We start from the raw sequence: 219,820 nt of genomic DNA on the forward strand, positions 1-219,820 counted from the left end.
CGGTGTTGCCGGTGAAGGTCAGCCGCACGTAGCGGCGGTCGCCGGAGGGCAGCGCGATCGACACGCTGTTGCCGCCCGCCGGGTCGAACGTGTACCCGGCCGCCGCCTTGAGGGTGGCGAACGACGAGCCGTCGGTGGAGCCGAGCACGGCCACCGTCTGGGTGCGGGTCTGCCAGGCCGTCGACGGCGGCAGCTTGAGCACCACCCGGGACACCGTGCGGGCGCTGCCCAGGTCGACGGTGACCGACTGGGGGAACGCGTTGTTGGCGCTTTCCCAGTAGGTGGTGGCGTTGCCGTCGACCGTGTTGCCGGCGCCGTAGACGTCGGCGTGGCTGGTCTCGGCGACCGGCCGCCCGGCGGCGAGGTTGCCGGTGGGGGGCGCGGTGGTGGTCGGCGGGGTGGTGGTGGGCGGCGGGGTGGTCGTCGTGCCGTCGCCGTACACCTCCAGCTCGGAGAGCTGGGCCGCCGGCCAGCCGGTGTTGCCGGTCGCGGTGACCCGGACGTACCGGCGGGCGCCGGACGGCAGCGCGATCGACACGCTGTTGCCGGCCGCCGGGTCGAACACGCGGCCCGCCGACGCGGCGAGCGTGCTGTACGAGGAGCCGTCGGTGGAGCCGAGCACGGACAGCGTCTCGGTGCGGCGCTCCCAGCCCGCCGGGAGCTTGAGCACCACCCGGTCGACGGTGCGCGACGCGCCCAGGTCGACCGTCAGCGACTGCGGGAACGCGTTGTTGGCGCTCTCCCAGTAGCTGGCCGCGTTGCCGTCGACCGCGTTGCCGGCCGCGTACGTCTGGTTGACGCTGGTGGCGGTCGCCGGCCGGCCCAGGGCCAGGTTCCCGCCGGTGGGCGGCGGGGTGGTCGGGGGCGTGCTGGTCGGCGGCGTCGTGGTCGGGGGCGCGGTGGTCGGGGGCACGCTCGTGGGCGGCGGGCTGGACGGCCCGTTGCCCCACTGCGGCTGCGGCCACGGCCCGCAGTACGGGGTGGACGTGTACCAGCCGGAGTTGCCGGCGCCCTGGGTGATCTGGAAGCCGCTGCCGACGCAGTTGTGCATCGGGTTGGCCTGGGCGATGTTGGTGGCCCGCACGTTCGTGAAGCTGACCTGGCTGGGCGCCTGGACCTGGAGCGCGTACGTGCCCGCCCCGTCGATCCGGACGTTGCTGAACGAGATCCCGCTGGTCTGCCCCTCGATCCAGTGCAGCGCCGCGTAGGAGCTGTCCAGGATGTCGGTGTCGGTGACGTTGATCGCCGCGCCCTGGATCGGCTCGTTGAGCGCGGAGAACCAGATCGCGCCCACCCCGAACTGCCAGTTGTAGTCGGAGTTGCCGTTGCGGATCAGCGTGTTGCGGGCGACCGTGATGGTGCCCGCGACGGCCGTCGACCCGGTGACGCCGGGATAGCGGTTCGCCACGTGGATGCCGCCGCCGTTGGTCACCGAGTCGGCGGTCACGTTGTCGGCGATGGTGATGTCGCGCCCGCCGTACGTGACCAGGTGGTTCGCCAGGACCGTCACGCCGATGGTGTTGTGGGTGAAGGAGTTGCCGACATTTGGCACGCTCTGCGCCCACATGGCCAGCGCGTCGTCGCCGGTGTTGCGGACGAACGTGTTGGTCACCGTGGAGTTGGTGACGCCCCAGTGGAAGTTCACCCCGTCGGCGGTCTGGTCGAGGATGCGGCTGTTGCGGATGGTGAAGTTGTCCATCGGGCCGTCCATCCAGGCGCCGACCTTGGTGTGCTGCAACCAGAGGTTGTCCACCACCGAGTTCGTCATCGCGCCGCCGAGCGCGTTGACCTGGTCCTCGTCGACGCGCTCGCGGATGTCGCCGATGATGGCGAAGTCCCGCAGCGTGACGTTGCGGCTGGGGCCGCCGGCCTCGTGCGAGCGGATCTCACCGGAGTAGCCGCCGCCCGGCACGTACTTGCCGTAGATGCCGGCGGCGCGCTTGCGGTCGGTGGGGTGCCGGCCGCCGAGCACCGAGTACCACGGCCCGGCGCCGCGCAGCGTCACGCCGTCGACCACCACGTGGTCCCAGAGCGTGAACGTGCCGGAGGGGATCCACACCGCCTTCCCCTGCGCCTTGCCGGCGTCCACCGCGGCCTGGAACCTCGCGGTCGAGTCGGTGGCCCCGGTCGGGTCCGCGCCGAAGTCGGTGACCACGTCCAGCACGCCGGACGGCTTGCTGATCGGCGCGCCGACCAGCTCGAAGTCGGCCAGGTCGATGGTGAACGTGGGCGACTGCGCGGTCGAGGAGACCTGGAGGCGGATCTTCGTGCCGGCCGGGTAGGTGGTGCCGAACATGGCCCGGGTCTCGTCGTAGAAGTGGTGCGGGTTGGTGTCGCCCGGGTTGTTGTTGAACGGGTAGCCGCCGTAGTACCAGCCGTACCGGGAGGTGACCGGCACGGCCTTGACCAGGGTGCCGTTCGCGCGCAGGTCGATGCTGGCGTCCCGGCCGGTGCCGGCGGCGCTGTCCGGCAGGCTGTAGCGGAAGGTGACCGCGTTCGCCGGGGCGGCGAGCGTGAACTCGACGTACTCGCCGACGGCGTCGAGGGTGACCGCCTCCCGGCCGGACGCCTCCGACGGCAGCGTGCCGTAGCGCCGGTCGGGGCCGATCTTCGTGCCGTTGTGGGCGACCTGCTCCGCCTCCTGCTCGCGGAACGGCACGGTGGCGCCGCGGCCGGAGATGTCGAACGGGGACAGGCCGGCGGCGTGCGCCGGGGTGGCGGTGGAGGTGAGCGCCACGACGGTCAGTGTCGAGGCGGCGAGCGTGGCGGCGGCCAGGGCCGCGAGCCCGGTGGTGCGGTGGCGGTGCGGGGTGCGGTGCTCGGCCATGCGGGGTGTGCTCCCTTTCGTCGGTGGCCAGGTCCCCCGTGCGGCGGTGCGGCGTCCTGCTCCTTCCTCCCCAGGTGTCCGGTGACGGCCGGGACGGGCCGTCCGAGGCGGCGGCGCCGACGACGGGCTCGTCGCCGGGCGGTTCGCGGTGGCGCCGGCGACGGGACGGGGGCCGTCGGCGCCACCGCGGTTCAGGCCGATCGGGTGCGCAGCCAGACGGCGGTGTCCGGTGGCAGCCGGTCGTCGTCGAGCGGACCGCTGGCCAGCAGCAGCTCCTCGTGCGCGGGTAGCGGCAGGGCCCGGTCACCGAGGTTGACCAGGCAGGCGAACCCGGGCTCGCGGGCGAAGGCCAGCACCCGGTCGGGGGCGGGCAGCCAGCTCAGCGGGCCGTCACCCAGCGCGGGGTCGGCCCGGCGCAGCGCCAGCGCGGCGCGGTACAGCTCCAGCATCGAGTGCGGGTCGCCGGTCTGGGCGCGGACCGTGCGGTCCTTCCAGTCCGCCGGCTGCGGCAGCCACGGCACGGCGGCCGCGCCGTCGGGGCTGAACCCGAACGGCGGGTCGTCGCCCTGCCAGGGCAGCGGCACCCGGCAGCCGTCGCGGCCGGGGTCGACCCGCCCCGAGCGCTCCCACATCGGGTCCTGCCGCAGCTCGTACGGGATGTCCTCGACCTCCCAGAGCCCCAGCTCCTCGCCCTGGTAGACGTAGGCGGCGCCGGGCAGCGCCAGGGACAGCAGCGCGGCGGCCCGGGCCCGGCGGGTGCCCAGCTCCAGGTCGGTGGGGATGCCCTCGCGCTTGGCGGCGAAGCTGAACCGGGTGTCTGCCCGGCCGTAGCGGGTGACGTGCCGGGTGACGTCGTGGTTGGACAGCACCCAGGTGGCCGGGGCGCCGACCGGGGCGTGCGCGCCCAGCGTGCCGTCGATGCTCTCGCGCAGCGCGGTGGCGTCCCAGGCGCAGCCGAGGAAGTCGAAGTTGAACGCGGTGTGCAGCTCGTCCGGGCGCAGGTAGTTGGCGAAGCGCTGCCGGTCCGGCAGCCACACCTCGCCGACCAGCGCCCGCTGGCCCGGGTAGTCGTCGGCGATGCGCCGCCAGGCCCGGTAGACGTCGTGCACGCCGTCCTGGTCGCGGAACGGGTGCGGCCGGTCCGGGTGGACCTCGGGCAGCGTGCCGTCCTTGACCAGCAGGCCGGCCGAGTCGATCCGGATGCCGTCCACGCCCCGGTCGAACCAGAACCGCAGGATGTCCTCGAACTCGGCGCGTACCCGGGGGTGGTCCCAGTTGAAGTCGGGCTGCTGCGGGGCGAACAGGTGCAGGTACCAGTCGCCGGGGGTGCCGTCCGGGTCGGTGGTGCGGGTCCAGGTCGGGCCGCCGAACTCGCCGGTCCAGTCGGTGGGCGGGAGGTCGCCGCCGGGACCGCGTCCGGCGCGGAACCAGAACAGCTCCCGCTCGGGGGCGTCCGGTCCGCCGGCCAGCGCCGCCCGGAACCACGGGTGCGCGTCCGAGCAGTGGTTGGGCACCACGTCGACGATGGTCCGGATGCCGAGCGCGTGTGCCTCGTCGATCAGCGCCTCGACCTCGCCGAGGGTGCCGAAGACCGGGTCGATGTCGCGGTAGTCGGACACGTCGTAGCCGGCGTCGGCCATCGGGGACGGGTACCAGGGGCTGAACCAGATCGCGTCGACACCGAGCGCGGCGAGGTGGTCCAGGCGGGAGCGGATGCCGGCGACGTCACCGATCCCGTCGCCGTTGCCGTCGGCGAAGCTGCGTGGGTAGACCTGGTAGATCACCGCTGATCGCCACCACGGGCTGCTGTCGACCATGGACACGGGCACCTGCTTTCTGCGGGTCGGTTCTGATGCGGCGGGCGGTGCGCCCGTCAGCCCTTGAGGCCGCCGGTGGTCAGGCCGGACATGATGTTCCGTTGGAAGATCAGGAACAGCACGACGGTGGGGATCGCGGCGATGACGGAGGCGGCGATCACCACGTTCATCGGGGTGCCGCCGGAGAAGGCGTAGATGCCGACGCTGACGGTCCGCGTCTCCGGCGACGGCATGACCAGCTTCGGCCAGAGGAAGTCCTTCCACACCGCGGTCACCGCGAAGATCGCCACCACGCCGAGGATCGGGCGGGACATCGGCAGGACGATCGACCAGAGCGTGCGCAGCGGCGAGGCGCCGTCCATCACGGCGGCGGCCATCAGGTCCTCGGGGATCGAGTCGAAGAACCGCTTGAGCAGAAAGATGTTGAACGCGTTGGCGACCAGCGGCAGCCAGATCGCGAACGGCGAGTCCAGCAGGTTGAGGTGCACGATCGGCAGGTCGATCACGGTCACGTACTGCGGGACGATGAGCACCATCGCCGGGATCATCAGCGTCGCCAGCATCAGGCCGAGGATCAGCCCGCCCAGCACCGGGCGCAGCTTCGACAGCGCGTACGCGGCGGCGGTGTCGAACACCAACTGGAACAGCACCGCGCCGGTGGCGTAGTAGAACGTGTTGAACAGCAGTTTCGCCAGGTCGAGGTTGGTCCAGGCGTCGACGTAGTTCTGCGGCTGGGGGTCGCGCGGGAACAGCGACGGCGGGGTCTGCGCGATCTCCTGGCCGGACTTCAGCGCGCCGGTGACCATCCAGTAGAGCGGTCCGAGGAAGACCAGGGTGAACGCCACCACGACCACGGTGAGCACGGTCCAGTAGAGGACCCGGCCGCGACCGCGCCGCAGTTGGGCCGGGGAGATGAGGGTACGGGTGGTGCTGTCGGCTGCCATGTCCTAGTCCTGTCTCGCGGTCAGTCGCACGTAGACGGCGGAGAACCCGGCCAGCACCACCAGCATGATGACGCCGAGTGCGGCGGCGCCGTTGAGGTCGTTCTGGAAGAACCCGTGCTGGTAGATCAGGTAGGCCACCGAGGTCGCGGAGTCCTGCGTGCCGGCGCCGTTGGCGAGGATCAACGGCTCGATGAACAGCTGCATGGTGGCGACGATCTGGAGCATCGCCAGCAGCGCGAGGATCAGCCGGGTCTGCGGGATCGTCACGTGGAGGATCCGGCGCCACACCCCGGCGCCGTCGATCTCGGCGGCCTCGTACAGCTCGCCGGGGATGTTCTGCAACGCCGCCAGGTAGATCAGCACCGCGCCGCCCATGTTCATCCAGGTCGACGCCAGCACCATGGCGGGCATCGTCATCGTGGGCGACTGCATCCACTCCGACGTGGGCAGGCCCACCGCGGCGAGGATCGCGTTGAACAGCCCCGCCTCGCTCGGGTCGTACGCGTAGAACTTGAACAGGAACAGCGCGGACGCCGGCGGCAGCATCACCGGCAGGTAGACCAGCACCCGCAGGTAGCCCTTCGCGTGCCGCAACTCGTTGAGCAGGATCGCCACGAGGAACGGCACGGCGTAGCCGAGCACGAGCGCCAGGCCGGTGAAGACGAACGTGTTCTTCCAGGCCGTCCAGAAGCTCGGATCGGCCATGATCCGGGTGTAGTTGTCCCAGCCGACCCAGGTGGTCTCGCCCCGGCGGGTGCGCTGGAAGCTCATCACGACGCCGCGGACCATCGGGTACCAGGAGAAGACGGCGAAGCAGGCGACCGCGCCGATGAGGAACGTGTGCCCGGTGAGGTTGTCCCGCACCCTGCGGCCGAGCCCGGCCCGGCGCGCGGCGACGCGCGGCGGTGTCGGTGCGGGACGGCCGGGACGGCGGGTGGCACCCGGGGCGGTGGTGAGCGCCAAGGCGACTCCTGCGGTAGGGGGTGGGGGCCGGTCGGGGCCGACCCCCACCCGGTCGGGTCAGCTGCCGGCGGCCAGGAGCTGGTTGACCTTGTCCTCGGCGGTCTTGAGCAGGGCGTCGATGTTCGCGTTCGGGTTGGTCAGCACCCCGGACATCGCCGCGTCGAGCACCGCGTAGATGGCCTGCGCGTTGCGCGGCTCACCCTTGATCGGCACCGGGTTGGCCTCGAAGACCGCGAAGTTGGTGGTGTCGACGTTGGCGTTGGCCTTGCGCAGGTCGAGTTCCTGCTTCTGCGCGTCGCTGCCGTTGGTGAACAGCAGCGGCTGGGGCAGGCCGACCGGGTAGTTCTGCGGCTTGGCGCGGACGTAGTCGAACTGCCCCTTGCCCGGGGTGAGCTTCTGGTAGGCGATCCACTTCAGACCGGCCTTGACCTGCTCCGGGGTGAGGCCCTTCTTGAAGAAGTAGCCCTCGCCGCCACCGAGGGTCGCCTTGGCCGGGCCGTCCTGGCCGGGCAGCGGGCCCATCGCCCAGTCCTGGTACTTGCCCTGGAACTGGCTGACGATCGCCTGGGTGGCGTCGGGGGCGCCGATGAACATGCCGACCTTGCCGGCGCCGGCGTTGGTCAGCAGGTCGCCCCACTGCAGGAGCTGGCGGCTGCCCATGCTGTTGTCGCCGTAGCGCATGTCCTTGAGGTTCTGCAGGACCTGCTTGCCCATCGGGTTGTTGAAGTCGGCCTTCTTGCCGTCGGCACTGAGCACCTGGCCGCCCTGCGAGTAGAGCAGCGAGGTGAAGTGCCAGCCGCCGGTGTTGCCGGCGCTGTACTCGGAGTAGCCGGCGACGCCGCCGCCGAGCGCCGAGATCTTCTTGGCCGCGGCCCGCACCTCGGACCACGTCTTCGGCGGGTTGGCCGCGTCGAGGCCGGCCCGCTGGAACAGCGCCTTGTTGTAGATCAGGCCCATCGAGTAGTTCTTCACCGGTACGCCGTAGAGCTTGCCGCTGTCGGTGAAGACCTCCTTGAGCGCCGGGTCCACGCTGTCCCAGGTGGGGATGGTGTCCTTGGTGGCGTACTCGGTGATGTCCATCGCCTGACCGGAGTCCAGCACCTGCTGCAGGTCGGTCATGTAGCCGTAGAACACGTCGGTGACGGTTCCGCCGGCCAGGCGGGCGGTGAAGTCCGGCGGGTTGTTGCACTGCTCGCCGACGCTGACGCTCTTGACCACGATGGTCGGGTTCTGCCGCTGGAACTCGGCGACGTCGTCGTTCCAGTTCTTCAGCAGTTCCTTCTGCGCGCCGACCGGCTGGCAGTCGACGGTGATGGTGACCTTGCCGCCGGCCTCGCCGGAGTCGTCGCTCTTGGTGGAGCACGCCGCGAGGCTGAGCCCGAGGCCGGCCGCGAGGGCGACCGCCGCGACCTTCCGATACTGCGGTACGGACATGTGTCCATCCCTTCGGGAACGGGTGTATCGATGGTTTGCACTGATCTGCGGTGACCGCGCGGCTGCCGCGCCCCGGGTCCGGTGGAAGTGGAGTCAATGTAGCGACGCCGACTCTTTACAGCAAGGTGTCGACTCGAATACGAAAGAACGCGACTTTGCAACGGCTGATCACGACGGAGGCGTTTGGGGGCACAAAAAGGCCGCCGACCGCGGGTAGCGGTCGGCGGCCGGGTGGCCCGCCGGGTCAGGTACGGGGAGCGGGGGCGGTGGAGCCGCGTACCACCAGCTCGGGCTCGAAGAGCAGCTCGTCGTGCAGCACGCCGGCCCCCTCGATCTGGGTGACCAGCAGGTCGACGGCGGCCTGGCCCATCGTCTCGATCGGCTGGCGCACCGTGGTCAGCGGCGGGTCGGTGCAGGTCATGAACGCGGAGTCGTCGAAGCCGACCACCGAGACGTCGGCCGGCACCGCGCAGCCGAGCCGCCGGGCGGCCCGGATGGTGCCCAGCGCCAGCACGTCGCTGGCACAGACGATGCCGGTGGCGCCGCGTTCGATCAGCTTCGTGGCGGCGACCCGCGCGCCCTCCATGGAGAAGCTGGACCGCTCCACGAGGGACCGGTCCTCGCCCCAGCCGGCGGCGCGGACCATGGCGTCGAGCTTGCGGCGCGAGGGCACGTGGTCGGCCGGGCCGAGCACGATGCCGATCCGCTCGTGGCCGAGGGAGCGCAGGTGCCCGTACGCCTGCTCGACGGCGACCGCGTCGTCGGTGGACACCCGGGGGAAGCCCAGTTCCTCGACGCCGGCGTTGACCAGCACCACGGGCAGGCCGCGATCGGTCAGGCGCCGGTAGTGCTCGTGCGAGGCGTCCGCGAGCGCGTACGAGCCGCCGGCGAAGATGACGCCGCTGACCTGGTGGTCCAGCAGCATCTCCACGTAGCCGGACTCGGGCACGCCGCCGATGGTGCGGGCGCAGAGCGCCGGGGTGAACCCGCGTTGGGCCAGGGAGCCGGTGACCACCTCGGCCAGGGCCGGGAAGATCGGGTTCTGCAGCTCGGGCAGCACCAGACCGACCAGCCGGGCGCGCTCCCCGCGCAACTTGGTCGGGCGCTCGTAGCCGAGCACGTCGAGGGCGGTCAGCACGGCCGTCCGGGTCACCTCGGACACGCCGCCGCGGCCGTTGAGCACGCGGCTCACGGTCGCCTCGCTGACACCCGCCTTGCGGGCCACCTCCGTCAAGCGTTTCGTCACGGCGGCAATCCTACGTCGGTTTCTTGCAAGAAAAGAACAGCCAACCCGCCCAATTCTTGACGTTCCGACGCCCAGGTGGAGTGAAAGATTCGAACATAATGATGCTTGAAAGAGGGCAGGGCGCAGGAATAACATGAGGCACCTTGTCGACGGGCGCCCCTCACCCGCGCCGAGGCCACCACCGTCCCCTCCTCGCGAAAGTGGGTGCTCCGATGCAACGGAGCGTGGAAGGCACCACGGGCCGCCGCCCGTGCGTGCCGCGGATCCTCGCGGCGGCGGTCACCGCCGCCGCCCTGGTCGTGCCGCCCGGCTCCGCCGCCGCGGCGACCGCGCCCCCCGGCCCGGCGCCGGCGGTCACCCGGGCCGCCCTCGACCCGGCACTGGTGGCCGGGCGCGGCGCCGCCGTCGACTACGTCGAGCAGGAGGCCGAGAACGCCCGCACCACCGGCACCGTCATCGGCCCCGACCGATCCGCCTACACTCTGGCCGGCGAGGCGTCCGGCCGCCGGGCCGTCCGCCTGCTGCCCGGCCAGTACGTCGAGTTCACGCTCCCCCGGGCCACCAACGCGCTGACCGTGCGCTACAGCATCCCCGACGCGCCGCGCGGCGGCGGCATCACCGCGCCGCTGCGGGTCGCCGTCGGCCGGGCGCCCGCGCGCACCATGACGCTCACCTCGCAGTACGCCTGGCTCTACAACCAGTACCCGTTCACCAACGACCCCGACGCGGACCTGCTGCACCCGGACTGGTGGATCACCGAGTGCTCGTGCGTGCCGGCGGCCACCACACCGACCCCGGTCGTCGCCAAGCCGTTCCGGCCGCACCACTTCTACGACGAGCAGCGGATGCTGCTCGGGCGGACCCACCGGGCCGGCGAGGTGGTCCGGCTGACCGCGCCGACCGGCACGGCCGCCGCCTGGACCGTGATCGACCTGCTGGACGCGCACCTGGTCGCCCCGCCCCGGGTGGTTCCCCGCGCGGTGAACGTGCTCGCCTTCGGCGCCGACCCGACCGGGCGGCGCGAGTCCGCCGGCGCGTTCGACCGGGCCGTGGCGCACGCCCGCCGGGTGGACCGGCCGCTGTACCTGCCGCCGGGTGTCTTCCAGGTCAACCGGCACGTGATCGTCGACGACGTGACCATCGTGGGCGCCGGCAGCTGGTACACCGTCGTGAAGGGACGCGAGGTCGCGCTCGACACCCCGGCGCCGGACGGGTCCCGGCACACCGGCGTCGGCTTCTACGGCCGCGACGCGGCGGACGGCGGCAGTCGCCACGTCCACCTCTCCGGCTTCGCGATCGAGGGCGAAGTCCGCGAGCGCGTCGACACCGACCAGGTCAACGCCATCGGCGGAGCACTCAACCACAGCACCGTCGACGGCCTCTATCTGCACCACACCAAGGTCGGCATGTGGTTCGACGGTCCGATGACGGGGCTGCGGGTCACCGACACCGTGATCGCCGACCAGATCGCCGACGGGCTCAACTTCCACACCGGCGTCACGCACTCCTCGGTCACCAACTCGGTGGTCCGCAACAGCGGCGACGACGCCCTGGCCATGTGGTCGGAGGGGACCGCGAACGCGTCCAACACGTTCGCGTACAACACCGTGCAGTCGCCGGTGCTGGCCAACGGCATCGCGCTCTACGGGGGCGCCGACCTGACCGTCGCGCACAACCTGGTCGCCGACCCGGTCCGCGAGGGCAGCGCCATCCAGATCGGCTCCCGCTTCGGGGCCGAGCCGTTCGCCGGCCGGATCCGGATCACCGGCAACACCACGGTCCGGGCCGGCACCTACGACCTCAACTGGAACATCGGCCTCGGCGCGATCTGGTTCTACGCGCTGGACCGCAGCATCGACGCCGACATCCAGGTCACCGGCGACGCCTACCTGGACAGCACCTACAACGCGATCATGCTGGTCAGCGACTGGCCGGTGAAGGACAGCGTCCGGATCGACAACGTGCGGTTCCACGACATCCGGGTCGACGGCACGGGCACCTCGGTGGTGAGCGCCCGCACCGCCGGCGGGGCCAGCTTCGCCGACGTCGACGCGCGCAACGTGGGCGCGGTCGGGGTGAACAACTGCGGCTCGTTCCACTTCACCCCGGCCGGATCCGAGTTCGGCCTCACCGACCTCGGCGGCAACGACGGCGGCTGGCTGGCCCCGTGGCTGCTGCCGAACACCATCACCTGCGACGACCGGCCGCCGGTCGTGCCGCCGCCCCCACCCACCACCTGGTGAACGACGCGACCGCCACCGGCCGGGGGGCCGGTGGCGGTCGGGGCGCGGTGTGCGGTGGTGGATCAGGCCTCGGTGAGCTGACCCCGCAGCTTGGTCAGGGCGCGGGCGAGCAGCCGCGACACGTGCATCTGGGACACGCCGACCCTGGCGGCGATCTCGCTCTGGGTCAGGTTGCCGTAGAAGCGCAGCGTGAGGATCTTCTGCTCGCGCTCGTCGAGCGTGGCCAGCGCCGGGCCCAGCGAGGCGCGCAGCTCGGCCAGCTCGTACTCGTTGTCCTCGCTGCCGAGCGTGTCGCCCAGCTCGGTGGCGCTGTCGCCGTCGCCGATCGGGGTGGAGAGCGACACCGCGTTGTAGGCGCGGGCACCCTCCAGGCCCTCCAGCACCTCTTCCTCGGTGACGTCGAGGTGGGTGGCGATGTCGGCCACGGTCGGGGCCCGGTTGAGGGTCTGGGTCAGCGTGCTGTTCGCCTCGGAGATGCGCAGCCGCAGCTCCTGGAGGCGACGCGGGACCCGGATGTTCCAGGTGCGGTCGCGGAAGTGCCGCTTGATCTCGCCGAGGATGGTCGGGATGGCGAAGCCGGCGAAGTCGACCCCGCGGGAGGCGTCGAACCGGTCGACCGCCTTGATCAGGCCGAGCGCCGCGGTCTGGGCCAGGTCGCCGGCCGGCTCGCCGCGACCGCTGTAGCGGGCGGCCAGGTGGTTGGCCAGCGGCAGCCACGCCTCGATGACCTGGTTGCGCAGGCTCGCCCGCTGCGGGTGGTCCGCGGGCAGGGCGGCGAGCGCCCCGATCAGCTCGCTGGCGCGGGACTCCTCACCGGTCTGCGGCGCGCGGTGCACCTCGGTGGCGGACGGTGCCATGGTCATCGTGGTCATGCTGCCCTTCCTGTCCTTGGAGAACGGGTGGCCTCCCACACCGGTCGTGCCAGCCACACTAGACCAAAGGTCACCGCCAAATCAACCGAACGGACGATGGAGATTTAGGGGTATACCGGACAACCTGGCGTGGAATCCGGTCAACGGGGTAGCAGCGGCCGGTAGTCGGCGGCGGTGAGCGGGAGCGCGGAGACGCTCCCGTCGGCGCGGGGCACCTCCAGCGGCTGCCCGTCCCGGCGGAACGCCACGCTGTCCACGTCCGGCCGTTGGGTGAGGCTGCACACGATCTGCCCGAAGGCGAGCACCTCGTCGCTGCGCCCGGTCTCCTCGCCGGCCTGGCGCACGTCGACCGTGGCGACGGTGCCGGCGAGCGTGGCCCCCGCGACCGCCACCGTGCCCGGCAACGCGGTGGCCAGCCCGCGGCCGCGCTCCCAGCGGTCCGGCCCGGCCAGCAGGTGCTGGAGGTGGGCGTCCACGCCGGGCAGGCGGTCCGCCGGACGGGTGACCACCGCCAGGCCGTCCTCCCGGACGAAGCAGAACGGCTCGTCCACCCGACCCTCCGGGTCGGCCGTCGTGGTGCCGGCCGGTGTCGGGAACCGGCCGGGCGGCGGCTGCACCAGCCGGGGCTCGTCGTCGACCGGCACACCGCACCCGGCGAGCAGCGCTGCCGCGAGCAGCGTCGGAACCAGCCGGCGCCTCATCGGACCGCTCCGGGCAGCTCGACCCGGAACCGGGCGCCCCGGTCCCGGTCCAGCACGGCCGCCGTCCCGCCGTGCGCCGCCGCGTGCTGCGCCACCAGCGCGAGGCCGAGCCCGGTTCCGTCGGTTCCGGCCCGGGCGTGCGCCGCCCGGCCCCGGACGAAACGGTCGAAGATCGCCTCCCGGTCCGCCGCCGGCACGCCCGGACCGTCGTCGTCGACCTCCAGGACGCCGACGCCGTCCTCCGCGCCGAGCCGGACCGCGACCGGGCCGCCGCCGTACCGTTCGGCGTTCTCCAACAGGTTCAGCAGCACCTGGGCGAAGCGGCGACGGTCGACCCACCACCGGTGCGGCGCGCCGGCCGACACCTCGACCAGGCTCTCCGGCAACGACCGCTCGCGGCAGGCGGACCGCGCCAGGTCGACCACGTCGACGGTCTCCCGGTGCGCCGGCTGCTCGGTGCGGGCCAGCTGGATCAGGTCGTCCACCAGGCGCTGGAACCGGGCCACCTCGTCCGCCACCAGGCCCGCCGCGGTGGCGGTGCGCTCGTCCTGGTGTTCCCGGCGGCGGGTCAGGACGCTCGCGGCGGCGGCCAGCGTCTGCAGCGGCGAGCGCAGCTCGTGGCTGACGTCCGCGGCGAAGCGTCGATCCCGGTCGATCCGCCGGACCAGCTTGTCGACCATCTCGTTGAACGAGCTGGACAGGCGGGTCAGGTCCGGGTCGGTGGTCGGGTCGAGCCGGGTGGCGAAGTCGCCGGCGGCGATCCGCTCGGCCGCGTCGGCCACCGCGGTGAGCGGCCGGAGGCTGTGCCGGGTGGCGTACCAGCCCAGCGCCGCGCCGGCTCCCGCGATCATGATCGCGACCGCGGTCAGCGCCAGCCCGACCACCTGGAACGTGTCCTCCACCTCGCGCAGCGAGGTCAACTCGTAGTAACCCAGCTCACCGGGGAGCGGCACCCCGACGAGCAGCGTCGGCTGCCCGTCCAGGCGGATCCGCTGCACGGCGGGCCGACCGTCGGCGACCACCCGTTGCAGTTCGGCCGGTACCGAGCTGGCGCCCACGTCCGCGGTACGGGCGTACCAGCCGTCGCGCAGGTGCAGCAGCGGGCGTCGAGCGCTGCCGGTGTCCAGCGAGCGCAGCACGGCCACCACGTCCGGGGTGCCGGTGTCGAGGCCGGACCGGACCACCGCGGCGTCGTAGTAGGCGGCGCGGACGGCGGTGCGCTCCCGCTCGTCGAGCAGCGAACGGCGGGTCAGGTCGTAGGAGAACAGGGCCATCAGCGCGGCCAGCAGCAGGGCGCCCACGGCGAACGCGGCGGTCACCCGGGCGCGCAGTCCGGGACGGCTCATCGCTGGAGCTTGTAGCCGAGACCCCGCAGGGTGACCAGGTGACGGGGGTTGGCCGGATCCGGCTCGATCTTCTGCCGGAGCCGGCCGACGTGCACGTCGACCAACCGCTCGTCACCGGTCTCGTAGCCCCAGACGCGGCTGAGCAGCTGCTGGCGGGACAGCACCTTGCCGGCGTGCTCGGCAAGCTCGCAGAGCAGCCGGAACTCGGTCCGGGTCACCGGCACCGGCCGGCCGGACCGTCGCACCTCGCCGGCCTCGGCGCTGATCTCCAGGTCGCCGAAGAACTGCGCGGGCGCGGGGCCGGCCACGGTCCGGACCCGGCGGCGCAGGGCCCGCAACCGGGCGGAGAGTTCCTTGATCGCGACCGGCTTGACCACGTAGTCGTCCGCCCCGGCCTCCAGCGCGGCGACGATGTCGTGGGTGTCGTCGCGGGCGCTGATCACCACGACCGGAACGTCGTCGTCGCGACGTAGCTGCCGGATACCGGTGAAACCGTCCATGCCGGGCAGCATCAGGTCCATCAGCACGTAGTCGGCCGGGTTCTCCCGCTGCCGGCGCAACCCGTCCTCGGCGGTCGCCGCGCCGTAGGCCTCGTAGCCCTCCTCCTCCAGGGCGAGCTGCAGCGCGAGCCGGATGCGGTCGTCGTCCTCGATCACCAGTACGGCCGTCATATGGGCATCATGACCGGCTGGCCACGGGTCGCCCAATCGCGTCGGCCTTTCACGGTTTTTGTCACCGAACCGTCATACAACCGTCCGGTGACCTCCAAGGTCGCTGACCAGAGTGGGAGCCGAACCGGAACCCCGTCACGGAAGCGACCTGATGACCAGCACCCTGCCGTCCGCCCCGCCGGAGTCCACCGTGCCGCACGTCCGGGTGGAGATCACCGACGAGCTGGACCTCGCCGGGCTGTCCGAGGTCGCGCACGTGCTGGACCGCGTCCTGGCGCTACGGCCCCGGCAGGTGACCATCGACCTCGCGCAGTGCCGGCACGTGGACGCCGCCGCGATCGCGCTGCTGCTGGACGTGCACCGCCGCCTGGCCCGACGGGACGCGGTCCTGACCCTGGGCAATCCGCACCCCCGGATCCGGCGGGTCCTGGCCACCGCCGGCCTGGGCGCGTCGGTACCCGTCGTCGACACGCCCCGCCCGGCCGCCCGCGGTCGCGCCCGGGTCCCGTCCGCGCGGCGCTGAGGAGGAGTGGTGACCGGCAGCACGCTCGTCGGAGCGCTCGTCGTGGGCCTCGCCGTCGGTGCGGTGGGACGACTCGTCCTACCGGGGCGCAAGGCCGTCCCGGTCTGGTTGACCCTCGCGCTCGGCGTGGCCGCGGCGCTGCTCGGCGCGATCGTGGTCGGGCTGGTCGACCGGCGTCCGGGAGGCTCCCCACTGCTGCCCCTGGTGGTGCAGACCGGGTTCGCCGCCGTCGCGGTCGTGCTGGCGGTGGTCGCCGCCGGCCGGCAGACGTCGCCCGACCCGGCCGCCCGGCGGAAGGAGGAGGTGTGACGGTCGTACCGGCGGAACACCTGATGATGCTCATCTGCGACGGCTGCGGCGACAGCGTCACCGGCACGGGCGCCACGCTGCCCGACGCCGAGGTCGTGTGGACGCTGGTCTTCGAGCACGACTGGGTCGGCTCGCCCTTCGCCTCCGGGCCGCACCACTGCCCCCGGTGCAGCGCCCGGGCGGCGGTCGCCGACGACGGCCTGGGCCTCGACGACGTGGAGGCGGTGGGCGGGCCGCGGCCCACCCCCGACGCCGACCCCGCCGAGGCGGTACGCCGGGCGCTGGCCGACCGGTCGATCCGGGCCGACCGGGAGTTGGTCGACCTCGCCGGGCTGGAGGTGATCGACTCCGCCGGGCTGGGTCTGCTGGTCCGGGCGCACCAGGAGGCCCGACGGGACGGCCGGCGGTTGTGCCTGGTGGCGCCGTCCCGGTTCGTGCTCACCGTGTTGCACACCATGCGGCTCGACGGCGTCTTCGCCGTCGTCGACGACCGCGCCCCGGCGTCGGGCGTCGCACCCGCCCCCCGGTCCTGACCGAGCAGAAGGAGCCCCTCCCCGTGATGATGCCCTGGCCGTACCCGGACTTCCCGTTCACCGGCGGCGGGCCCGAGCCCGACGGCGCGGACGTGGCGCTCGCGTCGCTGGTCGCGCAGCGCCTGAGCACCGACTGGACCACCCGGCGCCAGCAGATCACGGTCACCGTGCAGAACCGGGTGGTCATCCTCGCCGGAATGGTCGCCGACCCGGAGACCCGTCGCGTCGCCGCCGAGCTGGCCTGGGACGTACCGGGCGTGTTCGACGTCTGCAACGCGCTGCGGCTCTACGGCGGCCGGCGCGCCCGGCGCTGACCCCGCCGCCGCCCCGGCGGTTGCACGCATCGGCATCCGCCTCTACCCTCTGCGTGGGAGCGCTCCCCCGGGCACCGAGTCGACCTTCCGGGCAGGTTCACGTCGGGCACCCTCCGATCACCACCCACCAGATGGGACCTTCCCGCATGTTCTCGATCCCCCGGCCGTCCCGGCGGCACCTGTTCGTCGGCGCCGCCGTCGGCGCGCTCGCCCTGGCGGCGACCGCCGTCCTGCCGTCGACGAACGCGATGGCGGCGACCGGCTGCGCCGTCACCTACACCACCAACTCCTGGCAGGGCGGCTTCACCGCCACCGTGACGGTCAAGAACCTCGGCGACCCGGTGAACGGCTGGACCCTGGGCTTCACCTTCCCGGACGGCGGCCAGCGCGTGGTGCAGGGCTGGTCGGCCACCTGGCAACAGAGCGGATCCGCGGTCACCGGGCGCAGCCTGGACTACAACGGCGCGCTCGGCACCGGGGCCAGCACGACCGTCGGCTTCAACGGGTCCTGGACCGGGTCGAACCCGAGCCCGACCTCGTTCACGCTCAACGGCACGGCCTGCACCGGCGGCACCGGCACGCCGCCGCCGAGCACGCCGCCCCCGACCACTCCCCCGCCCACCACCGCGCCGCCGACGACCCCGCCGCCCACCGGCACCACGCCGGCCGCGATCAACGGTCAGCTGCGGGTCTGCGGGGTCAACCTCTGCAACCAGCACGGCCGGCCGATCCAGTTGCGCGGCATGAGCACGCACGGGTTGCAGTGGTTCGCCAACTGCTACCCCGACGCCTCGCTCGACGCGCTTGCCAACGACTGGCAGGCCGACCTGCTGCGCATCTCGATGTACGTGCAGGAGCAGGGCTACGAGACCAACCCGACCGGGTTCACCAACCAGGTCAACTCGCTGGTGGACAAGGCCGAGGCGCGGGGCATGTACGCGTTGATCGACTTCCACACGCTGACCCCCGGCGACCCGATGTACAACCTGGAGCGGGCGAAGACCTTCTTCGCCGCCGTGTCGGCGCGCAACGCGGCCAAGAAGAACGTGATCTACGAGATCACCAACGAGCCGAACGGCGTGAGCTGGTCGACCATCCGCACCTACGCCGAGCAGGTCATCCCGGTGATCCGGGCCAACGACCCGGACGCCGTGGTCATCGTCGGCACCCGGGGCTGGTCCTCGCTGGGCGTCTCCGAGGGCGGCAACTCCGACGAGATCGTCAACAACCCGGTGCGGGCGCAGAACATCATGTACACGTTCCACTTCTACGCCGCCTCGCACCGGGACAACTACCGCACCGAGGTCGAGCGGGCCGCCGCCCGGCTGCCGCTGTTCGTCACCGAGTTCGGCACGGTCACCTACACCGGTGACGGCGCGGTGGACACGGCCAGCAGCAACGCCTGGCTGGACCTGCTGGATCGGCTGAAGATCAGCTACGCCAACTGGACGTACTCGGACGCGCCCGAGGGCAGCGCGGCGCTGCGGCCGGGCACCTGCGCGGCGGGCACCTTCACCGGCACCTCGGTGCTCACCGAGTCCGGCGCGTTCATGCGCAACCGGATCCGCACCCCCGACAGCTTCCCCACCTCCTGACCGGGCGGCCGGCGGCGGTCCATCCCCTTCGGGCCGCCGCCGGTCAGCCCTCGATCAGCCCGGACCGGCGCCACAGCAGCCGTCCCGGGCCGGCGATCAGCCCCAGCTCGGTGAGGTGCTCGGCGATCCGCTGGGCGGACCACCGCAGGGTGGCCTGCCAGTGCGGGTTCGCGTGGGCCGCGGCCAGGCCGACCGCCGGCGCGATGCCGACCGCCGCGTACGCCCGGGGGTTCACCAGACGTCGGGTGATCGAGTAGGCCGCCCGGCCGATCACCAGGCGCGCGTAGCCGAGCGCCACCGGGCCGGCCGCCTCCACCTGGCGGCCCAGCTCGTCGCGGGCGAAGCGTACGTGCCGGGCCTCCTCCACCACGTGGATCCGGGAGACCATCCGGATCAGCGGCTGCAAGGACTCGTCGGCCATGATCTCCCGCTGGAACGAGTCGAGGATCTCCTCGGCGATGAGGATGGCGGCGTACATCTGCGGGCCGGTCGCGGTGGCCTTGAGCCAGCGGCCGAGCAGGTGGTCGACCGGGGCGGCCCGGTAGACCGGGGTGCCGATCGCCTCGATCAGCCGACCGAACATGATGGAGTGCCGGCACTCGTCGGCGACCTCGGTGAGCGCGTACTGGGCGTGCCGGCTGGTCGGATCGGCGTCGTAGTAGTGCCGGATCAGCATCTGCATGAGGATCGTCTCGAACCACAGTCCGGCGCTGGCGGCGCTGGCCACCTCGTGCTTGGTCAGCTCGACGCGCTGCTCCTCGGTCATGTCGTCCCACAGCGGGGTGCCGTAGAGGCTGCTGCGCCGCGGCGGCAGCCAGTAGGCCCCGGGCACCGGCGGCGCCGACCAGTCGAGGTCGACGAGGGGGTCGTAGCTGGTCCGCACCGAGGCGGTGAGCAGGCGGTCGGCGACCGCCTCCCGCGGGAATCCGGCCGACGTCCGCTCCATGACCCCTCCAGGTTGACGTAACTTCCAGTAACTGTTACGAGTGGTAGCATGCGACGCACCTCCACCGATGTCAATGGCTCCGGCGCTCCGCCGGCGCCGCCCCCGCCCCGGTCCGGCGGCCGGCGCGACCGCTGGGCCGACCACCGCGAGCAGCGACGCCAGGAGCTGGTCGCCGCCGCCGTGCAGGCGTTGCTGCGGCACGGCCCCGGCGTCGACATGGACCAGGTGGCGGCCACCGCCGGAGTCAGCAAACCGGTGCTCTACCGCTACTTCGCCGACAAGGCGCAGCTCTGGCTGGCGGTCGGCGAGGTGGTCGCGGCGCGGGTGGTCGACGCCATCGCGCCCGCGGTGGAGCAGGTACGCGAGGAGCGCGCGCTGGTCGAGGCGACCATCGACGCGTACCTGAGCGTCATCGAGTCCGAGCCGACGCTCTACCGGTTCCTGGTGCACGAGTCCGGCCTGCCCGGCCTCCAGCAGGTGGTCAGCGGCACCAGCCGGCAGGTCGCCACCGGGCTGGCCCGGGTGATCGGCGACCGGCTGCGCGCGCTCGGCCTCGACGCCGGCCCGGCCGAGCCGTGGGCGTACGGGCTGGTCGGGTTCGTCCAGGCGGTCGGCGACTGGTGGACCACGCACGGCCAGCCGATCCGCCGGGCCGCCCTGACCGACTACCTGACCACCCTGCTGTGGAGCGGCATCGAGGGGGTCCGACGCGGGGCGGACCTGCCGCCGGAGCTGACCCGCGCGCACGAGCGGATCGACAGGTGAGCTGGCAGGGCCCCGCCGAGATCGCCGGCACCCCGGTCCGGCTGCACGCCGGCGGCCGGTGGGAACCCGTCGACGGCCGCTACCACTGGGCCGGGCGCACCGACCCGGAGCCGCGCCTGGTGCGGCTGCTGCGCTCCGGCCGGCGGGACGTGGAGGTCCGCGTCGGCGACCGGGTCACCCGGGCCCGGCTGACCGAGGTGGACCCGTGGGGCGGCGTCCGGGTCACCGGGGTCGGCGCTGCCCCCTGGCCGGCCGAGGAGGACTGAGCCGCACGTACCGTGGGGGAATGACGCCGACCGCCACCGTGCTGCTGGTCTTCGGTCGCGGGGTGGTGGCCGACGACGACGGCTACCGGCTCACCGCCGAGAGCGCCGCGCGCACCGACGCCGCCGTGGCGTACGTCCGCGCGCACGCCGCCGCGTTCCGCCGCGACCCCGCCGCGCGGGTGGTGTTCACCGGCGGCTGGCCGCACGGGCCGGCCGGCGCGCCGGGCCCGCCGGACGGCTTCCGGGAGGGTGAGCTGATGTGCGCGCTCGCCCGCGACGCCGGTCTCGACGCCCACGTCCGGTCGGCCGTGGAGACCCGGTCCCGGACCACGTTGCAGAACCTGGCGCACGCCGTGCAGGACGGGCTGCTCGATCCGGCCGAGTTCGGCGTGGACCGTCCACTCGGGCTGGTCACCCATCCCTGGCATCTGCCCCGCGTCCGGCTGCTCGCCGGGCGTGCGCTCGGACTGTCCGGCCCGGCGCTGCGCGACGTGCCGGTGACCGGGCCGGATCCGGTGCCGGCGCGGCGGGAGCGGGCCGCCCGGGTCGCGTGCCGGCTCGGCTATCTCGGCCTGCGTACCCCGGAGGCGCTGCTGCGCCGCGAGCGCGGACTGACCCGGGCGGTCCGGCTGCTCGGCGGCGGGCGGGGATTCACCGGCCGACGGCCGGGGTAGAACGCTCGTCGATCGACCCGGCGGACGTGCCGACGGGCGAGTCCCCAGGAGGTTCCGTGATCGCGCTCGTGCCGGTGTACCGACCGGGTGACCGTCTGCCGCCGCTCGTCACCGACCTGGTCGCGGCGCTGCCCGGGGCCTCCGTGCTGGTCGTCGACGACGGCAGCGGCCCGACCGCCGCCGCGGTGCTCGCCGAGGCCCGCGCCCGGGGCGCGACGGTGCTGCGCCGCCGGGTCAACCGGGGCAAGGGCGTGGTGCTGCGCACCGGCTTCCGGTACGCCGTGACCGACCGTCCCGGGCACGACGTGGTGTGTGTGGACGCCGACGGTCAGCACCGGGTGGACGACGTGGTCCGGGTGGCCGACCGGATGCGCGCCACCGGGGCGGCGACCCTCGGCGTACGCCGGTTCGACGGCGAGGTCCCGGCCCGCAGCCGGTTCGGCAACGCGACCACCCGGGCGGCGTTCCGGCTGGCCACCGGCCGGGACGTGCGGGACACCCAGACCGGGCTGCGCGCCTATCCGGCGGGAATGCTCGGCTGGCTCGGCGCCGTCCCCGGCGACCGCTTCGAGTACGAGATGAACGTGCTGCTGCACGCCGTGCGGGACGGGCTGCCGATCGAGCAGGTCGACATCGCCACCCGGTACCACGCCGGCAACTCGGGCTCGCACTTCTCCGCGCTCGCCGACTCGGTGCGGATCTACCGGCCGCTGGTCGGCTTCGCCGCCGCCCGCCTGCTCTCCCCCACGCCGCCGCAGCCGCACCCGCCGGTGGAGGGCGTCACGCCCGCGCGGCCCACACCGGTGACTCGAACCCCCTGACCACCGGGGCTCAGCCCTGCCGGGCCTTCTGCCGCCGGTCGGCCTTGTTGATCACGAACAGCTTGCCGCGGCGGCGGACCACTATCGAGTTGGCCTTGCGCTTCAACGCGCGCAGCGAGCTCCGGACCTTCATCTGCGCCCCTCCCGTTCCCGCGGTGTCTCCTGCGGCGCGGGTACCCGCAGGGGTGGCGGTCATGCCCCGGGGGCGGCCGGCACGTGCGGCCGGCCGCCCCCGGGCTCGGGTCAGGGGTAGCTGACCACGTTCACCGGCACGGTGTTCGTGCCCTGTGCGGTGCCGCCGGTGTCGTTGATGACGTGGGTGATCGACCCGTTCCCGCCCAGCGAGACGGTGAGCAGGTCGTGGAACCGGACGCCCGACCTGGTGGGGGCCTCGAAGGAGTGGTAGGCCGCGATGGTGGGGTCGACGTTGAAGTAGCAGTAGCTGCCCATGCCCCATCCCTCGAACGTGGTGACCGCGTCGGCGACCTTGAACGCGGCGTAGCCCACCCGGGAGCCGTTCATCCAGGAGGCCGCGTTCGGCGGGTCGTACGGCAACTCGTTCTGGAAGAAGATCGTCCGCCCGTTGTCGCCGTTCCAGATCACCTCGTACTTCTGGTAGTGCTCGACGAAGAGCCCGAGCGCGGTGACGTTGTCGCCGTTGACGATCAGGCCGGTGTCGGCGGTGTTGACGGTCCAGCCGATGCCGGTGCCGTGGTCGCCCCGCCAGGCCCAGATGTGGTCGATCAGCGCGTCGTCCTGGTTGACCACCAGGCTGGTGGTGGCCTTGCCGGCGTGCGCGCCGCCGATGCGGAAGAAGACGTCCTGGATCGAGGTGGGGTTGGTGGCGTGGCTGGCGGTCGACCCGGCGGGGCCGACCTGGAGCAGCACCGGCGAGTTCACCGCGCCGGCGTCGAAGAGCAGCCCGGCGAGGCGGACGCCGTCGACGTCGGCGACCGTCATCGGCACCACGCCGTTCTGCGGCACCAGCGTCGGGTAGCCGATGCCGAGCACCACCGTGCCGGCCCGGTTGACCGCGATGGTCTGGTCGACGGCGTAGACGCCGGGGGTGAAGAGCAGGTTCAGGCCCTGGGCCAGGGCGGCGTTGATGGTGGCCGCCGAGTCGCCGGGCTTGGCCACGTAGAACTGGCTCAGCGGGATCGACGTGCCCGGGGTGGCGCCGCCGAGCCAGGACGCCCCGCTGGCGTTGGTCCGGGTGGAGGGGACGAAGACCTGGTAGGCGCCGCTCCCGTCGAGGTAGAGGTAGGGCACGTCGCGGCTGACCGGGGTCTGGGCCAGCGTGGTGTACGGGGGGTTCGGGAAGCTGGTCGCGGGCGCGCCGACCACCCCGGAGTTGGTTACGTTCCACACCGCGTTGAGGTAGCCGCCCACGTTGCTGTCCCGGGTGTACCACTGCTGCTGCGAGTACGGCTGCACCACGCCGGTCACCCGGCTGTCCGCGATGTAGCCGCCGCTGGCCCAGCCGTAGCCGTTCGGGGCCAGGTTCAGGTCGCCCTGGATGTCCATCCGACGGAACGGCGCGGCCTGCGACACCGCCCAGCGGGTGAACCCGGCCGACGGGAAGACCTGCATGTTCGACGCCGAGCGCCAGAAGTTCTGGGTGGCGTTGCCGGCGAACCAACCGGCGTCCACCGTGATGTCACCGTGGATCCGCACGTCGCCGGGGTTCCGGCCGAGCCCCATGATCGAGGTGTAGAAGCCGATCTGCGCGTTGATCCCGGAGTAGTCGCCCGGCTTGAACATCAGCGCGTACCGCTGGGTGCCGAACTGGTTGGACTCCTGGGTGCGGAAGACGGAGTCGAGTTGGGCCTGGATGCTGGCGGCCGACATCGACGGGTCGAACGTGATGACGTTGGGTCCGAGCGACCCGCCGCCCGGCACGGTGCCGCCGCCGGTGGTGTGCACGGTGAACTCCCACAGTGAGTAGCCCCAGCCGGTGGCCCGGGCGGTCCCGTGGACGCGGACGTAGCGACCGGAGCCGTTGACCGTCAGGGTGTCGGTGCCGCCGTCGCCGCTGGTGGTGCTGTAGACGGAGGTCCAGGTGGCGCCGTCGGTCGAGGTCTGGATCTGGTACGCGCGCCCGTAGGCCGCCTCCCAGCTCAGCACCACCCGGCAGACGGTACGGACGCTGCCCAGGTCGACCTGGAGCCACTGCGGGTCGGCGGCGGCGCTGGCCCAGCGGGTGCCCGGGTTGCCGTCGACCGCCGCACCGGCGGGGGTGCCGGCGTTCTCGGTCGAGGAGGCGGTGGCGGGCCGGCCCTGGGCCGCGTTCGTCGCGGTGTCGCAGCCGCTGCCGCCGCCGGTGCTGCCGTAGACCTGGAACTCCCAGAGCGAGTAGCCATAGGCGGTGGCTCGGGCGGTGCCGTACACCCGCACGTAGCGGCCGGTGCCGCTGACGGTGAGGTCGTCGGTGCCACCGTCACCGTTGGTCGTGCTGAACACGGTGGTCCAGGTGGCGCCGTCGGTCGAGGTCTGCACCTGGTACGCCCGCGCGTAGGCACCCTCCCAGGCCAGGCTGACCCGGGAGACGGTGGCGGTCGCGCCGAGGTCGACCTGGATCCACTGGGGATCGGCGAAGGCGCTGGACCAGCGGGTGCCGGAGTTGCCGTCGGTGGCGTTGGACGCCGGGGTGCCGGCGTTCTCGGTCGAGGAGGCGGTGGTGGGCCGCCCCTGCGACAGCAGCGGGTCGGCGGCGCGGGCCGGGCCGGGCGGGCCGACCAGCGCCACGGCGGCGAGCAGGGCGGTCAGCGCGGCGACCGTGCGCCGGGCCGACCGGCGGGGTGGGGACAGCAGGAGTCGTACGGGTGACATGGGCATCTCCGGGACGGGTGGAGTGCGGGGCGGGGGTGGCGGTTCCGGTGCGGCGGACGGGTTCCGGCCGGATGACCGGTGCCCGTCCGTGCGGTGGACCATCCCCGCGCGCAGTGGCGCATGTCAATTCCCGGACGCCTCGCCCGCTCCTTTTTTCGCGCCTTGTGAAAAGTCCGGAACAAAGCCTCTCGCCATGATCGGATCCGGCGTGCCGGGGTGGCGGCATCGCTGCGGCGCGACGCCGCCACCCCGGCCGGTGGCCCGGGTCAGCGGGTTCAGGCCACGGCGCAGGGGCTGCCGTTGAGCGTGAACGCGGCCGGACTACCGGTGTTGCCGGTGTGGGTGGCCTGGAAGCCGATGGTCACCGAGCCGCCCGGCGCGACGGCGCCGTTGTAGGAGACGTTGCGGGCGGTCACCGCCCCGCTGGTCGGCGCGTACGTGGCGTTCCAGCCGCCGGTGATCGTCTGCCCGCCCGGCAGGGTGAAGGCGAGACTCCAGCCGTTGACCGGCGAGGTGGCCGTGTTCGTGATCGTCACGGACGCGGTCAGCCCGGCGTTCCAGGCGTTCACCACGTACCCGACCCGGCACGCGCCCGACGGCGGCGGCGTCGTCGGCGGGGCCGTGGTCGGCGGCGGCGTGGTCGGCGGCGGCGTCGTGGGCGGGGCCGTGGTCGGCGGCGGCGTCGTGGGCGGGGCACTGGTCGGCGGGGTGCTGCTGTCCAGGCCGAAGAAGCGGACCGCCTGGGCCGCGTCGACCGGCAGGTTGTGCGAGACGCCCTGCATGCTGATCGCCTCGACGGTCGCGGTGCCGCCGGTGCCGCCGTAGCGGGTGCGCGTCCAGCCCGGCTGCGGACTGTCCGTGTACGCGGGCGTCTGGCTCAGCCCGTTGACGTTGGTCCACTGGTCGATCTCCTCGCCGAAGTTCGGGTAGCGGAGCGTCTCGTCGTTGGTGCCGTGCCAGAGCTGCATCCGGGGCCGTGGGCCGGAGTAGCCGGGATACGCGTTGCGCACCAGGTCGCCCCACTGCTGCGGGGTCTTCAGGACCTGCCCGTTGGCGCACTCGCTGTTCCACTCGGAGCCGTTGGTGGTGGCGAAGCACCCGAACGGCACCCCGGCGAAGGCCGCGCCGGCGCGGAACACGTCCGGATAGACGCCGAGCAGCACGTTGGTCATCATCGCCCCGGACGAGGTGCCGGTGGTGAAGATCCGCTCCGGATCGACCGGGTACCGCTGCCGTACGTAGTCCACCATGGACTTGATGCCCACCGGGTCGCTCCCGCCGTCGCGGCGCAGCGCCTGCGGCGACGAGACGTCGAAGCACTTGCTGCTGCGGGTGACCGACGGGTAGACGACGACGTAGCCGTACCGGTCGGCGAGCGCCGCGAACTGGGTGCCGGAGTACATGGCCGGTCCGCTGCCGGTGCAGTAGTGGTTGACCACGAGCAGGCCCGGCCGGGCCGCGACGGCGTTCGGGACGTACAGGTACATCCGCAGGTTGCTCGGGTTGGCGCCGAAGTTCGTCACCTCGGTCAGCGACGCCGCCGCGGCCGGGCTCGGGGCGGCCAGCGCCGCCACAGCGGCGAGCCCGGCCGCGGCCAGGGCCGCGCCGAGCAGTCGGAGTCTGCTCCTTCTGGACAGCATGGGTTCTCCTCGGTGGTGGGGACACCGCGCGGTGGCGCGTCGCGGCGTGGTCGCCGACGAGGCGCCTGCGAAGGGCGGCCCGGACCCTCGGAGACGAGATAGACGGTCGCAGATAGATGCGACCGAGTCGGAGTCTAGGCCCCCGGCCCGGAGTCGACAACCGGTGGCCGGTCCGGCAGCACCGCCGCGGCCACCCGGCGGGCCCGGCCCGGGCGGGTGAGCACGTCCACGTTGTCGAGGTACTGGTCCACCGCGCCGAGCGGCGGCCGGTCGCGCAGGTGCGGGTCGGTGATCGCGGCGCGCAGCGCCTCGGTGAACCGCCCGGCGTCGAGCACCAGGAAGGGCCGGTCGTGGAACGGCCGTGCGGTCGGCTCCACGGGCGCGGTGAGGCCGGTGCCGTTGGTCCAGCCGGCCACCGTCTCCAGCGCGCGGACCAGGCCGGACTGCCGGGCCGGCCAGTCGTCCGGCCCGAGCGCGGTGGTCAGCGCGTCCACCACCGGCGTCGCCGCCGGCAGCGCGGCGAAGACCGTGCCGAGCCACTTCGCGTACGGAGGCCATCGGCGGTGCGTCAACAGCCCCAGGCGCATCAGGTCCCGGGCCAGCCCGGCGGCCACCACCCGGCTGCCCAGGTCGTCACCGACCTCGGCGCAGCGGCCGGCCAGGTGCTCGGCCTGCGCCACCCGCTGCCAGCACGCCGCCAGGACGTGCCGCCAGACGTCGTCCGGATACCAGGCCAGCCGCGCCCGGACGGCGGTGAGCGCGCCGTCCAGCCCGTCGTGGAACACCGCCCCGCCGGTCAGCTCCGCCAGCCGCTGGGTCGGCGTCGCCAGCCAGTCCGCCGCCGTCAGGCCGATACGCGGGTCGACGCCCAGCCGGTCGCGCAGCCACGCGCCCAACTCGTCGACGCTCACGCCGTGCCGGTCGCCGTCGGCCCGGACCGTGCCGAGCCGGACCGTCGGCCCGCCGGCGAACCGGGTCGGCCAGCCGAGGAACCGCGCCGGCAGCTCCGCGTCGAGCACCGCCCGCACCGACGCCGCGTCCGGCGCGGCGGCGACGAAGACCTGGGTACGCGGACCCCAGTCGTGGTCGGTGGAGCGCGCCGTGTCGAGGCCGAGCAGCTCGGAACCGCCGTCGAGCAGCCCGGCGGAGTAGCGCAGGCCGGGCAGCCGCCGGGCCAGCAGCGGGGCCACCACCTCGTCGTGGAACCGGCGGGCCAGGGTCAGACCGGGTACGAAGCTCACCGTGTCAGTCTGCGCACCCCGGACCGCCCGCGCCCCCGGGTTTCCCGGTGCCGTGCCGGCCTCCCCCATCTCGTCGGAGGGCTGTGCCACGCTGGTCGGCGTGGCACACCGACCCCCGATCCTCCTGATCGACTCCCCCAGCCTCTACTTCCGCGCCTACTTCGGCATCCCCGAGTCGGCGGCGAAGACGGACGACGGCCAGCCGGTCAACGCCGTGCGCGGGTTCCTCGACATGCTCGCCCAGCTGGTGCGCACCCGGCGGCCCGACCGGATGGTCTGCGCGCTCGACTACGACTGGCGGCCGGCGTGGCGGGTGGAGCTGCTGCCGTCGTACAAGGCGCACCGGGTCGCGCCCGAGGGCGGCGAGGTCGTGCCGGACACGCTCTCCCCGCAGGTGCCGATGATCCTGGAGGTCCTGGACGCGCTCGGCATCCGCGCCGTGGGCGCCGACGGCTACGAGGCCGACGACGTGCTCGGCACGCTGTCGGTGACCCAGCCCGGCCCGGCCGAGGTGGTCTCCGGCGACCGCGACCTGTTCCAGCTCGTCGACGACGACCGGCAGGTGCGCCTGCTCTACGTCGGCCGGGGTGTGGCCAAGCTCGACGACTGCGACGACGCGGCGGTCCGGGGTCGCTACGGCGTGCCCGCCGACCGCTACGCCGACTTCGCCGCCCTGCGCGGCGACCCGAGCGACGGCCTGCCCGGGGTGCCCGGCGTGGGCGAGAAGACCGCCGCCCGACTGATCGACCGCTACGGCGGCCTCGACGGCATCCTGGCCGCGCTGGACGACCCCGGTTCCGGCTTCGCGCCCGGGCTGCGCGGCAAGCTCGACGCCGCCCGCGACTACCTGGCGGTGGCGCCCACGGTGGTCCGGGTCGCCACCGACGTGCCGCTGCCCGAGCTGGACCCGGCGCTGCCGACGTCCCCGGCGGATCCGGAACGGCTGCTCGACCTGGCGCAGCGGTGGAACCTGGCCGGCTCCTGCCGCCGCCTGGTCGACGCCCTCGCCACCCCTCGCACCTGACCGGCCGAGCCGCGCCGCAGGCTGATCGCCTCCACCTCGGCGGAGTGGCGGCATCCGCGGCCACCAGACCCCGCCACCTCCCCGACCTGGTGTCGATCATGGCCCAGGATGCGGCCCGGGAAGTGTGACCGGTCGTGATCAGTTGATCACGAGCGGCGGTCGGTGCTCCGGCGCGACGGGAACGGGGCGCCGGGCTGGGCCAGGGTGGAGCGGCTGCGCAGGCCCACCGGGTCCGGCGCCGGTTCGGCCGGGGCCGCCGACGGCGCGCCGTCGAGCCGCGCGGCCACGTACGCCGCGCCCGCCCGGTCGTCGTCGGAGGGCGCCGCGAGCAGCGCGTAGACCAGCCCGACCACCCCGAAGACCACGGCGAGCACGATCGGCACCAGCAGGCCGCTCACCTCGGTGCCGGTGGCCGCGCCGCGCCCCTCGTGCAGGTGCACCGACAGCGCGCTCATCCCGGTGAAGTGCATGCCGTTGACCGCGATGCCCATGACCAGCGCGGAGGCGATGATGGCGAGCGCCCGCCGGACGGTCATCGCCAGCCACAGCGCCACCGTGGCGGCCACCAGCGCGATGACGACGGACAGCGCCACCCGCAGCGGGTCGTAGGCGAGCGAGCCGTCCAGCCGCATGGCCGCCATCCCGGTGTAGTGCATGGCGGCCACGCCGGCGCCGGTGAAGAACCCGCCGGCGAGCAGCCGCAGACCGGTGAGCCGGCCGGTGCCCACGATGGCCAGGCCGATGCCGACGGCGGCCACCGCGATGGCCGTGCTGGCGGCGGTCAGCGGCACGTCGTAGCGGATCCGGGTGCCGCCGACGGCGAAGCCGAGCATCGCCATGAAGTGCATCGCCCAGATGGCCGTGCCGCCCAGGGCCCAGGCCGCCAGCAGGCCCCACCACGCCCGCTGGCCGGCGCCGGTGGCGGTCCGGATCCGGCCGGCGCAGACCAGGCCGAGCGCCGAGCCGAGCACGGACAGCGCGTAGCTGAGCGCGGGCGTGATCCACCCGTACTCAAAGTGATTGATCTCGCCCACGGCGACCTTCCCCCCGATCTGCTACCGACGCGTAACCGGCGCGCCCCGGACATGATCGGACAGGCGTTGACCAGGCATGACACCGACCCCCCGAATGTTCGGGGGGTGGTGTCACAGTGACGGAACGATGCGTCGATTTCCCGCCGATGGTGACCGAAAGTGATTGTCAGGCCGAGGCGTGGTAGGCCAGCACACCCCGGTTGACGGCCGCGATGGCCTGCCGCGCGGTGGCCCGCAGCTCCGTCGAGGCGCCACCGGAGTCGGCCAGCTGGCCGAGCAGGTCGACCACCTGCCGCGCCCACCGGACGAAGTCGCCGGCCGGCATCTCGCCGTCGACCTGGTGCCCGCTGGCGAGCACCTTGGCCAGCGGCTCCCCGCGCGCCCAGCGGTAGATCGGCCAGGCGAAGCCCAGATCCGGCTCCCGGGTGACGGTCAGCCCACGCGCCGCCTCGTCCGCCTCGATGTCGCTCCACAGCTTGAGCGTCTCGTCGACCGCGTCGGCGACCGCGTTGCGCGGCAGCGAGGCCCGCTCGTCGACGTCCCGCCGGGCCTCGAAGACCACCACCGACACGGCGGCGGCCAGCTCGGCCGGGGAGAGCCCGTCCCACACCCGGCGTCGCAGGCACTCGGCGACCAGCAGGTCGGCCTCGGTCCAGATCCGCGCCAGCATCCGGCCGGCGTCGGTCACCTCGCCGTCGGCGGCGAGGTAGCCGCGCGCGGTGAGCAGGGCGACGATCCGGTCGAACGTGCGGGCCAGCGAGCCGGTCCGCCCGGACACCCGCTGGCGCAGCTCGTCGGTGTCGCGCTCCAGCCGGCGGCGGCGCTCCGCCCAGCGGGCGTGCTCCTCCCGGTCCGGGCAGGCGTGGCAGGGGTGGGTGCGCAGCTCGACCCGGAGCTGGCCGAGCTGGTGGTCCTCCCCCACCGCCTGGCGGGATCGCCCGCCACGCCGGCCGGCGTGCCGGTCCAGCCCGGTGCCGCTGACCGCCGCGGCCAGGTCGCGCCGGGCGGCCGGGGAGCGGTGGTTGAAGTGCTTCGGCACCCGGATGCGGGTCAGCACCTCGGCCGGGGTGGTGAAGTCGCCGGGGCTGACCCGCCCGGCCCAGCGGTCCTGGGTGAGCACCAGCGGGCGGGGCTCACCGAAGCCGCCGGTGGCCGGGTCGAGCACCACGGCCAGCCCGGCCCGGCGCCCGGACGGCACCCGGATCACGTCACCGACCCGCAGCCGCTCCAGCGAGGCCACGGCCGCCGCCTTGCGCTGGGTCTGCCCCTGCCGGGCGATGGCCCGCTCCCGGTCGGCGATCGCCACCCGCAGCGCGAAGTATTCGTCGAAGTCACCCTGGTGGCAGGCGGCGTCCGCGCCGTACGCCTCGATCGTCTCGGTGTTGCGCTGCACCTGCCGCGCCAGGCCGACCACCGACCGGTCCGCCTGGAACTGCGCGAACGAGGACTCGAGCAGCTCGCGGGCCGGTGCCGCGCCGACGCTGCCGACCAGGTTGACCGCCATGTTGTAGGACGGCCGGAAGCTGGAGCGCAGCGGGTAGGTGCGGGTGGACGCGAGCCCGGCCACGTGCCGGGGGTCGGTCTCCGGCGACCAGACCACCACCGCGTGCCCCTCGACATCGATGCCCCGCCGACCGGCCCGGCCGGTGAGCTGGGTGTATTCACCCGGGGTGAGGTCGACGTGGGCCTCGCCGTTGAACTTCACGAGGCGTTCCAGCACCACGCACCGGGCCGGCATGTTGATGCCCAGCGCGAGGGTCTCGGTGGCGAAGACTGCCTTGACCAGGCCGCGGACGAACAGCTCCTCGACGACCTCCTTGAACGCCGGGAGCATGCCGGCGTGGTGGGCGGCCAGGCCGCGCTCCAGACCGTCGAGCCACTCCCAGTAGCCCAGCACGGACAGGTCCTCGCCGGGGATGGCGGTGACCCGCGACTCCACCACCCGGCGGATCTCCGCGCGTTCCTCGGGCGAGGTCAGCCGCAGCCCGGCGGCGAGGCACTGCTGCACGGCGGCGTCGCAGCCGGCCCGGCTGAAGATGAACAGGATCGCCGGGAGCAGCCCCTCCCGGTCGAGCCGGTCGACGATGTCCGGGCGCATCGGGCCCCGCCAGCGCGGGCCACGCCGGCCGCCGCCCGGGCCGGCGCTGCGGCCCTCGCCCAGTTCCAGCCGGCGCATCGTGTCGCGGGTGTAGCGCAGCAGCTCGGGGTGGACGTCGTGCTTGCGGGCCGCGTCCGCGTCGTGGAACAGGTCGAACATCCGCTTGCCGACGAGCATGTGCTGCCACAGCGGCACCGGGCGGTGCTCGGAGACGACCACGGCGGTCTCGCCGCGCACGGTGACCAGCCAGTCGGCGAACTCCTCGGCGTTGGAGACGGTCGCCGACAGCGAGACCAGCGTGACCGACTCCGGCAGGTGGATGATCACCTCTTCCCAGACCCCGCCGCGGAACCGGTCGGCCAGGTAGTGGACCTCGTCCATCACCACGTAGGCCAGGCCGTCGAGCGTGGCCGAGCCGGCGTAGAGCATGTTGCGCAGCACCTCGGTGGTCATCACCACCACTGGCGCGTCGCCGTTGATCGCGTTGTCGCCGGTGAGCAGGCCGACGTGCTCGGCGCCGTAGCGGTCGACCAGGTCGTGGTACTTCTGGTTGGACAGGGCCTTGATCGGGGTGGTGTAGAAGCACTTGCGCCGGGCCGGCGCGTCGCCGCCCGCCGGCGCGCCGGGCGCGCCGCGCAGCGCCAGGTGCACCGCGAACTCCCCCACCACGGTCTTGCCGGCGCCGGTCGGCGCGCAGACCAGCACCCCGCTGCCCCGTTCCAGGGCCTCGCACGCCTCACGCTGGAAGTCGTCGAGATCGAACCCGAGGTCACGGGCGAATTCGTCCAGGGCCGGGAAGGCGGAGGCCTGCGCGGCCCGGCGGCGCGCCGCGGCGTACCGCTCGGCGGGGCTCGACATGAACCCAAGATTAATCGGTACCGCCGACGACCACCGGTCAAGGCCGTCCGGCAGGACGGTCGGAGCGGGTCGGTAGGGTGCACGACGTGCCGGACCGTACCGAACTGCCCCACGCCTCGAGCGGCGCCGACGACGCCGTCCGCCCGAGCCCGTCCCGCCGGCCCGTGGAGGCGGTGCTCTTCGACTTCCACGGCACCCTCGCCCAGGTGGAGGAGCCGCTGGCCTGGGTACGGGCCGCCGCGGCCGCCTGCGGGGTCGAGCTGGACCGGATCCGGGCCACCTCGCTGGCCGACCGCCTGCTCACCGCCGGCCGCGCGGGCGGGCCGTTGCCGGCCCGGGTGCCGCCCCGGCTGGCCGAGCTGTGGGCCGACCGCGACCTCTACCCGCACGCCCACCGGGGCGCCTACACCGGGCTGGCCGAGACCGTCGACACCGGCATCGACGGGTTCGCCGACGCGCTCTACGAGCGGGTGCTCGTGCCCGAGGGGTGGGTGCCCTACCCGGACACCGGGCCGGTGCTCGGCGCGCTGCGGGCCGCCGGGGTGAAGGTGGCGGTGGTCAGCAACATCGGCTTCGACCTGCGCCCGCTCTTCGCCGCCTGGGACCTCGACGCCCTGGTCGACGCGTACGCGCTGTCCTACGAGGTGGGGCGCTGCAAGCCCGACCCGGGCATCTTCCTGCGCGCCTGCGGGATGCTCGGCGTCGACCCGGAGCACACGCTGATGGTGGGTGACACGCCGGCCGACGCGGGCGCGGTGGCGGCCGGGTGCGGTGTGCTGGTGCTGCCGTGCGCCGACGCCGGCCGGTCGAACGGGTTGGGCGCGGTGCTCGACCTGGCCGGGGTCGGCTGACCGGGCGCCCCGGTTAGGGTCAGGGGCGTGACCGCCGACCGCCCCGTACCGTCGCGCGCGCCGGGCCGGCTCGGCGGGGTCGCGCTGGTGCTCGGCGGGGCGCTGTCCGTGCAGTTCGGCTCCGCGGTGGCCGCGCTGCTGTTCCCCCGTACCGGGGTGGCCGGTGCGGTCACCCTGCGGCTGACCCTCGGCGCGCTGCTGATGCTGGTGGTGTGCCGGCCCCGGCTCCGCGGGCACGGGCGCGGCGACTGGGCGGCGGTGATCGCGTTCGGCCTGGCGTTGGCCGGCATGAACTCGATCTTCTACCAGGCGATCGGGCGGATCCCGCTCGGTCCGGCCGTCACGCTGGAGGTGCTCGGCCCCCTGGCGCTGTCGGTGGTCGGCACGCGCCGACTCGCCGCCTGGTGCTGGGCCGGGCTGGCGCTGGCCGGGGTGGCCCTGCTCGGGCAGGGCGGCTTCGACCGGCTGGACCCGCTCGGCGCCGCGCTGGCGCTGCTGGCGGGCACGATGTGGGCCGCGTACATCGTCTGCTCGGCCCGGGTCGGCGCGCGGTTCCCCCGGGCCGACGGGCTGGCCCTGGCCCTCGCGGTGGCCGCGCTGGTCACCCTGCCGATCGGGCTGGCCGACGCGGGCGGCCGGCTGTTCCACCCGGCGGTGCTGGGGCTCGGCGCCGGGCTGGCGCTGCTCGCCTCGGTGCTGCCGTACAGCCTGGAGCTGGCGGCGTTGCGGCGGCTGCCCACCGCGACGTTCGCGGTCCTGATGAGCCTCGGGCCGGCGATCGCCGCGCTGGCCGGGTGGCTGGTGCTCGGTCAGGCGCTGCACCCGGTCGAGGTGGTCGCCATCGGGCTGGTGGTCGCGGCGAGCGCCGGCGCCGTCCGGGCCGCCACGCCCCCGCCACCGGTCGCCCCGGCGCCGGCGGTCAGCGCAGCAGCCGCAGCGCCGACGGCACGGCGCTGACCGTCACCGGCAGGTCGAACGACCGTTCCCCGTCGACGTAGGTGGTGATGCCCTCGGCGGCCAGCTCCACGGTCCGCGCCCGGTACGCGCGCACCAGCGGGTGCGTCACGTGGGTGCCCTGGTAGATCCGCGGCTTCACCCGCATCAGGGTGCGCCGGTCGAAGCGCCCGCCCACCACCACGTCCAGCAGCCCGTCGGTCGGGTCGGCGTCCGGACAGATCCGCATCCCGCCGCCGTAGCTGGCCGCGTTGCCGACCGCGACCAGCACCGCGTCCACCTCCTGCGGCACCCCGTCGAGGGTGAGCCGGTAGCGGCGCGGGCGCAGCCGGGCCAGCTCCACCAGGATCGCCAGGTCGTACCGGCGGGGCCCGCGCGGCCAGCGCATCCGGTTGGCCCGCTCGTTGACGATCGCGTCGAAGCCGGCCGCGAGCACCGCGCCGTACCAGCGGTCGTCGCCGCCGGGGCGGGACAGCCGGGCCAGGTCGACCGGGCGGGACCGGCCGGCGGCCAGCGCGGCGGCGATCGTCTCGACCGCCGCGAGCGGGTCGGCCGGGAAGCCGGTCTCCACCGCGAAGTCGTTGCCGGTGCCAGCCGGGACCGGCCCGAACGGCACGGCCGTGCCGGCGACCGCCTGCACCGCGCGGTGCACCGTGCCGTCGCCGCCCACCGCCACCAACGCCCCGGCGCCGCCGGCCACCGCGGCGTGGCACGCCGCCTCCGCCTCCACCGGGGTACGGGCGGTCAGCAGCTCCACCGGGCGGCCGGCGCCACCGAGGCGCTCCAGGATCCGGGGCAGCAGGCCCCGGTGCCGTCCCCGGCCGGCGGTCGGGTTGGCGAGCACGGCGACGGGGCCGGGCGGGACATGATCGTGCGCGGTCACGGCGAGCACCGTACGGCACGAGCCGCGCCCCTCACCAGGGGCGACGTCGCCACCGCCCGGCGACGGGGCCCTGGCGCCGGCGGCGGTGCGCAATACTGCCCGCCATGCGACCGCGCAGGTTGATCGCCGTCCTCGCCCCGGTGGCGTTCGCCCCGCTCCTGCTGGCCGGTGGGCTCTGGTGGGCGCAACGACCGGTCGAGCCGGCCTGGCACGACAACGCGGTCGCCGACGCGACCGACACCGTCGACCGGGTCGAGGCGAGGTTCGCCCGCGACCACCTCTACACGGCCGAGGAGTTCGTGCACGCCGCCGGGCAGGAGCCGGCGGTCACCGTGCTCCAGGTGCGCGGCGAGACGCACTGGCAGACCGGCGTGACGCTGGTGCTGCGGGTGACCGGGCACGGCGCGGGGGTCAACGGCCGGGGCGAGACGGTCGAGGGCACCGAGTCGGTCTGCTTCCGGCTGCGCCTCGGACCCGAGCGGGACGACCGCGACGACGACATCGACTGCCCGGCCGGCGATCCGGTGCCCGTCCCGCGGGACCCGTCGCTGGACGGCGTCGACGACCGGCTGCGCCGGGCGCTCGGCACGGCCGGCCCCGACGAGGCGGCGGTGCGCGCCGCCGTGGCCGGGCTGAAGCTCGACCCGGCCGTCCGGCAGGAGATCGCCGTCGAGGGCGGCACAATCGGCGTGGCGTTGCGGGCCAGCCAGTACGACTGCCTGCTGGCACGGGTCGGTGCGACGGGCGCGCAGACCTGGCGGCCGTCGCACACCCAGCTCGCCCCGGGCGAGCTGAGCTGCTCCGCCGGGCTGGCCCTGAGCAGTCAGTTCGGCCGGCGCGAACGCTGACGGCGCCCGGCACGGGAGGTGCCGGGCGCCGTCGACGGCCGGTGCGTCAGGGCAGGTCGATCGGGCGCAGCACCCGGTCGACCGCGTGCGCGATCTGCTTGTTGCCCTTGTTGATGTCGTAGCGCACCACCCGCGCGTCGCGGTCGCTGGTGTCGGCGTCGACCAGGCGGACCTGCCGGCCGTACCAGCAGTGCTTCACGTCGACCTCGACGGAGGCGCCGAGCGCGGTCGCCAGCTCCGCGCCGTCGGCCTTCAGCGCCGCCTTCCGGTCGATCGTCGCGCCCGGCACCACGTGGTAGAGCAGCACGTCCTCCACGGTGTCCACACCCAGGCCGGCGACCGCGTCGAAGGCCGCCTTCTCACCCGGCAGCTTCTTCGCGGCGGTGATGTCGCGGACCAGCTCGCGGAACGCGTAGTCGTTCGGCACGAACGCGGTCAGCGCGACCGTGCCGTCGGTGAGCACCTTCACCGGCGAGTCCGGCTTGGCCTGCAGCACCGTCAGGACCGCCTTGGTGAGCACGTCGAAGTCCCGCGAGTTGTGGTCGAAGCCGCTCTTGTCGGCGGTGAGCACGGCGGCCAGCGACCGCGTGCCCGGCTGCTTCGCGCCGGCCTGGGCGGGAGCGGCGACGGCGGTGGTGGCCACCGCCGCGGCCGTGGCGCCAACGGCCAGGCGGGCGGCGAGACGAGCGATGTTCATCGGGGAGCCTTTCGTCGAGGCGACCAGGTCCGTGACTGTCGTCACGACCCTTGCTTCGCCCCGACCGTCCCCGGTGGATGCACCCGAACCTCAGAACGTGACGCGGACCTTCAGCGCGGTCCGCTCGTCCATCGCCCGGTAGCCCTCCGGCACGCCGGAAAGCGGCACCGAGCGGTCGAACACCGGCGCCGGGTCGATCACGCCGGCCAGCACGTCGGCCAGCAGTTCCGGCAGGTACGCCCGGGCCGGCGCCACCCCGCCGGCGAGCGTCACGTTGCGGTTGAACATCTGCCGGACGTCCACCCCGGCGCTGCCGCCGTGCGGCACCCCGACGTAGCCGACCGCGCCGCCGTCACGGGCGATCGAGATCGCGGTACGCATCGACTCCTCCGTGCCCACCGCCTCCAGCACCGCGTGCGCGCCGTGACCGCCGGTCAGCTCGCGGACCGCCTCGACCGCCGCCTCACCGCGCTGCGCCACCACGTCGGTCGCGCCGAACCGCCGGGCGATGTCGGTGCGGGCCGGGTGCCGGCCCAACGCGACGATCCGCTCCGCGCCGAGCCGCCGCGCGGCCAGCACCCCGCACAGGCCGACCGCGCCGTCCCCGACCACGGCCACCGTCGCGCCCGGACGCACCCGGGCCGCCAGCGCGGCGTGGTGACCGGTGGCCATCACGTCCGACAGGGCCAGCAGCGCGGTCAGCAACCGGTCGTCGCCGGCCGCCTCGGCGGGCAGCCGCACCAGCGTGCCGTCGGCGTACGGGACGCGTACCGCCTCGCCCTGCCCACCGTCGGAGCCCGGCGTCCCCCAGAACCCGCCCCGCGGGCAGGACGTGTGCAGCCCCTCCCGGCAGAACTCGCACGTGCCGTCGGACCAGACGAACGGCGCGACCACCAGGTCACCGACCCGCACCGAGGTGACGTCCGCGCCGACCTCCTCGACCACGCCGAGGAACTCGTGCCCGATCCGCTGCCCCGGCGTTCGCCGCACCACCCCCCGGTAGGCCCACAGGTCACTGCCGCAGATGCACGCGAGCACGGTACGCACCACGGCGTCGCCGGGTCCGCGGACGGCGGCGTCCGGCACCTCCTCGACGCGGACGTCGTTCGGGCCGTGGATGACGGTGGCGCGCATCGGTGGTTCCTCCGGGCGGTGCGGGCGGGTGGCTTCGCGCGAACACTAGACCGCGCGTCGCCCGCCCCCGCCCCACCGCCCGGAACCGGTGGTGGCGCTCACCCGATCAGCGGACGAGCAGCCGCTTGCTCAGCGAGGCGACCCCGTCGCCCTTGACCTTGAGCGTCCAGTTCCCGGCCGCGCCCAGCGTCACCACCGTCTCGGCGGTGCCGTTCGGCTCCGCCTTCAGCTCGGCGACCCGCTTGCCGTCCGGGTTGAGCAGGTAGAGCGTCCGCGCGCCGGCGGTCTTGTTGGCCACCTTCAGCGCGAGCTTCTCGCCCGGCTCGGCGATCAGCCCGTCGTCGACGCCGGTGAGCGTGTCACCGGACAGCTCGATGGTGAGCGCCCGGTCGTACGCGGTCTCGGCCGCGGCGCTGGCCACCGTGCCGTCGTCGGAGACGGTGATCCGGGTCCGCACCCCGTCGCCCTGCCGGCCCGGCTTGCAGGCCACCTCGTACGAGCCGGTCTCCAGCTGGGCCCGCAGGTCACCCGTGCGACCCGCCGGCACGTCGGCCACCTCGGCGACCACCTTGGTGAAGCCCGCACCCTCCCGGCCGTAGAGGTAGACCCCGGTGGCCTGCTGCCCCCGGTTGGTCACCGTGAAGGTGACCGTGCCCGGCGTGAACAGCGTGGTGGTGACCTCGCAGCTGGTGTCGGTGGCGGTCACCGGGACCTGCTCGCCCTTCGGCGCGGGCTCGTCGTCACCGCAGGCGGTGAGCGCGGTGGCGGCGCAGAGGGTGACAAGGACGGCGGCGGTACGGCTCTTCATCGGGCTCTCCGGAGCGGAGGTCAGCGTGCTGACCGGGGGTGGGGCGCCGACGCCACCCCGGGACACCGCCCCGGGGGACTCGGCGGAGTCAGCAGAGTCTAAGCGGGCGCGGCGTCCCGGCAAGGCCCGAGGGCAGCCGAATGTCCGCCTCCACGACGACCGGGCATGATGGGCGGCATGCGGCTGGTCTCCCTGCTTCCCTCCGCCACCGAGATCGTGTACGCCCTGGGCCTCGGCGACGACCTGGTCGGGGTCACGTTCGAGTGCGAGGTGCCCCCGGCGTACCGCGCCGGCGTCGCCGTGGTCGTGGGTGGCCGGGACACCCGGGGCATGAGCCCCGGTGCGATCGACGCGTACGTCAGGGAGCAGCTCGCGGCCGGCGCCGACCTCTACACGCTGCACGCCGGCGCGCTGGCCGAACTGGACCCGGAGCTGATCCTCACCCAGGACCTGTGCCGCGTCTGCGCGCTTCCGTCCGGCACGGTCGCCGACGCCGTCGCGCATCTCGGCTGCCGGGCCGACGTGCTGTCGCTCGATCCGTACACCCTGGACGACGTGCTGGACTCGATCCGCGCGGTGGGTACGGCCGCCCGGGTGCCCGACCGCGCGGAGGCCCTGGTGGACGGGCTGCGCGCCCGGCTGGCGGCGATCCGCGCGGCGGTGGCCGGCCGGCCCCGTCGGCGGGTCGCCGTCGTCGAGTGGGTGGACCCGCCGTTCGGCGCCGGCCACTGGATCCCGGACCTGGTCGACGTCGCCGGTGGCGAGCCGGTGGCCACCCACCCCGGGGCCCGGTCCGCGCCGACCACGTGGGCCGACCTGCGGGCGGCCCGCCCCGAGGTGGTGCTCGTCGCGCCGTGTGGTTTCCACCTCGACGGGGCAGCCGACCAGGCGGCCTCGGTGGCCGGGCACTTCCCGGACGCGGAGGTGTGGGCGTTGGACGCGGACGGGCTGATCGTGCGGGCCGGCCCCCGGCTGGTCGACGGCGCGGAGACGATCGCTGCGATCCTGCACCCCGACGCCGTCCCCGCCGCCCGACCCGACGCGGCCCGCCGCATCGCCTGACCGCCCACCCCGCCTCGCTCCGTCGCCCGAGCCCCGCCCCAGCCTGCCCAGCCCGGTTCGGCTCGGTTCGGTTCGGTTCGGTTCGGTTCGGTTCGGTTCGGAGTGATGATCAACACCAGGTCCCCGAAGTGGTGGCATCACCGCGCCCCTGATACCGCCACTTCGCCGATCTGGCTCCGCCCCCGGCCCAGCCAGTCCCCCGTCACGAACTCGCATCCCTCCCGCCCGCCGTCACCGACCCGGCAACCACACATCGGCCCGCCGACGCGTTGACCTGGGGGTTGCGGCAGGGAGCAACGTGCACCTCCGAGATCCTTCGAGGCGCCACAAGTCCACGATCGGCTGCACGAGGGCTGATTGATGCCGGGAGGGGGCACCGGGATGCGCCTGCTTGCGGACCGGGATGCGCGAACGCCGTCCCCGTTGCCGGGGACGGCGTTCGTGGTGCGGCGCGACGGGACCGGTCAGGTCATGTCGTCGTAGCGGCGTTCGATCGGCGCGGGCGCGGCGACCGGCTCGGGAGCCTCGACCGGGGCGGACGCCTCGATCCGGGCACCGGTCGGTACCGGCTCGCTCGACAGGTCCAGCGGCGAAACCTCGTCGTCGGCGATGCCCGCGTAGACCTCCTGCCCACGCCCGCGCCGCCGGTCGTTGAGGAACGCCACCCCGACCGCGGCGAAGTAGAGCGCGGAGAGGCAGAGGGCCAGCGCGGTCATGCCGAACGGGTCGGGCGTCGGCGTGACCACCGCGGAGAACGCGAAGAACACGAAGATCGCCACCCGCCACCAGCTCAGCAGCCGCTTGGCGCTGGCCAGGCCGACGAAGTTGAGCATCAACACGATCAGCGGGAACTCGAACGCGACGCCGAACAGCAGGACCAGGTTCGTGACGAACGAGATGTAACGGGTGACCTCGAGGGTCGTCGAGATGTCGTCGCCGGAGACGTTGAGCAGGAACTCCAGGCCCTTGGTGGTGACGAAGAACGCCAGCACCGCACCGGCGGCGAACAGCGGCGCCGCCAGCGCGGTGAAGACGTACGCGTAGCGCCGCTCGTGCCGGTGCAGGCCGGGCGCGATGAACGCCCAGAGCTGGTAGAGCCAGATCGGAGCCGCGATGATCAGGCCGACCCAGAGGCCGATCTTGAGGTTCAGCAGGAAGACGTCGGCGACGCCGAGCTGCACGAACAGGCACTTGCCGGTTTTCGGATCGATCGCCTGCGGCAGGTCGCAGTAAGGTTTCGACAGCAACAACCGGACCGGCGTGGCCAGCCAGATGCCGAAACCGAAGCCGACCAGGATCGCCAGCGACGCCCGGAACAGCCGGTTACGCAACTCCCGGATGTGCTCCATCAGGGTCATGGAGCCGTCGGCGGCGCGTTCGAACGTGCTCGGGCCGCGCTTCCTCAACGCGAAGGCCACGGTGGTGGGGGCCCTTCCGGATCAGTTCTCGCGGACGCGCTGCACCGGGTCGACCGGCGGGGCGACCGGCTGCTGCGGCTGCGGGGCGTACCCCGGCTGCGGCTGCGGCGCGTAGCCCGGCTGCGGCGCGTACTGCTGCTGGCCCTGGATCGGCTGCTGCGGCGGGAGCGGCTGGTAGCCGTTCTGCGCGTCGGCCTTCTCGGCCAGGTCGCGGTCGTCGTCGTGCAGGCTCTTCGTCTCGGCCTTGATGATCCGCAGCGAACGGCCCAGCGAGCGGGCCGCGTCGGGGAGCCGCTTCGCGCCGAACAGCAGGATCAGCACGACCACGAGTACGGCGATGTGCCACGGCTTGAGGGCACCCATGGGAAGCTCCAGTCGCTCTGTGTCGGTGAGGGTGGGGTCGCCGCCCATCGTACGTGCGTCGCAGCGGCTTGCCACCCCCGGCGGGCCTGCTGGTGCGGGCCGGCCGGTGAAGTCTCGACCAACCCGAGTTGTCCCGTCAACCACCCACGGGGGCGCATTCGTGCTCGCAACCGCCCCGGATCGCGCAGCTATCGCTCACCGGACCGACCGGCGTCGATCACTCGCCGCGCCTGGCCTTGATCAACGCGATCCGGTCCTGCGCCACGGCCGCCCGCTCCTGCAACGACTCGGCGCGGGCCTGCAACTCCTCGGCGGCGGACCGCAGCGACTCCGCCTCGGCCTGCCGGCTCTGCAACGCCAGCGCCGAACGGCGCAACCGGGGCAGCCGCGCCACCACCGGGCGGATCGCCAGGGCCAGCACGACCAGCGCGAACACCACGACCCCGAGCACGATCCACATCACCACGGCGGTCAGCCTAGCGGGTGACGCCGGTGGCCGCCGGGTCGGCGCTGCCGGCCGGGGTGGCGCTGCCGGCCGGGCTGGCGTACGCGTCGAGCGCGGCGACGGCCTGGGCGCGGACCTGCTCGGCCAGCTCGGCCGGGGCCACCACGGTCACCTCGGGGCCCAGCCCGAGCACGAACCGGCGGGCCCAGCCCAGGTCGGTGACGCGCAGCGACACCAGCCACTGCTCGCCGTCGGCCTCGACCCGCTCGCACGGATAGTATTCGGTGATCCACCGCTCGCCCCGGCCGATGCGCAGCGTGATCAGCGGCAGGTCCGCCGAGGGCCGGAACACACCGTCGCTGAGGTCGTGCGGGCGGGCCTGCGGCGGCACCACGGCCTGCTCCGGCAGCTCGGTGACCGCGTCGATGCGGTCGGCCCGGAACAACCGGACCGCCTCGGCCCGACGGCACCACGCCTCCACGTACGCGCGGCCGCCGACCATCAGCATCCGCAGCGGGTCGATCGTGCGCTCGGTGGTCTCGTCCCGGGCCGGCGTGTAGTAGGTGATCCGCAACGCCCGGCCCCGCTCGACGGCGGCGCGCAGCTCGCGTACCCGGGCATTGTCGCCGGGCAGGCGGACCTCGACCGGCGCTCCGGCCAGGTCGCCCGCGGCGCTCTCGATCTTGGCCAGGGCCCGCTCCACCGCCTCGCGGTTGGCCACCCCCGGCGTCTCGGCGAGCATCCGCAACGCCACCACCAGGGCCAACGCCTCGTCCGGGGTCAGCCGCAGCGGGCGGTCGATGCCGGCGTCGTAGGTGATCGTCACCCGGTCACCGTCGAACGCCATGTCGATCAGGTCACCGGGGCCGTAACCGGGCAGCCCACACACCCAGAGCAGCTCCAGGTCCTCGCGGAGCTGCCGCTCGGTCACGCCGAGGTCGTGCGCCGCCTCGGCGATCTCGATGCCGGGGCGGGCCAACAGGTAGGGCACCAGGTTGAGCAGCCGGGCCAGCCGGTCGGCGGACGCGCGGCCGGCGCGGGCCGCGGGGCGGGTCACCGGGCACCTCCCCCGGCCACCGCCAGCTCGTCGTGCCGGGCGGCAACCTCCTTCAACCGCTGGATGACCGCCTCGCGCACCTCCGGCGGTTCGAGCACCCGCACGTCCGGGCCGTAGCCGACGATCTGGCCGGCCAGGAAGTCGGCGTCGGCGTACGGCAGGACCAGCCGGTCGCCGTCCGGGCCGGCGTGGCTCTCCACCGCCCACCGGCGCAGCCCGGCGGCGCGCCCCGGCGCGGCAAGCACGGTCGCCCGGCCGGTGCGTTCCACCGGCCCGGACCAGCGGGCCACGTGGCTGATCAGGTCCACCCCGGCGGGCGGCTCGTAGGCGCCGGCGTCACCGGTCGCGCGGACCGTGCCGACCACCCGGGACAGCCGGAAGCAGCGGGTCGCCGCACGGTCGAGGTCGTGGCCGACCACATACCACCGGCCGCGCCAGCAGACCACGCCCCACGGCTGCACCCGGCGGCGGGTCGGTGCGTCCCGATCCGGCACCCGGTAGTCGAAGCTGACCTCGCGCCGGTCCCGCGCGGCGGCGGTCAGCGGCGCGAACGCGGGGTCGACCGTCACCATCGGCTCCAGGCCCAGCGTGGCCTGCGGGTCCACGTCGATGCCGGCGGCCCGCAGCTTCGCCAGGCCGGACGACGCGGCGGCGGCCAGGCCGGCGTGCTGCCACAGCCGGGCGGCGATCCCCACCGCGGCGGCCTCGTCCGGTTCGAGTGGGATGTCGGGCAACGCGTATTCCCGGTGGGCGATCCGGTAGCCCGGCTCGGCGTCGAAGACGCTGGCCGTGCCCGTCTCCAGCGGCACCCCCAGCTCCCGCAGCTCGGCCTTGTCCCGCTCGAACTTGCGCTGGAACGCCTCGTGGTCCTTGGCGTCCTCCGGGTCGTGCTCGTAGCCGGGCACGGTCGCGGCGATCTGGGCGGCGGTCAGGAAACGCCGCGTGGACAGCAGGCAGATCACCAGGTTGACCAGGCGTTCGGTACGGGTCCGGGACACGAGCAAACGCTAGCAGCCCGCGCGTCCGACGCGGGCACCCGCGCGGGCGCGGCGCGGGCATCGACCCGTTCGTCTCCGCCCGGCGGCCGGACGGGGCCGGCCCTAGGGTGATCGCATGGCGGATGCGGAAGTCAAGTCCGAGAGCGTCGGCACCGTCGTGGTGGCCGGCGCGGCGAACCTCGCCATCGCGGTCGCCAAACTGGTCGCGGGCCTGATCTCCGGTTCCGCCGCGATGCTCTCCGAAGCCGCCCACTCGGTGGCCGACACCACCACCGAGGTGTTGCTCTACCTGGCGCTGCGGCGGGGCGCGCGGCCCGCCGACACCCGGCACCCCTTCGGGTACGGCAAGGAGAGCTACGTCTGGGCCTTCCTCGCCGCGCTGTTCACCTTCGTCGCCGGCGCCGGCTTCGCCATCACCCACGGCGTCACCACGATCCTCGTGCACGAGCACACCGGCGACTACCTGATCTCGTACGTGGTGCTGGCGGTGTCGTTCGCCATCGAGTCGGTGTCGCTGGCCCGGGCGGTACGGCAGGTGCGCCGGGAGTCCCGCCGCTGGCGCGCCACCCCCCGCCGCTACCTGCGGCTGACCGCCGACACCACGGTCAAGGCGGTCTTCCTGGAGGACACCGCCGCCCTGATCGGCCTGCTCATCGCCGCCGCCGGGCTCACCCTGTCCCACCTCACCGGCGACGAGCTCTACGACGGGATCGCCTCCATCCTCATCGGCGCGCTGCTGCTGGTGGTCGCCGGCATCCTGGCCCGCAGCAACATCTCGCTGCTGGTCGGCCGCGCCGTCTCCGAACGGGTGCACCGGCAGATCGAACGGGAGCTGGAGGGGGTGCCGACGGTGGACCGCGTCGACACCCTGATGACCATGTTCCTCGGCCCGGAGGACATCCTCGTCGCCGCCAAGGTCGACTTTCGCGACGACGCCACCGGCGCCGACATCGAGGCCGCCTCCGACGAGGCCGAACGCCGGCTCACCGACCGGTTCCCGGAGATCGCGTACGTCTTCCTCGACCCCACCCGCTCCCGCGGGCCCGGCGGGCGCGCCCGGACCACGTAGGAGGAGCCCCCGCCCGGCCGGGACGGCTGACCCGGCCTCGGGCCGCCCCGACGCCGGCCGATAGCGTGCCGGCATGGTGCGATGGCGGTCCGGCACGGTCACGACGGTACGGCGGCGGTGGGCCGGCGCCGTCGAACTCGACGTCGACCTGCCCGACGGCGCCCGGATGCGCGCGCTGGCCTACCCGGCCCTGGTCGGCGACCCGCAGCCCGGCGACCGGGTGCTGCTCAACGCCGGCGCGCTGCTGATGGGCCTCGGCACCGGTGGCTACGCCCTGGTCGTCGCGCTGCCCGACCGGCTTCCCGCCGACCCTCCGCAGGCCGGCGACAGCCGCGACGCCGGGCACCTGGTCAAGGCCCGCTACACGCCGCTGCAACCGATCCTGCTCGGCGTCGACGAGGAAGCCTCCCCGCACCACGACCGGCTGGCCGCCGCCGAGTCCGTCGACGGGATGCCGGTGGTCACCGCCGACCTGCACTCCGCGCTGCCGGCGATCCTCGCCGGCGTGCACGCCGACGCCCCCCGCGCCCGGGTCGCCTACCTGCTCACCGACGGCGGCGCGCTGCCGGCCTGGTTCTCCCGCACGCTGGCCGGCCTCGCCGACCGTCTCGTCGGCACGGTCAGCGTGGGGCAGGCGTTCGGCGGTGACCTGGAGGCCAGCACGCTGCACAGCGGCCTGCTCGCCGCCCGGCACGTGCTCGACGCCGACGTGGCGATCGTCGCGCAGGGGCCGGGCAACCTCGGCACCGGCACCCGCTGGGGCTTCTCCGGCGTGGCCGTCGGCGAGGCCGTCAACGCCGTCGCCACGCTGGGCGGCCGCGCGGTCGGCTCACTGCGGATCTCCGCGGCCGACCCCCGCCCCCGACACCGGGGCGTCTCGCACCACAGCCTCACCGCGTACGGCCGGGTGGCGCTGGCCCCCGCGGAGCTGGTCGTGCCCGACGGCCTCGACCCCGACCTGGCCGCCGACGTGACCGCGGCGCTCGCGCCCCTGACCGACCGGCACCGGATCGTCACCGTGCCCGTCGACGGCCTCGACGCCGCACTGCGGGCCAGCCCGGTCGGACTGTCGACGATGGGTCGCGGGCTCGACGCCGACCACGCCTACTTCCTGGCCGCGGCCGCCGCCGGCCGGTACGCCGCCGCCCTGCTGCGCTGAGCGGGAGCGTCCTCAGCCCAGGAAGAAGATCAGGCCCAGCCAGACGCCCACGATCAGCGCCAGCGCCACCGCCAGCACCCACGTCGGCACGGTGTACTCACCGCGGCGGTTGCGTTCGACCTCGGCGCGGATCTTCTCCCGCCGCCGGTCGATCCAGTTGAGCTTCTCGGTGCCGCCGTCCCGCTCGCGGCCGGAGGTCCGGCCGGGCTCGCGGCCGTGAGGTTGCGGTTCGGAAGTGTCCATGGCGACGCCAGCGTACCGGTGCCCCGGCGGCCGGCGCCCGCAGGCACCGGCCGCCGCCGGCCTCACATGCTCGCGATCAGCCGCTCCACCCGCTCGTCGTACGCCCGGAACGGGTCCTTGCACAACACCGTGCGTTGCGCCTGGTCGTTCAGCTTCAGGTGCACCCAGTCCACCGTGAAGTCACGCCGCTTCTCCTGCGCGTGCCGGATGAACTCGCCGCGCAGCCGCGCCCGGGTGGTCTGCGGCGGCGTCTCCTTCGCCTCGAAGATCTCCGGGTCGGTGGCCACCCGGTCCACCTCGCCCCGACGCTCCAGCAACCCGTAGAGGCCCCGCCCGCGCCGCAGGTCGTGGTAGGCCAGGTCCATCTGCGCCACCCGCGGGTGCGACAGCGGCAGGTCGTGCTTGCGCTGGTAACGCTCGATCAGCTTCAGCTTCGTGATCCAGTCGATCTCCCGGGCCACCGGGTCCAGGTCGCCGGTCTCCACCGCGCGCAGCACCCGCGCCCACAGGTCCACCACCCGCTTGGCGGTCTGGTCGCCGCCCCGACGCTCCACGAACTCGGTCGCCTTGGCCAGGTATTCCTGCTGGATCTCCAGCGCCGACACCTCCTTGCCGGAGGACAGGCGCACCTTGCGCCGCCCGGTGATGTCGTGCGACACCTCGCGGATGGCCCGGATCGGGTTCTCCAACGTCAGGTCCCGCATCACCACGCCGGCCTCGATCATCCGCAGCACGATGTCGGCCGTGCCGACCTTCAGCAGCGTGGTGACCTCGTTCATGTTCGAGTCACCGACGATCACGTGCAGCCGGCGGTAGCGCTCCGCGTCCGCGTGCGGCTCGTCCCGGGTGTTGATGATCGGCCGGCTCCGGGTGGTCGCCGAGGAGACACCCTCCCAGATGTGCTCCGCCCGCTGGGACAGGCAGTAGACCGCGCCGCGCGGCGTCTGCAACACCTTGCCCGCGCCGCAGATCAACTGCCGGGTGACCAGGAACGGGATCAGCACGTCGGCCAGCCGGCCGAACTCGCCGTGCCGGGACACCAGGTAGTTCTCGTGGCAGCCGTACGAGTTGCCGGCCGAGTCGGTGTTGTTCTTGAACAGGTAGATCTCGCCCGCGATGCCCTCGTCGTGCAGCCGCTTCTCCGCGTCGACGAGCAGGCCCTCCAGGATCCGCTCACCGGCCCGGTCGTGGGCCACCAGGTCGGTCACCGAGTCGCACTCCGGCGTCGCATATTCCGGGTGCGAGCCCACGTCCAGATAGAGGCGGGCGCCGTTGCGCAGGAACACGTTGCTCGACCGGCCCCACGACACCACCCGCCGGAACAGGTACCGCGCGACCTCGTCGGGGGAAAGCCGGCGTTGCCCGCGATAGGTGCAGGTGACGCCGTACTCGGTTTCGAGGCCGAAGATTCGCCGCTCCATGATGAGACATTAGCCGCCCGGAGCCCCCGATGGGCAGCGCCGACGCTCACCGCTTGCGATCTCCCCCACGCAGATCGGTGAGGTGGCGGCATCCGTACGCGCAAGACCCCGCCACCTCGGCGAGGTGGCGGGGTCCGCAAGCAGACGTCACTCGGCGGGCCGGTCCTCCGCGTTGCCCTCCAGATCGGCCGAACCCGCCGACGTGGTCGGCTTCTTCGCCTCCTCCGTCGGCACCGTCGGGGTCTTCGCCCGGCCCGGCGCCGGCGCGGTGTCCGCAGCCGCGTCACCCTCCAGCAACCCGGTCAGCGCCGCCCCGGTGACCCGGCGGAACGTCCGCCCGACCCGGCCCCGGTCCAGGACCGCCACCTCCAGCTGGTTCGCGGCGATCGTCCGGGCCGCCCCGCCCTCGCCACCGACGCTGCTGAGCGCCTTCATCGCGGCGCGCACCGCCTCGGACAGCGACATCTCCGGCCGGTGCTCGTTCTTCAGCACCCCGGCGATCGCCTCGGACTGGCCACCCATCGCCATCCGGCCCGGCTCGTCGTTCACCGAACCGTCGTAGGTCACCCGGTAGAGGGAGTCGTCGTCCGGCGTGGCGCCCACCTCGGCCACGCAGATCTCCACCTCGAACGGCTTCGACTGCTCGGTGAAGATCGCACCCAGCGTCTGCGCGTACGCGTTGGCCAACGCCAGACCGGTCACGTCCCGCCGGTCGTAGCTCAGTCCGTTGAGGTCGGCCATCCGCACACCCGCGCGCCGCAGGTTCTCGAACTCGTTGTACCGGCCCACGGCGGCGAAGCCGATCCGGTCGTAGATCTCACTGACCTTGTGCAGCGTGCTGGACAGGTTCTCGGCGACGAAGAGCACCCCACCGGCGTAGCTCAGGACCACCGCGCTGCGGCCCCGGGCGATGCCCTTGCGGGCCAGCTCGGAACGGTCGCGCATGATCTGCTCGGGCGAGGCGTAGAACTGCATGGCCACGGCGGCGGTTCTCCTTCTTGCGGGACTGCTGACTCGATGGACGTGGGAGCGGCGTCAGCCGCCGGGGTTCTCCATCCGGCCGGACACCACGCCCTCCGCGATCGTCGCCGTCTCGGCGTCGGTGAGCCGGTGGGTGCCGTCGGCCGTCGCGGTCATCACGACCGGGTAGATCCGCCGGGTCAGGTCGGGGCCGCCGGTGGCGGTGTCGTCGTCCGCCGCGTCGTAGAGCGCCTCGACGGCCAGCCGGGTCGCGTCGTCGATCGACAGGCCCGCCCGGAAGCGCTTCTTCAGCGCGGACTTGGCGAACAGCGAGCCGGAGCCGATCGCGTCGTAGCCGGTCTCCTCGTAGGGGCCGCCGGTCACGTCGAAGCTGAAGATCCGCCCGGCCCGCGCCGGGTCGCTCGCGGCCAGGTCGAAGCCGGCGAAGAGCGGCACCACGGCCAGGCCCTGCATCGCCGCGCCCAGGTTGCCGCGGATCATCGAGGCCAGCCGGTTGGCCTTGCCGTCGAGCGAGAGCATCGCGCCCTCGATCTTCTCGTAGTGCTCCAGCTCCACCTGGAACAGTCGCATCAGCTCGATGCCGATGCCGGCGGTGCCGGCGATGCCGACCAGCGAGTACGCATCGGCCGGGTGCACCTTCTCGATGTCGCGCTGGGCGATCAGGTTGCCCATCGTGGCGCGCCGGTCGCCGGCCATGACCACGCCGCCGGCGGCCGCGATGGCCACGATGGTGGTCGCGTGCGGCGCCATGTCGGCGGCCATGCCGGGCGGCAACGGCCGACGCCCGGGCAGCATCTCCGGGGCGACCTTGCTCAGGAACGTTGTGAAGGAGGACGTCCCCGCGTTGGTGAACACATCTGGAAGACGCCCGGATGGATCAAAACCCGCTGCCACGTGGTTCCTCTCAGGTATGTGATCGCCCCGGCCAGGTTGTCGAGGTCGTCCTTGAACTGGCCGAGACCGCCGTTGCAGTTGAAGCAGAGTATCCCGCGCACCCACCCGGTGCGATGATCGTGGTCCAGATGTTCCGGATCGGGGCGCCGGCAGATCGCGCACACACCGCCCTGCTCGGCCAGGAGCTCCTGGAACTCCTTCTCGCCGACCCCGTAGCGGCGACGCAGGTGGTACTCGCGGTTGCCGCCGTAGAGCCGCTGCTTGCTCTCGTTACCGCGGGCGATGTGGCACGGCTTGCAGTAGCTGTGCCGACCGCTCGCGTTCGTCGTTCGGGGGAAGTCCTCGACCGGTTTGATCTGCTCGCAGTCGGGACACCACTTCAGGCCGTCCGCGACCGGCACAGGCGCTTTGCGCTGCGGCGCGATCCCCCGCTTTCGTCGGCTCGCCTCGGAGCGAACTGAAGCACACGTCTTGCAGTAGAAGGCCAGCCCGTCCGGGCGCCGCCGGTTACGGTGAAACGCCGACGCCGGCAACGAGCGGCCACACTGGGGGCAGAGCTTGTCCGAAGCCTCCGGCAAATCGGACATAGGCCTCATTGACCGCCCTTCTGCACATATCCTCTCACGAACTCCTCGGCGTTCTCCTCCAGGACGGAGTCGATCTCGTCGAGCAGGTCGTCGACGTCCTCGGTGATCTCGGCGTGCCGCTCGGCCACCTCGGGGTTGGCCTGCGCGGTGACCTCCTCGACCTCCTCGTGGGACTTGCCGGATTGGGTCTGACCACCCTCTTGCGTCGCCATGGTGGTGCCTCCTCCACGATCGCCTGCGATCAACTTACCTCGCGGGAGCGACGAAAAGCCCGTCGCGCGCCGGGTTCCGGCACACGACGGGCCTTCCGGCATCCGGGTCACCCGCCGGTGAGCATCTCCAGCAGGTCCTTGGCGCTCTCGCAGCGGTCGAAGAGCTGCCCGACGTGCGCGCGGGTGCCCCGCTCGGGCTCCATCATCGGCACCCGGACCAGCGACTCCCGGCCCACGTCGAAGATGACCGAGTCCCAGCTCGCGGCCACCACCTCGGAGGCGTACTGGGCCAGGCAGCGGCCCCGGAAGTAGGCCCGGGTGTCCTCCGGCGGCTCGGTCATCGCGGTGCGGGTCTGCTCGTCGGTCAGCAGCGTCTTCATCGAGCCGCGCTGGACCAGGCGGTGGTAGAGCCCCTTCTCCGGACGCACGTCGGAATACTGCAGGTCGACCAGCTGCAGCTTGTGCGAGCCCCAGGCGAGCTTCTCCCGCTCCCGGTAGCCCTCCAGCACGCGCAGCTTGGCCACCCAGTCCAGCTCGTCGGCGCACTCGAACGCGTCGCGGCCGAGACGGTCCAGCACGCTCTCCCAGCGGTCGAGCACGTCGGCCGTCTGCGCGTCGACGTCCTGGCCGTACCGGTCGTCCACGAAGGAACGGACCCGCTCCAGGTAGGCCCACTGCACGTCCAGCGCGGTGAGCCGGCGCCCGTCCCGCAGCCGCATCAGGTGCTTCAGCGACGGGTCGTGGCTGACCGCGCGCAGCTCCCCGACCGGGTCGGCGATGCCCAGGTCCGCGCCGAGCGCCTTCTCCTCGATCATGGCGAGGATCAGCGACGTGGTGCCGACCTTCAGGAACGTGGAGATCTCGGAGAGGTTGGCGTCGCCGATGATGACGTGCAGCCGGCGGTACTTGTCGGCGTCGGCGTGCGGCTCGTCGCGGGTGTTGATGATCGGCCGCTTGAGGGTGGTCTCCAGCCCGACCTCGACCTCGAAGAAGTCGGCGCGCTGGGAGATCTGGAAGCCGCTCTGGCCGCCGTCCTGGCCGATGCCGACGCGGCCCGCGCCGCAGACGATCTGCCGGGTGACGAAGAACGGCGTCAGGTACGCCACGATGTCGGCGAACGGCGTCTGCCGGCGCATCAGGTAGTTCTCGTGCGCGCCGTAGCTGGCGCCCTTGTTGTCGGTGTTGTTCTTGTACAGGTGGATGGGGTGGGTGCCCGGGATGGTGGCCGCCCGGCGGGCCGCCTCGGCCATCACCCGCTCCCCCGCCTTGTCCCACCGCACCACGTCGAGGGGGGTGGTCACCTCGGGGGTGGAGTATTCCGGGTGGGCGTGGTCGACGTAGAGCCGCGCGCCGTTGGTGAGTATGACGTTGGCCAGTCCGAGGTCCTCGTCGGCGAGCGCCTCGGCCGGGTCGTAGGCCGCCCCGGAGTAGGTGAAGCCGCGGGCGTCGCGCAGCGGCGACTCCTCCTCGTAGTCCCAGCGCGCCCGCCCGCCCCGGTTGAGTTCCGGTCGGGCCCCGTACGCGTTGACCACCTGCGAGGAGGTGACCATCGGGTTGGCTCCGGCCTGGCCGGGCACGGAGATGCCGTACTCGACCTCGGTGCCCATGATCCGTCTGACGCTCATCGACCTGCCCGCTCCGCTCGCCGTCCCGGTCCCCGTCACGTCGAGCGTAGTCGGCACTTCGACGGTAGGTGGCGCGCCGGGCCCCGGCGGGCGCCGTTCGCCGTCCTCGGCGGCGGCCGGAGCGGTGCGGTCCGTCCGGCCGTCGCCGTGCCGAACTCGACGGTCAGAAGAAGCGGTACGCCTCCGCGGCGGCGTCCTCGGTCTGTGCCGCGGGCGGCGCGGTGATGCTGACCGGCTCGCCGAAGCTGTGCATCTTCATCTCGTTGTCGATCTTCCCGGCCGCGGTGTCGAACGTGTAGGTGAGCAGCGTGAGTCGACCCTCGGCGTCCAGGGTGGCCTCGAACGGCACCGTCTTCGTCTTGAGCACCTTGAACGCGTTGCGCAGGGTGGCCTTCTCGGCGTCGCTGGAGGCCGCTGCGATGGCCTTCTCCGGGTCGGCGACGCCGGTGTAGCGGCCGTCGCCGGCCGGTTCGGCGGAGACGACTCCGCCGAGGATGCCGGCCTGTGCCCGGACGTCGAGGCCCTGGGCCAGCTGCCCGTCGGGGCGCAGCCGGCTGCGGTCGAGCCTCATCCAGGGCTTGCCGTCGGACGCGTCCTGCTTGACGTAGACGGCGTCGGTGGTGACGACCATGCTGACCGGCTCGGGCGTGCGCATGTCGAGCGTCATCGCGCCCGTGGCGGGTTCGACGGCCGACCGCATGGTGACGGTCTGGTTGCCCGCCTTGATGGTGACGTCCATCTTGAGGGTCTTCTCCAGGCTCCGCTGGAAGCCCTGGCGGATCGCGGTGGGCGCGTCGGCGGTGGTGGGCGCGGAGGCGGACGCCGAGGTGGTCGGCGCGGAGGCGGTGTCGGTGGTGGTGCCGCAGGCGGTGAGCAGGGCGGTCAGGCAGCCGAGCAGGGCCGGGGCAAGTGATCTACGCACGGGCAGACCCTAGCGGGCGGGGCCCGGTTTCGTGGCCCCGTCGAGGACCGACCGGGGCGGCGCCTGCGCGGCACCGCCCCGGTGGGCGATCTCAGAGGTATTGACCGGTGTTGCTGGCCGTTTCGATGGACCGGCCGGCCTCGGCGCCCTTGCCGCCGGAGACGAGCGTGCGGATGTAGACGATCCGCTCGCCCTTCTTGCCGGAGATGCGCGCCCAGTCGTCCGGGTTGGTGGTGTTGGGCAGGTCCTCGTTCTCCCGGAACTCGTCGACGCACGCGTCGAGCAGGTGCTGCAGTCGCAGCCCCTTGCGCCCGGAGGTGAGGAACTCCTTGATGGCCATCTTCTTGCCTCGGTCGACGATGTTCTGGATCATCGCGCCGGAGTTGAAGTCCTTGAAGTAGAGGACTTCCTTGTCGCCGTTGGCGTAGGTGACCTCGAGGAAGCGGTTCTCCTCGGTCTCGGAGTACATCCGCAGGACCACCGCGTCGATCATGGCAGCCACCGTGGCCTGCGGGTCGCTGCCGTGTTCGGCCAGGTCGTCGGCGTGCAGCGGCAGGCCGGCGAGGATGTACTTGGAGAAGATGTCCTTGGCCGCCTCGGCGTCCGGACGCTCGATCTTGATCTTCACGTCGAGTCGGCCGGGGCGCAGGATCGCCGGGTCGATCATGTCTTCCCGGTTGGAGGCGCCGATGACGATGACGTTCTCCAGGCCCTCCACGCCGTCGATCTCGCTGAGCAGCTGCGGGACGATGGTGTTCTCCACGTCGGAGGAGACGCCGGAACCGCGGGTGCGGAAGACGGAGTCCATCTCGTCGAAGAACACGATCACCGGCGTGCCCTCACCGGCCTTCTCCCGCGCCCGCTGGAAGATCAGCCGGATGTGCCGCTCGGTCTCGCCGACGTACTTGTTGAGCAGCTCGGGGCCCTTGATGTTGAGGAAGAAGCTGGTGTGCCGCTCCTTGCCCTCCCGCTCGGCGATCTTCTTGGCCAGCGAGTTGGCCACCGCCTTGGCGATCAGCGTCTTGCCGCAGCCGGGCGGGCCGTAGAGCAGGATGCCCTTCGGCGGCCGGAGCTGGTGCTCGCGGAACAGGTCGGCGTGCAGGAAGGGCAGCTCCACCGCGTCGCGGATCTGCTCGATCTGCGCCTGGAGGCCACCGATGTCCTCGTAGTTGACGTCGGGCACCTCCTCCAGGACCAGTTCCTCGACCTCGCTCTTGGGAATCCGCTCGTACGCGTACGCCGAGCGGGGTTCGATCATGAGCGAGTCGCCGGCCCGGATCGCGCTGCCGATCAGGGTCTCCGCGAGGTGGACGATGCGCTCCTCGTCCGAGTGGGAGACCACCAGCGCCCGGTCACCCGGCGCGCCGTCGGGACCCGCCAGGATCTCCTTGAGCATCACCACCTCGCCGACCCGCTCGTAGCCGAACGCGTCGACGATGTTGAGGGCGTCGTTGAGCAGGACCTCCTGGCCCCGGCGCAGCTCGTCGACCTCCAGCGAGGGCGAGACGGCCACCCGGAGCTTGCGCCCGCCGGTGAACACGTCCACCGTGCCGTCGTCGTGCCTGGCCAGGAAGACGCCGTAGCCACTGGGCGGCTGGGCGAGCCGGTCGATCTCCTCCTTGAGCGTCACGATCTGCGCGCGGGCCTCCTTGAGGGTGCCCACGAGCCGTTCGTTGTTCTCGGTCAGCCGCGCCAACTGCGCCTGGGTGGCCGCCAGCCGCTCTTCGAGCTGCCGGACGTGTCGGGGGCTTTCGGTCAACTTGCGCCGCACCAGAGCGAGTTCCTCTTGCAGGAACGCGACCTGCGTGGAGAGATCGTGGGCTTCCTTTTCCCACCGTGCGGCGCGCGAGTCCGCGTCGTCGCTGCGTGCCACGTCCCACCTCCCCGGGGGGCTTGAACGTTCTGACCTAACACTAGCCGCTATGAGCCCGATTCGGTCCTCCGCAACGCGCTCGTCACCGAAGCTTGATCGCCAAGGGCTGGTCGCGGGGTGGGTACGGGCGTTCGGGTACCGTCGGAGTGTGGGACGGGAGAACATGGGGGGTGCTTCGTGACCGACGTCGCGACCGACCAGTTGCAGGTCTGGGTGGATCAGGACCTCTGCACCGGCGACGGGCTCTGCGTGCAGTACGCGCCGGAGGTGTTCGAGTTCGACGTCGACGGCCTGGCGTACGTCAAGGGCCCGGACGGCGAGCTGCGGCAGGCCGCCGGCGCCCGGGTGGACGTGCCGGAGCACCTGCGCCTCGAGGTGATCGACTCGGCGAAGGAGTGCCCGGGCGAGTGCATCCACGTCGTACGCGGCAGCGACGGCGTCGAGGTGGCCGGCCCGGAGGCCGAGGACTGACCAGTGACGGACACGACGGGCCGGGGACGACGTCCCCGGCCCGTCGTGCGTCCGTCAGAGCAGGGGCCGGCCGACCACCGAGGCGACCAGCCGGGCGAACTCCTCCAGCCGGGCGATCTGCCCGGCGCCGCCGTCGTCGAGGGTCTTGCCGAAGCGCAGCGCGTCGTGCCGGGGCGTGCCCGCCACCTCGTCGCTGGGCGGCGCCTCGTCCAGCGAGCTGAGCAGCAGGTAGACGTCGATGCTGTCGATCCGGACGGTGCCGTCGTCGGTCCGGGTGAGCCGACGCCGGCAGCCGACCTCGGTGACGGTGGAGACCGGCACCACGCGCAGCGAGGAGGTCATCGCGCCGGGTGGCCCCTCCCCCGGCGGGACGTCCTCGCCGTGCCAGAGCACCAGCCGGCTGCCGTCGCAGACGACGACCTCCTGCCACACCCCGTTCACCTCGTTGACGAAGCGTTCCAGGGTGAAGCCGAGGACGGAGGCGCCGCGCAGCACCCCGCCGAGCGCCTCCAGGGCGATGTCGGGGTCCCGCAGGTAGGCACGGGCCGCCGACTCCAGGTCGGTGTAGGGCGACCAGTCGGGGAAGACGGCGGGCAGGTCACCGTTGCCGTAGCCGGGGTTGCTCACGCCACCTCCCGTCGGCCCGAACCGCCGTCACCGCCCGTGCGCCGCCGTCGGCTCCGGTGACCGGGACGGGCGCGCCGCCCGCCGCGCGCTCCGATCCGCTCGCTCATGCCCACCGTCTCCACCCACCTCGGTGTCGTCGTCCCCACGGGCACACATGATCCGCCCGCCCGCCGCCGTGCGCGCGGCGGGGGTCAGGACTGCTCCGGTTCCTCCGCCGCGCGGGCCGCCGCCGCCGCGCGCAGGGCGTCCCGGCGCTGCGCGTACGCCTCGGCGCCCTTGCTGGGCTTGCGCCGGCGCGGCGGCGCGGTCACCCCGGGGGCGAGCTTGCGCGCGGACACCAGGAACGCGGTGTGCGCGATCATCCGGTGGTCCGGCCGCACGGCCAGACCCTCGGCGTGCCAGTCGCGCACCAGCGACTCCCAGGCCCGCGGCTCGGTCCAGCCGCCGCGCTCGCGCAGCGCCTCGACCAGCTCCGACAGCTGCGGGGTGGTGGCCACGTAGCCGATCAGCACGCCGCCGGGGACCAGCGACCGCTCGACCATGTCGAGCATCTCCCACGGGGTGAGCATGTCGAGGATGATCCGGTCGAACCCGGTCTCGGTGCTGTCGGCGACGTCGCCGACGTGCAGCCGCCAGGCCGGGTGCGGGCCGTTGAAGAACGCCTCGACGTTGCGCCGGGCGATCTGGGCGAAGTCGTCGCGCAGCTCGAACGAGTGCAGCTCGCCCTCGGTGCCGACGGCCCGCAGCAGCGAGCAGGACAGCGCACCCGAGCCGGCGCCGGCCTCCAGCACCTTGGCGCCGGGGAAGATGTCGCCCATCGCGACGATCTGCGCCGAGTCCTTCGGGTAGATCACCTGGGCGCCGCGCGGCATGGAGAGCACGTAGTCCGACAGCAGGGGCCGCAGCGCGAGGAAGGCGGTGCCGCCGCCGGCGGTGGTGACCACGCTGCCGTCGGGCAGGCCGATCAGCGTGTCGTGCTTGAGGATCCCCCGGTGGGTGTGGAACTCCTTGCCGGGCTCCAGCGTCACGGTGTGCATCCGGCCCTTGGGGTCGGTCAGCTGGACCCGGTCGCCGGGCCGGAACGGCCCCCGGTGGACGGGCGGCAGGGCCGGGACGGTGGAGGTCTCTGCGGTCACGTGTTCGTCTTCCGTTTGGGTTCGAGGAGCTGGGCGAGGTCCGCGATGTGCAGCACGCCGACCACATCTTCGCCTGCCGTCACGAGGTACTGCGCGCCCGGGTGGGTGCGGACGGTCTCCAGCACCCGCTCGCCGTCCGCGTCGACCGGCAGGGTGGGCAGGGCGGTCAGGGCGCGGGCCACCTCGTCCACCGCGAGCCACGGCCGCCGTGCCGGGGGTACGGCGGCGACGCGGGCCGGGTCGACCAGCGACACGGTACGGCCGGCGGAGTCGACCACGCTGAGCGCCGCGTCCGGTGTGCCCGCCTCGTCGCGGCGGCGGTGCGCCTCGGCCAGCGGGGTGCCGGTGGGCACCGGCAGCAGTGGCCGGGCCAGCCGGGCCAGGTCGACCAGGTGCAGCCGGCGGCCGATGCGGGCCAGCCGGATGGACTGCCCGGCGCCCCGCCACAGCGTCACCGCGACCAGCAGCAGCAGCGGCAGGGCCAGTGGGGCGAGCGCCCGGCGCAGGGTGAGCAGCACCACCAGGGCGAGCGTGGCCACCGCCACGGCCCGGCCGACCCAGCCGGCCACCTCGGTGCCGCGGTGCCGGTCCCGGGTGAGCGCCCAGACCGCGGCGCGCAGCGCCCGTCCGCCGTCCAGCGGCAGCCCGGGCAGGCTGTTGAAGATCGCCACCACGACGTTGCTGACCGCGAGCTGGAACGCGAGCTGGTGGCCGAGGGTGCCGGCGGGCAGCGCCAGGGTGGCGGCGACCGCCCCGGCGCCGAGCACGGCCGAGACGGCCGGCCCGGCCAGCGAGATGAGCAGCTCCACCCGGGGGCTGGGGGCGTCGCGGTCCATCTCGGTGTAGCCGCCGAGCAGTTCGAGGGTGATCCCGCGCACACCGATGCCGTGTCGGCGGGCGGTCAGCGCGTGGCCCAGCTCGTGCAGCAGCACCGAGCCGAGCAGCGAGACGACGAACCCGAGGCCGACCAGGTAGCCCGCGAGGTGACCGAGGTCGAGCTGGCGCCGGGCCAGCGCCGCGTAGAGCACCGTCACCACCACGGTGAGCAGCAGCATCGAGGCGTCGACGCGCAGCGGCACCCCGAGGACCCGGCCGAGGCTCAGCCCGGGCCGGCGCGGTCGTCGGGTGCGCTGCTCCACCCCGGCGATGCTACGCGGCGCCGATCATGGCCCGGTGCGGCGACGACCGACCTGTCACACGGGTGGCCTAACCTTCCGGGCATGACGGCGGAACCGGTGATCGACGCGCAGGGCGACCAGACGGCGGCACGGGTGCCGGTCACGGTGCGGGCGTCGCTGTCGCCGTCCCGGGCGGCCGACTTCAAGACCTGCCCGCTGCTCTACCGGTTCCGCAGCATCGACCGGCTGCCCGAGCGGCCGACGGTCGAGCAGGCCCGGGGCACGCTCGTGCACGCCGTGCTGGAGCGGCTGTTCGACCTGCCGGCCCCGGCGCGCACCCCGGAGTCGGCGGGCGACCTGGTCGCCCCGCAGTGGGACCGCCTGGTCACCGAGGAGCCGGAGCTGGCGACGTTGTTCGCCGACGGCGACGCCGCGGCCGCGCAGGAGTTCCTGCGTTCGGCGGCGGCGCTGCTGGAGGGCTACTTCGCGGTGGAGGACCCGCAGCGGCTGGAGCCCGCCGAGCGGGAGGCGCTGATCTCCGCCGTGGTCGACGACGAGCTGCTGATCCGGGGCTATCTCGACCGGCTCGACGTGGCCCCGGACGGTGCGCTGCGGGTGGTCGACTACAAGACCGGCGGCGCGCCGCGCGAGGCGTTCGAGGCGCGGGCGCTGTTCCAGCTGAAGTTCTACGCCCTGGTGCTGTGGCGCACCCGGGGCGTGGTGCCACGGGTGCTGCGCCTGCTCTACCTCAAGGACGCGGAGGTGTGCGACTACGCCCCCGACGCCGAGGAGCTGGTGCGCTTCGAGCGCACCGTGGTGGCGTTGTGGCGGGCGATCGAGCAGGCCACCGCGCGGCAGGATTTCCGGCCCCGGCCGAGCCGGCTCTGCGACTGGTGCAGCCACCAGGCGCTCTGCCCGAGCTTCGGTGGCACGCCGCCGCCGTTCCCGGTGGCCGGTGCCGCGCCCGACCCGCTCGTGGACGCCCGTTCCCGCCCGGCCACCCCGGGGGCCGACGAGTGATCCTCCTCCTCGGGGAGGAGACCGGGTTCGGCGCCGGCGACGACGGGACGCGCCCCGTGCCGGCCTGACGTTCGCGCGCTCGTCGAGCGGGCCCGCCGGGCCGGGCTGCCGGTCACGCTGCGGATGGAGGGCACGTCCACCGCGGTGGCCGAGGGGGTGGCGCTCACCGCCCACCGCATCGTCGCCGAGGCGCTGCGCAACGTCCTCGCCCACGCCGGGCCGGCCACCGCGCTGGTCCGGATCACCGTCGGCGGCGGCGTGCTGACCGTCGAGGTGGTCGACACCGGGCGCGGGCCGGGACGCCCACCCGACCGGATCGGGCACGGACTGGTCGGCATGCGGGAGCGGGTGGCCCTCTACGGTGGGATCCTGCGGACCGGACCGGCGCCGGGCGGCGGCTTCCGGGTGTACGCGCGGATCCCGCTGGACCCGGCCGGTGCGGTTCCCGCCTGACCGCGGCCGGGCACGACGAGGGGGATCTGATGACAGACGGCGCCGCGCCCCGACCGGTCCGGGTCCTGCTCGCCGACGACCAGCCGTTGCTGCGCACCGGGTTCCGGATGGTGCTGGGCGTCGAGGACGACCTGGACATCGTGGGTGAGGCCGGCGACGGCGTGGAGGCGGTGGAGCTGGCCCGGCGGCTGCTGCCCGACGTGGTGCTGATGGACATCCGGATGCCGCGGATGGACGGGGTCGCCGCCACCCGGGCGATCGTGGACGCCCGGCTGCCGGTGCGGGTGCTCGTCCTCACCACGTTCGAGTTGGACGAGTACGTGGTCGGGGCGCTGCGCGCCGGGGCGAGCGGCTTCCTGGCCAAGGACGTGCCGGCCGAGGACCTGGTGACCGCGATCCGCACGGTGGCGGCCGGGGAGGCGGTGGTGGCGCCGCGGATCCTGCGCCGGCTGCTGGACCGGTTCGCCGACGTGCTGCCGGACCCGGTGACCGCCCCGCCGCGGGTGCTGGACCCGCTGACCGAGCGGGAGCGGGAGGTGCTGACCCAGGTGGCGCGCGGGCTGTCGAACGCCGAGATCGCCCGGGAGCTGTCGGTCAGCGAGACCACGGTGAAGACGCACGTCGGGCACGTACTGACCAAGCTGCGGCTGCGGGACCGGGTGCAGGCGGTGGTGCTGGCCTACGAGACGGGGCTGGTACGGCCGGGGAAATAGGTGGCGGCCCTCACGTACCGTGACCAACGGCGGCGGCGCGGGGTTGACCATGACGCGACGTGAGGTCCTACCGTCGGCGCCACCGGCCGGTCAGGGATCACCCTGAACCGGCCTGGGGGGCGACCCCCACCGGAAATTCGGCACGGATTCCGCCCAGGGTCGGACGGTTCCGCCGCCGGTGGCACCGAGGATGGAACCGCCGCACCGACCAGCGGGGGCGGTGCGGATCAGCAGCCAGACGGAAGAGGTAGATGACGTGACCGCGACGGTAGGCCGGCAAGCGCAGGCCGCGGCCCGGGCGAACGACGTGTGGAAGGTGTACGGCAGCGGTGAGGCGCAGGTCATCGCGCTGCGGGGGGTGAGCGCCGAGTTCGAACGCGGCCGGTTCACCGCGATCATGGGGCCGTCCGGCTCCGGCAAGTCGACGCTGATGCACTGCCTCGCCGGTCTGGACTCGGTGACCCGGGGCACCGTGATGATCGGCGACACCACCGTGACCGGGCTCAACGACTCGGGCCTGACGAAGCTGCGCCGGGACAAGGTCGGCTTCATCTTCCAGCAGTTCAACCTGCTGCCCACGCTCACCGCGCAGGAGAACATCCTGCTGCCGCTGTCGATCGCCGGGCGCAAGGCCGACCCGGCCTGGTACGACACGGTGATCGACACGGTCGGGCTGCGGGAGCGGCTCGGGCACCGCCCGGCGCAGCTCTCCGGCGGTCAGCAGCAGCGGGTGGCGTGCGCCCGGGCCCTGGTCGCCCGCCCCGACGTGATCTTCGCGGACGAGCCGACCGGCAACCTGGACTCCCGCTCCGGCGCGGAGGTGCTCAACTTCCTGCGCAACTCGGTGCGCGAGCACGGCCAGACCATCGTCATGGTCACCCACGACCCGACCGCCGCCGCGTACGCCGACCGGGTGGTCTTCCTCGCCGACGGCCAGATCGTCTCGGAGCTGATCGAGCCGACCGCCGACACGGTGCTGGACACCATGAAGAAGCTGGACGCTCCGGTCGAGGTGGGCAACTGATGTTGCGGGCAACGCTGAAGAGCCTGCTGGCGCGCAAGCTGCGCCTGCTGCTGTCCGGCCTGGCGGTGGTGCTCGGCGTCATGTTCGTCTCGGGCGCGTTCGTGCTCACCGACACCCTCGGCCGGTCCTTCGACGCGGTCTTCGCCGACGCGTACGCCGAGGTCGACGTGAACGTCGCGGCGAAGCCGAAGGTGGAGCTGTCCGAGACCGAGGGCGAGCAGGTGGCCGCCCCGGTGCCGGCGTCGCTGGTCGAGCGGGTGAAGGCGGCGCCCGGCGCGGCGGACGTGCAGGGCGTGGTCGCCACCGACGGCGCCCGTCTGATCGGCGCCAACGGCAAGGTGGTCACCTCGTTCGGCCCGCCGCAGCTGGGCGAGAACTGGCTCGGCGAGAGCGACCTGGTGAAGCTGCGCGAGGGCCGGGAGCCGCGCGCGGACGACGAGATCGTGGTCAACGCCGCGCTGGCCAAGGCCGCGAACGTGAAGGTCGGCGACCGGGTCGGCGTGCTGACCCTGGCGCCGAAGAAGGAGTTCACGCTGGTCGGCGTGTTCGGCTACAGCGGCGGCCGGGACTCCGTGGGCGGCGCGAACGAGGTCGCCTTCACCACCCCGGTGGCGCAGCAGCTGATGCTCGGCAAGCCGGACGTGTTCAGCAACATCACCGCGCGGGCCGCCGACGGCACCACCCCGGAGGCGCTGCGCGACGAGGTGTCCCGCGCGGTGGGCGGCGGCTACGACGTGAAGACCGGTGAGCAGCTCGCCGACGACGCGTCGGCCGGGCTGAAGGAGGGGCTGTCCTTCTTCAACAAGATCCTGCTCGGCTTCGCCGCGGTGGCGCTGCTGGTCGGCACGTTCCTGATCCTCAACACCTTCTCGATCATCGTGGCCCAGCGCACCCGCGAGCTGGCCCTGATGCGGGCCATCGGCGCCAGCGGCCGGCAGGTCATCGGCTCGGTGGTGCTGGAGGCGGTCGCGGTCGGCCTGATCGCCTCGGTGCTCGGGCTGGCCGCCGGCATCGGGGTGGGTGCGCTGCTGGCGTACCTGTTCGGCAAGCTCGCCGGCGGTCTGAGCCTGGCCGGGCTGGGCGTGCCGCCGGCGGCGGTGATCGGCGCGTTCGCGGTCGGTCTGGTGATCACGGTGGTCGCGGCGCTGTTGCCGGCGCTGCGCGCCGCGCGCATCCCGCCGATCGCGGCGATGCAGGACGTGGCCACGCCGGACCGTCCGCTGACCAAGGTGACCGTCGGCGGCGCGGTGGTCACCACCATCGGGGCGGTGCTGCTCTTCCTCGGTCTCAGCGGCAACGCCGGCGACAACACCCTCGCGACCATCCTCGGTGGGGTGCTCTTCGCGTTCATCGGGGTGGCGCTGCTGACGCCGGTGATCAGCCGGCCGGTGGTCTCGCTGCTCGGCGCGATCTTCTCCTGGTCGGTCCCGGGCAAGCTGGGCCGGCTCAACTCGGGTCGTAACCCCCGCCGGACGGCGATCACCGCCGCAGCGCTGATGGTGGGCATCGCGCTGGTGACCGGGGTGACCGTGATCCTCGACTCGGCCAAGGGCAGCATCAGCGCGCTGGCCGAGGACACGATCAAGGCCGAGCTGGTGATCTCCGGATCCGCGTCCGGGCCCCGCCCGCCGAGCTTCGACCCGGCGGTGCTGGACAAGACCGCCGCGATCCCCGGGGTGCAGCTGGTCGACGGCGAGTACGGCGACATGGCCACGGTCGGCGGCAAGCGGACCTGGGTGGCGGCGTCGAGCAACGTGGCGGCGCTGGAGCGGATCTTCGGGGCGAAGGCCACCGCCGGTGACATCAGCCGGCTGGCCCCCGACCAGATGCTGCTCAGCTCCGACACCGCGAAGGACCGCAACCTGTCGGTCGGCTCGACCGTGCCGGTGCAGCTGTCCCGCGGCGACGCCCGCACCTACACGGTCAGCGGCATCTACGAGAGCTCGCAGTTGACCAACCCGGTGGTGCTGCCGCCGCAGGCGGCCGCCGACTTCGCCATCCCGCAGCCCATCCAGGGTTTCGTGCAGCTCGCCCCGGGCACGTCGGTCGGCGCGGTGCAGCCGCAGGTCGAGCGGCTGCTGGCGGACAGTCCCGAGGTGTCGGTGGCGGACCGGGCCGCGTTCATCAAGCAGCAGACCAGTCAGCTGGACACGCCGCTGCGGATGATCCAGATCCTGTTGGCGCTGGCCATCGTGATCGCGGTGCTGGGCATCATCAACACGCTCGCCCTGTCGGTGCTGGAGCGGACCCGCGAGTTGGGTCTGCTGCGGGCGATCGGCCTGCGCCGGGCGCAGACCATGCGGATGATCACCGTCGAGGCGGTGGTGATCTCGATCTTCGGGGCGCTGCTCGGCGTCGTGGTCGGCACCGGCCTCGGCGCGGCGGTGGTCCGGGCGCTCAAGGACGAGGGCATCACCGACCTGGTCCTGCCCTGGGGTCAGATGGTGACGTTCCTGGTGCTGGCCGCGATCATCGGCGTGGTGGCGGCGGTGCTGCCGGCGATCCGCGCCGCGCGGATCAACGTGCTCGGTGCCATCGCCCACGACTGAGGTGCAAGGAAGGGGCCCTTCTTATCGCCTGAGCGATAGGAAGGGCCCCTTCCTAACGGTTGAGCAGGGCCGCGAGCAGCTCCAGGTCCGCCGACGTCAGGCTCTCCACCTGGTGCACGCCGTCGGTCGCCGGCAGCGGCACCTCGGCCGGCACGGCGAGTACGGCGGCCCCGGCGGCGAGCGCGCTCGCCACGCCGGTCGGCGAGTCCTCGATCGCCACGCACCGCTCAATCGGCACGTCGAGCAGCCGCGCGGCGGTCAGATAGGGCTCCGGGTGCGGCTTGGGGTCGCCCACCTCGTCGCCGCAGACCACCGCGTCGAAGCTGTCCCGGCCCAGCGTGTCCAGGGCGACCTCGACCAGGGGCCGCCCGCTGGAGGTGACCAGCGCGGTGGGGATCCCGGCGGTCCGGACGGCCCGCAGCAGCGCGAGCGCGCCGGGCCGCCACCGCAACCCGGTGCGGAACAGGTCGAGGATGCGCGCGCTGATCCAGTCGGCGCTGGCCTGCGGGTCCCGCTCCGGTTGGCCCAGGTCGTCGTGCACGATCCGCATGGCGTCGGCCATCCCGGTGCCGACGATCGCGCGGCGGGCCGCGGCGGACAACGTGCCGCCGTAGACGGCGGCCAGTTCCTGCAACGCGACGTCCCACAGCTTCTCGCTGTCGACCAGGGTGCCGTCCATGTCGAAGAGCACGGCGGCGGGGCGTGGGCTGTTCAGCGGGGCCTCCTTCGGTACGCGTACCCGCCGATCCTGCCAGCCCACCCGGGCCCGGCCGGCACCGTCCCCGATCGAGGTGACCTGCGGCATCAACCGAGATCGCACGCCTTCAACGAATTCTCGTAGCCGCTGAAGAACTTCTCGCTGCGCTGCTCGGCGGTGCCGTGCGCGCCCTCGGCGAACCAGGGCTGGTCGGGGTCGTCGCCGACGGCGAGCAGCCCCTCCCGGAACTCGTCCAGGTCACCGTCGGCCAGGGTCAGCGCCCCGGAGCGCACGCTGTCGCCGAGGTACGCCCCGGCCATGCAGTCGGCCTGCAGCTCCTGCTGGATGGTGAAGTCGTAGCGGATGCCGAGGCGGACCTGCACCCCGTGGGCGTACTCGTGGCCGAGCAGGTAGAACAGGAACGCGTCGCCGATCTCCCGGAACGCCGAGACGGACCAGTTCACGTCGTAGGCGATGAAGTCGCCGGCCGAGCAGTAGACCGCGTTGTTGCGGGGCAGTCCCTGCCCGCCGCAGGACACCTCGCCGGCCCGGCTGTACGGCACCACCCGCCGGATCGGCCGGAACCGCTCCCCGGAGGCGCGGAACTGCGCCGTCCAGTACTTCTCGGCCAGCGCGACGGCGTCCTCGAAGTCCTGCTTGAACTCGGCGACGCTGGTGGTGCCGTCGGCCCGGGTGGTCCGCGCTTCCGGCTCCGACCGGCCGCTCTCGCGCGGGGCGGGCTGCTGCGGCTCACCCTGGTCGAGCCCGCCGCCCATGCAGCCGGCGGCCACCACCACGGCCACCACCAGCCCGGCGAGCGGCCCGAGCCGCCGCCGTCGTGCCCTGTCCCCCACGGCTACCTCCCGGCTGTCGAACCCGTGTCCCGCAGCAGTACCCCCGGCCGGCGCCGGTGATGCCCACCGGCTCTCACGTACCGGAGCCGGGAAACGTTCACGTGTCGACGGCGGTGAACAGCAGCAGCGACCGCTCGGGGGCGAACCACGCCTCGGCGGCGCCGGCGGCGTCGTGGTCGGCGCTGCGCCGCCAGCGCACGCCGTCCGGCACGTGTCCGGTCAGGCCGGGCCAGACCTCGGGCGCCGCGCCGGTCACCGGCGTCCAGGCGTACGTGGTGGCCAGGGCGCGCGCGTCGGCCGGCGCGAGCCGCACCACGCCCTGGTAGCGCAGGTCGGTGGGGCCGGGGGCCCGGGAGCAGGCGAAGCTCGGGTAGTCGACCTGCCAGTGGATCTCCGGGTACGCCCCGACGCCGGGCACGTCCCGGTCGGTCCAGCGCCGGTCGGTGCGGACCGTCGACTCCTCGGCGGCGACCCGGGCCACGCAGTCCCGCTCCTCGGCGTGGTCGGTCCGGGTCAGCCAGAGCGCTCCCGCGCCGCCGGTCAGCAGGACGACGCCGAGCACGGTGGACGCGGCCAACAGCCAGGAACGTCGGGTCACCCGGGCAGGGTAGCCACCGCCGGCCACCGTGGACCGCCCCCGGTACAGTCGCCGCCGTGCATCCGCGGGTGGCCCACGCCGGCGTGCGGCTGCGCTGGCCGGGTCCGGCAGGGCACCGCGCCACGGCCGCGGGTCGTAGGCTCCGGCACATGATCGAGTTCGACTACGACGCCCACGAGCGCTCCCGCTGGGCCGGGCGGGCGCGGGCCTACCGGCGCAGCTTCGGCGGGCTCTGCGCGTACCCGACGGCGGCGCTGCTGGACGCGGCGCGGGTGCGGGCCGGGCAGCGCGTGCTCGACGTCGGCACCGGCCCCGGCACCGTCGCGGCGGTCGCGCTCGGCCGTGGCGCCGCCGTGGTGGCGGTCGACGCGGAGGCCAGCATGCTGGCGGAGGCCCGGGCGACCGCGGCCGGCGCTGGCCTGGTCGGCGCCGCGCTGCCGCGGTTGCCCCTCCCCGACGACCGGTTCGACGCGGCGGTGGCCAACTTCGTGCTCAACCACGTCGGCGACCCGGCCGCCGCGCTGGTGGAGCTGCGCCGGGTGGTACGCCCCGGCGGGCGGGTGGCGGTGACGCTCTGGCCGTCGCCGCATCCGCCGCTGCAACGCCTGTGGGGCGAGGCGATCAGCGCCGCCGGGGTGATTCCGCCGGCGGACCTGCCTCGACTGGCGCCCGGGCGGGACTTCCCGCGCACCGAGGCCGGCGTGACCGGCCTGCTGAGCGCCGCCGGGCTGACCGACGTCGCGTGCACGACCCTGACCTGGACCCATCGCACGGATCCGGAGGACTGGTGGGCCGGGCCGGCGGCCGGCATCAGCGCGGTCGGCCTCGTCGTGCAACGGCAGGAGCCGGCGGCGCGGGAGCGCATCCGCCGGGAGTACGACCGGCTCACCGCCGGGTTCCGGGACGCGGACGGGCGGTTGGCGCTGCCGACGGCCGCGCTGCTCGGTTCGGCCTCGGTCGCCTGATCGCCGGCGCGGTCAGTCCAGGCCGCGCATGATGTGCGGCTCGCCGTCGTCGTCGCCGAAGCAGCGGTGCAGCACCTGGGCGCGGGCCCACAGGTCGAGGCTGCTGGGCGGCCCGACCGGCGGTGGCCCGGCCGGCGCGCTCAGCACGGGGGCCGGGTCCGGCGGAACCTTCGACGTCACCTCGTCGGTCATCTCCGCCCCTTTCGTCGTACCCATGCTCGCCCTCGGGCGTCTCCGCCGCATCAACCGGACGGCGCGGGCGTGGACGCGGCGCTCCTGACCGGGCGCCGGCCCGTACTCCGGTGACGGTAGCCCGCCGGGCCGGCCGGCACAGCCGTATTCCCGACGTCCGAGCAGGTGGCGGCCGATCGTCATCCGAAGTTCACGGAAGTTGATCTGGCTCATTACTTCAACGTCTGTCTATATGGGTGCAGGTATTCGCCACCCCCGTCGGACGGAGTTCCCATGTCCCGCACCCTGCGCGCCTCGGCCATCAGCCTGGCCGCCATCGTGGCCGCCACCCTCGGCCTCACCGCCCCCGCCCCGGCCGCCGGCTACTCGGCCCCGCTCACCACCGCCGTCGCCGGCCTCACCGTCGCCACCGAGGTCCGCACCGGATACAGCCGCGACCTGTTCCCGCACTGGATCGACGCCGACGGCGACGGCTGCCACACCCGCAACGAGGTGCTCTACGCCGAGGCCACCACCAAACCGACGGTCAGCGGCACCTGCACGCTCTCCGGCGGACGTTGGTACTCCTACTACGACGCCGCGACCTGGACGGCCACCGGCGACCTGGACATCGACCACATGGTGCCGTTGGCCGAGGCGTGGGACTCCGGCGCGCGGAACTGGACCACCAGCCGCCGCCAGGCGTACGCGAACGACCTGGGTGACGCCCGCGCGCTGGCGGCGGTCACCGACAACGTCAACCAGGCCAAGGGCGACCAGGACCCGGCGACGTGGCTGCCGCCGTACGCCTCGGCCCGGTGCCGTTACGTCGGCGAGTGGGTGGCGGTGAAGATCCGGTGGCGGCTCACCGTGGACAGCGCGGAGAAGAGCGCGCTGACCAGTTGGGCGAACAACTGCCCGGCGGCGACGATCTCCGTCACCTACGCGTACTGACCCGCCGGGCCCGCCCCCGGGCCGTCCGGTCCGGGGGCGGGCACCCGGCATGACGCGGCGACAGCCCCGCGGAGCACGAGGAACCGACCACCGCGCGGCTGTCGCTGCGCCGCCCCACCGCCGTGACCTCGCCCCGCGACTTGCATCCGGTACCCGGGTACGGGCTTACCGTCGAGGAGTGAGCGACGAAGACGGATCCTCCTGGGTGCCCGACGCCTGCACCCTGCCGACCACCGAACGGCCGCTGCGGCTGGCCGAGTTCGACACGCTGTTCCGCGACGCCGTCCGCGCCGTCGACCGGCCGTCGGCCCGGCACCTGCGGCTGCTCCTCGACGGGGCCGACCAGGTCGAACGCACGGCTCGCGACCTCGCCGCGCGCGAATCGGCGTGCTGCTCGTTCTTCACCTTCGACCTCACCCGGCCGGACGGCGGGTCGCTGACCCTCGACATCCGGGTGCCGGCGGCCCACACCGACGTCCTCGACGCCCTCGCCGCCCGGGCCGCGTCCCGCCACGACCGATGACCACCGAGCCCGAGCTGCGCAGCGGCCAGCTCGCCGCCGCGGTGGGGGTCAACGTGCAGACGTTGCGCTACTACGAGCGGCGCGGGCTGCTCGCCGCACCCCGCCGTTCGCCGGGCGGACACCGCCTCTACCCCGCCGAGGCCGTCACCCTGCTGCGGATGGTCAAGGCCGCGCAACGCCTCGGCTTCACCCTCGCCGAGGTCACCGACCTGATCCCGGCGGCCCGGCGCACGCCCCACGCCGACAGCGGCCTCCGGGCCCGCGCCCGGGACAAGCTCGCCGAGGTGGAGCAGCGGCTCGCCGACCTCACGGTCGCGCGCGACACGCTCCGCGCCGCCGTCGCGGCCGGCTGCGACGACCTGGTCGCCTGCGCCGCCAGTCCCCGCTGCCCCCTGCCCTTCGACCAGCTCGCCGAGCCCGCTGACCTGCGCCGCGCGACCGTCACGCTACGGTCGGACGCATGACGGTCGCGCGTTCCATCCTGCTGTTCCTGGTCGCCGCGCTGGCCGAGATCGGCGGCGCCTGGCTGGTCTGGCAGGGCTGGCGGGAGAACCGGGGGCTGCTCTGGATCGCCGCCGGGGTGATCGCGCTCGGCCTCTACGGATTCGTGGCCACCTTCCAACCCGACCCGAACTTCGGCCGGATCCTCGCCGCCTACGGCGGCATCTTCGTCGCCGGCTCGCTGGCCTGGGGCATGGTGGTCGACAGGTTCCGCCCCGACCGTTACGACCTGGTCGGCGCGGCCATCTGCCTGGTCGGCGTCGCCGTCATCATGTACGCGCCGCGAGCGAGCTGACCGCGATGCTGTTCCTGCCCGAGGTGGCGGAACTGACGTTCCGCCACGGCGACGACACCCTGGTCGGCGACCTGGTCCGGCCGCCCTGGCCCGGGCCGTACCCGGCGGTCGTGTTCGTCGAGGGCTCCGGGCCCGGCGGGCGCGACCAGCGCGACTGGCAGACCGGGCTGGCCGCCGCCGGCTTCGCGAGCCTCGCCTACGACAAGCCCGGCTCCGGGGCCTCCACCGGGGACTGGACCCGGCAGACCCTGACCGACCGGGCCGGCGAGACGCTGGCCGCGGTGGGCGCGCTGCGGACGCGGGCGGAGGTGCTTCCGCACGCCGTCGCGCTGGTCGGCGGCAGCCAGGGCGGCTGGGTCGCGCCGCTCGCCGCGTCCCTCTCCCCCGCCGCCGTCGCCGCCGTGGTGATCGTGTCCGGCCCGGCGGTGGGGCTGGTGCCGCAGGAGGAATACCGACTCCGGCGCCAACTGCCCGCGGCGGGCTTCTCCGACGACGACGTGCGACAGGCGACGGTGCTGCTGCGCGAGCAGGTGCACCGGGTCCGCGCCGGCGACGACCCGGCCGACGTCCACACCGCGCAGGCGAGCTGGCACGACGCACCCTGGTACCCGCTGCTCGCCGGCACCTCGCCCGCGACGATCGGCTTCCTCGCGGGCATCGCCGACCACGACCCGGAGCCGGCGCTGGCCGCCCTGCGCTGCCCGTTGCTGGCGATCTACGGCGCGGACGACGTGCAGGTGCCGGTCGAGGCGAGCGTACGGGCCCTGGAGCGCATCCTCGGCGGGACCGGTCACGCCGACCACACGGTCATGGTCTTCCCCGACGCCGACCACGGCATCCGGGTACGGGGCACGCGGGCGCCCGGCTTCGACGAACTGGTGGTGACCTGGCTGCACCGTCGGCTGCGCTAGCCCGGCGTCCGCCGTCACCGCGCCGGCCGCTCCGGAGCGCATCGGTCACGGGTGGACCCGACCGGTCGACGCACGGCGGGCGTCAGCAGCACCACGACCGCCGCGGTGACCGCCGTGCCCAGGAGCAGCCCGGCGACGACGTCGTGCGGGTAGTGCACTCCGGCGACCACGCGCGCCGCCGCGGCGAGCAGGCCGGCCGGCACCGCGAACCCGGCCAGCCGGGGCGCGGCCAGCACCAACCCGGTCGCGAGGGCGCCGGCGACGGTCGAGTGGTTGCTGGGGAACGACCAGTCCCCGGCCGGCGGACACGGCACCCAGCCCGGTACGTCGGCGATGGCCCGACAGGGCCGCTCCTGATCCACGACGAGCTTGAGCGCCTCGCTCGTGACGTACGCCAGGACGGCACCCGCGCCCGTGAGCGCGACGACGGCGGTCGCTCCGGTGCGCCGCCGCCGTCCGACCCAGCCGACCCACGCGAGCGCGGCGAGGAGGAGCAGCGGCGCGCCGAGCGCCGCGTGCTCACCGAGGCGGACGACCCCCGCCGGCACCCCGACGACGGCGCGGTACAGGTCGGCCGAGACGCCTTCGGTCACCACCTCCGGCCGGGGGTCGCCGAGGCCACCCGGAGCGAGCGCCGCCACGGCCCCGGCGCCGACGGTGAGGATCAGCACGGCCAGCATCAGCCTGCGAGAAGAGGTCATCGGGAGACGGTAGGGACGGTCAACGGTCCGGCGCACCGTCCGGACGGCAGGCCCGCACCCTCACTTTCGTCAGGGTCCGAGGTCCGGAACCGGCACTTCGCGCACCCCCTACGTCGGCTTCCCACCGTTGCGGGCGATGTGCCGTCGGGTGCCGGGCCGGAGTCCGTCGCGGGTCCGCTGCCCCACCGGTGCGGCGTGGGTCCTCTACGCTGGATCGACGACCGTCGTCGACAGTGGGGAGCCTCCGCGTGGATCCGCAGATGTGGGCCCTGGCCAACACCGCGGGCACGACCGTCGTCGCGCTGCTGGCCACCGATGCGTGGTCGACGGCGAAGTCGGCTGTCGACACCGTCTGGCGGCGCTTCCATCCGGAACGCGCCGAGGTCGTCGAGGCCGAACTGGTGGACACCCGCGCGGATCTCGTCGCCGCCTCCGAAGAGGACCGCTCCGCCCTGGAGGCAGAGCTGGCCCAGCAGTGGCAGCATCGACTCCGCCGTCTTCTGACGCACGACCCGGAGGCCGCCGTCGCACTGCGGCACCTCTTGGACGACGACCTCGTTCCCGCCCTGCGGGCAACCGGCCGGACGTGGCGGGGTGACGTGACCCAGCGGGCCACGGCCAGCGACCACAGCCGGATCTACCAGGTGGGGCAGGGCGACCTCCACGTGCGGGGCGATGGCTGACGAGACGGGCCCGACCGGCGCCGACCGGGTCGAGATGAACGCCGCCGCCCAGGACGGCGCACGGATCTACCAGGTGGCGCAGGGCACCATCTACGTCGACGCCGGGCAGGCGCGCTCGGCCGCGCAGCGGCTGGCGAGCATGCCGGTCCACCAGTCGGTCGACCAGCTCATGACGATGAGCCAGAATGACGCCTGCTGGGTCCTCACGGAGATGGACGAGGCGTCCGCCGCACGGCGTCTCGCCGCGCTGCCCCGCGACCGGTGCGCGGCACTGCTGGCCGGCATGGACGAGGGGCTGGCCGCCAAGCGGCTGGTGCTACTCCCCCAGGAGCTGGCGGTCCACGTCCTCGGCGCGATGCCGGCCGTACGGGCCGCCGACCTGCTGGTGGAGATCCCGCCGGACCGGGTCCCGGGGCTGCTCGACGGGATCCCGCCGGACCGGTCGGCCGCGCTGCTGGGCAAGACGTCCGACGACCGGCTCTCCGCGCTCCTGCACCTCGAATCCTGGACGACGGCGGACACCCTGCTGCGGCGTCTTCCCGCCGCGCGGGTGCTCGCCCTGTCGTGGCCGCCTCCGGCCGACACGGACCACCTGCCGCGGCGCAACCGCGAGTTGTGGGCCAGGCGCGTCGGAGCCGCGCACAGTCACGCCGCGCGCCGGATGGCCGCTGACCTGGCCGCCGTGCCGGACGACCGGGCACTCGCCGAGTTGTCCGCGCTTCCGGCCGGATCGGCCGTCCTCGTGGTCAACCGGCTCGACGAGACCCGGGCCACCGACCTGCTGTCCCGAGCCCCTCGGCCGTGGGTGGCCGGGCTGCTCGACCACGGCCTCTCGCAGGGGGCGAAGTTCCTGGTGCGGATGCCGCCGGAGCGGGCCGAGGCGGTGCTGGCGGCGATGTCGCCGCGACGGGCGGACCTCCTGCACGGGCCCCTGCGGATCGGCCGCCTGTCCCCGAGGGACGCCGCCGCCGAGCTGGCCACGGCTACTGTCGACGACGTCGTCCAGCTGGAGGCCCACCTCGGCAGCGCCTGGCTCTACGCCACGCTGTCCGCCATGGAACCGGCCCGGGTGGCCGCGATCCTCAGTGACAGGATGCTCTTCGACCACGTACCCGCCGACGTGCAGGTCTTCGTCGAGGCGATGCCGACGCCCCGCCAGGCGACGGTGCTGGCCTGGCTGCCACCGGCGCGGGCCGCCGCCGTGGTCGCCCGCCTCGGCGACGAACAGGTACGGCGCCTGCTGACCGAAATGCCCGCACAGTGGGGGGCCGTGCTCGCGGCGGGGATGCCCGTCGAGCGCCGCCGGCACATCCTGGACGGCCTGCCGAGGCAGATCCGGCAGCCGCTGACGGACGCCGCCCGGGCCCGGGGCACGGCGCTGTGAGCGGGCCGCCGCTTCCCGAAACACCGACCACAGCCTCTGAGAGAACGGCCGGCCGAGGGCGTCGTCGCGCGGCTACCACGGCCAGTGGCGGGCCAGGTCGGCCGGATCGTCGCCCGGCGACACCGCGACCGCGTGCGCCCCACCGTCGTCGAACACCAGCAGCGGGCCCGCCCGCGACGCCAGCGCCACCACCGCGGCCAGCGCCGCGGCGCCGGACGGCTTGCGGAACCCGACGTCACGCACGGCCCGGTCCGGCTCCACCAGTTCGTCATCGTCCGCGCCGTCGACGCCCAGACTGACCTCGCCCAGGTCCCTGCCGCCCGTCGAGGCACAGGTGGCAGGCTCCGGGCAGCCCGGAAGATCCCGGGCCGGATCGGGCCCGACGACCCGGAACCACGGCACGCCGTGACACCCGGCCTCCCGGAACGCGGACAGGACCTGCGCCACCGTCGGTAACTCGCGGTCGGGCGGAAGCTCCTCGGGCAGGCCGAAGGACGACCCGGCGTCGGCGGCCCACCCGAGTGCGCCGTCCGCCGCCGCGACGTGCAGCGGCATGACCAGCAACGTCCAACTCACCACACGTATGGTGCCATCCGGACGTGGACCCCGCCCCGAGCGCCGCACGGCCTCAGCCCATGGGCCGGCCGGGGGCCGTCTGGCATCCTTCTCCGATGGCCAGCGTGTCGATAGATCGCAGCGGGGACGATCCCGCCGTCGTGGTGGTGATGCTGCAGACGCCCACGTGGGAGTTCCACTTCTGGGCCCACCTCAGCGAACTCGCGCGCCTGCGGTCCATCCGCCAGGCCGACTGGTCCGCTCGACGCGCACTGCAGATCGGCGACGCCGCCGGCATACCGGTGCACTGGGCCATCAACGACGACACCGTCACCGCCCTGATCGGCCACGACGACGAGACCTGGCACATCGCCTTCTCCATGCCCGTCGAGACGATCGACCGTCTCGCCGCCGAGGCCCTGGAGCTCCTGCCGGAACCGGATCCGCCCACTCCGTACCCCGGCCAGCTCGAGATCTTCTAGCCGGACGCGGCGTCGACACCGATCGTCAGCAGAGGGCTGGCGCCGTCTCGGCTCGACCCACGCGTTCGGTCAACTCCGCGCGAGTCGACCGGCCAGTTCGGTGGTGATCTCCTCCGCCGGCCGGGCGGCGTCGACGCTGATCAGGGAACCCGCGAAGCGGTAGCGGGCCAGCACGGGAGCGCTGTGCAGGTGGTGGACGCCCAGTTGGCGGGCGACGGCCGGAGGGCGATCGTCCTCGCGATGGACCAACCCGCTACCGCAGCGGTCGCACACACCGTCGACCTGCGTCGGCGCCGACTCGACGTGCCAGACCCTGCCGCAGCCCCGGCACAGGCGGCGCCCCGTCAACCGCCGGGCCGCCTCGGCATCGGCCAGGACCAGCTCGACCACGTGGAACCCCGACGTCTCCAGCGCCCGCAACACCGCCAGCACCGGAGACTCCGTCCAGAAGACGAAGCCGTCGACCGCGTCAGGCTCGCCGAGCCGGCGCCGTACGATCGCGACGACCAGGTCGATCGGTGGCGCCTGCTCGGCGTTCATGAATCTACGCAGCTCGTCGCCCAGCGCCGATCCCGTACGCACCGCTGACTGCACCGCGTCCACCATGGAGATCGAGGGGACGCCGAGCCGGCCGGCGAGGCGGTACGCCACCTCGGCCGTCTCCGCGCCGGGTGGCCCGATCAGGGCCAGCCTCGCCACCGCCGTCGCCACATCCGGATCCTATTGTCCGGAGTCGACGACGCCCAGCGACGTGGGCTGGTGCTCTGACCGGGAAGGTTCACCGGGGCGGTCGTCCGGGCTGACGAATCTACTCGGTCACCGCACCGGCGAGCAGGGGCTCACCGGGCAGACGAACCGCTCGTGACCATGGACTCATGCGGGCGAGAGCATCTCCTTGAGGATGCGCTGCAACTCCGTGCGGTCCTGGGGGGTGACCCTCGCCAACCTGCGGTCGTACTCCGCTGCGAGGGCGGCAAGTGCTCGATCGCGTGCTTTCGTGCCCTCGTCGGTCAGTACGAGCCGGTGACGCCGCAGGTCCGCCTCGTCGATCTCGCGGCGGATGAAGCCCTTGGCGACGAGGTTGCGCACGTAGACCGTCACGCTCGCCTTGGGCAGCAGCAGTGCCGTGGCGATCTCGGCCGGGTACGGCGATGCCTCCACCTCGGCCAGGACGAAGAACTCCTTCGTCTCCAGCCCGAGCTCGGCCAACTCCTCCGTGCAGGCGTCCATCACGACTGCCAGCAGCCGCTGGTTCAGCGTCCACAGCTGCGCGCCGTCGACCGACATGCGGTCCCTCCATCCCCCTTTGGTACAGTTTCGTATTAGTTTCAGATCGTACAATAGGCAGTATTGTACTGGACTTCTATGGAACAACAATCTCACGAAGGAAGCCGAGCATGATTCAGCACCTCACGATCCCGCGCGGTCCCATCAACCTCGCCGCGGACCTCCACCTGCCCGACAGCGCCGACGGCAGCGCACCGCTGCGCGCCGTGGTGCTCTCCACCCCGGGCAGCAGCGTGAAGGAGCAGATCGGCGCCAACTACGCCTCCCGTCTCGCCGCCCGGGGCATCGCCGCGCTCGTCCTCGACCCCGCCCATCAGGGCCGGAGCGAGGGCGAGCCCCGCGACCTCGAAGACCCCTACCGCCGAGGTGAGGACATCTCCTACGCCATCGACATGCTCACCGCGGCCCCCGGCATCGACCCGCGGCGCATCGGCGTCCTCGGCATCTGCGCCGGTGGGGGCTACGCCGTGCACACCGCCCGCACTGATCACCGCATCAAGGCGGTCGGCACGGTCGTCCCCGTCGACATCGGCGCCGCGTTCCGCAGCTTCTCCCCGGACGGTCCGGCCGCAGCACTCGACACCCTCGCGGACGCACGGACCGAAGAGGCCCGCTCCGGCGAGACGACCCGCGTGAACTGGCTGCCCGACACCCTTGCGGACGCCACGGCAGCGGGCCTGACCGACATCGACACCACTCAGGCCGTCACCTACTACCGCACCGCGCGCGGCGGTAACGAACACTCCACGAACCGGCGCCTCCTGCGCAGCGACTCCCTCCTGCTGGGCTATGACGCCTTCCACCTGGCCGATCAGCTCATGACCCAGCCGCTGCAGGTCATCCTCGCCGGACGCCTCGGCAACACCGGCTCCTACGACACCGGCATGCAGCTGTGGAAACTGGCCCCCAACCCGGTCGACCTCATGGTGATCGACGGCGCCGGCCACTACGAGATGTACGACGAGCCCGCACACGTCGACGCCGCCGTCGAAAGGCTCACCAACTTCTACGTCAACAACCTGTGAGGCATCCAACCGGGCGACCCTGTGCGGTCACAGCACCAGAGCATCGAGGCAATGTTCCCGCAGATCAGGCGCGGTGACGGCGTCACTTAACGTTGAACTGTCGCCGGGTGCCAGGCCGGCCGGGCAAAGGGCACCCAACCCCCGTTTGAGCTGCGCGAACATCAAAGGCATGCCGGGGCCCGCGGGACTGGCTCCAACCGACTACCGTCGACCCGTGCTCGATCCCGCAACTGTCTTCGACGGATCCGGTCCCCTTGAGGATCCGCTCACCGACGAGACTCTACGGGCGGTGGAAGCGCAGCTTGGATACCAGTTGCCGGCCGCGTACGTGGACCTCGCTCGTCGACACAACGGCGGCGCCTTCGCCCGTGACGCCCATCCTGCACCCAGCCGGACCTCATGGGCTCGGGACCACGTCGGCGTGTACACGCTCGCGGCGATCGGTCGAACTGCTGACTTCAGCCTCTGCGGCGAGCTCGGCAGTGCGTTCTGGGTAGCCGAATGGGGCTACCCCGCCATCGGCATCTACATGGCCGACTGCCCATCGGCGGGTCACGACATGATCGCCCTCGACTACCGCTCGCCAGGAGAGCCGGCCGTCGTACACGTCGACCAGGAGCGGAACTACCAGATCGCGGTCCTCGCCCCCGACTTCGAAACCTTCGTGGCAGGTCTCGTCGAGGAGTCCGAGTACGACGTGGACGACTGATCGTCCGATCCGCGACGGTGTAGTTCAGCCGGCCAGACGTCGAAGCGGAACTTCGGGCGACTGTCCCGCTACCAGCGTAGCGAACCGCCCGCGATCCAATCACGTCACATCGTCTTGGGCGCCGATCGGCGGCGTCTGCGCTCTTCCCAACGGGCTTGTCGCTCGGCATAGGCACGCCGCGCATCCGCCAGGCTGACCGGCCGTTCGGCGTAGGCACGCCGGGCATCCGTCAGACTGAGCGAACCGTTGGGGCCGCCTCGCACCGTGTCAGCGTCTTCGTCATCCTGCCCGTCGTCCTCCCAGCCGCAGGCGAAGCAAATCTCGAACTGACCTCGCCCCTCAAGCGTCGGGTGCCGACAGCAGGGACACGCGTACGGTTCGCCCCCCGCTTCAGCGACTACAGATCGCTGGTTCAACGCCTCGACGTACTGCTCAAACCACCTGGTGCGGCTCGTGAGTTCTTCCGCGGACGGCCCCTCCTGCTGACCGGCATGCTCGTCCGTCATCTGCACCTCTCGCGTGTCGATCCAGTTCACGTATCGAGCTCAGCACAGAAGGGCTCCACCGCCGCAGGGAGGTGGTGCTACCGCGTTCGCTGAAACGTACCGTTCGCAACTCTGTCGACATGAACTGCCCGAGGCAGACAAGATCGTCTAGCCGGACGTGACACGCACGTCCTGAGACCCGCGGACCAATCTCGATAGACGGCCAAGAGCCAGCGTGGGTAGCTTCGCGCCGTGACGCGGCTCAAGCGGTATCGGTACGTCGGACCACCAGAGATCTTGGCCCGACAGGTCGGTCCGGTGGGGATCGTCGTCGCCGACACACCAAGTGCGCTCGATATGTGGCTCGATGATCGGCGGACGACTGGGCTCGAAGAGCCTGCCACCTTCGTCGTCGACCGTCATGGCACGCTCCGGGTCGCGCCTCGCCAAAACGAGCATGTTGCCTGTGCTGCCGGGCAGGACGTCTTGGCCGCCGGAGAGATCACCTTCGCCGCGAGCAACACCGGATACGTCGTCCAAGCGGTCAGTAACCAGTCGACCGGCTACTGCCCAGACCCTGACTGTTGGCGGCAGTCGCCGCAGCACTTGATCGTCTCGGCATCCCACATCCAGGCGGCTTCACCGCCGCACTGACCTTCAGATGGTGCACAGCCTGCGGGCAACGCAACATCGTGCGAGACGACGACTTCGCCTGCGCTCTCTGCGATGGTGCCCTGCCACCTCACTGGAACTTCGACCCTGCGTGACATTCCGTCAAGCCATGTGCCGGATAGACGCGGACAGCCGATGCCCAGGGCCTGCTCCACCCAGGAGCATGAGATGGTGCCGTACGAGTATGAGAACCGGGACAGAGGGCGCGACGCGCTGAGAAGGGCACTGGCTCTCCTCACCGACCTCGATCCGCGGGTCCGTGAGCACGGTGCCGATGAAGTCGGCGACTGCCTTCGACGCTGCGCCGGCGACCAGGACGACACGGAGGTCGCCACGGCACGGCTGGTCGCGCTGACCGTCGCCGAGACGGATGAGCGTGTGCGCGAGTCAGCGTTGAATGCCTGCGCTGACGCGGCCACCACGTACGCGATGCCGCTGGCGGTGTTCCAGCCGCTAGCGCCGCTGTTGCCCAACCTGTCGGCAGAACTCACCGGGTATGTGCTGCTCATCCTTGGCCTGACACACGACCCGGCCGCCCGGCCGATCATCACGCCGTACCTCAACCATCCAGAGGCGTCTGTTCGGTTGGAGGCCAACGATGCGTTGACGGAGCTGTCAGCGCGGCGGCCGACGATCATCTATCCATAGTTTTCACCCTTGCCCTGAGCCTGATCTTCACGCACGTCCTGAGGCCCGAGGCGCTGTCCCTGTGCCTCGGCCACGCCGACCCCGGCTTCACGCTGCGGGTCTACACCCACCTGTTGCGCACCAGCGAGGACCGTACCCGCTGGGCGATCGACACTGCCTTCGGGCAGGGCCCCACGGCCCCGACGGCCTGACCACGGCCTGAACGCCCCATCGGGAAAGTGTTTGCGCAGCTCAAGCCGGGTGATGGGGTCACTTGGCGTTGAAGTAGCTCGCCTCCGGGTGGTGGACGACGATCGCGTCGGTGGCCTGCTCCGGCACCAGCTGGAACTCCTCCGACAGCTGCACCCCGATCCGCTCCGCGCCCAACAGCTCCACGATCTTCGCCCGGTCCTCCAGGTCCGGGCAGGCCGGATAGCCGAACGCGTACCGGCAGCCCCGGTAGTCGGTGCGCAGCAGACCCGCGAGGTCGGCCGGGTCGTCGTCGGCGACCGTGCCGCCGCCGGGCAGCACCAGCTCGGCCCGGATCCGCCGGTGCCAGTACTCGGCGAGCGCCTCGGTGAGCTGCACGGACAGGCCGTGCACCTCCAGGTAGTCGCGGTACTCGTTGGCGGCGAACATCTTCGCCGTGTACTCGCTGATCGGCTGCCCGACAGTGACCAGCTGCAACGCCACCACGTCGAGCTGCTCGCCCCGCGGCCGGAAGAAGTCGGCCAGGCACAGCCGGCGTTCCTGCCGCTGCCGGGGGAACGAGAACCGGGCCCGCTCGCTGTGCCCGTTCTCGTCCAGCACCACCAGGTCGTTGCCCTCGGAGTACGCCGGGAAGTAGCCGTACACCACGGCCGCCTCCAGCACCTGGTCGGAGATGAGCCGGTCCAGCCAGTAGCGCAGCCGGGGCCGCCCCTCGGTCTCCACCAGCTCCTCGTACGACGGGCCCTTGCCGCCCCGGGCGCCGCGCAGCCCCCACTGGCCCAGGAACGTGGCCCGCTCGTCGAGCAGCGCCGCGTAGTCGGCCAGCGGCACACCCTTGACCACCCGGGTGCCGAAGAACGGCGGCGTGGGCACGCCCACCTCCACGGCCACGTCGGACCGCACGGAGGCGTCGTCCAGCTCGGGCAGCGCCTCGCGGACCATGGCCCGCTGCCGCTCGCGCCGTTCCCGGCGGGCCGCCAGCGCGGCCTCCCGCTCCGGGTCGACCATCGGCGCGCCGCCCCGCTTGGCCGCCATCACCCGGTCCATCAGGGACAGCCCCTCGAACGCGTCCCGCGCGTAGTGCACCTGGCCCGGGTAGACCGAACGCAGGTCGTCCTCGACGTACGCCCGGGTCAGCGCCGCCCCGCCGAGCAGCACCGGCCAGCGCTCGGCGACACCCCGCTCGGCCATCTCGGCCAGGTTCTCCTTCATGATGACCGTGCTCTTGACCAGCAGCCCGGACATGCCGATGGCGTCGGCCCGGTGTTCCTCGGCCGCGTCGAGGATCGCGGCGATCGGCTGCTTGATGCCGATGTTGACCACGTCGTAGCCGTTGTTGGACAGGATGATGTCGACCAGGTTCTTGCCGATGTCGTGCACGTCGCCCTTCACGGTGGCGAGCACGATCCGACCCTTGCCGTCGTCGTCGGTCTTCTCCATGTGCGGCTCCAGGTAGGCCACCGCGGTCTTCATCACCTCGGCGGACTGGAGCACGAACGGCAGCTGCATCTGCCCGGAGCCGAACAGCTCGCCGACCACCTTCATGCCGTCCAGCAGCAGGTCGTTGATGATGGACAGCGGCGTGCGGCCCTCGGCCATCGCGGTGTCCAGGTCGGCCTCCAGGCCGTTGCGCTCGCCGTCGACGATCCGCCGCTTGAGTCGCTCGTCCAGCGGCAGCGCGGCCAGCTCCTCGGCCCGGGTGGCCCGCGCCGACGAGGCGTCCACGCCCTCGAAGACCTCGATGAACCGCTGCACCGGGTCGTAGCCCTCACGGCGGCGGTCGTAGACCAGGTCCAGCGCCACCTCGCGCTGCTCGTCGGGGATCTTCGACATCGGCAGGATCTTGCTGGCGTGCACGATGGCGGAGCTGAGGCCGGCCTGGGCGCACTCGTGCAGGAACACCGAGTTGAGCACCTGTCGGGCCGCCGGGTTCAGACCGAACGACACGTTGGAGATGCCGGCGGTGAAGTTGACGCCCGGGTAGCGGGCGGCGATCTCCCGGATCGCCTCGATCGTCTCGATGCCGTCGCGGCGGGTCTCCTCCTGCCCGGTGGCGATCGGGAAGGTCAGCGCGTCGATGAGGATGTCCTCCCGGCGCAGCCCCCACCGGCCGGTCAGGTCGTCGATCAGGCGGGCGGCCACCCGTACCTTCCACTCTCGCGTGCGGGCCTGGCCCTCCTCGTCGATGAGCAGCGCCACGACGGCGGCGCCGTGCTCCCGGACCACCGGCATGACCCGCGCGTAGCGGGAGTCGGGGCCGTCGCCGTCCTCGAAGTTGACCGAGTTGACCACGCACCGGCCGCCGAGCATCTCCAGCCCGGCCTCGACGACCGCCGGCTCGGTGGAGTCCAGCATGATCGGCAGGGTGGACGCGGTGGCGAACCGACCGGCCAGCTCCCGCATGTCCTGCGTGCCGTCGCGCCCGACGTAGTCGACGCAGAGGTCGAGCAGGTGCGAGCCGTCCCGGGCCTGGCTGCGGGCGATCTCCACGCAGGCCTGCCAGTCGCCGGCGAGCATCGCCTCGCGGAACGCCTTCGAACCGTTGGCGTTGGTCCGCTCCCCCACCATCAGGATGCTGGCGTCCTGGGCGAACGGCACGTGGTGGTAGATCGAGGAGACGCCGGCCTCCGGCTGGGGCTCCCGGGCCGCCGGCCGGCGCCCGCCCAGGCGCTCCACCAGCATCCGGATGTGCTCCGGCGTGGTGCCGCAGCAGCCGCCGATCAGCCCGACGCCGTAGTCGTCGACGAACCGCTCCAGCGCGTCGGCCATCTCCTCCGGGCCGAGCGGGAAGTAGGCGCCGTCGGCCGTCAGCACCGGCAGGCCGGCGTTCGGCATCACCGACACCGGGATACGCGAGTGCTGCGCCAGGTAGCGCAGGTGCTCGCCCATCTCGGCCGGGCCGGTGGAGCAGTTGAGCCCGATCAGGTCGACCCCGAGCGGCTCGATCGCGGTCAGCGCCGCCCCGATCTCGCTGCCCAGCAGCATGGTGCCGGTGGTCTCGACCGCCACCTGGCAGATGATCGGCACGTCCCGGCCCGCCGCGTCCCGGGCCCGCTTCGACCCGACCACCGCGGCCTTGACCTGGAGCAGGTCCTGGCAGGTCTCGATGATCAGCGCGTCCGCCCCGCCGGCGATCAGGCCGGCGGCGTTCTCCTGGTACGCGTCGCGCAGCGAGGCGTAGCTCGCGTGCCCCAGCGTGGGCAGCTTGGTGCCCGGCCCCATCGAGCCGAGCACGAAACGCGGCTGCTCCGGCGTGGCGAAGGCGTCGGCCGCCTCCCGGGCGATCCGCGCCCCCGCCTCGGAGAGCTCCCGGATCCGCTCGGCGATGCCGTACTCGGCGAGGTTGGGCAGGTTGGCCCCGAACGTGTTGGTCTCCACGCAGTCCGCGCCGGCGGCCAGGTAGGCCTCGTGCACGCCGCGGACCACGTCCGGCCGGGTGACGTTGAGGATCTCGTTGCAGCCCTCGAGGCCGTCGAAGTCGTCCAGGGTGAGGTCGGCTGCCTGGAGCATCGTCCCCATCGCGCCGTCGGCGATCAGGATCCGGTCCGCCAGCAGGTCACGCAACGAAGTAGGCACAGGGCCAGGTTAGTGCGCGCGGGGACGGCCCGGTCACACCAACGGAGGCATCCCACATAGTGTCAGGCGGATCACGGCGTACCCTTCGTCCGGTTCGCCCGGGTGGTCCGGCCGGGCGACCGGCGCGGCCGACGGGCCGGCTCCCGCGGCGGCACGTAGGCTGACGGACGTGAAGGACATCAGGGACGCGACGGGTCGATCACGCGGCGCCGCTCCCGACGAGCAGGGTGAGGTGACGGCGTGACCGAGTTCGACGGGCTGCCGGTTCTGCGCTCCCCGGTCGCCATCGCGGCCTTCGAGGGCTGGAACGACGCCGCGGACGCCTCGACCGCCGCCGTGGAGCATCTGGAGCAGGTCTGGCAGGCGCGGCAGGTGACCGAGCTGGACCCGGAGGACTTCTACGACTTCCAGGTCAGCCGGCCGACCATCACCATGGCTGACGGGGAGACCCGCCGGGTCGAGTGGCCGACCACCCGTTTCATGGTGGCCAGCCCGGACGGCACCGAGCGCGACGTGGTGCTGATCCGGGGCATCGAGCCGAGCATGCGCTGGCGCACCTTCTGCGAGCAGGTGCTGGAGATCTGCCACAGCCTGGAGGTCGAGCGGGTGGTGCTGCTCGGCGCGTTGCTGGCCGACGTCCCCTACACCCGGCCGCTGCCGATCAGCGGCAGCGCGTCGGACGCCGACGCGGCCAAGCGCTACCAGCTCACCCCCACCCGGTACGACGGCCCGACGGGCATCGTCGGCGTGCTGCACGACGCCTGCACCCGGGCCGAGGTCGACGCCGTGTCGTTCTGGGTGCACGTGCCGCACTACGCCAACAACCCGCCCTGCCCGAAGGCGACGCTCGCGCTGCTGCACCGGGTCGAGGAGGTGCTCGACCTGCCGGTGCCGATGGCCGACCTGGCCGAGGAGGCCGCCGAGTGGGAGCAGCGGGTGCGCAGCGCTGCCGAGCAGGACGCCGAGCTCGGTGAGTACGTGCGCGAGCTGGAGGAACGGGTCGGCGACGCCGGCATCACCCCGTTGACCGGGGACGAGATCGCCCAGGAGTTCGAGAAGTACCTGCGCCGCCGCGGCGGTTCCGCCGGCCCGACCGCGGGCTCCTGGTAGCTCTTTTCGTCGAAGCCGGGCCCTCTTGCCGGGGCCCGGCTTCTTCGTGTCCGGGGTGGCGCCGTCACACCCTCTAGGGCATCCTAGGAACCTAGCTGTTCTGAGGAGGCGGGCATGCAGATCAACCCGGGCGCGGCCGAGTTCCCGCACCGGCAGATCGCCGCGCAGCTCAAGGCGCAGGTGCGCCGCGGCGACTGGGCGCCGGGCGAGCGGCTGCCGTCCATCCCGGCCATCGCCGAGATGTTCGGCGTCGCCAAGCAGACCGTGCAGCGCGCCGTCGACCAGCTGCGGGTCGAGGGCGTCCTGATCACCAAACCCGGCTCGGGTACGTACGTCCGGGGCACCCGGCGCCGCCTCAACCGCCTGGCCCGGGGCCGGTACGGCGGCTTCCGCGGCTACCACACCGACCTGGCCGCGCGGTACCGCCAGCAACTGGTCTCGGTCGGCCGCTCCCCCGCCCCGGCGGAGGTGGCCGACGCGTTCGGCGTCGCCGACGGCACCGACCTGCTCTGCCGGCGGCACCTGGTCCGCACGGACGACTCCCCGGTCGAGGTCGGCGCGTCCTGGTTCCTGCCCGCCGACACCGCCGGCACCTCGCTGGAGCGCGCCGAGGCGTTCGGCCGGCCGCTCTACCAGGAGGCCGAGGAGGCGACCGGCCGCCGGTACGTCACCGCGACGGACACGATCAGCGCCCGGCAGCCCAGCCGGGAGGAGGCGGAGATCCTGCAGATCCGCCCGGACACGCCGGTGCTGCACCTGCTGCACGTCGCCTTCGACGAGCGGCACAAGCCGATCGAGGTCGCCCAGGCCACCTGGCCCGGCCCGATGACCACGCTCACCGAGGAGTACAGGATTCCCGCTCCGGCGCCCGAGCGGGACCCGGATCCCGGCCTCGTCCTGGGCTGATCCGCCACCGCGACACCCCGACGACAGCCGGGCCGGCGCGCGATCGGCAGGTGTTAAGCGGGGGCCCCTCCTCTACCGCAGGCGTTAAGAAGGGGCCCTTCCTTACAGCCGGATGCCGAGCAGGGCGTCGACGGTGTCGGCGAACAGCGTCGGGGCGTCCTTGTCGTCGGCCACGCCGGCGAGGGTCTGGGCGGCCCAGGCGTCGGCCACCGCCAGGGCGCCCGGCGTGTCCAGGTCGTCGGCGAGGCGCTCGCGCACCCCGGCCAGCAGCGCCGCGCCCGACGGTCCGGCGGGCGCGGCGGCGGCCCGTCGCCACCGGCCCAGCCGCTCCTGCGCCTCGACGAGCAGCTCGTCGGTCCAGGAGCGGTCGCTGCGGTAGTGGCCGCTGATCAGCGCCAGACGCACCGCCATCGGGTCGACCCGGTCGGCCCGCAGCCGCGACACGAAGACCAGGTTGCCCTTGGACTTCGACATCTTCTCGCCGTCCAGGCCGATCATGCCGGCGTGCACGTAGTGGTCGGCGAACGGCGCCTCGCCGGTCAGCCGCTCGGCGTGCGCCGCGGAGCACTCGTGGTGCGGGAAGAGCAGGTCGTTGCCGCCGCCCTGCACGTCGATCCGGTCGCCGAGCAGGTTGAGTGCGATCACCGCGCACTCGATGTGCCAGCCGGGGCGGCCGGGGCCCAGGTCGCCGCCGGGCCAGGACGGCTCGCCCTCGCGGGCGCCGCGCCACAGCAGCGGGTCGAGCGGGTCCCGCTTGCCGGGGCGGTCGGGGTCGCCGCCGCGCTCCGGGAAGATCTCCAGCATCTGCTCGCGGGACAGGTTCGACTCGTAGCCGAACTCCGGGGCGGCGGAGATGTCGAAGTAGACGTCGCCGGTGCCGTCGTCGAGCCGGTACGCCGCGCCGTCCTTGAGCAGCACGAGCACCTTCTCGGCGATGTCCGGGATGGACTCGACCGCGCCCACGTAGTGCGCCGGCGGGATGATCCGCAACGCCTCCATGTCCTCGCGGAACAACGCGGTCTCCCGCATGGCCAGGACCTTCCAGTCCTCGCCGTCGCGCTCGGCCCGCTCCAGCAGCGGATCGTCGATGTCGGTGACGTTCTGCACGTAGCTCACGGTCAGGCCGGCGTCGCGCCACATCCGCTGCACCAGGTCGAACGTGATCATCGTCGCGGCGTGCCCGAGATGGGTGGCGTCGTACGGGGTGATGCCGCAGACGTACATCGAGGCGGCGCTGTCGGGCCGGCTGACGTGGGGCCCCTGTCGCGCCGAGTCGTACAACCTCAGCGGTGCGCCCTCACCTGGCAGCCGTGGCACCTCGTGCCCTACCCAAGACTCCATAACGCCAGCCTAACGACCGCGCGGACGCTCAGGAGCCGGCCCACGGGTGATCAACGCGACAGCGGCTCACATCGGCGGCCAGGGCATCGCCGGCCACTCCTCCGGCGGCTGCGGGAAGCGGCCGGTGTCGCGCAACCGCCGCACCCGGGCGGCCAGCGCCGTCACCTCGCCGATGGTGAGGTGCTCGGACAACTCCTCGCCCAACGCGCCGCCGAGCTGACCGGTGAGGCAGTCGAGCATCTCGACCGCGTCCGGCGGCAGGTGGCGGCCGGCCCAGCCCCAGAGCACCGTGCGCAGCTTCTCCTCGGCGTGGAAGGTCACGCCGTGGTCGACGCCGTAGATCCGGTCGTCCGGCCCGACGAGCACGTGGCCGCCCTTGCGGTCGGCGTTGTTGATCACCGCGTCGAGGACGGCCAGCCGGGCCAGCCGGGGATCGTCGGCGTGCGCCAGCGCGTACGGCGTCCCGTCGTCGTCGCGGGCCGCGGCGATCGGGAACCAGCGCGGCGGCACCGACTCGGCCGGGACGAACCCGACCAGCGGCTCGGCGTCGGACGGCTCGTCGATCCAGAGCTGGCACGAGCCGGGCCCGAAGGGGCCGTCGCGCAGCACGGTCGGCGGCACCAGGTCCCATCCGGTGGCGTGGGAGACCAGGTAGGCGGCGACCTCCCGGCCGGCGAGCGTGCCGTCCGGGAAGTCCCAGAGCGGGCGCTCACCGCGTACCGGCTTGTAGACGCAGTGGGCGGTGAGCCCGCCGAGGGCGAGGACACCGCGCAGCGTGGCGTTGGAGGCGTCGACCAGCCGCCCCTCCAGGGTCAGCTCACCGTCGGCGAGCAACCGCAGCGCCTCGGCGCCGTCCTGGCGGGGCTGCAGTTCCGACGAGGTCACCGGTGATAGCCGTTGTGCCGGGGGCAGAGGTGACCGGCCGGGTCGAGCGGTTGCCCGCAGAGCGGGCAGGGGGGCCGGCCGGCGTTGACCACCCGCTTGGCCCGTTCGATGAACTCGCGGGTCGCCTCGGGCGTCAGCCGCACCCGGAGCCGGTCGAGGTCGTCGTCCGGCTCCTCCGGCTCGTCCTCGACGTCGTCGTCCGCGTCGCCCAACTCGACCTCGACCTCGGCCTCACCGACGGCGATCGCCTCGATCACCACGGTGGCGGTGTCCACGTCGAAGGCCAACCCCAGCGTGCCGACCCGGAACTCCTCGTCGACCGGGGTGTCCAGCGGCTCGTTGTCGCCGCCCACCGGCGGGGCCGCCTCCGGCAGCTGCACGCCGAACCGGCGTTGCGCCTCGGAGAGCAGTTCCTCGAGCTTCTCGGCGAGCAGCGACACCTGGACCTTCTCCAGCGCGACGCTGACCAGCCGGCCGCCGCCCCGCGCCTGGAGGAAGAACGTACGCTCCCCCGGCGGGCCGACCGTTCCGGCGACGAACCGCTCCGGCGGCTCGAAGGCGTGCACCTGGTGCGTCATACCCACGACCCTATCCGGCGCGCGGAAGCACCGCGCAGCCCACCGACGCCGAATCCGCCCAGAGCGCAACGCCCCGGTCGCGCCCGGTCCCGCCGCCTCCGCCTCACCCGGCCGCCCCGGCGCCGCCACCGACCGCCGCGTCCGAGGTGGTGGGCCGGGCCGTCCGCCGACGCCGCCGGCGCGGCGGGACCAGCGACGACAGGTCGCCGCCAGTGTCGTTGAGCCGGACCAGGAACGGCCGCAGCGGCGTGTAACGGATCGCCGTCACCGACGCCGGGTCGGCCACGATCCGCTGAAAGAGATCCAGGTGTACGCCGAGCGCGTCCGCCACGATCGCCTTGATCACATCGCCGTGGCTGCACGCCAGCCAGACCGCCTCGGGCCCGTGCTCGGCGGTGACCCGCGCGTCCCACGCCCGCACCGCGGCGACCGCGCGCGCGGACATCGCCGCCATCGACTCGCCCTCGGGGAAGGCCGCGGCGCTCGGGTGCTGCTGGACCACCGGCCAGAGCGGCTCCTTCGCCAGCTTCTTCAGCGACTGCCCCTCCCAGGCGCCGTAGCCGCACTCGATCAACCCGTCCTCGACCACCGGCTCGACGCCGGGCAGCGCCAGGTCGAGGGTCTGTCGGCACCGGATCAGCGGACTGCTCACAACCGCCGCGAGCGGCAGCCCGGCGAGCCGTCCGCCGACCGCCGTGGCCTGGGCCCGCCCGGTGTCGTCCAGCTCGACCGGTTGCCGGCCGGCCAGGCCGCCGTCGGCGTTCGCGGTGGTCCGGCCGTGTCGCAGAAGCAGAAGGGTCGCCACGCTGACCACCCTAGGCGGTGCCACCCCGGCCACCCGTCCCCCACCACCGCGGCGACGGGCACCGAGCGCCGGGCGACCGGCATGTCGCGCAGGGCTGGCGGGAACGCACCCCACCGCACTCCCGTACTCCGCAGACCATCCAGCACACCGTAAATGGGACATCCGTCCCGGATCGCAGGAACCGGGAAGATCTTGGAAGCGGAAGGCCCCCGGAGGGGCCGTTTCCTACCAAGATCTCGAAGGCGGCACCGGAGGCCTGGGCGGCGTGTCTGGTTCGGGCGTGGTCGGGGACACCGGCCGGGCGGAATGGGTCCACGGGCCGAGGCGTTGTACCGGGTGCACGGCTGAGCAGCGGAAACGCCACCACCCCGCGGAATGACGGCGGGTCGCCGGTCGTTGCACAGGGTTCCGCCGCCACCACGAGGCCCCCGGCCCGGTGAGCCGGTCGGATCCTTCCCCCGAAGACTTCTCCGAGCGCCTGACGGCTGCTCGCGTGCCCACCCCCGGGCGCGTCGACCCCCGAACGGAGCCCCCATGAACACCATGCTGCGCAAGAGCATCCTCGGTATCGCCGGTCTGACCGTCGCCGGTGGCCTCGCCGCCGGCCCGCTCAACCACTCCGACGGCACCCCCGCGCCGCGGGAGAGCGCCGTGGCCGTGCAGAGCCGCCTCGACACCGCCGCGCTGATCCCGCACGGCGTGCAGGGCGCCCAGTCGCGCATCGACCTCACCGACGAGCAGACCGCCAACGCCAAGGCGATCATCGCCGCCACGAAGAAGGCCGGCATGGACGAGCGCGCCGCGGTCGTGTCGATCGCCACCGCCCTGCAGGAGTCGAAGCTGGAGAACCTCGGGCACCTCGGCGACCGCAACGACCACGACTCCCAGGGCCTGTTCCAGCAGCGCCCCTCCTCCGGCTGGGGCACGGTCGAGCAGATCACCGACCCCGAGTACTCGACCACCGCGTTCCTCAAGGCCCTGAAGCAGGTCGACGGCTGGCAGGACATGCCGCTGACCGTCGCCGCGCAGACCGTCCAGGTCTCGGCCTACCCCGACCACTACGCCCAGTGGGAGCAGCAGGCCGCCGACATCGTCGCCGCCCACTGGAACAGCTGAGAGACCGACACGAAGGCCGGCTCCCCCGAGAGGGGGTGCCGGCCTTCGTCGGGTCCGGGCGCGGTCAGGTGGCGCTGATCGTGCCGGTGAGCAGCAGGCAGAGTACGAGAGTGCCGAGCGCCACCCGGTAGAGCACGAAGACGTACAGCGTGTGGTGGGCGACGTAGCGCAGCAGCCAGGCGATGGCCGCGTACCCGATCGCGAACGCGATGAGCGTCGCGACCACCATCTGCGCCACGCTCGGCGCGGCGGTGCCCGGCGCGGAGGGTTCGAACACGTCCGGCAGGCTGAACACGCCGGAGATGACCACGGCGGGGATGGCCAGCAGGAACGAGTACCGGGCCGCGGTCTCCCGGGTGAGGTTGAGGAACAGGCCGACGGTCAGGGTGCCGCCGGAACGGGACACACCCGGGATGAGGGCCATCGCCTGGCCCAACCCCATCGCCACACCGTCACGCATCCGGAAGTTCTCCAGCGTGCGGGTCTGCCGTCCCCAGTACTCGGCGAAGGCGAGCACCAGAGCGAAGAAGATCAACGTGAAGGAGATCAGGTAGAGGTTCCGGCCGGCGGTGCGGATCTGGTCCTTGAAGAGCAGCCCCAGAATGCCGATCGGGATGGTGCCGACGATGACGTACCAGCCCATCCGGTAGTCGAGGCTGGAGCGCACCGAGCGGTCGACCAGGCCGAGGCACCAGGTGCGGACGATCCGCCAGATGTCCTTGAAGAAGTAGATGAGCACGGCGGCCTCGGTGCCGAGCTGGGTCACCGCGGTGAACGACGCGCCCGCGTCCCGGCCGAAGAAGATCGCCGAGGTGATCCGCAGGTGCCCCGACGACGACACCGGCAGGAACTCGGTGAGCCCCTGGACGATGCCCAGGACGATGGCCTCGACCCAGGTCACTCGCCGACCCCGGACAGGTCGAGGGCCTCGGCGACGGTGCGCAGCGTCTGCACGCCGCTGTCCCGGTCGGCCACGAACAGCGTCACCGACAGGGTGGTGACGCCGGCGGCGGCGTACTCCCGCATCCGCTCGGCGATGCGCTCCTTCGGACCGAGCAGCGAGGTGCGGTCGATGAACTCCATCGGCACGGCGGCGGCGGCGTCGCGCTGCCGCTTGGCCAGGTAGAGGTCCTGCACCTCGCGGGCCGCGTCGCCGTAGCCCATCCGGGTGGCGAGCTGGTTGTAGAAGTTCTGCTGCCGGCTGCCCATGCCGCCCACGTAGAGCGCGGCGTACCAGCGGACCAGCTCGGCGCAGGTGGCGATGTCGTCACCGACCACCACCGGCACGGATGGGACCACGTCGAAGCCGGCCAGCTCCTTGCCGGCCTTGGCCCGACCGGCCCGGACGGAGGCGAGCTGCTCCTCGGCGAACTCGGGGGCGTAGAAGACGGCCAGCCAGCCGTCGGCGATCTCGCCGGCCAGTTCCAGGTTCTTCGGGCCGACCGCGGCCAGGTAGATCGGGATGTGCTCGCGCGGCGGGTGGAAGCCCAGCCGCAGCGCCTTGCCCGGCCCGTCGGGCAGCGGCAGCGTGTAGTGCTCGCCGTCGTACGCGACCTCCTTGCGGGCCACCGCGAGCTTGACGATGTCGACGTACTCCCGGGTGCGGGCCAGCGGCTTGGCGAACCGGACGCCGTGCCAGCCCTCGGAGACCTGCGGGCCGGAGACACCCAGGCCGAGGCGGAACCGGCCGCCGGAGAGGGCGTCGATGGTCGCGGCGGTCATCGCGGTCATCGCCGGCGTACGGGCCGGGATCTGCATGACCGCGGCACCGACGTCGATCCGTTCGGTCTGCCCCGCCATCCAGGCCAGCATGCTCGGCGAGTCGGAGCCGTAGGCCTCCGCGGCCCACACCACCGAGTAGCCGAGACGGTCCGCCTCCTGGGCGAGCGCCAGGTGGTCGGCCGGCGTGCTCCACGCCGTCTGGTATCCGAGGCTGAGCCCGAGTCGCACTGGTCCTCCCACCGTCCGCACCACAGGTCGCATCAGGTTACGCAATGAGGGTGGCACCCCCGACCACCGGCTCGCCCCGAACACGTCACACCGGTCTGCGGTCGCGCGGGAAGTTGACTGCGGCGAGGATATCCGTGACGCCGGGTTCGAAATAAGGTTCACGCATGCAACAGCGACCGCTCGGCCGAAGCGGGCTGGCGGTTTCGCGGCTCGCGCTCGGCACCATGACCTGGGGACGGGACACCGACGCCGACGACGCGGCCGCCCAGCTGAAGAGCTACCTCGACGCGGGCGGCAACCTCGTCGACACCGCCGACGTGTACGCCGACGGCGACGCCGAGTCGGTGATCGGTTCCCTGCTGGGCAGCCTGGTGGACCGCGACGAGCTGCTGATCGCCACCAAGGCCGGGCTGCGCCCGGGCAGCGGCCGCCGCCGCGACGGGTCGCGCGGGCACCTGCTGCGGACGCTGGACGCCTCGCTGCGTCGCCTCGGCACCGACCACGTCGACCTGTGGCAGGTCCACGGGTACGACCCGGACACGCCGCTGGAGGAGACGCTCACCGCGTTGGACCACGCCGTGTCCAGCGGGAAGGCCCGGTACGTCGGCGTGTCGAACTTCTCCGGCTGGCAGACCGCCCGGGCCGCCGCCTGGCAGGCCGCCTGGCCGGGACGCGCCCCGGTGGTCGCCGCCCAGGTGGAGTACTCGCTGCTGGAGCGCGGCGTCGAGCGTGAGGTGCTCCCGGCCTGCGCCGGGATGGGGCTGGGTGTGCTGCCCTGGTCGCCGCTGGGCCGGGGGGTGCTCACCGGCAAGTACCGCAACGGCCGCCCGGCGGACTCCCGCGCGGTGTCGCCGCACTTCGAGCGCTTCGTGGCCACCTACCTGGAGCCGCGCTGCTCCAGCATCGTGGAGGCGGTGGCGATCGCGGCCGGCGGCCTCGGCGTGTCGCCGCTGGAGGTGGCGCTGGCCTGGGTCCGGGACCGGCCGGGTGTGACCGCGCCGATCCTCGGCGCCCGCACGGTCGGGCAGCTGCTCGGCGCGCTCCAGGTGGAGCGGGTGACGCTGCCGGACGAGATCGTCACCGCGCTGGACGACGTCTCCGCCGTGCCGGTGGGCTACCCCGAGCGCGACGGCTGACCGGCGACCCCGCCGACGCGGCGTGCGGCGGGGGCGCACGCCGGTGCGGCCCGGGTCACCGTCAGGGGGTGGCGGAGGGCCCGCGAGCTGGGCAGCATAGGGGCATGGACTACGAATACGCGCCGCTGCGGTTGCCGTCGAACGTCGATCGGCTGACCGCCGCGGCGCAGCTGGCGATCCAGGCGGAGTTCTCCGGCTGGGAGTTGGCCCGGGTGCAGCTCTACCGGGACGGCACGCGGCAGGTGCTGCTGCGGCGCCGCCGGGTGAACCAGCCGCAGCCGGGCCTGTCGTACTGACGTCGGCGTCGTCCCGGGGCCGCGCCGCGCGGTGCGGCCCCGGGACAACCACGGCCTAGTGGGCGTGGTCGTGCTCCTCGTCGAGTTCCAGGAACGGGTGCTCGTCGAGCCGGCCGACCAGCCGGTCGTCGGCGGCTGGCTGGAACGGGCCGACCGGGTCGTCGTCGTCGAACGACTCCAGGTCGACCGGGGTGCCGACCTCGCTGACCATGACCACGCCGTCGAGCGGCTCCAGCTCCGGCACGTCGAGCGCGGACAGCGAGCCGTCACCGCTCTGCAGCAGCTCCAGCACCGCCTCGCCGACGCCCTCGACCGGCGCCGGCTCGTCCTCCTCCGGGGTGCCCTCCCGGCGGGCCGCCTCGGCCGCCCGCAGCAGCGCGGCGACACTGGGCACCCGGTAGTCGCGGCGCTGCCGCACCGAGATCACCCGCGGGTGCGGGTCGGTGGGCTCGCCGCCCTCGACGGCGCCGAAGCGCTCGTCCGCCTCGTCCGGGTCGATCGACTCCACGTCCCAGGGCGTCACCTCGCCGAACGCGTCGAGCAGCTGCTCGTCGTAGGCGAACGAGGCGTTGTTCAACGCCACGTACGCCTGCCAGACGGCGTCGTCGTCGATCCGGCCCTGGGCGGCCCGGACGGCGGCCAGGTGGGCGCGGGCGGCGTCGATCACGCGCTCGAGGGCGGCGTCCAGCTCACCGTGCTGGTCGGTCATGTGAGGCAGTCCCTTCGCGATGGGGGGAGGTTCCGCGCCGGCGGCGCCGCGGTGGGCGCGGTCAGCAGTTGCGGAGGAAGCGGTCGAGAACCCGCACGCCGAACTGTAGTCCGTCCAGCGGAACCCGCTCGTCGATGCCGTGGAACAGGCCGGAGAAATTGAGATCGGCGGGCAGCCGCAGCGGCGCGAAGCCGAAGCAGCGGATGCCGAGCTGGGAGAACGCCTTGGCGTCGGTGCCGCCGGAGAGCATGTACGGCACCGGGTGGGCGCCCGGGTCCTCGGCGCGCAGCGCGGCCGACATCTGCGCCACCAGGTCGCCGTCGAACGTGGTCTCCAGCGCCGGCTGGCGCTGGACGTACTCGATGGCGATGTCCGGCCCGACCAGCTCGCGCAGCTGCCGCTCCAGCTCCTCGCTCTGCCCGGGCAGGCTGCGGCAGTCGATGGTGGCGGTGGCCCGGCCGGGGATGACGTTGTCCTTGTAGCCGGCGGCGAGCCGGGTCGGGTTGGCGGTGTTGCGGATCGTGGCGCCGATGATGTTGGCGATCGGGCCGAGCTTCGCGATCGCCGTCTCCGGGTCGTCCGGGTCGATCTCGATGCCGAGGACGTCGGAGACCTCGGCCAGGAACGCCCGCACGGTGTCGGTCATCACCACCGGGAAGCGGTGCCGGCCGATCCGGGCGACCGCCTCGGCGAGCGCGGTCACCGCGTTGTCGTCGTGCACCATCGAGCCGTGGCCGGGCCGCCCCCTGGCGTGCAGGCGCAGCCAGTCGATGCCCTTCTCGGCGGTCTCGATCAGGTAGAGCCGGCGCTGCTCGTCGACCGAGTAGGAGAAACCGCCGACCTCGCCGATCGCCTCGGTGCAGCCGTCGAAGAGCCCGCGGTGCCGCTGGGTCAGGAAGTGCGCGCCGTAGTCGCTGCCGGCCTCCTCGTCGGCGGTGAAGGCGAGCACCACGTCGCGCCGGGGCCGTACGCCGGTGCGCTGCCAGTCGCGCACCACGGCCAGCACCATGGCGTCGAAGTCCTTCATGTCGATCGCGCCCCGGCCCCACAGGTAGCCGTCGCGGATCTCGCCAGAGAACGGGTGCACCGACCACTCGTCGGGGTCGGCGGGCACCACGTCGAGGTGGCCGTGCACCAGCAGGGCGTCCCGCCCGGGCTCGGTGCCGGGGATCCGGGCGACCAGGTTGGCCCGCCCGGGCGCGGACTCGTGGATCTCGGCGTCCACACCGACCTCGGCGAGCTTCTCCGCGACGTACTCCGCGGCGCGCCGCTCCCCCGCGCTGGTGTCGTTGTCCCCGGTGTTGGTGGTGTCGATGCGCAGCAGGTCGCGGCAGAGGTCCACGACCTCGTCGGTGGGCTCGGGTCGGGCGGAGGTCGTCATCGCTTCCTTATACCAGCCGGGCGGGACCCGACGGCCGGCGCGGTGCGCGCCGGTTTCGCGCCACGCGCGACCGGGTAACGCCGAACATCGATTCCCCGTCCCGAGGAGGGCACCATGACCGTCCCCCTGCCGCCGTTGCCGCCGGCCGCCGACGACGCGTACCGGCCGGGTGGGCGGAGCCTGGCCGACCTCGTGGACGCCGAGCACCGCGCGCTGCTCGGGCTGGCCGACCAGGTCACCGATCCGACGCTGGACCCGGCCGGCCGCCGCGCCGTGCTCGACGTGCTCACCGCCGCGGTGTCCCGGCACCTGTCCGCCGAGGAGCAGTACCTGTTCCCGGCGGCCCGCGCCGCGGTGCCGGAGAGCGAGGAGCTGGTCGCGCGGGAGATCGAGGCCGACGCCGCCCTGCTCACCGCGTTGAAGGCACTGTCCGGTCCGGACGACCCGACGGTCGCCGAGGTGGCCGAGCGGGTGCGCCGGCACGTCAGCCGGGTCGCCGCCCTGGTCACGCCGCTGCGGGAGGTGGCCAGCGACGCCGAGCTGATCCGGCTGGGCAACCGGTGGGAGATTGCCGAGGAGGCCGCGCCGACCCGGCCGCACCCGGGCACGCCGGCCACCCCGCCCTGGAACAAGATCGTCGAGCCGGCGGTGGGCGTGCTGGACAAGGTGCGCGACGCGGTGAGCGGTCGGCGTACCCGGCTGGCCGACCTGGAGCACCGCCGCGACGCCTGAGCCGATCGCCCCTTCCGCACACCGGTTCGTGGTCCTACCGTCACCCTATGAATCTGGAGCTGCGACACCTGCGTGTGGTCTGCGCGATCGCGGAGACGGGAAGCGTCACCAAGGCCGCCTCCACGCTCGGCCTGGCCCAGCCGGCGCTGACCGCCCAGCTCCAGCGGATCGAGCGGGCGCTCGGCGGGCCGCTGTTCGAGCGGGACCGGCGCGGCGCCCGACCCACCGCGCTGGGCGAGCTGGTGCTGGACCGGGCCCGGGTGCTGCTGCCGGCGATGAAGGGCCTGCAGGACGAGGCGGCGCGGCTGGCCGGCGCGGGTGATCCGCTGCGCCGTTACCGGTTCGGCGGGGTGAACAGCCCGATCCTGGGCCGCCTGGTGCACCGGCTCGCCGCCGAGCGTCGCGACGTGCAGATCACCACGTACGCCTCCTGGTCGGTGGACGAACTCGCCCAGATGGTCGCCGGCGGGCGGCTCGACTTCGCGTTGACCGGCGTGTGCGGTGACGCGGCGCCGTCGGCGATGTTCGGGTTGAGCTGGCGGGAGGTGGCCGTCGACCCGGTCTTCGTGCTGCTGCCGCAGACCCACCCGCTGGCCGACCGGTGCGAGATCGACCTGGTCGACCTGCGCCGGGAGCAGTGGGTGGCGGCGCCGGGCGACGGCTGCTTCGGCGACTGCTTCGCCGCCGCCTGCTCCCGCGCCGGTTTCACCCCGCGCAAGGTCTACGAGGCGGACGTGCGGGCCGCCCTGGACCTGGTGGACGCGGGCGAGGCGGTGGCGCTGTGCCAGGCCACCTTCCGGCCGGTCGCCGGCCTGGTCACCCGCCGGCTGGCCGGTACGCCGCTGCGCTGGCGGCTGCTGCTCGGGTGGCACCCGGACGCGCCCGCCGCGGCGGTGGCCGAGCCGGTGCTGGAGAGCGCGGTGGCGGCGTACACCGACGCGCTGGCCCACCATCCGGACTATCTGACCTGGCTGCTGGCCCATCCGGACTTCGGGGTGCAGCCGACCGGGGCGGGCGGGGTGCGAACCGCCTGAACGCGGGTATCACCGCCGGCATGACTGATCTGTATCCGGCCGCCGACGAGCGGGAGCTGCTGCGCCAGGCGGCCACCGCGCACACCGCCGCCGCCGCCGACGTGGAGGCGTTCCTGCGCCGGCTGCCGGAGGTGCCGGACCCGGCGGACGTCACCGAGTACGCCAACCTGCTCAGCCGCGAGGAGCGGGCCCGCGCGGACCGGCAGGCCGCGGCCGACGCGGCCGGCCTCCTGCTGCCCAGCCTGGAGTCGGAGTAGACGCCGGTGCCCGGGCGGTCGTCCGCCCGGGCACCGCCACGTCCGCTCAGCGTTCGACCAGCACGTCGTGACCCAGGTCGAGAAGCGCGTGCCGCCACTCGTCGTCGGCGTTGCCCCGGCGCGGCTTCTGCTCGCTGAGTTCCCGGATCCGGGTGATCGCGTCGCGCATCACCTCGATGTCCTCCGGCGTCAGGTCCACCTTGCGCTTGCGCAGCACGGCGAGGATCTGCCGGCCCGGTTCGGGCAGGTCCAGGTCCGGGTCCGGGCCGAACGCCTCCTCCCCCGACCCGCGGGTCAGCAGCCACTGCCGCAGCTGCTCGGAGGGGACGTTCACCTCGGCGTGGAAGTCGTCCCAGATCACCTCGACCTCGGGGTCGAGTCGCGCCTCGCGTACCATCACGCCTCCTCTCCCGGCGACGGCCCGGACACCTCCGGCTCGCCCTCGCCCTCCGGTCTCTGCTGGGTCAGTCCCTCCGGCGGCACCCGGACCCGGGACGGGTTGGCCGTCGGGGCCACCGTGATCGGCTCGCCGGCCGCGGTGTCCTCCCGGGTCTCCTCGGGCTCGGTCATGTCCGCCCTCCGATCCGTCGGCGACGGGCCGCGCCGGCCCGTCGGGGATGGGCCGTCCCCCCTCACCGGGGGTGGGACGTGGTGGCGGCCGTGTAGCCGCGCTCGCCGGCGGACACCTCGAAGACGAGCTGGTCGTCCCGGGCGTCCACGGTGACCTTCTGCCCCGGCGAGATCTCGTTCTCCAGCAGCATCCGGGACAGCCGGTTGTCGACCTCGCGCTGGATCACCCGGCGCAGCGGGCGGGCGCCGAACTCCGGCTGGTAGCCGTGCTCGGCGAGCCAGTCGACGCCGGCGGTGGAGAACTCGACCTGGATGTCCTGGGCGTGCATCCGGCGGCGGGTCTCCTCCAGCAGCAGGCCGGTGATCTGCCGCAGCTGCTCGGCCTCCAGGCGCTGGAAGATGATGATCTCGTCGATCCGGTTGAGGAACTCCGGTCGGAAGTTCTCCTGCAACCGGCGCATCAGCCGTTCCCGCAGCTCGGTGGACTCCTGCTCGCCGGGCTCGCCGGTGGCGAAGCCGACGGTGCGCTGGGTGCCGGTGATCAGCTCCGAACCGAGGTTGCTCGTCATGATCAGCACGGTGTTCTTGAAGTTCACCGTCCGGCCCTGGCTGTCGGTGAGCCGGCCGTCGTCGAGCACCTGGAGCAGGATGTTGAACACATCCGGGTGCGCCTTCTCGATCTCGTCCAGCAGCACCACCGCGTACGGGCGGCGGCGGACCGCCTCGGTGAGCTGACCGGCCTCCTCGTAGCCGACGTACCCGGGCGGGGCGCCGACCAGCCGGCTGACCGTGTGCCGCTCCTGGAACTCGCTCATGTCCACCCGGACCATCCGGTCCGCCTCGCCGAACAGCGCCTCGGCGAGCGCGCGGGCCAGCTCGGTCTTGCCGACGCCGGTGGGGCCGAGGAACAGGAAGCTGCCCATCGGCCGGTTCGGGTCGGCCAGGCCGGTACGGGAGCGGCGCACCGCCTCGGCCACCGCGCTGACCGCGTCGTCCTGCCCGATCACCTTCTCGTGCAGGTGCCCCTCCAGGCGCAGCAACCGGTCGCGTTCCTCCTCGGTCAGCTGGTTGACCGGGATGCCGGTGGCCCGGGAGACCACCTCGGCGATCTCCTTCGGCCCGACCTCGGGCACGTGGTTGGGTCCCTCGTCGCCCCGGGCGCGGCGGATCTGGTCCTCCAGCTCGGCGAGCCGGTCGCGCAGCGAGGAGGCCCGCTCGTACTGCTCGTCGGAGACGGCCTGCTCCTTGTCCCGGCGTACCTCGTCGAGCTGCTGCTCCAGCTCGCGCACGTCGGAGGCGGGCGTGCGGGTGCGCAGCCGGACCCGGGCACCGGCCTGGTCGATCAGGTCGATCGCCTTGTCCGGCAGGAACCGGTCGGTGACGTACCGGTCGGACAGCTCCCCGGCGGCGACCAGCGCCTCGTCGGTGAACCGGACCTGGTGGTGGGCCTCGTAGCGGTCGCGCAGGCCGCGCAGGATGGCCACGGTGTCCTCGACGGTCGGCTCGGGCACCAGCACCGGCTGGAACCGCCGGGCCAGCGCGGCGTCCTTCTCGATGCTGCGCCGGTACTCGTCCAGCGTGGTCGCGCCGATCACCCGCAGCTCCCCGCGGGCGAGCGCCGGCTTGAGCATGTTGGACGCGTCCATCCCGCCCTCGCTGCCGGCGCCCCCGGCGCCGACCAGGGTGTGGATCTCGTCCAGGAAGATGATCAGCTCGTCGCGGTGGGCGCGGATCTCGTCGATGACCTTCTTCAGGCGTTCCTCGAAGTCGCCCCGGTAGCGGGTGCCGGCCACCAGGCCGGCCAGGTCGAGCTGGATGACGCGCTTGCCGATCAGCGTCTGCGGCACGTCGCCGTCGCAGATCCGCTCGGCCAGCCCCTCGACGATCGCGGTCTTGCCGACCCCGGCCTCGCCGATGAGCACCGGGTTGTTCTTGGTCCGCCGGGACAGGATCTCCACCGCCTGCTCGATCTCGTCGGCGCGGCCGATCACCGGGTCGATTTGGTCCATCCGGGCCAGCTCGGTGAGGTCCTGCCCGTACTGGTCGAGCGTGGGCGTGCCGCGGTCCGGGCGGGGGCCGTTGGCCGCGCCGCGTTCGGCGCTGGCCGCCTGCAACGACTCGGGCTGGATCCGGCCGGCGGCGAGCATCCGGCCGGCCGGCGACTCGGGGTTCAGCGGCAGGGCCATCAGGATGTGCTCGGGCCCGATGTAGTTCGCGCCCATGGCCCGGGAGAGCTGGTGGGCGTCCAGCAGCGCCCGCTTGGCCGCCGGGGTGAGCGACAGGTTCGGCGGCACGTCGCCGCCGGGCGCGCCGTCGCCGCGCCCGCCGAGCGCGTTCACCAGCGCGTCCGGGTCGGCGCCGGCGCGGCGGACCAGGTCCCGCAGCGGCTCGCGCTGCAACGCCGCCCAGAGCAGGTGGTCGGTGTCCAGGTCGTTGCTGTGCTTCTGGGCGGCCCGCCGGGCCGCGTCGGCCAGCATCTCCCGCGCGTCGGCGGTCATCAGGCGGGTGATGTCCACCCGGTGGGCCGGTCGGCGTCCCCCCTCGCCCCGGCCGAAGTAGCGGGCCAGGAACTCGTCCCACGGGTCGTTGCCGAAGTCACCGGGTCCCATCATCTTCGTCCTCCGCAGTCGGTCGGCACGGCCGGGACGCGACAGGGCGCGGCACGGTCGGCGGTGGCTACCCGGCGGTCGGCGCGACAAACGCGACCGGATGGCAGGCTGGGGTCATGGAGAGCAGACCGCTGCTGGTCGTGGACGGCGCGAACGTGGTGGGCTCGCGCCCGGACGGCTGGTGGCGGGACCGGGCCGGCGCGGCGGCGCGGCTGCGCGACGCGCTGGCGCCGCTGGCCGACCAAGGGGTGCCGCCGGAGCTGCCGCCCCCGGTGCAGGTGGTGCTGGTGGTGGAGGGCGCGGCCCGGCACGTGGCCCCGACGGACGGGGTCGACGTGGTGTCCGCGCCCGGTTCCGGCGACGACACGGTGGTCGAGCTGGTGGCCGCCGCGCCGGAGCGCCGGCGGGTGGTGGTCACCGCCGACCGGGAACTGCGCGCGCGGGTGAGCGCGCTCGGGGCGGAGGTGCGCGGGCCGCGCTGGCTCGGCCGCTGACCGCCACCGCCGGTCCCGGCGTCGGGACCCGCGCGTCCGCCGACGGGACCGCACGCACCGCCCCGACGCGGTCTTCGCGCACGTCAGGGCCCCAATCGGACACTCGGGCAGGAACGACGCGAGGGTGGATGTTCGTCCACCCGTCGGGATGAGTTGTAATGGAGATCTCCCTTGCCCCCAGGAGGTCCCCGTGGCGAGCGTCGCCGAGCTGAAGGCCGCCATCGATGTCGCTCTCCAGCAGATCGGTGACGGGCAGACAGCGGTGCAGGCGGCCGGCGAGAAGCTGGCCGAGGCGCAGCAGACCCTGGCCGGCGCGCTGGAGGGCAGCGGCCACGAGACGGTCGAGGCGGCCCAGTCGTCGCTGACCCAGGCCAGCCAGGAGCTGGAGGAGTGTCTCGCCGCGACGCTGGTGGCGGTGGAGCAGGCACAGCTCTACGTCGCGACGCTCTGAGGGCCGGACGTGTCCATCGTCGAGGACATCGGCGCGCAGGTCCGCGCCGCCGCCGAGGAGCTGCCGCTGGGCCAGCTCGCCGTCGCCCTGGAGAAGCTGGGCCAGGCCGAGGAACGGCTGCGCTGGGTACGCCAGGAGTCCGCCGACCCGATGGGGGTCCCGGAGCTGACCTCCGCGACCGAGCACGCGGAGACCGCCGGCTACGCGCTGCGCGTGGCGCAGGAGCAGCTCACCGCGTACCTGGCCGCGATCGGGCTGGCCGCCGACGGCGCGCCGCCGGCGCCGCCGGGTGAGCGGAGGCCCCGGCACGACGCGCCGCGCGGCGCGGCGCCGCCGGCGCCCGGCGCGGCCGCGGAGCCGGCCGAGCCGCCGGCCGTGCGGCGCTGGTGGGCGGTCCGCGTGGCGGAGCTGACCGGCGGTCGCGAGGGCGCCCCGGACGAGCCGGACGAGCGGGTCGACGACTCCCGCGAGCTGCTGCGCCGGGTGGTCGTCGGGATCCGCTCCGGCGACCGGGACCGGCTGCACCGGGAGCTGCGCCGGGCGCACGCCGACGTCGGGCTGGGACTGGCCGCGATCGCCCCGCCGATGCTGCGTGACCTGGCCGGCGAGCTGCTCGGCCATCCGCCCCGGTCCGACGACCTGACCCGGCTGCGACGCGAGCTGGACGGGCGGGTCCGCGACCTGCTGCCGGGGCTGCCGCCGCCGGTGCTGGACACGCTGCTCACCCGGGTCTGCCGGATGCCCCCGCCGCGCCGCGACGACGGGCAGGAGCAGCCGCACGCGGCCGACCCGGCGGTCACCGCCGGCGTGCTCACCGGCGTGCTGCTCGACCGGCTCGGTCGGGACCTGCCCAAGGACACCGACGAACCGGAGCCGTCCCGTGGCTGACGTCCGCGCGCAACTGGTGACGCGGGTCCGGGGGATGCTCTCCGACGCCCTGGGCGCCACCCGGACCCGGCTCACCGCCGCCGAGGCCGAGCTGGCCGCCGGGCGGGACCGGCTGGCCCGGACCCGCCGCGCCGCCGCGAGCGTGCCCGACCGGGTCGGCGCGGCGCGCGACCGGCGGCTCGCCGAGATCGACGCCCGACACACCGCCCGCCTGGCCGAGCTGGCCCGCCGCGCCGCCGCCGCGGCCGGGCGGGAGGCCCCCGGAGCGGCGTCCGCGCCGTGGGACCGGTGGCAGCCGACGCCCGCCGGGCGCGCCGAGCCGCCCGGCGCGGTCCGGATCGGCACGGTACGCCTCACCGGCGCGGAGCCGGTGCCGGCGATGGTCCCGCTGCTCGACGCCGGGCACGTGCACCTGGCCGGCGGTGATCCGGCCGGGCTCGCCGCGGTGGTGCCCGCGCTGCTGCTGCGCGCGGTCGGCCGGGCCGACCCGGGCGGAGTGCGGCTGCACGGTTACGACCCGGAGCACCTGGGCGGCGGGCTGGCCGGGTTCGCCCCGCTCGGCACCGCCGGCCTGCTCACCTTCGTCGGCCCGGGCGGCCTGAGTCGGCTGCTCGACGACCTGGTGGAGCAGATCCGCCGGATCAACGCGACGGTGCTCGCCGGAGAGTACGCCTCGCTGCGGGAGCTGGCCGCCGCCACCGGTCGGCGCCCGGAGCCGTGGCGGGTGGCGGTGCTGCTCGGCGGCGACGAACTGTCCCGCCACGAACGCGGCCAGCTCGACCGGGTGGTCCGCACCGGCGCGGCGTGCGGCGTGCACCTGGTGGTCCGGGGCATCGACCTGCCCGACGACCGGACCGTCACCCGGATCGTGGTCGACCCGGACGACGCCCGGATCGCCGGGCTGCCGGTGGTGCTCGACGCCCCGCCCCCGGCGGCGCTGGTCACCGAGACCTGCCGCGCGGTCGCCTCCCGGGTCGCCGCCGGGCCGCCGCCGACGCCCTTCACCGACCTGCTCCCCCCGCCGGACGACTACTGGCGGGAGGACTCGGCGCACGGGCTCAGCGCGCCGATCGGTGAGGGCCCGCACGGGCGGCCGGTCCTGCTCACCCTCGGCGACTACCCGCCGCACGCGTTGATCGGCGGCCCGTCCGGCACCGGCAAGACCAACCTGATCTTCGCCTGGATCGGCGCGCTCGCCGCCCGCTACTCCCCCGCCGAGCTGGAGTTCTATCTGCTCGACTTCAAGGAGGGCGTGTCCTTCGCCCGGTTCGCCCAGGGGCGACGGGACCCGAGCTGGCTGCCGCACATGCGGCTGGTCGGGATCAACGTCAACACCGACCGGGAGTTCGGCCTGGCCCTGTTGCGCTTCCTCGCCGAGGAGCTGCGCCGGCGGGCCGACGCGGCGAAGAAACACGAGGTCACCAAGCTGGCCGAGCTGCGCGCGGTCGACCCGACCGGCCACTGGCCGCGGATCGTCGCCGTGGTCGACGAGTTCCAGGCGCTGCTCGCCGGCCGGGACGTGGTCGCCCGGGAGGCCGCCGACCTGCTGGAGGACCTGGCCCGGCGGGGCCGCTCGCAGGGCATCCACCTGGTGCTCGCCTCGCAGGACGTACGCGGCATCGAGGCGCTGTGGGGCCGCCCCGCCCTGGTCGCCCAGTTCACGCTGCGGATCGCGCTGCCGAAGGCGTTGCGCATCCTGGCCGAGCGCAACGACGCGGCGCAGTCGCTGCCCCGCCACCACGCGGTGGTCAACGCCGAGTCGGGGCTGGCCGAGGGGAACGAGGTGGCCCGGATCCCGTCGGCCAGCGACTGGGAGACGTGGAGCGAGTTGCAGCACCGGCTGTGGCGGATGCGCCCGCAGGACGCCTCGCCGGCCCGGCTCTTCGACGGCGACGCCATCCCGCGGCTGACCGAGGCGCCGGACTTCCGCGCCCTGACCGCGCCCGAGCAGGGGGTGCCCCGCAACCCGGTGGCGCTGCTCGGCGAGATCATCGACGTGCAGTCCCGGTCGGCGGCGCTGCGGCTGCCCCGGGCCCCCGGGCGGAACCTGGCCGTGCTGGGCACCCGGGTGGACGAGGCGTGCGCGGTGCTCGACGCCGCCGCCCGCTCGCTGGCCCGCCAGTACCGCCCCGGCACCGCCCGGTTCTCCATCGCCTGCCTCGACCCGGACGCCGACCCGGCCGCCCGCGCGCTGTACGAGGACCTGGCCGGCGACGCGTCCTGGTACGACGAGGAGACCGTCGCCGAGCTGATGGCCGAGGTCGGCGACGGGCTGGGCGCGCCGGGCGCCGCGCGGACGCCGCACTTCCTGCTGCTGTTCGCGGTGGACGCGGCGGCCGGCGCGCTGGCCGGCAAGGCCGGCACCCGGACCGGCCTGGAGCAGCTGCGCCGGATCCTGCACGACGGGCCGGAGCGGCGCACCCACGTGCTGGCCTGGTGGCGGGGCGTGGCGCGGATGCGCGTCGACCTGGGCGGCGCCGGCGCCCGGACCGACCAGATCGGCGCCTGGGTGGCGCTCGACGTGCAGGGCGGTGAGCTGAGCGCGTCGCTCTACCCGGGCAGCGGCGGGCCGGACTGGTACCCCCGGCCGTGGCGCGGTCTCTACTTCGACCGCGCGGTGCACCGCACCGGACAGGTGATCATCCCTTATGGTCCCACCCGATGAACGAACCGGTCTCCAGTGAGACGTACAGCGCGCAGATCCGCCGGCTCGCCGAGCTGACCACCCGGATGTCCGCCCAGCGGGCCGAGGCGCACACCTGGTACGGCGAGCAGGTGGCCGCCGCCGACCGGGCGGTGGCCGACGCGGCCGAGCAGGTCCGGCGGGCCGAGGCGGAGGTGGCCGAGGCACGGCGGATGGTGGACCGGGTGGACGGCGAGGTCACCCACCTGTGGGGACAGTTGCGCGCCCGGCTCGGCGTCCGGCGCCTGGGCGATCCGCCCGGGCCGGCCCGGGACGCCGCCGGTGACCCGGTGCCGCTGCTGCGCGGCGTGCGGGAGCTGCTGGAGCGGACCGGCCAGCCGGGTGAGCTGCCGGGCGCGGTGAACCCGCTGTTGATCGCGTGCGGCGTCGGCGGCGCGTTGGTGGCGTTCCTGCTGGGGCTGGGGGCGCGGGCGCTGGGGGCGGGTTCGGGCGGCGACCTGGCGGTCGGGCTGCCGGTGCTGGCGCTGGTGGTGACGCTGCTCGGCCCGCTGGTGGGGCTGGCACCGGCGCGCCTGCTGGCCGACCGGCGGCACGCGGTGCTGACCCCCCGCCCGATGATCCTGGTGGCGGCCAGCGGCCTGGCCACCACCCTGCTCCTGCTGGCCGTCACCTACACCCGCTGACCCACCGTGGTCAGGCGGGGACCAGCACCGCCTCCTTGAGCAGCCGGCGGGTCAGGGTCAGCCGGTCGGCGTCGTCGTCGAGACCGGGCAGGTCGCCGACCCGGGTCACCTCGCCGGCCAGCAGCGCGCGCAGCGCCGCCTCGCACGTGCCGGGCAGCGTGAGCGTCCGGTCGAACAGGCGCAGGACGACCGTCCCGTCGCCGGTCGGGGTGAGCTGCCAGCGCAGCCCGGCCCGGACCGCCACCCGGCTGTCCGGGGCCAGCCGCGTCAGCGCCTCGGCCTGCGCGAGGGGGCGGATCGGCGCCGGCCGGGCGGCCGGCCAGACCCGGGCCCGCAGGCGCGCGGCCACCGCCGCCGGGTCGGCGCGCAGCAGCCAGTCGCGCAGCGCCTCGACGGTCTCGGTCAGTTCCGGTTCGATCGCGTCCGGGTCGGCCAGGTCGAGCCCGAACGGCAGGCCGGCGCGCAGCCGGGCGTCCTCGGCGGCCAGGCCGAGCAGTTCCTCCACCACGGCGTACCGGGTCAGTGCCCGGATGCCCACGGTCAGGTGCAGCGAGCTGGACTCCTGCGCCTGCGCGCTGTGCAGCCAGCCGCGCGGCAGGTAGAGCGCGTCGCCCGGCTCCAGCACCACGTCCAGCGCGGGCCGGCCGTCGGCGGTGGCGGCGACCTCGTCGGCCCGGCCGCCCCACGGCTGGCGCTCCAGCGGGTCGACCAGCACGGGCGGGTGGATCCGCCAGTGCTTGCGCCCGTCGACCTGGAGCACGAAGACGTCGTGGGTGTCGTAGTGGGTGGCGAAGCCCTGGCTGCCGGCGGGGGTCAGGTAGGCGTTGACCTGCAACGGCTGCGCCAGCGCGGCGCCCAGGTCGCGGGTGAAGTCGACGAGCGCCGGCCAGGTGCGGTGCAGGCCCTGGAGCACCAGGGTGGCGCCGTCGTCGTAGAGCGCCAGGACCTTCTCGTCGAGCACCTGGTCGCCGATCTCGGCGCCGGCGCCACCGCCGCCGGTGTAGCGCGCCGCCGGCACGAGCTGGCCGTCCTTGGCCACCCGCAGGAACGGGGTACGCAGACCGCGCCGGCTGAGCAGCTCGTCGGCGTCGGCCGGGCTCAGCAGGTCGGTGAAGCCGTGCGGGTTGGGCAGCTCGGCGGCCCGGGACAGCAGCGGGCTGCGCCCCCAGTGGTCGGCGGCGAACTTGGCCGGCTCGACGGAGACGCAGCGCGTCAGCGCCTCGGCGGCGGAGAGCGGAACCGCCGGGCGGCCGTGGCCACCCGGCGGGTCGACGTACGTCATGGTCATGCGTCAGGCGCTGCCGTCGGCGCCGCCGTCGTGCTGGCCGGGGGTCGCGCCGCCGTCGGCCGGGCCCTCCGCGCCGCCGTCCGCGCCACCGTCGTGCTGACCGGGGGTCGCGCCGCCGTCGGCCGGGCCCTCCGCACCGCCGTCCGCGCCACCGTCGTGCTGACCGGGGGTCGCGCCGCCGTCGGCCGGGCCCTCCGCACCGCCGTCCGCGCCACCGTCGTGCTGACCCGGGGTGGCACCGCCGTCGGCCGGGCCCTCCAGGCCGCCGCCGCCGCTGGTCTGGATGTCGTCGTCGTTCAATGCCATGGGTGCTCCCTCGGTGTGCCGCCCCGCGCGTTCCGGGGTCCGTGTGCAGCGGGTGGTACCCCACGCCCGATCTTCTCTAACCACACGGTAGACGCCCGGACCCGGCCGCACGGACGGTTCGCGCCGGTAGGCGGCCGATGCCGGCGGGTGCCAGGATGGCGGGAGGAGACGCGCGAGGAGGTACGAGGTGGCGCAGCCGGAACCGCTCACGCCGCTGACCGAGGACTGGCAGCGGGCGCTGGCCGTGGTGGCGCACCCGGACGACCTGGAGTTCGGCGCCGCCGCGGCGGTCGCCCGGTGGACCGGGCAGGGCAAGGAGGTCGTCTACTGCCTGCTCACCAGCGGTGAGGCAGGCATCGACGGGATGGCGCCGGAGCGCAGCCGGGTGCTGCGCGAGGAGGAGCAGCGGGCCTCGGCCGCCGTGGTGGGGGTGTCCGCTGTCGAGTTCCTCGGCCTGCCCGACGGGCTGCTGGAATACGGCGTCCCGCTGCGCCGGGCGATCGCCGGGGCGGTCCGCCGGCACCGGCCGGACGTGGTGCTCACCAACAACTTCCGGGAGACCTGGGACGGGGCGTACGCGCTGAACCAGGCCGACCACATCGCCTGCGGCCGGGCCACGCTGGACGCGGTCCGCGACGCCGGCAACCGGTGGATCTTCCCGGAGCAGCTCACCGACGGCACGCAGCCGTGGTCGCGGGTACGCGAGGTGTGGGCGGCCGGCTCGCCGGTGGCGCGACACGGGGTGGACGTGACGGACACCTTCGCGCGCGGGGTGGACTCGCTGCGGGCGCACGGGGCGTACCTGAGCGGGCTCGGTGACGGCGGCTTCGACGCCGAGGAGTTCCTGGAGGGGATGGCCCGCCCGGCGGGAACCCGGCTCGGCGTGCGCCACGGCGCCGCGTTCGAGGTCTTCCAGATCAACCTTCAGTAGGGCACGGCGATGTTCCTGGTCGGCACGTCTGGCTGGCAGTACCGGGACTGGCGGGAGCGGTTCTATCCCGCCCGCGTGCCGCAGCGGCGCTGGCTGGAGCACTTCGCCGCGCGGTTCGCCACGGTGGAGGTGAACAACGCCTTCTACCGGCTGCCGGAGCGGGACACGTTCGTCGCGTGGCGCGAGCGCACGCCCGGCGACTTCTGCGTGGCGGTGAAGATGAGCCGCTACCTGACCCACGTGAGGCGGCTGCGTGACCCGGCCGAGCCGGTGGCCCGGTTCCTCGACCGGGCGTCCGGACTGGGCGACCGGCTGGGGCCGGTGCTGGTGCAGCTCCCCCCGACGCTGCGCGCCGACCCGGCGGCGCTGGCGGAGGTGCTGCGGCGGTTCCCGACCGACGTGCGGGTGGCGGTGGAGCCCCGGCATCCCTCGTGGTGGACCGACGAGACCCGGCGGGTGCTGGAGCGCCACCGGGCGGCGCTGGTCTGGGCGGACCGGCTGAGCCGACCGATCACGCCACGGTGGCGCACCACCGACTTCGGCTACCTGCGGCTGCACGAGGGGCGGGCGCGGCCCTGGCCCCGCTACGGCCGGGACGCCCTGGCCGGCTGGGTGCGCCGGCTGGCCGCCACGTTCGGCGACGGCGTGCCGGCGTACGTCTACTTCAACAACGACCCGGGCGGCGCGGCGATCGTCGACGCGGTCGCGTTCGCCGGGCTGGCCCGGCGGGCCGGGCTGCCGGTCTCCCGCACGCCGACGGCCCGCCCCGCCGAGGGGGCGGGACGGGCCGGCGACGGGTCGGGTCAGGGAATGAGCTGATCCAGGCCCCGCGGCATGGTCGACTTCACGTCCTGCCACTCCCCCTGCGTGACGTGCCGGCGCAGCGTGTCCAGCACGACCTGGACCACCCGCTGGGCGCCGCCCTCGACGTCGTACGGGAAGCCCTGGCGGACCTCGTAGAGGAAGTCGTCGCGGTTGAGCTTGATCGGCACGTCCTGCGGCTGCCAGCCGTCGAAGTAGATGCCGCGCACCAGCACCGGCAGCTGCTGGGCGAACTCGGCGCTCTCCTGCACCGGCAACCGGTCACGCAGCAGGTGCAGCACCGTGCGCAGCGCCGCGTAGGACTGGTTGCGCCGCTCCGGCGGCCAGCCGTACGCCGACTCGATCTCCTTGAGGATCACGTTCGTCTTGTCCAGCGAGGACTCGAACGCGGACACCAACTGTTCCGCCATCTGTCTCACCCCCGTACGTCGGTCTCCCAGCGGCGGTCGTCGGCGCGCCGGGGTGGCCCGCTGGGACCCCGCCACAGCCGGGTCGGACTGAACCGGCCGGGCCGTTCGCCCCGCCGCGGCGCGTCGGAGTTGCCGACCACGTGCAGTACGCCACCGCGGCGTCGGTCCGCCACCACCCGTACCGTCATGACCCACCTCCTCGTCGCGACGCCTCCACCGGCGGTGGAGGAGCGCACACGGTCCATGGTGCGGCGAGGGCGGGTGAGCGGGCCTCACCCGTACCGGGTGAAACGCTCAGGCGTCCAGCAGGCCGGCGAGGGTGGCGGCGTTGCGCTGTGCGTAGTCCCGGTAGCAGTTGTTCATCAGCACGTGCGTCTGCTCGGCCTGGTCGCCCAGCTCGCGCAGCTTGGGCGCCCAGTCGCGCAGCTCGCGGTCGGAGTAGTCGTAGCCGAACTTCTCGTGGATGTCCTTGCTGGTCCACTTGTCGCTGTGCCCGTGGAACCGGACCACGGCGAGGTCGGCGGTGGCGGCCAGCACCGGCGGAACGGACGACCTGTGTCCCTGCGGCATGTCCACGCAGACGAACGGCAGCTCGTGCTCGCGCAGGAAGCCGAGCGTCTCCTCGGCGTTGTCGCCGTCGAACCAGGAGGCGTGTCGGAACTCGACGACCGGGCGCAGCGGGGCGCAGCGCCGCGCCACCTCCAGCAGGTACTGCTTGTTGTCCCGCTTGATGGTGAACCAGGGCGGGAACTGGAACAGCAGCGCGCCCAGCTTGCCGGCGTCGACCAGCGGGTCGAGCGCCGACAGGAACCGCGTCCAGACCTCCTCGTACGCCTGTGCCGGCAGGTCGTCCGGGTAGACGTTGCGTTTGTCGGTGTCCGGCCGCAGGTCCTTGTAGAGCGCCGACACCCGGGTCGGGTGGCCGGTCAGCAGGCTGAACGCCTTGACGTTGAAGGTGAAGCCGGGCGGGGTGCGCTCCGCCCAGAGCCGCGCGGTCCGCTCGGCCGGCGGCGAGTAGTAGGTGGCGTCCACCTCGACCAGCGGGAACCGGCGGGCGTAGTGGGACAGCCGCTTCTCCGGCGTGTCGGCGCTCGCCGGGTACCAGCCGGAGTCGAGCAGGGTCCGGTCGGTCCAGGAGGCGGTGCCCACCTTGATCTCACCCATGGGACCGACCGGCGACCCGGGCGCGGCGGCTCAGGCCGCCCGCCGCTCCCGGGTCTGCTTGCAGGCCACGCAGGAGGTGGCGGACGGGAAGATCTCCAGCCGCTCCACCGGGATCGGCGCGGTGCAGCCCTCGCAGAAGCCGTAGGTGCCCTCGTCGAGCCGGGTCAGCGCGTGCTCGAACTGCGCACGCCGCTCCAGGATGGTGCGCAGCAGCGACTGCGCGGTGTCCCGCTCGGCGGTCTTGGTGCCGCTGTCGGCCTGGTCGTCGCCGGCGGTGTCGCCGACCTCGACCAGCCGCAGCACCTGGCTCTGCATCACGGCCTGGTCGTACTCCGCGGTCAGCTCGTCGTACCGCGACCGCAGGGACTGCCGGATCTGGTCGACCTCCGCCTGGGAGCGGCCCGTGGCTGTCGTGTCGTGGACGAGCATCGCTGCCTGCCTTTCCTGCGGCCTCATACCGGTCCTCCGGCGGCGAGCGCCGGAGGACCAGGTCCGAATGTGGATGCGCGGGCGAGATCACCCGTGCTCTGTGAGCCGGGCGATTACCCGGGCGCCCGAGCGGCCAAACCGGAGATTTCCTGTCTCTTTCCGGTGAGTTGCGGGCGGCCGGTCAGGCGGCCTCCACGAGGGCCGGACGGCGGGGGTCGTCGACGCGCACGACCACGTCGGCGAAGGAGGCCGGGTCGACCTCGTCGGCATAGCGGGCGAACGCCGGCAGCGTCCAGCGCAGCGCGGGCTCGGTACGTCGCGCCAGCGCCGCCGGCGAGAGCACCAGGTGCACGGCCAGGTCGAACGGCAACGCGCCACCGAGCAGCAGCGCGCCGCTGACCAGCACGACGCCGCCGGGCGGCAGGTCCTGGTAGGTGGCCCGGCTGGCCCGGTCGGCGTCGGCGTCCCAGAGCGAGGGCAGCAGCCGCCCGGAGCCACCCGGCCCGGCCGGGTCGAGCACCTCCCGGCGCAGCCCGGGCTCGTCGAGCCAGCCCTCGTAGTAGGCGTCCGGGTTGGTGCGCCCGTGCTCCAGGCGGGTCGAGGCGGGGCGGAGGAAGTCGGCGGCCCGTACGTGCAGCGCCGGCCGCCCGGCGGCGCGCAGCGGGTCGACGAGGGCGGCGGCGAGGGCGTCCGGCCCGGCGGCCGGTGGGCCGTCGACGGCCACCCGCAGCCGGCCGGGCGTCTCGGTGCGGGCGAGACGCCCGGCCAGCTCGGCGACGAGCCGGTCGGGGCTGATCGGGCGGACGCGCATCCGACCACTATGCCCACCTGGGCGGGCGGGTCACCACGCCGGTCGCGTCCGGGCGGTCGGGGCTCCGTCCGGTGGGCGCTCGGCCGGTGACGCCTCAGCCGGTGCGGTCGATGGTGACCCGGGCGTCGTCGGCGAGCCGGTAGCCGACGCCGTAGACGGTGGTGACCAGCGGGACGTCCACGCCGACCTTGCCGCGCAGCCGGCGCACGTGCACGTCGACGGTGCGGACGCCGGCGTGCTCGTAGCCCCAGACCGCGTTGAGCAGTTGCAGCCGGGTGAACACCCGGCGCGGGTGGGCGACCAGGTGCAGCAGCAGGTCGAACTCCAGGCGGGTCAGCGGCAGCGGTTCGCCGTCGCGCAGCACCGACCGGGACGAGGCCAGGATGTGCAGGGTCGGGATGGTCGGGGCGAGTGGGCGCGTCGGGCCGCGGCCGGCCGGCACCGGGTCGGGGCGGCGCTCCGCCGGGACCGCGCCCGCGCTGATCACCGCGTCGCCGCGTTCGAGCATCTCGCGGGCGGCGTCGAGGAGCCGGCGGGCGGCCGGGGTGAGCGACTCCTCGCAGGCCAGCGGGATGTTCAGGGTGACGGTGAGCATGGGCGCGGCGGTGTTGGCGGGACGACGCTGGCCGCCGGGTGGACGGCCGGGGACCGCGGGTTGGGACGTATGCCATCCGGCGCGCGACGAGGCGGGGCTGACCGACATGGTCCTCCTTGGCTGGTCCGGGTATCTCCCCACGGCCCGGGACGCCGCTTCATCGATGCTTCCCGGCGCCTGTGCGAGGGTCAAGGGGCGGCTGCGTTGCATGAATGTGACAATTGACGAACACATCGGAGCCGGGTGCTCGCTCTGCGTACGAGGCCCGTTGATTACAGCAGAGCGCCGAAAACGGGCGGTACGGGGGGTCCCCGACCGGTTCACAATGGCGGATGCGATCGAAACGTGAACGCGGCGCACCCGGGTTCCGGGTGCGCCGCGTGCCGGCCGGCGACGGGTCAGGCGTCCCGGTCCACCTCGATCGGAGCGTCGTCGGCGAGCCGGTAGCCGACGCCGTACACGGTGGTCACCAGCGGCGTGTCCGGCCCGAATTTCGCGCGCAGCCGGCGTACGTGAACGTCGACGGTGCGGGCCACCGCGTGCTCGTAACCCCAGACGTTGGCGAGCAGTTGCAGCCGGGTGAACACCCGACGCGGATGCTCGGCGAGGAACTGCAGCAGGTCGTACTCGATCCGGGTGAGCGCGACCTCGACGTCGCCGTGCCGGACCCGGCGGGTGCCGGTGAGCATGCGCACCCCGCCCGGGCCGGCGGGCGGCGCGGCCGGCGGCGGCTCGGCCGGCGACGCGGCGACACGGCGCAGGTCGAGCACGGCCCGTGCGGCCCGGTGCTCGTCCGGGCGGACCAGGCCCTCGCCGGAGGCGGCGAGTTCGTCCAGCAGGTCGACCAGCCGGGCCAGGCCGGGCGTCAACGGGCCGGCGCCCAGGTCGAGCGTGACGGTCAGGGTCGGTGCGGTGCGCGGCCGGGGCGGCAGCGCCCGGTCGGTACGGCCCGGTCGGGCCGGACGGGTGTTGAGGGCGACGACGGACATGGGGGCCTCCTGTGCGGGCGGTCGCCCCGCCCTGCCGGGTGCGGCGGGACGGTCAGCGGAGCGCCCGGCCGGCGGTGACCGGGGGCGCGGTGGACGAGGGTCGGGGCGGCGGGGTGGGGCCGAGGGTGGGCAGGCCGGCGATGCGCCAGGCGGCGAAGCCGCCGGCCACGTCGGTGGCGTGGCGCAGGCCGATCTCCTGGAGCGCGGCGGCGGCCAGCGACGAGGTGTAGCCCTCCTGGCAGAGGACGACCACCGGCACGTCGTAGCCGACGGCCTCGGGCAGCCGGGCGGCGCAGCGTGGGTCGAAGCGCCACTCCAGGACGTTGCGTTCGACGGCGAGCGCGCCGGGCACGGTGCCGTGCGCGGCCCGCTGGCCGGTCGGCCGGATGTCGACCAGCAGCGCGCCGGCCCGGTAGGCCAGGTGGGCCTGCTCGGGATCGAGACGGCGCAGGCGGGACCGGGCGGCGGCGAGGATCTCGTCGATGCCCCGGGAGCCCGGCGGCGGGACCGGACAGCTCTCGGTGCGGATGGGGGTCTGCGCCATCGTGGCGTCCTTCCGTTCGGCGGGGTTCACGGGCGAGGGCGGGGGGTTCACCAGGCGACGCCGGCCTCGGCCACCTCGGCGACCCGGAGCCGCCCGGCGACGAGGTGGTAGCGGGTCATCCGGCTCAGCGCGGGCCGGTAGACGTGCACGCTGACCGCGGGCTGGTCGCCCCGGTTGGTGACCTGGTGCACGTGCCGCACGCCGAACCGCCGTCCGGTGCCCGCGGCGAGCCGGTGCGGGCGCAGCCGCCCACCGCTGACCGTCTCCTCGGTGAGCACGCCGGCGACGACCCGGAAGGCGCCGGCCGATCCGCCGTGGTCGTGCAGGTCGGTGCCCTGCCCGGGCAGCCAGCTCAGCGCCCAGACCTCGTACGCCTCCCCAGCGTGCAGCCGGGCGTACCAGCGTTGCGACCGGTCGAAGCGCAGGGCGACCGGCCAGGCGGTCGGGTCGGCCCAGCGGGCGGCGACGGTCAACAGGTCGGTCGGGTCGGTGCTGGTCATCGGCGGGACGTCCTCACGGTGCGGGGCGGCGCGTGCCTCCACACCTTAGACGGCAAACCCTATAGGTTTAGTAGGTTATACCACATGCTGGGACACCGGATGCCCGCCCGGGCCCGGCCGCCTCAGCGCAGCACGGGCGGATCCACCCGGTAGCCCGGCACCGAGGGCCAACGCACGGTGAGCACTGTCGACTCGCGCTCGGCGTACCACGAGTGGTCCACGCCCCGCCCCCACACCACGTAGTCGCCCGGCGTGCGCAGCACCACCGTGCGGTCCGGCAGCTCGATGCGGAACGCGCCGCTGACCAGCACCAGCAGTGCGGTACGCCGCTCGCCGGTGGCCCACCGGGACCGGGTCTCCCCCGCCGGGTGCACGCCCCACTTCACCTCGACCTCGGTGCTGTGCCGGACGTCGCCCACCGGCTTGAAGTGGCCCAGCAGCCAGCCCGCGTCGGTCGCGCCGTCGCGCGCCGCGTTGCCCACGTACACCCGATCGTCCATGCCCGCCTCCCGTGCCCGGCCGGGCAAGCTACCGGCCGGGCCCCGCCCCGACGCTCGCCCGGCTGGGCAAGCTACCAGGCGGGACCGGCCGCGACGCCATAACCTGGGCGGGTGCCCGACGAACTGGACGCCGAGACCGTCGCCTTCGCCCACCGGATGTTCGACCTGGCCCGGGCCGGGGCGACCGAGGAACTGGCGGCCAACGTGGACGCGGGGCTGCCGGTCAACCTCACCAACGCCAAGGGCGACACCCTGCTGATCCTCGCCGCCTACCATGCCCACCCGGAGACCGTGGCCGCGCTGCTCGCCCGCGGCGCCGACCCGGCCCGGGCCAACGACCGCGGGCAGACCGCGCTGGCCGCGGCGGTGTTCCGGCAGAACGCGGCGGCGGTCCGGGCACTGCTCGACGCCGGCGCCGACCCGGACCACGGTGGCCCGTCGGCGGTCGAGACCGCCCAGTTCTTCGAGCTGCCGGAGATGCTGGCGCTGCTCGGCCGCTGACGCCACCGACCCGCACCCGGCCACGCGGGACGGTATACAGGGGCGGTGGAGGATCCCGTAACCGAGCAGATGCGCGCGGCGGCCGTGGCGCTGCTGGCCGCGCTCGACGAGCCGGCCCGCCGGCGCGCCCGGCACGACTTCGACGACGACCAGGCCCGACGGTGGCTGGAGTACCGGCCCCGGCCCCGCCCCGGCGTCCCCGTCGCCGACCTCGACGTCCCGGCCCGCAAGGCCGCCCACCGGCTGCTCGCCACCGCGCTCAGCCCCGCCGCGTACGCCCAGGCCATGGCCGTGATGGCCCTCGAAGAGGTGCTGGACCGGGCGGAGGGGTGGCGGCGCGGGCGGCACAGCGGCGACTACTGGGTGGCGGTCTTCGGCGACCCGGCGCGCGACGACCGCTGGGCGTGGCGGTTCGAGGGGCACCACCTGTCGGTGAGCATGACCGTCGCCGACGACCAGGTCTCCCCCGCTCCGGTCTTCCTCGGCGCCAATCCGGCCACCGTCCGGCACGCCGGCCGCCCGGTCTCCCGGCCCCTGGGCCCGGAGGAGGACCTGGCCCGCGAACTGCTCGACGTGCTCGGCCCCGGCGGGCGGGCCGCCGCGGTGATCGCCGAGGAGGCGCCGGCCGACATCATCAGCGCCACCCGGGCCACCGCGCCCGGTCGACTCGACCCGCTCGGCGTGCCCCGGGGACGGCTCGGCCCGACCGGACGGGCGCTGCTCGACCGGTTGGTCGCGCTCTACCTGGACCGGCTCCCCCCGGAGCTGGCCGCGCGCGAGGCGGACCGGCTGCACGGCGGCGAACTGCACTTCGCCTGGGCCGGCGCGGTCGAGCCGGGCCGGCGGCACTACTACCGGGTGCAGGGCGACGACCTGCTGATCGAGTACGACAACACCACCGACGACGGCAATCACGCGCACACGGTGCTGCGCCGACCGGCCGGCGACTTCGGTGCGGACGTGCTGGCCGCGCACCACGCGGCCGCGCACCGGGCCGGGCCGGTCAGGGGCGACGTGCCTCGATGAGGAACCGCCGGGCGTGGGCGACGAACGGGCCCTCGGCGCGGATCCGCTCGTCCAGCCGGCGCAGCTGGGCCCGGTAGCGGTCGACCGTGAAGCCGGGCACCGTCCAGACCACCTTGCGCAGGAACCAGACCACCGCGCCGATGTCGTGGAAGACGGTACGCAGCGTCGCCTCGCGCAGGTCCACCACGGTCAGCCCGGCGGCCCGCGCGTCGGCCACCGCCGCCTGCGGGTGGCGGTGCTCCGGCGGCGGCAGCGGCCCGAGGATCGCCTCGCTGAGTTCCCGGACCGTGCCGGGGCCGATCTGCTGGGACAGGTAGGCGCCGCCCGGGCGCAGCACCCGGGCCACCTCGTCCCACCAGGTGTGCACCGGGTGCCGACTGACCACCAGGTCGAACGCGGCGTCGCGGAACGGCAGCGGCGGCCGGTCGGCCACCCGCACCACGGACGCGCCGAGCGGGCGCAGGTTGCGCCGCGCGACCGGAACGTTCGGCGGCCAGGCCTCGGTGGCGACCAGCAGCGGTGGCGGCTTCGGCGCCTCGGCCAGCACCTCACCGCCCCCGGTGTCGATGTCCAGGGCGGCCCCGACGGTCGCCAGCCGTTGCCCGACGAGGCGGGCGTAGCCCCACGGTGGGCGCTCCTCGGTCGCCCGCCCGGCCAGCCAGGAGAAGCCCCACCCCTCGACGGGCGTGGCGCCGGCCTCGGCAACCAGCTCGTCGAACCCGCGATCGGTGACCATGGGCCGAGCGTGCCGCCGGACGGCGGCCGACGGCAACGCGATTTCCGTGCCCGGGCTCGGCCGCGCGCCGCCGGCCGGCGGGGGCGGGCGAGCGTCAGCGGCCGGTGGGAGCGGGCGCGCGTCACCGGCCGGTTGGGGGGGGCGGACGGCTCGGCGGAGTGACCTGCCCGGAGCGCGACATGCCTCCTGGTCATAACTATGACCAGGAGGCATATCGGTCTGCCCTTGCCTGCCCCGCCCGCGGCGACGCGCCCGGCGCCCCACCGGGACGCGGCGGACGGTCAGAACGGTCGGGGTCGGGCGATCTCGACGGTCGCTCCGGGAACACCGTCGAAGGTCTCCCACCCGGCCGGCTCGGCGGCGCGGCCCCGGTCGGACTGCTGGATCAGCCGCGCGCCCAGGCCCACGCCGACCGCGCCCACGGCCAGCGCGACCAGCTCGGTCGCGAGCTGCCCGCCGGTCGCGCCCCGCTGCGGCGCGTGCGCCCGGATCAGGCAGGTGAGCAGGAACAGCGCCGCCATCACGGCGTTGACCAGGTTGAACGTGACGGCGGTCCGGTTCGCGCGACCGATCCGCACGTCCCACAGGTCGACGAGCCCGGCGACCGTGGCGAGCCCGGCCGTGACCAGCGCGGCCACCGCCGTCCAGTAGCCCACCTCGCCGAGGAAGGCCGGGCCGCCGGCGACGTCCGCCAGGTCGAACACGGCGGCGCTGACGAAGAGCCCGAACGGGAACGTCACCAGCATCGGTTGGATGGGGTGCCCCTGCACCCTCAGTCGGCTCTCCATCGCGTCCTCCCCAGGTCGGCGCAGTTCACCAGTCCAGGGTGCTACCCGACGCCCTCGGGAGCGAAACGACTGTCGTTCAGTTGTCGCGGGGCCGGGAGACGGTGAGTACGAGCCGCTCGGCCACCTCACGCAGCGGAATGTCCAACGAGGAGGCGGCGCTGCGGAGCACGTCCAGCGCCTCCGGGGCGGGGCAGCCGCGCTGCGTCATGATCACGCCGACGGCCTGCCCGATCACTCCCTCGGCCAGCAGCGCGCCGTCGAGCTGACCGGCCCGGGCGGTGGCCCGTTCCCGGTCCCGCACGGCGGCCAGCAGCAGACCGGCGTGCTCGGCGAGCAGCATCGCGGTGAGCTGGTGCCGGGGGGTGAGCGTCCCGGGCGAGTCGGCGTACAGGTTGATCGCGCCGATCACCTGCTCGTCGACGTCGACCGGGGCGGAGATCACGCCGTGCACGCCGAGCGCGTCGGCCCGCGCGCACCAGGCCGGCCAGCGCTCCTCCCCGGTCAGCTCGGCCGCGATGATCATCTCGCGTCGGCGCACCGCGGTCAGGGCCGGCGTGTCCGGGCCGTGCCGCAGGTCGTCCAGCTCGCCCCGGCGCGGGTCGGAGGCGGCCACCCCGGCCGGCTCCCCGGCACGCAGCGCGGTGAAACCGCAGCTGTCGACGCCGGGCACGGCGTCGCGGGCGATCCGCACCAGGCGGTCCAGCGCCTCGTCGAAGTCGGCGACGGCGATCAGGCCGGCGGTCAGCTCACGCAGCAGCGCGGCGGTCTCCAGCACACCCAGGTTGTCGGTCATGGCGTGGCGCATCTCGAGGTTCACCGGGCCACGGCCCCCACCGCCCCCGCGTCCGTCCACGCGGTGTCCCCGTCCGGCGCCGTTGCCTGGTCCATGTCCGTCCTCTCTTTGGCCGAGCCTCGGCCTACTACCCTCGCAGACCGGGATCGAAACCGCGCAAAAGGGCCTCTTCCGGCGCGTACCGGCCGGAGGGGGCCCCGAGCGTGGGTCAGCGGGACCCGGAGATGAGGCGCCGGCCCACCGACGCGATCAGCCGGTCCAACTCCGAGCCGAACGGGTTGTCGTGCACCAGGTAGGTCCAGGTCGCGCTCGGCCGCACCAGCTTCGACGCGTCCGGCTCCCAGCCCTCGTCGAACTCCGTCTCCTCGAACGTGGCGACGGTCCGCGTCTCGATCTCGGGGACCAGGGCGTTGAACGCCGGCACCGCGCTGCGGTGGAACTCGTCCAGCGGGTCCAGGCGACCCAGCGCCCGCAGGTGCACCCCCTCCCGCACCTCGGACAGCTCGGCCAGGTGCTCGGCCCAGAGCCGGTCGAGGTGGTAGAGGGCGATCTTGCGGGCCACGTCGGCGAGCAGGTCCTCGTCCATCTCGCCGGCCTTCTCCGGCACCCGCTCCAGCAACATCAACGCGGCGATGTCACTGGTCAGCAGGCGCTCCCGGCGCTCGGCCAGGGCCTTGCGCTGCTGCTCGATCACCTGGCTGTAGCGCCAGGTGTTGCGGTGGATCTCGTGGTTGACGCCCTCGGCCACCCGCTGGGCGTGCTCGACCGCGTAGTCGACCTGCGGGTCCGTGACCAGGCCGTCGGCGTTCATCCGGGGCGACGCCGGGACGGTGTCGCCGGCGTGCCGCACGACCAGGTCGTCCTCCAGGCTGACGAAGAAGACCGACCCGCCCGGGTCGCCCTGCCGGCCGGCCCGGCCGCGCAGCTGGTCGTCGACCCGGCGGCTGTCGTGCCGGCCACTGCCGATCACGTAGAGGCCGCCCAGCTCGGCCACCAGGTCGCGGTCGGTCTGGTCGCTGCCGCCGAGCCGGATGTCCACGCCCCGCCCGGCCATCTGGGTCGAGACCGTCACCGCGCCGTGGGCGCCGGCCTCGGCGATGATGCCGGCCTCCTCGTCGTCGTTCTTGGCGTTGAGCACCACGCACGGGACCCCGGCGGCGTTCAGCGCGGCGGCCAGCCCCTCGGACTCCTTGACGTCGAGCGTGCCGACCAGCACCGGCCGCCCCGCCTGGTGGCAGCGGGTGATCTCGTCGACCAGTGCCTCCTCCTTCTCGGCGCGGGTGGCGTAGATCCGGTCCGACTCGTCCTCGCGCACGCAGGGGGTGTTCGGCGGGATCACCGCCACCTCGAGGCCGAAGAACTCGCGGAGCTGGTCGCCGACGAGCACCGCGGTCGCGGTCATCCCGCAGACCGTCGGGTAGAGCGCGATGTACGCCTGCACGGTGACCGTGCCCAGCACCTCGCCCTCGGCCGTGGCGTCCAACCCCTCCTTCGCCTCGACCGCCGCCTGCAGCCCGTCCGGCCAGCGGCGGCGCTGGGCGACCCGCCCGCGCATCTCGTCGATCAGCTCGACCGAGTCGTCCCGGACGATGTAGTCGACGTCGCGGTGCAGCAGGGCGTGCGCGTGCAGCGCCACGTTCACCGCGGAGAGCTGCCCGACGTGCTCCTCGTCGTACAGGTCAATGCCGCCGAGCTTGGCCTCGACGGTGGCCAGGCCGACCGAGGTGAAGGCGACGCTGCGGCCGTCCTCGGCGACCGTGTAGTGCTTGCCCTTGCGCAGGCCCCGCACCAGCGCGGCGGCGGCGTGCACCGGGTCCTGCTCGCCGGGGACCGCGCCGGCGAGCACCATCGGCACCCGGGCCTCGTCGATCAGGATCGAGTCGGCCTCGTCGACGATCGCGGTCTTCAGCGGCGGCTGCACCCGGTCGGCCAGGTCGGTGGCGAGCTGGTCGCGCAGGTAGTCGAAGCCGGCCTCGCTGACCGAGACGTAGGTGACGTCGCAGGCGTACGCGGCGCGCCGCTCCTGCGGGGTGGACGCCTCGTTGACCCACCCGACGGTGAGGCCGAGCAGGGTGTAGACCGGCTCCATCCACTCGGCGTCGCGGCGGGCCAGGTAGTCGTTGACGGTGAGCACGTGCACCGGGCCGTTGCCCAGCCGGACGTGCCCGTACGCGGCGACGGTGGCGGTCAGCGTCTTGCCCTCACCGGTGGCCATCTCGGCGACCTTGCCGGACAGCAGCGCCATGGCGCCGAGCAGCTGCACGTCGTACGGGCGCTGGTCGAGCCCGCGCCGGGCCGCCTCACGGCCGATCGCGCAGATCTCCTCGTACTTCTCGGCCTGCCCGGCCGCCTCGGTCAGCTCGGCGTCGGAGAGCTGCTCCAGCTCGGCCTCGCGGGCCTCGATCGCCGGCAGCAGCTTCTCCAGCGGCGCCAGGTCGACAGTCGTCCCGGGGCGCTGGAGGAACCGGCGGAACCTGGTCTTCAACCGTTGCGACACACCCATGAGCCGCAACGGTACGCGAACCGCAGCCGATTGTGACCCCCGCCCGGCGCCGCCGCCACGCCGTGTCCGGATTTCGGCCGGTCGCCCCAGGTCAGGCGCGCGATGGGTGGATCAGGCCACGAGAAGCTGGTGGGTGGCCAGCTCCCGGTAGAGCGGGCTGGCGGTGGTCAGCTCGTCGTGCGTGCCGACGGCCACCACCCGGCCGCCGTCGAGCACCACGATCTGGTCGGCGTCGACCACGGTCGACAGGCGGTGCGCCACGATCAGCAGGGTCCGCCGCACCGCCACCGCGTCGATCGCCCGGCGCAGCGCCGCCTCGTTGCGCGCGTCGAGATTGCTCGTCGGCTCGTCGAGCAGCAGCACCGGCGGCCCGGCCAGCAGCGCCCGGGCGATGGCCAGCCGCTGCCGTTCCCCACCGGAGAGCAGCACACCGCCCTCCCCGACCTGGACGTCCAGCCCGTCGGCGGTCCGGTCGGCCAGGTGACCCAGGTTGACCTCGTCCAGCACGCCGCGCAGCCGGTCGTCGGTGGCGTCGGGCGCGGTGATCAGGAGGTTGTCGCGCAGCGTGCCGGCGAGCACCGGCGCCTCCTGCTCGACGTAGCCGAGCCGGGCGCGCAGCGCGTCGCGGGGAAGCTCCCGCACGTCCACGCCGTCCAGGCGCACCGCGCCCTCGCCCACCTCGTAGAAGCGTTCGACGAGCGCCAGCAGGGTGGACTTGCCGGCGCCGGACGGGCCGACGAGCGCGGTGCGGCTGCCGGCGGGCACGGTGAAGCTCACCTCGCGCAGCACCGGCGGGCCGCCGGGATAGCCGAAACCGACCCGGTCGAACTCGACCCGGGCGGGAACGCCGGCGGTCGGCACGGTCACGGCGGCCGACGGCCGGTCGTCGACCCGCTCGTCCGCGACGGTGAGGATCTCCTCGATCCGGGCCAGCGCGCCCAGCCCGCTCTGCAGCTGCGTGTAGGCGTGCACCGCCTGGCCCAGCGGCAGCACCAGGAAGAACAGGAACATCACGAAGGCGACCAGGTCGCCCACACTGATCGCCCCGGCCGCCACCCGGGCCCCGCCCACGGCCAGCACCAGCAGGAAGGCGCCCTGCACGGTGACCGTGCTGGCCGGCCCGACCACCGCCTGGGCCCGGGCCACCCGCAGACCGGCGTCGTACGCCGCGGTCGCGCTGGTCACCACGGTGGCGGTCTCCCGGCCCTCGGCCCGGCTGGCCCGGATGGTCCGCGCCGCGGAGATCGCCCGCTCGACGGCCGAGGTCATCTCCCCGACGCGTTCCTGGGCGCGGCGGGCCAGGCCCCGCACCCGGCGGGCGACGGTGACCGCGAAGCCCACGCCGACCGCGACCGCGGCCAGCGTCACCCCGAACAGCAGCGGGTCCAGCAGCAGCATCGCGGTGCCGGCGCCGACCACCATCACCGCGCCGGTGACGGTCTCGAACAGGCCGGACGTGACCACCGCCCGCAGCAGCGTGGTGTCGGCGCCGACCCGGGACAGCAGGTCACCGGTGCGGCGCCGGTCGTACTCGACGATCGGCAGGCGCAGCAGGTGCCCGGCCAGCCGTCGGCGGACCCCCAGCACGAGTCCCTCGCCGGTGCGTTGCAGCAGGTAGTCGCGGAGCCCACCGAGCAGCGCGCCGGCCACCACCAGGACGACCAGCGCGACCACCAGCGCGCCGGCCGGCCGGTCGGCGGTGATCCGGTCCAGCACGGCGCGGGTGAGCAGCGGCTGGGCGAGCGCGGCGGCGGCGCCGGAGAGCGACAACGCGCCCACCGCGACGAGGGTGCCGCGGTGGGCGCGCAGGTAGGGCAGCAACGCGGCGAGCCCCGGCGTCGGGCCGGCTTCGACGGTCATGACCCGAACGGTAGCCGGACGCCGCACCGGGACGGCCGCGGGCGCACCCGGGGTCAGCCGGTCAGGACCACCTGCAGTTCCGAGCGGCGGCGCTCGGCCAGGTCGGTCAGCAGGGTCGGCGCCTCGTCCAGCGGCGCCACCGCGGAGACCACGTGCTTGCGGATCTCCTCGCCGTACTGGCGCAGCAGCTCCACCGTCTCGGCGGAGAGCCGTTCCCGGTCCCAGGTCGGGGCGAGGCCACGGGGCACCCGGCCGATCTGCGCGCAGCGCAGCGACAGCCCGTTGTGGTGGAACTCCTCGCCGAGCCGGACCGCGGTCGCGCCGCCCTGGTAGAAGGCCAGGTCGATCACGGTGCCCTGGGGCCGCAGCAGCCGCAGCGCCAGCTGCAACGCCCAGTCCTGGCCCCGGCACTGGAACACCACGTCCGCGCCCCGGTCGCCGGCGGCGTGGTTCCACCGGGTCTTGAGCACCACCGCCGGGTCGTCGGCCTCCGGGTCGAGCGTCTCCAGGCCGAGCGCCTCGGCCACCTGACGGCGGGCCGGCGTCGGGTCCACCACGACCACCGAGGCGGCGCCGTGGCGGCGGGCGAACAGCGCGGTGAGCAGGGCGACCACGCCGCTACCGACCACCGCGACCCGGCGGCCGCGTACCCCGTCGCCGAGCGTGCGCACGTCCGTGCCGCACAGGTCGGCGGCGGCGTGCAGCAGCCCGTTGGCGCAGATCGGGCCCATGTGCGCGACGTAGACGCCGAGCAGCGGGTCGAGGTCGTCGGGCAACGGCACGAACCGCTCGGCCACCGGGTCGGCGACCCAGCCGCTGCGGTGGCCGTACGTCATGGCCCCGACCGTGCCCAGCGCGACCGCCGGCGTGCGGCTCTCCACCACCCGGCCGACCTGCATGTAACCGAGCCGGGTCACCGGGTACGGGGTGCTCGCCTCCCCCGGCCGGAACAGCCCGAGCGCGGCGTCCCAGGTGACGTGCAGATAGGGGTTGGTGCCCTTGACGTAGCTCAGCTCGGTGCCGGCGGAGACGCCGCTGAAGAGCGTCTCCACCCGGAAGGCGCCCTCGCGAAGCTCGGCCGCCTCCTGCTCGACCAGCTCGACCCGGCCCGGGCCGCTGACCACCACCACCCGGTCACGCATCGACACCCACCCCCGCGTCCGCGACCGCGGCCGTGAGCCGGGCCGCCGGGCCGGTGGGCAGCGCCACCGGACGGCCGGTCCGCGCCGACTCGGCGACCGCCAGCGCGAGCCGCTGGGTGCGCAGGGCCTCGGCGTACGGGACCCGGACGTCGTCGCCGACGCCCCGGACGGCGTCGACGAAGGCCCGGTCGACGGCGACCCGGGCGCCGTCCGGGTCGGCGGGCAGGTGCCGCTCGCCGTCCGCGTCGCGGATCGTCAGGCCGTCCTCGGCCAGCGACAGGGCCAGGCCGTCGGCGAGGATCTCCAGCCCGGCCCGGTGCTTCCAGGTGAGCACGCAGGCCGCGGCGAGCGTGCCGACCGCCCCGGAGGCGAAGCGCAGCGTGGCCGCGGTGACCGAGTCGATGTCGGCGCCGTCGACCGGCGGCGGCGTCCCGTCGCCGTACGCGGTGACCTCGGTGGCCTCACCGACCAGCAGCCGGACCAGGTCCAGCACGTGGGCGGCCTGCTCGACCACCGGGCCACCGGAGCGGTCCCGCCGGGCCCACCAGGCGACCGGCGGCACCTTGTCCAGCCAGGCGCCGTTGACCATGCGCACCGGACGGTCCGCGAGCAGCCGCCGCGCCTCCTCGACCACGTGCAGGTAGCGCCAGTGGTGCCCGACGCCGGTCAGCAGGCCGCGCCGCTGCACCAGGTCGGCGATCCGCTCGGCCGTCTCCAGGTCGACCGCGACCGGCTTCTCCACGAACATCGGTACGCCGGCGGCGACGACCGCCTCCTCCGCCGGGCCGTGGGCGAACGGCGGCACGCAGACGTACACCGCGTCCGGGCCGGCGGCGAGCAGCTCCTCCACGTCCCGGAAGGTCCGCCCGCCGTGCGCGTCGGCGAGCGCCCGCGCCGCGTCCGGCGCGACGTCGGTCACACCGAGCAGTTCCACGTCCTCGAACCCCGTGAGCACGCGGGCGTGGCGTTGCGCCACCCCGCCGGCTCCGACCAGTCCCACCCGCATCCGACCGCCCCTCCCACCACGACTGAACAAACCGTCGACAGCACTCCCCTGGCCGGCGTCCCGCCAAACGCGAGGTGGTGCGCAACGCAACGTTCATCCGCCGGGAACCACCCGGTACGCACCTGGTGATCGAGTTGTTAGGCAAGATCCGGTTAGCGCGGATGCGGTACTGGGAAAAACAGGAGTTCGCGATTCCGCCACTGATGGGGGTGCCCGTGCGGGATTCAGATGTGACCGTCTCACCGGTGGTGGAGGCGTGGGCCACGTACCGGACCAGTACGGCCGGCGACTGGCCGGCCCGTCGGCTGGTCCGGGCCAAGGGGAACAGCCGGGTCAGCGTGGTGCTGCCGGCACGTAACGAGGAGGCCACGGTCGGCGCGATCGTGTCGACGATCCGGGAACACCTGATCGACCGGGTGCCACTGGTCGACGAGCTGATCGTGGTGGACTCCCGGTCCACCGACCGCACCGCCCAGGTGGCCCGCGCGGCCGGCGCCGAGGTGGTGAGCCAGGACGCGATGACGCGTGGCCTGCCGCGCCTGACCGGCAAGGGCGACGCGCTCTGGGCCGGCCTGGCAGCGGCCGAGGGGGACATCGTCGCGTTCGTCGACGCCGACCTGCGCGAGTTCCGGCCGCACTTCGTCACCGGGCTGCTCGGTCCGCTGCTCACCGATCCGAGCGTGGACTTCGTGAAGGGCTTCTACCACCGGCCCCTGGTCGGTGCGACGAGCGTCGAGCCCGACGGCGGCGGCCGGGTGACGGAGCTGATGGCCCGGCCGCTGCTCAACCTGTTCTGGCCGGAGCTGGCCGGCTTCGTGCAGCCCCTCGCCGGTGAGTACGCCGGCCGCCGCGACGTCCTGGAGCGGGTGCCGTTCGTCACCGGGTACGGCGTCGAGACGGCCATGCTGATCGACCTGCTGGAGCTGGTCGGGTTGGACGCGCTGGCCCAGGTCGACCTGGGTGAGCGCAAGCACCGGCACCAGGACACCGCCGCGCTGGGCCGGATGTCGGCGCAGATCATGCTGACCGCCTGGTCGCGGCTGCAACGGCGCGGCTGGGCGGCGCCCGGGGTGGCACCGACCGCGCTGCTGACCCAGTTCCGGCGGGGCGGCTCGGAGGCACTGCCCAACCTGGACCGGGAGATCGTCGTCAACGACGTCTCGGTCGAGGAACGGCCGCCGCTGGCGCAGCTGCGGCACCGCATCCCGCACCGCCGGGTCGCCGCGTGAGTGCGAGGAGTGAGCTTGCGAGCCCCGCAGTCACGAACAACAGCAGGTGCCGCGTGACACCGGAAACACTGAGAGAGGACAGCGCATGACGCTCACCGTGCTGATGAACGCCGGGCCGTGGCTGTCCGTGCCGCCGCCCGGCTACGGCGGGATCGAGAACGTCGTCGCCACGCTGGTGCCGGAGCTGCGCCGGCTCGGCGTACGGGTGGTGCTGGCCTCGGTGGAGAGCAGCACGTTGCCGGTGGACGAGAAGATCGCGGTCTTCCCGGACGGGCAGTTCTCCGCGTTGCAGCGGCCGTACAACCAGGTCTGCGGCGTGTCGCAGGCGCACCTGGCCGGCGTGGTGCGGGCGTTGCACCGCCGGGACGACATCGACCTGGTGCACGACCACGTGGAGGCGGTCGGGCTGGCCACGATGGCCGCGATGGGCCCGGACGCCCCGCCCGCGCTGCACACGCTGCACTGGGACCTGGCCAAGCACCCGGAGCTGTACGGCACCCTCGACGGCGGCGACCGGGTCCGGGTGAACGGGGTGTCCGCGTCGCAGCTGGCCCGGGCGCCGCGGGCGTTGCGGGAGCACTCGGTCGGCCACGTGCACCTGTCCACGCCGCTCGCCGTGGACGCGGACCGCCGGCCGACCACGCCGAAGGGCGACCACCTGGTGATCCTCGGCCGGATCAATCCGGGCAAGGGCCAGGACCTGGGCGCCCGGCTGGCCCACGAGGTGGGTTTCCCGCTGGTGCTGGCCGGCCCGGTCGGCCCCTACCACCGGCCGGAGGACCTGGCCGCGGCCGGGGACGAGGCCCGGCAGAACCCGGACGTGCGGTTCTTCCACGAGCACGTCGCCCCCTACGTCGACGGTGACCGGGTGCGTTGGGTGGGCACGGTGGCCGGGCGGGAGCGCGACGACCTGGTCGCCTCGGCGCGGGCGTCGTTGTTCCCGCTGCGGTGGGAGGAGCCGGGCGGGACGGCCGTGGTCGAGTCGCTGTCGCTGGGCACGCCGGTGGTGGCCACCGCCCGGGGCTGCCTGCCGGAGTTGATCGAGCACGGCCGCACCGGCCTGCTCACCGCGGACGAGCGGGAGTTGGGCGACCTGGTGCTGGCGGCCGGGCTGTTGGAGCCGGACGAGTGCCGGCGGGAGGCCGCGACCCGGTTCACCCCGGCCCGGATGGCCGAGCGGTACGTGGAGCTGTACGACCGGGTCCGCCACGGCGCCACGGTGCCGTTGCAGCCCGTCTGAGCGGGGCCCCGGCCCACCGTTGCGGCGTTTGCCGTGGGTGGGCCGGGGAAACCGTCGGTCCCGCGGTGGCGAGGAGGGCCGGCGTGACGAACTCGATGGCGCACTCCCGGGCCCGGCGCAACCCGGCCGACGGGCGGGCGCCGGTGCGCCGGGTCGCCTCGGCGTTCGCCGTGTTCCTGCTGCTGCTCGGCGCGTTGGGTTTCGTGCCGGGGGTGACCAGCGCCTACGCCGACCTGCGGTTCGCCGGGCCGGGATCGGGCGCGCGGCTGCTCGGGCTGCTTCAGGTCTCGGCGCTGCACAACCTCGTGAACCTGGTCCTCGGGGTGGCCGGTCTGGCGTTGGCCCGCACGGTCGCCGGCGCGCGGGCGTTCCTGCTCGGCGGCGGCGCGATCTTCCTGGTGCTCTGGCTCTACGACCTGGCGGTCGACCGGCGCAGCGCGGCGAACCTCCTGGCGGTCGACCGGGCCGGCACCTGGTTGCACCTGCTGCTGGGGGTGGCCATGCCGGCCCTGGGCCTGCTGGCCGGCCGGCGCGCGCACCGTCGCTGACCTGCTCCTCCCGGCCCCGGTGCCCGGTTTCACCGGCCCATGCCCCGGGTACGTCCGTAGTCCTCCCCGACGGACAGAAACGAGGGCCCGATGTCGACCCGGATCAGGTGCGAGGTCCGCGACGAGTCCCCGGTCACCGTGGTGCGGCTGGCCGGGGCGCTCGACCTGGGCACGATGCGCGCGGTGCACGAGGTGCTGGACCGGTGCCTCGCCGAGCAGCCGGACGCGCTCGTGGTCGACCTGGAGGAGATCGACGTCACCGAGCCGCTGGCGCTGTCCGTGTTCGCCGCGGCGGCCCGGCGGGCCGCCGACTGGCCGGCGGTGCCGATGGTCCTCTCCGCTCCCCCGCCGACGACGGCGGCGTGGCTGGCCGAGACCACCGCCTGCCGGGTGGTGCCGGTGCGCCGCGACTGCGCCGAGGCCACGGCGCTGGCCGGCACGGCGGCGTCGCCCCGGCTGCGGGCCCGGCTGGAACCGGTCGCCGGGGCCTGCCGGCGGGCCCGGGAGCTGGTGACCGAGGCGTGCGGCCGGTGGAACGTGCCGGAGCTGGCCGGTCCGGCGTCGCTGGTGCTCAGCGAGCTGGTCGGCAACGTGGTCCGGCACGCCGGCACCCCGATGCAGGTCACGTTGACGCTGCGGCGGCCGTACCTGCGGGTGGCGGTGCTCGACGGCAGCCCGGCCGACGCGCGGGCCGCGACCTCCCGTGACCCGCGGGCGGAGGGGGGCCGGGGGGCTGATGCTGGTCCGCGAGCTGACCCAGCGCTGGGGCAGCACGCCGGTCGGCGCCGGCAAGGTCGTCTGGGCCATGCTCCCGGCGAACTGACCGAATTCTCCGCTCTCGCCTGGTTACATGGTCAGAGGGCCGGGTACGCGCGCCCGTCCTGTCTGTCGTCACACGGGGTGAGATGCCATGCCCAAGCGGGTAGTCACGGAGCCGGCACGAGACCGGGGGCCCGCGATTCTCGCGCCGGCCCGGTTCGGGGGATATCCCGGCCCCGTCCGGGAGGCGGTGAAGGGCAACGCGCTGTGGCGGTTGCTGCGGACCACCGACGCGAAGGTGATCGGGCTGCTCTACCTGAGCACGTCGTTCATCTTCTTCCTGATCGGGGGCGTGCTGGCCCTGGTGATCCGGGCCGAACTGGCCCGGCCGGGGATGCAGTTCCTCTCCCCGGAGCAGTACAACCAGATGTTCACCATGCACGGCACGATCATGCTGCTGCTGTTCGCCACCCCGCTGGTCTTCGCGTTCGGCAACTACATCGTGCCGCTGCAGATCGGCGCCCCCGACGTGGCGTTTCCCCGCCTGAACGCGTTCGCGTACTGGCTGTACCTGTTCGGCGGCACGATGGTGATGGCGGGGTTCGTCACCCCGCAGGGTGCGGCGGACTTCGGTTGGACCGCGTACACGCCGCTGAGCACCGCGCAGCACAGCCCGGGCGTCGGGGCGAACATGTGGGTGGTCGGCCTGGCCATCTCCGGTCTGGGCACGATCCTCGGCGCGGTCAACCTGATCACCACGATCCTCACCCTGCGCGCCCCTGGCATGACCATGTTCCGGATGCCGATCTTCACCTGGAACATGCTGCTCACCAGCGTGCTGGTGATCTTCGTGTTCCCCCTCCTGGCGGCCGCGCTGTTCGCGCTCGCCTCGGACCGGATCCTGCACTCGCACGTCTACGATCCGACCACCGGCGGCCCGATGCTGTGGCAGCACCTGTTCTGGTTCTTCGGGCATCCCGAGGTCTACATCGTGGCGCTGCCGTTCTTCGGCATCATCACCGAGATCATTCCGGTCTTCTCCCGCAAGCCGATCTTCGGCTACACCGGCCTGGTCCTGGCCACCGTCGCCATCACGGTGCTGTCGATGAGCGTGTGGGCGCACCACATGTTCGCCACCGGCCAGGTGCTGCTGCCGTTCTTCAGCATCCTCAGCTACCTGATCGCGGTGCCCACCGGCGTGAAGTTCTTCAACTGGATCGGCACCATGTGGAAGGGGCAGATCACGTTCGAGACGCCGATGCTGTTCGCGGTCGGCTTCCTGGTCACGTTCCTGCTCGGCGGCCTCACCGGCGTGCTGTTGGCCAGCCCGCCGGTGGACTTCCACGTCACCGACTCGTACTTCGTGGTGGCGCACTTCCACTACGTGCTCTTCGGCACCATCGTGTTCGCCGCGTTCGGCGGGGTCTACTTCTGGTTCCCGAAGATGACCGGCCGACTGCTCGACGAACGACTCGGCAAGATCCACTTCTGGACGATGTTCGTCGGCTTCCACGCCACCTTCCTGGTGCAGCACTGGCTGGGCAACGAGGGCATGCCACGCCGCTACGCCGACTACCTGCCCGGCGACGGCTTCACCGTGCTGAACGAGATCTCCACGGTGGGCTCGTTCGTCCTCGGCGCGTCGACGCTGTTCTTCATCTACAACGTGTGGAAGTCGTGGCGCTACGGCGCCATGGTCACGGTGGACGACCCGTGGGGCTTCGGCAACTCGCTGGAGTGGGCCACCACCTGCCCGCCGCCGCTGCGCAACTTCGACCGGATGCCCCGGATCCGCTCCGAGCGGCCGGCCTTCGACGCCAAGTACGGCCCGCTCGTCTCCGACCTCGGCCGCGACCTGCCCCAGCGGACCACCAAGCCGCCGCAGCACTTCACCGAGGAGCTGCACCACGTCGCGAAGGTGCCCGAGTCGCCGGCCGCCGAGGGCGCGCACGGCGCCCGCGAGGCGGTGGAGTACCAACCCGCGCCGCAGTCCGGCGCCCGGCCGGTCGACGTGCCGGAGCCGGAAGAGGTCCGCCGGCCCAGCTTCGAGGAGACCGACGAGCCGGAGGAGACGATCCTCGGCGCCCAGCGCGAGGAGCAGCCGAACGACCGCTGGCGGCACCCGCGCGGACACGGCGACACCCCGGAGAACTGACCGGGAACGGGGACCGGCGCCGTCGGGCTCCGGCCCCCGTTCCCGGGTACGCGCAGACGCCGGCTCCCCCGTTCGGGAGCCGGCGTCGCGTATGCGCGTCAGTCGGCGGCGGGCAGGCCGGCGGCGGCCAGCGAACGGCGTACCGCGGGCTGCACCCGGGTCAGCCGCAGCGGCACCCCGGTCCGCACGGCGGCGTCCCGACCCGCCATCAGGGCGGCGATCCCGCCGGCGTCGAAGCCGCCCGCGCCGACCAGGTCGACGATGACCTCGCGGGGCTGCCCGGTGACCGCCTCCAGCATCGCCCGACGCAGCTGGTCCGCGCCGGCCCGGTCCACCTCGCCACCGACCTCGACGACCACCCGGTCGCCGTTCTGCCGCACCGAGATCCGGGCCTTGGCCGGTTCGGTCTCGGCCGCCCCGTTCTGCCACGGCGGCGGGGCGTCGGCGAGCATCGCCTGGCGCAGCCAGGTCAGCGCCCGGGACAGCAGCCGGGAGACGTGCATCTGCGAGATGCCGAAGCGGGCGGCGATCTCCGCCTGGGTCTGGTTGCCGTAGAACCGCATGGCCAGGATCCGCCGCTCCCGCCAGGGCAACCGGTGCAGCAGGCCGCTGACCGTGACCCGGTCGTCGACCGACTCCAGCGCGTTGTCGGACTCGCCGACCAGGTCGCCGAACTCGGCCGAGCTCTCCCCCCCGACCGGCGCGTTGAGCGAGGCCGGGCTGTAGCCGGCGGCCGACTCCAGCGCGGCGAGGATCTCCTCCTCCGGCGTCTCCAGCCGTTCCGCCAGCTCGGCCACGGACGGGGCCCGGGACAGCTCGCTGGTCAACGTGGCCGTCGCCTGCCCCACCTCCAGGATCAGGTCGCGCAGCCGGCGCGGCACGTGCACGCCCCAGGTGCGGTCCCGGAAGTGGCGTTTGATCTCGCCGACGATGGTGATGGCCGCGTACGCGGTGAACGAACCCCGCTCCGGGTCGTACCGGTCGACGGCGTTGACCAGACCGAGCCGGGCCACCTGCTCCAGGTCCTCCAGCGGTTCCCCGCGTCCCCGGTAGCGGCGGGCCAGCCGGCCGGCGAACGGCAACGCGAAGCGGACCAGGTCGTCCCGCGCCTCCTGCCGCCGCTCGGGTGGCAGCCCCTCGATCCGGGCCGCGTACGCGAGCGCCGCCGCGTCGAGGTCCTCCAGACCCCGCTCGTTGGTCGGTGGGGTGGGTGTCGTGGTGGTCTGACCGAACATCCGCGCCTCCCTCGCCGAAGATCCCCCCGCCCGGTCGGAACCGGTCGTGCGCGTGGTCGGACCACGCACCGGGTGAGGAAGTTGGTTACGTGACGGACACGTCGAAAGCGGTGGCTGCCCGCCGCACGGCGTCGTGGGCCGTTCCGCGGCGAGCGGACTTCCCGCTCCGTAGGTACTCAATCACGGACCGCAGGATCGCGAGGATGTTTCGCCAGGTTGGCCGGCCGGCCGGGGCCGCCGGCGCGGGCGCCGCGCTCAGCAGACCAGCAGACCCTGGTGCGCGCCGGAGTCCCGGAGCGCGGCGAGGGCCTCGGCCATCCGCAGCGGCGGCGGCGCGGGCAGGTCGCGGGGCTGGTTGCGCAACACCTCCGTGGCACGTCGGGTGGGAACCGAGGTGACCGGGTAGCCGCGGGCCGCGCCCCGGTCGAGGGCCCGCCGGCGCCGCCCGAAGCCGGCCACCGCGAGCCACTGGGGCAGCCCGGCGAGCGCGGGCGAGCGGAGCCCGGGCGGTTCCGGCAGCACGTCCACCGACGTGAACGGCTCGCTGCCGGCCAGCCACCACTCCGCGCCCTCGACCCGCCGGCGGGTGGCGTTCTCGCACCAGTAGGGCACCAGACCGGCCCGCAGCACCTGCCCCGGGTCGAGCAGCCGGCCGCACTCCACGACCAGCCGGTCGCCGGTCTTGCCGGCCCGGCGCAGCCACCGGCGGTACAGGTCGGCGGTCGCCGCGCTGAGCACGTCCGGCTGCGGCACCACCACCCGGTGCAGCGGGTGCCCGTGCCGATCGCCCCACTCCCGGGCGGCGTGCTCGAAACCGGACTCCACGCCGTGTGCGGCGAACGCGGCCGGCAGCGTGACCTCCGGCGCCGCCCAGCGCGTCTCCTCGCCGCCGGCCGCGCGCAGCACCTGGCGCAGCCCGTGCGCGTCCGGGTGGAAGTCGACCGGGTCCAGGCCACTGCTCGGGCAGCCGGCCTGGAAGCTGTGCCCGTCGCCCGTGTCCCGCACCGGCCACGTGCGCGCGTCGTGCAGCAGCAGCACCGGCGCCGCCGGTTCCAGCCGGTCGGCCAGGAACCCCGCGTACGCCGTGGGCAGCGTGCGCCAGCGGGCGGTGAGGGTCACGGTGGCGCCGGCCGCCGCGCCCCGGCTGGCCGGGCAGTGCACCTGCCGCACGTGCAGCCGCGGGTTGCCGGCGAGCAGTCGCCCGGCCAGCGCGGCGCCGTGGTCGTACGCCCGGTCCGGGCGGTCCACCGCGCCCCGGCTCCAGGTCGCCGCGAGTTCGAACCCGGCCGGCAGCCAGGGCACGCCGAGCGCCACCGCGAGGTGCGCGGCCGCGCCGTGCGGTGAGCCGAGCACCGCTCCGGGCCAGCGCCGGTCCGGGTACTGGTCGACGAACCAGCCGGCCACCCGTTCGGCGTCGACCCGGGCCACCTGGGCGGCGCTCAACGCGGCCCGCCCGGCCGCGCGGCCGGCGGCGGCGCGGCGCACCGGCTCGGGCGTGCCGGGGAGCCGGGACAGCGCCGCGGGATGGCCGAGGTCGCCGCAGTCGTCGCCGCGCAGCGCCCGGGCGGTGGCGGCCACCAGGAGCCGGGCGGCGCTGCCCGCCGCCACCACCCGGTCTCCGGGCAGCCCGGCGCCGGTCGCCGGTCCCGACTGTGCTCGTTCGCTCACCACGCGGGCCGGCTTCCCGTCCCTCTGTGGTCTAAACGGGGCATCTCCCCACGGCGCGGACCAACGCCCGCTCGGGCGACCGCACCGCCCGGGACACCCAGGTACGCCGTCGCGCCGCTCCCCCGCCGCCACGGACGCAACGGCACGTGGGAGCGGGTTTGGGCCGGACCGGGACGGGCACTGCACCGCGCATGCCCGACGACGAGAGCACCCCGGCGGCGACCATCACCCCGTACCGGGACGGACCGCTGCTGGTGCGCGGCGACTTCGCGCTGGTGACCCCGGACGGGGAACCGATCGAGACGCGCCGGGGCACGGTCGCGCTCTGCCGGTGCGGCAAGAGCGCGATCAAACCGTTCTGCGACGGCACGCACAAGGTTGCCGGCTTCCGCAGTTAAGGAAGGGCCCCTTCTTAACGCCTCCGGTAGAGGAAGGGGCCCCTTTTAACACTTGGTCACGCGGCGGCGAGAGCCCGGTGCGGCGAGCGCAGCGACGAGCCGCCGGCGGACCAGGCGGAGAGCACGTGGTCGGCGAAGAGACGGTCCACCGCCAGCGCCGCGGCCGCCCCGAACAGCACGTCGGCTGCGAGGGCCGGCTCCGCGCGGACCAGCCCGCCGCACAGGTCGTACGCGGCGATCTGCTCGTGCACCGCGTCGGCCTCGACGTGCTCGTCGTAGAAGCGGGTGGCCACCGCGTCGGCGCCGAGCCGCCGCAGCCCGTTGCCGTAGCGACGGTTCGGCAGCGACGAGGTCATCTCGTACGCGGCCAGGTGTCCGAGCAGCGCCCCACGCAGCCGCCGGTGCAGGCCGAACAGCGACATCAGGTTGTTGGTCGCCAGCGTGACCGCCGGGACCCGGTCCAGGTGGACGCCGTAGCCGGTGTCCAGGTCGAGCCGGTCCATGGTGGCGCGGAACAACTCGGCGTGCATCCGGTCCAGCCGGCCGTTGCCGTACTCGTCCATCTGGATCTCCACGAGCGCGGCCTTGGCCGCGCCGCCGAGCCGGGGCAGGGCCCAGCTGTGCGGGTCGGCCTCCCGCAGGTGGTAGATCGAGCGGTGGGTGACGAACTCGCGGAACTGGTCGAGGTCGGCCCGGCGTTGCAGCGTGGCGGCGAGCGGCGGTCCGTCGTCGGCCGCCACCAGGTCGGTCAGCGCGCCCGGCAGCGCCGCCGGCAGCACCGCCGGCAGCGGCCCGGCCAGCCGGCGCAGCGCCGCCTCGAACGGCCGCTCGGCCCGCGCCCGCAGGGCCAGCAGCGAGGGCTCCCACTCCCAGTCGTCGGCGACTCCCCGCCAACCCCGGTAGTGCAGCTCGTAGCAGAGGAAGAGGGTGAGCTGGAGGTCCTCGTCGACCAGCGGCTCGGCCACCGCCCCGAACTCGACGCCCAGCCCGGCCGGCAGGTCGCCGGGCGCCGCGCGCAGCGCGTCGAGCAGGGCGGCGGAGACCGGCCCGCGTGGCCCGGGCAGCGGGGCAGGGCCGTAGCGACGGTCGGTGGGGGCGGCGGGCATCTGACCTCCTGAGGTGACTGCCTCGAGGCAGTGCCCTGACGTGAGCTGGCTAAACGAGGTCCTCCGCCGCGATGGCCTCGGTCTGGTTCACCCGCTCCCGCACCCGGCGCGCGGCGTCCCCGTCGGCCACCAGGCCGCGCAGGTCCGCCAACGCCGGCTCCGGCACGTCCAGCGCCACGGCCGGGTCGACCACCGCCTCCAGCACGCTCGGCCGGTCCGCCGCCAACACCTCGTCCCAGGCCGCGCCGACCAGTTCCGGCCGGTCCACCCGGACGCCGTGCAGCCCGAGCAGTCGGGCCCACCCGGCGTACGGCACGGCCGGACGCCGGTCGGTGAGAACGCCCGGCGGCCGTCCCCCGCCCACACCGGACTGGTCCCGGTTGTTCAGCACCAGCACCACCAGCCGCGGGTCCCGCCACTCGGTCCAGTGGTGCGCCACCGTGATCAGCTCGGCCAGGCCGTTGAGCTGCATCGCACCGTCGCCGAGCAGCGCGAGCACCGGCTCGTCCGGTCGGGCCAGCTTGGCGGCCACCGCGTAGGGCAGGGCGCAGCCCATCGAGCCGAGCGTGCCGCAGAGCCGGGCCTGCACGCCCGGGGGCAGCTCCAGGTGCCGGGCGTACCAGTAGACGACCGAGCCGACGTCGACGGCGACCGAGGCCCGCTGGGGCAGCCGGGCCGACAGCTCGCGGAGCACGAGCTGCGGGTTGACCGGCTCGGCCGGGGCGGCGGCGCGCTCCGCGGCGGCCTCCCGCCACCGGTCCACCGACCTCTCCACCACGCTCCGCCACTGCCCGTTGCGCCGCTCCGGCACCCGGGTCAGCAACGCGCGCAGCGTCTCGGCGGCGTCGCCGACCAGCGGCACGTCGACCGGGTAGCGGGTGCCGATCCGCCGGCCGTCGATGTCGATCTGGATGGTGCGGACCTGACCGACCAGCGGGAACCAGTCGGTCCACGGGTCGTTGGTGCCGACCATCAGCAGCGTGTCGCAGCCGCCCATCAGCTGCGCGGCGGCCGTGGTGCCGACCTCACCGAGCACCCCGGTGTGGAAGGGCAGCCGCTCGTCCAGCACCGGCTTGCCGAGCAACGACGTGGCCACGCCGGCGCCGAGCCGGTCGGCGAGCGCGACGATCTCCTCCTCCGCGCCGTGCGCGCCCTGACCGACCAGGAGGGCCACCCGCGCTCCGGTGCCCAGCAGCGCGGCGGCGGCGTCCAGGTCGGCCTCGTGGGGCAGCACCCGGGCCAGCGGTTCGCCGGGCGTCGCGGTGACCACACCGGCGGTCTGCGGCAGCAGGTCCGGCACGACCGTCACCTGCAGGGCCCGCGGCAGCACCACGCAGGTCGGGCTGCGGGTGGCCGCCGCGGTGCGGAACGCCTGGTCCAGCAGCGCCGGCACCTGCTCCGGACTGCGGCCGTAGCGGACGAACTGGTTGCACACGTCGCCGAAGAGCCGGCTCAGGCCGATTTCCTCGTGCGCGCCGCCGAGCGGGCCGCTGACGTCCTCGCCGATGATCGCCACCACCGGCTTGCTGTCCAGCTTGGCGTCGTAGAGGCCGTTGAGCAGGTGCACCGCGCTGGGACCCTGGGTGGCCAGGCACACCCCGATGCCGCCGGTGAACTTCGCGTGCCCGGTGGCCATGAACGCGGCGGTCTCCTCGTGCCGGGCGGGGACGAACTCCGGGTCCCCGCCCGCCTCGTCCAGCGCGGCCAGCATCGGCGCGATCGCCGCGCCGGGATAGCCGAAGGCCCGCGGCACCCGCCAGGCCCGCAGGCGTTCGACCACCAGGTCGGCGACGGTACGCTCAGCCATCGCCCCGCCCCGGGGTGCCGGCGTCGACGTAGCGCAGCACCGCGCCGACCCCGTCGGTCAGCTCCGGCGCCTCCTCCGGCGCGAGCACCGTCACGTCGGCGTCGGTGCCGATCAGCGCGCGCAGCAGCGCGGCGTCGGCGCGTACCTTCTGCGGGTCGGCCACCGACATGCCGGCCAGCTGCGCCGGGTCGGTGGCGATCTCGGTCGGCTCGGGCCCGACCCACAGCTCGCCGTCGGCGGAGGCGTCGTCGACGATCAGCATGGTGTCGACCTGGTTGCGTTGCAGCGCGGCGACCACCGCGTCGAGGCCGGCGCCGACGTCCTCCTGCACGCCGAACCGGTCGAGCGCGGCGGCGATCCGGCGGTCGGCGACCTCGGCGACCGTCTGCACCGTGATGTCGTCCATCAGCGTGTCGTCGGCGCCCGGGTCGCGGGATCCGGCGTCGGTGCGGACCAGCACGTCCTGCCACCGCTCGGGCAGCTGGGCGGCGATCATCCCGGTGGCCCGGACGTCCCCGGCGACGACGACCACGTCGGCGCCCACCCGCTCGGCCAGGTCGGCCGTGGCCGCCGCGGCGTCGCCGGCGTTCTGGTGCCAGGCCTCCATGGCGGCCCGCTGGTAGCGGGACTGCGACCAACCGCCGGGCTGCACGCGCCGCAGCTGCCGGCTCTGTCCACCGGCCACCTGGGCCCGTCGGGGCACCCCGCCGGCGCTGACCGCCATCGCGTCCGCGCCGGTGCGGTCGGCCAGCACCCGCACCCAGGCCACCTGTTCGCCCCGTTGGGCGACGAGCGGCATGGTGTGCGGCAGGGCGGACCAGGTGGCCAGGTCCCGCAGCGGCGGCGCGGAGAGGTACTCGGTGAGCACCACCCGGCCCCGGGTGGCGAAGACCGCGATGCCGTAGTCGCCCGGCATCGGGTCGTGCCGGCGGACCACCTCCTCCACCGCCTCGACGGTGACCGGATCGGCGCCCTGGGCCAACAGGTTCCCCTTGAGGGCGCGCCATCGCAGGTCGACCTGCGGACGGGCGTCGTGGGTGTCCCGGGAGGCGTCCAGATACACCGAGCACCAGGGCCCGGGACGGTCGTAGAGCGGGCGCAGGAAGGACAGCTGCATGCTCGACCCCTTTCCAGCTCGGCCGCACGCATACCCGCGCCCCGGCCGATGTCACCTTCCACCGGTGGGGCGTGACCGCCGTTCATTCACGTCGTTCAACCCGAAGGACCGATACCATCTGTGCACGGAACGGAACTCTCGGTGGTGAACATGGACACGGAGCTGCACACCCGACGCGTCGTCCGACCGACGGAACGCATCGTCACCGGACGCCTGGTGCGGCTGATGGAGGGCTACGCCCGGGAGGTCCGGGTCGGGCAGCCGGCGCTGGTGGCGGTGCTGACCGCGGCCGGGGTGGTGGGGCTGCTGCTGCGGGTGGTGCGCGCGTTGCTCAGCAACGGCGGCGGAGGCGCCCGGCGCAGCTTCAAGGAGCTGAAGAAGGGGCCGGAGTTCCTGGTCACCCCGGTCCGGGTGCGCGACGCCGCCGACCGGCTGGTCGAGGTCGAGCTGCACGGCCACCTGCCGCAGAGCGCGCTGCACCCGGGCGACCACATCCAGCTCACGCTGCGCCCGCAGCGCGACGGCGACCTGCCGCCCCGGATCGAGCGGATCGTCAACCTCACCACCGGGCAGCTGCTCACCCCGCGTACCGCGACGCTCTGGTCGCATCTCGGGCCGGCGCTGCTGCTGCAGGCGGCGCTCGGCGCGGCGCTGGTGCTCGGCGTCGCCGCCTGCTCCGCCCTCACCTGAAAGGAAGGGCCCCCTCTTAACGCCTGCGGTAGAGGCGGGGCCCCTTGTTAACCACCGACGCGGGTGAGCGAGGGCTCGGCGGGCACGGCGGGAGCGGCGAGGAGGCCACGGCTACGGGCCCAGCGCTCGAACAGCACCGTGGCGAACGGGGGCACGGCGCTGGCCAGCGCCAGCCCGGTCTGCACCAGCGACCAGCGGCGGCGCCGGGCCACCACGAGCGCCAGCAGCCCGTACGCCACGAAGAGACCGCCGTGGATCGGGCCGAAGATCTGCACGCCGATCTCGTCGCGCGGCGGCCCGTACTTGACCGCCATGCCGGCCAGCAGCGCCGCCCAGGAGCACGCCTCGGCGATCGCCGCCCACACGAACGCCCGGATCCACCCGTCGCGCATCAACACTCCCCCTTCGACCGGCGGCCCATGGTAGCCGGCCGCGCGGTTGCCAGGTGTTAAAAGGGGGCCCCGCCTATGCACGAGGCGTTAAGAGGGGGCCCCTCCTTACCGCCGGGGATCAGCGGGGGCGGCACGGGGTACAGAAAAGGTCCTTCAGGCCTTTCCTGACCCGCCGCTCCGTGCGAGGTTGGGAGGACCAACGGTGACAGGGTGGTGACCATGGGCGAGGACGTCGGCGCGCGCACCTTCAGCCGGGAGGACCGGGCCCGCTACCGCGACAAGGTACGGCGGTGCCTCGACGTCTTCGCCGAGATGCTGCGCGAGTCCCGGTTCGACGTGGAACGGCCGATGACCGGGCTGGAGATCGAGCTGAACCTGGTCGACGACGGGTTCGACCCGGCGATGCGCAACGCCGACGCGCTGGAGGCGATCGCCGACCCGGCGTTCCAGACCGAGCTGGGCCAGTTCAACGTGGAGATCAACGTCGCGCCGCGCCGGCTCGCCGGCACCGGCACCGCCCAGTTCGAGGAGCACGTCCGGGCCAGCCTCAACGCCGCCGAGGAGAAGGCGCGCACGGTCGGCGCGCACATGGTCATGATCGGGATCCTGCCGACGCTGCGCCCGGAGCACCTGACCGCGTCCTCGCTCTCGGCCAACCCGCGCTACGCGCTGCTCAACGAGCAGATCTTCGCCGCCCGGGGCGAGGACCTGCCGATCGCGATCAGCGGGGTGGAGCGGCTGGCCACCACCGCCGACACCATCACGCCCGAGGCCGCCTGCACCAGCACCCAGTTCCATCTCCAGGTCAGCCCGGCGCAGTTCGCCGACTACTGGAACGCCGCCCAGGCGGTCGCCGGCATCCAGGTGGCCCTCGGCGCGAACTCCCCGCTGTTCTTCGGCCGGGAGCTGTGGCGCGAGACCCGGGTCCCGCTGTTCCAGCAGGCCACCGACACCCGTGCGGAGGAGATCAAGGCCCAGGGGGTACGCCCGCGGGTGTGGTTCGGGGAACGCTGGATCACCTCGGTGTTCGACCTGTTCGAGGAGAACGTGCGCTACTTCCCGGCGCTGCTGCCGGTCTGCGACCCGGAGGACCCGGCGACCACGCTGCACAGCGGCGGGGTGCCGAAGCTGGCGGAGCTGCGCCTGCACAACGGCACCATCTACCGCTGGAACCGGCCGGTCTACGACGTACTGCGGGGCCGCCCGCACCTGCGGGTGGAGAACCGGGTGCTGCCGGCCGGGCCGACCGTGCTGGACACGGTCGCCAACGGCGCGTTCTACTTCGGCGTGGTCCGGGCGTTGGCCGAGTCGGACCGCCCGCTCTGGTCCCAGATGTCGTTCAGCGCCGCCGAGGAGAACTTCAACGCCTGCGCCCGGCACGGCATCGACGCCCAGGTGTTCTGGCCGGGCCTGGGCTACCTGCCGGTGACCGAGCTGGTGCTGCGCCGGTTGCTGCCGCTGGCCCACCACGGGCTCGACCGCTGGGGCCTGGACCCGGTGGAGCGGGACCGACTGCTCGGCATCGTCGAGCAGCGCTGCCTGACCGGCCGCAACGGCGCGACCTGGCAGGTGGAGACGTTGCACCGGTTGGAGTCCGCCGACCACCTGGACCGGCCGGCCGCGCTGCGCGAGGTGGTCCGCCACTACGTGGACCTGATGCACAGCAACCGCCCGGTGCACGAGTGGCCGATCCCCTGACCGTCACGGGGTGGGGAACGACCGGTCCCCGAACAGCACGCCCCGGGCCGCGGCACGCCCGATCGGCGTCCGCAGGAGGGTGAACGCCGCCGTCGCGACGGCCGGCGTGCGCACCTGGGCCAGTCCTCGGCGCAGCGTCAGCCGGCCCCGGAAGCGGGCCCGCAGCGCGGCGCCGTCGTAGCGGCGCACGGCTTCGCGGCGGCCCGTGCGCAGCGCCTCGTCGAGGATGTCCGCGGCGTGCGCGGACAGCCGCAGGCACGGGTCGAGGCCACCGGCGGTGAGCGGGCTGACCGCGCCCGCCGCGTCGCCCACCAGCAGCCCGTCCGGGCAGCCGATGCGGCGCAGCAGCCCGCCGACCGGGATCGGCCCGCCGCGCCGCTCGACCGTCCCGGACCGGTCCGCGCCGGGCAGTCCCGGGGCCGTCGCGGCGAACCGGCGCAGCGCCTGCCGGAGCCCGCCGGGGAAGCGGTCGGGGTAGCCGGCGACGCCGACGTGGGCGTGCCGCCCGTCGTTGACGACCCAGGCCAGGTAGCCGGGCGCGAGCGTGGGGTCGAGCACGCAGTGGAACGTGGGTGGACCCTCGCCGGCGGGGACCCCGAACACCTCCTCGGCGCCGACCAGCAGGTGGCGGTTGCGGTCCAGGCGCAGGTCGCGGGCCACCCGGGAACGGGCGCCGTCGGCGCCGACGACGAACCGGGCGCGGACCTCGACCGGCCCGTCGGGACCGTGCAGCGCGAGGGCGTCGGCCCGCCGGCCGGTGTAGCGGGTGCCGAGCGCGATCCGCACGCCGGCGTCGGCGGCGGCGTGCGCGGCGGCCGTGTAGAGCCCCGCCATGTCGCCGACGCGGTACTCGTCGCGCCCGCTGTCCACCGTGACCGGGCGGCGCAGCCCGGGCGGGTAGAGCACGACGCGCCGGATGGGCGGGCCGAGGCAGTCCTCGGGCAGCGGGAAGTCGTCGAGCGTGCGGCGGACGAAGATGCCGGTGGTCCGGATCGCGCCGGCCAGGGTGGGGCGCCGGTCGACCAGCAGCACGTCGTGGCCGCGCCGGGCGAGCAGCGTGGCGGTGTGCAGACCGGCCAGTCCGGCGCCGACGACCAGCACGTCGAGATCGTTCATGTATCGAGTTTCGGTGTCTAGCTATCGAAAGTCAATCGGTTCGCGGCGGTGTCACCCGGAGACGACGGCGAACACCAACGCGCCGACAGCGGCGAGTGGCAGCGCCACGGCCACCGCGAGCAGCCGCGGCCGGGCGGTACGCCCGACGAGCACGACCAGCAGCGCGGCGAGCGCGAGGTCGATCGCGACGTTCCACCATCCGCCCGGGTAGCCGGACCGCGCGCGGCCGGCGAAGCGCAGCGCCTCCTCGACGAACACGGCGGCCGGCAGCGCGGCGCCGACCACCCCGCGCCACCCGTCGGCGCGAGCCCAGGTCCCGGCCACCCCGAACACCACCCCGGCGAGCACCCCGAACGCCATCCAGAGCAGCGAACTGGGCGCCACGACCACAGCGAGGTCGTCGCCCTGGATCAGCGCGGCCGCCAGGTAGTAGCTGGGCACCGCGACCACCAGCAGGACGGTGGCGGCCACGGCGGCCCGCACCGCACCCGACCGGACCCACCAGCCGAGCGCGAATGCGGCGACCGCCCAGACGGCAGTGGAATTGCCGAGTTCGGCGAGTGGATACGGCACCCGCGTGATCCAGATGAAGTCGACGAAGCCGAGCAGGATGCCGGCGACGGGGGCGAGCAGGGTCGGGCGGTGACGCGAGGGCGGCATGCGCGGGAGCATACTGAGTATGCTCCCCGGCGCTCATGGCCGGGCGTCACCCTCGAGGCCTCCCGGAGCGCACCGCCGCCTCGGCGACCGCCCGTCGGCCCCGTGGGCGAGCGTCCGCCATGTCAGACCAGGCGGGTGAGCAGGACCCGGCCACCCTCGTAGACCCCACCGTCGATGGCGACGACCCGGCCGTCGGCGTAACGCAGCGCCTCCCGCACGTCATCCGGCGCCACGCCGAAGTGCTTGGTGAGCGTGCTGTGCCCGTGCACCAGGACGTCCCCGCCGAGCGCGAGCAACATCGTCGACACCGCGTCGTCCGGGCGCGCCGGCTCGGCCTTCCGAAACGCCCCCCGGTCGCTCATCCGCCCGCAGAACTCCAGCCACTCGACACCGTCCGACGAGGCCATGGCCGCCGCCACGGCCGCGTTGACGGCTGCGACGTCCGAGCCGAACTCCAGATATCGCGCGGTGTCGGAGTGCACGAGCAGGTAACCGTCGACGACCGCGACGGCGGGCAGACTCATGATCCAGTCGATGTGCCAGGGCGTCAGCCGGGCAAGGTCGTCCTCCCGGCCGCCGAACCGTGCCCAACCACCCCGGAAGCCCCCGGGTTCGTCCCACCCGGGGATCGGTGTGGTGCCGAACCGGTGTGCGGCGAGCAGTTGAGCCTCGTGGTTGCCGAGCAACGCCCGCACCTCGCCGCCGGCCTCCTCAGCGGACGCGGCCAACCGCCGCACGTCCTCGATCACCCCGATGCCGTCCTGACCACGATCGACGTAGTCGCCCAGGAACCAGAGCCGGGCCGATCCGCCGGACCACCGCCCGTCGCGGTCGACCAACCCCTCGTCGCGAAGCACGCCCCTCAGCTCGGATCGGTGCCCGTGCACGTCCGCGACCACATACAACGGTGGATTCAGCCCTGGCATCGACGAATCCTATCCGCGGGCCGCCCGGCCGGTGACCCCGTGAACGCCCACCCGGTCACAGGGAGACGATCGCCGCGCTCTCGGCCGGCGGTTCGACGCCGTCGCGTGACCGTGACCCCCTCGGGGGTGGCCAGCAGCACCCGACGGACCACCCCGGGCAGGTTGACCCGCTGTACGAAGTCGAGGAAGCCGAGCAGGACGCGGGCGACGGGGCGAGCAGGGCCAGGCGGCGGCGCGAGGGCGGCGTGCGGGTGAACATACTGAGTATGCTCACCGCAGCGCCGGTCGGCTCGGCGCACGGCGTCGAGGGTCACGGCGCGGCCTCCCGACAAGCGCGTCGTCCGGTCCCCGCGCTCCGTGTCTCGCGGCGGGACGGCGGGACGGCGCACCGGCACGAGCGGCGCGCCATTCGGGTGGTCAGGCCGGAGCGCAACGCCGGCGCAGGGTGGGCACGCCGGGCCCGGTGAGGTCGTCACAGTAGACGGCCCGGCCCGCCATCGCCATGGTCAGCGCCAGGGTGGTGCCGCTGACCAGTGGGCCGGCCCCGGCGGCGAAGGGACCGTCGGTCGCCTCCACCCGCAGGCCGTCGACTGCGCTGCGTCCGGCCACCGTGAAGTCCCGCCGTGCGTAGAAGGCGGCGACCGGCGTGACCGCGCCGACCGGCGGCGTCCGGTCCAGACCGAGCGGACGGCGGATGTCCTGGGCGTGCACGATCACCTCACCGAGCCAGGCCTCGGTCGGCCCGAACGTCGACGTGGTGCTGCCGAGAACCCGGCGGAACCGGTCGAGCGTCTCCCCCGGATCGGCGCCCCGGTGCTCCGCCAGTCGGCGGTCGTTGTGCCGGTCGAAGTCGAACCGGGCGCCGAGCACGCTGGCCACCCAACGGGCCCGGCCGACGCTCGCCGCGGCGGTGAGGTGCGCGAGCACCTCCTCGACCGTCCAGCGGCCGCACAACGAAGGCTGCGCCCACCGCGCCGGGTCGAGCGCGGCCAGGTCGTCGGCGAGGGCGGCACGCTCGGCGTGGGTGAGCGCCCACAGCTCGTCGCGGGTCGGGGTGTCGGACATGGAACCTCCACGGTCGGGTCGTCGGAGGTAGGACCGCGCCCCGCCGCCGAACTCACCGCTCCCACCGCGGACCGCGACGCTCAGAGGGAGACGATCGCCGCGCTCTCGGCCGGCAGCTCGATGCCGTCGCGCATCACCGTGACCCCCTCGGAGGTCGCCAGCAGCACCCGGCGGACCACCCCGGGCAGGTTCACCCGCTGTGGCCGGTCGGCCAGGTTGGCCACCACCAGCGTCGAGCCCCGGCGCATCACCAGGAACTGGTCGCCGTGGCGCACCTCGACCCGGTGCAGCCGGGGGTCGGACAGGTCGGCCCGGGACCGGCGCAGCGTGATCAGCCGCCGGTGGAACTCGTACATCTCGCGGTGTTCGGGCTTGTCCAGCTCGGCCCAGTCCAGCCGGGACCGCAGGAACGTCTGCGGGTCCTGCGGGTCCGGCACGTCCCCCTCCGGCCAGCCGTGCGCGGCGAACTCGCGTCTGCGGCCGGTGGCCACCGCCGTCGCCAGCTCCGGCTCCGGATGGCTGGTGAAGAACTGCCACGGCGTCGTCGCCGCCCACTCCTCCCCCATGAACAGCATCGGGGTGAACGGCGCGGTCATCAGCAGGGTGGCGCCGACCCGCAGCAGCCCGGGCGAGAGCGTGGCGGAGATCCGGTCACCGGTGGCCCGGTTGCCGATCTGGTCGTGGTTCTGCAGGTAGGCCACGAAGCGGTGACCCGGGGTGCGCTGCCGGTCGACCGGTCGGCCGTGGCTTCGGTTGCGGAAGCTGGACCAGGTGCCGGCGTGGAAGAACGCGCCGGTCAGCACGTCGGTGAGGCACTCCAGGGAGCCGAAGTCGCCGTAGTAGCCCTGCCGCTCGCCGGTGAGCAGCGTGTGCAGCGCGTGGTGGGCGTCGTCGTTCCACTGGGCGTGCAGGCCGTAGCCGCCGGCCTCGCGCGGCGTGATCAGCGTCGGGTCGTTGAGGTCGCTCTCGGCGATCAGCGACAGCGGCCGGCCGAGGTGCGTCGACAGCGCCTCCACCTCGGTGGCCACCTCCTCCAGCCAGTGGGTGGCCCGACCGTCCGGCATCGCGTGCACGGCGTCCAACCGCAGCCCGTCGACGTGGTAGTCGCGCAGCCACATCAGCACGCTGTCGACGATGTAGCGGCGCACCCCGTCGGAGTGCGGACCGTCCAGGTTGACCGTGCGGCCCCAGGTGTTGCTCTGCTCGGTGAGGTACGGCGCGAAGCGCGGCGCGTAGGCCCCGGAGGGCCCGAAATGGTTGTAGACGACGTCGAGGATCACCCCCAGGCCCTTGGCGTGGGCCGCGTCGACGAACCGCTTCAACCCGTCCGGCCCGCCGTAGGGCTCGTGCGGGGCGTACCAGCAGACGCCGTCGTAGCCCCAGTTGTGCTCGCCGTTGAACGCGTTGACCGGCAGCAGCTCGACCAGGTCGACGCCGAGGTCGACCAGGTGGTCGAGCCGGGCGATCGCGCCGTCGAACGTGCCCTCCGGGGAGAACGTGCCGATGTGCAGCTCGTAGAGGACGCTGCCGGGCAGTTGCCGACCGGTCCAGGCCGCGTCGGTCCAGTCGAAAGCGGCGTGCGAGTAGAGGCGGCTGGGGCCGTGCACCCCGGCCGGCTGCCACGCCGACCGGGGGTCGGGCAGCGCCTGCTCGTCGTCGTCGAGCAGGAACGCGTAGTCGGTGCCCGGACCGGCGTCGGGCACCTCGACCCGCCACCAGCCCGACCGCCCGGGGCGCATCTCGTGGTCGGCGACGCCGGGCAGGCGCAGCCGCACCCGGGCGGCCTCGGGCGCCCACACCGTGAACTCGGTCATGCGGCGGCCTCCACAGAGTCGGTGGGTGCGAGGAGGGCGACGGGATAGGTGCTCAGCAGATCATCCAGGAGCAGCTCAGAACCACTGTAGACCCGACCGGTGAACAAGTCGGTGCACTCGTGAACGGGAAGTGACAGGGTGGTGTCCCGCCAGCCGCCCGAGCGGGCCAGCCGCAGCGGCAGCCGGGTCGCCACCGCGACCGCGCCACCCCGGTCGAAGGCCACCGCGTGCGCGCCGGCCGGTCCGTGCGCCGGCACCGGCCGGTAGCCGGCGAACAGCTCCGGGCGGTCGCGGCGCAGGCGCAGCGTCCGGGAGACCACGAGCAGCTTGGCCGCGCCGTCGGCGGCCACCGCCGGCCGCCAGCCGGCGTCGAGCCGGGCCAGCGTCTTGCGGCGTACGGCGAAGTCGACCGGCCGCCGGTTGTCCGGATCGACCAGGGAGTTCTCCCACAGCTCGGTGCCCTGGTAGGTGTCCGGAACGCCGGGCATGGTGAGCTGGACCAGCTTCTGCCCGAGCGAGTTCGACCAGCCGGCCGGGGTGATCTCGTCGGCGAACGCGGTGATCTGCGCGTGCAGCTCCGGGTCGTCGTACATCCGGTCGACCAGGGCGTGCATCTCGTGCTCGAACGCCGGGTCGGGGTCGGCCCAGCTGGTGCTGACCGACGCCTCCCGGGCGGCCTTCTCCGCGTACCCGTGCAGCCGGTCCCGCTCGACCGGCCAGGCGCCGACGGCGGTCTGCCAGAGCAGGTGGGCCAGCGCCGGGTCGGCCAGCGGGGCCCGGGACATCCAGTCGGTCACCCGCTCGGCCCAGCGCCCGGGGATCTCGCTGAGCACGGCGAGCCGGGCCCGCACGTCCTCGCCGCGCTTGGTGTCGTGGGTCGACAGCGTGGTCATGCTCGCCGGCCACCGCACCTGGCGGGCGGTGGCGAACCGGTGCAGCTCCGCCGGGGGCACCCCGAAGTGGGCCGGGCTGCCGCCCACCTCGTTGAGCGCCACGAACCGGCTCCACCGGTAGTAGGCGGTGTCCTCCACGCCCTTGGCCATCACCGCGCCGGTCAGCTGCGGGAACCGGGCGGCCAGCTCGTGGTCGGGGTCGCGGAGCCGGGCGGTGACGGCGTCCAGCACGCCGGTCAGGTCGGGCCGGCGCCGGCCGGCCTCGCTGCGGGCGGCGGCGAGGTGCCGGGCCCCCTCGGGCGGGTAGCCGCGGTAGACCGGGAAGCACGCGGCCAGCTCGGCCAGGGCGGCGCGGACCTGCTCGCGCGGCAGCTCGGGGACGAACGCGGCGAGGCGGGTCAGCTCGGCGGCGAGCAGCCGGGTGGCGGCCTCCAGCTTGGTGCCGTGGGTCAGGTCCTGCCAGGAGGTGTGCCGGCCGGTGAGCCGGCCGTCCAGCGCGGTGAAGTCCGGTTCGGCGTCCGGGTCGACGAACAGCCCGCTGACCGCCGCCAGGGCGTCGTAGCCGGTGGTACCGTCGACCGGCCAGTCCGGCAGGTCCTCGCCGTACTCCAGGATCTTCTCCACCACCAGCCAGCTCTCCGGCGCGGCCGCGCGCAGCCGGGCCAGGTAGCCGGCCGGGTCGCGCAGACCGTCCGGGTGGTCGACCCGGATGCCGTCGACGTCGCCGGCGTCGACCCAGCGCAGGATCTCCGCGTGCGTGGCGTCGAAGACCGCCGCGTCCTCCACCCGCAGGCCGGCCAGGTCCGACACGGCGAAGAACCGGCGGTACGTCAGCTCGGCGTCCCCGCGCCGCCAGTTCACCAGCTCGTAGTGCTGCCGGTCGTGCACCTGCCGGGGCGTCCCGTCGCCGGTGCCGTCGGCGACCGGGAACCGGTGCTCGTGGTAGCGCAGCTCGCCGTCGACCAGCTTGAGGTCGTCGAGCGCGTCGGGAGCGTCGGCGAGCACCGGCAGCAGCAGTCGGCCGCGGTCCCAGTCGATGTCGAACCAGTGCGCGTACGCCGAGTCGCGGCCCCGGCGCAGCACGTCCCACCAGGCCGGGTTGGCCTCCGGACGGGCCACCCCGGCGTGGTTCGGCACGATGTCGACGACCAGGCCCAGCCCGGCCGCGCGCAGCGCCCGGACCAGGCGCCGCCGGCCGGCCTCGCCGCCCAGCTCCGGGTTGACCGCCCGGGGGTCGACCACGTCGTAGCCGTGTGGGGAACCGGGGGTGGCGGTGAGCAGGGGCGCGGTGTAGAGGTGGGTGACGCCGAGCGCGGACAGGTAGTCGGCCAGCTCGGCCGTGGCGTCCAGGTCGAAGCCGGGGCGCACCTGCACCCGGTAGGTGGAACGAGGGGTGTCGGGCATGGGTCAGGCCGTCCTCTCCAGGACCAGCAGCGAGCGGTCCGGTACGCAGACCGTGCCCCCCGCCTCGACCAGTGTGGTCTTCTCCGGATCCGGTTCCGCCGTGCTGATCACCAGTTCCCACCGGGGACCGAACTCCTCACCGGGCAGCGTGAAGTCCAGCGGCGCGTCGTGCGCGTTGAACAGCAGCAGGAACGAGCTGTCCCGGTGGCGTTGGCCGTACTGGCCGCGCTCCGGGATGCCGTCGCCGTTGACGAACAGGGCCACCGAGCGGCCGAAGTCGTTGCCCCAGTCCTCGCCGGTCATCTCCCGGCCGTCCGGGGTGTACCAGGCGAGGTCCGGCAGGCCGGAGCCGGTGGCCCGGCCGCCGACCGGCAGCCCGGTGAAGAACCGCCGGCGGCGGAACACCTGGTGCCGGTTGCGGAAGTCGGTGAGCCGCCGCACGAACGCGAGCAGCTCGGTGTCGGCCCGCTCCCAGTCCACCCAGGCCAGCTCGCTGTCCTGGCAGTAGGCGTTGTTGTTGCCGCGCTGGGTGCGGCCCAGCTCGTCGCCGTGGCCGAGCATCGGCACGCCCTGGGACAGGATCAGCGTGGCGAGGAAGTTGCGCCGCTGCCGCGCCCGCAGCGCCAGCACGCCCGGGTCGTCGGTCTCCCCCTCGACTCCGCAGTTCCAGGAGCGGTTGTGACTCTCCCCGTCCCGGTTCTCCTCGCCGTTGGCCTCGTTGTGCTTGTCGTTGTAGGAGACCAGGTCGGCGAGGGTGAAGCCGTCGTGGCAGGTGACGAAGTTGATGCTGTGGAACGGGCGGCGGCCGTCGTCCTGGTAGAGGTCGGCGGAGCCGGAGATGCGGGACGCGAACTCGGCCAGCGTGGCCGGCTCGCCGCGCCAGAAGTCCCGGACCGTGTCCCGGTACTTGCCGTTCCACTCGGTCCACTGCGGCGGAAAGTTGCCCACCTGGTAGCCACCGGGGCCGATGTCCCACGGCTCGGCGATCAGCTTGACCCGGCCCACCACCGGGTCCTGCTGCACCACCTCGAAGAACGTGGAGAGGCGGTCCACCTCGTAGAACTCGCGCGCCAGGGTGGCGGCGAGGTCGAAGCGGAAGCCGTCGACGTGCATCTCGGTGACCCAGTAGCGCAGCGAATCCATGATCAGTTGCAGTGAGTGCGGGCTGCGCACGTTGAGGCTGTTGCCGGTGCCGGTGTAGTCGACGAAGTAGCGCCGATCCTCCTCAGACAACCGGTAGTAGCTCGGGGTGTCGATGCCCTTGAAGCTCAGCGACGGCCCGAGGTGGTTGCCCTCGGCGGTGTGGTTGTAGACCACGTCGAGGATGACCTCGATCCCGGCGGCGTGCAGCGCCTTGACCATGCCCCGGAACTCCTGCACCTGCTGGCCCAGGCGGCCCAGCGCGGAGTAGCCGTGGTGCGGGGCGAAGAAGCCGATGGTGTTGTAGCCCCAGTAGTTGCGCAGCCCCAGGTCGACCAGGCGGTGGTCGTGCACGAACTCGTGCACCGGCATCAGCTCGACCGCGGTCACCCCGAGCTGCTTGAAGTGCTCGATCATCACCGGGGAGGCGATCGCCGCGTACGTGCCGCGCAGCTCCTCCGGGATGCCGGGGTGACGCATGGTCAGCCCGCGCACGTGCGCCTCGTAGATCACCGAGTGGTGGTAGGGGGTGCGCGGCGGCTTGTCGTTGCCCCAGTCGAAGTACGGGTTCACCACCACCGACTTCGGCATGAACGGTGCCGAGTCGACGGTGTTCATCCGGTCCGGGTCGCCGCCGACCTCGTAGTCGTAGACCGACGGGTCCCAGGAGACCTCACCGTCGACCGCCTTCGCGTACGGGTCGAGCAGCAGCTTGTGCGGGTTGCACCGCAGTCCGTTGGCCGGGTCCCACGGCCCGTGCACCCGGAACCCGTAGCGCTGGCCGGGCTCCACGCCCGGGATGTAGGCGTGCCAGACGTACGCGTCGACCTCGCGCAGCTCGACGCGCCGCTCGGTGCCGATGTCCCACTCGTCGAACAGGCAGAGCTCGATCTTCTCCGCCACCTCGGAGAAGATCGCGAAGTTGGTCCCCATCCCGTCGTAGGTGGCTCCGAGGGGATAGCTCTCGCCCGGCCAGACCTGCATGTCGCTCCTTCGGGCCCATGATCGTGAGCGCACCGGACGGGGGACGGCCGATGCGCACGCCGTTGATGCCCCGCCTCACGCGCCGCCAATCCACCCGTTCGGACCGTAACCGAAACGATCGGGTGTTGTCCGTCACGATCGCCCTTTTCGAGATGCGGGTTCGCGCCGGATGGACTTTCCTGGATCGCGGACACGCGCCCGCGCGTTTCCGCCCGGCCGTTCGGCCATCCCTCACCACTGCCTTCCGCCGCCACCGATGCCGGCGTGTCCTCCCCTGCCATGGACGGAGATCGACGTGACCTCTCTGCGGGTCGGCGCGCAGCCCGCCACCGCGACGGACCGGCTCCACCGGCCCACCCTGACCTCCCGCCCGACACCGCCGCCGCAGCCCGGCGCCGCGCCCCGCAGGCGGCGCATCCTCATGCTGTCGTGGGAGTACCCGCCGGTGCTGGTGGGTGGGCTCGGTCGGCACGTGCACGCGCTCTCCGTCGCGCTGGTCGCCGCCGGGCACGAGGTCACCGTGGTCACCCGGCACGCCGAGGGCGCGCCGCTGGAGGAGTACGCCGACGGCGTGCGGATCGTCCGCGCCGCCGAGGACCCGGTGACCTTCCCACTGGCCACCGGCTCGCTGCTGGCCTGGACCATGGCGTTCAACCACACGCTCACCCGGGCCGCCCTGCGCGCCGCCGAGTCGGGCGTCTACGACGTGATCCACGCCCACGACTGGCTGGTCGCGCACACCGCGATGACGCTGCGCGAGCACCTCGACGTGCCGCTGGTGACCACCATCCACGCCACCGAGGCCGGCCGGCACCAGGGCTGGCTGCCGGAGGAGATGAACCGCACCATCCACGGCGTCGAGCAGTGGCTGGCCGGTGAGTCCGGCCGGGTGATCGTCTGCTCCGGCTACATGCGCGACGAGGTGGGCGCGCTGTTCGGCGTGGAGCCGGCCCGGGTCGACGTGGTGCCCAACGGGGTCGAGCCGCACCGCTGGCGGGTGCCCGCCTCGGCGGTCGCCGCCGCCCGGGCCCGCTTCGCCGGCGACGGCCCGCTGGTCACGTTCGCCGGCCGACTGGTCTACGAGAAGGGCGTGCAGCACCTGCTCGCCGGTCTGCCCCGACTGCGCGACCGGCACCCCGGGCTGCGTGCGGTGATCGTCGGCGACGGCCCCTACAAGGCGGACCTGGAGGCCGAGGTGCACCGGCTCGGGCTCGGCGCCACGGTCAGCATGCCGGGCTTCCTCGGCGGCACCGACCTGCCCGCGGTGATGGCCGCCTCGGACTGCTTCGCGGTGCCGAGCATCTACGAGCCGTTCGGCATGGTCGCGCTGGAGGGCGCGGCGGCCGGCGCGCCGCTGGCGGTGTCCCGCACCGGTGGGCTGGCCGAGATCGTCGAGCCGGGCGTGACCGGGATGACCTTCGCCCCGCACGACCCGGACGGCCTCGCCGAGGCGGTGCACGCGCTGCTGTCGGACCGGGAGCGGGCCCGCGCGCTGGCCCGGCGCGCCCGGACCATGGTGCACGAGCAGTACGGCTGGGCCGCCATCGCGTCCCGCACGGCCGCCGCGTACGCCGCCGCGATCGCCGGCGACCCGGCGTTCACCGCGGCCCGGGCCGAGCAGCGCATGGCCGCCGGCCGTGCCCTGCCCGCCCTCCCCGAGGGCAACCTCCTCACCGCCGCCGGCCTGCGGTGAAAGGAAGGGCCCCCTCTTAACGCCTCCGGTAGAGGAAGGGCCCCCTTTTAACACCTCCCGCACGCCTGCACACGCGCACGACAGAGGCCGCCCACCCGAGCCGGGTCGGCGGCCTCTGTCGTCAGCCTGTCTGTTAAGAAGGGGCCCCTCCTCTACCTCAGGCGTTAAGAGGGGGCCCTTCCTTGCACCTCAGCGGTCGGCGGCGGGGAGGTACTCCCGCTCGGCGGCGCCGGTGTAGATCTGCCGCGGACGGCCGATCTTGGTCTCCGGGTCGTTGATCATCTCGCGCCACTGGGCGATCCAGCCCGGCAGCCGGCCCAGCGCGAACAGCACCGTGAACATCTTGGTCGGGAAGCCCATGGCCTTGTAGATCAGCCCGGTGTAGAAGTCCACGTTCGGGTAGAGCCGGCGGGAGACGAAGAAGTCGTCGGCGAGCGCGATCTCCTCCAGCTGCATCGCGAGGTCCAGCAGCGGGTCGGGCTTGGCCATCCGGCCGAGCACGTCCTGGGCGGCCTTCTTCACGATCGCGGCGCGCGGGTCGTAGTTCTTGTAGACCCGGTGGCCGAAGCCCATCAGCTTGACGCCGTCCTGCTTGTCCTTCACCTTCTGCACGAAGGTGCGGACGTCGCCGCCGTCGGCCTGGATCTTCTGGAGCATCTCCAGCACGGCCTGGTTGGCACCGCCGTGCAGCGGGCCGAACAGCGCGTTCACGCCGGCCGAGACCGAGGCGAACAGGTTGGCGTTGCTGGAGCCGACCAGCCGCACCGTGCTGGTGGAGCAGTTCTGCTCGTGGTCGGCGTGCAGGATGAACAGCATGTCCAGCACCCGGGCGACCACCGGGTCGACCTCGTACGGCTCGGCCGGCACGCCGAAGGTCATCCGCAGGAAGTTCTCGACGTAGCCCAGCGAGTTGTCCGGGTAGAGCAGCGGCTGGCCGATCGACTTCTTGTACGCGTACGAGGCGATGGTGGGGACCTTCGCCATCAGCCGGATCGTGGACATCTCCACGTGCTCGGAGTCGAACGGGTCCAGGCTGTCCTGGTAGAAGGTCGAGATGGCGCTGACGGCCGAGGAGAGCACGGCCATCGGGTGCGCCTCACGGGGGAAGCCGTCGAAGAAGCGACGCATCTCCTCGTGCAGCAGCGAGTGCCGGCGGATCCGGTCGCTGAACTCGGTCAGCTGGGTCTGGCTCGGCAGCTCACCGTAGATCAGCAGGTAGGAGACCTCCAGGAAGGAGGACTTCTCGGCCAGCTGGTCGATGGGGTAGCCGCGGTACCGCAGGATGCCCGCGTCACCGTCGATGTAGGTGATCGCGGACGAGCAGGACGCGGTGTTGACGAAACCGGGGTCGTACGTGGTCATCCCGGTTTCCTTGAGCAGCTTGCTCACCCCGATGCCGGCGGGGCCCTCGACCGCGGACTGCACCGGCATCGACAGCTGCCCACCGGGGTGGTCGAGCTTGACTTCCGTCATCTGTTCCTCGCTTCGCCGGCAAGATCTTCGTTGAATTGCCTTCGCTTCTACCGTAATCACGGTGCGGCGGACAACGCTCGGCATGGTTTCGGGGTGAGGTATGCGTCACCTGATTCCCGACTTGCCGGGTCGGAAACCGGGTGGGAGCGCTGCCGGTCAGGACAGGGTGAGCCGCCGCAGCTTCCCGTCGGCCTGCACCCGGTAGAGCTCGAGCCGGTTGGCGCCGGCGGCGAACAGCCGGTCGTCGGGGAGGAACGCGGCGAACCGCCGGCCACCGGCGTCCGGCGGCACCACCGGCACCACCGCGCCGACCGTGCCGTTGACCGCGACCGCGAGCCGGGTGCCGTCCGGCACCGACGGGGGCAGGGTCCCCCAGACCAGCGCCGGCAGCGCACCCCGCGCCGGGTCGACCGCGTCGAACGCGGCGAGGTTGGCCACCGTGGCGGAGCCGTCGGCCGACACGGCGCCGACCCGGGTGCCGACCAGCGGGTCGGTGGCGGGCAGCGGCACCGACGCGGGCACCCCGCCGGTGATCGTGACGGGTTGACCGGGCCGGTCGTAGAAGCGTTTGTCGGCGCGCTCGCGCGCGGTGGCGTTCGCCGAGCGGCCGTCCATCGACCAGGGCACCCGCATGTGGGTCTCGTCGGCGATGGTGGGCAGCAGGTCGACGTGTTCCCAGTTGCGGTCGTCGACCCGGCCGGTCCGCTGGCCCGGCTCCTTGACGAACATCGGCACCCAGGCCACCTGGTTCGCGGCGTGGTCGATGGCGTCCATGCCGCGTCCCTGCCAGTCCTGGCGGAAGCTGACCCCGTGGTCGGCGGTGACCATGACCAGCGCCTTGTCGTAGAGGCCGGTGGCGCGCAGCGTCCGCAGCGTCTCGCCGATCAGCCGGTCGGTGTAGCCGAGCTGGGCCAGGTGCCGGGCCCGGGCCAGGTCCACCCAGCCGGCGCCGTCGTTGGGCAGGTCCTCCGGCGCGTCGTAGCGCGCCCCGGAAGGCAGGTACGTCCACGGCGTGTGCGGCATGAGCAGGTGCAGGAAGTGCAGCGTGGGCCGGTCGGCGGGGCGCAGGCCGGCCAGGAACGCGGTGAACCGGGCGGGCTGGTTGTCGTCGAGGGTGTCCCAGCGGAACTTCGGGTCGTCGGGCACCGGCTCGGCGGCGTCCAGGCCGACCTCGGCCGCGGTCTGCTCGCGGTAGGAGTCCTCCGGGTCGACCCGGCTGTCCACCGGCGCGGCGAGCTGGCGCAGCAGTTTCCCGCTCTCCCGGGTCAGCACGCCGAGCCCCTGTTCCGGGGTGATCGCCTGCTCGCACCGGCTGGGCGGGCAGAGCCGGGTGATGCTCTCCTCGGCCTTGATCTGGTAGAGGCCGCCGAGCGCGGTGAACAGGTTGTCCGGGTACTGCGAGTAGTGCGGCGCCGCCCCCCGCTCGGGGTAGCGCCCGGTGAGCATCGCCGGCAGGGCGTACGGCGTCCAGCCGCTGACCCCGGTGGCGTTGCGGTACCAGGTCGACCCGGCGGCCAGCGCGGCGAAGTTGGGATAGCGGGCGGCGTCGATCCGCCCGTCGGGGCCGAGCAGCGACACCAGCGGAAGCTCGTCCAGCACGATCATGACCACCGGCGGGTGGGCGCCGGCGCCGGCGGTCCCGGCCGCGCCACCCTCGCCCCGCGGCAGCACCACGGCCGAGGCCGGGGAGGCGAACAGGAACAGCCCGACGAAGACCACCGGCCCGAGCGCGGCCACCCGCAGCATCCGGCGCAGCGCCCGCCACCGCCGGTGGGCGGCCGCCGCGGCGGCCCCGACCAGACCGGCCACGACCAGCAGGGGTACGCCGCGCAGCGGCGTGACGTGCCGGCCGACCTGGACCGCCAACGCGGCGAGCAGCAGTCCCACGATCACCGTGTGCACCACGGCGCGGGTGACCCGTCCGGCGAGCAGGGACAGCGCGCCGAGCGCCGCGAACGGCAGCGTCGGCACCAGCGCGATCAGGGCGACCAGCAGCAGCACGTCGCCGCGCGCGGCGCGGTGGAACAGGAAGAAGTCGGGGCTGCGACCGAGCACGTCCAGCAGCGGCTGGGTGACCACCAGCCCGACCAGCGCCACCACCTCGGCCAGCCGCGCCGCCTCGGCCCGCCAGCCGGCCCGCCGCCGGGGCCGGTCGGTGTCCGGCGGGCGCTCCCGCGGTGGCGCGAGGACGTCCTCAGCCACCCACCACCACCTGGTAGAGCGTGCGGGTGCCGGACGGCAGCTCGGTGCGGGCGACCACCCGCCCCCGGCGCGCCAGCAGCGCCTCGAAGGTGTCCCGCCGGTAGTCGGGGAAGAGCCCGTCCGGCTTGTTGGCCAGCAGCCGGCGGGCCATCGGGTCCTCCGGGTGGACGAACTCCACCACCAGGGCGCCGCCGGTCGCGGTGAACGCGGTGAGCTGGTCCAGCACCTCCGGCAGCGGAACGTTGCGGCCGATCGCCAGGTGGTGCACCACGGCCAGGGCGAGCACCACGTCGGCGCGGGCCCGGTCGGCGAACGCGGCCCGTTCGACGCCGCGCCAGCCACCGCCGGGCGACGGGTCGGCCAGGTCCAGCACCAGCGGCAGGATGCGCTGCTCCCCCTCGTCGCGCAGGGCGCGGTAGAGCGCGTCGACCACGACCGGGTCCTGCTCGACCGCGACCACGTGCGCGGCGTGCCGGGCGGCGACGCGGGCGTACCGGCCGTCGTTGGCGCCCAGGTCCAGCACCGTGCCGGGGCCGGTGGCGGCGACGGCCCGGTCGACGAAGGTCTCCTTGGCCTGCCGGTCCGGCACCGAGTACGCGCAGGTGCGCTGGTAGTCCGTCCAGTGGCTGTCGCCGGACCGGTGGTCGAGCCGGCGGACCAGCTTCGTCAGCCCGCGTACGGTGGCCCGGGCCAGCTCCCGGGAGAAGCCGGCGTCGCGCAGCTGGGCGCGGACGTCGCTGGTGCTGGCGGCGGAGTTGCGGGCCTGCATCGCGCCGTGCAGGTGCACGTGGGTGGGCACGCCGGCCCGGAAGCGTCGGGTCCCGGCGAACAACCGGCGCATCTGGTCCGGCTCGATCCCGTCGACGCGGGCCCGCAGGAACGGCTGGAAGTCCAGGCCGAGGTGGGCCTGGACGAGCAGGGGGTAGAGCAGCGTCTGGCAGAACTGCCGGTAGCCGGCCCAGGGCTCGCCGTCGCGCAGCGCCTCGAAGGAGCCGACGTCGATGAAGACCGGCCGGGCGCCGCGCCACTGCACGTTGTAGGCCGAGCCGTCCTTGGTGGTGAAGCCGGCGTCCAGCGCGGCGCCCAGCACGTCCAGGTGCAGCAGCGCCGCGTCGCGCAGCATCGCGTACGACCACTCGTAGGGGTGCGACACGAACGGGATCCGCTCGTGTCGCAGCACCGCGGCCCAGGGCGCGTCGACCGGTGTCGGGGTCAGCTCCTCGGTGCCGACGACCTGACCGGTGGCGGTGAGGTTCCGGAAGAAGTCGGCGGCGGACAGGGCGCGCCAGTCGCGGGCGGAGCGCTCGTCGAGGCCGCGCAGCACCTCGTCGCCGCGGTGGAAGACGCGGTTGCCGGGGTCGCGGAACGAGCCGGGCTCGACGCGTACGCCGGTGTCGGGGATCGTCACGCCGGTCAGCCCTGGTCGGTGGGCTGACGGCGGAAGCGGGACACCAGGCGGCGCCAGTAGAGCTTGGCGGCCACGGCCACTCCGGCCACCCCGCCGACCACCGCCTGCACGATGAGACTGCCGGATCCCGCGTCCAGGTAGGCCAGGTGCGTCACGACTGCTTTCCTTCCCTCGCCGGTCATCGGAGCGCAGCCCGGTATGCGAGCTTTATTGCTCTAAGCCGGACTTGTCACTCACCGTACGCCCTGCGATCCGGACGCGCGGGCACACCGGTGACTCGTCCCCCGTCCGATCCGTTCAAGACCGAAGGGGCCCGGGCGGCCTAGCGTGGCGGCCATGACACCGCAGTTCGATCTCGTCGGGACGGTCGTCACCGACATGGCCCGCACGCTCGACTTCTACCGCCGGCTGGGGCTGCCGATCCCACCCGGCGCCGACACCGAGCCCCACGTGGAGGTCACGCTGCCCTCCGGCGTACGACTGGCCTGGGACACCGTGGAGACGATCCGCAGCTTCCACCCCGCCTTCGACCCGTCCGGCGGCAACTCCCGGATGAGCCTCGCCTTCCGCTGCGCCGACCCGGCGGAGGTGGACCGCTGGTACGCCGAGCTGACCGCCGCCGGCCACCACGGGGAGCTGCCGCCGTGGGACGCCTTCTGGGGCCAGCGGTACGCGGTCCTGCACGACCCGGACGGCAACGGCGTGGACCTGTTCGCGCCGCTGCCCGCCGACTGACCACCCGCCCGGGCGCCGGGGTCGGGTCCGGCCACTCGCGCCGGGTCAGCCGCCGAGCAGGCGCGTCGGGGGCACGCCGGCGAACTCCCGGACATCGCGGGTGAGGTGGGCCTGGTCGGCGTACCCGGTCCGGGCGGCGACCTCGGCGAGCGGCGCGCCGGTGTGGGCCAGGTCGAGCGCGCGACGCATCCGCAGGATCCGGGCGAGCGTCTTCGGGCCGTACCCGAACAGGGCCAGGCTGCGCCGGTGCAGGGCCCGCGCGCCGAGGCCGACCTCGGCGGCCGCCGCGGCGACCGTCGCCCCCGCGGCCAGCCGGGCGGCCACCCGGGCGCCGAGCGGGTCGGGGCCCCCGGCGGCCGCCAGGCGGGCCCTGGCGACCTCGGCCAAAACCACCGCGCCGGCGTCCGACCAGCCGGCGGCGGCCGATGCCGCCTCCTCGACCCGCGCGGCCAGGACCTCCGCGTCCCGTCCCCAGAGGTCGGCGAGCGGGACGCGGAGGTCGCGGAGTTCCTCCGCCGGCACCCCGAACACGGACGGGCCCGTGCCCGGCGGCAGGCGCAGCCCGATCCACCGCTCCCCCGGCACCGACCGGGACAGGTGGGCGGTCCGGTCGGGGCCGGCGACCAGCAGGCCGGCCCGGCTGGACCAGAGCAGGTCCAGGCACCCGTCCGGCAGCACCCGTGTCTGCCCCGCGCCGTCGGACACGCTCGCCCACCGCACCGCGCCCCGGATCCGCTCCTCGGCCCGCTCCCGGTACATGCCTCCACCCTGCCACCCCCGGAGGCGGGTCGCGACGGTCAGGGGCGGTGGTGCATCGCCAGGCGGAGCAGCAGGAACCGCAGCGCGGTCGCGGCGAGGTTGGCCGCCACCAGGACGACCAGCTCGACCGCGCGCGGCGGCGCCGTGAGCGCGTGCAGGACCGCCAGCGCGCCACTGGTCAGGGCCAGCCCGAGGGCGAACGCGAGCAACCCCTGGAGGTGGTGCCGGCCGGCGTGCCGGCGGCCGGTGACGCCGAAGGTGAGCCGCCGGTTGGCCGCCGTGTTGGCCACCGCGGTCAGCAGCAGCGCGAGCAGGTTCGCCGGTTGCGCCCCGAGCGGCCCACGCGCCGCCACGAAGATCACCAGGTACGCCAGCGTGCTGGCCACCCCCACCGCGGCGAACCGGACGAGCTGGCGGGGCAGCCCCACCGGCACCTGGGCCGGTGGCGCCGGCAACGGGGCCCGGCCGAGCTGGGCGCGCAGCCGGGGCAGGGGCAGCGCGCCGGTGAGCAGCGCGCGGACCAGCCGCCCGATCCCGCGCAGGTCGGCCAGCGCGGTGGCGACGATGTCGACCCGGCTGTCCGGGTCGTCCACCCAGTCCACCGGCACCTCATGGATCCGCAGTCCGGCGCGCTGCGCCAGGACCAGCAGCTCGGTGTCGAAGAACCACCCGGTGTCCCGTACCAGCGGCAGCAGCTCGGCCGCCACGTCGGCGCGGATCGCCTTGAACCCGCACTGCGCGTCGGAGAAACGCACCGCGAGCGTGCCGCGCAGCAGCAGGTTGTAGCCCCGGGAGATCACCTCCCGCTTCGCGCCGCGGACCACCCGGCTGGTCCGCGCCAGCCGGGTGCCGATGGCCAGGTCGGAGTGGCCCGAGAGGAGCGGCGCGACCAGCGGCAGCAACGCGGCCAGGTCGGTGGAGAGGTCCACGTCCATGTACGCGAGCACCGGCGCCGGCGAGGCGGACCAGGCGGCGCGCAGCGCCCGCCCCCGTCCCTTCTCCGCCAGGTGCACCACCTCCACCCCGGGCAGTTCGGCGGCGAGCGCCTCGGCGACCGCCCGGGTGCCGTCCACACTGGCGTTGTCGGCCACCGTGATCCGGAACGGGTACGGGAAGTGCGCGGTCAGGTGCGCGTGCAGCCGCCGGACACAGGGGCCGAGGTCGGCCTCCTCGTTGTAGACCGGGACCACCACGTCCAGCACCGCGCCCTCGGCGGTGGGCCGGGCCCGTACGGCGGCCCGGGGCTCCTGCGTGAAGGTCATCGCTCAGCCCTGCCTTGCGCTGCTCAGGTCGTAGACGGTCACGCCGTCGACGGTGGTGGCGGTGAAGGTCTGCGCGACCCAGGCGGCGATCTGGCCCGAGGCGTCGCTGCCGCCGTCGGCCCGGAACCCGCCGCCGCCGATGAAGTAGTGGACGCGTCCGTCGGCGACGTACCGCTGGAACTGGGCCAGCGTCGGCGACGGGTCGCTGCCGTTGAAGCCGCCGATCGGCATCACCGGTTCACCGGTGGCGAGCTGGTAGCCGGAGGCGTTGTTCGAGCCGACCGTGGCGGCCACCCAGGTGTAGTCGTCCGCGTCGGCCGTCAGCAGCGCCGTCATCTCGGCGCTGGGCTCGCGGGCGTCGAGCAGCCCGCCCATGCCGCCGCGCTGTCCCCGGCTCCCGCCGTTCTGGCCGGTGCCGCCGTTCTGGCCGCCCGGCATGGCCGGCGGTTGGCCGCCGCCCGGGAAACCCGGGACGGCGCCCGTCCCGTTCGACCCGCCGTCCTGCCCGCCCGGGAGGCCGGGGAACGCGCCGGTGCCGCCGCCCGGGAAGCCCGGGAACTGGCCGTTGCCGCCGCCCGGGAAGCCCGGGAACTCTCCGCTGCCTCCGCCCGGCATCCGCCCACCGGGAAAGCCGCCCCGACCGCCGGGCCCGAAGCCGCCCGCCACGAACGGCCCGGCACTCGGGATCGCACCGGTGTGCGGGGTGGCCGCCGTCTGCAGCGCATACGCCGCCGGGCCGGCCAACCCCACCGCCAGCCCGACCCCCACCACCACCGCGCCGAGCCACCGTCCCGCGCGCCCCCCGCGCCAGGCCGGGGTGATCAAGGAGTTCGCGTCGGCTCCGGCCCCGCCGCCCGACGCCAACTCCCTGGTCACGGGGGCGGGGGTGGTGCGCGGGAGAAGGGAGAGCAGGAGAAGGAGGGCCGCCACGGCCAGGCCGGTGACCAGCACGGTGGTGCGCAGCCAGGGGTACCACTCGGGGCTGCGCCCGAGCAGGTGCCACGACCACCAGGTGGTGACCGCCAGCGTGCCGGTCAGCGACAACGTGGCGACCAAACCGCGCCACCGGCCGGCGAACGCGGCCGCCGGTCGACGCCGCCGCACGGGTCCGGCCGGGGCCGAGCCGCCGTCCGCCGGGGTGACGCCCGCCGGCGGAACCGGGCCGGTCGGCGCCACGCCCGCCGGGGGAACCGGACCGGTCGGCGCCACGCCCGCCGGGGGAACCGGGCCGGTCGGCGCCACGCCCGCCGGGGGAACCGGGCCGGTCGGCTCGACACCCGCCGGGGCGGGAACCGGTGCGGTCCGGGCCGCCCGCCACAGCAGGGTGACGCCGATGCCGACGATCCCGCCGATCGCCGGGGCGAGGGCGACCGTGTAGTAGGCGTGGAAGATCCCGGACATGAAGCTGAAGATCAGCCCGGTGACCAGCAGCCAGCCGCCCCAGAGCAGCAGGCCGGCCCGGGTCCGGTCGGTACGCGGCGCGCGTCCGGCCAGCCACAGGCCGGCGACCAGCAGGATCAGCGCGGCCGGGAGCAGCCAGGAGATCTGCCCGCCGACCTCGGTGTCGAACATCCGCAGCAGCCCCGCCTGGCCGGAGAACGGTCCGCCGCCCCCGCCGCCCGGCCGCGCTCCCCCACCGACGCTGCCCACCTCGTCACCGGTGATCCGGCCCAGTCCGTTGTAGCCGAGCGTCAGCTCCAGGATGCTGTTGTGCTGCGAGCCACCGATGTACGGACGGGCGCTCGCCGGCACCAGCTCCACGATCGCCACCCACCAGCCGGCGGAGACCACCACGGCCAACCCGGCCAGCAGCAGGTGTCGGATCCGCCGCCCGGGCCCGGTCGGCGCGGCCAGCAGGTAGACCCCGGCGAAGACCGGGATCACCAGGAACGCCTGGAGCATCTTGGTCAGGAAGCCGAGACCGACGAGCGTCCCGGTCAGCGCGAGCCACCGCGCGCTCGCCGTCTCCACCGCCCGCACCGTCGCGTACGCGGCGGCGACCAGCAGGAACACCAGCAGCGCGTCCGGGTTGTTGAACCGGAACATCAGCGTGGCCACCGGGGTGAGCGCGAGCACCGCGCCGGCGAGCAGACCGGCCGCCGGGCCGTACCAGCGGCGGACGGCGGCGTACAGCACGCCGACCGAGGCGACGCCGAGCAGCGCCTGCGGCACCAGGATCGACCAGCTGCTCAGCCCGAACAGCCGCACCGAGAGCGCCATCAGCCACAGTGACGCCGGGGTCTTGTCCACAGTGATCGAGTTGGCCGCGTCCGAGGAGCCGTAGAAGAACGCCTCCCAGCTCTGCGAGCCGGCCTGCACGGCGGCCGAGTAGAACGCGTTGCCCCAGCCGGAGGCGCCGAGGCCCCACAGGTAGAGCAACCCGGTCGCGGCCAGCAGGCCGAGCAGCGCCGGGCGGGCCCAGCGCGGGTCACGACCGGGCGGGTCCGCCGGGGGCGGGGTCGGCTCCGGTACGCGCGTGGCGCCCGGCGGGTACGCGGGCGGCGCGGCGCCGGCTTCGGTCGCGGGCGGGACGGCGGTCTGCGCGGTCAGCAGGCTCTCGGATCTGTCCATGCCGGCAAGCCTCGGAGAGCGCGCTGACCCGCCCCCGTGAGCGGCCTATGCGTCGGCTGTGGATCCCGGCAGCCGGACGGAGAACGCGGTGCGGCCGGGGCGACTGTCGACCTCGACCCGCCCGTGGTGGGCCTCCACCACGGCGGCGACGATGGCCAGGCCCAGCCCGGTGCTGCCGTGGGCGCGGGAGCGGGAGCCGTCGCCGCGGGCGAACCGCTCGAAGACCTCCGGTTGCAGCTCCTGCGGGATGCCCGGTCCGTCGTCGACCACGCGCAGCTCCACCCCGTCCGGGACCGGGGCGAGGCGGGTGGTGACGGTGGTGCCGGGCGGGGTGTGCACCCGGGCGTTGGCGAGCAGGTTCGCCAGCACCTGGTGCAGCCGGTGGGCGTCGCCGGTGACGGTCAACGGCTCGTCGGGCAGGTCGAGCTGCCACCGGTGCTCGGGGCCGGCCACGTGCGCGTCGCTGACCGCGTTCACCGCCATGGCGGTGAGGTCGACCGGCTCGGCGCCGAGCGGGCGGCCCGAGTCCAGCCGGGCGAGCAGCAGCAGGTCGTCGACGAGGCTGGTCATCCGGGTGCTCTCCGACTCGACCCGGCGCAACGCGTGCGCCACGTCGGGCGGCACCTCCTGCCGTCCGCGTCGGGCCACCTCGGCGTAGCCCCGGATGGCGGCGAGCGGCGTGCGCAGCTCGTGGCTGGCGTCGGCGACGAACTGGCGTACCCGCGTCTCGCTGGCCTGCCGGGCGGCGAGCGCGGCGGCGACGTGGCCGAGCATCCGGTTGAGGGCGCCGCCCACCTGCCCGACCTCGGTGCGGGGGTCGGTGTCGGCGGCCGGCACCCGCACCGACAGGGCCACCTCGCCCCGGTCCAGCGGCAGTTCGGTGACCCGGGCGGCGGTGGCGGCGACGCGGTTCAGCGGGCGCAGCGTGCCCCGGACGATGAGCGCGCCGAGGCCGCCGGCGATGACCAGCCCGGCGCCGATCACCCCGGCCTGCGCCACCACCATCCACATGACGGTGTCCCGGACCTGGGCCAGCGGGATGGCCAGGACCAGCACGTCGCCGTCGCCGCGCGGGGAGTTCACCGCGATCGCCCGGTAGTCCCCCCGGTCACCCACGTCGACGGTGCGGGGACGGGCGGCGGGTCGCAGCGGGGCGAGCGCGGCCAGGTCGGCGGCGGACACCGCCTCGGCGCCGCCGCTCTCGAGCCGGACCTGCCCGGCGGGGTCGCCGGACGCCGGCACCCGCACCGCGATCGAGCCCGGCGGGAAACCACCCGGCGGCGGCGGCGCCCCCTCCGGGCCGAACGGCAGCCGGCGTCCGGACGGGTCCGACCGGTACGGGTCGGGGCGGCCGACCCAGCGTTCCAGGTCGTCCGGCCGGCGGTCGCCGAAGGTGAGCTGGTTGTCGATCTGGCCGACCAGGAAGTGCCGCAGGGCGACCGTGGTCAGGCCGCCGATGCCGACGCTGACCAGGGCCAGCAGCGCCACCACCGAGAGCACCAGCCGCCGGCGCAGCGACCAGCCGGCCAGCCGCCGGCGCAGCCGTCCGCCCCGGTCACTCCGCGGGTCTGAGGACATAGCCGGCCCCGCGCAACGTGTGGATCATGGGTGCCCGGCCGGCGTCGATCTTCTTGCGCAGGTACGAGATGTACAGCTCGACCACGTTGGCCTGGCCGCCGAAGTCGTAGTTCCAGACCCGGTCGAGGATCTGCGCCTTGCTGAGCACCCGGCGCGGGTTACGCATCAGGTAGCGCAGCAGCTCGAACTCGGTCGCGGTGAGCGTGATCAGGTCGTCGCCCCGGCGCACCTCGTGGCTGTCCTCGTCGAGGCTGAGGTCGCCGACGGTGAGCACCGCCTCCTCCCGGGCGGCGACCGCGAACCCGGTGCGGCGCAGCAGGGCGCGCAGCCGGGCGATCACCTCCTCCAGGCTGAACGGCTTGGTCACGTAGTCGTCGCCGCCGACGGTGAGCCCGGCGATCCGCTCCTCCACCGCGTCGCGGGCGGTCAGGAAGAGCACCGGCACGCTGGGCGACTGCTCGCGCAGCCGGCGCAGCACCTGGAAGCCGTCGAGGTCGGGCAGCATCACGTCGAGCACCACGGCGTCCGGCCGGAACTGCCGGGCCGCGGTGACCGCCGCCATCCCGCTGCCGGCGGTGGTGACCTGCCAGCCCTCGTAGCGCAGGGCCATGGAGAGCAGGTCGGTGAGGGTCGGCTCGTCGTCGACCACCAGCACCCGCACCGGCTCGCCGTCCGGTCGGCGCAGCTCGATCCGACCCTGGGCGGCCTGCCCGTTCATGACCATGCTCCCCATCGTGGGCGCACCCGCTGTACCGGGGCTGTCCCGATCCTGTGTACCAGCTGTGCGGGGCGCGCGGGGGGAACCGGGCGGAACGGTCGGGCCTTCCCCGGCAGGCTACCCGGTGGTAACTTGCCGGCATGTCCATCGACGGTCGTCCCGCCGGCCCGCTGGCCGGCAAGGTGGTGCTGGTGACCGGCGCGGCCCGGGGCATCGGCGAGCACACCGCCCGGCTCGCCGCCGCCCGGGGCGCCCGGCTGTCCCTGGTCGGGCTGGAGCCGGACCGGCTGGCCGCGCTCGCCGCCGAGCTGGGGCCCGGACACGTCTGGTTCGCCGCCGACGTCACCGACCAGGCGGCGCTCACCGAGGCGGTCGACGGCACGGTGGCCGCGCTCGGCGGGATCGACGCGGTGGTGGCCAACGCGGGCGTCGCCAACCGGGGCACGATCGCGGTCGGCGACGTCGAGGCGCTGGTGCGTACCGTCGAGGTGAACCTGGTCGGCGTCATGCGGACGGCGGCGGCGACCGTGCCGGCGCTGATCGACCGCGGCGGCTACCTGCTGATCGTCTCCTCGGCCGCGGCGTTCGCCGCGCTTCCCGGCATGGCCGCCTACTGCGCCTCCAAGGCCGGCGTCGAGCACTTCGGCACCGCGATCCGGCTGGAGCTGGCGCACCGCGGCGTGGCGGTCGGCACGGCCCACCCGTCCTGGGTGGACACCGACCTGGTCCGGGAGGCACGGGCGGACCTGCCGGCGTTCGAGAGCGCGCTGGCGAAACTGCCCTGGCCGATGCGGCGGACCACCACGGTCGCCGAGTGCGCCGAGGCGTTCGTCCGGGCGATCGAACGACGCCGCCGCCGGGTGTACGTGCCACGCGCCGTGGGCGCCGTGCAGGCGGTGCGGTCGCTGCTGGTCAGCCCGCTGGCCGACCGACTGGTCGGGCGGACCGCACGGGTCACCGTCCCGCTGATCGAGGAGCAGACCCGGGCTCTGGGCCGGGGTTTCGGCGCGAGCACGCCGGAGGCCGGCCGGTGAGCGCGCCGGTGGAGGTGGTGTTCGAGCGGCGCGGCGCCGGGCCGGCGCTGGTGCTGCTGCACGGCATCGGTCACCACTGGGGCGCCTGGCTGCCGGTGCTGGACCGTCTCGCCGAGACGCACGACGTGATCGCCGTCGACCTGCCCGGCTTCGGTCGCTCCCCGGTGCCGACCACCGGCCTGCCCGCCGACATGCCCGGGCTGGTCGCCGGGATGGTCGAGCTGTTCGCCGCGCTCGGCCTGGAGCGACCGCACGTGGCCGGCAACAGCCTCGGCGGGGCGATCGCCCTGGAACTGGCCGCCGCCGGCGCGGTCTCGTCGGCCACCGCGCTGTCGCCGGCCGGCTTCTGCACCCCGCGCGAGCTGCGGTGGGCCCTCACCGTGCTCACCCTGCACCGCAACGCGGCGCGGCTGCCCGAACCGGTGCTGCGCCACCTGTTCGCCGCGCCGGCGCTGCGCGCGCTGGCGATGGGCATGATCCTGGCCCGGCCGAACCGGATGGCGCTGGACGTGGCGCTGGCCGACGCCCGCGCGCTGCGGCAGGCGCGGGCGTTCCGCGCCGTGGCCCGCGCGGGCCGGGGGTACGCGTTCGCCGGCGCGCCCACCGTGCCGGTGACGGTGGCCTGGGGCACCCGGGACCGGATCCTGCCCTACCGCCAGGCGGCGCTGGCCCGCACCCGGCTGCCCGCCGCCCGGCACCTGGACCTGCCCGGCTGCGGGCACGTGCCGATGCACGACGACCCGGACCTGGTCACCTCGGTCATCCTCGACACGACCGGCGTCCGCCCGGCCTGAGCGTCACTCGGTCGCGCCGAACGGGTCGGTGCGCACGTAGCGCATCGTCCAGCCCTCCGGGCCGGCCCGGTTGCCGCGCTCGTAGAGATGGTCGGCCACGCCGTCGGCCGGTCGGTCCGGGTGGCGCAGGATCCACCGGGGCGGCGGCGTGCCGTCCGGCTCCGCGGGCAGGTCCCGGACCAGGTCGTCGGCCGGGCCGCCGACGAACCGTACGCGCACCGAAGCCACCGTCACTCTCCGTTCCGCTGTCGACACCCTCGCCGCGAAGCTACCCCGGTCGGACCGGAACCCCCGGCGGTTTGCACAGGTCGGGGCCCGGGTAGCGGGACCGGAGGGGACCGGACGAGGCAGGGAGTGGTCGATGAGGACGCTGGGCGGGCGGTACGAGCTCGAACAGCGGGCCGGCCTGGGTGGCATGTCGGAGGTCTGGCGGGCACACGATCGTGTGCTCGATCGGACCGTCGCGGTGAAGCTGATCTCGCCCGGCCTGGACGGGGACGTCGGCGCGGTGCAGCGGATCCGGTCCGAGGCCCGCTCGGCGGCGCGGCTGGTGCATCCGAACGTCGCCAGCGTGCACGACTTCGGCACCGCCGAGCTGCCGGACGGGCGGCCGGTGCCGTACATCGTGATGGAGCTGGCCGAGGGCGAGACGCTCGCCGCCCACCTGCGCAACGGCCCGTTGGACTGGCGGATCGCGGTGCGGGTCTGCGCCGAGGTGTGCGCGGCGCTCGCCGCCGCGCACGGGCACGGCATCGTGCACCGCGACGTGAAGCCGGCGAACGTGATCCTCACCCCGTTCGGGGTGAAGGTGCTCGACTTCGGCATCGCCACCCCGGCCGGCGCGCCCGACCACACCCCGGAGGGGGTCGTCGTGGGCACCCCGGCGTACCTGGCTCCGGAGCAGCTCGACCGGCAGCCGGCCACCCCGGCCGCCGACATGTACGCGCTGGGCGTGCTGCTCTACTACTGCCTGACCGGTCGGCTGCCCTACGACGCCGGAAGCACCACGCAGCTGCTCGGCTCGCGGCGGCGACGGCGGCCACCGCAGCCGCTGCCGGAGATCCCGGGCCTGCCGCCGGAGGTGGCGGAGCTGTGCCGCAGCTGCCTCGACGCGGACCCGGCCGCCCGGCCGACCAGCGCGATGGCCGCCCTGCTGCTGGCCGAGGCGGTGGACGCCCGGGTCTACGTGCCGATGACCGTGACGCTGCCGAGGCAGCGTGCCGCGCAGGTGTCGCCGTGGAACAGCCGGGCGGCCGCCGAGGCGACCGAGGCGATGGCCGTCGACGCGGCCACGAGTGGTCGGGTGGGCTGAGCGTACTGCCGGCACGGGCCCGGTTTCGCCGGTCGGGGGCCGGGAACCCGGGCCGATGAGTGACGGGAGGAACGCGATGCCGGATCCGAGTTCCTGGCTGGCCGAGACGGCCACGGCGACCGCGGCGGGCGGTCACGTACGCACCGACGACGGCGGTCTCTCCTCCGCCCTGGCGTCCCCGCTGGCGCCGCACTGCACCGGCCTGACGCCGGAACAGCTCCTGGCCGCCGCGTTCGCCTCCTGCCTGCACCACGCCGCGGTGGAGGCGGCCGGTGAGATCACCGACGAGGCGCACACCGTGCAGGTGACCGCCGAGGCGAAGCTGGGGCGGGACGACGACGGGCGCTACCGGGCCGACGTGCACGCCGAGATCTCCTCGGCGGGGCTGACCCGGGAGCAGCTGGCCGACCTGGTCGCGCACGCCGATCGGCTCTGGCCGTTCTCCAGTGGCGACCCGAGCCGGCACCGGCTCACGGTCACGTCGGCGGAGAACGGCCGGCACTGACCGGTCACCAGCGGAAGCCGGCGGTCACCGCGCGGTGGTCGCTGTCCGGGGTGCGTACCACCCCGGCCGTGGTCGGGGTGAGCCCACGGTAGAGGACGTGGTCCGGGCGGGTCATCGGCAGCTCCGCCGGCCAGGTGAAACCGAAACCCTGCCCGGCCTCGGCCTGCGCGTCGCCGAGCAACCGGGTCAGCGGGTCGAAGACCCGGTCGGTGGTGGCGGTGTTCAGGTCGCCGAGCACGACCAGCCGGTCGGCCGGGTCGGCGCGGACGGTGGCGGCCAGCGCGGCCACCGTCTCGTCGCGGGTGGCGGTGTGCCCGGCCCGGGCCGAGCCCAGGTGCACGACGTACACCACGAGGTCCCCCTGCGGGGCGGCCACCACGGCGCGCAACGCCCGGTCCCAGCCCAGCCCGGTGTCCACGCCGTGGGCCTCCCGGATCGGCCAGCGGCTCCACAACGCGACCGTGGACACGGCCGCCCGGTGCGGGTACCGCTCGGCCAGGACCGAGGCCACCCGCTCACCGTCGGCGACCTCCTGCAGGCCGATCAGGTCCGGCGCCGCACCGGCCAGCGCGCCGGCGGTGGCCGCCGGGTCGGGATTGCCGGCGCGCAGGTTCTGGCTGGCCACCCGCACCGCCGCACCGTCGGCCTCGGCCGTCGGGGGCAGCCACGCCCGCCCGTAGAGCCCGGCCCAGACCACCGCCGGCAGCAGGACCGCGAGCAGCGCCCGGCGGGAGCGGCGCAACAGCGCCGCGAGCGCGAGCAGGGGTACGCCGAGGCCGAGCAGCGGGGTGGCGCTGTCGACCAGGCTGCCCAGGCCGTTGACGTTGGGCACGGCGCGGTGCCCCACGAGGAGCAGCGCGAGCAGCACGGCGCAGGCCACGAGGACGAGCCCTCGCCGGCCCCGACTGCCGGCGGGCTCGCCCGCGGCCCGCTCGTCGACCATCTGCTCCGTCACCGTCCGGATCGTATCGAGCGCCCGCCTGGGCGGTGCGGCCGATCGCGGTACTCGTCGGCGCGGTCCGGCCTCGGTGGATCGGCGTTCAGCCGGGGCCGGGTGACCGGCCCGCCGTGGGCCGAACGGTGGACGGCCGCGGCTGGGGTGGGGCGGAGGACCGTGCGCCCGATTCCTCCTCGCGAAACCGACATGAGCGATCTTTCGGAGACACGAGGTCTGGACCTTTCATGATCGTCCGACGGCAATGCCGGGGCGGATCATGGCAAATTGTGGCGCATGCCACCAACCGGCCCGATGGCAAGCGACCCGAAGCTTTCTAGCCTCGGCGGGTGCACCCCGACCACCCCGATCATCAACAGCTGCCCGCGCCGCGCCCGGTTCGCCGAACGATCGACCCGGCATCAGCCGAACGGCGGGTGGGGCGGCACCGCGCCCCCGAGCCGGCCCGGCGCGCCCCGACCCGGTCCGTGCCCGGCCGGATCGCGGTGGCCACCGGCGTGACCTGCTGCCTCGGGCTGATCGGCGTGGCCGGCGTCGGCGAGACCGGCCGGCCCCACGTGGAGGTACGCGAGGCGCTCGCCGACCGGGCCGCCACCGAGCAGCGGGCCTCGCGTGACTTCACCCGCGCCGTACCGCCGGTCGCCGCAGCCGTGCCGCCGACGCCCTCCGCCTCGCCCAGCCCGACGCCGACGCGGAAGAAGGCCCCGAAGAAGGTGGTCCGCCCCAAGCACCCCCGCCCGGTCGCCGGGCTGGACCAGCGACAGATGGACAACGCGAAGGCGATCGTGGACGTCGGGCGAGAGATGAGGCTGCCCCGCCGCGCGCTGGTGGTGGCGGTGGCCACCGCGATGCAGGAGAGCGACCTCTACAACCTGGCCAGCGACGTACTGCCGGAATCCTTCGACTACCCCCACCAGGGCAGCGGCTCCGACCACGACTCGATCGGGCTGTTCCAGCAGCGGCCGAGCAGCGGCTGGGGCACCGTCGCCGAGATCATGCGACCCGCGTACGCCGCCCGGGCCTTCTTCACCGCCCTGGCCGAGGTCCCCGGCTGGGAGGAGATGAGCGTGACCGCCGCGGCCCAGGCCGTGCAGGTCTCCGCCTTCCCCGACGCGTACGCCAAGCACGAGCAGCGGGCCGCCACGGTGGTGGCGGCGCTGGTCTGAGCGTCGACACCCGGCGTCAGGCGGGGGACCGCCCGGGCACGCCGGCGGCGGCGGTGGGGGTGTCGGCGGGGACCCGGTCACCGGTGAGGATCTCCTCGATCCGCGCCGCACGGCGGCGGCGGGCCAGCAGCGCGGCCTCGAACTCGCGGCGCGCCCGCACGGCCTCGGCGTACGCCTCCTCCCGCACCCGGCGGGCCTCCTGGCGGGCGTCCTCCAGCTCGGCGCGGGCGCGGGCCAGCAGGTCGGCGGCCTCCCGCTCGACGGCGGTCGGGCCGGGCGTCGCCGCGCCGTCGGGCACGGTCCGCCGCCGGAGGAACTCACCGAGGTGCAGCGCGTCCAGCCGGATCTGGTCCCACTCCCGGCCGACCCCGGCGACACCCTCCGTGCGGGCCGCCAGTCGCCCCAGCCGCAGGGCCAGCTCGTCCAGGCAGGCGTCCACCTGGCGTCGGTCGTAGCCGCTCTCCACCACCGAGAACCTCATCTGTCGCCCCCCGGGCAGCCGCCGTGCGTCCCACCTGCACGATCCTGCGCCGCGGGCGAGCCCGGAGGCGGTTCGCGGAAAATGTTCAGCATCCGGACGCCCGGACTTCGCGGCCGCTACTGGTGCTTGGGGAGCACGACCACCCGGCCGAAGAACTCGTCGATCCGGCGCACCACGTCGTTGAAGTCGTCCAGGTCGATCGGCTTCGTCACGTACGCGTTGGCCTGGAGGGTGTAGCTGCTGACCACGTCGGTGTCGGCGTTGGAGGTGGTCAGCACCACGATCGGGATGGTCCGCAGGTTCTCGTCCCGCTTGACCTCGCCGAGCACCTGCCGCCCGTCCATCCGGGGCATGTTCAGGTCGAGCAGGATGACGTCCGGCCGCTGCGCCTCGACGTGGCGGCCCTCGCACCGGAGGAACTCCATCGCCTCCTGACCGTCCGCGACCACGTCGATGACCTTCTCGACGTCGGACTCCTCCAGCGCCTCCTCGATCATCAGGACGTCGCCCGGGTCGTCGTCGACCACCAGGATGCGGACGGGATTCGGGCGGGGCTGACCCATGGCGCTACCTGCTTCGTCTCGGGGAGGGGGCCGACCGCGGGGCCGGCCGCTGGCGGGGAAATCTATCCGATCAGGAGCCGGCCGACGCCGTCGGGTCGGCGGGCTCGAGGTCGTGGCGCAGCACCTCGGCCACGCCGGTCACCTGGAGCACCCGGGCCACCCGGCCGGAGGCCCCGGTGAGGCGCAGCCAGCCGCCGTCGGCGGCGACGAGGTTGTCCCCCCGGACGAAGGCGGCGATGCCGGTCGAGTCGCAGAACGTCAGCTCGCTGAGGTCCACCAGCAGTTCACGACGGCCCTCGGCGACCAACCGGTCGATCGCGGTGTTCAGCTCCGGGGCCGTGCTCAGGTCGAGCTCACCGGCGAGCCGGAGGCGAGTGCCGCCCTCGTCCCGCTGGGCGTACGTGACGGTGAACGTCACCGTGGCCCCTCTCGCTCCTACCGCAGGCGAACCCTTGCAGTGCAGCAAGTATACGGGTGACGCGGCCGCGCGCCGATCAGCGCCCCGCGCCCGTGGTCGAGAGCCCGCCGACCAGGGCGCGCCCCCGCTCCAGGAAGCCGGCCGCCCGGGGGAAGTCGCGCAGCTCGTGTCCATAGTGGTCCAGGGTGAGACCCACGGCGGCGGCGGGCACGCCCCGGCTGACCAGGATCGTCACCAGCCACTCGACGAACTCGCCGAACAGGGTGCCGTCGTCGACGTAGAGCGCGGCGGCCAGGAAGTCGACGATGTAACCGAGGTCCCCGACGGTGGAGTCGAGCTGCGCCGGCGTGTAGTCGGCCACCGCCGGCACCCGCTCCCGCAGGTCGGCCAGGGCGCTGTCGATCAGCTCACCGCGCCGCTTGACCAGGCTGGCGTACTCGTCGTCGGCGAGGTGGTCCAGCCGTGCGGCCGGCACCGCCCGCAGCGCCCGGTCGTCGGCGACCAGGTCGGCGGCGGCCGGGGCGTCCGGCGCCCAGGCCACGCCGAGCGACCGGGCCCAGCGACCGTCCGCGCCGAAGCCGCGACCGCCCACCACCACCGGCACGTCGGCGCGACGGCACGCCTCGATCATCCGGTGGGCGTGCGGCAGCCGCATCGGCAGCGCGCAGGCCAGAGCCACCGCCTCGGCGTCGTACCGGTGCAGGTAGGAGACCAGATGTGCGGCCGGCACGCTGGCCCCGAGGAACACCACCTGCCAGCCGCGCAACCGCAGCACCTCGGCCACCAACCGGGCCGGCAGCGCGTGCCACTCACCGTCCATGCAGGCCATCACGATCCGGCCGCGGGTCGGGCGGGGATCGGCGTACGCGGCCACCGCGGCCACCACCCGCTCGCTGATGTGGGTGGCGGCGTGCTCCTGGGCGACGCTCCACTCGTTGCGCGCCCAGCGCTCCCCCACCTCGGCCTGGGCCGGGGCCACCAGATCGAGCAACACCCGCTCGGCCGGCACACCCGCCTCGAGCAGGCCCCGGGCCACCGCCACGGCGGCCTGCTCGTCGGCCTCGGCCAGGCACTCCAGATAGCCGGGAAAGGCCTGCGCCGGGTCGGCGGCGGTCGTCGCGGTCACGCGGAGGGCTCCCTCGCTCGGTCGGCTTCGGTCGGACCCGGCACCGAGTGCAGGTGGCGGGACGCGCGGCCGGTCGGACCGGTCGCCCGCAGCGCGAGCACCGCGATGTCGTCGTGATCGCCGTGGGCCAGCCAGTCGCAGGTCACCTGCTCGACCCGCTCGGCCAGCGCCGGCGCGGGCATCCGGTGGCATCCGGTCACCGCGTGGACCAGCCGCTCGGCGCCGAACTGGTCGTCACCGCGTCGCCCGCCCCGCGCCTCGGTCACCCCGTCGCTGTAGAGCAGGCAGGTCTCGCCGGGCGCCAGGTGCACGGTGACCTCGCCGATCCGCGGGTCCGGCACCACGCCGATCAGCATGCCGCTCAACGGCACCACCTCGACCTCGCCGGACTCCCGCAGCACCAGCGGCGGCAGGTGCCCGCCGCCGGCCAACGTCAGGGTCAGGCCGCCGTCGCGGTGCGGGCGGGCCACACCGAGCACCATGGTGGCGAAACGGCCCTGCCCGTGGGCCTGGGTGGTCTCCAACAACGCGTCGTTGAGCAGCTTCAGCAATCGACCCGGCTGCGTCTCGACCCGGTGCAACGCCTGCAGGCACTGGCGGAGCTGGCCGGTGAACACCGCCGCCTCCACCCCCTTGCCGGACACGTCGCCGAGGAAGAAGACCGAGCCGCCGTCGGCCAGCCGGTGCGAGCCGTAGAAGTCCCCGCCGATGCGCAGACCGGCCTGCGCCGGCCGGTAGGCGGTGCCCCACTGCACGCCGGCGGCCGCCGCCGGCTCGACCGGCAGCAGGCTGGCCTGCAACGTGTCGGCGACCTCGGCCTGGTCGCGGTAGAGCATGGCCGTGGTCAGCGCCGCGCCGGCCCGGGCCGCGAACGCGCGCACCAGGTCGACGTCGGCGTCGTCGTACCAGCGGCTGGCCCGGCGGGCCACCAGCAGGACACCGGCCGGAGCCTCCCGACCCGGCAGGGGCACCACCCGCGCACTGGCGCCGGGCACGTCGAGGCCGGGCAGCCAACCCGCCTCGGCGGCCTGCTCGACCAGCCAGTCCAGCGCGTGCGGCTCGGTGCCGGCGAGACCGGCCTCGATCGCCGCGGGCAGGGCCGGCGCCGGCAGCACGCCGCTGTCCACCGCGGGGGTGGCTTCCTCGTCGACGCGCGCCGCTCGCCACCAGCGGGCCCGACCGGACCGGGGCGCCAGCACCAGCACCGCCGCGTCGGCCAGCGTCGGCACGGCCAGTCGCACCACGGCGGCCGCGGCGCGGTCGGGGTGCAGCGGGTTGCCGAGCTTCTCGCCGACCACGGCGAGGAACGACGAACGGGCCCGCTCGGCGAGCAACGCGTCGGCCCGGCTGACGCTCTCGGTGACGTCCTCGACGTACCAGCAACGCCGGGCGTGGGAGAGCGCGACGGGACGCAGTCGCAGCCGACGCCCGTGGTGGGTGATCTCGGCGGGGACGTCGCCGCCCAGCGCCGCCACGCCGGTGGCGGCCAGCACCTCGCCGGGCACGACCTCGGGGACGAGGCGCTCCGCGACCGGGCTGACGTGCCGGACCACCCCGTCGGCGGCACAGACGACGAGGCCCTCGCGGAAGTGTTCCACCACCTCGGACCAGTCCGGGACGGTGAGGCCACGGTCGGGCGACAGCGGCGGCAGGGCGGCCGTGTCCGGAGCGGCGGCGGACCACGCCGGGGGCCGTGCGGCACTCGACGTGGAGATCCGTCCGTCGCCCGGGTCGGAACCCCTGACGTCGGCAGCAGTCACCAGCTGAGCCCCACTCTCCTCGTCGACACCCGCGGGACACGGAAACGGGTCCCTGTGGTCAAATCTCCTCGCCCCACCCTACGCCGGTATGCCGGAACCGCCACCTGACGCCGTGGCCCCGGCCGGGCGGACGCGGCGCCGAGCGGGCCGGTTGCGGGGTTGTTACGATCCGAATGTTTCTGCCCGACCGGCAGCCTGCGGAAAGGCGTGATGTGGTTCCTCACCGGAGAAAGCCCGAGGCGACACCGCTGAGCATCTCCGTGGACCGTTCCGACCCGTCCGTCCCGGTCGTCCGCGTCGGCGGTGACCTGGCGTACGCCAGCGCGGCACCGCTGCGGGCCGAGGTCGACCGGCTGCTCGCCGAGCGTCCCCGGGCCCTCGTGCTGGACTTCGGCGACCTGCTCTTCCTGGACAGCACCGGCCTCTCCGTGATCGTGCACGCCTGGCGCGAGGGGCAGCACGCGGGCACCACCATCGAACTGCGCGCGGTCCCCCGCTTCCTGGCGACGATCCTCGACATGACCGGGGTCACCGGCCTGCTGCAACGCCCGCCGGCCGACGGCCGTCCGGGGCAGCCGGCGTCCGGCTCGACCGCCTCGGCGTGACCCCGCGGGTTTCCCGCCCACCCCGAACTGGGAACATGGAGCCGTGCCCGCTCAGCTGTTGACCATCGAGGTGGACCGGCTCGACGCCGGGACCGCCCGGCTGCGGCTCGCCGGCGAGCTGGACTTCGACACCGCGCCCGAGCTCGTCGAGGCCGCCGCCGAGCTGCGCCGCGACGGCCACCAGGAGCTGGAGCTCGACTTCGCCGGCGTGGTGCTGTGCGACTCCTCCGGCCTGAGCGCGCTGGTGGTAATCCACCGAGCCGGCACCGGCGCGGTCCGCCTGCTCCACGTGAACCCACAGGTCCGGCAGCTGCTGGACCGCACCGGCCTGGCCGAGCTGCTGGCCGCTCCGCCCCGCGCGGTGATCCGCGACGCCCGCGAGGCGGGCTGAGCGCGACCGGTCCGGCGGGGAGGGGTGGCCCCCGACCCTGGGACCAGGGGCCGGGGGCCGGGAGGATGGCTCAGGCGGCGGGCGTGGCCTGCAGGCGCGGCCCGCTCTCGCGTGACTCCCCCATGACCGGGGGCTCGACGTCCTCCGGCGCACCGGAATCGGGCGTCTGGAACAGGTAACGGACGAAGTCCCCGGCCTCGTCGTCGTCCGCGCCGGGCCACTGCCCGACGCAGTCGACGCCGACCACCTCGCGGCCGCTGCCGTCGTTGCTCTCCAGCAGGGCCCAGAGGGTCACCGGGTAGCACCGGGTCAGGTCCGGGCCGATCCGCCAGCGGGCGTACCAGCCGGGACGAGCGGGGACGATCTCCACGATCCGCTTCATGACGACCTGCCCTTCCGCGTGCGTCGGAAGTTGTCCGGTCCACAGCGATCGTGCGGCAGCACCGGGTGAGCGCTCCTCACCCGCAGCGAGTGAAGCGGCCCGGCGGTCGGCGCCCGTTAGCTTCCCGGCAGCGCCGGGAAGGCCACCGGCGCAAGCGCAACCGACCAGGAACGAGGTGCGACGATGCGCAAGCAGATGGAGGGCGACAACCAGCGCCGTCGGGCCCTGGCCCGACAGGCCCGGGAACAGGGCCGCAGCGCGAGCCAGACCGGCGCCAGCCTGAGCGCGTCCAAGCAGGTCACCTCGCTGGACCAGCACGAGCGGTCCGGCCCGCCGCCGGCCGGCCGGCACAAGCCGGACAGCACGCGCGGCGGACCCGCGCCGCCGCCGGTCGGGGTGGCGGAACGTCCCCGCCCGCTGCCGGACCCGCAGCCGCCACGAGCGCCGTCGCTCGGGTACCGGGATCTCGTCGACGACGTGAGCCGCCGGGCCGGGGTGGACTTCACCGAGGCGAAGATCGCCGCCGAGGCCACCGTGCTCGCGCTGGCGTGGGCGCTCGGCGAGGCCGAACGGGAGCGGTTGCTCGCGGCGGTGCCGGTGAAGCTGCACGACGTGGTGCCGGTGGACGGCATCGAGCGGCGCCAGGACCTGCCGGGCTTTCTGGCCGAGGTGGGGCGGCGCAGCCGGCTCACCCCGGAGCAGGCGCGGTACCAGGCGGAGGCGACCCTGGCCGCGATCTGCGACGCCGATGCCGAGCTGGTCGAGTCGCTGCGCGTACCGGACGGGTTGCGTGACCTGCTCGCGCCGGCCGACTACGGCGGCGGCCTGGTGGGGGCGTCGTCCGCCACCGCCCCGCTGACCGAGCCGGAGCTGCGGGACGCGCTCGCCTCGCTGCCCTACTGGTCCAGCGACCAGCGGTCCCTGGTCCGCACGATCGAGTTGCCCGGTGGCAACCTGGACCGGGTCCTCGACCGGCTGGACCAGCTCAAGGTCGAGGTCGGGCGTGGTCCGCAGATCGGCCGGCCCGACCCGGACAGCGCCGTGCTCACGGTCCGGACCCAGCAGGTCGACGGCGTCACGGCCGCGGACGTGGACCTGGCCCACCGGGTCGACGACGCGGTCGACGAGGCCGGCGCCGGGATGGCCGCCGGCTGAGGTGCGAGGAGGGGCCCCCGCCACCACCGGTGGCGGCGGGGGCCCCGCTGGGCACCCGTCCGCCCGGGCCGGGCCGCCGCCCGGTACCGTGTCCCGCCGTGGAACGCGAGGCCGAGACCCTGGAGATCGTCGTGGACCCGGCCCGGCCCACCGGCCGTACGCTGCTCGCCGACGGGGTCGAGCAGTCCTACGTGGATGTGGCGGACGCGCGGCACCTGCACTTCGAGTACGTGCGGCGGATCGCCGCCGTGATCGACCTGGCCGCACCGTCCGGTCAGCCGCTTCGCGTCCTGCACCTGGGCGGCGGCGCGCTCACGCTGCCGCGCTGGCTGGCCGCCACCCGCCCGGGCTCGCCGCAGCGGGTGGTCGAGCGCGATCCCGGCGTGGTCGACCTGGTCCGCCGGAAGCTGCCCCGGGTGCCACCGGAGGTGGTCGTCGCGCTCGGCGACGCCCGGGACGCGGTCGGCGACGCGCCCGCCGGGGCGTACGACGTGGTGGTGGCCGACGTCTACCGGGCCGCGGTCATGCCGCCGCACGTGGCGGCCGTCGAGTTCGTCGCCGAGGTGGCCCGGGTGCTCCGCCCGGACGGCCTCTACCTGGTGAACCTGACCGACCTGCCGCCGCTGGCGCACACCCGGGCGCAGGTGGCCACGCTGCGCGCGGTCTTCGCCGACGTGTGCCTGCTCACCGACCGGCGGATGCTGCGGGGCCGCCGCTACGGCAACGTGGTGCTGGCCGGCGCGCTGCGCCCGGACCGGCTGCCGGTGCGCCGCCTCGCCGCCCGGGTCGCCGGCGACCCGGTGCCGGGGACGATGCTGCACGGGGCGGCGCTGGACGCGTTCGCCGACGGCGCGCTGCCGGTCACCGACGCCCACCCGCGCTGAGCGGGGGTTTTCGCACCGGCACGGCGGGTAGCCGCGCCGGATGAGCGCCGCCGACGACCGCTCCACCGCCCGCCGGACGCTGATCGTGATCGGCCTGGTGCTCGCCACCGTGGTCGGGCTGGGACTGGTCTGGGCCACCCGTCGGGTGCTCGTCTGGGGTCTGGTCGCGGCGTTCCTCGCGGTCGCGCTCAAGCCGCTGGTGGATCGACTCCAGCGCCGGGTACGCCGCCGCGCCGTGGCCACGCTGCTCGTGTTCCTGGCCACGTTCGTGCTGCTCGCCACGCTGGGCACGCTGATCGTGGTGCCGCTGGTGGACGAGGTGGGCCGGTTCGCCGACCGGGCGCCGGACCTGGTGCGCGAGGCCCAGGCCGGGCGGGGGCCGGTCGGCCGGCTGCTGGAGCGTCTCCACCTGCTCCGGTACGCCGAACCGGAGCAGCTGCGCCGCTACGGCGACCGGCTCGGCGAGCCGACCGTCGGCCTGGTCCGGGGCGTCGCCCAGGCCGTCGCCGCCGTGGTCACGGTCGTGGTGCTGGCGTACCTGATGGTGCTGGAGGCCCCGAAGATCGTGGCGGCGACGCTGCGCCTGGTCGGCGACGGAGCGGCGGAGCGGTTGCGCCGCATCGGCCGCGACACGTCCCGGATCGTCACCGGCTACCTGAGCGGCAACCTGCTGATCAGCGTGATCTGCGGGGGTCTGACCTTCGTCGTGCTCTTCCTCCTCGGCGTGCCGTTCGCCGCGGTGATCGCCCTGGTGGTCGCCGTGGTCGACCTGATCCCGCTGGTCGGTGCGACGCTGGGCGCGATCGTCGCGGCCGGCGCGGGGTTCCTGCACTCCCCCACCGCCGGCGTGGTCGTGCTGGTGTTCTTCGTGGTCTACCAGCAGGTGGAGAACCACCTGCTGCAACCGGTCATCATGGCCCGCGCGGTCCGGCTGAACCCGTTGACCGTGCTGGTCAGCCTCCTGCTCGCCGCCGAGCTGGCCGGTCTGGTCGGGGCGCTGCTGGCGATTCCGGCGGCCGGTGTCGTCCAGGTGCTGCTGCGGGAGTTCGTTCCGGCCGGACGGCAGGCACTGCCCGTGCCGGCCGCCGGGGACGGCCCGGCCGGCGCACCGGGTCCCGGCACGCGGGACCGGCCGCCGGCCGGTGGGTGAGGCGGGGCGGTCAGCGCCGCCGGACCAGTTCGGGCGACTCGCTCTCCAGCGGCACCGCGTTGGCCGGCACCAGGCCGAGCTGCACGGCGGGCCGGGGCAGCGTCGCGTCGAGCGCCCAGTCCGCGGCGACCCGAGGACGGTTCCCCGGCATGGCCAGCAGGTGGTAGCCGCGGGTGACCGCCTTGGCCGGCAGCCCGGACAGCGGCACGTGCAGCGGGTTCGCGGCCGCGTCCTTGCCGCCCAGGTCCACCACCCAGCCCAGGTCGTGGTGCTTGTAGGACTTGCGGGCGCCCTGCCCGTACGAGGCGGCGATGTTGTGCGCGGCCAGCTTGCCCTGCCGCTGGGCGTGCTGCGCGGTCATCGCGCACACCTGCCCGGGCCGGGTCGGGTCGGGCACGGCGGCGGCGTCGCCGCAGGCGAACACCTCCGGGTAGCCGGGGACGTTGAGGTACTCGTCGACCACCAGCCGGCCCTTCTCGGTACGCAGGCCCAGCTCGGCCACGAACGGGTCGGGGCGTACGCCGACGCACCAGATGAGGCTGCAGGTCGGGACGTACTCGCCGTCGGTGAGCATCACCCCGTCCGGGGTGGCCTCGGCGACCGAGGTGCCCATCCGCACGTCCACGCCGCGCTTGCGCAGCACCCGGTCGGCGGTGACGGACATCCGCCGGTCCAGCTCGGGCAGCACGCGGGGGGCGACGTCCAGCAGCATCCAGCGCGGGCGGACCTTCAGGTGCGGGCGCTGGGCCAGCAGCCGGTCGGTGAACAGCTGTCCGTGCGCGGCGACCTCGGTGCCGGTGTAGCCGGCGCCGACCACGACGAACGTGGTGCGGGCGCGCTGCTCGGCCGGGTCGTCGGTCAGCTCGGCCAGCTCGACCTGCCGGACCACGTGGTCGTGCAGGTAGAGCGCCTCGGGCAGGCCGCGGAAGCCGTGCGCGTACTCGGTGACCCCGGGGATGGGCAGCAGCTTGTTGACGCTGCCCACGGAGAGGATCAGCCGGTCGTACGCGAGCTGGCCGTGGTCGCCCTCGGCGGAGCGGTAGCCGACCCAGCGGTTCTGCAGGTCCACCCGGTCGGCCTCGCCGACCACCACCCGGACGCCGTCGAGCGTGCCGGCAAGCGGCACGGAGATCCGGGTCGGCTCGACCACGCCGGCCGCGACCTCGGGCAGCAGCGGCAGGTAGAGGAAGTAGTCGGTCGTGTTCAGCAGGACGATCTCGGCCCGGTCGCGGGCCAGTCGGCGCAACGTCTTGGCCGCGTGGTACCCGGCGAACCCGGCCCCCACGATCACCACACGTGGTTTCGTCATGTCTGCTGCCGTTCCCGGGCAGACCTGCGACAAACGTGGCGATGATCCATCCACGAACAACGATATGGACAATTGTCGTGATCGGCGCGAGGATGCCCTGATGGGAAACCACCAGACCGCCGGGGGTCGACCCACGAGGTCGAGCCGGCGTACCTTCCTCACCGCCTCCGCCGCGGCCACCGCCGCCGCCGTCGCCACCCCGCTCACCGCCGCCCCGGCGGCCGCCGCCGGGGCGCCGCCCGGCCCGGGCCGTCCGACCCGGCCGCAGCGCCCGGACCGCGAGCTGACCGCGCTGCTGCGCGAGATCGACAGGCACCGGATCGAGGCCACCGTCCGCCGGCTCGCCGCGTTCGGCACCCGGCACACCCTCTCCAGCCAGACCGATCCGGTACGCGGCATCGGCGCCGCCCGCGACTGGATCCACGCCCAACTGTCCGGGTACGCCGCCGCCTCCGGCGGCCGGATGACCGTCGAACTCCAGTCCTACGTGCAGGAACCGGCGTCCCGGATCCCGACCGCGACCACGATCACCAACGTGGTGGCGACGCTGCGCGGCGACGTCACGCCGGAGCGGGTGTACGTGATCACCGGTCACTACGACTCCCGTGCCACGGATGTGATGGACGCGGTCAGCGACGCGCCGGGCGCCGACGACGACGCCTCCGGCGTGGCCGTGGTCATGGAGCTGGCCCGGGTGCTGGCCAGCCGGCGCAGCGAGGCCACCATCGTGCTGGCCGCCGTGGCCGGCGAGGAGCAGGGACTGTACGGCTCGGCGTACCTGGCCGGCCGGCTGAAGGCGGCGGGCGTGGACGTGCAGGGCATGTTCAGCAACGACATCGTGGGCAGCAGCACCGCCGACGACGGCACCCGCGACCCGCGTACGGTGCGGCTCTTCGCCGAGGGTGTGCCGACCGCCGAGACCCCGGCCGAGGCGAGCGTGCGGCAGTCCGTCGGCGGCGAGAACGACTCCCCGTCGCGGCAGCTGGCCCGGTTCGTCAGCGACGTGGCGGACAACGCCGCCACCGGGATGGGGATCCGGGTGGTCTACCGGCGGGACCGCTACCTGCGCGGCAGCGACCACATCTCGTTCCTGCGCGAGGGTTGGCCGGCCGGCCGGTTCACCGAGCCCGCCGAGGACTTCGCCCACCAGCACCAGGACGTCCGGGTGGTCGACGGCGTGCAGTACGGCGACCTGCCCGAGTTCTGCGACTTCGACTACATCACCCGGGTGGCCCGGGTGAACGCCGCGACGCTGTGGTCGCTGGCCCAGGCGCCGGGCACGCCGAAGGGCCTGGTCGTGGTGACCACGAACCTGACCAACGACACCACGCTGCGCTGGCAGCGCGGACCGGAGCCGGACCTGGCCGGCTACGAGGTGGTGTGGCGGGAGACCACCGCCGCCGAGTGGCAGAGGGTGCTGCCGGTCGGCGACGTCACCGAGATGACGGTGGACCTGTCCAAGGACAACGTGTTCTTCGGTGTGCGGGCGGTCGACCGGGCCGGCCACCGCAGCCCGGTGGCGTTCCCGAAGCCGGGCAGCTGACCCCGTGCCGCCGCCGGCGCCGGGTGGCTCAGTCCGGCGCCGGGGCGGTGATCGCCCAGCGTTCGTGGTCCCGCCAGGCGCCGTCGATGAACAGGTAGTCCGGGGAGAAGCCCTCCAGCCGGAAGCCCAGCCGGCGGGCCAGCCGCTTCGACGGCTCGTTGCCGGGCTGGATGTTGGCCTCCAGCCGGTGCAGTCCGAGCGGGCCGAACGCGTGGGCGATCACCAGCCGCACCCCGGCCGTGGCGTGGCCGGTGCCCGCGTACGGGCGGAAGGCGGCGTAGCCGAGGTAGCCGCCGCGCAGCGCGCCGAGCACGATGCCGCTGATGGTCGCGTACCCGGCGATCTCCCCGGTGGCCCGGTCGCAGAACAGGAACCCGTCGCTGCCCCGGCCCCTGATCTTGCGCAGGTACGCCGCGTACCGCTCGGCGTCGTCCGGCGCCGACAGCCACGGGTGGTGCAGGTCCTGGCTGCGCCGGGCGGCGGCGACGAACTCCGTCTCGTCACCGGGGCGGGGACGGCGGATCGCGACGCGCCCGTCGCTGCGCAGGTATCTCACGGTGCCCACTCTCGGCCACCGGCTCGCCCTCGCCTCGGGCGGGGTCGCCGGGCGCCTCGGATTCCCCTACCGTGGTCCGCGACGACGGGAGGTCGATCATGAGGACTGCTCCACTCGGCACGGTGCTGGTTCCCGCTTCGCCCCCGGGTCGCGCGGTGTCCTGACCCCGCCACCCTCAGCGCGAAGCGACAGGTGACCCGCCACGCGCGGGTCTCCCGCCCCGGCGTGCCCGCACGCCACCACATCGCTTCCGAGGGAGTTCCCCGTGTTTCCGGACCACCCGTCCGGGCGCCCCACCGCGCCCGGACCACGTAACCCTGCCCGGCGGCCGGCATGACCGGTACCGTGCCGGCCGGCCGACTCGGCCGCGACTTCCACCTGCTCTGGGCCGCCTCGGCGGTCTCCAACCTGGGCGACGGGATCACCCTGGTGGCCGCGCCGCTGCTGGTCGCCTCGATCGCCCCCGACCCCGCCGCCGTCGCCGCCGCGGCGCTCGCCCCACAACTGCCCTGGTTGCTGTTCGCGCTGGTCAGCGGCGCCGTCGTGGACCGCCTCGATCGGCGCCGGCTGATCGCCGTGGTGAACGCCGGTCGGGCCGCGATCCTGGGCGCGCTGGCCGCGGCGGTGCTCACCGGCACTGCCACGGTGCCGCTGATCTGCCTGGCCTTCTTCCTCACCGGCGTCGGGGAGACGCTCGTGGACACCGCCGCCGGCGCGCTGCTGCCGTCGGTCGTGTCGCCCGAGCGGCTGGAACAGGCGAACAGCCGGCTCTCCGCCACCTTCGTCGTCGGCAACCAGTTCCTGGCCAAGCCGCTCGGGGCGTACCTGTTCGTGGGCGCCGCGGCCCTGCCGTTCGGCGTCGACGCGGCCACCTTCGGGTTGGCGGCGCTCCTGCTGGCCATGCTCCCCCGGCGCCCGCTCGGCCCGGCGCAACCGGCGCTCCCGGCGGCGGCCCGCCGGTCGCTGCGGGCGGAGATCGGGGAGGGACTGCGGTCGCTGTGGGCGACACCGGTGCTGCGCACGCTGGCCGCGTGCATCGCGGTGATGAACGTGGCCTTCTGCGCGGCGTTCGCCGCGTTCGTGCTCTACGCCCGCGACCGGCTCGGCCTCGACGAGATCGGGTACGGGCTGCTGCTGACCGCCTCGGCGGTCGGTGGACTGGCCGGCAGCGCGCTGACGACCCGGCTGCGCTCCCGGTTCGGCACGCCCGCCCTGCTGCGGGCGGGGCTGCTGGTCGAGGTCGGCCTCCAGGTCGTGCTGGGCACCACCCGGGAGCCACTGGTCGCCGGGGCGGCCCTGGCCGTCTGGGGCGCACACGCCATGGTGTGGGGCGTCCTGGTGGTGTCGCTCCGCCAGCGGCTGGTGCCGGATCGGCTGCGGGGCCGGGTCAACGGCGCCTACGCCCTCGCGGACCTGGGTGGCGCGGCGCTCGGCACCGTCGCCGGCGGTCTGCTCGCCACGGCCACCGGGAGCGTCCTGACGCCGCTCTGGCTGGCGGCGGCCCTGCTGGCCGGGCTCACCGCGTGGGCGTGGCCCCGACTCGCGGACGCGGCAGCCGCCGCTCCGCCCGGTCCGGGCGGTCCGCCGTCCTGACCCACTCCGGTGCGCCGAGGTGGTGGCGTCCGGGCCTCCCCGATGCCGCCGCCTCGGCGCGGCGCGGTCCTCCTGCGCGGTGTCGCCGCCCGCAGCCCCGTCGGTAGGTACGCGTCGCATCCCGCGCAGGACGCCCATGGCTGCACGCCGCAGGGCCGATCAGCACCCCGCATGGCCGACCAGCACGCCGCCTGCCACCGCACCGCACCCAGGACGGACCGGACACAGCCCGCGTTCCCGCAGCACTCGCCTCCGCAACGCCTTTCGAGCTGATATCAGAAACGACTCGGAGGGCCGGGACCCGCCCGCAACCGGAGCGTGAGTCGCTTCGGGGCGTCGGTGCCCGCCCCCGACCGAGAGCGTGAGGTCGCTTCCGGGCGTCGGTGCCCGCCCCCGACCGAGAGCGTGAGGTCGCTTCCGGGCGTCGGTGCCCGCCCCCGACCGAGAGCGTGAGGTCGCTTCCGGGCGTCGGTGCCCGCCCCCGACCGAGAGCGTGAGGTCGCTTCCGGGCGTCGGTGCCCGCCCCCGACGAGAGCGTGAGTCGTTGACGGCATCAGCTCGATAGGCACCGTGACGGGCACGGCCCGGCCCGTGTCGGGTAGTCACCGGACGCCCCCGTCGGTGGTGCCCGCCGGCCGGATGCCAACTGCGCCGTGTGGGGTGTTGGCTGCTCGCCTCAGGATCACCGCCCCGGACGCCTCGAGATCTTGGAAGGAAACGGCCCCGATGGAGGCCGCTACCTTCCAAGATCTCGGGACCGTCGACCAGAAGCCGGCGTCGGCGCGGAGGTGGTCGGAGATATAGCCCTGATGTCCGGTTCGGCGGGCCGCCGCGCACAGTGGCTGCGTGCCATGAGCGCGTGTGTCGGGTTGGGTGGTGGTCGGCGCCACCGTGAGCGTGGAATCGGTGCCGGGGGTGCGGCGTTGTACCGGGTAGACCGCGCGCCGCCCCGACCCCCCGAGCCGACAGGCCAGGCCCGGTCGGAATGATCGGCCGCCGCCGGTGGTTACATCCCCCTGAGCCGCCCGTGCAGGCCCCCCGGCCGCCGTGCAGGCCCCGTGCACGCCCTGTCGGGCCGCCGGACTTTCAGACTTCCCCCCTCTTCACACGGCACCCCCGTGCCGTGCCCCCCCACCCCCCTGGGAGGCATCATCATGGCTACCACTCTGCTGCGTAAGACCGTGCTGACCGCTGCTGGTATCGCCGCGACCGCCGGTGGCATCGCCGGCCCCGCGATCGCCGCCCACGCCGCCCCCACCGACACCACCACCGTGGTCGCCGACCGCAAGGGCCACGGTGAGCGGGAACTCGACGTGCGCTACGAAGCCCAGCCCAACTTCTACTACTGCGGCCCCGCCGCCACCCGCAACGCCATCAGCGTCCTAGGCAAGAACATCGACGTCCACGCCATGGCCCGCGAAATGGGCACCACCGAAGCCGGCACCAACAGCATCAACGACATCACCCCCGTCCTGAACAAGGAAACCGGCAAGCCCTACCGCTCCGTCGAAATCAAGAGCGGTAAGGCCGACAACAAGCAGACCGACACCCTGCGCACCGACATCATCCGCACCGTCGACGACGGCCGCGCCGTCGTGGCCAACATCGCCGGCACCGCCACCGACACCGACAACACCACCCACTCCTTCGAAGGCGGCCACTACATCAGCGTCATCGGCTACCGCGACAACGGCAACACCGTCACCATCGCCGACAGCGCCAACCCGAACATGGCCTCCTACCGGATGAGCATCGACAACCTCGCCGACTGGATCGCCACCCGCGGCTACAGCACCAGCTGACCCACCACCGAAAGGGCCCGACCCCACCACGGGGCCGGGCCCTTTCGCGTATCCAACGGCTGTCTGTCGGTCACCTCGCCGTCATGTCGGTGTCGTCACCCGGACGGGTCGCTCCACCACGCTGGGTCGCGCCGCACCACCCGGCCGACCCCGCGAAGGAGCAGCAGTGGCAGCCGAGTCGGCGACCGACCGCCCACCGACGACCCGCCCCGACGTGAGCGTCGTCGTGCCGGTCTACAACACCCTGCGCTACCTGCGTACCTGCCTCGACTCGCTGCTGCGGCAGACCATCGGGCCGGAGCGGATGGAGATCGTGGCGGTGGACGACGGGTCCACCGACGGCAGCGGGCGGCTGCTGGACCGGTTCGCCGCGCGGCACCCCGGCGTCGTACGGGTGGTCCACCAGGCCAACTCCGGTGGTCCGGCCGCCCCCTGCAACCGCGGCCTGGACCTGGCCACCGGCCGGTACGTCTTCTTTCTCGGCTCCGACGACCGGCTCGGACCGGAGGCGCTGGAACGGCTGGTCGCCGCCGCCGACCGGTACGGCTCCGACGTGGTGCTCGGCAAGGTGGTCGGGGTCAACGGGCGGCACGTCTTCTCCGACGTGTTCGCCGACGGCAACGCGGTCGACGTGAGCCTGTTCGACTCGGAGCTGCCGTGGTCGCTGGCGAACACCAAGCTGTTCCGCCGTGACCTCGTCGACCGGCTCGGGCTCCGCTTCCCGGAGGACATGCCGGTCCTCAGCGACCAGCCGTTCACGTTGGCCGCCTGCTACCACGCCCGACGGATCTCGGTGCTGGCCGACTACGACTACTACCACGCGGTGCGCCGGCTGGACGCCCGCAACATCACCTACCACAGCCGCGTGGAGCAGCGTCTGGTCAGCGTCGAGCGGTTGTTCGCGTTCGTCGCCGACCTGATCCCCGCCGGCCCGCGCCGGGACGCGGTGCTGCGCCGCCACGCCGGGCTGGAGCTGGCCAACCTGATCGGCGACGACTTCCGCCGGCTGGACCGGGCCGCCCAGGAGCGGGTGCACGCGAGCGTGCGTCGGCTGGTCGAGCGGCACGTCACCGACGGAGTGCGGGCCCGGCTGGACATCGAGGCGCGGCTGCGCCTGGGGGCGGTCACCGCCGGCGGGGTGGACGACCTGCTGGCCGTCATCGAGCAGGACGCCACCCGGGGCGTACCGGAGACGGTGGTGGCCGGGGGCCGCTGGCACGCCGGCTACCCGGGCGCGCCGGCGGCCTGGACCGACGTCACCGACGTGCGCGCGGACTGGCTGGCCCGGCTGGACACGGTCGAGGTGAGCTGGGTCGACGGGCACACCCTGACGGTGACCGCGCGCAGCCCGTACCCCGGTTTCGCGACGGCGGCCGGGCCGGTCCGCCTGGCCGCCGGGCCGGTCGCCGGCGCCACCCGGCTGGACGCGACCGACCCGAGCGGTCGGACCGTGCGCACCGACTTCCCGGTCGACCGGCTCCTCGCGGTCGGCGCGGCCAGCGGCCAGCGCCACCCGGTGCGGACCGAGGTGGACGGCGGTCACGGCCGTGGGTCCGCGCCGGTACGCGCGCCCCGGCTCGCCGCCGGCCGTCCCCGGGTGCTGCGCCACGGCGCCCGGCTGTACGGGGTGGCCGCGACCGTCGACCCGCGCACCGGCCAGCTCGTCCTGTCGGTGGTACCGGTGACCGTGGGGCAGGTGGTCGGTCGGCTGCGTCGGCGGTGGCAGCGGCGCCCGACCGGCCCGGCGATGCCGGCCCGCACGACGGTGCGGGCCGCGCCCCGCGCCGGCACGGCGGTCGAGCGCAGCGGCAACCACGCCGAGCCGGGGCCGGCGCAGGTCGGCCGGGTGACCGTCACCTCCTGAGCCGGGCGGGCTCAGCGGGCGGGTCGGAAACCCTGGTCGAGCGGCATCGGGACCTGGAGGTAGGTGCTGCCGCGCAGGTCCAGCCAGGCCCGCTCCGGCGCGCGGACCAGCCGCACCATCACGCCGGTGCAGGTGGGGCACCGGCCGATCAGGCCCGGCGCGTGCGAGTAGACGTGCAGGCCGGCCATCGGGCCGGTCGTCCCGCAGGTGTCGCACCGCCCGGTGGTGCTGCTCAGGTCGACCGCGAAGAGTTCGCGCAGCGGCCCGTCGAGCATGTTGCCGTCCAGGTAGGACATGTCCGTCATGCGCTCTCCTCGGATCGTCAGCCGGTCGGGCCGAAGCGCTCGGTCCGGACCCGCCGGGTCGGGTGGCCCAGCCCCACCAGCAGGTCGGCCACGGTCTCGACGAAGCCGGTGGGGCCGCAGACGTAGCAGAGCGGCTCCAGGTCGGGCGGCCAGCCGTGGCTGTTCACGTCGGCCAGGCCGATCCGGTGCGGTTCGCCCCGCCAGCCGTCGGGCGCCTGCCTGGTGTAGACGTACGCGACGTCCAGGCCCTGGTCGTCGCGGGCCCGGCGGCGCAGCTCGTCGGCGTAGATCACGTCGTCGGGGGTGCGCACCGAGTAGATCAACCGGAACGGGACCCGGCTGCCCGCGGCCCGGCGCGCCCGGACCATGGCCATCAGCGGCACCACCCCGGAACCACCGCCCACCAGCAGCACCGGCGCGGTCTCGTCGGTGCGCCAGACGAACCAGCCGCCGACCGGTCCGCGCACCTCCACCGGGTCGCCCTCGGCGTAGGTGTCGACCAGGTAGGGCGACACCTCGCCGTCGGGCACCCGCTGCACGGTCACCTCGATCCGCTCCCCCTCGGCCGGACCGGCCAGCGAGTAGGAGCGGGCAGCCTGGTAGCCGTCGGGAGCGGTCAGGCGCAGGTCGACGTGCTGGCCGGGCAGGTGCCCCGGCCAGCCGGGCACGTCCAGCACCAGCGTCTGCGCGGTCGGCGTCTCGATCCGCCGCTCGACCAGTCGGGCCACCCGCCAGGTCAGCGGCGCGACCCGACGGCCGGTGGCCGGGGCCGCCACCTCAGTCGCCCTGGTAGCGCTGCTCGCGCCACGGGTCGCCGTAGTCGTGGTAGCCGGCGGTCTCCCAGAAACCCGGCCGGTCGTCGACGAGCAGCCGGATCCCGTGCACCCACTTGGCGGACTTCCACAGGTAGAGGTGCGGGACGAGCAGCCGGGCCGGGCCGCCGTGCTCGGCCGGCAGCGGGCCGCCGTCGTAGGTGTGCACCACCCAGGCCCGCCCGCCACGCAGGTCGTCCAGCGGCAGGTTGGTGGTGTAGCCGCCGTAGGAGTGGGCCAGGGCGTAGCGGGCGCCGGTGTCGACGCCGTCGAGCAGCGTGTCGAGTGAGACGCCCTGCCAGGTGGTGCCGAGCTTGGACCAGCGGGTGACGCAGTGCAGGTCCACGGTCGGGGTGTCCTGCGGCAGGCCCATCAGCTCGTCCCACGACCAGCGGTACTCCGCGCCGGTTTCGCTGGTCAGGACGAACTCCCAGGTGTCCAGCTTCACCCGGGGTGTCGGGCCGGCGGAGAGCACCGGGAAGTCCTCGGTGAGGTACTGCCCCGGCGGCAGGTCGGGTGCGGACGAACGGGGCCGGCCCTGGAAGCCCGGCGAGACGATTCCCACCCGTCAGTCGTACCACTCCCGACCGTGCCGGGGCAGTGCTTCAGCGGGAGTGCCCGCCGGGGCCGCCGCCCTGCACCTCGTGCACGACGGTGCGGTCGCCGTCGCCGCTGTCCCGGGTGGCCCGCAGGCTGGTGATGGTGACGACCACAAGGACACCGATGATGACGCCGAGCGAGGCGAGCGTCGGGATCTCCGGGACGCCCTTCCAGATGCCGTGCGCCCAGTGCAGGCCGAGCTTGAGCCCGATGAAGGCGAGGATGACCGCCAGGCCGTAGCTGAGGTGCACCAGCCGGCTCAGCGCGGCGTGCAGCACGAAGTAGAGCGCCCGCAGGCCCAGCAGCGCGAAGGCGTTGGTGGCGAAGACCAGGTACGGGTCCTCGGTGATGCCGTAGACGGCGGGCACCGAGTCGACCGCGAAGACCACGTCGGTGGCGAGCACCGCGACCACGACCAGCGCGAACGGGGTGAGCGCCCGCCGGCCGCCCTGCCGGATCGTCATCCGGGTGCCGTGGTAGTCGTCGACGACGGGCATCACCTTGCGCAGCAGCTTCACCGACCGCATCTTGTTGATGTCGACCTCCTGCTCGTGCCCGGAGAGGGCGTCGCGCAGCAGCTTGACCGCGGTGGCGATCAGGATGAGGGCGAAGAGCAGGAAGGCGAAGTCGAGCGTCTGCAGGGCGGCGGCGCCCAGCGCGATGAAGACGGCGCGCAGCACGAGCGCGCCGGCGATGCCGTAGAGCAGCACCCGCTGGGCGAGCACGGCCGGCACCGCGAACGCGGCCAGCAGCAGCATGAAGACGAAGAGGTTGTCGACCGAGAGCGACTTCTCGACCAGGTAACCGGTGAGGTACTCGATGCCCTGCTGGCCGCCGTAGCGCGACCAGATCCAGGCGCCGAAGGCCAGCGGCAGGGCGATGTAGAAGGCCGACCAGCCGAGCGCCTCGCGGATGGAGACCTCGTGCGGCTTGCGGGTGACGAGGAAGTCCAGCACCAGCAGGGCGAGCACGCCGGCGATCGTCACCGCCCACAGCGTGGGCGTGCCGACCGACGACAGCTCGGCGGCGGACAGGTATGACAGTTCGGACATGGGGCCTCCTCGAACACCGTGGCATGTTCGAGGTCTCCTTCACCCACGGTTTCGTGGGCAACCACCCGAGGCTCACCCTCGGGGGGTTCGCCGTACTGACCGGAATGGTTCGTGGGAAGTACTCCCCTCGTGGGGACAAGGCTAGGCCAACCCGGGGCCGGACGCCAAGTCACGCCACGGATGATTGCCCTGGTCAACCGCTGTGCGGGCGGCCGGGCCGTGGCGTCGCGGGTCCCGGCCCCCTAGGGTGACCCGGGTGACCAACCAGGGACCGCTGACCGGCGTACGGGTGATCGAGCTGGCCGGCATCGGCCCGGGCCCGTTCGCCGCGATGATGCTCGCCGACCTCGGCGCCGACGTGGTGCGGGTGGACCGGGTCGGCGGGGGCGGCTTCGGGGCCTTCCCCGGTGACCTGCTCAACCGCAACCGCCGCTCCCTGGCCGTGGACCTGAAGCAGCCGGCCGGACGGGAACTGGTGCGTGACCTGGTCGCCGGGGCGGACGCGCTGGTCGAGGGTTTCCGGCCCGGGGTGACCGAACGGCTCGGCCTCGGCCCGACGGACTGCCTCGCCGCCAACCCGCGCCTGGTCTACGGGCGGATGACCGGCTGGGGCCAGGACGGTCCGCTCGCCTCCACCGCCGGGCACGACATCGACTACCTGGCGCTGACCGGCGCGCTGCACGGCGTGGGCCGGGCCGGCGAGCCGCCGGTACCGCCGATGAACCTGCTCGGCGACTTCGGCGGCGGCGGCATGATGCTGGCCCTCGGCATGGTCGCGGCGCTGTACGCGGTGCGCGGCGGCGCGCCCGGCCAGGTGGTCGACGCGGCCATCGTGGACGGCGTGTCGGTGCTCGCCACCCAGATCCACGCGCTGCGCGGGCTCGGCCTCTGGCAGGACCCGCGCGGGGTCAACCTGCTCGACGGCGGCGCACCCTTCTACGACACCTACGAGTGCGCCGACGGCCGGTACGTCGCGGTGGGCGCGCTGGAGCCGCAGTTCTACGCCGAACTGGTGCGGCTCACCGGGTTCCCGCTCGACGGCGACGACGCTCCGGACCGCGACGACCCGGCGAACTGGCCGGCGCTGCGCGCGGCGTGGGCGCGGCTGTTCCGCACGCGTACCCGGGACGAGTGGGCGGCGCTGCTGGACGGCACGGACGCCTGCGTGGCGCCGGTGCTCGACTGGGCGGAGGCCCCGCGGCACCCGCACCTGGCGGCCCGCGAGGTGTTCGTCGCGCCGGACGGGGTCACCCAGCCGGCCCCCGCGCCGCGTTTCTCGGGCACGCCCACGTCGGTCCGCCGGCCCCCGCCCGCACCGGGCGAGCACACCGACGAGGTGCTCACCGAGGCGGGCCTGGACGTCGACCGGATCGCGGCGCTGCGCGCCGCCGGCACGGTCGGCTGAGCGGGCGGCTCAGCGCCGGCGGGTGGCGGCCGGCGCGAGGGCCGGCTCCACCATGTCCCGGTAGTCCCGGGGCAGCTGCACCACCACGTCCTGGAACTCGCCGCTGCTGATCGCCTCGCGCAGCGTGGCGAACACAGCCCCCACCGCGGTGCGCGCGGTGTTCTCGTCGCAGTCGGCCCGGCGGGCCACCCGGGCGACGAACTCGGCCGCGCCGAACCGCTCGGCCGCCTCGGTACGCGGGTGCGGGCTGAGCAGCCCCCACAGCGGCTTGGGCAGCTGCGCGGCCAGGTCCAGCACCTCGCCGCCGGTCAACCGCTCGGCCAACGTCTCCAGGGTGGCCCGGGTCAACGTCGCCGCCCGGTCCTCGGCGGTGCCGGTGAGCCGGGCGACCCGGCCCACGAAGGTCAGGTAGTGCATCGGTGGTACCCCCTTCGGTGCGCCCCCGCGGCTACCCGTCCCGGCCCGGCGGAAACAGGCGTCGTCGGGGGCGTGACCCGGCGCGCGGCGGGTATCCGCCGCCCGGTCGTGACCCCAACTACTGGCGCGAGGAGCCCGACTGATGGCGAGTTACACGGATGTCCTGGAGTACCTGTCCGCGCTGGACTACCCGGCCGGGAAGGACGACGTCATCCGCGAGGCGGAACGGGAGGGCGCGCCGCCGGACGTGTTGCGGGCGCTGCGCGCGCTGCCTCCGGTGGACTACGCCAACGGCACCGAGGTGGCCCGCTCGGCCGGCATCGACGCCGCTCCCGAGGTGAGCCCGTCGCAGCGCGCGGCGCAGGCCCGGGACCGCCACCCGCGGGTCTCGCAGCACCTGCGCGGCATCTGACCGCTGCGGTGCCGCGCCACCCGGCGGTCCGGGTCCCGGGGCACGTGCCGGCCGCGCTCCAGCTCGCCGTGATGGGGCTGGTCGGCGTCGCCTGCGGCGCCGCCGCCGGGGTGCTCGTCCGGCCGGTGCTGGCGCCGCTCGTGGGCTGGGACGCCGCCGCCCTGGCCTGGCTGACGCTGGAGTGGGCCCGGCTGTCCCGGTTGGACGCCGCCCGGACCGCGCGGCTGGCCAAGCTGGAGGACCCCGGGCGGGCGATGCGCGACGCGCTGCTGCTGGCCGCGTGCCTGGGCAGCCTGCTCGCGGTGGGCATGGTGTTCACCACGGCCGGTCAGGTGCCGCCCGGGCTGGCCCGGGCCGTGTACGCCGGCCTCGGCGTGCTCAGCGTGGTGCTCTCCTGGTTCGTCGTGCACACCGTCTTCACCACCCGGTACGCGCGGCTCTACTACGGCGGCGAGCCGGGCGGGATCGACTTCCACCAGGACGAACCGCCCGACTTCACCGACTTCGCCTACGTGGCGTTCACGGTGGGGACGACGTTCCAGGTGTCCGACACGGACGTGAGCGACCGCGCCGTTCGCCGGACCGTGCTGCGCCAGACGCTGTTGTCGTACCTGTTCGGCGCGGTCATCGTCGCCGCGACGGTGAACCTGCTGGCAACCCTGGCCCGATAGGGCGCCCGTCGACAGGCGGGCGCCCCGGGCCACGAACCGCGACCTGGGGCGCCTCGCAACACCTGTCCCTGGCGGTTCACGCCCGAACCGGGTCGCGACCACCAGGCGGTGGATGTTCGCCCGAACCGGGCGGGCATCGCTGCCACGATCATCATACGATGCGACATCAGCCGAACGGGTGAGAATCGCGGAAGTGTGTCCGGGCGCACGTGCGCGCTCAGCCGGTGACCTCCGCGTAGCGCCGTTCCAGATCCACCCGGGCCAGAGCCCCGACCAGCCAGGACAGCCGTTCCGACTCGCCGCCGCCGGCCAGCCCGGCGAGGTCGGCGGCGGAGCGGCCCAGCCCCAGCCGCCGGGCCGCGGCGAGGGCGCGACGGTCGGCGACCGGGGCCGCCTCCCGCCACAGCGCCTGCGCCTCGCGCAGGAACAGGTCGGCGACCTCGTCGTCCACGCCGGGCAGCTCGGTCAGCAGTCGCCGCTCCCCGGCCGGGTCCTGGTGGGCGGTGGTGCGCAGCCGGCGCAGGTCGCCCCGGTACGTCTCGACCAGGGTGCGGGCCAGGTCGCCGAGGGTGTCGGCGAGCGCGGGCAGGTCGCCGCGCAGCCCGGCGTCGCGCAGCACGCGGACCCGGTCGGCGTGCCGGGAGCGGGCCATCCGCGCGGCGCTGTCCCAGCCGGCGTCGCGCACCGCCGTCGCCGCGTCGATCGCCCGGTGGAAGTCGCCCCGGCGGGCGAGCAGCACGGCCAGGTAGAGCACCTGGAACAGCTGGGACGGGTTGTTCGTCACCCGGAACCCGTACCGTTCGGCGAAGCCGCGTCCGTCCCCGGCGAGCCGGCGGACCAGCCGCTTCTTCTCCTCGACGCTGCGGGTGGCAGTGGTTGTCGGCATGCCGCGGACTACCCCGGCGCGGACGCGCCATTCAGCCGTGCAGGCCGCCGCTGCGGTCGCGGGCCTTGAGCCGGGTGGTGGGCAGGGCGGGCGCGGGCAGCGGCGGCGCGGGGTCGTCGGCGACCGTGCCGAACCGGCGACCGGCCATCCAGTCCTCGCGGGCGGCGGCCACCTCGTCGTGCGACCGGCCGACGAAGTTCCACCACATGACCAGCGGTTCGTCGAACGGGGCGCCGCCGAGCAGCAGCAGCCGGCTGCCCGGGGCCCCGGTCAGCGACAGCGACGTCCGGCCGGCGCCGAGGTAGAGCAGCGCGCCGGGGGCGACGGTCACGCCGTCGGACTCGGCGGAGCCGGACATGGCCAGCAGCCCGTACTCGAAGTCGGGGCGCAGCGGCAGCGTGGCCGGCGCCGCGCCCCGGACCTCGATCTGCGCGCCGACCAGCGGGGTGTACGCCACCGCCGGCGACCGTTCCCCGCCGAACTCCCCGACCAGCAGGGTGAGGTCGAGGTCGCCGTCGCGCCACCGGGGCAGCTCGGCGTGGTGGTCGAAGTCCGGGTCGCCGGCCCGGGCCGGGTCGGGCAGCGCGACCCACAGCTGCACGCCGTGCATGAGCGGCGGGTGGACCAGCGGGGAGCGTTCCGAGTGGGCGATGCCCCGCCCGGAGGTCATGACGTTGAGCTGCCCCGGGCGGATCGGCTGCACGTTGCCGAGGCTGTCCCGGTGCAGGATCTCCCCGTCGAGCAGCCAGGTGACGGTCTGCAGGCCGGTGTGCGGGTGCGGCGGCACCTCCATGCCGGGCCGCTCGGCCACGTCGTCCGGGCCGAAGTGGTCGACGAAGCACCACGCGCCGACCATCCGCCGCTGCCGCTGCGGCAGCAGCCGGCGCACGGTGGTGTAGCGGCCGAGCGGAACGTCGTGCCCGGGGAGCAGCACGCTGCCCGGGTCGGTGGCGCCGACGCCCGGGGGGAGCGTCTGCGCCGGCAGGGATTCGGTACGGTCCACCGCCCGACTCTACGCCCGGTCCGCGGTCACGCTCACCGCGTTCGCGCCGGCGACCAGGTCGAGGTAGAGCCGGTCGACCGCCCGGTCCCAGCCGGGCGAGCTGATCAGCTCACCGGCGGCGATCCCGGCGCGTCGCTCGTCGTACAGCGCCAGCGAACCGGCGCCGGCGGCGACCCGCACCCGGGCCGGCGGCCCGCCGGGCACGGCGACGGTCAGCTCGCTGACGCCGCCGGTCATCCGCACGGTGAGCGCGCCGTCGAGCGGCGGCAACGACAGCCGGGTACGCGCGGCGCCGCCGATCAGCTCGATCCCGGCCAGCCGGGCCGCGCCCAGGTCGAGCCGCTGCTCGCTGACGCCACCGACGAGCCGCAGCCGCCAGGTCACCCGGGAGTTGAGCACCACCTCGACGGCGGAGGGACCGGATCGGCCGTTCTCCTCGATCCGCAGCCGGACCCGGTCACCGGTCAGCTGCGGGCGCGGGGTCACCCCGGCGTCGTCCGGCGCGCCGATCCGGTAGAGGTCGTCGCCGAGGTCGGCGGCCCGCAGGGTGAAGCTGGTCAGGCCGTCGACCAGCTCGAAGTTCGCCTGCCGGCGGTCCCCGCGCGGCGCGGTGAGCGTCTCGGCGGCGGCGACCTCGGCGCCGCCCACCCCGCCGGAGCCACCGGCGTCCGTGACCGGCGACGTGGGCCCGCCGGAGAAGACCGTGCCGAGCCGGGCCGGGTTGGCGAGGGTGACCGCGATCGCCGCCACGCCGAGCACCACGACCAGCACGGCGGCGGCCACCAGGGCCCGGGCGGTGCGCGACCAGCGGGGCCCGCTCAGGTCAGGGTCGTCCCCGGATGCCGTCATGGTCGTCCCCTCTCGCCGGTCCCCACTGGCTCATACGTCTCCGTTTCCGCTCCGGTTCATTCCCGCCGGTGCCGCCGGAGCCGCCTCGCCGAGGCGGGCGTGCACCTTGGCGACACACGCGGCCAGCGCCGCGTGCGCGTCCAACCCCAGGCTCTCGATGGCCACCAGGGCGGTGAACGCCACGTCGGCCAGTTCCGCGGCGACCTCCTCGCGGGTGTGCGTCACGCCCTTGCGCGGGTTCTGCCCGAGCACCCCGATCCAGGCCGCGGCCACCTCGCCGGCCTCCTCGCCGATCTTCAGGATGCGGCAGGTCAGTTCCGTGTCGCCGGTGCCGTTGGCGGCGTCCAGCCAGGCGCGGGCGTCCCGCGCCGAGGTCCAGATCATGTCGTCCACCCGGCCCAGTGAACCGGACGACGGTCACGATCCGTATCCGGGGGCGGTGCGGGCAACGGTGCCGGCACCGGGAGGCGGAAGGACGTGCCCGTGATGCCGGAGACCGTCGAGACGGTGTTCGCCAAGGTGGTCGCGCGGAACCCGGGCGAGCCCGAGTTCCACCAGGCGGTGCGGGAGGTGCTGGAGAGCATCGGACCGGCCCTGGCCCGGCACCCCGGGTACGCCGAACTGGTCGAGCGCATCTGCGAGCCGGAACGGCAGGTCATCTTCCGGGTGCCGTGGGAGGACGACCACGGCCGGGTCCGGGTCAACCGTGGCTTCCGGGTGGAGTTCAACAGCGCGCTGGGCCCGTTCAAGGGCGGGCTGCGCTTCCACCCGTCGGTCTACCTGGGGATCGTGAAGTTCCTCGGCTTCGAGCAGATCTTCAAGAACGCGCTGACCGGCCTGCCGATCGGTGGCGGCAAGGGTGGTGCCGACTTCGACCCGAAGGGCCGCTCCGACCGGGAGGTGATGCGGTTCTGCCAGAGCTTCATGACCGAGCTGTACCGGCACATCGGCCCGCAGACCGACGTGCCGGCCGGGGACATCGGGGTGGGCGGACGGGAGATCGGCTACCTGTTCGGGCAGTACAAGCGGATCACCAACCGGTACGAGGCCGGCGTGCTCACCGGCAAGGGCCTGACGTACGGGGGCGCGCAGGTGCGGCGCGAGGCCACCGGCTACGGGGCGGTCTTCTTCGCCGAGGAGATGCTCCGGCAGACCGGGGACAGCCTGGACGGCAAGCGGGTGGTGGTGTCCGGGTCCGGCAACGTGGCCATCTACGCGATCGAGAAGGTGCACCAGCTGGGCGGCACGGTGGTGGCCTGTTCGGACTCCGACGGCTACGTGTTGGACGAGAAGGGCATCGACCTGGCGCTGCTGCGCGAGGTGAAGGAGGAGCGCCGGACCCGGCTGGACGACTACGTGCGGCAGGTGCCGCACGCGGTGGCGGTCGCCGGCCGCAGCGTCTGGGAGGTGCCGTGCGACCTGGCCCTGCCGTGCGCCACCCAGAACGAGATCGGCGGCGCGGAGGCGGCGGCGCTGGTGGCCGGCGGTTGCGTCGCCGTGGTGGAGGGCGCGAACATGCCGACCACGCCGGAGGCGGTGCGGATCCTCGGTCGAGCCGGGGTGCGGTTCGCCCCGGGGAAGGCGGCGAACGCGGGCGGGGTGGCGGTGAGCGCGCTGGAGATGCAGCAGAACGCCAGCCGGGACGCGTGGACGTTCGACCGGTCGGAGCAGCGGTTGCGAGAGATCATGCGGGACGTGCACGAGCGCTGCTGGGCGACCGCGGAGGAGTACGGGCTGCCGGGCGACTACGTGGCCGGCGCGAACATCAACGGGTTCCGGCGGGTGGCCGAGGCGATGCTGGCGCACGGCGTGGTCTGACCGGCCACCGTGGACCGACCGGGCGGTGCCGCGCTGACCGCCCGGTCAGTCAGCGATTGACAGTCCTCGACCCCCCGGCCTAGGTTCAGGTCGCTACCGGCCGGTAGGCATCCGTCCCGCCCGCCGTCCCGCGTACCGGGGCGGCACCCGTCCCCCGGGGAGCAGCGATGCAGACCTCACCCACCCGCCTGCGCCGCCGGCTGCTCGCCGTCGGCGCCGCCGTCGTCCTCGCGCTCGGCCTGGCCGGAGCGGCTCCCGCCGCCGCCATCGCCCGCGACGACGGCACCGGTCCGCTGCCCGGCTACACCATCGTCAACCCGCCGCTGCCGCCCCTGGTCGTCGACGGGACCGCCACCACCGTCCGGCAGGGCGTGCACGCCCACGCCGGCTACATCGTGGAGGTCCCGGCGCGGTGGAACGGCGACCTGGTGATGTGGGCGCACGGCTACCGCGGCCAGGGCACCGAGCTCTCCCCCGAGCCGCCCGCGTTCGACCTGCGGCAGCGCCTGCTGTCCCAGGGATACGCGTGGGCGTCGTCGTCCTACGACCGCAACGGCTACGACATCCGCTCCGGGGTGCGCGGCACCCGGGCCCTCGCGGACCTGTTCGCCCGCACCGTGCGCCGGCCGCACCGGGTGCTCATCGCCGGGGTCAGCATGGGCGGGCACGTCATCGGCCGGTCCCTGGAGCAGTACCCCGGCTACTACGCCGGCGCGCTGCCGATGTGCGGCGTGCTCGGCGACCAGGAGCTGTTCGACTACTTCCTCGACTACAACCTGGTCGCGCAGGCGCTGGCCGGGGTGCGGGCCTACCCGACACCGGCCGACTACCTGACCAACGCGGTGCCCCGGATCCAGGTCGCGCTCGGGCTGGCCGGCCTGACCCCCACCGGCCCGGACACCACCAACGCGCTCGGCAAGCAGCTGCGCGCGGTCACCGTGGCCCGCTCCGGCGGGCCGAGGCCGGGTGCCGACGCCGCGTTCGCGGTGTGGAAGGACTTCCTCTTCGGCATCGCCACCACCGACGGCGGCGACTCTCCCGCGCAGCGGCCCGGACAGCTCGCCACGAACCTGTTCACCCGCTACACGCCGAACCAGCCGGTGAACCTGAACGCCACCGTGCAGCGGGTCGCCCCGGAGAACCTGCGCCAGCGGCTCTCCCCCGGCCTGACCGAGGTGCCCCGGATCGCCGGCCGGCCCACCGTGCCGGTGCTGAGCCTGCACGACCTGGGTGACCTGTTCGTGCCGTTCAGCATGGAGCAGGCGTACGCCCGGGACGTGGCGTGGCACGGCCGGTCCCGGCTGCTGGTGCAGCGGGCGGTCCGGGCCGCGCAGCACTGCGAGTTCAGCCCGGCCGAGGCCGGCGCCGCCTGGGACGACCTGACCCGCTGGGTACGCACCGGCAAGCGCCCGGCCGGCGACGCGGTCACCGACCCCCGGGCGGTGGCGGCGCCGGACTTCGGCTGCCGCTTCAGCGACCCGGCCGCCTGGGCCGCCGGCGCCGGCACCCGCCGCCTCTACCCGGCCTGCCCCTAGTCCTCCTCCGGCGCGTACCAGCCGCCCCGGTAGACGGTGCCCGGCCGGGGCGGCGCGTCGGACTCGGCGGCCGCCCGACGGGAACGGCGCACCCGGCTGACCACGAACCAGCCGACGCCGGCCACCACGGCCAGGATGACCACGTTCTGCAACGTGCCGACGTACGCCTCGACCACGTGCCAGTTCTCGCCGAGCAGATAGCCGGCGAGCACGAACGCGGTGTTCCAGATCAGGCTGCCCAGCGCGGTGAAGAGCAGGAACACCGGCACCGGCATCCGTTCCACACCGGCCGGAACGGAGATCAGACTGCGGAAGATCGGAATCATCCGGCCGAAGAACACGGCCTTGACGCCGTGGCGCAGGAACCACGCCTCGGTGCGGTCCACGTCGTCGAGTTTGATCAGCGGCAGCCGTGCGGCCAGCGCGCGCATCCGGTCCCGTCCCAGGGCCGCGCCGACGTAGTAGAGCGCCAGCGCGCCCAGCACCGACCCGAGCGTGGTCCACGCGATCGCGCCGAACAGGCTCATCCGGCCCTGGCTGGCGGTGAACCCGGCCAGCGGCAGGATGACCTCGCTGGGGATGGGCGGGAACAGGTTCTCCAGGGCCACCGCGAGCCCGGCCCCGGGGCCACCGAGCCGTTCCACCAGGCCGGTGACCCAGCCGACGGGTCCTTCGCCGGCCGGCTCCGCGGCCCGCGCGGCACTCACCCGGGGGCCGGCGAGGAGCTGTGCGTTTCCGATCATCAGACCACGTTACGGGGCGACGCGGCCGTCGACCACGGAAAGCGGCGTCGGTTACGGTGTGCCCATGCGTGGGCCGCTGCGGGTCGCCGTCGCCCAACCGCTCACCCGGTCGCACGACGTCGCGGGCAACGCCGAACGGCACGCCGCCGTGGTCCGGTCGGCCGGGGCCCGGGTGGTGGTCTTCCCCGAGCTGTCCCTGACCGGCTACGAACTGGCGGCCGCGCCGGTGGACCCCGCCGACCCCCGCCTCGCTCCGCTGCGCGCGGCCTGCGCGGCGACCGGGACGCTGGCGCTGGCCGGCGCGCCGGTGGCCGGGCCGCACATCGGGGTGCTCGCGGTCGACGGCGACGGCGTGCGGGTGGCGTACCGGAAGATGTGGCTGGGTGGCGCGGAGCCGCAGCGGTTCCGGCCGGGCCGCCGGCCGGCGGTGCTCGACGTCGACGGCTGGCGGCTGGGCCTGGCGGTCTGCAAGGACACCGGGGTGCCCGAGCACGCGGCGGCGACCGTGGCCGCCGGCGCGGACGCCTACCTGGCCGGGGTGCTGGAGTCGGCCGAGGACGCGGCGGTCCCCGAGGAGCGCGCCGTGCGCGTCGCCGCCGCGCACGGGGTGTGGGTGGCGGCGGCCAGCTTCGCCGGCTCGACCGGCGGTGGCTACCCGCGGGCGGCGGGCGGTTCGGGCATCTGGTCGCCGGCCGGCGTCGCGGTGGCCCGAGCCGGTGCCGACGTCGGCGAGGTCGTCGGCGGGGCGTTGCGCTGAGGACGGATCACCTACGCTCCGGGGATGGACGAGTCGGGGGACGTCGGGGCGCCGGTCCTGCTGGGCACCGGCCACACCGCCGACGTCTGGGCGCTGCCGGACGGGCGGGTGCTGCGCCGCTACCGCGACGGCGGCGACGTGCGCGCCGAGGCCGAGGTGATGCGACACCTGCGTCGGGCGGGGTTCCCGGTCCCCCGGGTGCACCACGCCGACGGCCCCGAACTGGTGCTCGAGCGGATCCCCGGTCCGACCCTGGTGGAGGCGCTCCAGGCGGGCACGGTCACCGCGCACGGCGCCGCCCGCATGCTGGCCGACCTGCACGCCCGCCTGCACGCGCTGCCGGCGCTGCGGTCGACCGATCCCGGGGTGCGTCTGCTGCACCTCGACCTGCACCCGCACAACGTGCTGTTGAGCGGCGGCGGTCCGGTGGTCATCGACTGGACCGACAGCGCCGAGGGTCCGCCGGCGCTGGACCGGGCGGTGACCGCGCTGATCCTCGCGGAGGTCGCCGTCGATCCGGCCCATCCGCTGGCGGCTGCGGCCGGTGAGTTGCTGTCCGCGTACGTCGCCGCGTCCGGGCCACCGGGTCCGCTGGCGGCGGCGGTCCGGCACCGCGCGGCCGGCCGGGCGCCCGACCCGGGGCGGCTGCCCGAGGCGGCGGCGCTGGTGGCGGCGACCGGGGCCGCCCTGCCGACGTCGGCGGACCGCCGGCCGCCTCAGCCCTCCTGGGAGCCGCCGCCGCGCAGCCGCTCGTAGCCGTCGAGCAGCTCGCGCAGCGCGGCGGCGGTGACCCGGTCGACCTTGTCGTCGTCGGCCGCGTCCTCGATCTTGTCGCGCAGGTCCTCGACCCGCCTGGCCCGGTCCCTGGGCTTCCCCCGGTCCAGCTCCGCGACCTTCTTGCGCAGGTCGTCGGCGGTCTTGCGGTCGATCAGCCGGGCCGCCTCGGCGCGGTCGACCAACTGGACGAACCGGTCGGCGACCTGACGCAGCGTGACCGGCTCGGGCGCCACCGTGGACGGGGCGGCGCGCGACGGTGTCGGTCTCGGCGGGGAACTGCCCGCGCCGGTGGTGGGTGCGGCCGGGGCGCCGGCGGGCGGGGTGCCGGAACCTCCGTCGGCCAGCAGCGTGCCGACCAGCGCGAGCAGCAGCACCACGGCGCCCGCGACCAGCACCGCGAAGAGCCGGTTCGACGAGACCGCGGGGCGGCCCGGCGCGGCGGCGGGCACCGGCGGGACCGCGCGGGCCGGAGCCGGGCGCCGCTCGACCAGTGTGGGCGGGTGCTCCACCGGGGACAGCGTGGGCAGGATCGCGGTCGGCGGGTCGACCGGGCGGCCCGCGCCGAGCCGATCGGCGAGCAACGCCGCGCCGGGCCGCCGGGCCGGGTCCACCGCCAGGCAGGCCAGGACCAGGTCGGCGACGTCGGCGGGCAGGCCGGGAACGCGCAGCGGCGGCACCGGTGGCCGGTTGGCGCGCAGGTCGACGACGTCGTCCCAGGTCTGCACCGGTAGCGGGGCCCGGCCGACGAGCGCGCGGTAGAGCAACGCGCCGAGCGCGTAGACGTCGCCGGCCGGGTTCGCCGGACCCGGGTCGAGCCGTTCGGGGGCGAAGTAGGCAGGGGTGCCCATCAACAGCTCACCGGTCTGCCCGACCGCCTGCGGGCCGGCCGGCGCGGCGATGCCGAAGTCGAGCACCTTGGCGCCGGTCTCGGTGAGCATCACGTTGGCCGGCTTGATGTCGCGGTGCACCACGCCGATCCGGTGGGCGGCGGCCAGCGCGGCGGCGACCTGCCCGGCCATCCGGACCGCGTCCGGCCAGGCGAGCGGCCCGCCGGCCAGCCGGTCGGCCAGGGTCCGCCCGTCCACCAGTTCCATGACCAGGTACGGCACCACCGCGCCGTCGGGCAGGGCCGCCTCGCCGTAGTCGTACACCTGGGTCACGTGCGGGTGGGTGAGCCGCGCCGCCGCGCGGGCCTCGCGTTGGATGGTGGCGCGCCACTGCGGGTCGGCGGCGAGCCGGCCGGCGAGGGCCTTGACCGCGACGGGGCGGTGCAGGACCTCGTCGTCGGCGCGCCACACCTCGGACATCCCGCCGAGGCCGATGCGCTCGCGCAGGACGTACCGGTCGTGCAGCCGCAGGCTGGGCGTGAACGGCGACATGATGCCCCAGTCTGCCTGCCCGGCCCACGTGTGCGCCAACCGGCCGGGGGTCAGGGTTTGCGGGCCACCCCGCCGTACATGCTCACGTCGGCCACCGAGGGGCGCGGCTCGGGCTCGTCGTCGGCACGCCACTCGGCCACCGAGCAGACGCCCGGCTCGATCAGCTCCAGTCCGTCGAAGAACCGGACGACCTCGTCCCGGGCGCGCAGGTTGATCACACCGTGCGGGCCGCCGCCACGGGCCGCCGCCTTCGCCTCCTCGGCCACCGCCGGCGGCAGGTAGTCGTGGGTGGCGTGGGAGGCGGCCAGATAGCTGCCGGCGGGCAGCGCGTCCAGCAGCCGGGTGACGGTGGTGTAGGGGTCGTCACCGTCGGGCACGAAGTGCAGCACCGCCACCAGCATCAACGCCACCGGCTGGGACAGGTCGAGGGTGCGGCGCAGGTCGGGGTGGGCGAGGATCCGCTCCGGGTCGCGCAGGTCGGCGTCGAGGTAGGCGGTCGCGCCCTCGGTCGAGCTGTTGAGCAGCGCGCGGGCGTGGGCCAGCACGATCGGGTCGTTGTCGACGTAGACCACCCGGGCGCGCGGGTCGATCGACTGCGCCACCTCGTGGGTGTTGTCGGCGGTGGGGATGCCGGTGCCGATGTCGAGGAACTGGCGGATCCCCGCCTCGCCGGCCAGGTGGCGCACGGCGCGCCGCAGGAACCGGCGGTTCTCCACCGCGCTGAGCCGGATGGTCGGGAAGCGGGCGGCCATCGCGTCACCGGACTCGCGGTCGGCCTGGAAGTTGTCCTTGCCGCCCAGCCAGTAGTTGTAGCGTCGCGCCGGGTGCGCCACGGAGGTGTCGATCCGGTCGCCCGGGTGGCCCGGTTCGGTCGCCGTCCCGGATGCTTCGCTGGTCAAGGCCGCCTCCACGACTCGCGCGCCACCGCCGCCGGATGACGTCCGTCCACAATCGTCGGTACCCGGGTCATGCTAGCGCCCGGCGCCGCGACGGTCAGGCCCGGTACAGCTCGTCGCGCAGGCGGGTGAGCAGCTCGGCGGTGCGCTCCGGCGGCGCGGCCTCGACGCACAGCCGCTCCATCGCCTCGGCGTAGAAGTCGAGGTCGTCGCGCTTGTCCAGGTAGATCGCGCTGGTCAACTGCTCGATGTAGACGATGTCGGGCAAGTCCTGGTCGCCGAAGCGCAGGATGCTGAACGCTCCGCTGGCCGCGGCGTGACCGCCGGCCGAGAACGGGACGATCTGCAGCCGCACGTGCGGCGAGGCGGTGGCCGCGATCAACGCGTCCAACTGTTCGCGCATCACCGTGGCACCGCCGATCGGGCGTCGCAGCGCGGCCTCGTCGAGCACCGCCCACAGCTGCGGCGGGTCACTGCGCCGCAGCAGCTCCTGACGCTCCATCCGCAGGTCGACGCGGCGGTCCAGCTCCGCCGGCGACGCGCCGCGGTGCCCGAGCAGGATCACCTCCCGGGCGTACGCGGCGGTCTGCAACAGGCCGGGCACGAACTGCACCTCGTACGTGCGGATCATCGCCGCCGCCGCCTCCAGCCCGAGATAGGACTGGAACCAGGCGGGCAGCACGTCGCCGTAGCGGTGCCACCAGCCCGGGCTGTTCGCGTCGCGGGCCAGCTTGAGCAGCGCGGCGCGCTCGTCGGGAGCGGTGACCCCGTAGAGCGTGAGCAGGTCGGCGACGTCGCGCTCCTTGAAGCCGACCCGGCCCAGCTCCATCCGGCTGATCTTCGACTCGGAGGAGCGGATCTCCCAGCCGGCGCTCTCCCGGCTGACCCCGGCGCCTTCCCGCAGCCGGCGCAACTGCGCCCCGAGCAGCATGCGCAGCACGGTCGGCCCGCTGGTCGGACCACCCTCGACGGGCACCGTCGCCACCTGACCGCCCTCGCATCCCGACTGCCCCGACCGGGCGCCCTCCCGGCCGACGAGTAAGCATGCCATGAACCGACAGTGAGGTGAACTCCTCCGGACGGACGAGTTAGTCCCGTGGACGGGACGGGCGGATCAGGTGGTCGAAGTCGCCGTCCCGGGCGCCCAGCACGAACGCCGCGATTTCGTCCACTGTGTAGATGAGCGCCGGCCCCTCCGGGTGGCGGGAGTTGCGCACCGCGATGCCGGTGCCGCCGGGCAGCTCGGCCAACTCGACGCAGTTGCCGCTGGGGTTGCTGCGGCGGCTCTTCAACCAGCTCACGGGGGGCAGTTCGGTCACGGGCACGCCGTTCGGCGGTTGTTGCATGGGCGTCCTTCGGGAAGCGCCAGCCGAGGCCGCGGGGAGGAGCGTCTGTCGACTGAGGAGTGAGATGCACGTGCATCTGCTATTGCATCTGCAATGGACAGCGAGCATGATAACCGAACGTACGGTGTGCCGGGTCGCTCACGTTCGGTGACCCGAACCCGGCCCCCGGATGCCGCCCGCGCGGCCGGGGACTGCGGTGAGGAGGGTGCGTGCCGGATCCGATGACCGTCGCCTCCGGCATCTCCGCCGCCGGCGCCCTGGTGTCCGCGTGGCAACTGCGTCGCCGGGCGGTCCGCGCCGAGGCCGAGATCCAGCTGCTCCAGGCCGAGCTGGCCGCCGAGCGGCACGCCGCCAGCCACGACCCGCTGACCGGCCTGCCCAACCGCCGCGCGTTCTTCCGGCTGGCCGCCGCCCTGCTCACCGACCCCAGCGGCCAGCCCCTGGTCGCGGTGGTGCTCGACCTCGACGACTTCAAGCAGGTCAACGACCGCTACGGGCACGCCGCCGGCGACCAGGTCCTGGTCAGCACGGCGCAGCGGCTGGCCGCGTTCGCCGGCAACAACCTGGTGGCCCGGCTCGGCGGCGACGAGTTCGCCGGCCTGCTGGTCAGCCCGGCGCACGACCGGCGCTGGATCGAGCACGCGACCCGCCGGCTCTGCGAGGCGCTCGCCGCGCCGATCCCGCTGGGCGGGCGCAGCATCCGGGTCACCGCCTCCGTCGGGCTCGCCCCGGTGCACGGCCCCGCCCAGCTCACCGACGCGCTCTGCCGCGCCGACGCGGCGATGTACGAGGCGAAGACGCTCGGCGCCGGCCGCCCCACCCGTCAGCTCGTCGCCGAGTGCTGACCGCGCGCCTGGCCCGGCCCGGGTTCGCTCAGCGCCAGCCGTAGCCGGCGCGCAGCGCCTGGCCGATCCGGTCGAACCGGGGCCGGTCCAGCACCGCGCCCTCCCGGCGGATGCTGTCCTCGCGCATGGTGAGCACCCGGTCCAGCCGGACCCAGCTGGGTCGCCGGTCCCGGTCCCACTCCCCCGGGCCGAGCGACAGCCAGTGCCGCTGCCCGTCCCGGTCGCCCTGGCTGGACAGCATCAGCCCGAAGAGCGTGCGGCTGTGCCGGCCCACCACCAGCACCGGGCGGTCCTTGCCCTGGCGCGGGTCGTCCTCGTAGGGCACCCAGGTCCAGACGATCTCCCCCGGGTCCGCCTGCCCGTCCGGCTCCGGCGCGTACGACAGCTCGCGGCGCTGCAACGCGCTGACCTGGCGGCGGCGCGCGACCTGGGCCGGGACGTGCCCGCCCGGGCGGGCGGGCGCGGCGGCGCCCCCGGTGATCCGGCCGAGCCGGGACGCCACGTTCCTCAACAGACCTGCCACGGCGGGCAGCCTATCCCGTCGCCGCCGGGAGGGAATCCGGTGGCGGCCGGGCCACCGGTTTCGCCACCATGCCCCGGTGACCGTTCCCCGCCACCAGATCCGGGCGGCCTTCACCGCCGACACCGTGACCGTCTACCAGGCGTACCCGCCGGAGATCGCCGGTGCGGCGCTGGCCGCCGGCCGGTTCGTGCCGCCGTTCAAGCGGGAGCGGATGACCTGGATCAAGCCGTCGTTCCGCTGGATGATGTACCGCTGCGGCTGGGCGCTCAAGCCCGGGCAGGAGCGGGTGCTCGCGGTGGAGATCAGCCGGGCCGGCTTCGAGTGGGCGCTCGGGCACGCCTGCCTGAGCGCCCACGACCCGCGGCGGCATCCGGACTCCGACGCCTGGCGGCGGCAGCTGCGCACCAGCCCGGTTCGGGTGCAGTGGGACCCGGAACGGTCGCTGCGGCTGGCCCCGCTGCCGTACCGGTCGGTGCAGGTGGGCCTCTCCGGCGAGGCGGTGCACCGGTACGTCGACGAGTGGCTCGTCGGGCTGACCGACGTCACCGCGCTGGCCCGGTCCGTCCACGAGCGGCTCACCGAGGGTGACGAGCCCGGGGCGGCGGCGCTGTTGCCGGTGGAACTGCCGTACCCGCTGCCGCCCGAGGTCGCCCGGGTGATCGACGCCGGCTGACCGGTCGGCCGGCGTGTCGGATGACCGTCACGCGGCGTACGTGCTCCGGCCCTCCGCCGACCGCGACGATGGGGACGGCGGAAGGAGGGCGGTGATGTTCGCGCAGACGCTGCTCACGAAGCTGGCCGAGGAGTTGCTGAAGCTGCTCGTCGAGTGGCTGGCCCCGAAGGTGCTGCGATCGGTGCCGCACCTGGCCCCGCCCGACTGCCCGCGCTGCGGCGGGTACGGCGTGGCCCGCTGGGCGCCCCGGTGGGCGACGACGGTGTTCGTGCTCTCCGTGCTCACCTTCGCGTGGGGGTTCACCGCGACGGTGCTGAGCCTGCCGGTGGTCGTCCTCGTCGCGGCGGTCGGGGTGCGTACCGCGTGGCACGGGGACCTGGTGGCGGCGCTGCCCGGCCTGCTCGCGCCGCTGGGCCTGGCGGGGTCGGGCGCGGTGACGGTCGCCGGCGCCGCCGGGATGGCCTGGTACCACAGCTTCCCGCCCCGGCTGTGCCGGCGCTGTCACGGGCGGTGGCCCCGCCGGGACCGGGCGGAGTATCTGCGGATGGTGCGGTCGGTGGTGTTCGCCTGTCGGTGCGGCCAGCGGCTGCGCGCGCCGGGCACCGCGGCCGGCGTCCGGGTGCGCTGCCCCCGCTGCGGCACGGAGCGGCTGGCGCCGACCGTCGGCTGAGGCGAGCGGCGGGATCCTCCTAGGGTGGGGGCGTGGAGTTGCCTCGCGATCTGCCACTGTTCGAGCGGACGGCGGTGCGGCTGGTGGTGCTCGACGCCGCCGACCGGCTGTTGCTGTTCCACACCCGCGACCCGGAGCACCCCGACCTGGGGGTCTGGTGGGAGCTGCCCGGCGGCGGGCTGGATCCGGGCGAGACGTACCGGGAGGCGGCGGTGCGCGAGCTGCGCGAGGAGACCGGCATCGTGGTCGCGCCGGGCGAGATCGGCGCGCCCACCTGGCGGCGGCGGGCCAGTTTCCGGCACCGGCAGCGGCGGCACCTGCAGGACGAGGTGGTGGTGCCGGTGCGGCTGCCCGGACCCGGGCCGGACGTGGACGGGGCGCAGCGGATGGACTACGAGGTGGAGGACTACTTCGGGTTCCGGTGGTGGCCGGTGGCCGAGGTGCTCGCCGACCGGCCGCGCTGCTATCCGGGCCGGCTGCCCGAGCTGCTGGCGGCGTTCCTCGCCGGCGAGGAGATCGACGAGCCGTTCGAACTCTGGTCCTGAGCGGACGTGCCGGTGGGCCGGTCAGCGGGCAGAGTGGGGCGGGTGAATCCTCTCGACGCACCCCTGGCCCGCTACGCCGAGCGGCTGCACGGCGCCGCCGGTGACACCCACCACGTCGCCTCCCCGCTGGGCGCCTGGCTGCTGCTGGCGCTGACCGGCCCGGCCGCCACCGGCGAGGCCCGGGCGGCGCTGGCCGACGCGCTCGGCGTCGACCCGGACGACGCCGCCGCCTCGGCCCGGGCGCTGCTCGCCGCGCCACACCCGCTGGTCGCCGCGGCCACCGCGCTCTGGGAACGCACGCCCGTCGACGAGTTGGCCGAGTGGCGCGCCGGCCTGCCCGAGCACACCGAGCGCGGCGCGCTGCCCGACCAGGCCGCGTTGGACGCCTGGGCCCGGGAGCGCACCGGCGGGCTGGTCGAGCGCTTCCCGGTCGACGTCACCCCGGAGACCGTGCTGATCCTGGCCAACGCGCTGGCCACCCGGGTGTCCTGGGCCGACCCGTTCGAGGTGGCACCGGCGGCGGAGCTGGGCGCGGGCAGCGCCTGGGCGGGCCGGCTGCGGCAGGTGCTGCGCACGCCACCGTTCGGGCACCGCTGCTGGGTCTCGACCACGGAACGGGCCGGCGACGTGGCGGTGCACGTGGCCCCGGCACACGCCGGCGACGACGGCGCCGGGATGCTGGTGGTGTCCGTGGCCGCCGCGCCGCAGGTGCCGGCCGCCGACGTGCTCGCCGCCGCCCGGGAGCTGGCCGTGGCCGCCGCCACCGTGCCGGACGGTCCGGTGCCGGGGCGCCGGTCGCTGTTCGACCTGCCGCTGGGCGAGACCCCGCTGTGGCGCCTGCGCGAGGAGCCGACCCGGACGTTCGCCGCGGACGGCCGGGAGGAGCACGCCACCGCCGTGCTGCCCTGCTGGTCGGCGCGCAGCCGGCACGACCTCACGTCGGCCGGCGTCGGGTTCGACGCGGCGGCACGGGCACTGGGTGAGCTGCTCGGGTTGACCGAGCCGCCGTTCGAGGCGGCACAGTCGACGGTGGCCCGGTTCGGCCGCTACGGCTTCGAGGCGGCCGCGGTGACCGCGTTCGGGATGGCGACCGGCCTGCCGCCGGAGGGCGTCGCCCGGGTGGCCGACCTGCGCTTCGCCCATCCGTACGCGGTGGTCGCGGTCGCCACCGACGCGGCCGGCGGGCCGTGGCACGCCCTCCCGGTCTACTCCGCCTGGGTCAGCGACCCGGACGACCTGCCCGCCGACGAGGCGGACTAGCGGGCGCGGGGTGCTCAGGTGCGCGGGCCCAGGAACAGGCCGCCGGTGGCGTCGATGACCTGACCGGTCACCCACCGCGCGGCGTCGGAGGCGAGGAACGCGACCACGTCGGCGACGTCGTCGGGCTCGCCCAGCCGGTCGAGCGCGGTCATTCCGCTGATCAGCTCGGTGAGGCCCGGCGCCTCGAAGACCGGGCCGTTGGTCGCGGTCCGGGTGGCGCCGGGCGCGACCGCGTTCACCGTGATGCCCCGGGCGCCGAGCTGGTTGGCCAGGGTCAGGGTCATCGTCTCGATCGCGCCCTTGGTCATGGCGAACGACGTCTGGGTGGCGTTCGCCATGCGGGTCGCCGCGGACGAGATCGTGATGATCCGGCCGCCGTCGCTCAGGAGGGGCACCGCCCGTTCGACGATGAAGTAGGGCGCTCGGACGTTGACCGCGAAGAGGTGGTCGAAGGCCGCCCGGGTGGTGGCGCCGAGCGGGCCGGCGGGTGGCGCCGCCGCGTTGTTGACGAGGATGTCGAGCGGTCGACCGGCCAGGCGGGCGCCGACGCCGGCGAACAGCGTCTCGACGTCTCCGTCCACGCCCAGTTCCGCGCCGACGGCGTACGCGGTGCCACCGGCCCGCACGATCCGCTCGACCGTCGCGGTCGCGCCGGCCTCGTCGGTGCCGAAGTGCGCGACGACCACCGCTCCCCGCGCGGCCAGTCGGACGGCGATCGCCTGCCCGATGCCGCGAGACGCGCCGGTCACCAGCGCTGTCCTGCCGGTCAGATCGCTCATGATGTGAGTCGCTCCCTAAACGTTAGTGACTAACAGGCTGTTAGTGTCTATCACATGACTGGGCGGCGGACCACCCTCCGGGAGCAGCGACGGGCCGAGACGCAGCGCCTGATCCAGGCACACGCGGTGCGACTGTTCGCCGCGCGCGGGTATGACGACACGACCGTGAACGACGTCGCCGAAGCCGCCGGCGTTTCCGCGATGACGGTGTACCGGCACTTCCCCACCAAGGAGGACCTCGTCCTGGCCGACCGCAACGGCCCGCTGGTCGCCGAGCGGATCGCCGCAGCGCCGGCCGGGCAGCCCCTCGTCCGCCGCATCGGCAGCGCGCTGGTGAAGTCGGCCCGGTCGCTGACCGAGGGCGACGACGGCTTCCTCCTCGCCCGCCTGCGCCTGATGATCGCGACGCCGGCTCTGCGCGCCCGGCACCTGGACAACCACTACGTGCTGCAACAGGCCATCGTGGACGGGCTCGGCGACGAGGCCGCCGACCCGGACTCGGCGTTCCGCGCCGCGGCCGCGGCGAGCGCCTGCCTGGCCGTCATGCACACCGCGCTGGTGCGGTGGGCGGAGGACGACGGCCGCGCCGACCTCCCCGACCTGATCGCGACCGCACTGGCCGCCGCCTTCACCATCCCCGACCCCGCCCGGCCCGACCTCCGGTGACCAAGGAGGTCGCGTCACCAGGACGGTCCGGGACCGACGCGAACTCCTTGATCACCGGAGGTCGGGCAGGCAGCGGGGTCGGTCGATCCCGGGGCGGGGCCAAGGAGGGCCGGTCGGGTCGAGCCGGTGCGCGCCGCCGACGGTCCCGCGACCGGCGGCGCGCACCGGGTCCGGACCCGCGGGCGGCGCGGGTGGTCGGCGAGCCGGCCGCGACGGAGAACCCGGGCCGGACCACACCTCACGGAGGTGGCCGGCCCCCGGGACGTCACCTGGGAAGCAGAATAGGACTCGATTTCCCGACGGAAAGACCATCGATCCGGGTCGAGCCGAAGGGGCGAGGACCGGTGGACCGGGGACGGAGGAGTTCGTCCGATCGTCCGTCTAGCGACCGGACCATTTACGGCGTAAGCGCCTACTCGCGAGTAATTTTCCGGTGAAAATACTCTGTGGCCGTGGAATCTTCGCTTTACGGCCTTAGTGCAATGGCTCGACCCGGGTCGCGGGGAGCCTGCTCAGACATCGTACGGCGGGCGCGGAATGGGGTCCACCATCGCGTCGAAGCCCCGGGGCAGCTGCGCGACGAGGTCCTGGAACTCGCCCACCGTGACCGTCTCCCGCAGCGTCGCGAGCACCGCGCGCGTGCCCACCTCGGCGACCGCCGGGTCCACCGCCGACCGCTCGGCGACCCGGTACAGGAACTCCACCGCCGCGCCGGTCGCGCCGGCCCCCTCGGGCGCCGCGAGATAGCCGCCCACGTCGTCCGGCAACTGCGCGGCCAGGTCACCGGCCTCGTCGGCGGTGATCCGCTCGCCGAGGGTCTGCAGCACCGCCCGGGAGATCGTCGCGGCCTGGTCCGTGGACAACTCGGCCCGACGCGCCACCGCTTCGACGAACAGGGGAAACCGCACGCCACCCTCCCCCCTCGCGCCGCCGCCACGACCCGGTGCCGCCCCGCCGGCCCCGCCGACTACCCGGCACCCACCCCACCAAACAGCCCCGCCCCGCCCCGCGATCTTGCACTGTGTGCCCCGACAAAAGGGACCGATACCGCGTCTCGCGGGCACCAAGCGCAAGATCGCCGAAGCGGGGGCGGGGGCGGCGGTCAGCCGCCGATGGGGGCGCCGCGCCACTGCCAGGCGTGGCGGCGGGGGCGGGCGGGCAGGTCCAGGCGGCCCGCGCACCAGCGCAGCGCGGCCCACGGGTCGGTGTCGGCCAGGCCGGGCGCCACGTCGGGGAAGAGCCGCGCGACCACCCGCGCGCAGACCGGGCGCGGCGGGTCGACCGCGACGCCGAGTCCGGCCGCCACGTCCTCGCCGTGCAGGAGCACCTCGGCCACGCCCATCGCGGCGAAACCGGCCGGATCGGCCTGCCCGCTGGGGTGGAACGCGCGCACGCCGGCCGGTGTCCCGCGCACGGCGAACGCGAGCAGCCCGGCCGCGCAGGTGACGCACTCGACCAGCTCGTCCGGCCCGGCGTCGGCCTCCACCACGGCGGCGAGGCGCACGAAGCGGTCGACCGGGCGGGAGACCACCTGGGCCGCGTACGACAGCAACGTGTCGGCCAGGTGCTCGACGGTCTGCCGGCAGGTCCACTCCAGCCCGCCGGCCGGGCGGGACCAGTCGGCGCCGGTCACCGACCCGAGCGTCGCCGCCACGGCACCCGCCGCACGGTCGAGGTCGTCGGCCGTGACCGTCATCGCGCCCTCCCCGGGTCCGTTCACCGCCCCATCCTGCCCGAGCCGTGCCCACACCGCCGCCCCGCCGGAACCCGGTCGTGCCGCCCCGCGCCGGTGGGTAGCATCCGCGCCATGGCTCCCGTCACCCACCCCGGCGCCTGCCCCCTGGACTGTCCCGACACCTGCGTCTGGCAGCTCACGGTGTCCGACGGCCGGGCGGTCGCGCTGCGCGGCGACCGCGAGCACCCGTTCACCCGGGGCGCGCTCTGCGGCAAGGTCAACCGCTACCTCGACGCGGTCAACGGCCCGGACCGGCTCACCACCCCGTGGGTCCGCACCGGACCGAAGGGGGTCGGGCGGGTGGCGTACCGGCCGGCGAGCTGGGACGAGGCGCTCCAGCGGGTGGCCGCCGGCCTGCGGGCGAGCATCGAACGTCACGGCCCGGAGTCGGTGCTGCCCTACTACTTCGCCGGCACGATGGGTCTGGTGCAGGGCTGGAGCATGGGGCCGCGGCTGTTCGCGTACCTGGGCGCGTCCCGGTTGGACACCACCATCTGCACGGCCGCGGCGCGGGCGGCGCTGCGCTCGCTGCACGGCGGTTCGGTGGGTTTCGAGCCGGAGACGATCGTCGAGGCGAAGCTGATCCTGCTCTGGGGCGCGAACCCGCTCGCCACCAACCTGCACCAGTGGCCGTTCGTGCAGCAGGCGCGCGAGCGCGGCGCGTACGTGGTGACGATCGACCCGCTGCGGACCGACACGGCGGCGCGCAGCGACGAGCACGTGGCGCCGCTGCCGGGCACCGACGCGGCGCTCGCGCTCGGGCTGATGCGGCACGTCCGGGACGTCGGTGCGGCCGACGAGGCGTGGCTGGCCGCGCACACCGTCGGCTGGCCCGAGCTGTCCGCCCGGCTCGACGAGTGGCCGGTGGACCGCGCCGCCGCCGAGTGCGGCCTACCGGTCGAGGTGGTACGCCGCCTGGGCGACCGCGTCGCCACCACCCGCCCCACCGCCGTCCGCGTCGGGCTCGGCCTGCAACGGCACCACGGCGCCGGGCAGGCGATCCGGGCGATCTGCGCGCTGCCGCTGGTCACCGGCGACTTCCGCCACCCCGGCGGCGGGTCCCTGGTGACCACCAGCGGGCACCACCCGATCGACGACGAGCGGGTGATCCGGCCCGCCGGCATGCCGGCGCCACCGGCCCGGTCGCTGAACATGAGCCGGCTGGCGGCCCTGCTGACCGGGGAGGCCGACCCGCCGGTGACCTCGCTGGTGGTGTTCGACGCCAACCCGGCCGCCACCGCGCCGGACCAGACCCGGCTGCTCGCCGGCCTGCGCCGCGCCGACCTGTTCACCGTGGTGCTGGAGCAGCGGTGGACCGACACCTGCGACCACGCCGACGTGGTGCTGCCGGCCACCATGCAGCCGGAGCACCTGGACCTGCACACCTCCTACGGGCACCACTACACGACGCTGAACCTGCCGGCCACCCGACCGCCCGGGGAGGCGCTGCCGAACACCGAGATCTTCCGGCGGATCGCCGCGGCGCTGGGCATCGACCACCCGGCGTTCCGGGACAGCGACGAGGACCTGGCCCGGCAGCTGCTGGCCGACACCCCGATCGGGTTCGAGGAGTTGCGCGAGCGCACGTACGCCCGGCTCACCGGTGTGCCGGTCGGTTCCGCGCCGTTCGCCGACGGCGGTTTCCCCACCCCGGACGGGCGGGCCCGGCTGCACGATCCCGCGCTGGCCCGGCTCGGCGTGGACCCGCTGCCGGGCTACACGCCGCCGGCCGAGGCCGCCGACGCCGGCCTGGCCCGCCGGTTCCCGCTGGTGCTGCTCGCCCCGGCGGGCCGGTACCTGATGAACTCGACGTTCGCCTCACTGCCCTGGCACGCGCGCCGCACCGGGCCGCCGAAGGTGCACCTGCACCCGAGCGACGCGGCGGCGCGCGGGCTGGCCGACGGCGACGCGGTGCGGGTGCGCAACGACCGGGGCGCGTTCCTCGCCGCGGTCGCCGTGGACGAGGCGACCCGGCCGGGGGTGGCGTTCACCTACAAGGCGTACTGGGCGCGGCTGAGCCCGGGCCGGGCCACGGTCAACGCGGTCACCGCGGTCCGCGACACCGACCTGGGCGGGGCCCCGACGTTCCACGACTGCCGGGTCGAGGTGGAGCCGGTGCCGGCCGAGCTGCTGACCACCGAGCCGCCCGCCGACCAGGCCACCGAGCCGCCCGCCGACGCAGCCGTCGATCGGGCCGCCGAGCCGGCGTCGGCCGGCTGAGCCGGGACTTCCGGCCCGGTCGTCGGGGTCCGTGCGCCCCTGCTCCCCCGTCCCGCGCGCCCGTAGCGTCGGCGGTGGACACAGGGAGGTCGCCATGCGTACGTGGCAGGTGCAGGACGTGATGACCACCGACGTGGCGTCGGTACGGGAGGGCACGGCGTACCGGGAGATCGTCGACGTGCTGACCGGCCGGCACGTGACGGCGGTCCCGGTGGTGGACGGCGCCCGCCGGGTGCTCGGGGTGGTCTCCGAGGCGGACCTGATGTACAAGGTGGAGCTGCTGGGGCAGCCGCGCGAGCGGCGCATCCTGCCCGACCGGCACCGCCGCGAGGCGCGGGCGAAGGCGGACGCCACGCTCGCGGCGGACCTGATGACCGCTCCCCCGGTCACCGTGGCGCCGGACGCCACGCTGGTCGAGGCGGCCCGGGTGATGGACGCCCGCGACGTGAAGCGGCTGCCGGTGGTCGACGACCTGGGCCGGCTGGTCGGCATCGTGACCCGCGGCGACCTGCTCAAGGTGCACCTGCGCCCGGACGCGGACATCCGGCGCGACGTGGTCGAGGAGGTGCTGCGGCGCACGCTCGGCGTCCGCGACGGCGTGGTGGACGTGAGCGTGCACGGCGGCGTGGTGACGCTCACCGGCCAGCTGGAGCGCTGGTCCACGGTGCACCTGGCGCTGCGACTGGCCCGGCAGGTCAGCGGCGTGGTCGAGGTGGTCGACGCGCTCGGCTTCGCGATCGACGACGCGCCGATGTCGGCGCTGCGGCTCGGTGGCGGCACCCCGGCCGGCATCGCCTGAGCCCGGCCCGGCCTGCCCGTCGACACCCCGGCCGGCATCGCCCCGGCCCGGCCCGACCGGCGGTGGCACGCGGCCGGGGTGCCGCCGCGAAACGGCCGCTCAACCGTCGGCCAGGGCGTCCAGCACCAGCGCGGCGGTCCAGCTGAACGCCGGCGAGCCGAGACCGGCGCCGGTGTCCGGGTGGAAGTACTCGTGACAGCCGGCGGTGTCGACCAGGTCGAGCAGGGACTCCCGCAGCCCGGCGGCCAGGTCGGCGCGGCGGTGCGTCCGCAGCGCCTGCCAGAGCAGCCAGCCGGTGTTCACCCAGCTCGGACCGCGCCAGTAGCGCAGCGGCTCGAAGTCGGGCGCGGTGCGGTCGTAGGTGGGCAGCGGCCGGTCCATCCGGGCGGCCAGCCCGAACCGGGGCGAGCACGCCTCGGCGAGCACCGCGCGTACCTGCGGTTCCGGCAGGTCGGGCAGGGCCAGCGGCATCAGCCCGAGCACGGTACGGGCCGCCACGAGCCGGTCGGTGCGCACGTCGCGCGGGCGGAACGTGCCGGTGAGCGGGTCCCAGAGCCGGGTGACCAGGGCCTCGGTGATGCGGGCGGCCCGGTCCCGGTGCGGCCCGGGGTCGGCGCCGACCACCGCGGCGATCCGGGCCAGCGCGTACTCGGAGACGCCGAGCGCGGCGTTGACCAGCGGGCACTCCACCAGGAACGGGTGTCGGCCGAGCAGTCCCTCGTCGCGGTAGCGGCCGGCCCGGTAGGAGTCGACGAGCGCGACGTAGCGCGCGTAGTCCAGGTCCGTGGGGCGTTGCGTCGCGGCGGCGTGGGCGGTGTCGTGCCGGCGGTACGCGCGCATCACCGCCTCGTCGGCGGGCACCGCGGCCAGCGGGGCGTCCCAGGCGGGACTGTTGTCCAGGCCGGACTCCCACGGGTGCACGATGGCGGCCAACCCGCCGCCGCCGACGTCGCGCCGGCCGGTCAGGTAGCGCTGCTGGGCGACCAGCCGGGGATAGAGCCGGCGCAGCGCGGCCACCGACGCCTCGGACGGGGCGCGGCGGTGCACCAGCCAGGCGGCCGGGGCGTGCACCGGTGGCTGGACGATGCCGGAGGTGGCCGCCGCCGGGGCGCCGTCGGCGCGGGCCGACTCCCAGAACTCCGGCCCGGGGAAGTACGCGCCGACGCGCAGCGCCGGGTTGAACACGATGTGCGGCACCCGCCCGTCGACCCACTGGGCGGCGAACAGCGTCCGCAGCTCCCGCCAGGCCCGGTCCGGGCGTACGTGGGCCAGCCCGATCGCGATGAACGCCGAGTCCCAGCTCCACTGGTGCGGGTAGAGCGTGCGCGAGGGCACCGTGTGGTCGTGTTCCCAGTTGGCGTCGAGGGTGGCCAGCGCGAGGCGGCGCAGCCGGGCGTCGCGTTCCGCGCCGGCGCGTACCCCGGCCGCGAGGCTGCCGGTCACGCGGCGGCCCGCCGGGGACGGGCCGGACGCAGCACGGTCGCGGCCTGGCGCAGCGCGGCGACCGGCTCCCCGCGCAGCCGACACTCCAGCGTCAGCCAGCCGGGATAGCCGAGGTCGTCGAGCGTGGCCAGCAGCGCGTCCCAGTCCAGGTGCCCGGCGCCGGGCTGGTGCCGGTTGGAGTCGCTGACCTGCACGTGCCCCAGGTAGGGCGCGGTGGCGCGCAGCGCCGCGAGGGGATCGTCCTCCTCGATGTTCATGTGGTAGGTGTCGGCCACCACCCGCACGCCGGGCGACCCGACCGCGCGGCACAGCTCCACCGCCTGGTCGAGGCGGTTGACCATGTGGTCCTCGTACCGGTTGAGCGGTTCGAGGAACAGGGTGACCCCCTCGGCCCGGGCGTGCTCGGCCAGCTCGCCCAGGGCGTCGACGAGGACCTGCCGGTCGCGCTCGGGCGACCGGGGCGGCTCGAACGGGGGCAGCCGGCGGGAGAACATGCCCCAGGCGGCCGGGGTCATCGCGCCGACGCCGCCCAGCTCGGCGATGACGGAGAGCTGGGAGCGCAGGTTGCGCACCGCGTCCCGGGAGCGCTCCGGGTCGAAGTCGCCGATGAAGTGGTCCATCTCGACGCAGACGGTCGGGGTGACGACGCCGGCGGCGTGGGCCCGGCGCAGTTCCGGCAGCCGTCGGGCCAGGGCGAGGTCGCCCCGCCCGCGCAGTTCGATGCCCTGGTAGCCGAGGGACACGGCGAGGGCGTACTTCTCGGTCAGGTCGGCGCCGGGGAGCAGCTGCTCCTGGCAGGCCAGGGGAATGTCCATTCAGAACCTCAGCACCACTTGGAGGACGTCACCGTCACCGCGGTCGAGCAACGCCAGGGCGTCGGCCACCGCGCCCGCGTCGACGACGTGGCTCACCAGCGGCAGCGGGTCGACGCTGCCCTCCGCCACCAGGTCCATGAACGTGTGCGCGATCCGGGTT

222 protein-coding genes and 1 pseudogene (2 of these 223 running past the window's edge) are annotated in these 219,820 nt (G+C 74.2%); 92 read left to right on the plus strand and 131 right to left on the minus strand.

Annotated elements, in window-relative coordinates:
• The 6 genes from GA0070622_RS19535 to GA0070622_RS19560 all read right to left on the minus strand — a co-directional run.
• A protein-coding gene (locus GA0070622_RS19535; RefSeq protein WP_091575044.1) for a galactose-binding domain-containing protein crosses the window boundary here: on the minus strand, positions 1–2,827 show its 5' portion. It extends 47 nt beyond the left edge of the window; the window shows 2,827 of its 2,874 coding nt (coding positions 1–2,827); it begins with the start codon at positions 2,825–2,827; the stop codon falls past the left edge of the window.
• Between the two features lie 191 nt (positions 2,828–3,018).
• Positions 3,019–4,644 carry a glycoside hydrolase family 13 protein gene (locus GA0070622_RS19540; RefSeq protein ID WP_091575047.1) on the minus strand — a complete coding sequence of 542 codons (1,626 nt, stop codon included), beginning with the start codon at positions 4,642–4,644 and terminating at the stop codon, positions 3,019–3,021.
• Positions 4,645–4,700: 56 nt separating this feature from the next.
• Complete coding sequence (locus GA0070622_RS19545) at positions 4,701–5,588, minus strand: carbohydrate ABC transporter permease (RefSeq protein ID WP_091575051.1); 888 nt, start codon at positions 5,586–5,588, stop codon at positions 4,701–4,703.
• A 3-nt stretch (positions 5,589–5,591) separates the two neighbouring features.
• Complete coding sequence (locus GA0070622_RS19550) at positions 5,592–6,551, minus strand: carbohydrate ABC transporter permease (RefSeq protein ID WP_091575054.1); 960 nt, start codon at positions 6,549–6,551, stop codon at positions 5,592–5,594.
• Positions 6,552–6,608: 57 nt separating this feature from the next.
• Positions 6,609–7,985, minus strand: coding sequence for an ABC transporter substrate-binding protein (locus tag GA0070622_RS19555; protein WP_091575058.1), 1,377 nt, complete (start codon positions 7,983–7,985; stop codon positions 6,609–6,611).
• 244 nt (positions 7,986–8,229) lie between these two features.
• Positions 8,230–9,231: a LacI family DNA-binding transcriptional regulator gene (locus tag GA0070622_RS19560; RefSeq protein ID WP_091575062.1), complete on the minus strand. Its 1,002-nt coding sequence runs from the start codon at positions 9,229–9,231 to the stop codon at positions 8,230–8,232.
• 212 nt (positions 9,232–9,443) lie between these two features.
• Between GA0070622_RS19560 and GA0070622_RS19565 the strand changes: the two genes are divergently transcribed.
• Positions 9,444–11,474: a glycosyl hydrolase family 28-related protein gene (locus tag GA0070622_RS19565; RefSeq protein WP_091575065.1), complete on the plus strand. Its 2,031-nt coding sequence runs from the start codon at positions 9,444–9,446 to the stop codon at positions 11,472–11,474.
• A gap of 62 nt (positions 11,475–11,536) precedes the next feature.
• Here the strand turns inward: GA0070622_RS19565 and GA0070622_RS19570 are convergent, their stop codons facing one another.
• The 4 genes from GA0070622_RS19570 to GA0070622_RS19585 form a co-directional block, all read right to left on the minus strand.
• Entirely contained in the window at positions 11,537–12,346 is an 810-nt protein-coding gene (locus tag GA0070622_RS19570) for a SigB/SigF/SigG family RNA polymerase sigma factor (protein ID WP_091575069.1), read from the minus strand.
• 140 nt (positions 12,347–12,486) lie between these two features.
• Entirely contained in the window at positions 12,487–13,047 is a 561-nt protein-coding gene (locus GA0070622_RS19575) for a GerMN domain-containing protein (RefSeq protein ID WP_091575072.1), read from the minus strand.
• Entirely contained in the window at positions 13,044–14,393 is a 1,350-nt protein-coding gene (locus GA0070622_RS19580) for a sensor histidine kinase (protein WP_091575075.1), read from the minus strand. Before GA0070622_RS19580 ends, GA0070622_RS19575 begins: the two co-directional genes overlap by 4 nt.
• The gene (locus tag GA0070622_RS19585) at positions 14,390–15,064 is read right to left on the minus strand and encodes a response regulator transcription factor (protein WP_091575079.1); all 675 of its coding nucleotides are present in this window, start codon (positions 15,062–15,064) and stop codon (positions 14,390–14,392) included. The genes GA0070622_RS19580 and GA0070622_RS19585 overlap by 4 nt, the downstream gene beginning before the upstream one ends.
• Before the next feature lie 151 nt (positions 15,065–15,215).
• Between GA0070622_RS19585 and GA0070622_RS19590 the strand changes: the two genes are divergently transcribed.
• From GA0070622_RS19590 to GA0070622_RS19610, 5 genes are all read left to right on the plus strand, one after another.
• Positions 15,216–15,587 (plus strand): STAS domain-containing protein, encoded by a 372-nt coding sequence (locus GA0070622_RS19590; RefSeq protein WP_091575082.1) that lies wholly within the window; start codon positions 15,216–15,218, stop codon positions 15,585–15,587.
• A 9-nt stretch (positions 15,588–15,596) separates the two neighbouring features.
• Positions 15,597–15,896, plus strand: coding sequence for a hypothetical protein (locus tag GA0070622_RS19595; protein WP_091577677.1), 300 nt, complete (start codon positions 15,597–15,599; stop codon positions 15,894–15,896).
• The gene (locus tag GA0070622_RS19600) at positions 15,893–16,429 is read left to right on the plus strand and encodes an STAS domain-containing protein (protein WP_091575085.1); all 537 of its coding nucleotides are present in this window, start codon (positions 15,893–15,895) and stop codon (positions 16,427–16,429) included. The genes GA0070622_RS19595 and GA0070622_RS19600 overlap by 4 nt, the downstream gene beginning before the upstream one ends.
• Positions 16,430–16,452: 23 nt before the next feature.
• Positions 16,453–16,743 (plus strand): BON domain-containing protein, encoded by a 291-nt coding sequence (locus GA0070622_RS19605; RefSeq protein WP_091575089.1) that lies wholly within the window; start codon positions 16,453–16,455, stop codon positions 16,741–16,743.
• A 146-nt stretch (positions 16,744–16,889) separates the two neighbouring features.
• Positions 16,890–18,338, plus strand: coding sequence for a cellulase family glycosylhydrolase (locus tag GA0070622_RS19610; RefSeq protein ID WP_091575093.1), 1,449 nt, complete (start codon positions 16,890–16,892; stop codon positions 18,336–18,338).
• 43 nt (positions 18,339–18,381) lie between these two features.
• Here the strand turns inward: GA0070622_RS19610 and GA0070622_RS19615 are convergent, their stop codons facing one another.
• A complete protein-coding gene (locus tag GA0070622_RS19615) occupies positions 18,382–19,284 on the minus strand; it encodes an AurF N-oxygenase family protein (RefSeq protein WP_091575096.1) in 903 nt (300 codons plus the stop codon).
• 48 nt (positions 19,285–19,332) lie between these two features.
• Between GA0070622_RS19615 and GA0070622_RS19620 the strand changes: the two genes are divergently transcribed.
• The 4 genes from GA0070622_RS19620 to GA0070622_RS19635 are packed head-to-tail and all read left to right on the plus strand — an operon-like array spanning position 19,333 to position 21,810.
• Positions 19,333–20,049: a TetR family transcriptional regulator gene (locus tag GA0070622_RS19620; RefSeq protein WP_091575099.1), complete on the plus strand. Its 717-nt coding sequence runs from the start codon at positions 19,333–19,335 to the stop codon at positions 20,047–20,049.
• Positions 20,046–20,315, plus strand: coding sequence for a DUF4873 domain-containing protein (locus tag GA0070622_RS19625; RefSeq protein WP_091575103.1), 270 nt, complete (start codon positions 20,046–20,048; stop codon positions 20,313–20,315). Before GA0070622_RS19620 ends, GA0070622_RS19625 begins: the two co-directional genes overlap by 4 nt.
• Positions 20,316–20,335: 20 nt before the next feature.
• Positions 20,336–20,989 carry a YdcF family protein gene (locus GA0070622_RS19630; RefSeq protein WP_091575107.1) on the plus strand — a complete coding sequence of 218 codons (654 nt, stop codon included), beginning with the start codon at positions 20,336–20,338 and terminating at the stop codon, positions 20,987–20,989.
• Positions 20,990–21,045: 56 nt separating this feature from the next.
• Positions 21,046–21,810 (plus strand): glycosyltransferase family 2 protein, encoded by a 765-nt coding sequence (locus GA0070622_RS19635; RefSeq protein ID WP_091575111.1) that lies wholly within the window; start codon positions 21,046–21,048, stop codon positions 21,808–21,810.
• Positions 21,811–21,820: 10 nt separating this feature from the next.
• Here the strand turns inward: GA0070622_RS19635 and GA0070622_RS19640 are convergent, their stop codons facing one another.
• From GA0070622_RS19640 to GA0070622_RS19655, 4 genes are all read right to left on the minus strand, one after another.
• Positions 21,821–21,943: a 50S ribosomal protein L36 gene (locus GA0070622_RS19640; RefSeq protein ID WP_091575115.1), complete on the minus strand. Its 123-nt coding sequence runs from the start codon at positions 21,941–21,943 to the stop codon at positions 21,821–21,823.
• Positions 21,944–22,053: 110 nt separating this feature from the next.
• Positions 22,054–24,639, minus strand: coding sequence for a discoidin domain-containing protein (locus GA0070622_RS19645; RefSeq protein WP_245666438.1), 2,586 nt, complete (start codon positions 24,637–24,639; stop codon positions 22,054–22,056).
• Positions 24,640–24,914: 275 nt separating this feature from the next.
• Positions 24,915–26,279, minus strand: a complete 1,365-nt coding sequence (locus GA0070622_RS19650; protein ID WP_091575120.1) for an extracellular catalytic domain type 1 short-chain-length polyhydroxyalkanoate depolymerase — start codon at positions 26,277–26,279, stop codon at positions 24,915–24,917.
• Between the two features lie 134 nt (positions 26,280–26,413).
• On the minus strand, positions 26,414–27,520 hold the full coding sequence (locus tag GA0070622_RS19655) for a DUF4037 domain-containing protein (protein WP_091575122.1): 1,107 nt from the start codon (positions 27,518–27,520) through the stop codon (positions 26,414–26,416).
• Between the two features lie 100 nt (positions 27,521–27,620).
• On the opposite strand from GA0070622_RS19655, the gene GA0070622_RS19660 reads away from it, so the two are divergent.
• Positions 27,621–28,544 (plus strand): 5'-3' exonuclease, encoded by a 924-nt coding sequence (locus tag GA0070622_RS19660; RefSeq protein ID WP_091577680.1) that lies wholly within the window; start codon positions 27,621–27,623, stop codon positions 28,542–28,544.
• Between the two features lie 146 nt (positions 28,545–28,690).
• On the opposite strand, the gene GA0070622_RS19665 is transcribed toward GA0070622_RS19660, so the two are convergent.
• A complete protein-coding gene (locus GA0070622_RS19665) occupies positions 28,691–29,578 on the minus strand; it encodes an MHYT domain-containing protein (RefSeq protein WP_091575125.1) in 888 nt (295 codons plus the stop codon).
• Between the two features lie 166 nt (positions 29,579–29,744).
• Entirely contained in the window at positions 29,745–32,534 is a 2,790-nt protein-coding gene (locus GA0070622_RS19670; RefSeq protein ID WP_091575127.1) for a DEAD/DEAH box helicase, read from the minus strand.
• A gap of 86 nt (positions 32,535–32,620) precedes the next feature.
• On the opposite strand from GA0070622_RS19670, the gene GA0070622_RS19675 reads away from it, so the two are divergent.
• Both GA0070622_RS19675 and GA0070622_RS19680 read left to right on the plus strand, forming a co-directional pair.
• A complete protein-coding gene (locus tag GA0070622_RS19675) occupies positions 32,621–33,385 on the plus strand; it encodes an HAD family hydrolase (RefSeq protein ID WP_091577683.1) in 765 nt (254 codons plus the stop codon).
• A gap of 27 nt (positions 33,386–33,412) precedes the next feature.
• Positions 33,413–34,342, plus strand: a complete 930-nt coding sequence (locus GA0070622_RS19680) for an EamA family transporter (protein WP_091575129.1) — start codon at positions 33,413–33,415, stop codon at positions 34,340–34,342.
• Here the strand turns inward: GA0070622_RS19680 and GA0070622_RS19685 are convergent.
• Positions 34,305–35,231, minus strand: coding sequence for a diacylglycerol kinase family protein (locus GA0070622_RS19685; RefSeq protein ID WP_091575132.1), 927 nt, complete (start codon positions 35,229–35,231; stop codon positions 34,305–34,307). The genes GA0070622_RS19680 and GA0070622_RS19685 overlap by 38 nt on opposite strands.
• 95 nt (positions 35,232–35,326) lie before the next feature.
• Here GA0070622_RS19685 and GA0070622_RS19690 point away from each other — a divergent pair, with 95 nt between their 5' ends.
• The gene (locus GA0070622_RS19690) at positions 35,327–36,070 is read left to right on the plus strand and encodes a hypothetical protein (protein ID WP_091575134.1); all 744 of its coding nucleotides are present in this window, start codon (positions 35,327–35,329) and stop codon (positions 36,068–36,070) included.
• Positions 36,071–36,116: 46 nt separating this feature from the next.
• On the opposite strand, the gene GA0070622_RS19695 is transcribed toward GA0070622_RS19690, so the two are convergent.
• The 3 genes from GA0070622_RS19695 to GA0070622_RS19705 all read right to left on the minus strand — a co-directional run bounded on the left by GA0070622_RS19695 (position 36,117) and on the right by GA0070622_RS19705 (position 38,709).
• Positions 36,117–36,767, minus strand: a complete 651-nt coding sequence (locus tag GA0070622_RS19695; protein ID WP_091575137.1) for a fasciclin domain-containing protein — start codon at positions 36,765–36,767, stop codon at positions 36,117–36,119.
• Between the two features lie 90 nt (positions 36,768–36,857).
• Positions 36,858–37,901 (minus strand): zinc-dependent alcohol dehydrogenase family protein, encoded by a 1,044-nt coding sequence (locus tag GA0070622_RS19700; protein WP_091575140.1) that lies wholly within the window; start codon positions 37,899–37,901, stop codon positions 36,858–36,860.
• A 106-nt stretch (positions 37,902–38,007) separates the two neighbouring features.
• Entirely contained in the window at positions 38,008–38,709 is a 702-nt protein-coding gene (locus GA0070622_RS19705) for a hypothetical protein (protein ID WP_091575142.1), read from the minus strand.
• Between the two features lie 177 nt (positions 38,710–38,886).
• Between GA0070622_RS19705 and GA0070622_RS19710 the strand changes: the two genes are divergently transcribed.
• Positions 38,887–39,771 (plus strand): ABC transporter substrate-binding protein, encoded by an 885-nt coding sequence (locus GA0070622_RS19710; protein ID WP_245666440.1) that lies wholly within the window; start codon positions 38,887–38,889, stop codon positions 39,769–39,771.
• A gap of 464 nt (positions 39,772–40,235) precedes the next feature.
• On the opposite strand, the gene tatC is transcribed toward GA0070622_RS19710, so the two are convergent.
• The 5 genes from tatC to GA0070622_RS19735 all read right to left on the minus strand — a co-directional run bounded on the left by tatC (position 40,236) and on the right by GA0070622_RS19735 (position 44,052).
• On the minus strand, positions 40,236–41,189 hold the full coding sequence (gene tatC, locus GA0070622_RS19715) for a twin-arginine translocase subunit TatC (protein ID WP_091575147.1): 954 nt from the start codon (positions 41,187–41,189) through the stop codon (positions 40,236–40,238).
• 21 nt (positions 41,190–41,210) lie between these two features.
• Entirely contained in the window at positions 41,211–41,552 is a 342-nt protein-coding gene (tatA, locus tag GA0070622_RS19720; RefSeq protein ID WP_091575150.1) for a Sec-independent protein translocase subunit TatA, read from the minus strand.
• A gap of 217 nt (positions 41,553–41,769) precedes the next feature.
• Complete coding sequence (locus GA0070622_RS19725; protein ID WP_369700200.1) at positions 41,770–42,012, minus strand: hypothetical protein; 243 nt, start codon at positions 42,010–42,012, stop codon at positions 41,770–41,772.
• 16 nt (positions 42,013–42,028) lie between these two features.
• Positions 42,029–43,054 (minus strand): helix-turn-helix transcriptional regulator, encoded by a 1,026-nt coding sequence (locus GA0070622_RS19730; protein WP_091575155.1) that lies wholly within the window; start codon positions 43,052–43,054, stop codon positions 42,029–42,031.
• The gene (locus tag GA0070622_RS19735) at positions 43,051–44,052 is read right to left on the minus strand and encodes a helix-turn-helix transcriptional regulator (RefSeq protein WP_091575158.1); all 1,002 of its coding nucleotides are present in this window, start codon (positions 44,050–44,052) and stop codon (positions 43,051–43,053) included. The genes GA0070622_RS19730 and GA0070622_RS19735 overlap by 4 nt, the downstream gene beginning before the upstream one ends.
• Before the next feature lie 115 nt (positions 44,053–44,167).
• Here GA0070622_RS19735 and GA0070622_RS19740 point away from each other — a divergent pair, with 115 nt between their 5' ends.
• On the plus strand, positions 44,168–45,121 hold the full coding sequence (locus GA0070622_RS19740; protein WP_091575160.1) for a cation diffusion facilitator family transporter: 954 nt from the start codon (positions 44,168–44,170) through the stop codon (positions 45,119–45,121).
• A 73-nt stretch (positions 45,122–45,194) separates the two neighbouring features.
• On the plus strand, positions 45,195–46,280 hold the full coding sequence (locus GA0070622_RS19745) for a DUF3866 family protein (protein WP_091575162.1): 1,086 nt from the start codon (positions 45,195–45,197) through the stop codon (positions 46,278–46,280).
• Positions 46,281–46,292: 12 nt separating this feature from the next.
• Here GA0070622_RS19745 and GA0070622_RS19750 read toward each other — a convergent pair whose 3' ends face one another.
• From GA0070622_RS19750 to arc, 9 genes are all read right to left on the minus strand, one after another.
• Positions 46,293–46,523: a hypothetical protein gene (locus tag GA0070622_RS19750; RefSeq protein WP_091575165.1), complete on the minus strand. Its 231-nt coding sequence runs from the start codon at positions 46,521–46,523 to the stop codon at positions 46,293–46,295.
• 62 nt (positions 46,524–46,585) lie between these two features.
• The gene (gene pafA, locus GA0070622_RS19755) at positions 46,586–47,944 is read right to left on the minus strand and encodes a Pup--protein ligase (RefSeq protein ID WP_091575167.1); all 1,359 of its coding nucleotides are present in this window, start codon (positions 47,942–47,944) and stop codon (positions 46,586–46,588) included.
• Positions 47,945–48,091: 147 nt separating this feature from the next.
• Entirely contained in the window at positions 48,092–48,925 is an 834-nt protein-coding gene (gene prcA, locus GA0070622_RS19760; RefSeq protein WP_091575169.1) for a proteasome subunit alpha, read from the minus strand.
• A gap of 54 nt (positions 48,926–48,979) precedes the next feature.
• A complete protein-coding gene (gene prcB, locus GA0070622_RS19765) occupies positions 48,980–49,819 on the minus strand; it encodes a proteasome subunit beta (protein ID WP_172967792.1) in 840 nt (279 codons plus the stop codon).
• Positions 49,738–50,406, minus strand: coding sequence for an endonuclease VII domain-containing protein (locus GA0070622_RS19770; protein ID WP_176710510.1), 669 nt, complete (start codon positions 50,404–50,406; stop codon positions 49,738–49,740). The genes prcB and GA0070622_RS19770 overlap by 82 nt, the downstream gene beginning before the upstream one ends.
• A 5-nt stretch (positions 50,407–50,411) precedes the next feature.
• Positions 50,412–50,618 (minus strand): ubiquitin-like protein Pup, encoded by a 207-nt coding sequence (locus GA0070622_RS19775; RefSeq protein ID WP_073836803.1) that lies wholly within the window; start codon positions 50,616–50,618, stop codon positions 50,412–50,414.
• Between the two features lie 107 nt (positions 50,619–50,725).
• Positions 50,726–52,243: a depupylase/deamidase Dop gene (dop, locus tag GA0070622_RS19780; RefSeq protein ID WP_091575175.1), complete on the minus strand. Its 1,518-nt coding sequence runs from the start codon at positions 52,241–52,243 to the stop codon at positions 50,726–50,728.
• 163 nt (positions 52,244–52,406) lie between these two features.
• The gene (locus tag GA0070622_RS32620; protein ID WP_091575177.1) at positions 52,407–53,165 is read right to left on the minus strand and encodes a hypothetical protein; all 759 of its coding nucleotides are present in this window, start codon (positions 53,163–53,165) and stop codon (positions 52,407–52,409) included.
• Positions 53,166–53,256: 91 nt separating this feature from the next.
• The gene (arc, locus tag GA0070622_RS19790; protein ID WP_091575179.1) at positions 53,257–55,038 is read right to left on the minus strand and encodes a proteasome ATPase; all 1,782 of its coding nucleotides are present in this window, start codon (positions 55,036–55,038) and stop codon (positions 53,257–53,259) included.
• A gap of 177 nt (positions 55,039–55,215) precedes the next feature.
• Between arc and GA0070622_RS19795 the strand changes: the two genes are divergently transcribed.
• A complete protein-coding gene (locus tag GA0070622_RS19795; RefSeq protein ID WP_091575181.1) occupies positions 55,216–55,509 on the plus strand; it encodes a ferredoxin in 294 nt (97 codons plus the stop codon).
• 54 nt (positions 55,510–55,563) lie between these two features.
• Here the strand turns inward: GA0070622_RS19795 and GA0070622_RS19800 are convergent, their stop codons facing one another.
• The 3 genes from GA0070622_RS19800 to GA0070622_RS19810 all read right to left on the minus strand — a co-directional run bounded on the left by GA0070622_RS19800 (position 55,564) and on the right by GA0070622_RS19810 (position 58,411).
• Positions 55,564–56,136 carry a hypothetical protein gene (locus GA0070622_RS19800; RefSeq protein WP_091575184.1) on the minus strand — a complete coding sequence of 191 codons (573 nt, stop codon included), beginning with the start codon at positions 56,134–56,136 and terminating at the stop codon, positions 55,564–55,566.
• Between the two features lie 191 nt (positions 56,137–56,327).
• On the minus strand, positions 56,328–57,272 hold the full coding sequence (locus tag GA0070622_RS19805) for a tRNA (adenine-N1)-methyltransferase (protein WP_091575186.1): 945 nt from the start codon (positions 57,270–57,272) through the stop codon (positions 56,328–56,330).
• Entirely contained in the window at positions 57,269–58,411 is a 1,143-nt protein-coding gene (locus GA0070622_RS19810) for a site-2 protease family protein (RefSeq protein WP_425412773.1), read from the minus strand. Before GA0070622_RS19810 ends, GA0070622_RS19805 begins: the two co-directional genes overlap by 4 nt.
• An 81-nt stretch (positions 58,412–58,492) precedes the next feature.
• On the opposite strand from GA0070622_RS19810, the gene GA0070622_RS19815 reads away from it, so the two are divergent.
• The 5 genes from GA0070622_RS19815 (at position 58,493) to GA0070622_RS19835 (ending at position 64,149) form a co-directional block, all read left to right on the plus strand.
• A complete protein-coding gene (locus GA0070622_RS19815) occupies positions 58,493–59,410 on the plus strand; it encodes a RecB family exonuclease (RefSeq protein ID WP_091575189.1) in 918 nt (305 codons plus the stop codon).
• Positions 59,411–59,533: 123 nt separating this feature from the next.
• A complete protein-coding gene (locus tag GA0070622_RS19820) occupies positions 59,534–59,863 on the plus strand; it encodes a sensor histidine kinase (RefSeq protein ID WP_091575191.1) in 330 nt (109 codons plus the stop codon).
• A 29-nt stretch (positions 59,864–59,892) separates the two neighbouring features.
• Positions 59,893–60,576 carry a response regulator gene (locus tag GA0070622_RS19825; RefSeq protein ID WP_091575193.1) on the plus strand — a complete coding sequence of 228 codons (684 nt, stop codon included), beginning with the start codon at positions 59,893–59,895 and terminating at the stop codon, positions 60,574–60,576.
• 256 nt (positions 60,577–60,832) lie between these two features.
• Positions 60,833–61,600 carry an ABC transporter ATP-binding protein gene (locus GA0070622_RS19830; protein WP_091575196.1) on the plus strand — a complete coding sequence of 256 codons (768 nt, stop codon included), beginning with the start codon at positions 60,833–60,835 and terminating at the stop codon, positions 61,598–61,600.
• Positions 61,600–64,149, plus strand: a complete 2,550-nt coding sequence (locus tag GA0070622_RS19835) for an ABC transporter permease (protein ID WP_091575198.1) — start codon at positions 61,600–61,602, stop codon at positions 64,147–64,149. The genes GA0070622_RS19830 and GA0070622_RS19835 overlap by 1 nt, the downstream gene beginning before the upstream one ends.
• 52 nt (positions 64,150–64,201) lie before the next feature.
• Here the strand turns inward: GA0070622_RS19835 and GA0070622_RS19840 are convergent, their stop codons facing one another.
• The 3 genes from GA0070622_RS19840 to GA0070622_RS19850 all read right to left on the minus strand — a co-directional run bounded on the left by GA0070622_RS19840 (position 64,202) and on the right by GA0070622_RS19850 (position 66,298).
• Positions 64,202–64,840 (minus strand): HAD family hydrolase, encoded by a 639-nt coding sequence (locus GA0070622_RS19840; RefSeq protein WP_091577687.1) that lies wholly within the window; start codon positions 64,838–64,840, stop codon positions 64,202–64,204.
• Between the two features lie 113 nt (positions 64,841–64,953).
• Entirely contained in the window at positions 64,954–65,700 is a 747-nt protein-coding gene (locus tag GA0070622_RS19845) for a neutral zinc metallopeptidase (RefSeq protein ID WP_091575201.1), read from the minus strand.
• Positions 65,701–65,797: 97 nt separating this feature from the next.
• Positions 65,798–66,298 (minus strand): hypothetical protein, encoded by a 501-nt coding sequence (locus tag GA0070622_RS19850; protein WP_141684596.1) that lies wholly within the window; start codon positions 66,296–66,298, stop codon positions 65,798–65,800.
• A 149-nt stretch (positions 66,299–66,447) separates the two neighbouring features.
• Between GA0070622_RS19850 and GA0070622_RS19855 the strand changes: the two genes are divergently transcribed.
• Positions 66,448–67,263 carry a class I SAM-dependent methyltransferase gene (locus tag GA0070622_RS19855; protein WP_091575205.1) on the plus strand — a complete coding sequence of 272 codons (816 nt, stop codon included), beginning with the start codon at positions 66,448–66,450 and terminating at the stop codon, positions 67,261–67,263.
• Between the two features lie 12 nt (positions 67,264–67,275).
• Here the strand turns inward: GA0070622_RS19855 and GA0070622_RS19860 are convergent, their stop codons facing one another.
• Positions 67,276–67,455 (minus strand): hypothetical protein, encoded by a 180-nt coding sequence (locus tag GA0070622_RS19860; RefSeq protein ID WP_091575208.1) that lies wholly within the window; start codon positions 67,453–67,455, stop codon positions 67,276–67,278.
• Positions 67,456–67,728: 273 nt separating this feature from the next.
• Here GA0070622_RS19860 and GA0070622_RS19865 point away from each other — a divergent pair, with 273 nt between their 5' ends.
• The 5 genes from GA0070622_RS19865 to GA0070622_RS19885 all read left to right on the plus strand — a co-directional run bounded on the left by GA0070622_RS19865 (position 67,729) and on the right by GA0070622_RS19885 (position 70,618).
• The gene (locus tag GA0070622_RS19865; RefSeq protein WP_091575211.1) at positions 67,729–68,388 is read left to right on the plus strand and encodes an HNH endonuclease family protein; all 660 of its coding nucleotides are present in this window, start codon (positions 67,729–67,731) and stop codon (positions 68,386–68,388) included.
• A gap of 178 nt (positions 68,389–68,566) precedes the next feature.
• Entirely contained in the window at positions 68,567–68,911 is a 345-nt protein-coding gene (locus tag GA0070622_RS19870; RefSeq protein WP_091575213.1) for a hypothetical protein, read from the plus strand.
• Entirely contained in the window at positions 68,908–69,375 is a 468-nt protein-coding gene (locus GA0070622_RS19875; RefSeq protein ID WP_091575216.1) for a MerR family transcriptional regulator, read from the plus strand. The genes GA0070622_RS19870 and GA0070622_RS19875 overlap by 4 nt, the downstream gene beginning before the upstream one ends.
• The gene (locus GA0070622_RS19880; protein WP_091575219.1) at positions 69,372–69,707 is read left to right on the plus strand and encodes a YnfA family protein; all 336 of its coding nucleotides are present in this window, start codon (positions 69,372–69,374) and stop codon (positions 69,705–69,707) included. Before GA0070622_RS19875 ends, GA0070622_RS19880 begins: the two co-directional genes overlap by 4 nt.
• A gap of 5 nt (positions 69,708–69,712) precedes the next feature.
• Positions 69,713–70,618, plus strand: a complete 906-nt coding sequence (locus GA0070622_RS19885) for an alpha/beta hydrolase family protein (RefSeq protein WP_091575221.1) — start codon at positions 69,713–69,715, stop codon at positions 70,616–70,618.
• Positions 70,619–70,632: 14 nt separating this feature from the next.
• Here the strand turns inward: GA0070622_RS19885 and GA0070622_RS19890 are convergent, their stop codons facing one another.
• Positions 70,633–71,319, minus strand: coding sequence for a phosphatase PAP2 family protein (locus GA0070622_RS19890; protein WP_245666443.1), 687 nt, complete (start codon positions 71,317–71,319; stop codon positions 70,633–70,635).
• Between the two features lie 248 nt (positions 71,320–71,567).
• Between GA0070622_RS19890 and GA0070622_RS19895 the strand changes: the two genes are divergently transcribed.
• Entirely contained in the window at positions 71,568–72,002 is a 435-nt protein-coding gene (locus GA0070622_RS19895; RefSeq protein ID WP_091577689.1) for a hypothetical protein, read from the plus strand.
• Positions 71,995–73,386 (plus strand): magnesium transporter MgtE N-terminal domain-containing protein, encoded by a 1,392-nt coding sequence (locus GA0070622_RS19900; protein ID WP_091575228.1) that lies wholly within the window; start codon positions 71,995–71,997, stop codon positions 73,384–73,386. Before GA0070622_RS19895 ends, GA0070622_RS19900 begins: the two co-directional genes overlap by 8 nt.
• A gap of 72 nt (positions 73,387–73,458) precedes the next feature.
• Here the strand turns inward: GA0070622_RS19900 and GA0070622_RS19905 are convergent, their stop codons facing one another.
• Complete coding sequence (locus GA0070622_RS19905; RefSeq protein WP_141684597.1) at positions 73,459–73,962, minus strand: hypothetical protein; 504 nt, start codon at positions 73,960–73,962, stop codon at positions 73,459–73,461.
• A 95-nt stretch (positions 73,963–74,057) separates the two neighbouring features.
• On the opposite strand from GA0070622_RS19905, the gene GA0070622_RS19910 reads away from it, so the two are divergent.
• Entirely contained in the window at positions 74,058–74,423 is a 366-nt protein-coding gene (locus GA0070622_RS19910) for a hypothetical protein (RefSeq protein WP_141684598.1), read from the plus strand.
• 69 nt (positions 74,424–74,492) lie between these two features.
• Here the strand turns inward: GA0070622_RS19910 and GA0070622_RS19915 are convergent, their stop codons facing one another.
• Both GA0070622_RS19915 and GA0070622_RS19920 read right to left on the minus strand, forming a co-directional pair.
• Positions 74,493–75,134, minus strand: coding sequence for an adenylate kinase family protein (locus GA0070622_RS19915; RefSeq protein ID WP_091575236.1), 642 nt, complete (start codon positions 75,132–75,134; stop codon positions 74,493–74,495).
• A 162-nt stretch (positions 75,135–75,296) separates the two neighbouring features.
• Positions 75,297–75,710: a MarR family winged helix-turn-helix transcriptional regulator gene (locus tag GA0070622_RS19920; protein WP_091575238.1), complete on the minus strand. Its 414-nt coding sequence runs from the start codon at positions 75,708–75,710 to the stop codon at positions 75,297–75,299.
• Positions 75,711–75,820: 110 nt separating this feature from the next.
• Here GA0070622_RS19920 and GA0070622_RS19925 point away from each other — a divergent pair, with 110 nt between their 5' ends.
• Entirely contained in the window at positions 75,821–76,735 is a 915-nt protein-coding gene (locus tag GA0070622_RS19925; protein ID WP_091575241.1) for an alpha/beta hydrolase, read from the plus strand.
• A gap of 169 nt (positions 76,736–76,904) precedes the next feature.
• Positions 76,905–77,444, plus strand: coding sequence for an SMI1/KNR4 family protein (locus GA0070622_RS19930; RefSeq protein ID WP_091575244.1), 540 nt, complete (start codon positions 76,905–76,907; stop codon positions 77,442–77,444).
• Between the two features lie 104 nt (positions 77,445–77,548).
• Here the strand turns inward: GA0070622_RS19930 and GA0070622_RS19935 are convergent, their stop codons facing one another.
• Positions 77,549–77,980: a CPCC family cysteine-rich protein gene (locus tag GA0070622_RS19935; protein ID WP_245666445.1), complete on the minus strand. Its 432-nt coding sequence runs from the start codon at positions 77,978–77,980 to the stop codon at positions 77,549–77,551.
• 201 nt (positions 77,981–78,181) lie between these two features.
• On the opposite strand from GA0070622_RS19935, the gene GA0070622_RS32890 reads away from it, so the two are divergent.
• Positions 78,182–78,583, plus strand: coding sequence for a hypothetical protein (locus GA0070622_RS32890; RefSeq protein WP_218060602.1), 402 nt, complete (start codon positions 78,182–78,184; stop codon positions 78,581–78,583).
• Between the two features lie 186 nt (positions 78,584–78,769).
• Entirely contained in the window at positions 78,770–79,249 is a 480-nt protein-coding gene (locus GA0070622_RS19945) for a HEAT repeat domain-containing protein (RefSeq protein WP_141684599.1), read from the plus strand.
• Between the two features lie 249 nt (positions 79,250–79,498).
• Here GA0070622_RS19945 and metH read toward each other — a convergent pair whose 3' ends face one another.
• The gene (gene metH / locus GA0070622_RS19950; RefSeq protein WP_091575248.1) at positions 79,499–83,002 is read right to left on the minus strand and encodes a methionine synthase; all 3,504 of its coding nucleotides are present in this window, start codon (positions 83,000–83,002) and stop codon (positions 79,499–79,501) included.
• Positions 83,003–83,254: 252 nt separating this feature from the next.
• Here metH and GA0070622_RS19955 point away from each other — a divergent pair, with 252 nt between their 5' ends.
• Together GA0070622_RS19955 and GA0070622_RS19960 are read left to right on the plus strand one after the other, a co-directional pair.
• Entirely contained in the window at positions 83,255–84,124 is an 870-nt protein-coding gene (locus tag GA0070622_RS19955; RefSeq protein WP_091575251.1) for a PAC2 family protein, read from the plus strand.
• Between the two features lie 114 nt (positions 84,125–84,238).
• Positions 84,239–85,030, plus strand: a complete 792-nt coding sequence (locus GA0070622_RS19960; RefSeq protein WP_091575253.1) for a GntR family transcriptional regulator — start codon at positions 84,239–84,241, stop codon at positions 85,028–85,030.
• 102 nt (positions 85,031–85,132) lie between these two features.
• Here the strand turns inward: GA0070622_RS19960 and mshC are convergent, their stop codons facing one another.
• From mshC to GA0070622_RS19980, 4 genes are all read right to left on the minus strand, one after another.
• The gene (mshC, locus tag GA0070622_RS19965; RefSeq protein ID WP_091575256.1) at positions 85,133–86,371 is read right to left on the minus strand and encodes a cysteine--1-D-myo-inosityl 2-amino-2-deoxy-alpha-D-glucopyranoside ligase; all 1,239 of its coding nucleotides are present in this window, start codon (positions 86,369–86,371) and stop codon (positions 85,133–85,135) included.
• 66 nt (positions 86,372–86,437) lie between these two features.
• On the minus strand, positions 86,438–87,256 hold the full coding sequence (locus GA0070622_RS19970; protein WP_091575259.1) for an SCO1664 family protein: 819 nt from the start codon (positions 87,254–87,256) through the stop codon (positions 86,438–86,440).
• Positions 87,253–87,834 carry a DUF3090 domain-containing protein gene (locus GA0070622_RS19975; protein ID WP_091575261.1) on the minus strand — a complete coding sequence of 194 codons (582 nt, stop codon included), beginning with the start codon at positions 87,832–87,834 and terminating at the stop codon, positions 87,253–87,255. The genes GA0070622_RS19970 and GA0070622_RS19975 overlap by 4 nt, the downstream gene beginning before the upstream one ends.
• Positions 87,835–87,937: 103 nt before the next feature.
• Positions 87,938–88,648, minus strand: coding sequence for a histidine phosphatase family protein (locus tag GA0070622_RS19980; protein ID WP_091575264.1), 711 nt, complete (start codon positions 88,646–88,648; stop codon positions 87,938–87,940).
• 525 nt (positions 88,649–89,173) lie between these two features.
• Between GA0070622_RS19980 and GA0070622_RS19985 the strand changes: the two genes are divergently transcribed.
• Positions 89,174–89,755: a hypothetical protein gene (locus tag GA0070622_RS19985; RefSeq protein WP_091574381.1), complete on the plus strand. Its 582-nt coding sequence runs from the start codon at positions 89,174–89,176 to the stop codon at positions 89,753–89,755.
• A 64-nt stretch (positions 89,756–89,819) separates the two neighbouring features.
• Here the strand turns inward: GA0070622_RS19985 and GA0070622_RS19990 are convergent, their stop codons facing one another.
• Both GA0070622_RS19990 and GA0070622_RS19995 read right to left on the minus strand, forming a co-directional pair.
• Positions 89,820–90,656, minus strand: a complete 837-nt coding sequence (locus GA0070622_RS19990; protein ID WP_091575266.1) for an undecaprenyl-diphosphate phosphatase — start codon at positions 90,654–90,656, stop codon at positions 89,820–89,822.
• On the minus strand, positions 90,653–91,705 hold the full coding sequence (locus tag GA0070622_RS19995) for an LLM class F420-dependent oxidoreductase (RefSeq protein WP_091265972.1): 1,053 nt from the start codon (positions 91,703–91,705) through the stop codon (positions 90,653–90,655). Before GA0070622_RS19995 ends, GA0070622_RS19990 begins: the two co-directional genes overlap by 4 nt.
• A 164-nt stretch (positions 91,706–91,869) precedes the next feature.
• Here GA0070622_RS19995 and GA0070622_RS20000 point away from each other — a divergent pair, with 164 nt between their 5' ends.
• On the plus strand, positions 91,870–92,841 hold the full coding sequence (locus GA0070622_RS20000) for an aldo/keto reductase (protein ID WP_091575269.1): 972 nt from the start codon (positions 91,870–91,872) through the stop codon (positions 92,839–92,841).
• Positions 92,842–92,945: 104 nt separating this feature from the next.
• Positions 92,946–93,137, plus strand: coding sequence for a DUF5703 family protein (locus tag GA0070622_RS20005; protein ID WP_091575272.1), 192 nt, complete (start codon positions 92,946–92,948; stop codon positions 93,135–93,137).
• A 55-nt stretch (positions 93,138–93,192) separates the two neighbouring features.
• Here GA0070622_RS20005 and GA0070622_RS20010 read toward each other — a convergent pair whose 3' ends face one another.
• The gene (locus GA0070622_RS20010) at positions 93,193–93,846 is read right to left on the minus strand and encodes a hypothetical protein (protein WP_091575275.1); all 654 of its coding nucleotides are present in this window, start codon (positions 93,844–93,846) and stop codon (positions 93,193–93,195) included.
• A gap of 61 nt (positions 93,847–93,907) precedes the next feature.
• Positions 93,908–95,227 (minus strand): M20/M25/M40 family metallo-hydrolase, encoded by a 1,320-nt coding sequence (locus GA0070622_RS20015; protein WP_091575278.1) that lies wholly within the window; start codon positions 95,225–95,227, stop codon positions 93,908–93,910.
• Positions 95,228–95,341: 114 nt separating this feature from the next.
• Here GA0070622_RS20015 and GA0070622_RS20020 point away from each other — a divergent pair, with 114 nt between their 5' ends.
• From GA0070622_RS20020 to GA0070622_RS20030, 3 genes are read left to right on the plus strand one after another with little or no spacing between them, the layout of a single operon-like run.
• Positions 95,342–95,959 (plus strand): hemerythrin domain-containing protein, encoded by a 618-nt coding sequence (locus tag GA0070622_RS20020; protein WP_091575280.1) that lies wholly within the window; start codon positions 95,342–95,344, stop codon positions 95,957–95,959.
• Positions 95,960–96,006: 47 nt separating this feature from the next.
• Positions 96,007–96,993, plus strand: a complete 987-nt coding sequence (locus GA0070622_RS20025) for a LysR family transcriptional regulator (protein ID WP_091575283.1) — start codon at positions 96,007–96,009, stop codon at positions 96,991–96,993.
• A 20-nt stretch (positions 96,994–97,013) separates the two neighbouring features.
• On the plus strand, positions 97,014–97,250 hold the full coding sequence (locus GA0070622_RS20030; RefSeq protein WP_091575286.1) for a hypothetical protein: 237 nt from the start codon (positions 97,014–97,016) through the stop codon (positions 97,248–97,250).
• 46 nt (positions 97,251–97,296) lie between these two features.
• Here GA0070622_RS20030 and GA0070622_RS20035 read toward each other — a convergent pair whose 3' ends face one another.
• From GA0070622_RS20035 to GA0070622_RS20040, 3 genes are all read right to left on the minus strand, one after another.
• Entirely contained in the window at positions 97,297–97,647 is a 351-nt protein-coding gene (locus GA0070622_RS20035; RefSeq protein ID WP_091575288.1) for a DUF3140 domain-containing protein, read from the minus strand.
• Complete coding sequence (locus GA0070622_RS32625; protein WP_157779062.1) at positions 97,647–97,820, minus strand: hypothetical protein; 174 nt, start codon at positions 97,818–97,820, stop codon at positions 97,647–97,649. The genes GA0070622_RS20035 and GA0070622_RS32625 overlap by 1 nt, the downstream gene beginning before the upstream one ends.
• A 62-nt stretch (positions 97,821–97,882) precedes the next feature.
• The gene (locus GA0070622_RS20040; RefSeq protein WP_091575290.1) at positions 97,883–100,432 is read right to left on the minus strand and encodes an ATP-dependent Clp protease ATP-binding subunit; all 2,550 of its coding nucleotides are present in this window, start codon (positions 100,430–100,432) and stop codon (positions 97,883–97,885) included.
• Positions 100,433–100,545: 113 nt separating this feature from the next.
• Here GA0070622_RS20040 and GA0070622_RS20045 point away from each other — a divergent pair, with 113 nt between their 5' ends.
• From GA0070622_RS20045 to GA0070622_RS20065, 5 genes are all read left to right on the plus strand, one after another.
• The gene (locus GA0070622_RS20045; protein WP_091575293.1) at positions 100,546–100,923 is read left to right on the plus strand and encodes a hypothetical protein; all 378 of its coding nucleotides are present in this window, start codon (positions 100,546–100,548) and stop codon (positions 100,921–100,923) included.
• Between the two features lie 190 nt (positions 100,924–101,113).
• Complete coding sequence (locus GA0070622_RS20050) at positions 101,114–101,374, plus strand: hypothetical protein (protein WP_091575295.1); 261 nt, start codon at positions 101,114–101,116, stop codon at positions 101,372–101,374.
• Positions 101,375–101,383: 9 nt separating this feature from the next.
• Positions 101,384–102,262, plus strand: coding sequence for a hypothetical protein (locus tag GA0070622_RS20055; RefSeq protein ID WP_091575298.1), 879 nt, complete (start codon positions 101,384–101,386; stop codon positions 102,260–102,262).
• Positions 102,255–104,927: an FtsK/SpoIIIE domain-containing protein gene (locus GA0070622_RS20060; protein ID WP_091575300.1), complete on the plus strand. Its 2,673-nt coding sequence runs from the start codon at positions 102,255–102,257 to the stop codon at positions 104,925–104,927. The genes GA0070622_RS20055 and GA0070622_RS20060 overlap by 8 nt, the downstream gene beginning before the upstream one ends.
• Positions 104,924–105,589, plus strand: a complete 666-nt coding sequence (locus GA0070622_RS20065) for a hypothetical protein (protein WP_091575303.1) — start codon at positions 104,924–104,926, stop codon at positions 105,587–105,589. Before GA0070622_RS20060 ends, GA0070622_RS20065 begins: the two co-directional genes overlap by 4 nt.
• A 10-nt stretch (positions 105,590–105,599) precedes the next feature.
• Here GA0070622_RS20065 and GA0070622_RS20070 read toward each other — a convergent pair whose 3' ends face one another.
• Both GA0070622_RS20070 and GA0070622_RS20075 read right to left on the minus strand, forming a co-directional pair.
• The gene (locus GA0070622_RS20070) at positions 105,600–106,871 is read right to left on the minus strand and encodes a cupin domain-containing protein (RefSeq protein ID WP_091577695.1); all 1,272 of its coding nucleotides are present in this window, start codon (positions 106,869–106,871) and stop codon (positions 105,600–105,602) included.
• 9 nt (positions 106,872–106,880) lie between these two features.
• Positions 106,881–107,183 carry a hypothetical protein gene (locus GA0070622_RS20075; RefSeq protein ID WP_091575306.1) on the minus strand — a complete coding sequence of 101 codons (303 nt, stop codon included), beginning with the start codon at positions 107,181–107,183 and terminating at the stop codon, positions 106,881–106,883.
• 187 nt (positions 107,184–107,370) lie between these two features.
• On the opposite strand from GA0070622_RS20075, the gene GA0070622_RS20080 reads away from it, so the two are divergent.
• Complete coding sequence (locus GA0070622_RS20080) at positions 107,371–108,114, plus strand: PIG-L deacetylase family protein (RefSeq protein ID WP_091575308.1); 744 nt, start codon at positions 107,371–107,373, stop codon at positions 108,112–108,114.
• Between the two features lie 9 nt (positions 108,115–108,123).
• Complete coding sequence (locus GA0070622_RS20085; protein ID WP_091575310.1) at positions 108,124–108,933, plus strand: DUF72 domain-containing protein; 810 nt, start codon at positions 108,124–108,126, stop codon at positions 108,931–108,933.
• Here GA0070622_RS20085 and GA0070622_RS20090 read toward each other — a convergent pair.
• From GA0070622_RS20090 to GA0070622_RS20135, 10 genes are all read right to left on the minus strand, one after another.
• On the minus strand, positions 108,918–109,346 hold the full coding sequence (locus tag GA0070622_RS20090; RefSeq protein WP_091575313.1) for a DUF2267 domain-containing protein: 429 nt from the start codon (positions 109,344–109,346) through the stop codon (positions 108,918–108,920). The genes GA0070622_RS20085 and GA0070622_RS20090 overlap by 16 nt on opposite strands.
• A 5-nt stretch (positions 109,347–109,351) precedes the next feature.
• A complete protein-coding gene (locus tag GA0070622_RS20095) occupies positions 109,352–109,534 on the minus strand; it encodes a hypothetical protein (protein WP_091575315.1) in 183 nt (60 codons plus the stop codon).
• A 106-nt stretch (positions 109,535–109,640) separates the two neighbouring features.
• Entirely contained in the window at positions 109,641–110,510 is an 870-nt protein-coding gene (locus GA0070622_RS20100) for a DUF72 domain-containing protein (protein WP_091575317.1), read from the minus strand.
• A 30-nt stretch (positions 110,511–110,540) separates the two neighbouring features.
• Positions 110,541–110,939: a TraR/DksA family transcriptional regulator gene (locus GA0070622_RS20105; RefSeq protein WP_091575319.1), complete on the minus strand. Its 399-nt coding sequence runs from the start codon at positions 110,937–110,939 to the stop codon at positions 110,541–110,543.
• Positions 110,940–111,120: 181 nt separating this feature from the next.
• A complete protein-coding gene (locus tag GA0070622_RS20110) occupies positions 111,121–111,750 on the minus strand; it encodes a nucleoside/nucleotide kinase family protein (protein ID WP_091575322.1) in 630 nt (209 codons plus the stop codon).
• A 94-nt stretch (positions 111,751–111,844) separates the two neighbouring features.
• Positions 111,845–112,453, minus strand: coding sequence for a winged helix-turn-helix domain-containing protein (locus tag GA0070622_RS20115; protein ID WP_091575325.1), 609 nt, complete (start codon positions 112,451–112,453; stop codon positions 111,845–111,847).
• Positions 112,454–112,743: 290 nt separating this feature from the next.
• A complete protein-coding gene (locus GA0070622_RS20120) occupies positions 112,744–113,334 on the minus strand; it encodes a winged helix-turn-helix domain-containing protein (protein WP_091575328.1) in 591 nt (196 codons plus the stop codon).
• 52 nt (positions 113,335–113,386) lie between these two features.
• Positions 113,387–113,878, minus strand: coding sequence for a rhodanese-like domain-containing protein (locus tag GA0070622_RS20125; protein WP_091577697.1), 492 nt, complete (start codon positions 113,876–113,878; stop codon positions 113,387–113,389).
• Positions 113,879–113,925: 47 nt separating this feature from the next.
• A complete protein-coding gene (locus GA0070622_RS20130; protein ID WP_091577700.1) occupies positions 113,926–114,378 on the minus strand; it encodes a cysteine dioxygenase in 453 nt (150 codons plus the stop codon).
• Positions 114,379–114,500: 122 nt separating this feature from the next.
• Complete coding sequence (locus tag GA0070622_RS20135) at positions 114,501–114,878, minus strand: cupin domain-containing protein (protein ID WP_091575331.1); 378 nt, start codon at positions 114,876–114,878, stop codon at positions 114,501–114,503.
• A 111-nt stretch (positions 114,879–114,989) separates the two neighbouring features.
• On the opposite strand from GA0070622_RS20135, the gene GA0070622_RS20140 reads away from it, so the two are divergent.
• The gene (locus tag GA0070622_RS20140; RefSeq protein WP_091575334.1) at positions 114,990–115,379 is read left to right on the plus strand and encodes an ankyrin repeat domain-containing protein; all 390 of its coding nucleotides are present in this window, start codon (positions 114,990–114,992) and stop codon (positions 115,377–115,379) included.
• 69 nt (positions 115,380–115,448) lie between these two features.
• Positions 115,449–116,405 carry a DUF3500 domain-containing protein gene (locus tag GA0070622_RS20145; RefSeq protein WP_091575337.1) on the plus strand — a complete coding sequence of 319 codons (957 nt, stop codon included), beginning with the start codon at positions 115,449–115,451 and terminating at the stop codon, positions 116,403–116,405.
• Here GA0070622_RS20145 and GA0070622_RS20150 read toward each other — a convergent pair.
• From GA0070622_RS20150 to GA0070622_RS20180, 7 genes are all read right to left on the minus strand, one after another.
• Complete coding sequence (locus GA0070622_RS20150) at positions 116,383–117,141, minus strand: class I SAM-dependent methyltransferase (protein WP_091575340.1); 759 nt, start codon at positions 117,139–117,141, stop codon at positions 116,383–116,385. The genes GA0070622_RS20145 and GA0070622_RS20150 overlap by 23 nt on opposite strands.
• A gap of 281 nt (positions 117,142–117,422) precedes the next feature.
• Positions 117,423–117,929 (minus strand): DUF2231 domain-containing protein, encoded by a 507-nt coding sequence (locus GA0070622_RS20155; RefSeq protein WP_091575342.1) that lies wholly within the window; start codon positions 117,927–117,929, stop codon positions 117,423–117,425.
• A 76-nt stretch (positions 117,930–118,005) separates the two neighbouring features.
• The gene (locus GA0070622_RS20160) at positions 118,006–118,722 is read right to left on the minus strand and encodes a GAF and ANTAR domain-containing protein (protein WP_176558798.1); all 717 of its coding nucleotides are present in this window, start codon (positions 118,720–118,722) and stop codon (positions 118,006–118,008) included.
• Between the two features lie 208 nt (positions 118,723–118,930).
• Positions 118,931–121,225: an accessory Sec system translocase SecA2 gene (secA2, locus tag GA0070622_RS20165; protein ID WP_091575346.1), complete on the minus strand. Its 2,295-nt coding sequence runs from the start codon at positions 121,223–121,225 to the stop codon at positions 118,931–118,933.
• A gap of 111 nt (positions 121,226–121,336) precedes the next feature.
• Positions 121,337–123,085, minus strand: coding sequence for an ABC transporter ATP-binding protein (locus GA0070622_RS20170; RefSeq protein WP_091575348.1), 1,749 nt, complete (start codon positions 123,083–123,085; stop codon positions 121,337–121,339).
• Between the two features lie 53 nt (positions 123,086–123,138).
• Complete coding sequence (locus tag GA0070622_RS20175) at positions 123,139–124,227, minus strand: zinc-binding dehydrogenase (protein WP_091575351.1); 1,089 nt, start codon at positions 124,225–124,227, stop codon at positions 123,139–123,141.
• Positions 124,220–125,233: a Gfo/Idh/MocA family protein gene (locus tag GA0070622_RS20180; protein ID WP_091575354.1), complete on the minus strand. Its 1,014-nt coding sequence runs from the start codon at positions 125,231–125,233 to the stop codon at positions 124,220–124,222. Before GA0070622_RS20180 ends, GA0070622_RS20175 begins: the two co-directional genes overlap by 8 nt.
• A 203-nt stretch (positions 125,234–125,436) precedes the next feature.
• On the opposite strand from GA0070622_RS20180, the gene GA0070622_RS20185 reads away from it, so the two are divergent.
• The 5 genes and pseudogenes from GA0070622_RS20185 to ctaD all read left to right on the plus strand — a co-directional run bounded on the left by GA0070622_RS20185 (position 125,437) and on the right by ctaD (position 131,164).
• On the plus strand, positions 125,437–126,462 hold the full coding sequence (locus GA0070622_RS20185) for a glucosyl-3-phosphoglycerate synthase (RefSeq protein ID WP_176558873.1): 1,026 nt from the start codon (positions 125,437–125,439) through the stop codon (positions 126,460–126,462).
• Positions 126,463–126,547: 85 nt separating this feature from the next.
• A complete protein-coding gene (locus GA0070622_RS20190) occupies positions 126,548–127,702 on the plus strand; it encodes a glycosyltransferase (RefSeq protein WP_091575357.1) in 1,155 nt (384 codons plus the stop codon).
• Between the two features lie 95 nt (positions 127,703–127,797).
• Entirely contained in the window at positions 127,798–128,250 is a 453-nt protein-coding gene (locus tag GA0070622_RS20195) for a DUF4383 domain-containing protein (protein WP_091577706.1), read from the plus strand.
• A 174-nt stretch (positions 128,251–128,424) separates the two neighbouring features.
• A pseudogene (locus tag GA0070622_RS33565) lies at positions 128,425–128,613 on the plus strand (ATP-binding protein); the annotation flags it as partial.
• Between the two features lie 547 nt (positions 128,614–129,160).
• The gene (ctaD, locus tag GA0070622_RS20205; protein WP_091575360.1) at positions 129,161–131,164 is read left to right on the plus strand and encodes an aa3-type cytochrome oxidase subunit I; all 2,004 of its coding nucleotides are present in this window, start codon (positions 129,161–129,163) and stop codon (positions 131,162–131,164) included.
• Between the two features lie 98 nt (positions 131,165–131,262).
• On the opposite strand, the gene GA0070622_RS20210 is transcribed toward ctaD, so the two are convergent.
• Both GA0070622_RS20210 and GA0070622_RS20215 read right to left on the minus strand, forming a co-directional pair.
• Positions 131,263–132,399 (minus strand): SigB/SigF/SigG family RNA polymerase sigma factor, encoded by a 1,137-nt coding sequence (locus GA0070622_RS20210; RefSeq protein ID WP_091575363.1) that lies wholly within the window; start codon positions 132,397–132,399, stop codon positions 131,263–131,265.
• Between the two features lie 255 nt (positions 132,400–132,654).
• The gene (locus GA0070622_RS20215; RefSeq protein WP_091575365.1) at positions 132,655–134,070 is read right to left on the minus strand and encodes a hypothetical protein; all 1,416 of its coding nucleotides are present in this window, start codon (positions 134,068–134,070) and stop codon (positions 132,655–132,657) included.
• A gap of 188 nt (positions 134,071–134,258) precedes the next feature.
• On the opposite strand from GA0070622_RS20215, the gene GA0070622_RS20220 reads away from it, so the two are divergent.
• A complete protein-coding gene (locus GA0070622_RS20220; RefSeq protein WP_091575368.1) occupies positions 134,259–134,465 on the plus strand; it encodes a CDGSH iron-sulfur domain-containing protein in 207 nt (68 codons plus the stop codon).
• 56 nt (positions 134,466–134,521) lie between these two features.
• On the opposite strand, the gene GA0070622_RS20225 is transcribed toward GA0070622_RS20220, so the two are convergent.
• Genes GA0070622_RS20225 through GA0070622_RS20235 form a run of 3 tightly spaced genes read right to left on the minus strand, consistent with a single transcriptional unit; the run spans position 134,522 to position 138,495 of the window.
• Positions 134,522–135,571: an iron-containing redox enzyme family protein gene (locus tag GA0070622_RS20225; RefSeq protein WP_091575370.1), complete on the minus strand. Its 1,050-nt coding sequence runs from the start codon at positions 135,569–135,571 to the stop codon at positions 134,522–134,524.
• Between the two features lie 49 nt (positions 135,572–135,620).
• Positions 135,621–137,378, minus strand: coding sequence for a thiamine pyrophosphate-binding protein (locus tag GA0070622_RS20230; protein WP_091575373.1), 1,758 nt, complete (start codon positions 137,376–137,378; stop codon positions 135,621–135,623).
• Positions 137,371–138,495, minus strand: coding sequence for a baeRF2 domain-containing protein (locus GA0070622_RS20235; protein ID WP_091575375.1), 1,125 nt, complete (start codon positions 138,493–138,495; stop codon positions 137,371–137,373). Before GA0070622_RS20235 ends, GA0070622_RS20230 begins: the two co-directional genes overlap by 8 nt.
• A 141-nt stretch (positions 138,496–138,636) precedes the next feature.
• Between GA0070622_RS20235 and GA0070622_RS20240 the strand changes: the two genes are divergently transcribed.
• The gene (locus GA0070622_RS20240; RefSeq protein ID WP_176710558.1) at positions 138,637–139,185 is read left to right on the plus strand and encodes a hypothetical protein; all 549 of its coding nucleotides are present in this window, start codon (positions 138,637–138,639) and stop codon (positions 139,183–139,185) included.
• Between the two features lie 47 nt (positions 139,186–139,232).
• Here the strand turns inward: GA0070622_RS20240 and GA0070622_RS20245 are convergent, their stop codons facing one another.
• Complete coding sequence (locus tag GA0070622_RS20245; protein ID WP_091575378.1) at positions 139,233–139,577, minus strand: DUF3817 domain-containing protein; 345 nt, start codon at positions 139,575–139,577, stop codon at positions 139,233–139,235.
• 219 nt (positions 139,578–139,796) lie between these two features.
• Here GA0070622_RS20245 and GA0070622_RS20250 point away from each other — a divergent pair, with 219 nt between their 5' ends.
• Positions 139,797–141,275, plus strand: a complete 1,479-nt coding sequence (locus tag GA0070622_RS20250; RefSeq protein WP_091577712.1) for a glutamate-cysteine ligase family protein — start codon at positions 139,797–139,799, stop codon at positions 141,273–141,275.
• Positions 141,276–141,278: 3 nt separating this feature from the next.
• Here the strand turns inward: GA0070622_RS20250 and GA0070622_RS20255 are convergent, their stop codons facing one another.
• The 7 genes from GA0070622_RS20255 to glgX all read right to left on the minus strand — a co-directional run bounded on the left by GA0070622_RS20255 (position 141,279) and on the right by glgX (position 151,277).
• Positions 141,279–142,391 (minus strand): NAD(P)/FAD-dependent oxidoreductase, encoded by a 1,113-nt coding sequence (locus GA0070622_RS20255; RefSeq protein WP_091575380.1) that lies wholly within the window; start codon positions 142,389–142,391, stop codon positions 141,279–141,281.
• A 51-nt stretch (positions 142,392–142,442) separates the two neighbouring features.
• The gene (locus tag GA0070622_RS20260) at positions 142,443–143,051 is read right to left on the minus strand and encodes a DUF6518 family protein (RefSeq protein ID WP_245666449.1); all 609 of its coding nucleotides are present in this window, start codon (positions 143,049–143,051) and stop codon (positions 142,443–142,445) included.
• A 122-nt stretch (positions 143,052–143,173) separates the two neighbouring features.
• On the minus strand, positions 143,174–143,977 hold the full coding sequence (locus tag GA0070622_RS20265) for a metallophosphoesterase (RefSeq protein ID WP_091575386.1): 804 nt from the start codon (positions 143,975–143,977) through the stop codon (positions 143,174–143,176).
• A gap of 417 nt (positions 143,978–144,394) precedes the next feature.
• Positions 144,395–145,042 (minus strand): maleylpyruvate isomerase family mycothiol-dependent enzyme, encoded by a 648-nt coding sequence (locus GA0070622_RS20270; protein ID WP_091575389.1) that lies wholly within the window; start codon positions 145,040–145,042, stop codon positions 144,395–144,397.
• An 80-nt stretch (positions 145,043–145,122) separates the two neighbouring features.
• A complete protein-coding gene (treZ, locus tag GA0070622_RS20275; RefSeq protein ID WP_091575391.1) occupies positions 145,123–146,856 on the minus strand; it encodes a malto-oligosyltrehalose trehalohydrolase in 1,734 nt (577 codons plus the stop codon).
• Positions 146,853–149,153: a malto-oligosyltrehalose synthase gene (treY, locus tag GA0070622_RS20280; protein WP_091575394.1), complete on the minus strand. Its 2,301-nt coding sequence runs from the start codon at positions 149,151–149,153 to the stop codon at positions 146,853–146,855. Before treY ends, treZ begins: the two co-directional genes overlap by 4 nt.
• 3 nt (positions 149,154–149,156) lie before the next feature.
• Positions 149,157–151,277 (minus strand): glycogen debranching protein GlgX, encoded by a 2,121-nt coding sequence (glgX, locus tag GA0070622_RS20285; RefSeq protein ID WP_091575397.1) that lies wholly within the window; start codon positions 151,275–151,277, stop codon positions 149,157–149,159.
• 295 nt (positions 151,278–151,572) lie between these two features.
• Between glgX and GA0070622_RS20290 the strand changes: the two genes are divergently transcribed.
• Positions 151,573–152,970, plus strand: a complete 1,398-nt coding sequence (locus tag GA0070622_RS20290; protein WP_091575400.1) for a glycosyltransferase family 4 protein — start codon at positions 151,573–151,575, stop codon at positions 152,968–152,970.
• Between the two features lie 189 nt (positions 152,971–153,159).
• Here the strand turns inward: GA0070622_RS20290 and GA0070622_RS20295 are convergent, their stop codons facing one another.
• From GA0070622_RS20295 to GA0070622_RS32630, 4 genes are all read right to left on the minus strand, one after another.
• Entirely contained in the window at positions 153,160–154,443 is a 1,284-nt protein-coding gene (locus tag GA0070622_RS20295) for a citrate synthase (protein WP_091575403.1), read from the minus strand.
• A 156-nt stretch (positions 154,444–154,599) separates the two neighbouring features.
• Positions 154,600–156,645 carry a sulfatase-like hydrolase/transferase gene (locus GA0070622_RS20300; protein WP_091575406.1) on the minus strand — a complete coding sequence of 682 codons (2,046 nt, stop codon included), beginning with the start codon at positions 156,643–156,645 and terminating at the stop codon, positions 154,600–154,602.
• Positions 156,638–158,053 (minus strand): methyltransferase domain-containing protein, encoded by a 1,416-nt coding sequence (locus GA0070622_RS20305; RefSeq protein ID WP_091575410.1) that lies wholly within the window; start codon positions 158,051–158,053, stop codon positions 156,638–156,640. The genes GA0070622_RS20300 and GA0070622_RS20305 overlap by 8 nt, the downstream gene beginning before the upstream one ends.
• Positions 158,054–158,058: 5 nt before the next feature.
• The gene (locus tag GA0070622_RS32630) at positions 158,059–158,208 is read right to left on the minus strand and encodes a hypothetical protein (RefSeq protein ID WP_172967795.1); all 150 of its coding nucleotides are present in this window, start codon (positions 158,206–158,208) and stop codon (positions 158,059–158,061) included.
• A 181-nt stretch (positions 158,209–158,389) separates the two neighbouring features.
• Here GA0070622_RS32630 and GA0070622_RS20310 point away from each other — a divergent pair, with 181 nt between their 5' ends.
• Positions 158,390–158,788 carry a VOC family protein gene (locus GA0070622_RS20310; RefSeq protein WP_091575412.1) on the plus strand — a complete coding sequence of 133 codons (399 nt, stop codon included), beginning with the start codon at positions 158,390–158,392 and terminating at the stop codon, positions 158,786–158,788.
• 45 nt (positions 158,789–158,833) lie between these two features.
• On the opposite strand, the gene GA0070622_RS20315 is transcribed toward GA0070622_RS20310, so the two are convergent.
• Genes GA0070622_RS20315 through GA0070622_RS20335 form a run of 5 tightly spaced genes read right to left on the minus strand, consistent with a single transcriptional unit; the run spans position 158,834 to position 165,676 of the window.
• Positions 158,834–159,547 carry a helix-turn-helix domain-containing protein gene (locus GA0070622_RS20315; protein WP_091575415.1) on the minus strand — a complete coding sequence of 238 codons (714 nt, stop codon included), beginning with the start codon at positions 159,545–159,547 and terminating at the stop codon, positions 158,834–158,836.
• A 38-nt stretch (positions 159,548–159,585) separates the two neighbouring features.
• The gene (locus GA0070622_RS20320) at positions 159,586–160,809 is read right to left on the minus strand and encodes a glycosyltransferase (RefSeq protein ID WP_091575417.1); all 1,224 of its coding nucleotides are present in this window, start codon (positions 160,807–160,809) and stop codon (positions 159,586–159,588) included.
• A 3-nt stretch (positions 160,810–160,812) separates the two neighbouring features.
• Complete coding sequence (locus GA0070622_RS20325; protein WP_091575420.1) at positions 160,813–163,380, minus strand: glycosyltransferase family 39 protein; 2,568 nt, start codon at positions 163,378–163,380, stop codon at positions 160,813–160,815.
• 45 nt (positions 163,381–163,425) lie between these two features.
• Positions 163,426–164,958, minus strand: a complete 1,533-nt coding sequence (locus GA0070622_RS20330; RefSeq protein WP_091575422.1) for a sensor histidine kinase — start codon at positions 164,956–164,958, stop codon at positions 163,426–163,428.
• Positions 164,936–165,676 carry a response regulator transcription factor gene (locus tag GA0070622_RS20335; RefSeq protein WP_091577714.1) on the minus strand — a complete coding sequence of 247 codons (741 nt, stop codon included), beginning with the start codon at positions 165,674–165,676 and terminating at the stop codon, positions 164,936–164,938. The genes GA0070622_RS20330 and GA0070622_RS20335 overlap by 23 nt, the downstream gene beginning before the upstream one ends.
• Before the next feature lie 140 nt (positions 165,677–165,816).
• Between GA0070622_RS20335 and GA0070622_RS20340 the strand changes: the two genes are divergently transcribed.
• On the plus strand, positions 165,817–166,710 hold the full coding sequence (locus tag GA0070622_RS20340; protein ID WP_091575424.1) for an SDR family oxidoreductase: 894 nt from the start codon (positions 165,817–165,819) through the stop codon (positions 166,708–166,710).
• Positions 166,707–167,504, plus strand: a complete 798-nt coding sequence (locus tag GA0070622_RS20345; RefSeq protein WP_091575427.1) for an alpha/beta fold hydrolase — start codon at positions 166,707–166,709, stop codon at positions 167,502–167,504. Before GA0070622_RS20340 ends, GA0070622_RS20345 begins: the two co-directional genes overlap by 4 nt.
• A 3-nt stretch (positions 167,505–167,507) precedes the next feature.
• On the opposite strand, the gene GA0070622_RS20350 is transcribed toward GA0070622_RS20345, so the two are convergent.
• Positions 167,508–167,723 (minus strand): hypothetical protein, encoded by a 216-nt coding sequence (locus GA0070622_RS20350; RefSeq protein WP_245666451.1) that lies wholly within the window; start codon positions 167,721–167,723, stop codon positions 167,508–167,510.
• A 142-nt stretch (positions 167,724–167,865) separates the two neighbouring features.
• Here GA0070622_RS20350 and GA0070622_RS20355 point away from each other — a divergent pair, with 142 nt between their 5' ends.
• Together GA0070622_RS20355 and GA0070622_RS20360 are read left to right on the plus strand one after the other, a co-directional pair.
• Positions 167,866–168,816 carry a serine/threonine-protein kinase gene (locus GA0070622_RS20355; RefSeq protein ID WP_091575429.1) on the plus strand — a complete coding sequence of 317 codons (951 nt, stop codon included), beginning with the start codon at positions 167,866–167,868 and terminating at the stop codon, positions 168,814–168,816.
• 76 nt (positions 168,817–168,892) lie between these two features.
• The gene (locus GA0070622_RS20360; RefSeq protein ID WP_091575431.1) at positions 168,893–169,321 is read left to right on the plus strand and encodes an OsmC family protein; all 429 of its coding nucleotides are present in this window, start codon (positions 168,893–168,895) and stop codon (positions 169,319–169,321) included.
• Positions 169,322–169,325: 4 nt separating this feature from the next.
• Here GA0070622_RS20360 and GA0070622_RS20365 read toward each other — a convergent pair whose 3' ends face one another.
• Positions 169,326–170,276 (minus strand): endonuclease/exonuclease/phosphatase family protein, encoded by a 951-nt coding sequence (locus GA0070622_RS20365; RefSeq protein ID WP_245666453.1) that lies wholly within the window; start codon positions 170,274–170,276, stop codon positions 169,326–169,328.
• 329 nt (positions 170,277–170,605) lie between these two features.
• On the opposite strand from GA0070622_RS20365, the gene GA0070622_RS20370 reads away from it, so the two are divergent.
• Positions 170,606–171,442 carry a hypothetical protein gene (locus GA0070622_RS20370; protein ID WP_176710513.1) on the plus strand — a complete coding sequence of 279 codons (837 nt, stop codon included), beginning with the start codon at positions 170,606–170,608 and terminating at the stop codon, positions 171,440–171,442.
• 16 nt (positions 171,443–171,458) lie between these two features.
• Here GA0070622_RS20370 and GA0070622_RS20375 read toward each other — a convergent pair whose 3' ends face one another.
• The 5 genes from GA0070622_RS20375 to GA0070622_RS20395 form a co-directional block, all read right to left on the minus strand.
• Positions 171,459–171,923, minus strand: a complete 465-nt coding sequence (locus GA0070622_RS20375; RefSeq protein ID WP_091575433.1) for an ATPase — start codon at positions 171,921–171,923, stop codon at positions 171,459–171,461.
• A gap of 116 nt (positions 171,924–172,039) precedes the next feature.
• Positions 172,040–172,486 carry a response regulator gene (locus GA0070622_RS20380; protein ID WP_091575435.1) on the minus strand — a complete coding sequence of 149 codons (447 nt, stop codon included), beginning with the start codon at positions 172,484–172,486 and terminating at the stop codon, positions 172,040–172,042.
• Positions 172,487–172,556: 70 nt separating this feature from the next.
• Positions 172,557–172,904: an STAS domain-containing protein gene (locus GA0070622_RS20385; protein WP_091575436.1), complete on the minus strand. Its 348-nt coding sequence runs from the start codon at positions 172,902–172,904 to the stop codon at positions 172,557–172,559.
• Between the two features lie 76 nt (positions 172,905–172,980).
• Complete coding sequence (locus tag GA0070622_RS20390; protein WP_091575438.1) at positions 172,981–174,030, minus strand: cobalamin B12-binding domain-containing protein; 1,050 nt, start codon at positions 174,028–174,030, stop codon at positions 172,981–172,983.
• A complete protein-coding gene (locus GA0070622_RS20395; protein ID WP_091575441.1) occupies positions 174,027–175,790 on the minus strand; it encodes a PP2C family protein-serine/threonine phosphatase in 1,764 nt (587 codons plus the stop codon). Before GA0070622_RS20395 ends, GA0070622_RS20390 begins: the two co-directional genes overlap by 4 nt.
• Positions 175,791–176,050: 260 nt before the next feature.
• Here GA0070622_RS20395 and GA0070622_RS20400 point away from each other — a divergent pair, with 260 nt between their 5' ends.
• The gene (locus GA0070622_RS20400) at positions 176,051–176,395 is read left to right on the plus strand and encodes an STAS domain-containing protein (RefSeq protein ID WP_091575444.1); all 345 of its coding nucleotides are present in this window, start codon (positions 176,051–176,053) and stop codon (positions 176,393–176,395) included.
• Between the two features lie 43 nt (positions 176,396–176,438).
• A complete protein-coding gene (locus tag GA0070622_RS20405) occupies positions 176,439–176,786 on the plus strand; it encodes an STAS domain-containing protein (protein WP_091575446.1) in 348 nt (115 codons plus the stop codon).
• A 70-nt stretch (positions 176,787–176,856) separates the two neighbouring features.
• Here the strand turns inward: GA0070622_RS20405 and GA0070622_RS20410 are convergent, their stop codons facing one another.
• The gene (locus GA0070622_RS20410; protein ID WP_091575449.1) at positions 176,857–177,168 is read right to left on the minus strand and encodes a hypothetical protein; all 312 of its coding nucleotides are present in this window, start codon (positions 177,166–177,168) and stop codon (positions 176,857–176,859) included.
• Between the two features lie 183 nt (positions 177,169–177,351).
• Between GA0070622_RS20410 and GA0070622_RS20415 the strand changes: the two genes are divergently transcribed.
• The 3 genes from GA0070622_RS20415 (at position 177,352) to GA0070622_RS20425 (ending at position 180,357) form a co-directional block, all read left to right on the plus strand.
• Positions 177,352–178,323, plus strand: a complete 972-nt coding sequence (locus GA0070622_RS20415) for a DUF2267 domain-containing protein (RefSeq protein ID WP_091575451.1) — start codon at positions 177,352–177,354, stop codon at positions 178,321–178,323.
• 98 nt (positions 178,324–178,421) lie between these two features.
• Complete coding sequence (locus GA0070622_RS20420; protein ID WP_176558801.1) at positions 178,422–179,207, plus strand: spermidine synthase; 786 nt, start codon at positions 178,422–178,424, stop codon at positions 179,205–179,207.
• A 40-nt stretch (positions 179,208–179,247) separates the two neighbouring features.
• A complete protein-coding gene (locus GA0070622_RS20425) occupies positions 179,248–180,357 on the plus strand; it encodes an AI-2E family transporter (RefSeq protein ID WP_091575454.1) in 1,110 nt (369 codons plus the stop codon).
• A 10-nt stretch (positions 180,358–180,367) separates the two neighbouring features.
• Here the strand turns inward: GA0070622_RS20425 and GA0070622_RS20430 are convergent, their stop codons facing one another.
• Positions 180,368–181,666, minus strand: coding sequence for an NAD(P)/FAD-dependent oxidoreductase (locus tag GA0070622_RS20430; RefSeq protein ID WP_091575457.1), 1,299 nt, complete (start codon positions 181,664–181,666; stop codon positions 180,368–180,370).
• Positions 181,667–181,766: 100 nt separating this feature from the next.
• Between GA0070622_RS20430 and GA0070622_RS20435 the strand changes: the two genes are divergently transcribed.
• Positions 181,767–183,209, plus strand: coding sequence for a M20/M25/M40 family metallo-hydrolase (locus GA0070622_RS20435; protein ID WP_091575459.1), 1,443 nt, complete (start codon positions 181,767–181,769; stop codon positions 183,207–183,209).
• 28 nt (positions 183,210–183,237) lie between these two features.
• Here the strand turns inward: GA0070622_RS20435 and GA0070622_RS20440 are convergent, their stop codons facing one another.
• On the minus strand, positions 183,238–183,765 hold the full coding sequence (locus tag GA0070622_RS20440) for a GNAT family N-acetyltransferase (RefSeq protein WP_245666456.1): 528 nt from the start codon (positions 183,763–183,765) through the stop codon (positions 183,238–183,240).
• A 333-nt stretch (positions 183,766–184,098) separates the two neighbouring features.
• Between GA0070622_RS20440 and GA0070622_RS20445 the strand changes: the two genes are divergently transcribed.
• The 3 genes from GA0070622_RS20445 (at position 184,099) to GA0070622_RS20455 (ending at position 189,024) form a co-directional block, all read left to right on the plus strand.
• Entirely contained in the window at positions 184,099–185,358 is a 1,260-nt protein-coding gene (locus GA0070622_RS20445; protein ID WP_091575463.1) for an MFS transporter, read from the plus strand.
• Between the two features lie 1,154 nt (positions 185,359–186,512).
• Positions 186,513–187,160 (plus strand): C39 family peptidase, encoded by a 648-nt coding sequence (locus GA0070622_RS20450; RefSeq protein WP_091575465.1) that lies wholly within the window; start codon positions 186,513–186,515, stop codon positions 187,158–187,160.
• 166 nt (positions 187,161–187,326) lie between these two features.
• Positions 187,327–189,024, plus strand: a complete 1,698-nt coding sequence (locus GA0070622_RS20455) for a glycosyltransferase family 2 protein (protein WP_091575467.1) — start codon at positions 187,327–187,329, stop codon at positions 189,022–189,024.
• 11 nt (positions 189,025–189,035) lie between these two features.
• Here GA0070622_RS20455 and GA0070622_RS20460 read toward each other — a convergent pair whose 3' ends face one another.
• The 4 genes from GA0070622_RS20460 to GA0070622_RS20475 are packed head-to-tail and all read right to left on the minus strand — an operon-like array spanning position 189,036 to position 191,793.
• Positions 189,036–189,329 (minus strand): DUF6510 family protein, encoded by a 294-nt coding sequence (locus tag GA0070622_RS20460; RefSeq protein ID WP_091575470.1) that lies wholly within the window; start codon positions 189,327–189,329, stop codon positions 189,036–189,038.
• Between the two features lie 17 nt (positions 189,330–189,346).
• Positions 189,347–190,105: a ferredoxin reductase gene (locus GA0070622_RS20465; RefSeq protein ID WP_091575472.1), complete on the minus strand. Its 759-nt coding sequence runs from the start codon at positions 190,103–190,105 to the stop codon at positions 189,347–189,349.
• Between the two features lies 1 nt (position 190,106).
• Positions 190,107–190,706 carry a sulfite oxidase-like oxidoreductase gene (locus tag GA0070622_RS20470; protein ID WP_091575475.1) on the minus strand — a complete coding sequence of 200 codons (600 nt, stop codon included), beginning with the start codon at positions 190,704–190,706 and terminating at the stop codon, positions 190,107–190,109.
• 40 nt (positions 190,707–190,746) lie between these two features.
• Entirely contained in the window at positions 190,747–191,793 is a 1,047-nt protein-coding gene (locus tag GA0070622_RS20475) for a TerC/Alx family metal homeostasis membrane protein (protein WP_091575478.1), read from the minus strand.
• Between the two features lie 247 nt (positions 191,794–192,040).
• On the opposite strand from GA0070622_RS20475, the gene GA0070622_RS20480 reads away from it, so the two are divergent.
• Positions 192,041–193,198 carry a CaiB/BaiF CoA transferase family protein gene (locus GA0070622_RS20480; RefSeq protein ID WP_091575481.1) on the plus strand — a complete coding sequence of 386 codons (1,158 nt, stop codon included), beginning with the start codon at positions 192,041–192,043 and terminating at the stop codon, positions 193,196–193,198.
• Between the two features lie 9 nt (positions 193,199–193,207).
• Here the strand turns inward: GA0070622_RS20480 and GA0070622_RS20485 are convergent, their stop codons facing one another.
• Positions 193,208–193,615, minus strand: a complete 408-nt coding sequence (locus GA0070622_RS20485) for a DUF2267 domain-containing protein (protein WP_091575483.1) — start codon at positions 193,613–193,615, stop codon at positions 193,208–193,210.
• A gap of 142 nt (positions 193,616–193,757) precedes the next feature.
• On the opposite strand from GA0070622_RS20485, the gene GA0070622_RS20490 reads away from it, so the two are divergent.
• On the plus strand, positions 193,758–194,027 hold the full coding sequence (locus tag GA0070622_RS20490) for a DUF2795 domain-containing protein (protein WP_091575486.1): 270 nt from the start codon (positions 193,758–193,760) through the stop codon (positions 194,025–194,027).
• Positions 194,028–194,035: 8 nt separating this feature from the next.
• On the plus strand, positions 194,036–194,698 hold the full coding sequence (locus tag GA0070622_RS20495; RefSeq protein ID WP_091575489.1) for a DUF1345 domain-containing protein: 663 nt from the start codon (positions 194,036–194,038) through the stop codon (positions 194,696–194,698).
• 217 nt (positions 194,699–194,915) lie between these two features.
• Here GA0070622_RS20495 and GA0070622_RS20500 read toward each other — a convergent pair whose 3' ends face one another.
• From GA0070622_RS20500 to GA0070622_RS20515, 4 genes are read right to left on the minus strand one after another with little or no spacing between them, the layout of a single operon-like run.
• On the minus strand, positions 194,916–195,584 hold the full coding sequence (locus tag GA0070622_RS20500) for a hypothetical protein (protein WP_091575492.1): 669 nt from the start codon (positions 195,582–195,584) through the stop codon (positions 194,916–194,918).
• Positions 195,585–195,615: 31 nt separating this feature from the next.
• On the minus strand, positions 195,616–196,587 hold the full coding sequence (locus GA0070622_RS20505) for a pirin family protein (RefSeq protein WP_091575494.1): 972 nt from the start codon (positions 196,585–196,587) through the stop codon (positions 195,616–195,618).
• 9 nt (positions 196,588–196,596) lie between these two features.
• Entirely contained in the window at positions 196,597–197,436 is an 840-nt protein-coding gene (locus GA0070622_RS20510; RefSeq protein ID WP_091575497.1) for a hypothetical protein, read from the minus strand.
• Positions 197,437–197,466: 30 nt separating this feature from the next.
• Positions 197,467–197,820, minus strand: coding sequence for a MazG-like family protein (locus GA0070622_RS20515; protein ID WP_245666650.1), 354 nt, complete (start codon positions 197,818–197,820; stop codon positions 197,467–197,469).
• Positions 197,821–197,922: 102 nt separating this feature from the next.
• On the opposite strand from GA0070622_RS20515, the gene gdhA reads away from it, so the two are divergent.
• Together gdhA and GA0070622_RS20525 are read left to right on the plus strand one after the other, a co-directional pair.
• Positions 197,923–199,254, plus strand: a complete 1,332-nt coding sequence (gene gdhA / locus GA0070622_RS20520; protein WP_091577728.1) for an NADP-specific glutamate dehydrogenase — start codon at positions 197,923–197,925, stop codon at positions 199,252–199,254.
• Between the two features lie 167 nt (positions 199,255–199,421).
• Positions 199,422–200,789, plus strand: a complete 1,368-nt coding sequence (locus GA0070622_RS20525; protein ID WP_091576316.1) for an alpha/beta hydrolase family protein — start codon at positions 199,422–199,424, stop codon at positions 200,787–200,789.
• Here the strand turns inward: GA0070622_RS20525 and GA0070622_RS20530 are convergent.
• The gene (locus GA0070622_RS20530; protein ID WP_091576319.1) at positions 200,786–201,532 is read right to left on the minus strand and encodes a DedA family protein; all 747 of its coding nucleotides are present in this window, start codon (positions 201,530–201,532) and stop codon (positions 200,786–200,788) included. The genes GA0070622_RS20525 and GA0070622_RS20530 overlap by 4 nt on opposite strands.
• Before the next feature lie 64 nt (positions 201,533–201,596).
• On the opposite strand from GA0070622_RS20530, the gene GA0070622_RS20535 reads away from it, so the two are divergent.
• The gene (locus GA0070622_RS20535) at positions 201,597–202,289 is read left to right on the plus strand and encodes a carbon-nitrogen hydrolase family protein (protein ID WP_091576321.1); all 693 of its coding nucleotides are present in this window, start codon (positions 201,597–201,599) and stop codon (positions 202,287–202,289) included.
• A gap of 24 nt (positions 202,290–202,313) precedes the next feature.
• Positions 202,314–203,045 carry a phosphotransferase gene (locus GA0070622_RS20540; protein ID WP_091576323.1) on the plus strand — a complete coding sequence of 244 codons (732 nt, stop codon included), beginning with the start codon at positions 202,314–202,316 and terminating at the stop codon, positions 203,043–203,045.
• Here the strand turns inward: GA0070622_RS20540 and GA0070622_RS20545 are convergent.
• The 4 genes from GA0070622_RS20545 to GA0070622_RS20560 form a co-directional block, all read right to left on the minus strand.
• Complete coding sequence (locus GA0070622_RS20545; RefSeq protein WP_091576325.1) at positions 203,006–204,445, minus strand: serine/threonine-protein kinase; 1,440 nt, start codon at positions 204,443–204,445, stop codon at positions 203,006–203,008. The genes GA0070622_RS20540 and GA0070622_RS20545 overlap by 40 nt on opposite strands.
• Before the next feature lie 50 nt (positions 204,446–204,495).
• Complete coding sequence (locus GA0070622_RS20550; protein ID WP_091577730.1) at positions 204,496–205,344, minus strand: SAM-dependent methyltransferase; 849 nt, start codon at positions 205,342–205,344, stop codon at positions 204,496–204,498.
• Positions 205,345–205,438: 94 nt separating this feature from the next.
• Positions 205,439–206,326, minus strand: a complete 888-nt coding sequence (locus GA0070622_RS20555; RefSeq protein WP_091576327.1) for a helix-turn-helix domain-containing protein — start codon at positions 206,324–206,326, stop codon at positions 205,439–205,441.
• Between the two features lie 103 nt (positions 206,327–206,429).
• Positions 206,430–206,687 carry a DUF397 domain-containing protein gene (locus GA0070622_RS20560; protein ID WP_091576329.1) on the minus strand — a complete coding sequence of 86 codons (258 nt, stop codon included), beginning with the start codon at positions 206,685–206,687 and terminating at the stop codon, positions 206,430–206,432.
• Positions 206,688–206,896: 209 nt separating this feature from the next.
• On the opposite strand from GA0070622_RS20560, the gene GA0070622_RS20565 reads away from it, so the two are divergent.
• Positions 206,897–207,532 (plus strand): GGDEF domain-containing protein, encoded by a 636-nt coding sequence (locus GA0070622_RS20565; protein WP_091576331.1) that lies wholly within the window; start codon positions 206,897–206,899, stop codon positions 207,530–207,532.
• 28 nt (positions 207,533–207,560) lie between these two features.
• Here the strand turns inward: GA0070622_RS20565 and GA0070622_RS20570 are convergent, their stop codons facing one another.
• Positions 207,561–208,055: a type II toxin-antitoxin system PemK/MazF family toxin gene (locus GA0070622_RS20570; protein ID WP_091576334.1), complete on the minus strand. Its 495-nt coding sequence runs from the start codon at positions 208,053–208,055 to the stop codon at positions 207,561–207,563.
• Positions 208,056–208,131: 76 nt separating this feature from the next.
• Here GA0070622_RS20570 and GA0070622_RS20575 point away from each other — a divergent pair, with 76 nt between their 5' ends.
• The 4 genes from GA0070622_RS20575 (at position 208,132) to GA0070622_RS20590 (ending at position 211,203) form a co-directional block, all read left to right on the plus strand.
• Entirely contained in the window at positions 208,132–208,728 is a 597-nt protein-coding gene (locus tag GA0070622_RS20575; protein WP_091576337.1) for a DUF4291 domain-containing protein, read from the plus strand.
• A gap of 94 nt (positions 208,729–208,822) precedes the next feature.
• Complete coding sequence (locus tag GA0070622_RS20580; protein ID WP_091576340.1) at positions 208,823–209,398, plus strand: hypothetical protein; 576 nt, start codon at positions 208,823–208,825, stop codon at positions 209,396–209,398.
• Between the two features lie 32 nt (positions 209,399–209,430).
• A complete protein-coding gene (locus GA0070622_RS20585; RefSeq protein WP_091576342.1) occupies positions 209,431–209,943 on the plus strand; it encodes an NUDIX hydrolase in 513 nt (170 codons plus the stop codon).
• A gap of 42 nt (positions 209,944–209,985) precedes the next feature.
• On the plus strand, positions 209,986–211,203 hold the full coding sequence (locus tag GA0070622_RS20590; RefSeq protein WP_091576344.1) for a serpin family protein: 1,218 nt from the start codon (positions 209,986–209,988) through the stop codon (positions 211,201–211,203).
• Between the two features lie 14 nt (positions 211,204–211,217).
• On the opposite strand, the gene GA0070622_RS20595 is transcribed toward GA0070622_RS20590, so the two are convergent.
• On the minus strand, positions 211,218–211,982 hold the full coding sequence (locus GA0070622_RS20595) for an SDR family NAD(P)-dependent oxidoreductase (RefSeq protein ID WP_091576346.1): 765 nt from the start codon (positions 211,980–211,982) through the stop codon (positions 211,218–211,220).
• Between the two features lie 54 nt (positions 211,983–212,036).
• On the opposite strand from GA0070622_RS20595, the gene GA0070622_RS20600 reads away from it, so the two are divergent.
• Entirely contained in the window at positions 212,037–212,648 is a 612-nt protein-coding gene (locus GA0070622_RS20600; protein ID WP_091576349.1) for a TetR/AcrR family transcriptional regulator, read from the plus strand.
• A gap of 512 nt (positions 212,649–213,160) precedes the next feature.
• Here the strand turns inward: GA0070622_RS20600 and GA0070622_RS20605 are convergent.
• Both GA0070622_RS20605 and GA0070622_RS20610 read right to left on the minus strand, forming a co-directional pair.
• Positions 213,161–213,556, minus strand: a complete 396-nt coding sequence (locus GA0070622_RS20605) for a DUF2267 domain-containing protein (RefSeq protein WP_091576352.1) — start codon at positions 213,554–213,556, stop codon at positions 213,161–213,163.
• 194 nt (positions 213,557–213,750) lie between these two features.
• Positions 213,751–214,368 carry a maleylpyruvate isomerase N-terminal domain-containing protein gene (locus GA0070622_RS20610; RefSeq protein WP_218060603.1) on the minus strand — a complete coding sequence of 206 codons (618 nt, stop codon included), beginning with the start codon at positions 214,366–214,368 and terminating at the stop codon, positions 213,751–213,753.
• A gap of 87 nt (positions 214,369–214,455) precedes the next feature.
• On the opposite strand from GA0070622_RS20610, the gene GA0070622_RS20615 reads away from it, so the two are divergent.
• Together GA0070622_RS20615 and GA0070622_RS20620 are read left to right on the plus strand one after the other, a co-directional pair.
• Positions 214,456–216,603 carry a molybdopterin-containing oxidoreductase family protein gene (locus GA0070622_RS20615; protein ID WP_245666458.1) on the plus strand — a complete coding sequence of 716 codons (2,148 nt, stop codon included), beginning with the start codon at positions 214,456–214,458 and terminating at the stop codon, positions 216,601–216,603.
• Between the two features lie 94 nt (positions 216,604–216,697).
• Positions 216,698–217,402, plus strand: coding sequence for a CBS domain-containing protein (locus tag GA0070622_RS20620; RefSeq protein ID WP_091576354.1), 705 nt, complete (start codon positions 216,698–216,700; stop codon positions 217,400–217,402).
• Positions 217,403–217,501: 99 nt separating this feature from the next.
• On the opposite strand, the gene GA0070622_RS20625 is transcribed toward GA0070622_RS20620, so the two are convergent.
• The 3 genes in view from GA0070622_RS20625 to GA0070622_RS20635 are tightly spaced (each overlapping or abutting the next) and all read right to left on the minus strand, a layout consistent with a single transcriptional unit that may run on beyond the window.
• Positions 217,502–218,845 carry an MGH1-like glycoside hydrolase domain-containing protein gene (locus GA0070622_RS20625; RefSeq protein ID WP_091576357.1) on the minus strand — a complete coding sequence of 448 codons (1,344 nt, stop codon included), beginning with the start codon at positions 218,843–218,845 and terminating at the stop codon, positions 217,502–217,504.
• Entirely contained in the window at positions 218,842–219,660 is an 819-nt protein-coding gene (locus GA0070622_RS20630) for a sugar phosphate isomerase/epimerase family protein (RefSeq protein WP_091576359.1), read from the minus strand. The genes GA0070622_RS20625 and GA0070622_RS20630 overlap by 4 nt, the downstream gene beginning before the upstream one ends.
• A protein-coding gene (locus GA0070622_RS20635) for a zinc-binding dehydrogenase (RefSeq protein ID WP_091576362.1) crosses the window boundary here: on the minus strand, positions 219,661–219,820 show its end. 878 nt of this gene lie beyond the right edge of the window; the window shows 160 of its 1,038 coding nt (coding positions 879–1,038); its start codon lies beyond the right edge, outside the window — the gene reads right to left on this strand; it ends in the stop codon at positions 219,661–219,663.

Source organism: Micromonospora sediminicola, assembly GCF_900089585.1.
Lineage (GTDB): Bacteria > Actinomycetota > Actinomycetes > Mycobacteriales > Micromonosporaceae > Micromonospora > Micromonospora sediminicola.

What these genes read in the sequence shown, in the direction of transcription:
- GA0070622_RS19540 (WP_091575047.1), bottom strand. Translation starts at nt 4,644, where the DNA reads ATGGTCGACAGCAGCCCGTGGTGGCGATCAGCGGTGATCTACCAGGTC.
- GA0070622_RS19545 (WP_091575051.1), bottom strand. Translation starts at nt 5,588, where the DNA reads ATGGCAGCCGACAGCACCACCCGTACCCTCATCTCCCCGGCCCAACTG.
- GA0070622_RS19555 (WP_091575058.1), bottom strand. Translation starts at nt 7,985, where the DNA reads ATGTCCGTACCGCAGTATCGGAAGGTCGCGGCGGTCGCCCTCGCGGCC.
- GA0070622_RS19565 (WP_091575065.1), top strand. Translation starts at nt 9,444, where the DNA reads ATGCAACGGAGCGTGGAAGGCACCACGGGCCGCCGCCCGTGCGTGCCG.
- GA0070622_RS19570 (WP_091575069.1), bottom strand. Translation starts at nt 12,346, where the DNA reads ATGACCACGATGACCATGGCACCGTCCGCCACCGAGGTGCACCGCGCG.
- GA0070622_RS19575 (WP_091575072.1), bottom strand. Translation starts at nt 13,047, where the DNA reads ATGAGGCGCCGGCTGGTTCCGACGCTGCTCGCGGCAGCGCTGCTCGCC.
- GA0070622_RS19580 (WP_091575075.1), bottom strand. Translation starts at nt 14,393, where the DNA reads ATGAGCCGTCCCGGACTGCGCGCCCGGGTGACCGCCGCGTTCGCCGTG.
- GA0070622_RS19585 (WP_091575079.1), bottom strand. Translation starts at nt 15,064, where the DNA reads ATGACGGCCGTACTGGTGATCGAGGACGACGACCGCATCCGGCTCGCG.
- GA0070622_RS19590 (WP_091575082.1), top strand. Translation starts at nt 15,216, where the DNA reads ATGACCAGCACCCTGCCGTCCGCCCCGCCGGAGTCCACCGTGCCGCAC.
- GA0070622_RS19610 (WP_091575093.1), top strand. Translation starts at nt 16,890, where the DNA reads ATGTTCTCGATCCCCCGGCCGTCCCGGCGGCACCTGTTCGTCGGCGCC.
- GA0070622_RS19615 (WP_091575096.1), bottom strand. Translation starts at nt 19,284, where the DNA reads ATGGAGCGGACGTCGGCCGGATTCCCGCGGGAGGCGGTCGCCGACCGC.
- GA0070622_RS19620 (WP_091575099.1), top strand. Translation starts at nt 19,333, where the DNA reads ATGCGACGCACCTCCACCGATGTCAATGGCTCCGGCGCTCCGCCGGCG.
- GA0070622_RS19630 (WP_091575107.1), top strand. Translation starts at nt 20,336, where the DNA reads ATGACGCCGACCGCCACCGTGCTGCTGGTCTTCGGTCGCGGGGTGGTG.
- GA0070622_RS19640 (WP_091575115.1), bottom strand. Translation starts at nt 21,943, where the DNA reads ATGAAGGTCCGGAGCTCGCTGCGCGCGTTGAAGCGCAAGGCCAACTCG.
- GA0070622_RS19645 (WP_245666438.1), bottom strand. Translation starts at nt 24,639, where the DNA reads ATGTCACCCGTACGACTCCTGCTGTCCCCACCCCGCCGGTCGGCCCGG.
- GA0070622_RS19650 (WP_091575120.1), bottom strand. Translation starts at nt 26,279, where the DNA reads ATGCTGTCCAGAAGGAGCAGACTCCGACTGCTCGGCGCGGCCCTGGCC.
- GA0070622_RS19670 (WP_091575127.1), bottom strand. Translation starts at nt 32,534, where the DNA reads ATGTCGAGCCCCGCCGAGCGGTACGCCGCGGCGCGCCGCCGGGCCGCG.
- GA0070622_RS19690 (WP_091575134.1), top strand. Translation starts at nt 35,327, where the DNA reads ATGCGACCGCGCAGGTTGATCGCCGTCCTCGCCCCGGTGGCGTTCGCC.
- GA0070622_RS19695 (WP_091575137.1), bottom strand. Translation starts at nt 36,767, where the DNA reads ATGAACATCGCTCGTCTCGCCGCCCGCCTGGCCGTTGGCGCCACGGCC.
- GA0070622_RS19700 (WP_091575140.1), bottom strand. Translation starts at nt 37,901, where the DNA reads ATGCGCGCCACCGTCATCCACGGCCCGAACGACGTCCGCGTCGAGGAG.
- GA0070622_RS19705 (WP_091575142.1), bottom strand. Translation starts at nt 38,709, where the DNA reads ATGAAGAGCCGTACCGCCGCCGTCCTTGTCACCCTCTGCGCCGCCACC.
- GA0070622_RS19710 (WP_245666440.1), top strand. Translation starts at nt 38,887, where the DNA reads ATGCGGCTGGTCTCCCTGCTTCCCTCCGCCACCGAGATCGTGTACGCC.
- tatA (WP_091575150.1), bottom strand. Translation starts at nt 41,552, where the DNA reads ATGGGTGCCCTCAAGCCGTGGCACATCGCCGTACTCGTGGTCGTGCTG.
- GA0070622_RS19725 (WP_369700200.1), bottom strand. Translation starts at nt 42,012, where the DNA reads ATGTGGATCGTGCTCGGGGTCGTGGTGTTCGCGCTGGTCGTGCTGGCC.
- GA0070622_RS19740 (WP_091575160.1), top strand. Translation starts at nt 44,168, where the DNA reads ATGGCGGATGCGGAAGTCAAGTCCGAGAGCGTCGGCACCGTCGTGGTG.
- GA0070622_RS19745 (WP_091575162.1), top strand. Translation starts at nt 45,195, where the DNA reads ATGGTGCGATGGCGGTCCGGCACGGTCACGACGGTACGGCGGCGGTGG.
- GA0070622_RS19750 (WP_091575165.1), bottom strand. Translation starts at nt 46,523, where the DNA reads ATGGACACTTCCGAACCGCAACCTCACGGCCGCGAGCCCGGCCGGACC.
- pafA (WP_091575167.1), bottom strand. Translation starts at nt 47,944, where the DNA reads ATGGAGCGGCGAATCTTCGGCCTCGAAACCGAGTACGGCGTCACCTGC.
- GA0070622_RS19770 (WP_176710510.1), bottom strand. Translation starts at nt 50,406, where the DNA reads ATGTCCGATTTGCCGGAGGCTTCGGACAAGCTCTGCCCCCAGTGTGGC.
- GA0070622_RS19775 (WP_073836803.1), bottom strand. Translation starts at nt 50,618, where the DNA reads ATGGCGACGCAAGAGGGTGGTCAGACCCAATCCGGCAAGTCCCACGAG.
- dop (WP_091575175.1), bottom strand. Translation starts at nt 52,243, where the DNA reads ATGAGCGTCAGACGGATCATGGGCACCGAGGTCGAGTACGGCATCTCC.
- GA0070622_RS19815 (WP_091575189.1), top strand. Translation starts at nt 58,493, where the DNA reads ATGACGGCGGAACCGGTGATCGACGCGCAGGGCGACCAGACGGCGGCA.
- GA0070622_RS19820 (WP_091575191.1), top strand. Translation starts at nt 59,534, where the DNA reads ATGGAGGGCACGTCCACCGCGGTGGCCGAGGGGGTGGCGCTCACCGCC.
- GA0070622_RS19825 (WP_091575193.1), top strand. Translation starts at nt 59,893, where the DNA reads ATGACAGACGGCGCCGCGCCCCGACCGGTCCGGGTCCTGCTCGCCGAC.
- GA0070622_RS19835 (WP_091575198.1), top strand. Translation starts at nt 61,600, where the DNA reads ATGTTGCGGGCAACGCTGAAGAGCCTGCTGGCGCGCAAGCTGCGCCTG.
- GA0070622_RS19855 (WP_091575205.1), top strand. Translation starts at nt 66,448, where the DNA reads ATGATCGAGTTCGACTACGACGCCCACGAGCGCTCCCGCTGGGCCGGG.
- GA0070622_RS19860 (WP_091575208.1), bottom strand. Translation starts at nt 67,455, where the DNA reads ATGACCGACGAGGTGACGTCGAAGGTTCCGCCGGACCCGGCCCCCGTG.
- GA0070622_RS19865 (WP_091575211.1), top strand. Translation starts at nt 67,729, where the DNA reads ATGTCCCGCACCCTGCGCGCCTCGGCCATCAGCCTGGCCGCCATCGTG.
- GA0070622_RS19875 (WP_091575216.1), top strand. Translation starts at nt 68,908, where the DNA reads ATGACCACCGAGCCCGAGCTGCGCAGCGGCCAGCTCGCCGCCGCGGTG.
- GA0070622_RS19880 (WP_091575219.1), top strand. Translation starts at nt 69,372, where the DNA reads ATGACGGTCGCGCGTTCCATCCTGCTGTTCCTGGTCGCCGCGCTGGCC.
- GA0070622_RS19885 (WP_091575221.1), top strand. Translation starts at nt 69,713, where the DNA reads ATGCTGTTCCTGCCCGAGGTGGCGGAACTGACGTTCCGCCACGGCGAC.
- GA0070622_RS19890 (WP_245666443.1), bottom strand. Translation starts at nt 71,319, where the DNA reads ATGACCTCTTCTCGCAGGCTGATGCTGGCCGTGCTGATCCTCACCGTC.
- GA0070622_RS19900 (WP_091575228.1), top strand. Translation starts at nt 71,995, where the DNA reads ATGGCTGACGAGACGGGCCCGACCGGCGCCGACCGGGTCGAGATGAAC.
- GA0070622_RS19910 (WP_141684598.1), top strand. Translation starts at nt 74,058, where the DNA reads ATGGCCAGCGTGTCGATAGATCGCAGCGGGGACGATCCCGCCGTCGTG.
- GA0070622_RS19920 (WP_091575238.1), bottom strand. Translation starts at nt 75,710, where the DNA reads ATGTCGGTCGACGGCGCGCAGCTGTGGACGCTGAACCAGCGGCTGCTG.
- GA0070622_RS19925 (WP_091575241.1), top strand. Translation starts at nt 75,821, where the DNA reads ATGATTCAGCACCTCACGATCCCGCGCGGTCCCATCAACCTCGCCGCG.
- GA0070622_RS19930 (WP_091575244.1), top strand. Translation starts at nt 76,905, where the DNA reads ATGCCGGGGCCCGCGGGACTGGCTCCAACCGACTACCGTCGACCCGTG.
- GA0070622_RS19945 (WP_141684599.1), top strand. Translation starts at nt 78,770, where the DNA reads ATGGTGCCGTACGAGTATGAGAACCGGGACAGAGGGCGCGACGCGCTG.
- GA0070622_RS19960 (WP_091575253.1), top strand. Translation starts at nt 84,239, where the DNA reads ATGCAGATCAACCCGGGCGCGGCCGAGTTCCCGCACCGGCAGATCGCC.
- mshC (WP_091575256.1), bottom strand. Translation starts at nt 86,371, where the DNA reads ATGGAGTCTTGGGTAGGGCACGAGGTGCCACGGCTGCCAGGTGAGGGC.
- GA0070622_RS19975 (WP_091575261.1), bottom strand. Translation starts at nt 87,834, where the DNA reads ATGACGCACCAGGTGCACGCCTTCGAGCCGCCGGAGCGGTTCGTCGCC.
- GA0070622_RS19985 (WP_091574381.1), top strand. Translation starts at nt 89,174, where the DNA reads ATGAACACCATGCTGCGCAAGAGCATCCTCGGTATCGCCGGTCTGACC.
- GA0070622_RS20000 (WP_091575269.1), top strand. Translation starts at nt 91,870, where the DNA reads ATGCAACAGCGACCGCTCGGCCGAAGCGGGCTGGCGGTTTCGCGGCTC.
- GA0070622_RS20005 (WP_091575272.1), top strand. Translation starts at nt 92,946, where the DNA reads ATGGACTACGAATACGCGCCGCTGCGGTTGCCGTCGAACGTCGATCGG.
- GA0070622_RS20010 (WP_091575275.1), bottom strand. Translation starts at nt 93,846, where the DNA reads ATGACCGACCAGCACGGTGAGCTGGACGCCGCCCTCGAGCGCGTGATC.
- GA0070622_RS20015 (WP_091575278.1), bottom strand. Translation starts at nt 95,227, where the DNA reads ATGACGACCTCCGCCCGACCCGAGCCCACCGACGAGGTCGTGGACCTC.
- GA0070622_RS20020 (WP_091575280.1), top strand. Translation starts at nt 95,342, where the DNA reads ATGACCGTCCCCCTGCCGCCGTTGCCGCCGGCCGCCGACGACGCGTAC.
- GA0070622_RS20025 (WP_091575283.1), top strand. Translation starts at nt 96,007, where the DNA reads ATGAATCTGGAGCTGCGACACCTGCGTGTGGTCTGCGCGATCGCGGAG.
- GA0070622_RS20030 (WP_091575286.1), top strand. Translation starts at nt 97,014, where the DNA reads ATGACTGATCTGTATCCGGCCGCCGACGAGCGGGAGCTGCTGCGCCAG.
- GA0070622_RS20035 (WP_091575288.1), bottom strand. Translation starts at nt 97,647, where the DNA reads ATGGTACGCGAGGCGCGACTCGACCCCGAGGTCGAGGTGATCTGGGAC.
- GA0070622_RS32625 (WP_157779062.1), bottom strand. Translation starts at nt 97,820, where the DNA reads ATGACCGAGCCCGAGGAGACCCGGGAGGACACCGCGGCCGGCGAGCCG.
- GA0070622_RS20040 (WP_091575290.1), bottom strand. Translation starts at nt 100,432, where the DNA reads ATGATGGGACCCGGTGACTTCGGCAACGACCCGTGGGACGAGTTCCTG.
- GA0070622_RS20045 (WP_091575293.1), top strand. Translation starts at nt 100,546, where the DNA reads ATGGAGAGCAGACCGCTGCTGGTCGTGGACGGCGCGAACGTGGTGGGC.
- GA0070622_RS20065 (WP_091575303.1), top strand. Translation starts at nt 104,924, where the DNA reads ATGAACGAACCGGTCTCCAGTGAGACGTACAGCGCGCAGATCCGCCGG.
- GA0070622_RS20070 (WP_091577695.1), bottom strand. Translation starts at nt 106,871, where the DNA reads ATGACGTACGTCGACCCGCCGGGTGGCCACGGCCGCCCGGCGGTTCCG.
- GA0070622_RS20075 (WP_091575306.1), bottom strand. Translation starts at nt 107,183, where the DNA reads ATGGCATTGAACGACGACGACATCCAGACCAGCGGCGGCGGCGGCCTG.
- GA0070622_RS20085 (WP_091575310.1), top strand. Translation starts at nt 108,124, where the DNA reads ATGTTCCTGGTCGGCACGTCTGGCTGGCAGTACCGGGACTGGCGGGAG.
- GA0070622_RS20090 (WP_091575313.1), bottom strand. Translation starts at nt 109,346, where the DNA reads ATGGCGGAACAGTTGGTGTCCGCGTTCGAGTCCTCGCTGGACAAGACG.
- GA0070622_RS20095 (WP_091575315.1), bottom strand. Translation starts at nt 109,534, where the DNA reads ATGACGGTACGGGTGGTGGCGGACCGACGCCGCGGTGGCGTACTGCAC.
- GA0070622_RS20100 (WP_091575317.1), bottom strand. Translation starts at nt 110,510, where the DNA reads ATGGGTGAGATCAAGGTGGGCACCGCCTCCTGGACCGACCGGACCCTG.
- GA0070622_RS20105 (WP_091575319.1), bottom strand. Translation starts at nt 110,939, where the DNA reads ATGCTCGTCCACGACACGACAGCCACGGGCCGCTCCCAGGCGGAGGTC.
- GA0070622_RS20110 (WP_091575322.1), bottom strand. Translation starts at nt 111,750, where the DNA reads ATGCGCGTCCGCCCGATCAGCCCCGACCGGCTCGTCGCCGAGCTGGCC.
- GA0070622_RS20115 (WP_091575325.1), bottom strand. Translation starts at nt 112,453, where the DNA reads ATGTCGGTCAGCCCCGCCTCGTCGCGCGCCGGATGGCATACGTCCCAA.
- GA0070622_RS20120 (WP_091575328.1), bottom strand. Translation starts at nt 113,334, where the DNA reads ATGTCCGTCGTCGCCCTCAACACCCGTCCGGCCCGACCGGGCCGTACC.
- GA0070622_RS20125 (WP_091577697.1), bottom strand. Translation starts at nt 113,878, where the DNA reads ATGGCGCAGACCCCCATCCGCACCGAGAGCTGTCCGGTCCCGCCGCCG.
- GA0070622_RS20130 (WP_091577700.1), bottom strand. Translation starts at nt 114,378, where the DNA reads ATGACCAGCACCGACCCGACCGACCTGTTGACCGTCGCCGCCCGCTGG.
- GA0070622_RS20135 (WP_091575331.1), bottom strand. Translation starts at nt 114,878, where the DNA reads ATGGACGATCGGGTGTACGTGGGCAACGCGGCGCGCGACGGCGCGACC.
- GA0070622_RS20145 (WP_091575337.1), top strand. Translation starts at nt 115,449, where the DNA reads ATGCGCGCGGCGGCCGTGGCGCTGCTGGCCGCGCTCGACGAGCCGGCC.
- GA0070622_RS20150 (WP_091575340.1), bottom strand. Translation starts at nt 117,141, where the DNA reads ATGGTCACCGATCGCGGGTTCGACGAGCTGGTTGCCGAGGCCGGCGCC.
- GA0070622_RS20155 (WP_091575342.1), bottom strand. Translation starts at nt 117,929, where the DNA reads ATGGAGAGCCGACTGAGGGTGCAGGGGCACCCCATCCAACCGATGCTG.
- GA0070622_RS20160 (WP_176558798.1), bottom strand. Translation starts at nt 118,722, where the DNA reads ATGACCGACAACCTGGGTGTGCTGGAGACCGCCGCGCTGCTGCGTGAG.
- secA2 (WP_091575346.1), bottom strand. Translation starts at nt 121,225, where the DNA reads ATGGGTGTGTCGCAACGGTTGAAGACCAGGTTCCGCCGGTTCCTCCAG.
- GA0070622_RS20170 (WP_091575348.1), bottom strand. Translation starts at nt 123,085, where the DNA reads ATGACCGTCGAAGCCGGCCCGACGCCGGGGCTCGCCGCGTTGCTGCCC.
- GA0070622_RS20175 (WP_091575351.1), bottom strand. Translation starts at nt 124,227, where the DNA reads ATGCGTGACCGGGTGGTGGTGGTCAGCGGCCCGGGCCGGGTCGAGCTG.
- GA0070622_RS20180 (WP_091575354.1), bottom strand. Translation starts at nt 125,233, where the DNA reads ATGCGGGTGGGACTGGTCGGAGCCGGCGGGGTGGCGCAACGCCACGCC.
- GA0070622_RS20185 (WP_176558873.1), top strand. Translation starts at nt 125,437, where the DNA reads ATGGGGGTGCCCGTGCGGGATTCAGATGTGACCGTCTCACCGGTGGTG.
- GA0070622_RS20190 (WP_091575357.1), top strand. Translation starts at nt 126,548, where the DNA reads ATGACGCTCACCGTGCTGATGAACGCCGGGCCGTGGCTGTCCGTGCCG.
- GA0070622_RS20195 (WP_091577706.1), top strand. Translation starts at nt 127,798, where the DNA reads ATGGCGCACTCCCGGGCCCGGCGCAACCCGGCCGACGGGCGGGCGCCG.
- ctaD (WP_091575360.1), top strand. Translation starts at nt 129,161, where the DNA reads ATGCCCAAGCGGGTAGTCACGGAGCCGGCACGAGACCGGGGGCCCGCG.
- GA0070622_RS20210 (WP_091575363.1), bottom strand. Translation starts at nt 132,399, where the DNA reads ATGTTCGGTCAGACCACCACGACACCCACCCCACCGACCAACGAGCGG.
- GA0070622_RS20220 (WP_091575368.1), top strand. Translation starts at nt 134,259, where the DNA reads ATGCCCGACGACGAGAGCACCCCGGCGGCGACCATCACCCCGTACCGG.
- GA0070622_RS20225 (WP_091575370.1), bottom strand. Translation starts at nt 135,571, where the DNA reads ATGCCCGCCGCCCCCACCGACCGTCGCTACGGCCCTGCCCCGCTGCCC.
- GA0070622_RS20230 (WP_091575373.1), bottom strand. Translation starts at nt 137,378, where the DNA reads ATGGCTGAGCGTACCGTCGCCGACCTGGTGGTCGAACGCCTGCGGGCC.
- GA0070622_RS20235 (WP_091575375.1), bottom strand. Translation starts at nt 138,495, where the DNA reads ATGCAGCTGTCCTTCCTGCGCCCGCTCTACGACCGTCCCGGGCCCTGG.
- GA0070622_RS20245 (WP_091575378.1), bottom strand. Translation starts at nt 139,577, where the DNA reads ATGCGCGACGGGTGGATCCGGGCGTTCGTGTGGGCGGCGATCGCCGAG.
- GA0070622_RS20250 (WP_091577712.1), top strand. Translation starts at nt 139,797, where the DNA reads ATGGGCGAGGACGTCGGCGCGCGCACCTTCAGCCGGGAGGACCGGGCC.
- GA0070622_RS20255 (WP_091575380.1), bottom strand. Translation starts at nt 142,391, where the DNA reads ATGAACGATCTCGACGTGCTGGTCGTCGGCGCCGGACTGGCCGGTCTG.
- GA0070622_RS20260 (WP_245666449.1), bottom strand. Translation starts at nt 143,051, where the DNA reads ATGCCGCCCTCGCGTCACCGCCCGACCCTGCTCGCCCCCGTCGCCGGC.
- GA0070622_RS20265 (WP_091575386.1), bottom strand. Translation starts at nt 143,977, where the DNA reads ATGCCAGGGCTGAATCCACCGTTGTATGTGGTCGCGGACGTGCACGGG.
- GA0070622_RS20270 (WP_091575389.1), bottom strand. Translation starts at nt 145,042, where the DNA reads ATGTCCGACACCCCGACCCGCGACGAGCTGTGGGCGCTCACCCACGCC.
- treZ (WP_091575391.1), bottom strand. Translation starts at nt 146,856, where the DNA reads ATGACCGAGTTCACGGTGTGGGCGCCCGAGGCCGCCCGGGTGCGGCTG.
- treY (WP_091575394.1), bottom strand. Translation starts at nt 149,153, where the DNA reads ATGCCCGACACCCCTCGTTCCACCTACCGGGTGCAGGTGCGCCCCGGC.
- glgX (WP_091575397.1), bottom strand. Translation starts at nt 151,277, where the DNA reads ATGCAGGTCTGGCCGGGCGAGAGCTATCCCCTCGGAGCCACCTACGAC.
- GA0070622_RS20295 (WP_091575403.1), bottom strand. Translation starts at nt 154,443, where the DNA reads ATGACGGAAGTCAAGCTCGACCACCCCGGTGGGCAGCTGTCGATGCCG.
- GA0070622_RS20310 (WP_091575412.1), top strand. Translation starts at nt 158,390, where the DNA reads ATGACACCGCAGTTCGATCTCGTCGGGACGGTCGTCACCGACATGGCC.
- GA0070622_RS20315 (WP_091575415.1), bottom strand. Translation starts at nt 159,547, where the DNA reads ATGTACCGGGAGCGGGCCGAGGAGCGGATCCGGGGCGCGGTGCGGTGG.
- GA0070622_RS20320 (WP_091575417.1), bottom strand. Translation starts at nt 160,809, where the DNA reads ATGACCTTCACGCAGGAGCCCCGGGCCGCCGTACGGGCCCGGCCCACC.
- GA0070622_RS20325 (WP_091575420.1), bottom strand. Translation starts at nt 163,380, where the DNA reads ATGGACAGATCCGAGAGCCTGCTGACCGCGCAGACCGCCGTCCCGCCC.
- GA0070622_RS20330 (WP_091575422.1), bottom strand. Translation starts at nt 164,958, where the DNA reads ATGTCCTCAGACCCGCGGAGTGACCGGGGCGGACGGCTGCGCCGGCGG.
- GA0070622_RS20335 (WP_091577714.1), bottom strand. Translation starts at nt 165,676, where the DNA reads ATGAACGGGCAGGCCGCCCAGGGTCGGATCGAGCTGCGCCGACCGGAC.
- GA0070622_RS20340 (WP_091575424.1), top strand. Translation starts at nt 165,817, where the DNA reads ATGTCCATCGACGGTCGTCCCGCCGGCCCGCTGGCCGGCAAGGTGGTG.
- GA0070622_RS20355 (WP_091575429.1), top strand. Translation starts at nt 167,866, where the DNA reads ATGAGGACGCTGGGCGGGCGGTACGAGCTCGAACAGCGGGCCGGCCTG.
- GA0070622_RS20360 (WP_091575431.1), top strand. Translation starts at nt 168,893, where the DNA reads ATGCCGGATCCGAGTTCCTGGCTGGCCGAGACGGCCACGGCGACCGCG.
- GA0070622_RS20375 (WP_091575433.1), bottom strand. Translation starts at nt 171,923, where the DNA reads ATGAGGTTCTCGGTGGTGGAGAGCGGCTACGACCGACGCCAGGTGGAC.
- GA0070622_RS20380 (WP_091575435.1), bottom strand. Translation starts at nt 172,486, where the DNA reads ATGGGTCAGCCCCGCCCGAATCCCGTCCGCATCCTGGTGGTCGACGAC.
- GA0070622_RS20410 (WP_091575449.1), bottom strand. Translation starts at nt 177,168, where the DNA reads ATGAAGCGGATCGTGGAGATCGTCCCCGCTCGTCCCGGCTGGTACGCC.
- GA0070622_RS20415 (WP_091575451.1), top strand. Translation starts at nt 177,352, where the DNA reads ATGCGCAAGCAGATGGAGGGCGACAACCAGCGCCGTCGGGCCCTGGCC.
- GA0070622_RS20425 (WP_091575454.1), top strand. Translation starts at nt 179,248, where the DNA reads ATGAGCGCCGCCGACGACCGCTCCACCGCCCGCCGGACGCTGATCGTG.
- GA0070622_RS20430 (WP_091575457.1), bottom strand. Translation starts at nt 181,666, where the DNA reads ATGACGAAACCACGTGTGGTGATCGTGGGGGCCGGGTTCGCCGGGTAC.
- GA0070622_RS20435 (WP_091575459.1), top strand. Translation starts at nt 181,767, where the DNA reads ATGGGAAACCACCAGACCGCCGGGGGTCGACCCACGAGGTCGAGCCGG.
- GA0070622_RS20445 (WP_091575463.1), top strand. Translation starts at nt 184,099, where the DNA reads ATGACCGGTACCGTGCCGGCCGGCCGACTCGGCCGCGACTTCCACCTG.
- GA0070622_RS20450 (WP_091575465.1), top strand. Translation starts at nt 186,513, where the DNA reads ATGGCTACCACTCTGCTGCGTAAGACCGTGCTGACCGCTGCTGGTATC.
- GA0070622_RS20460 (WP_091575470.1), bottom strand. Translation starts at nt 189,329, where the DNA reads ATGACGGACATGTCCTACCTGGACGGCAACATGCTCGACGGGCCGCTG.
- GA0070622_RS20475 (WP_091575478.1), bottom strand. Translation starts at nt 191,793, where the DNA reads ATGTCCGAACTGTCATACCTGTCCGCCGCCGAGCTGTCGTCGGTCGGC.
- GA0070622_RS20485 (WP_091575483.1), bottom strand. Translation starts at nt 193,615, where the DNA reads ATGCACTACCTGACCTTCGTGGGCCGGGTCGCCCGGCTCACCGGCACC.
- GA0070622_RS20490 (WP_091575486.1), top strand. Translation starts at nt 193,758, where the DNA reads ATGGCGAGTTACACGGATGTCCTGGAGTACCTGTCCGCGCTGGACTAC.
- GA0070622_RS20500 (WP_091575492.1), bottom strand. Translation starts at nt 195,584, where the DNA reads ATGCCGACAACCACTGCCACCCGCAGCGTCGAGGAGAAGAAGCGGCTG.
- GA0070622_RS20510 (WP_091575497.1), bottom strand. Translation starts at nt 197,436, where the DNA reads ATGACGGCATCCGGGGACGACCCTGACCTGAGCGGGCCCCGCTGGTCG.
- GA0070622_RS20515 (WP_245666650.1), bottom strand. Translation starts at nt 197,820, where the DNA reads ATGATCTGGACCTCGGCGCGGGACGCCCGCGCCTGGCTGGACGCCGCC.
- gdhA (WP_091577728.1), top strand. Translation starts at nt 197,923, where the DNA reads ATGCCGGAGACCGTCGAGACGGTGTTCGCCAAGGTGGTCGCGCGGAAC.
- GA0070622_RS20525 (WP_091576316.1), top strand. Translation starts at nt 199,422, where the DNA reads ATGCAGACCTCACCCACCCGCCTGCGCCGCCGGCTGCTCGCCGTCGGC.
- GA0070622_RS20530 (WP_091576319.1), bottom strand. Translation starts at nt 201,532, where the DNA reads ATGATCGGAAACGCACAGCTCCTCGCCGGCCCCCGGGTGAGTGCCGCG.
- GA0070622_RS20535 (WP_091576321.1), top strand. Translation starts at nt 201,597, where the DNA reads ATGCGTGGGCCGCTGCGGGTCGCCGTCGCCCAACCGCTCACCCGGTCG.
- GA0070622_RS20540 (WP_091576323.1), top strand. Translation starts at nt 202,314, where the DNA reads ATGGACGAGTCGGGGGACGTCGGGGCGCCGGTCCTGCTGGGCACCGGC.
- GA0070622_RS20545 (WP_091576325.1), bottom strand. Translation starts at nt 204,445, where the DNA reads ATGTCGCCGTTCACGCCCAGCCTGCGGCTGCACGACCGGTACGTCCTG.
- GA0070622_RS20560 (WP_091576329.1), bottom strand. Translation starts at nt 206,687, where the DNA reads ATGCAACAACCGCCGAACGGCGTGCCCGTGACCGAACTGCCCCCCGTG.
- GA0070622_RS20580 (WP_091576340.1), top strand. Translation starts at nt 208,823, where the DNA reads ATGTTCGCGCAGACGCTGCTCACGAAGCTGGCCGAGGAGTTGCTGAAG.
- GA0070622_RS20595 (WP_091576346.1), bottom strand. Translation starts at nt 211,982, where the DNA reads ATGAGCGATCTGACCGGCAGGACAGCGCTGGTGACCGGCGCGTCTCGC.
- GA0070622_RS20600 (WP_091576349.1), top strand. Translation starts at nt 212,037, where the DNA reads ATGACTGGGCGGCGGACCACCCTCCGGGAGCAGCGACGGGCCGAGACG.
- GA0070622_RS20615 (WP_245666458.1), top strand. Translation starts at nt 214,456, where the DNA reads ATGGCTCCCGTCACCCACCCCGGCGCCTGCCCCCTGGACTGTCCCGAC.
- GA0070622_RS20620 (WP_091576354.1), top strand. Translation starts at nt 216,698, where the DNA reads ATGCGTACGTGGCAGGTGCAGGACGTGATGACCACCGACGTGGCGTCG.
- GA0070622_RS20630 (WP_091576359.1), bottom strand. Translation starts at nt 219,660, where the DNA reads ATGGACATTCCCCTGGCCTGCCAGGAGCAGCTGCTCCCCGGCGCCGAC.